Origin of the sequence: Microvirga aerophila (assembly GCF_003332305.1) — a bacterium.
GTDB classification, from domain to species: domain Bacteria; phylum Pseudomonadota; class Alphaproteobacteria; order Rhizobiales; family Beijerinckiaceae; genus Microvirga; species Microvirga aerophila.
Genome location: NZ_QOIO01000001.1, coordinates 1 through 230,686, shown reverse-complemented (window position 1 = coordinate 230,686; position 230,686 = coordinate 1). Strand labels below are relative to the sequence as shown.

At 62.0% G+C, this 230,686-nt stretch carries 207 protein-coding genes, 1 tRNA gene, 1 other RNA gene and 5 pseudogenes (1 of these 214 cut by a window edge); 147 read left to right on the top strand and 67 right to left on the bottom strand.

The window, feature by feature from the left end; translation table 11 throughout:
• A protein-coding gene (metH, locus tag DRB19_RS01070; RefSeq protein ID WP_114184214.1) for a methionine synthase crosses the window boundary here: on the top strand, window positions 1-3,385 show its 3' portion. 371 nt of this gene lie to the left of the window's left edge; only the last 3,385 of its 3,756 coding nucleotides appear in the window; its start codon lies off the left edge, out of view; the stop codon is at window positions 3,383-3,385.
• Window positions 3,386-3,457: 72 nt separating this feature from the next.
• Window positions 3,458-3,829: a DUF6717 family protein gene (locus DRB19_RS01065; protein ID WP_114184160.1), complete on the top strand. Its 372-nt coding sequence runs from the start codon at window positions 3,458-3,460 to the stop codon at window positions 3,827-3,829.
• 39 nt (window positions 3,830-3,868) lie between these two features.
• On the opposite strand, the gene DRB19_RS01060 is transcribed toward DRB19_RS01065, so the two are convergent.
• The 6 genes from DRB19_RS01060 to DRB19_RS01035 form a co-directional block, all read right to left on the bottom strand.
• Window positions 3,869-5,101: an ABC transporter permease gene (locus tag DRB19_RS01060; protein WP_114184159.1), complete on the bottom strand. Its 1,233-nt coding sequence runs from the start codon at window positions 5,099-5,101 to the stop codon at window positions 3,869-3,871.
• The gene (locus tag DRB19_RS01055; protein WP_114184158.1) at window positions 5,098-5,823 is read right to left on the bottom strand and encodes an ABC transporter ATP-binding protein; all 726 of its coding nucleotides are present in this window, start codon (window positions 5,821-5,823) and stop codon (window positions 5,098-5,100) included. Before DRB19_RS01055 ends, DRB19_RS01060 begins: the two co-directional genes overlap by 4 nt.
• Window positions 5,824-5,832: 9 nt before the next feature.
• Window positions 5,833-7,275 (bottom strand): efflux RND transporter periplasmic adaptor subunit, encoded by a 1,443-nt coding sequence (locus DRB19_RS01050; RefSeq protein ID WP_147021668.1) that lies wholly within the window; start codon window positions 7,273-7,275, stop codon window positions 5,833-5,835.
• 95 nt (window positions 7,276-7,370) lie between these two features.
• On the bottom strand, window positions 7,371-8,138 hold the full coding sequence (locus tag DRB19_RS01045; protein ID WP_114184156.1) for an N-acetylmuramoyl-L-alanine amidase: 768 nt from the start codon (window positions 8,136-8,138) through the stop codon (window positions 7,371-7,373).
• A gap of 4 nt (window positions 8,139-8,142) precedes the next feature.
• The gene (locus tag DRB19_RS01040) at window positions 8,143-8,868 is read right to left on the bottom strand and encodes a TerB family tellurite resistance protein (protein WP_114184155.1); all 726 of its coding nucleotides are present in this window, start codon (window positions 8,866-8,868) and stop codon (window positions 8,143-8,145) included.
• 86 nt (window positions 8,869-8,954) lie between these two features.
• Window positions 8,955-9,233 carry a glycine zipper domain-containing protein gene (locus DRB19_RS01035; protein ID WP_114184154.1) on the bottom strand — a complete coding sequence of 93 codons (279 nt, stop codon included), beginning with the start codon at window positions 9,231-9,233 and terminating at the stop codon, window positions 8,955-8,957.
• 292 nt (window positions 9,234-9,525) lie between these two features.
• Between DRB19_RS01035 and DRB19_RS01030 the strand changes: the two genes are divergently transcribed.
• The 25 genes from DRB19_RS01030 to DRB19_RS00910 all read left to right on the top strand — a co-directional run bounded on the left by DRB19_RS01030 (window position 9,526) and on the right by DRB19_RS00910 (window position 38,238).
• Window positions 9,526-10,308 carry a lytic transglycosylase domain-containing protein gene (locus DRB19_RS01030; protein ID WP_114184153.1) on the top strand — a complete coding sequence of 261 codons (783 nt, stop codon included), beginning with the start codon at window positions 9,526-9,528 and terminating at the stop codon, window positions 10,306-10,308.
• A 176-nt stretch (window positions 10,309-10,484) separates the two neighbouring features.
• Window positions 10,485-10,876, top strand: an RNA gene (gene rnpB, locus DRB19_RS01025) — RNase P RNA component class A.
• A gap of 313 nt (window positions 10,877-11,189) precedes the next feature.
• Window positions 11,190-11,687: a division/cell wall cluster transcriptional repressor MraZ gene (mraZ, locus tag DRB19_RS01020; RefSeq protein ID WP_114184152.1), complete on the top strand. Its 498-nt coding sequence runs from the start codon at window positions 11,190-11,192 to the stop codon at window positions 11,685-11,687.
• Complete coding sequence (gene rsmH, locus DRB19_RS01015) at window positions 11,684-12,733, top strand: 16S rRNA (cytosine(1402)-N(4))-methyltransferase RsmH (RefSeq protein ID WP_114184151.1); 1,050 nt, start codon at window positions 11,684-11,686, stop codon at window positions 12,731-12,733. Before mraZ ends, rsmH begins: the two co-directional genes overlap by 4 nt.
• A complete protein-coding gene (gene ftsL / locus DRB19_RS01010; protein WP_114184150.1) occupies window positions 12,730-13,125 on the top strand; it encodes a cell division protein FtsL in 396 nt (131 codons plus the stop codon). Before rsmH ends, ftsL begins: the two co-directional genes overlap by 4 nt.
• Window positions 13,126-13,190: 65 nt before the next feature.
• Window positions 13,191-14,894 carry a peptidoglycan D,D-transpeptidase FtsI family protein gene (locus tag DRB19_RS01005; protein WP_245439210.1) on the top strand — a complete coding sequence of 568 codons (1,704 nt, stop codon included), beginning with the start codon at window positions 13,191-13,193 and terminating at the stop codon, window positions 14,892-14,894.
• 5 nt (window positions 14,895-14,899) lie between these two features.
• Entirely contained in the window at window positions 14,900-16,363 is a 1,464-nt protein-coding gene (locus DRB19_RS01000; RefSeq protein ID WP_114184213.1) for a UDP-N-acetylmuramoyl-L-alanyl-D-glutamate--2,6-diaminopimelate ligase, read from the top strand.
• Window positions 16,360-17,793: a UDP-N-acetylmuramoylalanyl-D-glutamyl-2,6-diaminopimelate--D-alanyl-D-alanine ligase gene (locus DRB19_RS00995; RefSeq protein ID WP_114184148.1), complete on the top strand. Its 1,434-nt coding sequence runs from the start codon at window positions 16,360-16,362 to the stop codon at window positions 17,791-17,793. Before DRB19_RS01000 ends, DRB19_RS00995 begins: the two co-directional genes overlap by 4 nt.
• A gap of 3 nt (window positions 17,794-17,796) precedes the next feature.
• The gene (mraY, locus tag DRB19_RS00990; protein ID WP_114184147.1) at window positions 17,797-18,882 is read left to right on the top strand and encodes a phospho-N-acetylmuramoyl-pentapeptide-transferase; all 1,086 of its coding nucleotides are present in this window, start codon (window positions 17,797-17,799) and stop codon (window positions 18,880-18,882) included.
• A 4-nt stretch (window positions 18,883-18,886) separates the two neighbouring features.
• A complete protein-coding gene (gene murD, locus DRB19_RS00985) occupies window positions 18,887-20,281 on the top strand; it encodes a UDP-N-acetylmuramoyl-L-alanine--D-glutamate ligase (RefSeq protein WP_114184146.1) in 1,395 nt (464 codons plus the stop codon).
• 4 nt (window positions 20,282-20,285) lie between these two features.
• Window positions 20,286-21,431 carry a putative lipid II flippase FtsW gene (ftsW, locus tag DRB19_RS00980; protein WP_114184145.1) on the top strand — a complete coding sequence of 382 codons (1,146 nt, stop codon included), beginning with the start codon at window positions 20,286-20,288 and terminating at the stop codon, window positions 21,429-21,431.
• Window positions 21,428-22,546, top strand: coding sequence for an undecaprenyldiphospho-muramoylpentapeptide beta-N-acetylglucosaminyltransferase (gene murG / locus DRB19_RS00975; protein ID WP_114184144.1), 1,119 nt, complete (start codon window positions 21,428-21,430; stop codon window positions 22,544-22,546). The genes ftsW and murG overlap by 4 nt, the downstream gene beginning before the upstream one ends.
• Window positions 22,543-23,958: a UDP-N-acetylmuramate--L-alanine ligase gene (gene murC, locus DRB19_RS00970; protein ID WP_114184143.1), complete on the top strand. Its 1,416-nt coding sequence runs from the start codon at window positions 22,543-22,545 to the stop codon at window positions 23,956-23,958. Before murG ends, murC begins: the two co-directional genes overlap by 4 nt.
• Window positions 23,955-24,878, top strand: coding sequence for a UDP-N-acetylmuramate dehydrogenase (gene murB / locus DRB19_RS00965; protein ID WP_210207427.1), 924 nt, complete (start codon window positions 23,955-23,957; stop codon window positions 24,876-24,878). The genes murC and murB overlap by 4 nt, the downstream gene beginning before the upstream one ends.
• Before the next feature lie 57 nt (window positions 24,879-24,935).
• Window positions 24,936-25,859: a D-alanine--D-alanine ligase gene (locus DRB19_RS00960; protein ID WP_114184141.1), complete on the top strand. Its 924-nt coding sequence runs from the start codon at window positions 24,936-24,938 to the stop codon at window positions 25,857-25,859.
• Complete coding sequence (locus DRB19_RS00955; protein WP_114184140.1) at window positions 25,826-26,806, top strand: cell division protein FtsQ/DivIB; 981 nt, start codon at window positions 25,826-25,828, stop codon at window positions 26,804-26,806. Before DRB19_RS00960 ends, DRB19_RS00955 begins: the two co-directional genes overlap by 34 nt.
• Window positions 26,803-28,125: a cell division protein FtsA gene (gene ftsA / locus DRB19_RS00950; RefSeq protein WP_114184139.1), complete on the top strand. Its 1,323-nt coding sequence runs from the start codon at window positions 26,803-26,805 to the stop codon at window positions 28,123-28,125. The genes DRB19_RS00955 and ftsA overlap by 4 nt, the downstream gene beginning before the upstream one ends.
• Window positions 28,126-28,227: 102 nt before the next feature.
• Window positions 28,228-29,937 carry a cell division protein FtsZ gene (ftsZ, locus tag DRB19_RS00945; protein WP_114184138.1) on the top strand — a complete coding sequence of 570 codons (1,710 nt, stop codon included), beginning with the start codon at window positions 28,228-28,230 and terminating at the stop codon, window positions 29,935-29,937.
• 290 nt (window positions 29,938-30,227) lie between these two features.
• Entirely contained in the window at window positions 30,228-31,175 is a 948-nt protein-coding gene (gene lpxC, locus DRB19_RS00940) for a UDP-3-O-acyl-N-acetylglucosamine deacetylase (RefSeq protein WP_114184137.1), read from the top strand.
• Window positions 31,176-31,355: 180 nt separating this feature from the next.
• On the top strand, window positions 31,356-32,252 hold the full coding sequence (locus DRB19_RS00935) for an outer membrane protein assembly factor BamD (protein ID WP_114184136.1): 897 nt from the start codon (window positions 31,356-31,358) through the stop codon (window positions 32,250-32,252).
• 12 nt (window positions 32,253-32,264) lie between these two features.
• Entirely contained in the window at window positions 32,265-33,938 is a 1,674-nt protein-coding gene (recN, locus tag DRB19_RS00930; protein ID WP_114184135.1) for a DNA repair protein RecN, read from the top strand.
• A 65-nt stretch (window positions 33,939-34,003) separates the two neighbouring features.
• Window positions 34,004-36,163, top strand: coding sequence for an NAD-dependent DNA ligase LigA (gene ligA / locus DRB19_RS00925; protein ID WP_114184134.1), 2,160 nt, complete (start codon window positions 34,004-34,006; stop codon window positions 36,161-36,163).
• 47 nt (window positions 36,164-36,210) lie between these two features.
• The gene (locus tag DRB19_RS00920) at window positions 36,211-37,077 is read left to right on the top strand and encodes an AraC family transcriptional regulator (protein ID WP_162815545.1); all 867 of its coding nucleotides are present in this window, start codon (window positions 36,211-36,213) and stop codon (window positions 37,075-37,077) included.
• Between the two features lie 148 nt (window positions 37,078-37,225).
• Window positions 37,226-37,942: an AzlC family ABC transporter permease gene (locus DRB19_RS00915; protein WP_245439209.1), complete on the top strand. Its 717-nt coding sequence runs from the start codon at window positions 37,226-37,228 to the stop codon at window positions 37,940-37,942.
• Entirely contained in the window at window positions 37,939-38,238 is a 300-nt protein-coding gene (locus DRB19_RS00910) for an AzlD family protein (protein ID WP_114184132.1), read from the top strand. The genes DRB19_RS00915 and DRB19_RS00910 overlap by 4 nt, the downstream gene beginning before the upstream one ends.
• A 36-nt stretch (window positions 38,239-38,274) precedes the next feature.
• On the opposite strand, the gene DRB19_RS00905 is transcribed toward DRB19_RS00910, so the two are convergent.
• Together DRB19_RS00905 and DRB19_RS00900 are read right to left on the bottom strand one after the other, a co-directional pair.
• Entirely contained in the window at window positions 38,275-40,095 is a 1,821-nt protein-coding gene (locus DRB19_RS00905) for an aminopeptidase P family protein (RefSeq protein ID WP_114184131.1), read from the bottom strand.
• Between the two features lie 432 nt (window positions 40,096-40,527).
• Window positions 40,528-41,457: a 50S ribosomal protein L11 methyltransferase gene (locus DRB19_RS00900; RefSeq protein ID WP_114184130.1), complete on the bottom strand. Its 930-nt coding sequence runs from the start codon at window positions 41,455-41,457 to the stop codon at window positions 40,528-40,530.
• A 156-nt stretch (window positions 41,458-41,613) separates the two neighbouring features.
• Between DRB19_RS00900 and DRB19_RS00895 the strand changes: the two genes are divergently transcribed.
• The gene (locus DRB19_RS00895) at window positions 41,614-42,489 is read left to right on the top strand and encodes an SDR family NAD(P)-dependent oxidoreductase (RefSeq protein ID WP_114184129.1); all 876 of its coding nucleotides are present in this window, start codon (window positions 41,614-41,616) and stop codon (window positions 42,487-42,489) included.
• A gap of 125 nt (window positions 42,490-42,614) precedes the next feature.
• Window positions 42,615-43,535, top strand: coding sequence for a PhnA-like protein (locus DRB19_RS00890; protein ID WP_114184211.1), 921 nt, complete (start codon window positions 42,615-42,617; stop codon window positions 43,533-43,535).
• A 51-nt stretch (window positions 43,536-43,586) separates the two neighbouring features.
• Here the strand turns inward: DRB19_RS00890 and DRB19_RS00885 are convergent, their stop codons facing one another.
• On the bottom strand, window positions 43,587-44,852 hold the full coding sequence (locus tag DRB19_RS00885; RefSeq protein WP_114184128.1) for an SAM-dependent methyltransferase: 1,266 nt from the start codon (window positions 44,850-44,852) through the stop codon (window positions 43,587-43,589).
• 196 nt (window positions 44,853-45,048) lie between these two features.
• On the opposite strand from DRB19_RS00885, the gene DRB19_RS00880 reads away from it, so the two are divergent.
• Window positions 45,049-45,930: a manganese catalase gene (locus DRB19_RS00880; protein WP_114184127.1), complete on the top strand. Its 882-nt coding sequence runs from the start codon at window positions 45,049-45,051 to the stop codon at window positions 45,928-45,930.
• Between the two features lie 610 nt (window positions 45,931-46,540).
• Here DRB19_RS00880 and DRB19_RS00870 read toward each other — a convergent pair.
• Complete coding sequence (locus DRB19_RS00870) at window positions 46,541-48,910, bottom strand: ATP-dependent helicase (protein WP_114184210.1); 2,370 nt, start codon at window positions 48,908-48,910, stop codon at window positions 46,541-46,543.
• Window positions 48,911-49,045: 135 nt separating this feature from the next.
• Between DRB19_RS00870 and DRB19_RS00865 the strand changes: the two genes are divergently transcribed.
• Both DRB19_RS00865 and DRB19_RS00860 read left to right on the top strand, forming a co-directional pair.
• Complete coding sequence (locus DRB19_RS00865) at window positions 49,046-49,315, top strand: hypothetical protein (protein ID WP_114184125.1); 270 nt, start codon at window positions 49,046-49,048, stop codon at window positions 49,313-49,315.
• A gap of 65 nt (window positions 49,316-49,380) precedes the next feature.
• Window positions 49,381-49,812: an anthrone oxygenase family protein gene (locus tag DRB19_RS00860; RefSeq protein ID WP_114184124.1), complete on the top strand. Its 432-nt coding sequence runs from the start codon at window positions 49,381-49,383 to the stop codon at window positions 49,810-49,812.
• Here DRB19_RS00860 and DRB19_RS00855 read toward each other — a convergent pair.
• Window positions 49,809-50,351 (bottom strand): thioesterase family protein, encoded by a 543-nt coding sequence (locus DRB19_RS00855; RefSeq protein WP_114184123.1) that lies wholly within the window; start codon window positions 50,349-50,351, stop codon window positions 49,809-49,811. The two genes, DRB19_RS00860 and DRB19_RS00855, sit on opposite strands and share 4 nt — an antisense overlap.
• Before the next feature lie 182 nt (window positions 50,352-50,533).
• Here DRB19_RS00855 and DRB19_RS00850 point away from each other — a divergent pair, with 182 nt between their 5' ends.
• Together DRB19_RS00850 and DRB19_RS00845 are read left to right on the top strand one after the other, a co-directional pair.
• Window positions 50,534-51,949: an FAD-binding oxidoreductase gene (locus tag DRB19_RS00850; protein ID WP_114184122.1), complete on the top strand. Its 1,416-nt coding sequence runs from the start codon at window positions 50,534-50,536 to the stop codon at window positions 51,947-51,949.
• An 83-nt stretch (window positions 51,950-52,032) separates the two neighbouring features.
• The gene (locus tag DRB19_RS00845) at window positions 52,033-55,584 is read left to right on the top strand and encodes an AsmA family protein (protein WP_114184121.1); all 3,552 of its coding nucleotides are present in this window, start codon (window positions 52,033-52,035) and stop codon (window positions 55,582-55,584) included.
• Between the two features lie 177 nt (window positions 55,585-55,761).
• On the opposite strand, the gene DRB19_RS00840 is transcribed toward DRB19_RS00845, so the two are convergent.
• Genes DRB19_RS00840 through fumC form a run of 3 tightly spaced genes read right to left on the bottom strand, consistent with a single transcriptional unit; the run spans window position 55,762 to window position 57,606 of the window.
• On the bottom strand, window positions 55,762-56,013 hold the full coding sequence (locus DRB19_RS00840; RefSeq protein WP_114184120.1) for a ribbon-helix-helix domain-containing protein: 252 nt from the start codon (window positions 56,011-56,013) through the stop codon (window positions 55,762-55,764).
• On the bottom strand, window positions 56,014-56,199 hold the full coding sequence (locus tag DRB19_RS00835; protein WP_114184119.1) for a DUF4169 family protein: 186 nt from the start codon (window positions 56,197-56,199) through the stop codon (window positions 56,014-56,016).
• 15 nt (window positions 56,200-56,214) lie between these two features.
• A complete protein-coding gene (gene fumC, locus DRB19_RS00830) occupies window positions 56,215-57,606 on the bottom strand; it encodes a class II fumarate hydratase (RefSeq protein WP_114184118.1) in 1,392 nt (463 codons plus the stop codon).
• A gap of 87 nt (window positions 57,607-57,693) precedes the next feature.
• Between fumC and DRB19_RS00825 the strand changes: the two genes are divergently transcribed.
• On the top strand, window positions 57,694-59,085 hold the full coding sequence (locus DRB19_RS00825) for a cytochrome P450 (protein ID WP_114184117.1): 1,392 nt from the start codon (window positions 57,694-57,696) through the stop codon (window positions 59,083-59,085).
• A gap of 21 nt (window positions 59,086-59,106) precedes the next feature.
• On the opposite strand, the gene DRB19_RS00820 is transcribed toward DRB19_RS00825, so the two are convergent.
• Entirely contained in the window at window positions 59,107-59,724 is a 618-nt protein-coding gene (locus DRB19_RS00820; RefSeq protein ID WP_114184116.1) for an SspB family protein, read from the bottom strand.
• A gap of 281 nt (window positions 59,725-60,005) precedes the next feature.
• On the opposite strand from DRB19_RS00820, the gene DRB19_RS00815 reads away from it, so the two are divergent.
• From DRB19_RS00815 to DRB19_RS00780, 8 genes are all read left to right on the top strand, one after another.
• Window positions 60,006-60,800 (top strand): thymidylate synthase, encoded by a 795-nt coding sequence (locus DRB19_RS00815; protein ID WP_114184115.1) that lies wholly within the window; start codon window positions 60,006-60,008, stop codon window positions 60,798-60,800.
• 6 nt (window positions 60,801-60,806) lie between these two features.
• A complete protein-coding gene (locus DRB19_RS00810) occupies window positions 60,807-61,112 on the top strand; it encodes a DUF2293 domain-containing protein (protein WP_114184114.1) in 306 nt (101 codons plus the stop codon).
• Window positions 61,113-61,149: 37 nt separating this feature from the next.
• Window positions 61,150-61,632, top strand: coding sequence for a GNAT family N-acetyltransferase (locus tag DRB19_RS00805; RefSeq protein WP_114184209.1), 483 nt, complete (start codon window positions 61,150-61,152; stop codon window positions 61,630-61,632).
• Complete coding sequence (locus DRB19_RS00800; protein WP_114184113.1) at window positions 61,629-62,141, top strand: dihydrofolate reductase; 513 nt, start codon at window positions 61,629-61,631, stop codon at window positions 62,139-62,141. Before DRB19_RS00805 ends, DRB19_RS00800 begins: the two co-directional genes overlap by 4 nt.
• Window positions 62,142-62,276: 135 nt before the next feature.
• Window positions 62,277-63,413: an FtsH protease activity modulator HflK gene (gene hflK, locus DRB19_RS00795; RefSeq protein WP_114184112.1), complete on the top strand. Its 1,137-nt coding sequence runs from the start codon at window positions 62,277-62,279 to the stop codon at window positions 63,411-63,413.
• Window positions 63,410-64,360 carry a protease modulator HflC gene (hflC, locus tag DRB19_RS00790; protein ID WP_114184111.1) on the top strand — a complete coding sequence of 317 codons (951 nt, stop codon included), beginning with the start codon at window positions 63,410-63,412 and terminating at the stop codon, window positions 64,358-64,360. Before hflK ends, hflC begins: the two co-directional genes overlap by 4 nt.
• An 8-nt stretch (window positions 64,361-64,368) precedes the next feature.
• Complete coding sequence (locus tag DRB19_RS00785) at window positions 64,369-64,560, top strand: DUF2065 domain-containing protein (RefSeq protein ID WP_114184110.1); 192 nt, start codon at window positions 64,369-64,371, stop codon at window positions 64,558-64,560.
• Window positions 64,561-64,712: 152 nt separating this feature from the next.
• Window positions 64,713-66,230, top strand: coding sequence for a DegQ family serine endoprotease (locus tag DRB19_RS00780; protein WP_114184109.1), 1,518 nt, complete (start codon window positions 64,713-64,715; stop codon window positions 66,228-66,230).
• A 69-nt stretch (window positions 66,231-66,299) separates the two neighbouring features.
• Here the strand turns inward: DRB19_RS00780 and serB are convergent, their stop codons facing one another.
• Complete coding sequence (gene serB, locus DRB19_RS00775; RefSeq protein WP_114184108.1) at window positions 66,300-67,208, bottom strand: phosphoserine phosphatase SerB; 909 nt, start codon at window positions 67,206-67,208, stop codon at window positions 66,300-66,302.
• A gap of 15 nt (window positions 67,209-67,223) precedes the next feature.
• Here serB and miaA point away from each other — a divergent pair, with 15 nt between their 5' ends.
• Window positions 67,224-68,153, top strand: coding sequence for a tRNA (adenosine(37)-N6)-dimethylallyltransferase MiaA (miaA, locus tag DRB19_RS00770; RefSeq protein WP_114184107.1), 930 nt, complete (start codon window positions 67,224-67,226; stop codon window positions 68,151-68,153).
• On the opposite strand, the gene DRB19_RS00765 is transcribed toward miaA, so the two are convergent.
• Window positions 68,131-68,961: an RMD1 family protein gene (locus tag DRB19_RS00765; protein ID WP_114184208.1), complete on the bottom strand. Its 831-nt coding sequence runs from the start codon at window positions 68,959-68,961 to the stop codon at window positions 68,131-68,133. The two genes, miaA and DRB19_RS00765, sit on opposite strands and share 23 nt — an antisense overlap.
• Window positions 68,962-69,253: 292 nt before the next feature.
• Here DRB19_RS00765 and DRB19_RS00760 point away from each other — a divergent pair, with 292 nt between their 5' ends.
• Genes DRB19_RS00760 through ilvN form a run of 3 tightly spaced genes read left to right on the top strand, consistent with a single transcriptional unit; the run spans window position 69,254 to window position 72,288 of the window.
• Window positions 69,254-71,026 (top strand): acetolactate synthase 3 large subunit, encoded by a 1,773-nt coding sequence (locus DRB19_RS00760; RefSeq protein WP_114184106.1) that lies wholly within the window; start codon window positions 69,254-69,256, stop codon window positions 71,024-71,026.
• Between the two features lie 12 nt (window positions 71,027-71,038).
• Window positions 71,039-71,749 (top strand): glutathione S-transferase family protein, encoded by a 711-nt coding sequence (locus DRB19_RS00755; RefSeq protein ID WP_114184207.1) that lies wholly within the window; start codon window positions 71,039-71,041, stop codon window positions 71,747-71,749.
• Window positions 71,746-72,288, top strand: coding sequence for an acetolactate synthase small subunit (gene ilvN, locus DRB19_RS00750; protein ID WP_114184105.1), 543 nt, complete (start codon window positions 71,746-71,748; stop codon window positions 72,286-72,288). Before DRB19_RS00755 ends, ilvN begins: the two co-directional genes overlap by 4 nt.
• 4 nt (window positions 72,289-72,292) lie before the next feature.
• On the opposite strand, the gene DRB19_RS00745 is transcribed toward ilvN, so the two are convergent.
• Entirely contained in the window at window positions 72,293-72,841 is a 549-nt protein-coding gene (locus DRB19_RS00745; protein WP_114184104.1) for a DUF924 family protein, read from the bottom strand.
• 307 nt (window positions 72,842-73,148) lie between these two features.
• Between DRB19_RS00745 and ilvC the strand changes: the two genes are divergently transcribed.
• Window positions 73,149-74,168, top strand: coding sequence for a ketol-acid reductoisomerase (ilvC, locus tag DRB19_RS00740; protein ID WP_114184103.1), 1,020 nt, complete (start codon window positions 73,149-73,151; stop codon window positions 74,166-74,168).
• 67 nt (window positions 74,169-74,235) lie between these two features.
• Here the strand turns inward: ilvC and DRB19_RS00735 are convergent, their stop codons facing one another.
• The 3 genes from DRB19_RS00735 to DRB19_RS00730 all read right to left on the bottom strand — a co-directional run bounded on the left by DRB19_RS00735 (window position 74,236) and on the right by DRB19_RS00730 (window position 75,413).
• Window positions 74,236-74,571: a hypothetical protein gene (locus DRB19_RS00735; protein ID WP_114184102.1), complete on the bottom strand. Its 336-nt coding sequence runs from the start codon at window positions 74,569-74,571 to the stop codon at window positions 74,236-74,238.
• 104 nt (window positions 74,572-74,675) lie between these two features.
• Window positions 74,676-74,831, bottom strand: coding sequence for a hypothetical protein (locus DRB19_RS29680; RefSeq protein WP_162815544.1), 156 nt, complete (start codon window positions 74,829-74,831; stop codon window positions 74,676-74,678).
• Window positions 74,832-74,891: 60 nt separating this feature from the next.
• Window positions 74,892-75,413, bottom strand: coding sequence for a DedA family protein (locus DRB19_RS00730; protein ID WP_114184101.1), 522 nt, complete (start codon window positions 75,411-75,413; stop codon window positions 74,892-74,894).
• A gap of 135 nt (window positions 75,414-75,548) precedes the next feature.
• Between DRB19_RS00730 and pdxY the strand changes: the two genes are divergently transcribed.
• Genes pdxY through DRB19_RS00715 form a run of 3 tightly spaced genes read left to right on the top strand, consistent with a single transcriptional unit; the run spans window position 75,549 to window position 78,017 of the window.
• Window positions 75,549-76,397: a pyridoxal kinase PdxY gene (gene pdxY, locus DRB19_RS00725; RefSeq protein ID WP_114184100.1), complete on the top strand. Its 849-nt coding sequence runs from the start codon at window positions 75,549-75,551 to the stop codon at window positions 76,395-76,397.
• Between the two features lie 4 nt (window positions 76,398-76,401).
• Window positions 76,402-77,307, top strand: coding sequence for a PhzF family phenazine biosynthesis protein (locus DRB19_RS00720; protein WP_114184099.1), 906 nt, complete (start codon window positions 76,402-76,404; stop codon window positions 77,305-77,307).
• On the top strand, window positions 77,304-78,017 hold the full coding sequence (locus tag DRB19_RS00715; RefSeq protein WP_114184098.1) for an NUDIX hydrolase: 714 nt from the start codon (window positions 77,304-77,306) through the stop codon (window positions 78,015-78,017). Before DRB19_RS00720 ends, DRB19_RS00715 begins: the two co-directional genes overlap by 4 nt.
• Here the strand turns inward: DRB19_RS00715 and DRB19_RS00710 are convergent.
• Entirely contained in the window at window positions 78,008-78,334 is a 327-nt protein-coding gene (locus DRB19_RS00710) for a hypothetical protein (protein WP_114184097.1), read from the bottom strand. The genes DRB19_RS00715 and DRB19_RS00710 overlap by 10 nt on opposite strands.
• 379 nt (window positions 78,335-78,713) lie before the next feature.
• Between DRB19_RS00710 and DRB19_RS00705 the strand changes: the two genes are divergently transcribed.
• The 3 genes and pseudogenes from DRB19_RS00705 to DRB19_RS00695 all read left to right on the top strand — a co-directional run bounded on the left by DRB19_RS00705 (window position 78,714) and on the right by DRB19_RS00695 (window position 82,280).
• Entirely contained in the window at window positions 78,714-80,276 is a 1,563-nt protein-coding gene (locus DRB19_RS00705; protein WP_114184206.1) for a 2-isopropylmalate synthase, read from the top strand.
• Between the two features lie 185 nt (window positions 80,277-80,461).
• Window positions 80,462-80,537: transfer RNA gene (locus DRB19_RS00700), tRNA-Lys, on the top strand.
• A 311-nt stretch (window positions 80,538-80,848) separates the two neighbouring features.
• Window positions 80,849-82,280: pseudogene (locus tag DRB19_RS00695) on the top strand (IS1182 family transposase).
• A gap of 351 nt (window positions 82,281-82,631) precedes the next feature.
• Here the strand turns inward: DRB19_RS00695 and DRB19_RS00690 are convergent.
• The 8 genes from DRB19_RS00690 to DRB19_RS00655 form a co-directional block, all read right to left on the bottom strand.
• Entirely contained in the window at window positions 82,632-83,300 is a 669-nt protein-coding gene (locus DRB19_RS00690) for a 3'-5' exonuclease (RefSeq protein ID WP_114184096.1), read from the bottom strand.
• Window positions 83,301-85,130, bottom strand: coding sequence for a DUF294 nucleotidyltransferase-like domain-containing protein (locus DRB19_RS00685; protein WP_245439208.1), 1,830 nt, complete (start codon window positions 85,128-85,130; stop codon window positions 83,301-83,303).
• A 53-nt stretch (window positions 85,131-85,183) separates the two neighbouring features.
• A complete protein-coding gene (locus tag DRB19_RS00680) occupies window positions 85,184-86,878 on the bottom strand; it encodes a cation acetate symporter (protein WP_114184094.1) in 1,695 nt (564 codons plus the stop codon).
• Window positions 86,878-87,183 (bottom strand): DUF485 domain-containing protein, encoded by a 306-nt coding sequence (locus tag DRB19_RS00675; protein WP_114184093.1) that lies wholly within the window; start codon window positions 87,181-87,183, stop codon window positions 86,878-86,880. Before DRB19_RS00675 ends, DRB19_RS00680 begins: the two co-directional genes overlap by 1 nt.
• A gap of 25 nt (window positions 87,184-87,208) precedes the next feature.
• Window positions 87,209-89,179 (bottom strand): acetate--CoA ligase, encoded by a 1,971-nt coding sequence (gene acs, locus DRB19_RS00670; RefSeq protein WP_114184092.1) that lies wholly within the window; start codon window positions 89,177-89,179, stop codon window positions 87,209-87,211.
• Between the two features lie 631 nt (window positions 89,180-89,810).
• On the bottom strand, window positions 89,811-90,836 hold the full coding sequence (locus tag DRB19_RS00665; RefSeq protein WP_114184091.1) for a class 1 fructose-bisphosphatase: 1,026 nt from the start codon (window positions 90,834-90,836) through the stop codon (window positions 89,811-89,813).
• Window positions 90,837-91,281: 445 nt separating this feature from the next.
• Window positions 91,282-91,560, bottom strand: a complete 279-nt coding sequence (locus DRB19_RS00660) for a GNAT family N-acetyltransferase (protein ID WP_114184090.1) — start codon at window positions 91,558-91,560, stop codon at window positions 91,282-91,284.
• Between the two features lie 316 nt (window positions 91,561-91,876).
• Window positions 91,877-92,425 (bottom strand): transglutaminase-like cysteine peptidase, encoded by a 549-nt coding sequence (locus tag DRB19_RS00655; protein ID WP_276330588.1) that lies wholly within the window; start codon window positions 92,423-92,425, stop codon window positions 91,877-91,879.
• Window positions 92,426-92,431: 6 nt separating this feature from the next.
• Here DRB19_RS00655 and DRB19_RS30960 point away from each other — a divergent pair, with 6 nt between their 5' ends.
• Entirely contained in the window at window positions 92,432-92,587 is a 156-nt protein-coding gene (locus DRB19_RS30960; protein ID WP_245439205.1) for a hypothetical protein, read from the top strand.
• Window positions 92,588-92,804: 217 nt separating this feature from the next.
• Window positions 92,805-93,347, top strand: coding sequence for a sugar O-acetyltransferase (locus DRB19_RS00650; protein WP_114184088.1), 543 nt, complete (start codon window positions 92,805-92,807; stop codon window positions 93,345-93,347).
• A gap of 29 nt (window positions 93,348-93,376) precedes the next feature.
• Here the strand turns inward: DRB19_RS00650 and DRB19_RS00645 are convergent, their stop codons facing one another.
• The 3 genes from DRB19_RS00645 to DRB19_RS00635 all read right to left on the bottom strand — a co-directional run bounded on the left by DRB19_RS00645 (window position 93,377) and on the right by DRB19_RS00635 (window position 96,466).
• Window positions 93,377-93,853 (bottom strand): heme-degrading domain-containing protein, encoded by a 477-nt coding sequence (locus DRB19_RS00645; RefSeq protein ID WP_114184087.1) that lies wholly within the window; start codon window positions 93,851-93,853, stop codon window positions 93,377-93,379.
• Between the two features lie 49 nt (window positions 93,854-93,902).
• Entirely contained in the window at window positions 93,903-95,141 is a 1,239-nt protein-coding gene (locus DRB19_RS00640) for a glycerate kinase type-2 family protein (protein WP_114184086.1), read from the bottom strand.
• A 164-nt stretch (window positions 95,142-95,305) separates the two neighbouring features.
• Complete coding sequence (locus DRB19_RS00635) at window positions 95,306-96,466, bottom strand: dihydrodipicolinate synthase family protein (protein ID WP_114184085.1); 1,161 nt, start codon at window positions 96,464-96,466, stop codon at window positions 95,306-95,308.
• A 206-nt stretch (window positions 96,467-96,672) separates the two neighbouring features.
• Here DRB19_RS00635 and DRB19_RS00630 point away from each other — a divergent pair, with 206 nt between their 5' ends.
• The 18 genes from DRB19_RS00630 to DRB19_RS00550 all read left to right on the top strand — a co-directional run bounded on the left by DRB19_RS00630 (window position 96,673) and on the right by DRB19_RS00550 (window position 117,113).
• Window positions 96,673-97,722: a LacI family DNA-binding transcriptional regulator gene (locus tag DRB19_RS00630; protein WP_245439204.1), complete on the top strand. Its 1,050-nt coding sequence runs from the start codon at window positions 96,673-96,675 to the stop codon at window positions 97,720-97,722.
• The gene (locus DRB19_RS00625) at window positions 97,719-98,747 is read left to right on the top strand and encodes a Gfo/Idh/MocA family protein (RefSeq protein WP_276330585.1); all 1,029 of its coding nucleotides are present in this window, start codon (window positions 97,719-97,721) and stop codon (window positions 98,745-98,747) included. The genes DRB19_RS00630 and DRB19_RS00625 overlap by 4 nt, the downstream gene beginning before the upstream one ends.
• Entirely contained in the window at window positions 98,744-100,363 is a 1,620-nt protein-coding gene (locus DRB19_RS00620; protein WP_114184083.1) for an acyl CoA:acetate/3-ketoacid CoA transferase, read from the top strand. The genes DRB19_RS00625 and DRB19_RS00620 overlap by 4 nt, the downstream gene beginning before the upstream one ends.
• Entirely contained in the window at window positions 100,360-101,136 is a 777-nt protein-coding gene (locus DRB19_RS00615; protein WP_114184082.1) for an enoyl-CoA hydratase/isomerase family protein, read from the top strand. Before DRB19_RS00620 ends, DRB19_RS00615 begins: the two co-directional genes overlap by 4 nt.
• A 10-nt stretch (window positions 101,137-101,146) precedes the next feature.
• Window positions 101,147-102,682 (top strand): aldehyde dehydrogenase family protein, encoded by a 1,536-nt coding sequence (locus tag DRB19_RS00610; protein WP_114184081.1) that lies wholly within the window; start codon window positions 101,147-101,149, stop codon window positions 102,680-102,682.
• A gap of 41 nt (window positions 102,683-102,723) precedes the next feature.
• Window positions 102,724-103,992: an ABC transporter substrate-binding protein gene (locus DRB19_RS00605; RefSeq protein WP_245439203.1), complete on the top strand. Its 1,269-nt coding sequence runs from the start codon at window positions 102,724-102,726 to the stop codon at window positions 103,990-103,992.
• 163 nt (window positions 103,993-104,155) lie between these two features.
• Window positions 104,156-104,995 carry a carbohydrate ABC transporter permease gene (locus DRB19_RS00600; protein WP_373867336.1) on the top strand — a complete coding sequence of 280 codons (840 nt, stop codon included), beginning with the start codon at window positions 104,156-104,158 and terminating at the stop codon, window positions 104,993-104,995.
• The gene (locus DRB19_RS00595) at window positions 104,992-105,888 is read left to right on the top strand and encodes a carbohydrate ABC transporter permease (protein WP_114184079.1); all 897 of its coding nucleotides are present in this window, start codon (window positions 104,992-104,994) and stop codon (window positions 105,886-105,888) included. Before DRB19_RS00600 ends, DRB19_RS00595 begins: the two co-directional genes overlap by 4 nt.
• A gap of 16 nt (window positions 105,889-105,904) precedes the next feature.
• Complete coding sequence (locus DRB19_RS00590; protein ID WP_114184078.1) at window positions 105,905-107,017, top strand: ABC transporter ATP-binding protein; 1,113 nt, start codon at window positions 105,905-105,907, stop codon at window positions 107,015-107,017.
• Window positions 107,014-108,528 (top strand): FAD-dependent oxidoreductase, encoded by a 1,515-nt coding sequence (locus DRB19_RS00585; RefSeq protein ID WP_245439202.1) that lies wholly within the window; start codon window positions 107,014-107,016, stop codon window positions 108,526-108,528. Before DRB19_RS00590 ends, DRB19_RS00585 begins: the two co-directional genes overlap by 4 nt.
• On the top strand, window positions 108,525-109,292 hold the full coding sequence (locus DRB19_RS00580; protein ID WP_114184077.1) for a 3-ketoacyl-ACP reductase: 768 nt from the start codon (window positions 108,525-108,527) through the stop codon (window positions 109,290-109,292). Before DRB19_RS00585 ends, DRB19_RS00580 begins: the two co-directional genes overlap by 4 nt.
• Window positions 109,293-109,373: 81 nt before the next feature.
• On the top strand, window positions 109,374-111,008 hold the full coding sequence (locus DRB19_RS00575) for a GMC family oxidoreductase (RefSeq protein WP_114184076.1): 1,635 nt from the start codon (window positions 109,374-109,376) through the stop codon (window positions 111,006-111,008).
• A gap of 227 nt (window positions 111,009-111,235) precedes the next feature.
• Window positions 111,236-112,258 (top strand): TRAP transporter substrate-binding protein, encoded by a 1,023-nt coding sequence (locus tag DRB19_RS00570; RefSeq protein ID WP_114184075.1) that lies wholly within the window; start codon window positions 111,236-111,238, stop codon window positions 112,256-112,258.
• A 357-nt stretch (window positions 112,259-112,615) separates the two neighbouring features.
• Complete coding sequence (locus DRB19_RS00565; RefSeq protein WP_114184074.1) at window positions 112,616-113,776, top strand: acyl-CoA dehydrogenase family protein; 1,161 nt, start codon at window positions 112,616-112,618, stop codon at window positions 113,774-113,776.
• Between the two features lie 387 nt (window positions 113,777-114,163).
• Window positions 114,164-115,339: an AGE family epimerase/isomerase gene (locus DRB19_RS00560; protein WP_147021669.1), complete on the top strand. Its 1,176-nt coding sequence runs from the start codon at window positions 114,164-114,166 to the stop codon at window positions 115,337-115,339.
• A gap of 321 nt (window positions 115,340-115,660) precedes the next feature.
• Window positions 115,661-115,816: a VOC family protein gene (locus DRB19_RS30955; RefSeq protein WP_245439201.1), complete on the top strand. Its 156-nt coding sequence runs from the start codon at window positions 115,661-115,663 to the stop codon at window positions 115,814-115,816.
• The gene (locus DRB19_RS30950) at window positions 115,817-116,041 is read left to right on the top strand and encodes a VOC family protein (RefSeq protein ID WP_245439221.1); all 225 of its coding nucleotides are present in this window, start codon (window positions 115,817-115,819) and stop codon (window positions 116,039-116,041) included. It abuts the gene before it with no gap.
• Window positions 116,042-116,105: 64 nt separating this feature from the next.
• The gene (locus DRB19_RS00550; RefSeq protein ID WP_114184072.1) at window positions 116,106-117,113 is read left to right on the top strand and encodes a Gfo/Idh/MocA family protein; all 1,008 of its coding nucleotides are present in this window, start codon (window positions 116,106-116,108) and stop codon (window positions 117,111-117,113) included.
• Between the two features lie 829 nt (window positions 117,114-117,942).
• Here the strand turns inward: DRB19_RS00550 and DRB19_RS00545 are convergent.
• The 8 genes from DRB19_RS00545 to DRB19_RS00510 form a co-directional block, all read right to left on the bottom strand.
• Window positions 117,943-118,581, bottom strand: a complete 639-nt coding sequence (locus DRB19_RS00545; RefSeq protein ID WP_162815543.1) for a hypothetical protein — start codon at window positions 118,579-118,581, stop codon at window positions 117,943-117,945.
• Between the two features lie 567 nt (window positions 118,582-119,148).
• Complete coding sequence (locus DRB19_RS30665; protein ID WP_174800020.1) at window positions 119,149-119,454, bottom strand: HGGxSTG domain-containing protein; 306 nt, start codon at window positions 119,452-119,454, stop codon at window positions 119,149-119,151.
• A gap of 623 nt (window positions 119,455-120,077) precedes the next feature.
• Entirely contained in the window at window positions 120,078-122,519 is a 2,442-nt protein-coding gene (locus tag DRB19_RS00535; protein ID WP_114184070.1) for a DUF3987 domain-containing protein, read from the bottom strand.
• Window positions 122,520-122,800: 281 nt separating this feature from the next.
• Window positions 122,801-123,007 (bottom strand): helix-turn-helix domain-containing protein, encoded by a 207-nt coding sequence (locus DRB19_RS00530; protein WP_114184069.1) that lies wholly within the window; start codon window positions 123,005-123,007, stop codon window positions 122,801-122,803.
• A gap of 103 nt (window positions 123,008-123,110) precedes the next feature.
• The gene (locus tag DRB19_RS00525; RefSeq protein ID WP_147023138.1) at window positions 123,111-123,665 is read right to left on the bottom strand and encodes a hypothetical protein; all 555 of its coding nucleotides are present in this window, start codon (window positions 123,663-123,665) and stop codon (window positions 123,111-123,113) included.
• Between the two features lie 281 nt (window positions 123,666-123,946).
• Window positions 123,947-125,110: a tyrosine-type recombinase/integrase gene (locus tag DRB19_RS00520; RefSeq protein ID WP_114184067.1), complete on the bottom strand. Its 1,164-nt coding sequence runs from the start codon at window positions 125,108-125,110 to the stop codon at window positions 123,947-123,949.
• 426 nt (window positions 125,111-125,536) lie between these two features.
• Window positions 125,537-126,604, bottom strand: a complete 1,068-nt coding sequence (locus DRB19_RS00515; RefSeq protein WP_114184066.1) for an alkaline phosphatase D family protein — start codon at window positions 126,602-126,604, stop codon at window positions 125,537-125,539.
• Window positions 126,605-126,847: 243 nt separating this feature from the next.
• Window positions 126,848-127,957 carry a DUF3616 domain-containing protein gene (locus DRB19_RS00510; RefSeq protein ID WP_210207426.1) on the bottom strand — a complete coding sequence of 370 codons (1,110 nt, stop codon included), beginning with the start codon at window positions 127,955-127,957 and terminating at the stop codon, window positions 126,848-126,850.
• A gap of 256 nt (window positions 127,958-128,213) precedes the next feature.
• On the opposite strand from DRB19_RS00510, the gene DRB19_RS00505 reads away from it, so the two are divergent.
• Together DRB19_RS00505 and DRB19_RS00500 are read left to right on the top strand one after the other, a co-directional pair.
• The gene (locus DRB19_RS00505) at window positions 128,214-130,397 is read left to right on the top strand and encodes an esterase-like activity of phytase family protein (RefSeq protein WP_114184065.1); all 2,184 of its coding nucleotides are present in this window, start codon (window positions 128,214-128,216) and stop codon (window positions 130,395-130,397) included.
• 200 nt (window positions 130,398-130,597) lie between these two features.
• Window positions 130,598-130,792 (top strand): annotated as a pseudogene (locus DRB19_RS00500) (IS110 family transposase); the annotation flags it as partial.
• 55 nt (window positions 130,793-130,847) lie between these two features.
• Here the strand turns inward: DRB19_RS00500 and phnF are convergent.
• Entirely contained in the window at window positions 130,848-131,570 is a 723-nt protein-coding gene (phnF, locus tag DRB19_RS00495; RefSeq protein WP_114184063.1) for a phosphonate metabolism transcriptional regulator PhnF, read from the bottom strand.
• Window positions 131,571-131,670: 100 nt separating this feature from the next.
• Here phnF and phnG point away from each other — a divergent pair, with 100 nt between their 5' ends.
• The 18 genes from phnG to DRB19_RS00405 all read left to right on the top strand — a co-directional run bounded on the left by phnG (window position 131,671) and on the right by DRB19_RS00405 (window position 147,739).
• Window positions 131,671-132,123, top strand: coding sequence for a phosphonate C-P lyase system protein PhnG (phnG, locus tag DRB19_RS00490; RefSeq protein WP_114184062.1), 453 nt, complete (start codon window positions 131,671-131,673; stop codon window positions 132,121-132,123).
• Window positions 132,123-132,719, top strand: coding sequence for a phosphonate C-P lyase system protein PhnH (phnH, locus tag DRB19_RS00485; protein WP_114184061.1), 597 nt, complete (start codon window positions 132,123-132,125; stop codon window positions 132,717-132,719). The genes phnG and phnH overlap by 1 nt, the downstream gene beginning before the upstream one ends.
• Window positions 132,720-132,722: 3 nt before the next feature.
• Window positions 132,723-133,823: a carbon-phosphorus lyase complex subunit gene (locus tag DRB19_RS00480; protein ID WP_114184060.1), complete on the top strand. Its 1,101-nt coding sequence runs from the start codon at window positions 132,723-132,725 to the stop codon at window positions 133,821-133,823.
• Window positions 133,820-134,725 (top strand): alpha-D-ribose 1-methylphosphonate 5-phosphate C-P-lyase PhnJ, encoded by a 906-nt coding sequence (locus DRB19_RS00475; RefSeq protein ID WP_114184059.1) that lies wholly within the window; start codon window positions 133,820-133,822, stop codon window positions 134,723-134,725. The genes DRB19_RS00480 and DRB19_RS00475 overlap by 4 nt, the downstream gene beginning before the upstream one ends.
• Entirely contained in the window at window positions 134,722-135,498 is a 777-nt protein-coding gene (phnK, locus tag DRB19_RS00470) for a phosphonate C-P lyase system protein PhnK (protein ID WP_114184058.1), read from the top strand. Before DRB19_RS00475 ends, phnK begins: the two co-directional genes overlap by 4 nt.
• A gap of 28 nt (window positions 135,499-135,526) precedes the next feature.
• Window positions 135,527-136,240 carry a phosphonate C-P lyase system protein PhnL gene (gene phnL, locus DRB19_RS00465; RefSeq protein ID WP_114184201.1) on the top strand — a complete coding sequence of 238 codons (714 nt, stop codon included), beginning with the start codon at window positions 135,527-135,529 and terminating at the stop codon, window positions 136,238-136,240.
• Window positions 136,240-136,938 (top strand): DapH/DapD/GlmU-related protein, encoded by a 699-nt coding sequence (locus DRB19_RS00460; protein WP_114184057.1) that lies wholly within the window; start codon window positions 136,240-136,242, stop codon window positions 136,936-136,938. Before phnL ends, DRB19_RS00460 begins: the two co-directional genes overlap by 1 nt.
• Before the next feature lie 5 nt (window positions 136,939-136,943).
• Window positions 136,944-137,783, top strand: coding sequence for a phosphonate ABC transporter ATP-binding protein (gene phnC / locus DRB19_RS00455; protein WP_114184056.1), 840 nt, complete (start codon window positions 136,944-136,946; stop codon window positions 137,781-137,783).
• A 28-nt stretch (window positions 137,784-137,811) separates the two neighbouring features.
• Window positions 137,812-138,801 carry a phosphonate ABC transporter substrate-binding protein gene (phnD, locus tag DRB19_RS00450; RefSeq protein ID WP_114184055.1) on the top strand — a complete coding sequence of 330 codons (990 nt, stop codon included), beginning with the start codon at window positions 137,812-137,814 and terminating at the stop codon, window positions 138,799-138,801.
• Window positions 138,802-138,865: 64 nt separating this feature from the next.
• The gene (gene phnE, locus DRB19_RS00445) at window positions 138,866-139,726 is read left to right on the top strand and encodes a phosphonate ABC transporter, permease protein PhnE (protein ID WP_308494276.1); all 861 of its coding nucleotides are present in this window, start codon (window positions 138,866-138,868) and stop codon (window positions 139,724-139,726) included.
• Entirely contained in the window at window positions 139,726-140,409 is a 684-nt protein-coding gene (locus DRB19_RS00440; protein WP_114184054.1) for a DUF1045 domain-containing protein, read from the top strand. The genes phnE and DRB19_RS00440 overlap by 1 nt, the downstream gene beginning before the upstream one ends.
• An 11-nt stretch (window positions 140,410-140,420) precedes the next feature.
• A complete protein-coding gene (locus tag DRB19_RS00435) occupies window positions 140,421-141,560 on the top strand; it encodes an alpha-D-ribose 1-methylphosphonate 5-triphosphate diphosphatase (RefSeq protein WP_114184053.1) in 1,140 nt (379 codons plus the stop codon).
• Window positions 141,553-142,131, top strand: a complete 579-nt coding sequence (phnN, locus tag DRB19_RS00430) for a phosphonate metabolism protein/1,5-bisphosphokinase (PRPP-forming) PhnN (protein WP_245439200.1) — start codon at window positions 141,553-141,555, stop codon at window positions 142,129-142,131. Before DRB19_RS00435 ends, phnN begins: the two co-directional genes overlap by 8 nt.
• Window positions 142,132-142,797: 666 nt before the next feature.
• Window positions 142,798-143,601, top strand: a complete 804-nt coding sequence (locus tag DRB19_RS00425; protein ID WP_373867351.1) for a UDP-2,3-diacylglucosamine diphosphatase — start codon at window positions 142,798-142,800, stop codon at window positions 143,599-143,601.
• Entirely contained in the window at window positions 143,601-144,629 is a 1,029-nt protein-coding gene (locus DRB19_RS00420; RefSeq protein ID WP_114184050.1) for a glycosyltransferase family 4 protein, read from the top strand. Before DRB19_RS00425 ends, DRB19_RS00420 begins: the two co-directional genes overlap by 1 nt.
• 55 nt (window positions 144,630-144,684) lie before the next feature.
• Window positions 144,685-144,867, top strand: a complete 183-nt coding sequence (locus tag DRB19_RS00415; protein ID WP_147021713.1) for a hypothetical protein — start codon at window positions 144,685-144,687, stop codon at window positions 144,865-144,867.
• 179 nt (window positions 144,868-145,046) lie between these two features.
• The gene (locus DRB19_RS00410; protein WP_114184048.1) at window positions 145,047-146,027 is read left to right on the top strand and encodes an ABC transporter substrate-binding protein; all 981 of its coding nucleotides are present in this window, start codon (window positions 145,047-145,049) and stop codon (window positions 146,025-146,027) included.
• A 122-nt stretch (window positions 146,028-146,149) separates the two neighbouring features.
• The gene (locus DRB19_RS00405) at window positions 146,150-147,739 is read left to right on the top strand and encodes an ABC transporter permease (RefSeq protein WP_245439199.1); all 1,590 of its coding nucleotides are present in this window, start codon (window positions 146,150-146,152) and stop codon (window positions 147,737-147,739) included.
• A 453-nt stretch (window positions 147,740-148,192) separates the two neighbouring features.
• Here DRB19_RS00405 and DRB19_RS00400 read toward each other — a convergent pair whose 3' ends face one another.
• From DRB19_RS00400 to DRB19_RS31780, 3 genes are all read right to left on the bottom strand, one after another.
• The gene (locus DRB19_RS00400) at window positions 148,193-149,341 is read right to left on the bottom strand and encodes a glycerophosphodiester phosphodiesterase (RefSeq protein WP_114184047.1); all 1,149 of its coding nucleotides are present in this window, start codon (window positions 149,339-149,341) and stop codon (window positions 148,193-148,195) included.
• 336 nt (window positions 149,342-149,677) lie between these two features.
• Window positions 149,678-150,994, bottom strand: coding sequence for an esterase-like activity of phytase family protein (locus tag DRB19_RS00395; RefSeq protein ID WP_245439218.1), 1,317 nt, complete (start codon window positions 150,992-150,994; stop codon window positions 149,678-149,680).
• A gap of 333 nt (window positions 150,995-151,327) precedes the next feature.
• Entirely contained in the window at window positions 151,328-151,486 is a 159-nt protein-coding gene (locus tag DRB19_RS31780) for a DUF3309 family protein (RefSeq protein ID WP_114184045.1), read from the bottom strand.
• A 1,374-nt stretch (window positions 151,487-152,860) separates the two neighbouring features.
• Between DRB19_RS31780 and DRB19_RS00380 the strand changes: the two genes are divergently transcribed.
• From DRB19_RS00380 to DRB19_RS00370, 3 genes are all read left to right on the top strand, one after another.
• Window positions 152,861-153,358 (top strand): CYTH domain-containing protein, encoded by a 498-nt coding sequence (locus tag DRB19_RS00380; RefSeq protein WP_114184043.1) that lies wholly within the window; start codon window positions 152,861-152,863, stop codon window positions 153,356-153,358.
• Between the two features lie 105 nt (window positions 153,359-153,463).
• Complete coding sequence (locus tag DRB19_RS00375) at window positions 153,464-153,847, top strand: hypothetical protein (protein ID WP_114184042.1); 384 nt, start codon at window positions 153,464-153,466, stop codon at window positions 153,845-153,847.
• A 31-nt stretch (window positions 153,848-153,878) separates the two neighbouring features.
• Window positions 153,879-154,280, top strand: coding sequence for a hypothetical protein (locus tag DRB19_RS00370; protein WP_147021712.1), 402 nt, complete (start codon window positions 153,879-153,881; stop codon window positions 154,278-154,280).
• A 461-nt stretch (window positions 154,281-154,741) separates the two neighbouring features.
• Here the strand turns inward: DRB19_RS00370 and DRB19_RS00360 are convergent, their stop codons facing one another.
• Window positions 154,742-155,155 (bottom strand): NUDIX hydrolase, encoded by a 414-nt coding sequence (locus DRB19_RS00360; protein WP_276330587.1) that lies wholly within the window; start codon window positions 155,153-155,155, stop codon window positions 154,742-154,744.
• A 176-nt stretch (window positions 155,156-155,331) separates the two neighbouring features.
• Here DRB19_RS00360 and DRB19_RS00355 point away from each other — a divergent pair, with 176 nt between their 5' ends.
• Window positions 155,332-156,855 (top strand): CYTH and CHAD domain-containing protein, encoded by a 1,524-nt coding sequence (locus DRB19_RS00355; RefSeq protein WP_114184039.1) that lies wholly within the window; start codon window positions 155,332-155,334, stop codon window positions 156,853-156,855.
• A 40-nt stretch (window positions 156,856-156,895) separates the two neighbouring features.
• Here the strand turns inward: DRB19_RS00355 and DRB19_RS00350 are convergent, their stop codons facing one another.
• On the bottom strand, window positions 156,896-157,390 hold the full coding sequence (locus DRB19_RS00350) for an NUDIX hydrolase (protein ID WP_114184038.1): 495 nt from the start codon (window positions 157,388-157,390) through the stop codon (window positions 156,896-156,898).
• Between the two features lie 139 nt (window positions 157,391-157,529).
• On the opposite strand from DRB19_RS00350, the gene DRB19_RS00345 reads away from it, so the two are divergent.
• Together DRB19_RS00345 and DRB19_RS00340 are read left to right on the top strand one after the other, a co-directional pair.
• Entirely contained in the window at window positions 157,530-158,057 is a 528-nt protein-coding gene (locus DRB19_RS00345; protein WP_162815541.1) for a CYTH domain-containing protein, read from the top strand.
• Window positions 158,006-158,638: a CYTH and CHAD domain-containing protein gene (locus DRB19_RS00340; protein ID WP_162815540.1), complete on the top strand. Its 633-nt coding sequence runs from the start codon at window positions 158,006-158,008 to the stop codon at window positions 158,636-158,638. Before DRB19_RS00345 ends, DRB19_RS00340 begins: the two co-directional genes overlap by 52 nt.
• A gap of 318 nt (window positions 158,639-158,956) precedes the next feature.
• On the opposite strand, the gene DRB19_RS00335 is transcribed toward DRB19_RS00340, so the two are convergent.
• Complete coding sequence (locus DRB19_RS00335) at window positions 158,957-159,967, bottom strand: LacI family DNA-binding transcriptional regulator (RefSeq protein WP_114184035.1); 1,011 nt, start codon at window positions 159,965-159,967, stop codon at window positions 158,957-158,959.
• Window positions 159,968-160,321: 354 nt separating this feature from the next.
• Here DRB19_RS00335 and DRB19_RS00330 point away from each other — a divergent pair, with 354 nt between their 5' ends.
• From DRB19_RS00330 to DRB19_RS00260, 17 genes and pseudogenes are all read left to right on the top strand, one after another.
• Window positions 160,322-161,602: an ABC transporter substrate-binding protein gene (locus tag DRB19_RS00330; RefSeq protein WP_114184198.1), complete on the top strand. Its 1,281-nt coding sequence runs from the start codon at window positions 160,322-160,324 to the stop codon at window positions 161,600-161,602.
• 60 nt (window positions 161,603-161,662) lie between these two features.
• Window positions 161,663-162,700 carry a carbohydrate ABC transporter permease gene (locus tag DRB19_RS00325; protein WP_174799932.1) on the top strand — a complete coding sequence of 346 codons (1,038 nt, stop codon included), beginning with the start codon at window positions 161,663-161,665 and terminating at the stop codon, window positions 162,698-162,700.
• A 7-nt stretch (window positions 162,701-162,707) separates the two neighbouring features.
• Window positions 162,708-163,757 carry a carbohydrate ABC transporter permease gene (locus tag DRB19_RS00320; protein WP_114184034.1) on the top strand — a complete coding sequence of 350 codons (1,050 nt, stop codon included), beginning with the start codon at window positions 162,708-162,710 and terminating at the stop codon, window positions 163,755-163,757.
• 16 nt (window positions 163,758-163,773) lie between these two features.
• The gene (locus tag DRB19_RS00315; protein ID WP_114184033.1) at window positions 163,774-164,850 is read left to right on the top strand and encodes an ABC transporter ATP-binding protein; all 1,077 of its coding nucleotides are present in this window, start codon (window positions 163,774-163,776) and stop codon (window positions 164,848-164,850) included.
• Window positions 164,851-164,872: 22 nt separating this feature from the next.
• Window positions 164,873-167,251, top strand: a complete 2,379-nt coding sequence (locus DRB19_RS00310; protein ID WP_114184032.1) for a glycoside hydrolase family 31 protein — start codon at window positions 164,873-164,875, stop codon at window positions 167,249-167,251.
• Between the two features lie 44 nt (window positions 167,252-167,295).
• Window positions 167,296-167,513 (top strand): annotated as a pseudogene (locus tag DRB19_RS30660) (mannonate dehydratase); the annotation flags it as partial.
• Window positions 167,490-167,579, top strand: a pseudogene (locus DRB19_RS30940) (carbohydrate ABC transporter permease); the annotation flags it as partial. The pseudogenes DRB19_RS30660 and DRB19_RS30940, both read left to right, overlap by 24 nt.
• 12 nt (window positions 167,580-167,591) lie before the next feature.
• Window positions 167,592-169,325 carry an L-arabinonate dehydratase gene (gene araD, locus DRB19_RS00305; RefSeq protein ID WP_114184031.1) on the top strand — a complete coding sequence of 578 codons (1,734 nt, stop codon included), beginning with the start codon at window positions 167,592-167,594 and terminating at the stop codon, window positions 169,323-169,325.
• A 10-nt stretch (window positions 169,326-169,335) separates the two neighbouring features.
• Window positions 169,336-170,145 carry an HpcH/HpaI aldolase family protein gene (locus DRB19_RS00300; protein ID WP_114184030.1) on the top strand — a complete coding sequence of 270 codons (810 nt, stop codon included), beginning with the start codon at window positions 169,336-169,338 and terminating at the stop codon, window positions 170,143-170,145.
• Window positions 170,146-171,054 carry an aldose 1-epimerase gene (locus DRB19_RS00295; RefSeq protein WP_114184029.1) on the top strand — a complete coding sequence of 303 codons (909 nt, stop codon included), beginning with the start codon at window positions 170,146-170,148 and terminating at the stop codon, window positions 171,052-171,054.
• Window positions 171,051-171,932 carry an SMP-30/gluconolactonase/LRE family protein gene (locus DRB19_RS00290; protein WP_114184028.1) on the top strand — a complete coding sequence of 294 codons (882 nt, stop codon included), beginning with the start codon at window positions 171,051-171,053 and terminating at the stop codon, window positions 171,930-171,932. Before DRB19_RS00295 ends, DRB19_RS00290 begins: the two co-directional genes overlap by 4 nt.
• A 12-nt stretch (window positions 171,933-171,944) precedes the next feature.
• Window positions 171,945-172,709 (top strand): SDR family NAD(P)-dependent oxidoreductase, encoded by a 765-nt coding sequence (locus DRB19_RS00285; RefSeq protein ID WP_114184027.1) that lies wholly within the window; start codon window positions 171,945-171,947, stop codon window positions 172,707-172,709.
• 8 nt (window positions 172,710-172,717) lie between these two features.
• Window positions 172,718-174,721: an alpha-glucosidase gene (locus DRB19_RS00280; RefSeq protein WP_114184026.1), complete on the top strand. Its 2,004-nt coding sequence runs from the start codon at window positions 172,718-172,720 to the stop codon at window positions 174,719-174,721.
• A gap of 3 nt (window positions 174,722-174,724) precedes the next feature.
• Window positions 174,725-175,492, top strand: a complete 768-nt coding sequence (locus DRB19_RS00275; protein WP_114184025.1) for a sulfite exporter TauE/SafE family protein — start codon at window positions 174,725-174,727, stop codon at window positions 175,490-175,492.
• A gap of 194 nt (window positions 175,493-175,686) precedes the next feature.
• Entirely contained in the window at window positions 175,687-177,180 is a 1,494-nt protein-coding gene (glpK, locus tag DRB19_RS00270) for a glycerol kinase GlpK (RefSeq protein ID WP_114184024.1), read from the top strand.
• Window positions 177,181-177,231: 51 nt separating this feature from the next.
• Entirely contained in the window at window positions 177,232-178,770 is a 1,539-nt protein-coding gene (glpD, locus tag DRB19_RS00265; protein WP_114184023.1) for a glycerol-3-phosphate dehydrogenase, read from the top strand.
• A 199-nt stretch (window positions 178,771-178,969) separates the two neighbouring features.
• Complete coding sequence (locus tag DRB19_RS00260) at window positions 178,970-179,227, top strand: hypothetical protein (RefSeq protein WP_147021711.1); 258 nt, start codon at window positions 178,970-178,972, stop codon at window positions 179,225-179,227.
• A gap of 224 nt (window positions 179,228-179,451) precedes the next feature.
• On the opposite strand, the gene DRB19_RS00255 is transcribed toward DRB19_RS00260, so the two are convergent.
• From DRB19_RS00255 to DRB19_RS00220, 9 genes and pseudogenes are all read right to left on the bottom strand, one after another.
• Window positions 179,452-180,879: a phage/plasmid primase, P4 family gene (locus tag DRB19_RS00255; RefSeq protein ID WP_114184021.1), complete on the bottom strand. Its 1,428-nt coding sequence runs from the start codon at window positions 180,877-180,879 to the stop codon at window positions 179,452-179,454.
• Window positions 180,872-181,099 (bottom strand): hypothetical protein, encoded by a 228-nt coding sequence (locus DRB19_RS00250; RefSeq protein ID WP_114184020.1) that lies wholly within the window; start codon window positions 181,097-181,099, stop codon window positions 180,872-180,874. Before DRB19_RS00250 ends, DRB19_RS00255 begins: the two co-directional genes overlap by 8 nt.
• Entirely contained in the window at window positions 181,096-181,368 is a 273-nt protein-coding gene (locus tag DRB19_RS00245; RefSeq protein WP_114184019.1) for a hypothetical protein, read from the bottom strand. The genes DRB19_RS00250 and DRB19_RS00245 overlap by 4 nt, the downstream gene beginning before the upstream one ends.
• Window positions 181,369-181,523: 155 nt before the next feature.
• The gene (locus DRB19_RS00240; protein WP_114184018.1) at window positions 181,524-181,730 is read right to left on the bottom strand and encodes a helix-turn-helix transcriptional regulator; all 207 of its coding nucleotides are present in this window, start codon (window positions 181,728-181,730) and stop codon (window positions 181,524-181,526) included.
• Between the two features lie 1,294 nt (window positions 181,731-183,024).
• Entirely contained in the window at window positions 183,025-184,257 is a 1,233-nt protein-coding gene (locus DRB19_RS00235) for a tyrosine-type recombinase/integrase (RefSeq protein WP_114184017.1), read from the bottom strand.
• A gap of 643 nt (window positions 184,258-184,900) precedes the next feature.
• Complete coding sequence (locus DRB19_RS30935; RefSeq protein ID WP_245439215.1) at window positions 184,901-185,278, bottom strand: sodium-independent anion transporter; 378 nt, start codon at window positions 185,276-185,278, stop codon at window positions 184,901-184,903.
• 207 nt (window positions 185,279-185,485) lie between these two features.
• Window positions 185,486-186,489: pseudogene (locus DRB19_RS30930) on the bottom strand (SulP family inorganic anion transporter); the annotation flags it as partial.
• A gap of 287 nt (window positions 186,490-186,776) precedes the next feature.
• Complete coding sequence (gene ppk2 / locus DRB19_RS00225; RefSeq protein WP_245439214.1) at window positions 186,777-187,547, bottom strand: polyphosphate kinase 2; 771 nt, start codon at window positions 187,545-187,547, stop codon at window positions 186,777-186,779.
• Window positions 187,548-187,662: 115 nt separating this feature from the next.
• On the bottom strand, window positions 187,663-188,550 hold the full coding sequence (locus DRB19_RS00220) for a bile acid:sodium symporter family protein (protein ID WP_114184015.1): 888 nt from the start codon (window positions 188,548-188,550) through the stop codon (window positions 187,663-187,665).
• 320 nt (window positions 188,551-188,870) lie between these two features.
• Here DRB19_RS00220 and DRB19_RS00210 point away from each other — a divergent pair, with 320 nt between their 5' ends.
• Window positions 188,871-189,977, top strand: a complete 1,107-nt coding sequence (locus DRB19_RS00210) for an AraC family transcriptional regulator (protein ID WP_114184013.1) — start codon at window positions 188,871-188,873, stop codon at window positions 189,975-189,977.
• A 24-nt stretch (window positions 189,978-190,001) separates the two neighbouring features.
• Here DRB19_RS00210 and DRB19_RS00205 read toward each other — a convergent pair whose 3' ends face one another.
• The 4 genes from DRB19_RS00205 to DRB19_RS00190 all read right to left on the bottom strand — a co-directional run bounded on the left by DRB19_RS00205 (window position 190,002) and on the right by DRB19_RS00190 (window position 196,492).
• The gene (locus tag DRB19_RS00205; RefSeq protein WP_114184012.1) at window positions 190,002-191,570 is read right to left on the bottom strand and encodes an aspartate:alanine exchanger family transporter; all 1,569 of its coding nucleotides are present in this window, start codon (window positions 191,568-191,570) and stop codon (window positions 190,002-190,004) included.
• A 9-nt stretch (window positions 191,571-191,579) separates the two neighbouring features.
• Complete coding sequence (gene pflA, locus DRB19_RS00200; RefSeq protein WP_114184011.1) at window positions 191,580-192,401, bottom strand: pyruvate formate-lyase-activating protein; 822 nt, start codon at window positions 192,399-192,401, stop codon at window positions 191,580-191,582.
• An 11-nt stretch (window positions 192,402-192,412) separates the two neighbouring features.
• Window positions 192,413-194,773: a formate C-acetyltransferase gene (pflB, locus tag DRB19_RS00195; protein WP_245439196.1), complete on the bottom strand. Its 2,361-nt coding sequence runs from the start codon at window positions 194,771-194,773 to the stop codon at window positions 192,413-192,415.
• A gap of 75 nt (window positions 194,774-194,848) precedes the next feature.
• Window positions 194,849-196,492 (bottom strand): L-serine ammonia-lyase, encoded by a 1,644-nt coding sequence (locus DRB19_RS00190; RefSeq protein WP_114184010.1) that lies wholly within the window; start codon window positions 196,490-196,492, stop codon window positions 194,849-194,851.
• 588 nt (window positions 196,493-197,080) lie between these two features.
• Here DRB19_RS00190 and DRB19_RS00185 point away from each other — a divergent pair.
• From DRB19_RS00185 to DRB19_RS00115, 15 genes are all read left to right on the top strand, one after another.
• The gene (locus DRB19_RS00185) at window positions 197,081-197,887 is read left to right on the top strand and encodes a DUF2092 domain-containing protein (RefSeq protein ID WP_114184009.1); all 807 of its coding nucleotides are present in this window, start codon (window positions 197,081-197,083) and stop codon (window positions 197,885-197,887) included.
• A complete protein-coding gene (locus tag DRB19_RS00180) occupies window positions 197,884-198,189 on the top strand; it encodes a hypothetical protein (RefSeq protein WP_245439195.1) in 306 nt (101 codons plus the stop codon). The genes DRB19_RS00185 and DRB19_RS00180 overlap by 4 nt, the downstream gene beginning before the upstream one ends.
• 22 nt (window positions 198,190-198,211) lie before the next feature.
• The gene (locus DRB19_RS00175) at window positions 198,212-200,638 is read left to right on the top strand and encodes a mechanosensitive ion channel family protein (RefSeq protein ID WP_162815539.1); all 2,427 of its coding nucleotides are present in this window, start codon (window positions 198,212-198,214) and stop codon (window positions 200,636-200,638) included.
• Window positions 200,635-200,949: a helix-turn-helix domain-containing protein gene (locus DRB19_RS00170; RefSeq protein WP_114184007.1), complete on the top strand. Its 315-nt coding sequence runs from the start codon at window positions 200,635-200,637 to the stop codon at window positions 200,947-200,949. Before DRB19_RS00175 ends, DRB19_RS00170 begins: the two co-directional genes overlap by 4 nt.
• A 299-nt stretch (window positions 200,950-201,248) precedes the next feature.
• The gene (locus DRB19_RS00165) at window positions 201,249-202,226 is read left to right on the top strand and encodes a phosphate acetyltransferase (protein ID WP_114184194.1); all 978 of its coding nucleotides are present in this window, start codon (window positions 201,249-201,251) and stop codon (window positions 202,224-202,226) included.
• 3 nt (window positions 202,227-202,229) lie between these two features.
• A complete protein-coding gene (locus DRB19_RS00160; protein WP_114184006.1) occupies window positions 202,230-203,438 on the top strand; it encodes an acetate/propionate family kinase in 1,209 nt (402 codons plus the stop codon).
• Between the two features lie 17 nt (window positions 203,439-203,455).
• The gene (locus DRB19_RS00155) at window positions 203,456-203,968 is read left to right on the top strand and encodes a hypothetical protein (RefSeq protein ID WP_114184005.1); all 513 of its coding nucleotides are present in this window, start codon (window positions 203,456-203,458) and stop codon (window positions 203,966-203,968) included.
• A gap of 37 nt (window positions 203,969-204,005) precedes the next feature.
• Window positions 204,006-206,438, top strand: a complete 2,433-nt coding sequence (locus DRB19_RS00150) for a DUF3141 domain-containing protein (RefSeq protein WP_114184004.1) — start codon at window positions 204,006-204,008, stop codon at window positions 206,436-206,438.
• Window positions 206,435-207,241, top strand: a complete 807-nt coding sequence (gene fabI / locus DRB19_RS00145) for an enoyl-ACP reductase FabI (RefSeq protein WP_114184003.1) — start codon at window positions 206,435-206,437, stop codon at window positions 207,239-207,241. The genes DRB19_RS00150 and fabI overlap by 4 nt, the downstream gene beginning before the upstream one ends.
• A gap of 334 nt (window positions 207,242-207,575) precedes the next feature.
• Window positions 207,576-208,685, top strand: coding sequence for an AI-2E family transporter (locus DRB19_RS00135; RefSeq protein ID WP_114184001.1), 1,110 nt, complete (start codon window positions 207,576-207,578; stop codon window positions 208,683-208,685).
• 24 nt (window positions 208,686-208,709) lie between these two features.
• The gene (locus tag DRB19_RS29675; RefSeq protein ID WP_162815538.1) at window positions 208,710-208,880 is read left to right on the top strand and encodes a hypothetical protein; all 171 of its coding nucleotides are present in this window, start codon (window positions 208,710-208,712) and stop codon (window positions 208,878-208,880) included.
• Window positions 208,864-209,343 (top strand): hypothetical protein, encoded by a 480-nt coding sequence (locus DRB19_RS00130; RefSeq protein WP_114184000.1) that lies wholly within the window; start codon window positions 208,864-208,866, stop codon window positions 209,341-209,343. The genes DRB19_RS29675 and DRB19_RS00130 overlap by 17 nt, the downstream gene beginning before the upstream one ends.
• Window positions 209,336-210,571, top strand: a complete 1,236-nt coding sequence (locus tag DRB19_RS00125) for an HlyD family secretion protein (protein WP_114183999.1) — start codon at window positions 209,336-209,338, stop codon at window positions 210,569-210,571. Before DRB19_RS00130 ends, DRB19_RS00125 begins: the two co-directional genes overlap by 8 nt.
• 99 nt (window positions 210,572-210,670) lie before the next feature.
• Window positions 210,671-211,012, top strand: a complete 342-nt coding sequence (locus tag DRB19_RS00120; protein WP_114183998.1) for a phasin family protein — start codon at window positions 210,671-210,673, stop codon at window positions 211,010-211,012.
• 206 nt (window positions 211,013-211,218) lie between these two features.
• Window positions 211,219-211,662, top strand: a complete 444-nt coding sequence (locus DRB19_RS00115) for a lipid-binding SYLF domain-containing protein (RefSeq protein ID WP_114183997.1) — start codon at window positions 211,219-211,221, stop codon at window positions 211,660-211,662.
• Between the two features lie 92 nt (window positions 211,663-211,754).
• Here the strand turns inward: DRB19_RS00115 and DRB19_RS00110 are convergent, their stop codons facing one another.
• A complete protein-coding gene (locus tag DRB19_RS00110; RefSeq protein WP_114183996.1) occupies window positions 211,755-212,081 on the bottom strand; it encodes an ATPase inhibitor subunit zeta in 327 nt (108 codons plus the stop codon).
• A 210-nt stretch (window positions 212,082-212,291) separates the two neighbouring features.
• Window positions 212,292-213,044: an aquaporin Z gene (gene aqpZ, locus DRB19_RS00105; protein WP_114183995.1), complete on the bottom strand. Its 753-nt coding sequence runs from the start codon at window positions 213,042-213,044 to the stop codon at window positions 212,292-212,294.
• Window positions 213,045-213,766: 722 nt separating this feature from the next.
• Here aqpZ and DRB19_RS00100 point away from each other — a divergent pair.
• The 12 genes from DRB19_RS00100 to DRB19_RS00045 all read left to right on the top strand — a co-directional run bounded on the left by DRB19_RS00100 (window position 213,767) and on the right by DRB19_RS00045 (window position 223,365).
• Window positions 213,767-214,189 carry a hypothetical protein gene (locus DRB19_RS00100; RefSeq protein WP_114183994.1) on the top strand — a complete coding sequence of 141 codons (423 nt, stop codon included), beginning with the start codon at window positions 213,767-213,769 and terminating at the stop codon, window positions 214,187-214,189.
• Window positions 214,190-214,469: 280 nt separating this feature from the next.
• Window positions 214,470-214,850: a hypothetical protein gene (locus DRB19_RS00095; protein ID WP_147021710.1), complete on the top strand. Its 381-nt coding sequence runs from the start codon at window positions 214,470-214,472 to the stop codon at window positions 214,848-214,850.
• Window positions 214,851-214,877: 27 nt separating this feature from the next.
• Window positions 214,878-215,387, top strand: coding sequence for a MaoC family dehydratase (locus DRB19_RS00090; protein ID WP_308494275.1), 510 nt, complete (start codon window positions 214,878-214,880; stop codon window positions 215,385-215,387).
• Window positions 215,388-215,402: 15 nt separating this feature from the next.
• A complete protein-coding gene (locus tag DRB19_RS00085) occupies window positions 215,403-215,879 on the top strand; it encodes a hypothetical protein (RefSeq protein ID WP_114183992.1) in 477 nt (158 codons plus the stop codon).
• Window positions 215,880-215,994: 115 nt separating this feature from the next.
• A complete protein-coding gene (locus DRB19_RS00080) occupies window positions 215,995-216,504 on the top strand; it encodes a GNAT family N-acetyltransferase (RefSeq protein WP_308494274.1) in 510 nt (169 codons plus the stop codon).
• A 42-nt stretch (window positions 216,505-216,546) separates the two neighbouring features.
• The gene (locus tag DRB19_RS00075) at window positions 216,547-217,926 is read left to right on the top strand and encodes an MFS transporter (RefSeq protein WP_210207425.1); all 1,380 of its coding nucleotides are present in this window, start codon (window positions 216,547-216,549) and stop codon (window positions 217,924-217,926) included.
• A 99-nt stretch (window positions 217,927-218,025) separates the two neighbouring features.
• A complete protein-coding gene (locus tag DRB19_RS00070) occupies window positions 218,026-218,352 on the top strand; it encodes an ATPase inhibitor subunit zeta (protein WP_114183990.1) in 327 nt (108 codons plus the stop codon).
• A gap of 543 nt (window positions 218,353-218,895) precedes the next feature.
• On the top strand, window positions 218,896-219,462 hold the full coding sequence (locus tag DRB19_RS00065) for a hypothetical protein (protein ID WP_147021709.1): 567 nt from the start codon (window positions 218,896-218,898) through the stop codon (window positions 219,460-219,462).
• A 29-nt stretch (window positions 219,463-219,491) separates the two neighbouring features.
• Complete coding sequence (locus DRB19_RS00060) at window positions 219,492-220,136, top strand: L,D-transpeptidase (RefSeq protein WP_114183988.1); 645 nt, start codon at window positions 219,492-219,494, stop codon at window positions 220,134-220,136.
• 65 nt (window positions 220,137-220,201) lie between these two features.
• Window positions 220,202-221,230, top strand: coding sequence for an amino acid ABC transporter substrate-binding protein (locus tag DRB19_RS00055; RefSeq protein ID WP_114183987.1), 1,029 nt, complete (start codon window positions 220,202-220,204; stop codon window positions 221,228-221,230).
• A gap of 463 nt (window positions 221,231-221,693) precedes the next feature.
• Complete coding sequence (locus tag DRB19_RS00050; protein ID WP_147021708.1) at window positions 221,694-222,071, top strand: hypothetical protein; 378 nt, start codon at window positions 221,694-221,696, stop codon at window positions 222,069-222,071.
• Between the two features lie 187 nt (window positions 222,072-222,258).
• Entirely contained in the window at window positions 222,259-223,365 is a 1,107-nt protein-coding gene (locus DRB19_RS00045; protein ID WP_114183985.1) for an AraC family transcriptional regulator, read from the top strand.
• Between the two features lie 1,202 nt (window positions 223,366-224,567).
• Here DRB19_RS00045 and DRB19_RS00035 read toward each other — a convergent pair.
• The gene (locus DRB19_RS00035) at window positions 224,568-224,945 is read right to left on the bottom strand and encodes a hypothetical protein (protein ID WP_114183983.1); all 378 of its coding nucleotides are present in this window, start codon (window positions 224,943-224,945) and stop codon (window positions 224,568-224,570) included.
• Window positions 224,946-225,552: 607 nt separating this feature from the next.
• On the opposite strand from DRB19_RS00035, the gene DRB19_RS29670 reads away from it, so the two are divergent.
• On the top strand, window positions 225,553-225,726 hold the full coding sequence (locus DRB19_RS29670) for a hypothetical protein (protein WP_162815537.1): 174 nt from the start codon (window positions 225,553-225,555) through the stop codon (window positions 225,724-225,726).
• A gap of 226 nt (window positions 225,727-225,952) precedes the next feature.
• Here DRB19_RS29670 and DRB19_RS00025 read toward each other — a convergent pair whose 3' ends face one another.
• Both DRB19_RS00025 and DRB19_RS00020 read right to left on the bottom strand, forming a co-directional pair.
• The gene (locus DRB19_RS00025) at window positions 225,953-227,305 is read right to left on the bottom strand and encodes a family 1 glycosylhydrolase (RefSeq protein ID WP_114183982.1); all 1,353 of its coding nucleotides are present in this window, start codon (window positions 227,303-227,305) and stop codon (window positions 225,953-225,955) included.
• Window positions 227,306-227,690: 385 nt separating this feature from the next.
• The gene (locus DRB19_RS00020; protein WP_114184192.1) at window positions 227,691-229,139 is read right to left on the bottom strand and encodes a porin; all 1,449 of its coding nucleotides are present in this window, start codon (window positions 229,137-229,139) and stop codon (window positions 227,691-227,693) included.
• A 403-nt stretch (window positions 229,140-229,542) separates the two neighbouring features.
• Between DRB19_RS00020 and DRB19_RS30655 the strand changes: the two genes are divergently transcribed.
• Window positions 229,543-230,202, top strand: a complete 660-nt coding sequence (locus tag DRB19_RS30655; RefSeq protein WP_162815536.1) for a hypothetical protein — start codon at window positions 229,543-229,545, stop codon at window positions 230,200-230,202.
• A gap of 224 nt (window positions 230,203-230,426) precedes the next feature.
• Here DRB19_RS30655 and DRB19_RS00005 read toward each other — a convergent pair.
• A partial coding sequence (locus DRB19_RS00005) for a transposase (RefSeq protein ID WP_210207424.1) occupies window positions 230,427-230,686 on the bottom strand: 260 nt, incomplete at its 5' end.

Genomic DNA, 230,686 nt, shown 5'->3' with positions numbered 1-230,686 from the left:
CGCGCTTCTTGCCGAGAAATCAGACGGCCGTCGCCGTTTCGTCGCGGGCGCCATCGGCCCGACGAACCGCACCCTCTCGATCTCGCCAGACGTGAACAATCCCGGCTACCGCGCTGTCACCTTCGACGAGGTGCGCGCGGCTTACGCCGAGCAGGTGAGAGGGCTCATCGACGGTGGGTCCGAGATCATCCTCATTGAGACGATCTTCGACACGCTCAACGCCAAGGCGGCCATCGTTGCGACGCATCAGGTCTTCGCCGAGCGCGGCGTGAAGCTGCCGATCATGATCTCGGGCACGATCACGGACCTGTCCGGCCGTACCCTTTCGGGTCAAACGCCTACGGCGTTCTGGCACTCCGTCCGCCACGCGGATCCTTTCTCCATCGGCCTCAATTGCGCCCTGGGCGCGCGCGAGATGCGGGCGCATATTCAGGAAATTGGCAAGGTGGCGGACACGCTGGTCTGCGCCTATCCCAATGCTGGCCTGCCCAACGAGTTCGGCCTCTATGACGAGCGCCCGGAAGCGACCGCTTCCATGCTGGCGGAGTTCGCCGATTCGGGCTTGGTCAACGTGGTCGGCGGCTGTTGCGGCACCACGCCTGACCACATCCGCGCCATTGCCGAAGCGGTCGCCGGAAAAGCCCCGCGTCAGGTGCCGGTCGTTCAGCCGATGATGCGGTTGTCCGGGCTCGAGCCCTTCGTGCTCACCCCCGACATTCCCTTCGTGAACGTGGGGGAGCGCACGAACGTCACAGGCTCGGCCAAGTTCCGTAAGCTCGTCACCAACGGCGATTATGCAGCGGCCCTTGACGTGGCGCGCGACCAAGTCGCGAACGGCGCAACCGTCATCGATATCAATATGGACGAAGGCCTGCTCGATTCCGAGAAGGCCATGGTGGAGTTCCTGAACCTGATCGCAGGCGAGCCTGACATTGCTCGCGTGCCGATCATGGTGGATTCGTCGAAGTTTCACGTAATCGAGGCCGGGCTCAAGTGTATCCAGGGCAAGGCCATCGTCAATTCGATCTCCATGAAGGAGGGCATCGAGTCCTTCATTGAGCATGCGAAAATCTGCCGGTCCTACGGCGCTGCGGTCGTCGTCATGGCGTTCGACGAGCAGGGTCAGGCCGACACCTTGGAGCGAAAGGTCGAGATCTGCACGCGCGCCTACAAAATTCTGACGGAGGAGGTCGGCTTCCCGCCGGAGGACATCATCTTCGACCCCAACGTCTTCGCGGTTGCGACCGGCATCGAGGAGCACAATGATTATGGCGTAGCCTTCATCGAGGCGACACGGATCATTCGCGAGACGCTGCCGCACGCGCATATCTCGGGCGGCGTGTCGAACCTATCCTTCTCGTTCCGCGGCAACGAGCCGGTGCGGGAAGCGATGCACTCCGTGTTCCTTTTCCATGCCATCAAGGTCGGCATGGATATGGGCATCGTGAATGCCGGCCAGCTTGCCGTTTATGACGAGATCGACCCGGAACTGCGCGAGCTGTGCGAGAACGTGGTTCTCAACCGCCGCCCCGATGCGACGGAACGCCTGCTCGAGGCAGCGTCGCGGTTCAAGGGAGACGGTTCGGGCGCCGTCAAGGCTGCCGATCTGGAATGGCGTTCCTGGCCGGTCGCGAAGCGCCTGGAACATGCGCTCGTCAACGGCATCACCGAGTTCATCGAACAGGACACGGAAGAGGCCCGTTTGTTCGTCGAGCGTCCCCTTCACGTGATCGAAGGTCCGCTCATGGCGGGCATGAGCGTGGTCGGCGACCTCTTCGGGGCAGGCAAGATGTTCCTGCCGCAGGTGGTGAAGTCCGCGCGCGTGATGAAGCAGGCCGTAGCCTACCTTATGCCGTTCATGGAAGCCGAGAAGGAGGCGTCCGGGGCAACCGGGCGTTCCACCGCCGGCAAGGTCCTGATGGCCACCGTGAAGGGCGACGTGCACGATATCGGCAAGAATATCGTCGGCGTGGTTCTCGCCTGCAACAATTACGAGGTCATCGACCTGGGCGTCATGGTGCCGGCTCAGAAGATTCTCGATACGGCCCGCAAGGAGAACGTCGATATCATCGGCCTTTCCGGTCTCATCACGCCATCCCTGGACGAGATGGTCAATGTGGCCAGCGAGATGGAGCGTGAGGGTTTCGAGATCCCGCTCCTCATCGGTGGCGCGACCACGAGCCGGGTCCACACGGCGGTGAAGATCCACCCGAACTACAACAACGGCCAGGCGGTCTACGTAACCGACGCGAGCCGTGCCGTGGGTGTCGTGTCGTCGCTTCTGTCGCCGGACATGAAGGACGGCTACGTGGAAACCATTCAGGCCGAGTACCGCAAGGTGGCGGACGCCCATGCCCGGTCCGAGGCGGACAAGCAGCGTCTCCCGCTCGAGAAGGCGCGGGCCAATAAGCCGAAGATCGATTGGTCGTCCTACCAGCCGCCGAAACCCACCTTCACAGGTGCCCGCGTGTTCCGCAGCTACGACGTGGCGGAGCTGGTGCCTTATATCGACTGGACGCCGTTCTTCCAGACCTGGGAGCTGAAAGGTCGTTATCCGGCGATCCTGGAGGATGCGGAGCAGGGCGCTGCCGCCCGTCAGCTTTTCGAGGACGCGCAGATGATGCTGAAGCGCCTCGCGGACGAACGCTGGTTCAACCCGAAGGCCGTGATCGGCTTCTGGCCCGCCAATGCGGTTGGGGATGACATCCGCCTCTTCACCGGCGAAAGCCGCTCCGAGGAGCTTGCGACCCTGCACGGCTTGCGCCAGCAGCTCTCCAAGCGGGACGGCAAGCCGAACCTCTGCCTCTCCGATTTCGTCGCGCCGGTCGAGAGCGCCCAGGCCGATTATGTCGGCGCGTTCGTCGTGACCTCGGGCATCGAGGAGGTTCGCATTGCGGAGAAGTTCGAGCGCGCGAACGACGACTACCAGTCGATCCTCGTGAAGGCTCTCGCCGACCGCCTCGCCGAAGCCTTTGCGGAGCGCATGCACCAGCGCGTGCGCAAGGAGTTCTGGGCCTATGCGCCGGATGAAGCCCTCACCTACGAGGATCTGATCCGCGAGGAGTACCAGGGCATCCGTCCAGCGCCGGGCTATCCGGCCCAGCCTGACCATACGGAGAAGGCGACCCTGTTCAGCCTCCTGAACGCCCAGCGCAGCATCGGCGTAACGCTGACCGAATCCTATGCCATGTGGCCTGGCTCCTCAGTGTCGGGTCTCTACCTGTCGCACCCGGATGCTTACTATTTCGGCGTCGCCAAGGTCGAGCGGGACCAGGTGGAGGATTACGCCAGCCGCAAAGGCATGAGCATCCCGGAAGTGGAGCGCTGGTTGTCGCCGATCCTCAACTATGATCCGGCAAGCTACAGGGCGATGGCGGCGGAGTGACGCTCCGGGTGGCGGAATAACCCGGGGATCACCACGTCAGGCGCACGAAGAAACATTCAACGTGTGCACGCCATGGATCTCTCGACACCCGCCGTACCTCCATCCAACGCGCTACTCGTCATTCAGCCCTACCTCTCGCACGGGACCTGGGTCTTCGATGACCCGGCTGCCGGCCTCGTGCGGGAGCCTTTCGTCTCCGGCATTCCGCAGATGATCGACGATGCGGTGAGAAATATCCCGAATGCACGGAACGGCTTTCGGCTGATCTTCTCCACCACGCCTTTCCCAGGCTATCAGGTCGAGCTGACCCTGGTCCGCGAGGAGTTTGGCGGAAACTGGTACAGGGAGGAGGGGAAGAACCGCGAAGGCTGGCTTTGCCCCGCGCTCTTCAAGTATTTCCCGAAAGCGCCCCAGAAGATCTACGCCAAGGGTGAGCCGATCTAGAACTGCTTCCACTGAGCGTGGAAGCAGTTGACCGAGCAGCTACTCCCGCCTGAGCGCCTCGATAGGGTCGAGCTTGGCCGCTCGGCTTGCCGGGTAGAACCCGAAGAAGATGCCGACGAGGGCCGAGAACCCGACCGCTATCACGATGGCGTTCGTGGATACCAGCGAGGGCCAGCCTGCCATCTGCGCCACCAGATAGGCGGCCCCTGCGCCAAGGGCTACGCCGAGGCCTCCGCCGATCGTGGACAAGGTCGTCGCTTCGATCAGGAACTGGCTCAGAATATCGCGGGGGCGGGCTCCGACGGCGAGACGCAGGCCGATTTCCCGCGTCCGCTCGGTCACGGAGACCAGCATGATGTTCATGATGCCGATTCCGCCGACCAGGAGCGACACGGCCGCCACCGCTGCGAGCAGGATCGAGAGCGTGTTGGCCGAGGCCGAGGCCGTGTTGGCGATCTCGGTCAGGTTGCGGATTGCGAAATCGTCTTCCTGCTCACCGACTACGCGGTGACGTTGGCGTAGAAGGTGAGTGATGCTCTCGATGCCGGGCTCGATATCCTGTTCGTTGGCGAACTTCACGAAGATCGAGCCGACCGAACCGTCCTTCGCATAGTTGCGGCCGATCACCCGGCGGCGGCCTGCATCGAGCGGTACGAAGATCACGTCGTCCTGATCCTGGCCGAAGGCAGACTGACCTTTTGGAGCCATGACGCCAATGACGCGGAACGGGACGTTGCGCACCCGCACGGTCTTGTCGAGCGGATCCTCTTCGCCGAACAGGTTGCGGGCCACCGTCTGCCCGAGAATGATGACGATGTCGCCTCGGCGAAGCTCTTCCGGATCGAAGCTTCGCCCATCCGCGACCTCCCATTCGCGAGCCTCGAACCAGTCGAGATCGATGCCGTAGATGCGGGTTCCCCAGTTGCTGCCGCCCGCCACCACCTGGGCCGCGCCCTGCACGAAGGGAGCAGCGGCCACGACGCCGTCGACCTCGCGCCGGATCGCTTGCGCGTCCTCGTCTGTCAGGGTGGAGGCGGCGCCTGCACCGAGGCGTGCGCCGCCCTGCGTGACGTTGCCGGGCGTCACGATGGCGAGGTTTGCCCCTAGGGAGCGGATCTGCCAATCGACGAGGTTGCGCGCACCGGAGCCGATCGCCACCATGGTGATCACCGCCGCAACCCCGATGACGATCCCGAGCATGGTAAGCAGGCTGCGCAGCGCATTTGCCAGGATGGCCGAAAAAGCGGAGCGGATGGCTTCTAGCAACCTCACGCTGCGCTCTCCGCACCCAAGTGGTCACGGGCGTCGAGGGGTGTCTGCCGATGATCTTCGATGACCTTGCCGTCCTTGAAGCGGATCAGGCGGCGCGCGTGACGGCCTACATCCGCATCGTGGGTCACGAGAACGATGGTCACGCCTTCCCGGTTCAGCTCCTGGAACAAGCCTAAGATCTCGTTGGCGGTTCGGCTGTCGAGGGCGCCGGTAGGCTCGTCGGCGAGCAGCAGGCTTGGGCTGTTCACCAATGCCCGCGCGATGGCGACGCGCTGCTGTTGCCCGCCCGACAGCTGCATGGGGCGATGATGGTGCCGATCCGCAAGGCCCACCCGTCCGAGGGCCTTGAGGGCTCTGTCCTGGCGGGCTTTGCGGTCGACGCCTGCATAGATCATCGGCAGGGCCACGTTGCCAAGGGCATCGGTGCGCGGCAGCAGATTGAACTGCTGGAACACGAAGCCGATCTCGCGGTTTCGCAGCCGGGCGAGACCGTTCGCGTCCAGCGTCTCGACTGCCGTTCCCGCGAGCCGGTATTGGCCGCTTGATGGCTTGTCCAGACATCCGATCAAGTTCATGAAGGTGGACTTGCCGGAACCGGACGGACCCATCACGGCGACGAAATCACCCTCGTCGATGTCGAGGGACACGTGATCCAGGGCCACAACGCGTCCAGCATCCAAGTCATAGACCCGTCCTAGTGCGCGCGTTTCGATCAAAGCCATCGCGAACCCTTAGAACATGCGCGGGGGGCGTGGGCGGGGACTCCGCTCGGACCCATTGGGGTCCGCCGTGGAACCCGTGCGTGCGCCGCCGATGATGATGGCTGCGCCCTCCTGCACGTCTCCTCGCAGGATCTCGGTATAATTGCCGTCCGTCACCCCGAGTCGAACCGCCACCGCTTGCGGGTTGTTGTCAGGACCAGGCTGGTAGATTCGCCCATCGGTTCCGTCGTCCGGGGCATCCATTGTGGCGCTTTTGCGCTTTGCTGTTCGGGCCACGCCCTGAGCTTCCGACGCAGGACCCCGCACGGATGCGGGTGCGGACGTTCCGGCGGGGCGGAAGCGCAGCGCCGCGTTGGGAATGCGCAGCACATCCTCCCGCTCATCCGTGACGATCTGAAGGTTGGCCGTCATGCCAGGCAGGAGCGCCTGATCAGGGTTCGTAACGCCGATCACCGCCGTATAGGTCACGACATTCTGAACCGTCTGGGCTCCAAGGCGCACCATTCGCACCGTGCCGCCGAAGGTGCGGTTCGGATAGGCATTGACCGTGAAGCTGACGCTCTGTCTAGCCTTCAGGCGGCCTACATCCGCCTCGTCAATATTGGCGTAGATGTCGATCTCCCGCAGGTCCTGCGCGATGGTGAAAAGAGTCGGGGCCGATAGAGAGGCAGCAACGGTCTGGCCCAGTTCGATGTCGCGTTTGACCACAACACCGTCGACAGGGGAGCGAACGTCCGTGCGCGCAAGATCGATCTCGATATCCCTCAGCTTTGCCTGACGCTGGAGAATGACCGCCTCGGCCGATTTAACCCCTGCTTCCGCCAGCGCGATATCGGCTTTGAGACCAGCAGCTTCGGCATGGTTCGAGGCGATCTGCGCGTCGGCCGAGGCGAGAGTTGCCTTCTGAATGTCGAGTTGGGTTTCCGACTGGTCCAGAGCGTTTTGTGTTGCGGCGGCGCGTTTCACGAGTTCCGCTTGCCGATCGAAATTGCGCTGCGCCTCCGCGAGCTGCGCTTGAGCGCGGTCGCGTTGCGCCGCGAGGTCGTCCGCCAGGGCTTCGGAGCGGGCGAGTGCTGACTTCGCCTTATCGATTTGCGCGCTCTTGGTGTCCCGGTCGGCCCTGGCTTGGGCGAGATCCGCCTGGGCGGCGTCGCGGCGGGACTTGATCTGTTCGGAATACAGGCGAGCCACCACCTGGCCCTGTTTGACCGGTGTGTTGTAGTCGGCGAGAATTTCCACCACCTGGCCGGAAAGCTGCGATCCGACTAGAACGGTTGTCACCGGGCTCAGCGTTCCGGTCGCCCGGACGCTTGCCGTGATGGGGCCCCGGTCGATCGATGCGAGCCGGTATGCCGCGTCCGAAGCGTTGCCGCCCGTCGGCTGCCATAAGAAAAACCCCGCGATGCCGGCCACCGCCAGCATCATCAACAGATAGACCCAAACCCGACGCACCGGAAAACCCCCTTGGGACCTGCCGTCCAACTTTGGGATTGTGACCGAAATCTCACCTGGATTCGAGTTAACTCTTTGTCATGCGGCAGTTGTTGTCATGCGGCGCTTGGGCGCTTGGCGATCAGGTCCCTCAGAGTGGTGATGGTCGAGGCATCGGCGACCCCATCGACGCGCTCCGGCCGGAAATGGCGCTGGAAGGCTGCCACGACCTTCTCGGTGTCTTCGTCGAAGACGCCGTTGATCCTCAAACCGTAGCCATACATGACCAGCATGGCCTGAAGGGCCTCAATGGGCATGCCTTGGTCCCCACGGGAGAAGAAGCGCCCATCCCGGACGGGGGCCGGCGGGACCCAATGGCCCACGCCTTCCCGATGCAGGCGCTCCCACGGGAAGGCCTCACCCGGATCGAGCTTGCGGCCAGGCGCAATGTCGGAGTGGCCGAGGACTCGGACGGCAGGGATCCGCCACCGGGTCGCTATATCCTTGGTCAGGGCCGCAACGCTGTCGATCTGCGCGTCAGGAAAAGGGGGCAGGCCACCTGGATGGCCGGGATTGGCGATCTCGATCCCGACCGAGTGGGAGTTGATGTCGACCTCGCCATCCCAGGAGGAGATGCCGGCATGCCAGGCCCGACGCGTCTCCGGCACCATCTGCAGAACACGCCCATCGGAGAAGACGAAATAGTGGGCCGATACCTGCGACACGGGATTGCTCAGCCATTGCAGAGCTTCGCCTTCGTCAGGCATGCCCGTATAGTGCAGGATGATCATGCTGGGACGGGCATTATCCTTGCGCTCTCCGTGGTTGGGCGAAGGAAAGACTTTCGCCGCAACAGGACTTTCAGGGGCAAGCGGACCGTTCATCAGGTCACCTGATATTCCGCTCGGCTGCGATCTGCTCCCACGCGGCATTGATGGTGGCCAGGCGCTCGGTTGCGATCTTCACGGCCTCCGGAGGCAATCCTCGGGCGATCTCGCGATCCGGATGGTTCTCCGCCACGAGCCTGCGGTAGTGGCGTTTGAGGTCCTCGTCGCTCATGTCCCTGTCGGCCTTGATGATCAGATAGGGATCATCCGCCCGGCGCACGTGCCGCGCGGCGATGCGCTCGAAATCGGCCGGCGTGAAACCAAAGATCGTCGCCACGTCGCGCACATAGGCGAATTCGGCTTCGTGCACGGCCTCGTCGGCCTTGGCGATGTGGAACAGCCCGTCGACCACATCCTCCAACAACGCGGGCTCGTCCTTGAACGCGTCCCCGATCTGGCGAGCATAAGCCTCGAACCCTTCCGTCGTTTCCATGGCGAGGCGAAACAGCCGGCTCACCCTTTCATGTTCCTCGTCGGGCACTTCGACCACCTGTTCGAAGGCCTTGATCTCCCGGTCCACCACGATGCCGTCGGCTTTCGCCATCTTGGCCGCGAGGGCAACCAAGCCCATGGTGAACATGACATCGCGGGGAGGGCGTCCGAAAATGGCGCCCTCGCGGTCGACGAGCACATGGCCGGCGACGCCGCCCAGCAGTGCGCCAATCGGCCCTCCAAGCGCCAGGCCGATGCCGGCGCCGCTCAACTTGCCCCAAATCGTCTGTATCATCGTGAGTGATTGGTACGCTCAAGACCCGTCAAAAGGAAAGGGGCCGAGATCAGATCCCGGCCCCTCGAACTGAAATTCAGGTGCGATTAGCGGCAATAGATGTTGCCGTAAGCGTCCTGATAGGTGCCATAGGGGCAGGCCGGGCCGCGCGGGGCGGTGGACGCACCGACGATCGCGCCGCCGGCAGCACCGATCGCCGCGCCCGCGAGAGCGCCGCTGCCACGGCCCGTCGCCGCGCCGCCGATGGCGGCACCCGCCAGGCCACCGATCGCGGCGCCGCCAACGGCCCGCTCGCCAGGGGTGTTGCAGGCAGCCATCGAGAGGGTGAGGGCGCCGGCGGCAATCGCTGTGATGATCTTTTTCATGGAAGCTTCCCTTGTCTTGCGGGCTGTAGGCGGCCCAGCCCTACTTAGCTTGGCCTTACGCTCTCGCCAACTCGCCACAATTAAAACAGTTCCCAGTAAACAGTTTTTCCGTAGAAAATTTTCCGGCTTGGACGTGGGCGGGGTACCCCCAGCAAAGTGGCCTAAAACAAACAATAGTATGGTTAAGCTCCAGTCTATCTCCGCCACATTTGCCAATAGGCGTGCCACATCTTCGCCTTAATTGGCCTCCACCGAACGCTGTACCTGCCTATCAACCTGCTGGAGCTTGTGGATGACATTGCCCCCTTTGCTGAGAACGTCGATAATTGCGGCAATGGGAGCAATTGCACTTGTGATTACGACCCCGGTCAATGCCGAAGGGGGCGAGGGGTCCAGCGTCATTCTTCCCGAAGCAGTCGTCATCGAGGCTTCCCAAGCTGCGGAGGCGCAGCCAGAAGCGGCTGCAATCGAGGCGACCGAAGCCTCACCCCCGTCCAAGAAAACCGCCAAGGCCGACAAGGATCCAGCTAGAAAGACCGCGAAAGCGTCTGCTTCGTCGCCGGCACAGGGCGATGAGGCTCAAGCCGCAGCGGCAGGCGCCGTCGCAAAGGCCAAGGAGCAGGATGCGGAACAGACCTCGGCTCTGGAACTGATCAAGCCGGATGCCCGCATGAGGCCCCGGCAGGCGGACGCTGTTCGGGCGAATGCCCTTAAGCCGCTGATAGCCCAATATGCCTCGGAGAACGACGTACCGTTCGGACTGGCCGATGCTGTGGTGCGTATCGAGAGCCGCTACAACGCCAATGCCCGCAACGGGGTCAATCTTGGCCTTACCCAGGTCAACTTCCGTACCGCCCAGTCCCTCGGCTACAAGGGCGACGCCTCCGGGCTGCTCGATGCGGAAACCAACCTGCGGTACGGCCTGAAATATTTGGCCATGGCCCACCGCCTTGCAGGCGGCGATACCTGCGGAACAATCCTGCGGTATCAATTCGGCCTGAGGACGCAGACGATGACCAGTGCATCACGCGCCTATTGCAGCAAGGTGAAGACGATCATCGCGACCGCGGAGTAAATCGATACTAAGACCACCGGTTCATTGAGGTTTGTGGTCGAACGACAAGGCCAGGCCATGCAGAGCCCGGCCTTTTGCATAGATTGTGATAATCGATCCCTCGCTCCCGGAAGACAGGTGGTCGAACGAACGTATGGCCTTGACGCGCACCTGCTTTGTGCACCACATCGCACCTGTCAGCTGGCCGGGTGGCCGCTCCGAGTTCGCTCGGGGAGGAAAGTCCGGGCTCCATGGAAGCACGGTGCCGGATAACGTCCGGCGGGGGCGACCCCAGGGAAAGTGCCACAGAAAGTAAACCGCCCCACACAGGCCCTCGGGCCTTGGGGTAAGGGTGAAAGGGTGCGGTAAGAGCGCACCGCGGACGCAGTAATGCGGACGGCACGGTAAACCCCACCAGGAGCAAAACCGAATAGGGACGACAGGCGTTCGCGCCAGGCCGGTTTCCAGGCTCGTCGTCCGGGTTGGTTGCTTGAGGCGGTCAGCGATGGCCGTCCCAGAGGAATGGCCGCCACGTCCAAGGCGCGAGCCTTGGGCCCTACAAAACCCGGCTTACAGGCCAGCTGACACCCCGCTCTTTGCCTAGGTTTTTTGCAAAAGCACGCCCAAACCGTTGCCATGCTTACGATTCATTAACCCTAAAGGACTCTGATGTGGGAGGCCTCCCAGGAGGCTTCGCCATACAGCCCCGCTCCGTTGACGACCATATCATCCCATGTTATCCCAAATCATCCCGCCGACGGTGTCTTCCGAAGGGGTCGTCAAGCGCTCAAAAAGCGACGAGGTCCTCGATCGGAATGAAGCGTTCTCACTGGCTGCGGGCGGCGGCAGGTCCGGTCGATCTGTCGGGGGGCTGACTATCAGGAGCGCGCAAGCTGCGGCCGATGAACCGCTTCGTTTCCAATTTCACCAACAAGTTGGACTCGAAGGGTCGCGTCTCGATTCCAGCATCCTTCCGGGCGGTGCTCGCCAGGGACGGTTTCGAGGGGCTCTACGTGCATCCGGCGCTCGACGCGCCGGCGCTGGACGCGGGCGGCAATGTGCTTCTGAACGAGATCGACACGTTCTTGTCGACGATGTCGCCCTATTCGGACGAGCGGGATCAGCTGTCGACGGCGTTGTTCGGAACCAGCGAAATCCTCAAAGTCGATCCGGAGGGGCGTGTCATCCTGACGGACTCAGTGAAAGTACATGCCGGGATTGCGGATGCAGTGACGTTCGTGGGCCTTGGTCACAAGTTCCAGATTTGGGAACCGGAGCATTTCCGTGCGCACTTGGAGGAGGCGCGCACGAAGGTCAGAGACCTGAAGAAATCTTTGGGCGCCCGAGGAACGGAGCCACGTATGGTGCAGGGAACCTCACCAGGAGTACAGGAACGATGATGGGACGCGGCGACGGCCCAGGAGCCGGAGCCGCTGGCGGACCGACCCGTCACGTTCCTGTGCTTCTGGCGGAGGTCTGCACGGCGCTTGATGTCAAGCGCGGCGGCATGTTCATAGACGGCACGTTCGGCGCTGGCGGATACACGCGCGCCATTATCGATGCTCATTCCCACAACACGGTCATCGGCATCGACAGGGATCCTGATGCCATCGCGGGCGGCACCGCGCTCGTGGCGAAATTGAAGAAGCGCCTCGTTCTCGTTCCCGGACGCTTCGGGGATCTCGATACCATCGCCACATCGCAGGGCCACGAGAGCGTCGATGGCGTAGTGCTCGACATCGGCGTGTCGTCCATGCAGCTCGACGAAGCGGAGCGAGGCTTCTCGTTTCGCAACGACGGCCCTCTCGACATGCGCATGGAGCAGGAAGGGCCAAGCGCCGCGGATCTGGTGAACGAGTCGTCCGAGGCCGAGCTTGCGGACATCTTCTACCATTACGGCGAGGAGCGTCGCGCCCGTGCGGTAGCGCGCGCCGTTATCGAGACTCGCCGTCGGCAACCTTTCGAGACCACGAGGCAGCTTGCGGATCTCATCGCCTCGCTGATCCGGCAGGAGCCCAACGGCATTCATCCCGCCACCCGGGTGTTCCAGGGACTGCGCATCGCGGTGAACGACGAGCTCGGCGAACTGGTTCGGGCGCTGCATGCGGCCGAACGCATCCTGAAGCCGGGCGGGCGTCTCGTGGTCGTCACGTTTCATTCCCTCGAAGATCGGATCGTGAAGCAGTTCTTCTCGGTCCGCACGGGGCGCGCCCCTTCCGGATCGCGGCACCTGCCGACGACTGCCGCCGCGCAGCCGACCTTCGATGCGATCACCAGAGGTCCGATCGGGCCGAGTGACCAGGAGATCGCGCGCAATCCACGCGCGCGGTCCGCCAAGCTCCGGGCCGGAGCGCGCACGGACGCGCCCGCGCAGGAGCCGCTGAGCGCCATCACCATGCTGGCCGAACTGCCGCAAACAGCCGAAAGACGGGGAGGGCGCCGGTGATCCGATTGCTTCATATCATTGCGATCACGGCGCTGTTTGCGTCGGCGATCTATGCCTATTCGGTCAAGTACGAGACGCTCTACTACGTGGAGCAGGTGGCGAAGCTCAAATCCAAGGTGCAGCGCGAACGCGACATCATCGCGGTGCTGCAGGCCGAATGGCAATATCTGGACAGGCCCGATCGCCTGCAGGATGCGGTCGGCCAGCACCTCGACCTGCAGCCCCTGAAGATACAGCAATTGGCGCGCCTGTCCGATCTTCCGAACCGGCCTGAGCGGGAGGACGGGATCGGCCGCAAGCTCGAGGCGCTCGGGCTCCTTGAGCCGACTGCGACGCCGAAGGACAAGAAGAGCGAATCTCGCACTCCGACGACGCAAACCCCGAAACGGTGACGCCTGTGCTGCAACATCCCGATTCCGATCTGCAGGGTCAAAGCGCTCCTTCCAAGGGGAGCATCATGACTCATGCCCGCGAGCTGTTTCGCCTGCGCGTCGACAAGAGCACTGCGCGCGTCCGTCTCGCGTCGCTTTGCTTCGTGGGACTGTTCGGCCTGATCGGCGGCAGGCTCGTCTATCTTGCGGTGACGAGCGACAATTCGAGCGGGGTGCGCCGTGCGGCCTCGTCGGAAATCTCCGCCGCGCGTCCCGACATCGTCGACCGCAACGGCGTCGTTCTGGCCACCGACGTAAAGATGGTGTCCGTCTTCGCCGAGCCGCGCAACATCGTCGACAAGGACGAGGCGGTCGAGCTTCTCACGGCTGTCCTGCCGGACCTCGACGCTACCGACCTGCGCAACAAGCTCGGCACCAAGAAGGGCTTCGTCTGGGTCAAGCGCGAGATCACGCCGCGCCAGCAGGCCGAGGTGCACAGGCTCGGCATCCCGGGCGTCGGGTTCCTGCCCGAGAACAAGCGCGTTTATCCGAATGCCGAGGCCGCCGCGCACGTGCTGGGCTTTGCCAACGTGGATAATGTGGGCATTGCCGGGATCGAAAAATATATCGACAGCATGGGCCTGCAGGATCTGAATGGCGCCGGGTTCGCCATTTCGGCCGCGGACCTCAAGCCCGTTCAGCTTTCCCTCGATCTGCGCGTGCAGCATGCGCTGCGCGACGAGCTCCAGAAGGGCATGGCCAAGTTCAAGGCCAAGGCCACCGCCGGCGCGGTGCTGGACGTGAACACGGGTGAAATCGTCGCCCTGGTGTCGCTGCCCGATTACGATCCGAACAATCCGGTTGACGCACTCACCGACGATCGCATCAACCGCATCAATGTCGGCGTCTTCGAGATGGGCTCGACCTTCAAGGCCCTGACTGTCGCCATGGCGCTCGATTCCGGCAAGTACAACATCAACTCGTCCTTCGATGCCCGGTCGGGCCTGCGCTACGGCAAGTTCACCATCGGTGATTATCACGCGACCCACCGCGTTCTGACCACGCCGGAAGTCTTCGTGCACTCGTCCAACATTGGCACGGCCAAGATGGCGCTGGGCATCGGCGTGGAAGGCCACAAGGCCTTCCTGCGCAAGATGGGCCAGTTGTCCCGCCTGGAGACCGAGCTTCCGGAGAACGCAGCCCCGATCATTCCGCCGCGCTGGGGCGAGCTCAACACCATGACCATCGCGTTCGGCCACGGTCTCGCGGTTGCGCCGTTGCAGGCGCTCATGGCCGTTGGATCACTCGTGAATGGTGGCACGCTCATCAAGCCCACCTTCCTGAAACGCGATGAGGCGGCGGCCCGTCAGAACGCCGTGCAGGTTCTCAAGCCCGAGACCAGCGAAGCCATGCGCTACGTGCTTCGCCTCAATGCTTCCGTCCCGCAGGGGTCCGCATCCTCGGCCGCGATCGCGGGCTTCTTCGTGGGCGGCAAGACCGGCACCGCCGAGAAGGTGATCAACGGGCGCTACTCCAAGAACAAGAACTTCACGACCTTCACGGCGGTGGTGCCCGCGGACAAGCCGAAATATGTGTTTCTGACCATCATGGACGAGCCGCAGGCCGTTGAGGGCACTTACGGCTTCTCGACCGCCGGCTGGAACGCCGGCCCGGTCACCGGCAACGTCATCGAACGTGTCGCGCCGCTTCTGGGTGTGGTACCGCGTTTCGAGCCGCCGGCGCAGCCCTTCCCGCTGATGTCGCGTCTCGGCGCATGGGGATCGAAGTAATGACGATGCAAGCCCTCCGTCTCGGGGATCTGCTTCCCGAGGCCAAGGATGGCCAGGAGGCCTCGCTTCCGGTGGCGAAGATCGCGTCCGACAGCCGCAAGGTTGAGCCGGGCACGGTGTTTTTTGCCGTACCCGGCACGAAGGCGGACGGTCTGAGCTTTGCGCCGCAGGCCGTTGCGGCGGGTGCCGTGGCGATTGTCGGCGAAGCCGAGCGCCCAACGGATTTTTCCGGAGATGCCGCCTATATCCGCGTCGATGACGTGCGCCGCGCCCTGGCGCTGGCGGCCAAACGGCTCTACCCGCGCCAGCCCGAAAAGGTCGTGGCGGTCACAGGGACGAGCGGAAAGAGTTCCGTTGCCGATTTCACGCGCCAGCTTTTCGCCATGCTGGGCCACAAGGCGGCAAGCGTCGGCACCCTCGGGGTCATCACGTCGGATGGGGCCGCCTACGGCTCCTTGACCACGCCCGATCCCATCTCGCTCCATCAAACCCTCGATCGCCTGGCGGGTGACGGCGTAACCCGTCTTGCCATGGAGGCGTCCTCCCACGGCATCGACCAGCGCCGGCTCGACGGGGTTGATCTGCGTGCGGCGGGCTTTACCAACCTCGGGCGCGACCATCTCGACTATCATGGCACGACGGAGGCCTATGCGGCCGCGAAGCTTCGTCTCTTCGATACGCTTCTGCCAGGCGATGCTCCCGCGGTCATCAATGCGGACGGCCCCTTTGCAGACGTCTTCGTGCGCGGCGTGAAGCAGCGCGGACTCCGGCTCCTGACCTCTGGCGGCGCGGGCGAGACCATCCGCCTCGTCCAGGCGCGCCCCCAGGGCTTCAAGCAGGCGCTGACGATTGAGGCTTTTGGGCGGACCATCGAGACAACCCTGCCGTTGCTGGGTGCCTTCCAGGTTGAGAATGCGCTCCTGGCCGCCGGTCTCGTTCTGGCGGTTGAAGGAGAGGAGAGGGTGGCCGAGGTCCTGGAAGGGTTCGCTGGTCTCAAGGGCGTCTCGGGCCGTCTGGAGCAGGTGGGCGAGATCAACGGCGCCCTGTGTATCGTAGATTATGCCCATAAGCCGGATGCCCTCTCGCATGTGCTCGACGCCTTGCGCCCGTTCACGAGCGGCCGCCTGATCTGCATCGTTGGATGCGGCGGCGACCGGGACCGGGGCAAGCGCCCGCTCATGGGCCGCATCGCCGTCGAGAGGTCCGATGTGGTGATCGTAACCGACGACAATCCCCGCTCCGAGGACCCGGCGGCAATCCGGGCCGAGGTCTTGAAAGGCGCTCAGGGCGCGCGCGAGATCGGCGATCGCGCCCTGGCAATCCGCACGGCCGTGAAGGAGCTCCAGCCCGGCGATGTGCTGGTTGTGGCCGGCAAAGGCCATGAAACGGGCCAAATCATCGGCGACCGGACCCTGCCGTTCTCGGACCATGACGAGGTCCGGGCGGCTATTGCGGAGAGGCAGGGATGAGTACGCTCCTATGGACTTTGGATGAGATCGTCACGGCAACCGGCGCTCGCGTCGGCAGCGGCTTCTCGCACGCCTCCGGCGCATCCATCGACACGCGCACGCTGAACCGGGGCGATCTTTACTTCGCCATCAAGGGCGACGTTCATGACGGGCACGATTTCGTCCCAGCTGCTCTGGAAAAAGGCGCGTCGGCGGCTGTCGTGTCCGAGGACAAAGCTCAGGAATTCGAGGGCTCTGACAGGTTGATCGTGGTTCCCGACGTTCTCGAGGCCATGCGTCAACTCGGGATTGCGGCCCGCAAGCGGAGTCAGGCCAGGATCGTCGCCATTACGGGGTCCGTCGGCAAGACAGGCACGAAGGAAGCCATGCGCCTCGCGCTCTCCCGGCAGGGGGAGACCCATGCATCGGTGGCTTCCTATAACAATCATTGGGGCGTTCCGCTCACGCTTGCCCGCTTCCCGCGGGACAGCCGGTTCGGCATCTTCGAGATCGGCATGAATCATGCCCACGAGATCCTGCCCCTGACCGGCATGGTGCGCCCACATGTGGCGGTGATCACCACCATCGAGCCGGTTCACATTGAATTCTTCCCCTCCATGTGGGGCATCGCCGATGCGAAGGGCGAGATTTTCTCAGGGCTGGAGCCCGGCGGCACGGCGGTGATCAACCGGGACAGCCCTTATTTCGAGCGCATGCGCGCGCATGCGCTCGCGTCCAACGCCGGACGGGTTTTGACCTTCGGCGAGCACGAAGCGGCTGATTTTCGGGCCGAGCGCATTCTTGTGAAGCCCGACCTCTCGATGGTCGAGGCTCGAGTTTTCGGTCAGCCTTTGACCTACCGGATCGGTACGCCTGGACGGCACATCGCCCTGAACTCCTTGAGCGTCCTGGCGGCAGCTCATGCGCTCGGGGCCCATGTGGCGCCGGTGGCCCTCGCGCTTTCGGACCTGAAGCCCCCTGTCGGGCGCGGCGAAAGGACCATGCTGTCCGTGGACGAAGGCGAGGCGCTTCTGATCGACGAGAGCTATAATGCCAACCCGGCTTCCGTGAAGGCAGCGCTCGCAAATCTCGGGGCCGTGGAACTCGATGGCCAGGGACGCCGCATTGCGGTGCTGGGCGACATGAAAGAGCTGGGCGACGAGGGTCCAAGCCTCCATCGCGGGTTGGCGGAAGCCGTGGAGGCAAACGGGATCGATCTGATCTTCGCTGCTGGCCCGCTCATGGAAAACCTCGTGGGGCGGCTGCCCAAGGAGCGGGTGGCGCTTCATGCGCAGACCTCGGCAGAGCTGGTCGATGCGGTCTGTGCGGCGGTTCGTCCCGGCGACGCGGTTACGGTCAAGGGCTCGCTCAGCATGAAGATGGCTTTGGTTGTCAAAGCCCTGAAAGACCGTTACGGCGCGAGCCAGATGGCGCACGCGCTGAAAGGATAATCGATGTTGACCTGGTTGGCTGAGCTCAGCCTCTATTTCAGCCCCCTCAATATTTTCCGCTACATCACGTTCCGCACGGGCGGCGCCACGGCGACCGGGTTGCTCATCGTGTTCCTGTTCGGACCCTGGATGATTTCACTCCTGCGCCTGCGGCAGGGGAAGGGGCAGCCGATCCGCGAGGATGGTCCTCAATCCCACCTGCTGACCAAGCGCGGCACCCCCACCATGGGTGGCCTCATGATCCTGGCGGGCGTCCTCATCTCGACCCTTCTCTGGGCGAATCTCGAGAACCATTATGTCTGGATCGTGCTCTTCGTCACGATCGGCTTCGGCGCCATCGGCTTCTATGACGATTATCTCAAGGTCACGAAGCAGTCTCACAAGGGGTTTTCCGGCCGTTCGCGCTTGGCCATCGAGGCGTTGATCGCGGCGATCGCGTGCATTGCGATTTCCTACATGGCGACGCCGGGGCTCGCCAACAAAGTGGCGCTGCCCTTCTCGAAGGAGCTGATCTTCAATCTCGGCTGGTTCTTCGTCGTGTTCGGCGGCTTCGTGATTGTGGGAGCCGGCAACGCGGTCAACATCACGGACGGCCTCGACGGCCTGGCCATTGTGCCGGTCATGATCGCGGCGGGCACCTTCGGGTTCATCGCCTATCTGGCCGGCAACGCGGTTTTCTCCAATTACCTGCAGATCCATTTCGTACCCGGAACAGGCGAACTCGCCGTCATATGCGGCGCGTTGATCGGCGCAGGGCTAGGCTTTCTCTGGTTCAACGCGCCTCCGGCGCAGATCTTCATGGGTGATACGGGCTCGCTGGCGCTCGGCGGTCTTCTCGGAACCGTCGCGGTCGCCGCCAAGCACGAGGTGGTGCTCGCCATCGTGGGCGGCCTGTTCGTGCTGGAAATCTTTTCCGTCATCATCCAGGTCACGTCGTTCAAGCTTACGGGCAAGCGCGTCTTCAAGATGGCGCCGATCCACCACCATTTCGAGCAACTCGGCTGGACCGAGCCGCAGGTGGTGATCCGGTTCTGGATCGTCTCGGTGGTGCTGGCGCTGGTCGGCCTCGCGACCCTGAAGCTGCGGTGAGCCCATGACGCCCGTCACCACCTTCGCAGGCAGAACGGTCGCGCTCTTCGGCCTTGGCGGCTCGGGGCTGGTGACGGCGCTCGCGCTCAAAGCCGGCGGCGCGCATGTGGTCGCCTGCGACGACAACCCGGCCAAGATGGCGGAAGCCGCCGCCAAAGGAATCGAAACCGCCGATCTGCGCCAGGCGGACTGGTCGCGTTTTTCGTCCTTCATCCTGTCGCCCGGCGTCCCATTGACCCATCCCGAGCCGCACTGGTCTGCGAAGCTTGCAAAGGCTGCAGGCGTCGAGATCATCGGCGATATCGAGCTGTTCTGCCGCGAGTGGGCGAAGATCGCCCCGAACGCGCCATTTGTTGCGATCACCGGCACCAACGGTAAATCGACTACGACGGCGCTCGTGTCGCATATTCTGCGAGAAGCAGGCCGCGACGTGCAGATGGGCGGCAATATCGGCACGGCGATTCTATCCCTCGAACCGCCATCGGATCGGCGCATCCACGTCATCGAATGCTCGTCCTTCCAGATCGATCTCGCGCCGTCGCTCGCGCCCTCGATCGGTGTTCTCCTCAACATCTCGCCGGATCATCTCGACCGGCATGGAACGATTGAGAACTACGCCGCCATCAAGGAGCGCCTAGTCGCGAAGGCGGAGAAGGCTGTCATCGGAGTGGATGACGACATCAGTCGCGCGAGCATCGGAAGGTTGCCGGGCGGAAAGCCGGAGGTCGTCCGTGTCGGTCTGACGGATCATGACCCAGGAAGCGTTTACGCACAGGGAGATGTGATTGTGTCCCGTCTCGGCGACGCTCCGGTCGAAGTGGCGCGCCTAGCAGGGATCGGCTCCCTGCGCGGTGACCATAATGCCCAGAATGCCACGGCTGCGGTCGCGGTGGCGCTTCTTAGTGGCGTCGATGCCGAGACGATTCAGGGAGCCGTGCGCACCTTTCCCGGCTTGCCTCACCGAATGGAAGAGGTCGCTCGGCGCGGTGAGACGCTGTTCATCAACGACTCCAAGGCCACGAACGCGGATTCCACCGAGAAGGCTCTCAAGTCCTTCGACGACATCCTCTGGATCCTCGGTGGGAAATCGAAGGAAGGCGGCATCAAGGATCTGCAGCCGTACTTCCCGAAGATCCGCAAGGCCTACCTGATCGGTGCGGCGTCGGACGAGTTCGCCGCGACTCTCGGCGATACGGTTCCTTATGAGATGTGCGGTACGCTGGATCGTGCGGTCGAACAGGCTGCGCGGGATGCCGCCGCACGGGATGACGAAACCGTCGTGCTCCTGTCGCCGGCCTGCGCGTCCTACGACCAATATCCGAATTTTGAGATACGCGGAAATCACTTCCGCGATCTCGTGAAAGCCTTGCCCGGGATCAATCCCACGATGGGAGCTTGAAATCATGGTGTCACGCGCGGAACGCTCGGCCCTCGGCGATTGGTGGTGGACTGTCGACCGGCTCCTGCTGGCAGGGCTTGTGGCCTTGGTTCTGGCAGGCCTCGTGTTCCTGATGGCAGGTGGTCCTCCGGTGGCCGAACGCCTTGGTCTCTCGACGTTCCATTTCGTGAACCGGCAGGCCCTGTTCCTTCTTCCGGCGACGGCCCTTCTGCTGTGCGTTTCGTTCCTGTCCTTACGCCATGTGCGACGGCTCGCGCTGCTGATCTATGCGGTCGGCATGGTGCTCATCTTCCTGGCCTTCAAGTTCGGCCCCGAGATCAAGGGCGCACACCGCTGGATCATGATCGGCCCGCTCGGCATCCAGCCGTCCGAGTTCGTGAAGCCCGCCTTCGTGGTGCTGGCCGCCTGGGCCTTCTCCGAAGGCTCGCGGCGCAAGGACATGCCTGGTGCGTTGCTTGCTTTCCTGATCCTGCCCGCCACGATCATTCCGCTGATCATGCAGCCGGATTTCGGCCAGACCATGCTCATCACCATCGTGTGGTGCGGCCTCTTCTTCGTCGCCGGTCTGCACTGGTTCTGGGTCATGGGCCTTGGCGGCGCGGGCCTCGTCGGCATCGTGGCAGCCTATGAATTCCTGCCGCACGTTCGCGAGCGTATCGAACGCTTCCTGGACAAATCCTCGGGCGACACGTTCCAGGTCGATACCGCGATGGAATCCTTCTCCCGCGGCGGCTGGCTCGGCCGCGGCCCGGGCGAGGGCTCCGTGAAGCGCATCCTGCCGGACGCGCATACGGACTTCATCTTCGCCGTCACGGCCGAGGAATTTGGCATCGTGGTCTGCATCGGCCTGCTTCTGCTCTTCGCCTTCATCGTGCTGCGCGGCCTTTCCCTGGCGCGGCGCAGCGAGGACACGTTCTGCCGTCTCGCGGGCACCGGTCTCGTGCTCCTGTTCGGCCTGCAGGCCTGCATCAACATGATGGTCAACGTGCATCTGATGCCCGCCAAGGGCATGACGCTGCCCTTTATCTCGTATGGCGGCTCCTCGCTCCTGTCGCTCGCCCTCGGAATGGGCTTTCTCATCGCAATCACCCGCCGCCGTCCCCGCGCCGAGATGATGGATCACTTCGGCCAGGACAGGCTGCGCGGATGACCGCCCCACTGATCCTGCTCACCGCCGGCGGGACCGGCGGCCACCTCTTTCCGGCTGAGGCTTTGGCCAACGCCTTGAAGGCCTTGGGTGCGCGCGTGGTGCTGGCCACCGACAAGCGCGCCAATGCCTATGCGGGTTCGTTTCCCGCGGACGAGATCATCGAGATTCCCTCCGCGACACCCTCCGGCCGCTCGATCCCCCAGATGGCGAAGGCAGCGCTTCTCCTCGGCGCCGGCACCCTCAAGGCAGTACCAGAGATCCGGAGGCTGAAGCCGGCGGTCGTCGTGGGCTTCGGCGGCTATCCCACCGTGCCTCCGGTCGTTGCCGCGTCCCTTCTGCGGGTGCCGACCGTCATCCACGAGGCAAACGGAGTCATGGGTCGGGCGAACCGGCTTCTGGCCCGCTGGGCCTCCGTGATCGCGACCGGGTTCGAGGCCACCAAGGGCATCCCGGCGGATGTTCCGGGCAAGGTCGTCCGCACCGGCAACCCGATCCGGCCTTCAGTGCTCGAAGCCTCCCGGCAGCCTTATCCGTCCCTGCCCGAGGGTGGAAAACTTCGAATCCTCGTGGTCGGGGGCAGCCAGGGCGCCCGGGTCATGAGCGACGTGGTTCCTCCGGCCATCGAGTTGCTTGCCCCTGAGATCCGCTCCCGCATCGTCATCACCCAGCAGGCGAGGGGAGAGGATCTGGAGCGGGTGCAATCCCATTACGCACGCCTCGGCGTGGATTTCGAAGCGCAGCCCTTTTTCAAGGACCTGCCGCAGCGGCTGGCCCAGGCCCATCTGGTGGTGTCCCGCTCGGGCGCATCCACGGTGGCGGAGCTCGCCGTCATCGGCCGGCCCTCGATCCTTGTGCCCCTCCCGGGCTCCCTAGATCAGGATCAGGCCGCCAACGCCAAGACCTTGGGCGATATCGGCGCCGCCATCGTGTTGCCGCAGGCGGAGTTCACCCCGGAGCGCCTCGCGGGAGAGATCCGTTCGTTCCTCGAGCGACCCGAAAGCTTGACCCAGGCCGCTGCTGCTGCACATAGCGCCAGCATAACAGACGCCGCGGAGCGCTTGGCTCAGGCGGTCCTCCAACTCGTTCCTTTGAAGAATAACGGAAAAATCTCATGAAGTTGCCGCCGAAGCTTGGTCCCATTCATTTCATCGGCATCGGGGGCATCGGCATGTCGGGCATCGCCGAGGTCATGCACAACCTTGGCTATACGGTGCAGGGCTCGGACGCCTCCGACAATTACAACGTGAAGCGCCTCAACGAGAAGGGCATCAAGACCTTCATCGGCCACAAGGCCGAGAACGTGGACGGGGCCGAGATCGTTGTGGTGTCGACCGCCATCAAGCGGGACAACCCGGAGCTGACCACCGCCCGCGAGAAGCGCCTGCCGGTGGTTCGCCGCGCCGAGATGCTAGCCGAGCTGATGCGGTTCAAGTCCTGCGTGGCCGTCGCCGGCACCCACGGCAAGACCACCACCACGTCCCTGGTGGCGACGCTCCTCGATGCGGGCGGGCTCGACCCGACCGTCATCAACGGGGGCATCATCAACGCCTACGGCACCAACGCCCGCATGGGCGACGGGCAGTGGATGGTGGTGGAGGCGGACGAGTCCGACGGCACCTTCCTCAAGCTGCCGGCCGATGTTGCCATCGTGACCAACATCGACGCGGAGCACCTCGATCATTTCGGCACCTATGACGCGATCAAGGACGCGTTCCGGTCCTTCATCGACTCGATCCCGTTCTACGGCTTCGCGGTGATGTGCATCGACCACCCGACTGTGCAGGACCTCGTGGGCCGCATCGAGGACCGGCGCATCATCACCTACGGGGAAAACCCGCAGGCCGACGTGCGGCTGATGGACGTGGATTCCCGCGGCGGACAGAACCGCTTCCGGGTCATGATCCGCGATCGCCGTCCAGGCTTCCGCCTGGAGCTCAGCGATCTCGTACTGCCGATGCCGGGCGCGCACAATGCCCTCAACGCCACGGCCGCCATTGCGGTGGCTCACGAGCTCGGCGTGTCGCCGGACGCCATCCGCAAGGCGCTTGCAGGCTTTGGCGGCGTGAAGCGCCGCTTCACCCGCACGGGCGACTGGAACGGCGTGACGATCTTCGACGATTACGGTCACCATCCCATCGAGATTGCCGCAGTGCTCAAGGCCGCGCGCGCATCGACGGACGGGCAGGTGATCGCCGTGGTGCAGCCCCACCGCTATTCGCGCCTGTCGTCCCTGTTCGACCAGTTCTGCACCTGCTTCAACGACGCGGATGCGGTGATCGTCGCGCCGGTCTATGCGGCAGGCGAGCAGCCCATTCCGGGAGCCGATCGTGACGGCTTGGTAGACGGTCTCAAGGCGCGCGGTCACCGCAACGCCATGGCGCTCGACAAGTCAGAGGATCTCGCCGGTCTCATCAAGGGCATCGCGAAGCCTGGCGACTATGTCCTCTGCCTAGGCGCCGGAAACATCACCCAATGGGCCTATGCCCTGCCCGGCGAACTCGAAGCGTTGAACGAGAAGGCGGCTTGATGTTTCCCGATATCGTCCCCGACCTCCTCGCAGCGATGCCGGAGCTGCGGGGCAAGCTGGAAGCGAATGCGCCGACCGCATCCCTGTCGTGGTTTCGAACCGGAGGCCCGGCCCAGACCCTCTTCAGTCCGGCGGATACAGGCGATCTGGCTTACTTTCTGGCCCGCCTGGACCCAAAAGTGCCGGTTCTCGTGGTTGGCCTTGGATCGAACCTGCTCATCCGCGACGGTGGGTGGGAAGGCGTGGTGATTCGCCTCGGCAAGGGCTTTGCTGAAATCTCCGTCGAACCGAATCATCGGGTCCGCGCCGGAGCAGGGGCGGCCGACGTGAAGGTCGCCCGCGCGGCGGCGGAAGCCGGAATTGCCGGGCTGTCCTTCCTGCGCGGCATTCCCGGCACCATCGGCGGGGCCCTTCGCATGAACGGCGGTGCCTATGGGGGCGAGACCAAGGATGTGCTGGTCGAAGCCAAGGGCGTGACCCGCTCGGGCGAGACGGTGTCCTACACGAATCAGCAGATGGGCTTCACCTACCGGCACTCCGGCGTGCCGGACGACGTGATCTTCACCGAGGCGCTCTTTGAGGGCCGGCCAGGCAACCCGGAAGAGATCCTGGCGGAGATGAACGCCATTACGGAAGCACGGTCCTCTACCCAGCCGGTCAACACCCGCACGGGCGGCTCCACGTTCAAGAATCCGCCCGGCCGTAAGGCCTGGGAGCTGGTGGACGCCGCTGGATGCCGTGGCCTTCGAATCGGCGACGCCCAGGTGTCGGAGATGCACTGCAACTTCCTGATCAACCACGGCTCGGCCTCGGCGGCCGAGATCGAAGGGTTGGGCGAGGAGGTGCGGCGCCGGGTCCGCGAGGCGTCGGGCGTGGAGCTCGACTGGGAAATCAAGCGCGTCGGCCTATCTGGGGCCTGAAGGCGAATCAACATCAGTCCCCAGTCCGATGCGACGGGGCGCGCAGGGGAGCACATCATGGCCAAGCACGTTGCCGTCCTTTTGGGCGGGTGGTCGGCGGAGCGGGAAGTCAGCCTGGCCTCGGGCAAGGCCTGCTGCAGGGCCCTGGAGGAGAGAGGCTACAAGGTCACCCCCATCGACGTGCAGCCCGATATCGCCACGGTGATCCAGGCCGTGAACCCGGACGTGGCGTTCAACGCGCTCCATGGCCGCGTGGGCGAGGACGGCACGATCCAGGGCTTGCTCGAAATCCTGAAGATTCCGTATACCCATTCGGGCGTTCTGGCCTCGGCGCTCGCCATGCAGAAGGACCGGGCCAAGACGGTCATGGCGGCGGCCGGCGTTCCCGTACCGCAGGGTGTGGTCGTTAACCGTTCCGAGGCGGCAAAGAGCCACGTTCTTCCCGCCCCATACGTGATCAAACCCGTGAGCGAAGGCTCCTCCGTGGGCGTCATCATCGTACGCGAGGACCGGTCGCATCCGCCCCAGGAACTGCTCCGCGAGGACTGGGCCTTCGGCGAGAAAGTCCTTGTCGAATCATATGTTGCGGGCCGGGAACTGACCTGCGCCGTGATGGGCGACAAGGCTCTGGACGTGATCGACATCCGCCCCGCCACGGGGGTCTTCTACGATTATGACGCAAAGTACGTGAAGGGAGGGTCCATTCACGTGCTGCCGGCAGAAATTAAACCGAATATTTACCAAAAGGTCCAAGAGTTGGCGTTAACGGCGCATCAAGCGCTCGGCTGTCGGGGAATCAGCCGCGCCGACTTTAGGTACGACGACACACCCGGAGGAACCGGGGAACTCGTGGTTCTCGAGGTCAACACGCAACCCGGCATGACCGAGACGAGCTTGGTGCCAGAACTGGCAGCCCATGCGGGCTATACGTTTGGCGAGCTTGTGCAATGGATGGTGGAGGATGCTACCTGCAACCGATGACGGCCTACCCGGCCGACGCTGCGGTTGCGCGTGCTGGCGCCTTCCAGCCCAGGAGGCACAGCTCCTCCCGTTTCAAGTTTCTCAAGATCTTCGGCTCCTCCGGGAGCACCCGCCGGCGCTCCGCCCGCATTCCGCTGGAGCGCCGCATCCCTCGCTATCTCGGAACCGGCCTCGCGCTCGGCTTCTTCGGCACGGTCACCTTCGTAGGCCTGTTGCAGGGCGGGCATCTCGATGGGTTCGTCAATCAGTACGGCGAGCCTCATCACGCGCTGGCAAGCGCGGTGGGCCTCGGTCTGGAGCAGGTGACGATTTCCGGCATCGCCCAGGTGCGCGAGAACGAAGTGCTGGCGGCCGCCGGCCTCGATCACAGGGTTTCCCTTGCGTTCCTTGATGTGAACGATGTGCGCGAGCGTCTCGAGCGCGTGCCGATGATCAAGTCCGCTGCGGTTCGCAAGCTTTACCCGAACGAATTGGTGATCACGCTGACCGAGCGTGAGCCTCATGCGCTCTGGCAGCTCAAGGGCGAGCTCTTCGTCATCGCGGCCGACGGCACCGTCATCGACCTCATGCAGGACGAGCGATTCGTCGATCTGCCTCTGGTGGTCGGCGATCAGGCCAACACCCGAAACAAGGATTATCTGGCGCTCCTCGAGGCTGCCGGACCGCTCAAGAGCCGCATTCGCGCCGGAACACTCGTGTCGGGACGGCGCTGGACGCTCAAGATGGACAACGGCATGGACGTGCGTCTGCCGGAGCTCGGAGCCGCCGACGCGGTGGCCCGGCTCGTGAAGCTCGAACGGGAACAGAAGATCCTGGAAAAGGACGTGCTGGCGATCGACCTGCGCATGCCTGATCGGATCGTCGTTCGCCTGACGGAAGAAGCAGCATCGGCACGGGCCGATGCGCTCAAGAAAAAACCAATGCGCGGCAAGGGGGTTGATACATGAGTGTCTCAGGTCATGGTTTGACGCCACGCCTGAAGCCGCTATCCGCGCGCAAGGGCGCCATCCTGTCAGTTCTCGATATCGGGACGAGCAAGGTGGTCTGCATCGTCGCCGAGCTGAAGCCGGTCGACGAAATCGAGTCCTTACGTGGACGCACGCATCTGGCCCGGATCCTCGGCATCGGCCATCAGCGCTCCGTCGGGCTGAAGGGCGGCGTCGTGGTCGATCTGGAAGCGGCCGAAGCGTCGATCCGCCAGGCGGTTCACGCAGCGGAGCGGATGGCGAAGGTCGAGATTCAGTCGGTGATCGTGAATCTCACCGGCGGACGCGTCAGCTCCGAGCATTTCGACGCTCATGTGGCGGTGCGCGGCGCTGTCGGCGAAAGCGACATTCACCGGGTTCTCGACACGGCGAGCAGCCACGACCTGCGTCGCGGCCGGGCTGTCCTGCACGCCCTCCCGACCGGCTACTCGCTGGATGCGCAGAATCACATTGTCGATCCCACCGGCATGATCGGCGAGCGGCTCGGCGTGGATCTTCACGTGGTCACGTCGGAGGCCGCGGCCGCCCGCAACCTGATGCTCGCCGTCGAGCGCTGCCATCTCGGCGTCGAGGCCGTGATCGCCACGCCTTACGCCTCTGGCCTTTCGGCCCTCGTGGACGATGAGGCGGAAATGGGTTGCGCCGTGGTCGATATGGGCGGCGGCACCACGAGCGTCGGCATCTTCTCGAACGGGCATCTCGTGCACACGGATGCGATCGCGGTCGGCGGACATCACGTCACCATGGACATCGCCCGCGGTCTGACGACCCGAGTCTCGGCGGCTGAGCGGCTCAAGACGCTGTACGGCTCCGCCATCGCGTCGAGCTCGGACGATCGCGACATGATCGCTGTGCCGCAGGTGGACGAGGACGAGCGGGACGTTCCGAATCATCTGCCGAAGTCGCACCTCGTGCGCATCATCAAGCCGCGGGTCGAGGAAGTTCTCGAACTCGTGCGCGATCGGTTGCGGGGCGCGGGCTTCGCGGCGCAGGCCGGACGGCGCGTGGTGCTGACCGGCGGCGCGAGCCAGCTCGTCGGTCTGCCCGAAACGGCGCGGCGAATTCTCCAGGGACAGGTTCGTGTCGGGCGTCCGCTCGGCATCAAGGGCCTTCCCGAAGCGGCCAAGGGCCCTGCCTTCTCGGCGGTGGTCGGCCTCCTTGTTTATCCGCAGGTGGCGCATATCGAGTACTTCGAGCCTCGATCCAGCGGCGTGTGGGAGCGTACGGGAACCGGTGGCTACATTCATCGTGTGGGCCAGTGGATTCGCGACAGTTTTTAAAGAGTAAAGCGGTGACGCGGCGGTCACCGCTCTGAGTAAAAGTGAACCAAGGTAAGCGTCCGCCAAGCGCTGTCGACACAAGGCCAAAGAGGCAAACAGGTCATGGCAATCAATCTGCAAGCTCCGGACATCCGGGAACTCAAGCCGCATATCACGGTCTTCGGCGTCGGCGGCGCCGGCGGCAACGCCGTGAACAACATGATCGAGTCCGGTCTGGAGGGCGTCGAGTTCGTGGTGTCGAACACCGACGCGCAGGCTCTGGCCTCGTCCAAGTCCCAGCGCGTCATCCAGATGGGCGTTCAGGTGACCGAGGGTCTCGGCGCCGGTTCGCAGCCGGAAGTCGGGCGCGCCGCGGCCGAAGAGGTGATCGACGAAATTCGCGATCAGCTCGCAGGCTCGCACATGGTGTTCATCACGGCCGGCATGGGTGGCGGCACGGGCACGGGCGCTGCTCCCGTGGTGGCCCGCGCGGCCCGTGAGCTCGGCATCCTCACGGTCGGCGTCGTCACCAAGCCGTTCCAGTTCGAGGGCGTCCGCCGCATGCGCTTGGCGGAAGCCGGCATCACCGAACTGCAGCAGTCGGTCGATACGCTCATCGTCATCCCGAACCAGAACCTGTTCCGCGTCGCCACCGAGAAGACCACCTTCTCGGACGCCTTCGCTATGGCCGACCAGGTGCTCTATTCGGGCGTCGCCTGCATCACCGACCTGATGGTGAAGGAAGGCCTCATCAACCTCGACTTCGCCGACGTGCGCTCCGTCATGCGCGGCATGGGCAAGGCTATGATGGGCACCGGCGAGGCATCGGGCGAAAAGCGCGCGATCCGCGCCGCCGAAGCCGCCATCGCCAACCCGCTCCTGGACGAAGTGTCCATGAAGGGCGCCCGCGGCCTGCTCATCTCCATCACGGGCGGCAACGACCTCACCCTCTACGAACTCGACGAGGCTGCGACCCGCATCCGCGAGGAAGTCGACCAGGACGCCAACATCATCCTCGGCGCAACCTTCGACGAGAGCCTGGAAGGCATCATCCGCGTCTCCGTCGTGGCGACCGGCATCGATCAGGTCGTTGCGGCCAATGCCGGCGACCTGACCTCGACCGAGCAGCGCATCTCGGAGGTGGCCGAGCGTCTGCGGGCTGAAGCACGCGCCCGCGCCACGCAGGCGCAGGCCGTCCCCACGTTCCGCGCTACGACGCAGGCCGAGCCCGCCAAATCGGCCGACGTCGTCTCGCATGCCGCGCCTGCTCCAATGGCGGCTCCTGCTCAGGCCTATGTGTCGATGGCCACTCCGGTCGAACCGGCTCCGCAGCCGCTCGTCCGCGACGACGTCGTCCTCACCCCGGCTCAACCGAAGCCGGCCATGGCCTACGAGACCGCCGTCATGCCTCAGCAGGCCTACGAGGAGCCCGTCGATCAGGGAGCTTTCATCCCCCCGCAGGCGGAAAGGGCGGTCCGTCCGGCCCGCATGCCGCGAATCGATGAACTGCCGATGCCGGCCCAGAACCAGATCCGGGCCAGCCGTGGCGAGACCGATCCGTCCCAGGAGCCTAAGCGCATGTCGCTGATGCAGCGGCTCGCAACCGTCGGCTTCGGCCGCAAGGAAGACGGGCATTCAGAGCCGGTCGCCCAGGGTCCGGCCCCGGAGGCTCCGCGCCAGCAGATGTCGCCGGTCCATGCGGAATACGCCAAGCGCCCGGCCGCGCCCCCACAGGGATATCGCCCGGCCCAGGGGCAGATGGCTCCCGCTCCCAGGGCGAGCGAAGACGACCAACTGGAGATTCCGGCCTTCCTGCGCCGCCAGGCGACCTGATCGAACCGACCGGTCAACGGAATTGTAACCTACCAGCCCCCGGCCGCCTGCGACCGGGGGCTTCACTTTATTAAAAATCAGTAAATTCAACGGGTTGCGAATAGTTCAGTTTGTTACAGACGGTAAGAAAGCGTGATTTGGCCTAGCCTGATCCTAGGACTATGGTGCCTTAAATTCAAAAGGGTGGGTCAACCCAGGCCCGCGGGGAATTAGGACAGAGTCACAGTGGATGTCAGTCTTCCAGACGGACCATCGCTGTTGTGGCCGACGCGTTCGAGGTTTGAAAGATAATGAAGCAAAGCCAACAAACCACTCTTCGCGCGGCCGTCACCCTCCTGGGTGTCGGCGTCCATTCTGGGGATGAGGTGAAGATGATCCTTCACCCGGCGGAAGTGAACCATGGCATTGCTTTCCTGCGCACCGGCCTCCCAGGCGGCCTCGATCGCCTGATCGACGCACGCCATCTGGCCGTTACGGCAACCGAGCTTTGCACCGTCATCGGCGACCGCGACAGCGGGGCCGTGGCGACGATCGAACACCTGATGGCCGCTCTTGCGGGCCTTGGGGTCGATAACGTCCTGGTCGAGATCGACGGCCCGGAAGTGCCGATTCTCGACGGCAGCTCCGCTCCTTTCATCGAGGCGATCGACGAGGTCGGAGTGACGGCGCAGAATGCCGTTCGCCGCTACCTGAAGGTCCTCAAGCCCGTCCGTGTGACCCAGGGTAAGGCATTTGCCGAGCTCCTCCCCAACGAGCGGGCTTTCCGCCTGGATGTGGAGATCGATTTCCCCACTCCAGTCATCGGCCGGCAGCGCAAGGCGATCGATCTCTCCCCGTCGGTTTTCCGCCGCGACATTTCCCGGGCCCGCACCTTCGGGTTCATGCGCGACGTGGAAAAGCTCTGGAGCGCAGGTTTCGCTCTCGGCGCTTCCCTCGAGAACACCGTCGCCATCGGCGAGAACGGGATCATGAATCCCGAAGGCCTGCGTTATGCCGACGAGTTCGTGCGGCACAAGATCCTCGACGCGGTCGGCGATCTTTCCCTCGCCGGTCTGCCCCTTCTGGGCACCTACCGCTCCTATTGCGGTGGGCATCGCCTGAACTTCTCCGTGCTTGAAGCTCTGTTCTCCAGTCGCTCGAACTATGCCATCGTCGATGCGGGCGCCCGTCGCGAGACCGGCTATGCGGAGATCGGCAACAACATCGCGATGCCGGCTTTCGCTCCTGAGGTTCACTAAGGGCTGCACCGCTTCCGCGGTTCCGACAAGCGCCCTTTGGCCGCATCGTTTATCCTAATTCTCACCAACTCCCTTGGGCAAAGCCTGTAGGATAGGGTTGGCTCTTTGCGCGGGCATGGGTTAAAGAACCTTCAGTGCATCGTGAGAAAATCGCGCACGTTTATCGGAGGACCGCGAAACATGTCTTTCGCGAAGGCATATTTGGGCTCGAGGGGTGTTGCTGGCCGCGCCCTCGCTGTGGGCGCTTGCGCGCTGCTGCTCGCCGGCTGCGATACCCTGTCGTCGTTCAACCCGTTCGACAAGAGCGAGGTCTACAAGCCGGAGATCGTCGCCAACGCTCCGGCCGAGGAGATCTACAACGACGGTCTCGCACGGGTTCAGAAGAGGGACTTCGAAGGCGCCGCCAAGAAGTTCTCGAGCCTGGACAAGCAATATCCTTATTCCGAGTGGTCCCGGAAGGGGCTGATCATGGAAGCCTATGCCAATTACGAGGGCGGGCTCTATGAAGAGGCCATCACGGCCTCGCGGCGCTACCTCCAGCAATATCCCAACACGTCGGATGCGGCCTATGCGCAGTATCTGATGGCGTCCTCCTATTACGACCAAATCCCGGACATCACCCGTGACCAGGAGAAGTCGGAGCGGGCGATCCTGACTCTTCAGGAGCTGGTCCAACGCTATCCCACGTCGGAATATTCGGCGGACGCCAAGAAGAAGATCCAGGTTGCCAGCGACCAACTCGCCGGCAAGGAGCTCGAGGTCGGGCGCTTCTATCTTCAAAAGCGCAACTACTCGGGCGCCATCAATCGGTTCCGCACCGTCGTGTCCCGCTATCAGACGACCCGCCATGTAGAAGAGGCGCTGGAGCGTCTCACGGAAGCCTACATGGCCATGGGCATCGTCGGCGAAGCACAGACGGCAGCCGCCGTTCTCGGTCATAACTTCCCTGACAGTCCTTGGTACAAGGACGCCCACGCACTGCTGACCAAGGGCGGCGTCGAGCCGCGCGAAAACTCCGAATCCTGGATCAGCAAGGCGTTCCGTGGTGTCCCGCAGGTCGGTCAGAGGACGGGGTAAGCCTCACCTTCCATGCTGATCCAGCTGGCGATTCGCGACATCGTCCTCATCGACAAGCTCGAGCTCCATTTCGATCAGGGCTTGAGCGTTCTTACCGGTGAGACCGGTGCCGGCAAATCCATTCTGCTTGACGCCTTTGCGCTGGCGCTGGGCGGGCGGGGCGACGGCGGCCTCGTTCGACATGGCGAGTCGCAGGGACAGATCACGGCTGTCTTCGATTGTCCCATGGACCATCCGGCCCGCCGGATCGCGTCCGATGCGGATATCGACGTGGACGGCGATCTCATCCTGCGCCGGGTCCAGGTCGCGGACGGGCGCACCCGCGCGTTCGTGAACGACCAGCCGGTCAGCGTCCAGGTTCTCAAAGCCATCGGCGGGACTTTGGTCGAAATTCACGGCCAGCATGACGACCGCGCCCTGGTGGATCCGGTGACGCACCGGGCGATCCTCGATGCCTTCGGCGGCCTCTCCCGTGAGGTTCAGGCGGTGGTTGAGGCAGCCCGCCAGGTCCGGGATGCGCGTCATGCCCTGCACGAACATCGCAAGCGCATCGAGAAGGCTCGCAAGGAATCCGATTTCCTGCGCCATGCGGTCGAGGAGCTGGACAAGCTCGCGCCGCAACCCGGCGAAGAGGAGAGCCTGGCCGAGCGCCGCATCGTCATGATGCAGTCGGAGAAGGTCGCCCAAGACCTGAACGAGGCTTACGACGCGGTTGCGGGTAATTCCTCTCCGGTTCCGGAGCTTTCCGCCGCCGTGCGCAAGTTGGAGCGCCGGGGCGCCCAGGCGCCCACCCTCGTGGAGCCGAGCGTCAAGGCGCTTGATGCCGCTCTCGTAGCGATCGATGAAGCCCGGGCGGCCCTGGAAGAGGCGATTCGGGCGTCCGAGTACGATCCGAAGGAGCTGGAGCAGACCGAGGAGCGCCTGTTTGCCCTGCGCGCCGCCGCCCGTAAATACGATGTACCGGCCGATGAGCTTGCGGCCCTTCGGCAGCGCTTCGTGGAGGATGTAGCGGCCATCGATGCGGGCGAGGAGAAGCTCGCCGGGCTCGAAGCGGCCTTGAAGGACGCCGACAAGACCTATCTGGCTGCCGCCCAGGCGCTCTCCGCCGGCCGGAAGAAGGCCGCTCAGGCGCTCGATGCCGCCGTCCAGGCTGAGCTGCCGCCCCTGAAACTGGAGCGCGCCCGCTTCATCACCGACATCCAGACCGACGAGACCAGCCGCGATCCCGGTGGATTCGAGCGGGTCGAGTTCTGGGCGCAGACCAATCCCGGCACCCGGGCCGGACCTCTCATGAAGGTGGCGTCCGGCGGTGAGCTGTCCCGGTTCATGCTGGCCTTGAAGGTGGTGCTCGCCGACAAGGGATCCGCACCCACACTCGTGTTCGACGAGATCGACACGGGCGTCGGCGGCGCGGTCGCGGATGCCATCGGCCAGCGCCTCGCGCGGCTCGCCCAGCGGGTGCAGGTCATGGCCGTCACCCACGCGCCGCAGGTGGCTGCCCGGGCCGAGAGCCATTTCCTCATTGCCAAGGAAGGGGTTCGCGGCTCCGACCGGGTCGCAACCCGTGTCATCCCGCTTGAGGCCGCCCCCCGGCGCGAGGAGATCGCCCGGATGCTGGCTGGTGCAACCATCACCGAGGAAGCCCGGGCCGCAGCCGCGCGCCTGTTGGAAGCCGCGGCTCACTAGCGGGCTTTTACTGGTGAGTCGCTTTTGGGGCGCTATGTTCAATCCTCCTCAAACCCGATTCGATTATGCCCACGCAAAAAGCCATCCTCGATAAGCCTGTCGACCAGCTGACCCTCCAAGAAGCGCAGGCCGAGCACGACCGGCTCGGCCAGGAGATTGCCGAGCACGACCGGCGCTACTACGAAGAGGATGCGCCGACTGTCTCGGACGCGGAATACGATGCCCTGCGCCAGCGCTACGAGGCCATCGAGGAGCGCTTTCCGGAGTTCGCCACGACGGAGAGCCGAACGCAGAAGGTTGGCTCCAAGGCATCCGAGAAGTTCGCCAAAGTCCGGCATCGAGTGCCGATGCTGTCGCTCGCCAACGGCTTTGCGGACGAGGAGGTGGAGGAGTTCGTCGAGCGCATTCGACGCTTCCTGCAGCTTAAAAGCGATGCGCCCCTGGTCTTCACGGCGGAGCCCAAGATCGACGGGCTTTCCCTCAGCCTTCGCTACGAGAATGGAAAGCTCGTCACGGCGGCTACCCGCGGCGATGGAGCGGTGGGCGAGGACGTGACGGCCAATGCCAGAACGGTCGGCGACATTCCCCAGACGCTGAAAGGCAAGAACGTCCCGGACGTCTTCGAGGTCAGGGGCGAAGTCTATCTCTCGCACGAGGATTTCGCTGCCATCAACGAGCGCCAGGCCGCTGCCGGCAAGCAGCTCTTCGCCAATCCGCGCAATGCGGCGGCGGGCAGCCTTCGCCAGCTCGACCCGGCGATCACCGCATCGCGCCCCTTGCGGTTCTTCGCCTATGCCTGGGGCGAGGTGAGCGCCATGCCGGCCACGACCCAGCACGGCATGGTGGAGTGCTTCAAGGCCTTCGGTTTCACGGTGAACTCCCTGACCCGTCGCGTGTCGAGCATCGCGGAGATGCTGGAGCACTACCACGCCATCGAGACTGATCGCGCCAATCTGGGCTACGACATCGACGGCGTCGTCTACAAGGTGGACGATCTTGGCCTCCAGCAAAGGCTCGGCTTCGTTTCCCGGTCGCCGCGCTGGGCGCTCGCGCACAAGTTTCCGGCCCAGCAGGCCGTGACGGTGCTGGAGGATATCGAGATCAATGTGGGGCGCACCGGCTCCCTCAACCCCATCGCCCGGCTCAAGCCCGTGACCGTGGGCGGCGTCGTGGTGTCGAACGCGACCCTGCACAACGAGGATTACATCAAGGGCATCGGCGGCAACGGGGAGAAGATCCGCAACGGCGTCGGCATTCGCATCGGCGACACGGTGGTGATCCTGCGCGCCGGCGACGTGATCCCCAAGGTGCTCGACGTGATGATCGAGAAGCGTCCGCCGGACGCCAAACCCTATGAGTTTCCCACCAACTGTCCCGCCTGCGGCAGCCACGCGGTGCGCGAGGTCAATCCCCGCACGGGCAAGGAAGATTCCGTGCGCCGCTGCACCGGCGGCCTCATCTGCCCGGCGCAGGCCCGCGAACGGCTGAAGCATTTCGTCTCGCGCAATGCCTTCGACATCGAGGGCCTGGGCGAGCAGCGGATCGAGGAATTCTATGCCGAGGGCATCATCCAGCGCCCTCAGGACATCTTCACACTGGAGAAGCGCAACGAGCGCAGCCTGAAGCGGCTGGAGAACCGGGAAGGGTGGGGCGCAACCAGCGCCCGAAACCTCTTCGCGGCCATCGAGGCACGGCGCAACATCCCCCTCAATCGGTTGATCTTTGGGCTGGGCATCCCCCATATCGGCGAGACCTCGGCGCGATTGCTGGCGCGCCATTTCGGCACCTTCGAGGCCTTACGCGAAACCGCCCAGGCGGCGGCCGATCCGGCCTCGGAAGCCCATGCGGAATTGACCTCCATCGGCGGTATCGGGCCGGTGGTGGCCGAGACGGTGATCGAGTTCTTCAAGGAGGCTCACAACGAGGAAATGCTCGACGCGCTTCTGGCCCAAGTGACCGTCGAGCCGGTGGAGGTTCCGGCCACGTCCAACTCCCCCGTCGCCGGCAAGACCGTGGTCTTCACGGGCTCCCTGGAGCAGATGACACGGGAGGAGGCGAAGGCCATGGCGGAGCGGCTCGGAGCGAAGGTGGCCGGTTCGGTTTCGAAGAAAACCGATATCGTGGTGGCGGGCCCCGGCGCGGGATCGAAGCTCAACAAGGCCAAGGAATTCGACGTTCAGGTGATGGACGAGGATGGCTGGTTCGCCCTTGTGGGCAGGGGATGAGACTCCTGTGCAAGACGCCACGCCCCTGATGTGCCATGATGTTCCCCATGACGGTGATGACACCCGAGGCTTCGCTCGATCCTGAACTGAGGGCTGCGGGCGACGTGACGCATTTCTGGCGGGTGCCGCGGCACCATGGCCTCGATTGCCTGCGGGCAACGTTCCGCCGTCACGCCTATGTCCGCCATACCCATGAAACCTACGCCATTGCGGCCATCGTCTCGGGCTGCGAGACCTTCTTTCATCGCGGCGCGCAGCATTATGCGGTGGCAGGCAGCATCGGCATCATCTGCCCGGACGAAATCCACGATGGCGAGCCCTTTGGCGGCAGCTTCGAGTACCGTACCTTCTATCCGTCCCCAGAACTGATGCAGGAGATCGCCGAGGAGGTGGCGGGGCGTCCCTTCTCCGGTCCACCCTGGTTCCGGCATTCCGTGATCCATGATCCGGAGCTTTTCCTGGCGCATTCGCAGCTCCACGCCTGCCTGTGCCTGGACGATACCTGGACCTCCGAGATGGAGCAGGATACCCGCCTTATCGACTTCCTCGGACGGCTGATCGCCCGCTGGGCCGATCTCGACGGATTGCCGCCGGTCCACCGCGCCTCGAAATCCGTCAACCGGGTGCGGGATTTTCTCGACGCCCATCTGGGCGAAGAGGCGGAGCTTGCGGAACTCGCCAAGATCGCCGGGCTGTCCCGGAGCCACTTCATCCGAGCCTTCCGCAAGGAAACGGGCCTGACGCCACACGCCTACCTGCTCGATCGCCGTTTCCGTGCCGCGAGCAGGCTTCTCGGACAGGGCGAAGCGCCGGGTGATGTTGCGCTGGCCTGCGGGTTCTTCGACCAGAGCCATCTGAACCGGGTCTTCAAGGCCCGCATGGGGGTCACTCCCGGCATCTACCGTGCCGCCTAGAGCATTCTCGGCAAAGTGGAGCCGCATGCTTAAGGGGGCGGTGGGTCGACAGAAGAGAGGCTGTTTTACGGGAGTGGAAACAGCCCTCGGGCAGCACTTTCATCCAAGACGCTTGCTCGCTCCTCCGGCATAAGACCGGAGAAAGAGCATGATGATGGACCAAGCAAATCCCCACTTGAAAGACTATCGGCGCGAGGCGCGGGCCAGCCTGCGCGACATCGCGCCTGCCGCCATCGCGGCCATCCCCATCGGCCTCCTGTTCGGCGCTGTCGCGGCCGCCAAGGGCATGTCCCCGGCGGAGGTCGCGCTCATGTCCGGTCTGGTTTTCGCCGGCGGGGCGCAGTTCGCCGCCATCGAGGCCTGGGTCAATCCGGCTCCCGTGGCTGCACTCGCCTTCGCGACGTTCCTGATCAACGTCCGTCATGTGCTGATGGGTGCGTCCCTGTCGCCCAAGACCACCATGACGCGCCCCCAGGAATTCCTGTCGTATTTCTTCATGACGGATGAAACCTGGGCGCTGTCGGAACGGCGCGCCCTCGATCGGCCCGTGACGGGAGCCTACTGGATGGCCATGGGCGTCGTGCTGTGGGCGAACTGGCTGGTGAGCACCACGCTCGGAGCCATTCTCGGCTCGTTCCTGGGCGACCCTGAGAAACTCGGAGCGGATTTCGCCTTCACGGCGCTTTTCATCGGCCTGATCGCAGGGTTCGGGCGCAGCCGGGTGACGCTGGTCACGGTGGCGGTCAGCGCAGCGGTGGCGGCATTGGTCCATCACTTCGTTGGCGCTCCCTGGCACGTGGCCTCGGGAGCCATTGCGGGCATCGCCGCCGCCTACCTGTCCGCACCCCGGGAGGCGCACGCATGAGTGTCGACACGACTACCCTGCTGGCGATCCTCGCCATGGCGGCGGTGACCTACGTCACCCGGATCGCCGGCCTGTTCGTAGCCGACCGCTTGGTGTTGACCGGCCGCGCCAAGGCGGCGTTCGACGCCATTCCGCCGGCGGTGCTGGTGGCGGTTATTGCACCAACCGCGCTGACGACCGGTTGGGCGGAAGCGATCGCCGCCACCATCACGGCCATTGCGGCGTTCCGGCTGCCGCTGCTCGCGACAGTGGCCGTCGGCGTGGTGTCGGTGGTGGTGCTGCGCCATCTGATCTGATGTTCCGCTGACGCGGCCCCGGAATGACAGCTGGCGCTAACCGACTGGCCGCGTCGCTTCCTCGAGCCACGCCTTTGTCTCAGCATCGAGCTTCGACGCAAGCTTGTCGCGAACCTGCGCGTGATAGGCGTTGAGCCAAGCAATCTCGTCCTGCGTCATGATGGACGTGTCCACGAGGCGCAGGTCGATGGGCGAGAAGGTCAGGGTCTCGAAGCCGAACATCTCCCGGTCGCCGCCGAGGATCTGGCGAGGCTCGACCAGAACCAGGTTTTCGATGCGGATGCCGTAAGCGCCCGGCTTATAGAAGCCCGGCTCGTTGGAGAGCATCATGCCGATCTCAAGCGGTGTTGTTCCGGTCTTGGCGATACGCTGCGGTCCCTCGTGCACGGACAGGTAGCTGCCGATCCCGTGGCCGGTGCCATGATCGAAATCGAGGCCGGCCTCCCAAAGGGGCTTGCGGGCGAAGCTGTCGATCTGTGCCCCGGTCGTGCCCTTCGGGAAAACCACCTGGGCGATGGCGATATGACCCTTGAGGACGCGGGTGAATCGGTCCTTCATCTCCGCACTGGGCTCGCCCACCACGACGGTGCGGGTGATGTCGGTGGTGCCGTCCTCGTATTGCGCACCGGAATCGATCAGGAAGATCTGGTTGCGCTTGATAGGCCGGTTGCTGGAGCTCGTGACCCGGTAATGGGGCAGGGCGGCGTTGGGCCCCGCGCCCGAGATGCTCGGGAACGAAATATTCTTGAGCGCCCCTGTCTCGATCCGGAAGGCCTCCAGGGCCTCGACGGCGTCGATTTCGGTCAGGGCGCCCTTCGGCGCCTCTCGGTCGAGCCAGGCGAGGAAGCGCGCAACCGCCACGCCGTCGCGCCGGTGGGCCGTGCGCGATCCGGCGATCTCGGCCTCGTTCTTGACCGCCTTCATGAGAGAAATCGGGTCGGCTCCCACATCTACCGCGCCGCCCGCCGCCTCGACGCGCCTGATCAGCGCGACCGCTCCGGTGGCGGAGTCGACCCGGACCTTGCCGCCCCTCTGTCCAAGATCGTCGAGGGCCCCTTGAAAGCCGTTGATGGGAACGAACTCCGCAAGATCGCCTACCGCTGCTCCGGCCTCGTTGGTGATCTTGGCCGGATCGAAGAACAGCTTCGCGCGGCCCTCGCGGGGAATGATCGCATAGCCCAGGGGCAGGGGGGTGTGCCCGACATCGCCGCCGCGGAGGTTGAACGCCCAGGCGAAGTTGTGCGGATCGGACACCACGAGGGCGTCCACCTTCGCGTCGGCCATCTTCTTGCGGATCCGCTCCAGCTTTGAGACCGCGGACTCGCCCGCATAATCGAGGGGGTGAGGTCGAACCGGGGCCTGAGGCGGGAGGGGGCGGTCGATCCAGATCACGTCCACAAGATTGATATCGACCGGCGTAAGGGCTCCGCCCGCGCGGGAAACTGCCTGCTCGAGACGCTTCACGCTGTCGGCGGTGTGGAGCCAGGGATCGTAGGCGAGCACGCCGCCGCTCGGCAGATGGGTGGAAATCCAGTCCTCAGCGGATGTTTCGGCCATCTGAACCGGCGAGATGACCGAGGTATCCACCTGTTCGGCGGCCTGCACCGTGTAGCGCCCATCGACCACGAGGGCAGCTTCGTTCCGGAAGATGACAGCTGTGCCGGCGGATCCCGTGAAGCCCGTCAGCCACGCAAGGCGCTCCGCGCATTTCGGCACGTACTCCCCCTGGTGCTCGTCGGCGCGGGGAACAATAAAGCCGTCATAGCCGCGGCGCGCGAGTTCGTCGCGCAGCTTGGCAATGCGTTGGGGGCCTTGGGACGGAGAAGTGGAATCGTCGAAGCTCTGGAAACGGGCCATTTGGATTAAGAACCGGATCAGTGATGGGCGCGCCACGCTAGGGCCGCGCGACCTAAGCCGCAACTGCAACGGACAGGATTTTTGATCTGCCGCGCCAGGAGGCGGACTGCCTGCGCCCTATGCAGCGGATGCCTAGGGTTTGGCGTTCATTCTCGGTGCCATGCATAGCGGGCATGGATCGCATGCTTGCGCACCTCTGACACAACAGGTCAGGAGCACTTATCTTGCATGTAACAAGATTAAATAGGGACGTGGGGCGTCGCGTGGCCGACAGGCTAACAGATGTTCCTCGGTACTGGTTCTAACTTAAGGAAAATACCATGATCATCGTCACCATCCTCAAGGCCGTCCGCGACATCTATCGTGACGCCGTCGAGCTCCGCGAGACCCTGGCCAAGCGCTACCCGCAGGCCCGCTTCGAGTAAGAAACGACTAGTAGAACCACCGGCGGGGCCGCCGATGCGCGCCGCCTCGCTTCAGCACCAGCGCGACCCATCCTTCCAGGTCGTAACGCCGCTGGAGCTGCCAGCCCTGCGCCGCATAGGCGGAGAGCACGCCTGCCACATCCTTGATCAGAAGCCCTGACAGGATCAGCGTCCCGTCGCGGGTTGCGACCCGGGACAGGGACGGCGCCAGGATCCGCAGGGGCTTGGCCAGAATATTGGCGAAGACCAGGTCGAAATGCTCGGGTCGGTCCGCCAGCTCGTGCCGGACGCCGGGCCCGACATAGAGCTTCATGAACGACCCGATCCCGTTGAGCCTCGCGTTCTCCCGGGCCACGCGCACCGCTTCCGGATCGATATCGCCCGCCACGATGGGCCGCTTCAGAATCTTCGCCGCGGCAAAAGCCAGAATGCCCGTTCCCGTGCCGACATCGAGCACGTGACGGGGCGTGCGCATCTTCAACTCGTCCACGAAGGCCAGAAGGCAGCCCTTGGTAGTGCCGTGATGGCCTGTTCCGAAAGCCAGCGCGGCCTCGATCTCAATGGCCACGTCGTTGGGCCGTACCTGATCCCGGTCGTGGGAGCCATGGACGAGCACTCGTCCGGCTCGGACTGGGTTCAGTCCCTCAAGGGAAGCCTTCACCCAATCCTGCTGCTCCAGGGGGAGAAACACTCCCTTGTCGGCCTCCTGGCCGACGACGGGCCTCACGAGGTTCCGGATGGCGGCTTCGTCCGGCTCGCGGGCGAAATAGGCCTCCAGCAGCCAGGGCCCGTCCTCCTCCGTCTCGAAAGCAGCCACAGCCGTCTCTGCGGGATCGAAGATCTCGCCGATCAGCTCGGTCATGGCGCGCGCGGACCGTTCATCGGTGGTGATGCGGAACACGTGGGTCGGGCGGTTGGGGTGCAGTCCTTCAAGCATGGCCTCCGCTTACCATTCATCGTGCTGCCGGTCACCTGTCGCGTGCGCCGTTCGTAAAGCCAATCAGGGCATGGAACTGCGCCATTGCAGGCTCCGTTGTGAACCTATCCCCCAAGCGCCGCCCCATCCCAGGGACGAAACCGGGAGGAAGTTCACATGCCTGGCCGTCTCTTCGACAAAGTCGCCATCGTGACCGGGGCTGGTACCGGCATCGGCGAAGCCATCGCGCTAAAATTCGCCAAGGAGGGCGCGCGCCTTCTCCTCGTGGGCCTGCCGGACGATCCGGTGGAGGATGTGGCTCGGCTCATCAACGGAGCCGGCGGCTTTGCCGAGGTTTATCTCGGCGACATCGCCGAGGAGCGCCACGCCGAGTCCGCCGTGGAGGCCTGCGTCAGCGCCTATGGGCGGATCGACGTTCTGATCAACAATGCGGGGGTGTTCCTGGCTGTAGCCGAAACCCAGGACTATCCCATCGACAAGTTCGACGAGACCCTGCGGGCCAACGTCCGCTCCGTTTTTCTCATGACCAAGTTCGCCTTGCCGTACTTGCAAAAGACCCATGGCAACATCGTCGCCACGGGCTCGGAGGCCGGCATCATCGGCCACCCGAAGAACGCCATGTATGGCGGCACCAAAGCTTTCATCCACTCGTTTATCCGAGGAATCGCAGGAGAGCAGGCGGCCTACGGCGTTCGCGCCAACTGCGTGTGTCCCGGCCCGATCGACACCGCCTGGACCCACAAGTCAACCGGCCCGATGGATAGCGAACTGGCCTCGATGATCACGCAGGCCACGCCCATGGGACGGCGCGGCACCCCAGAGGAAGTCGCGAACGTGTTCTGCTTCCTGGCCTCGGACGAGGCGAGCTTCGTGACCGGCGCGCTTTACGCGGTGGATGGCGGCATCACGATCTCGAAGGGCCCTATGGGCGCCAAGGCGGATTCGTTCTTCAAGAAGCAGCCAGAAGGCACGCTTCCGGTGCGCCACTCCCATGATGGCCTGAAGAACAAGGATTATGAGACCGTGACCTGACGGGGAGCTGCATCGTTCCTCGCGTGTTAATGCCACAGGCGAGGAACGATGTACCAGCCGTCCTGTTGACGGGGATATAAGCCCATTCCGGGAACGAGAGCCGACCAACAACTATGGAGGCGGCGATGACGGATCGTCCCACGACCCCGCGCAATCTTGGAGACCGGGATGCCCCGCACATGTCTCCGGTGACTCCGGCCGAGGATGCGCGGACTATCATGCTGAACCGTATCGCCTGGGGTGCCGTGCTGGCTGGCGTGGTTACCGCTTTGGTCACCCAGCTGATCCTGAACATGCTGGGCATCGGCGTTGGCGTGGCAACCCTCGATCCGGTCACCGGTGACAATCCTCAGGCTTCGACATTCTCGATCGCGGCCGGGATCTGGTGGACCGTCTCGGGCATCATCGCGTCCTTTGCCGGAGGCTATGTGGCCGGACGGCTTTCGGGGCGCCCGAAGGAATCGACCGCAAGCTTCCATGGCTTAATCGCATGGGCGGCCACGACCCTCGTGATCTTTTATCTGCTGACCTCCACTCTCGGGAGTCTGCTCGGCGGCGTTTACAGTACCATCTCCAGCACAGTCGGCGGCTTGGGCCGAACGGCAGTGCAGACAGCTGCGCCGGCTCTCGCGCAAAACCCGGATGCGTTCAGCTCCATTGAGCAGCAAGTGCGCGCAAGCACCGGCGGCACCGATCCGGCTCAGCTTCGGGACACGGCAATCTCAAGCCTGCGGGCAGCCCTCACCGGCGATCAGGCCCAAGCTCAACAGGCCCGAGACCGCGCGGTCGATGCACTTGCGCGCGCGCAGAATATTCCGCCGGAGGAGGCGCGCAATCGAGTCGCCCAATACGAGCAGCAATACCGGCAAGGCGTCGAACAGGCCAAGCAGGCGGCGGATGCGGCCGCCAAGGGCATCTCGACGGCGGCGCTTCTAGGCGCGGTCAGCCTGATCCTCGGCGCCATCGCAGGCTGGTTCGGCGGACGTTCCGGCGCAGTCGACCCGACAATCACGTCGCGAACATTGGCCGGCGAGCGCCGTCTCTAAGACGCTCGGGTTTCCAGTTTGTGAGTGAGGCCACCTCACTCACAAAGGCTCCTACGCGGGCGCCAGCTCGGCGCCCTTCAGCACCTTCAACCGCTCGGCTTCCTTCTCCTTGTACTCACGCTGAACGTCCGTGATGTAATCGCGGACGATCGGCGCATTGTCGCGCTTGCGGGCAAGCTGCATGTGGAACACGAGCTGGCTGCCGGTCCGGAACATGGTTTCAGCGCTGATCAGGTAGAACTCGAACATCCGGCAGAAGCGCTCGTCGTACATCTCTGCGATCTTTGCGCGGTTCGCCTCGAAGCGCTGGTGCCAATGGTTCAGGGTCTTGGCGTAGTGCAGGCGCAGGAACTCGAGATCCGTAACCCATAGCTGCGCCTGTTCGACGACCGGAAACACCTCGGACAGAGCAGGGGAGTATGCGCCGGGGAAGATGTATTTGCGCAGCCACGGACTTGCGGTGCCGGGCGGGCTCATCTTGCCGATGGAGTGGAGAAGCATCACACCGTCATCGTCGAGCAGCGCGTTGATCTTGGCGAAGAACTCGCCGTAATGGTGCACACCCACATGCTCGAACATGCCGACTGACACGATGCGGTCGAAGCGCGTGTCGACCTCGCGATAGTCGCGCAATTCGAAGCGCACGCGGTGCGACAACCCTGCACGACGGGCCTTTTCGTTGGAGAGCGCATGCTGCTCCTTCGACAGGGTCACGCCGGTCACGTCCACATCTTCCATGGCCGCGAGGTAGAGCGCGAGATCGCCCCAGCCGCTGCCGATGTCGAGCACCTTCAAGCCAGGCTTGAGCCGCAGCTTCGATGCGATGAGACGAAGCTTGTTCTGCTGCGCCTCTTCCAGTGTCTCGTCGTCGTTGAGGAAATAAGCGCAGGAATACTGCATGCCCTTGTCGAGGAAGAGCTTGTAGAAATCATTCCCGAGATCGTAGTGATGCGCCACGTTCGCTTGGGCCTTGCCGACAGGGTTGGCCTGCTGGAATCGCTTTACGCCGCGCGAGATGCGCTTGAGCACGCTCTGCAACGGATAGTTGGCGAGCGATGAGCGATTGAGGGAAAACAGCGTCAGGAAATCGCGAACGGTCGAGCCGTCCTCAAAGTTGATGCGCCCGTCCATGTAGGCTTCGCCCGCGTGAAGCTCCGGATTGAGGACAAGCTTGTGATAGAGCGAACGATCCGTGAGCCGCATGGTGACTGTCGGGCCAGGCGCGCCGGCGAAGACATGCACCCTGCCTTCCGCATCGATGACCTTCAACGTGCCCGTGCGCACGAATGATTTCAGCATATGGGACAGGGGGAACATGGGGGCCTCTCAGGTTGTGAACGGGGGGCGGGATCGTTCCACAGTTGCGCACAGGTGACTAGAGGCATCTGCAGGTCAGAACAAGTCTAAAGTGCCGGAATCCGGACCCAAATTGGGAACAACGGCGGCATGCCTTGGTTGGAAGCCTGACTCTGGCGGGGCTGAGTCTTCACATCCGAAATCACAGGAGTAGCCGATGTTCTTCCGTCAACGGCAGATGGCTTATCACGCCAAGCCCGAGAAGCCAGACCCGATCTTCGCCAAGATGCTGCAGGAACCCCTCGGCGGCCAGTGGGGCGAGATCAGCGTGATGATGACCTACCTGTTCCAAGGCTGGAGCTGTCGGGGTCCGCAGAAATACCGCGACATGCTTCTCGACATCGGCACCGAGGAAATCGGTCACGTGGAGATGCTGGCGACCATGATCGCGCGCCTCCTCGAAACCTCGCCAGTGGAGACCCAGGAGGACGCGGCCCAGAACTCGCTCGTGGGAGCCATCATGGGTGGCGCTCGCATCGAGGATGCCATCATGTCCGGCATGAACCCGCAGCACGTCATCGTGGCAGGGTCCGGTCCCCGTCCGGTCGACAGCTCGGGCAACCTGTGGAATGCAGGCTTCATGACCGCCAGCGGCAACCTTCTGGCCGACTTCCGGTTCAACCTGACGGCCGAGAGCCAGGGGCGCCTCCAGGTCTGCCGCCTCTACAACATGACGAACGATACAGGCGTGCGGGACATGCTCGCCTTCCTGATCGCCCGCGATACCATGCACCAGAACCAGTGGCTCGCCGCCATCCGGGAACTCGAGGAGGATGGGCTCGAGATGTCCCCGTGCCCGTCGAACTTCCCGCAGAACCTCGAGAAATCCGAAGTCGCCTACCAGTTCCTCAACCATTCCGAAGGCACCGAAAGCGCCCAGGGACGCTGGTCGCAAGGACCGTCTCCGGATGGAAAGGGCACGTTCACCTATGTGGACCGTCCCCCGGCCTACACGGAGGACGAAGGCCTGCTGAAGCCGGTCGATCCACGGATGTACGGCACCCCGCCGATGCCGGTGCCGCCTGCGGCTGCGGAGTAATGTGACAGACTTGTCTTCGCGCATCGCTCTCAAGGCAAACCTCGAGAGTGATGCGCTGCATCTGACCGCCCGAAGCGTCCACCAAGCCGCTGAGCCAAGCACGGGACACGGAACGAAGCCAAGCTGTTCGCTCAGGGAGATCCCAGTTGCCGAAAGGTATTTCAGGGTAGGATCGTCGAACCTGTATCTAATCCAGGAACCTGATCTTCTTGAAGGCTGTCATCCTTCCCATTTCGGTGCCTTCAGCGTCACGTTGGATCCCCGTTCCCAGAGTCACGGATACGCGCTTGCCCCGATAGCGCGAAGGCATTGAGACCTCTTCATTCCATGGTCTGCATTCTGGCGCAGTACACAGCCCGGTATGCTCTTTGTTCCGGGAGTCGACGATGGTCAGATAGCAGTTATCCCCGCATTCGAAAGCGCGTATGCGGCCTTCCATCGATGTACTTTGAGCGAGCGCCGGTATTGAAGATCCAGCGAGAGCTACAGCGAAAACACACATCAGATGCGATCTTAAACCGTGCGGATACCAAGTCATTCGGTCACTTGATTGAGCTGTCACTGACAGATGTATGATCTAAAATTTGTTATCGACTGTAAGGACTTGGGGCTACCCCATCGCATCGACGAAGCTGTCGAGCACCATCTTGCGACCGGCCTTGTCGAACTCGACCGTGAGCTTGTTGCCGTCCACCGCCTCGATCGTCCCAGGGCCGAATTTGGAGTGAAGCACGCGGCCGCCGGCCTTGAAGCTTGAGGCCGCGCCGGTGGATTTCGCCACAAGCTCTCCCTCGATCATCATCGGCCCGCGGCGGTCGCCGGAGCGGCGGGCGGAATAGCCTCCGTCGTCGGTTGTCGAGCGGTGGGCTTGGGCGCGCTGCCAGCCTGGAGTCTGATAGGACGATCCGCTGAAGGGAGCCATGCGGTCGAAGCGGGACGTGCCGCCATAGGAGAAGTTCGCCGGAGCCTCGACGACTTCCACATCGGCCTCGGGCAGATCATCGACGAAGCGGCTTGGGATTGTCGAGTTCCACAGGCCATGGATGCGCCGGTTGGAGGCGAAAAAGATCTTTGCCCGACGTCTGGCGCGGGTCAGGCCCACATGGGCGAGGCGGCGTTCCTCTTCGAGGCCTGCGCGGCCGCTCTCGTCCAGGGCGCGTTGGTTCGGGAACAGGCCTTCCTCCCAGCCGGGCAGGAAGACCGTGTCGAATTCCAGCCCCTTGGCGGCGTGGAGCGTCATCAGGCTCACCCGCTCGGTGGTGTCGCTCTCGTTGGCCTCCATGACCAATGAGACGTGCTCGAGGAAGCTTTGCAGGTCCGGGAATTCCTCCATAGAGCGCACGAGCTCCTTGAGGTTTTCGAGGCGTCCCGCCGCGTCCGCCGATTTGTCCTTCTGCCACATGTCGGTGTAGCCGGATTCCTCCAGCACCGTTTGCGCGACCTCCGACTGCGTCATGGTCTCCGACAGCTTGGACCAGCGCCCGAACGAGGTGAGAAGATCACGCAGGGTCGAACGCGGCTTCGGCTTCAGCTCGTCGGTCTCGACGATGAAGCGGGCGGCCTCCACCAGGGGCACGCGAGCGGCGCGGGCATGGTTGTGCAGCACCTGGATCGTGGCATCGCCGAGACCGCGCTTGGGCACATTGACGATGCGCTCGAAGGCGAGATCGTCGGCCGGCTGATTCACGACGCGAAGATACGCCAGCGCATCGCGAATTTCCGCTCGCTCGTAGAAGCGCGGACCGCCGATGACGCGGTAGGGCACGCCCAGGGTCACGAGCCGGTCTTCGATCTCGCGCATCTGGGCCGAGATGCGCACCAGAATGGCGATTTCGGCCAGGGAGTGCTTCTTGGCGTGAAGAGCCTCGATCTCCTCACCGATCAGGCGCGCCTCGTCCTCCGAATCCCAGGCGCCGGTGATCGTCACCTTCTCGCCCGGCTCGTCTTCCGTGCGCAGGGTCTTGCCGAGACGGCTCTGGTTCTTGGAAATGAGAACGGAGGCAGCCGACAGGATGTGAGCGGTGGAGCGGTAGTTGCGCTCCAGCCGGATCACGACCGCGCCCGAGAAGTCGTGCTCGAAGCGCAGGATGTTGTCCACCTCCGCGCCGCGCCAGCCATAGATGGATTGGTCGTCGTCGCCCACGCAGCAGAGGTTCTTGCGTGCCTGGGCCAGGAGGCGCAGCCAGAGATACTGGGCCACGTTGGTGTCCTGGTACTCGTCCACCAGCATGTAGCGGAAGCGGTTCTGGTATTGCTCCAGGATGTCCGGATGCTCGCGCCAGAGGCGCAGGCATTCGAGCAGCAGATCGCCGAAATCCACCGCATTCAGAGTCTTCAGCCGGTCCTGATAGGCCGTATAGAGCTTGCCGCCCCGGCCGCTGGCGAAGGCGCCGGCTTCCCCGGCCGGGATCTGGTTGGGGCCAAGGCCCCGGTTCTTCCAGCCGTCGATCAGGGAGGCGAGCTGCCGGGCTGGCCAGCGCTTCTCGTCGATGCCCTCCGCCTCGATCACCTGCTTCATCAGCCGAAGCTGGTCGTCGGTGCCCAGGATGGTGAAATCCGACCGCAGCCCCACCAGCTCCGCATGACGGCGGAGGATCTTGGTGCCGATGGAGTGGAAGGTGCCGAGCCATTGCATGCCCTCGGCTACCGGGCCGATGACGGAGGTCACGCGCTCGCGCATTTCCCGCGCGGCCTTGTTGGTGAAGGTCACGGCCAGGATCTGGTGGGGCTGGGCCCGCCCCGTGGCAATCAGGTGTGCGATGCGCGTGGTCAGCACCCGGGTCTTTCCGGTGCCAGCGCCTGCAAGCACCAGAACGGGGCCTTCCGTGGCTTCCACGGCGGCGCGCTGCTCCGGGTTCAGGCCCGACAGGTACGGCAATTGCGGCGCAACCGCCGCACGGGCGCGGGCGCTCAAGGAGCCGGAGGCTGGTTCGTGGGCGAGATCGTCCGGCTTTTCGGGTCTGGTGTCAGGCTGATTCATCGGCGCGACCATGGATCAAAAGGCGAACGGCGTCGAGACCGGATTCATGACGATCCTGCCGCAGGCGGAACTTCGTTGAATGCTCCGGTTTCCCATTCCATATGAGAATGGGTTGCTCCTGAAAGGATTTTTACGATGCGTGCCATGGTGGTGGCTGCCATTCTGCTGGGCTTTGCCGCATCTGCCGAGGCGCAGACCCGTCTGCCTCGAACGAGCCCCTCCGAGCGTCAGGTGAGGGAGCTCAACCGGTCCATGCTGCGGGAACAGCGTCAGCTCAAGAGCGATGAGCAGTACCAGATCAACCGGAACCAGATCAGGCAGGACATCGACCGGCAGAGGGTTTTCTCCAATCCGAGCCCCCCGGCCCGGATCGGAACCTGCCCGCGCGGGTCGATCGGCTGCTGAGGCTTTGACCTGCGCCGCCCGTTGAGCGATCATCGATATGATGTTGCGTTCATGGGAGGCGGGCGATGGTTTGGGGAAACTTGGCGCTCCTCGCCGCCGCGGTGTTCGCGGGAGCTGCGATTTATATCAACTTCGTCGAGCAGCCGGCGAGGCTCGGGCTCGACGACAGATCTCTGCTGGTCCAGTGGAAGACGGCTTATCGGCGCGGCACGCTCATGCAGGCGCCGCTCGCGGTGATCGGGTTTCTCCTCGGTCTCGCGGCCTGGTGGCAGGTGGACCGCTCATCGTTCCTCCTCGGGGCTTGTCTGATGATCGCGAACTGGCCGGTCACGCTGTTTGCGATCATGCCCACCAACAAGCGCCTGATGACGATCGATCCTGCGAATGCGGGTCCGGACGTAAGGGCGCTCGTGAAGAAGTGGAACCGGCTCCATGGGCTGAGGACGGCGCTCGGATCGGCGGCCGCCCTCGTATTCCTTTGGGGCCTTCAGGCCTAGTGGCAGGTGCCGGTGGCGCGCAGGGCTTCCGCCTGCGCTATTCTGGACGGAATTCCAATCACGCGCCCGAGCGCCTGGGGTTTCGCGAGCCGCGCATGGGCTGCCTTCATGACCGCGAGATTGGCCGCGATATCGTCCGGAAACGGCGCAACCTTGCGGGTTTCCATGTCCATGTGAAGGGATAGTCCCTCCATGGTGGCGGCGACCCAACCTTCCGTCGCATGCCGGATTTCCAGATAGTAGTGGATGCGCTTCTCGTCGAAGTCGACAAGCTGAAGCGTGACGCGGACCTCGTCGCGAACTTTCAGTTCACGCTTGTAGGTCGTGTGGATTTCGGCCGCGAAGAACGAGGCGTTCCGCTCCTCCACATAGTCATGTCCCAGCCCGGCAAGGCCGAAGCCTTCATCGACGGCCCGGTCGAAGAGCACATGGTAATAGGCCATGTTCATGTGGCCGTTATGGTCAATCCAAGCCGGAACCACCCGCATCGTTGACGATACGAAGGGGGCAAAAAAGAAGACCGGAACCCTCTTCTCCATGATCAGCGCTCGCTCCTCACCCCGATCATGTGATCAACGGAGTTCGGCGTCAAATGAAACGTTAGTAAGATACGGAAGAAATTGCTCGATTGATTAATCGAACTCTTCATGCGGGATGCACCTTCCGGATGGTTCTGGTAGGTATGGGATAAACAAGATCTGGATCAGAACCTGAAACATCCATGAACGCCCTTCCTTCATCCAGCCGTCCCAATCCGACCGAAGCTGTCATCGCGGCTTTGTCGGCTGAACTCGTGAACCGCTACGGCGAGCGCGCCGTCACCTCCATGGCCGTGCGCGAGCAACACGGCCATTCCCTGACCTGGGCGAAGAACCAGCCGCCCGACGTGGTGGTCTATGCCCGCACGACCGAGGAGGTGTCGGCCATCGTCAAGCTGTGCGCTGCGCACGATGTACCGGTGGTTCCCTTCGGGACTGGAACCTCGCTCGAAGGGCACATCAATGCCCCGTTCGGCGGCGTATCGGTGGACGTGAGCCTGATGAACCGCATCATCGCGGTTCATGATGAAGATCTGGACTGCGTGGTCGAGCCGGGCGTGACCCGCAAGGCGCTGAACGAGTTCTTGCGGGACAAGGGCCTGTTCTTCCCCATCGATCCCGGCGCGGACGCCTCCATCGGCGGCATGGTGGCCACGCGGGCGTCCGGCACGAATGCGGTCCGCTATGGCACGATGAAGGATGCGGTTCTGTCCCTAACGGCGGTTCTGGCCGATGGCCAGATCGTTAAGACCGCGAGCCGGGCGCGCAAGAGCTCAGCCGGATATGACCTGACGCGGCTCTTCGTGGGATCGGAGGGAACCCTCGGGATCATCACGGAGATCACCCTCAAGCTTCAGGGCATCCCCGAGGCGATCTCGGCCGGGATCTGCCCGTTCCCATCCGTAAAGGCTGCCTGCGACGCGGTCATCATGACCATCCAGTCCGGCATTCCCATGGCGCGGATCGAGCTTCTCGATGAAGTGCAGGTGAGGGCTGTCAACCTCCACTCCAAACTCACCTTGCCGGAGAGCCCCCTCCTGCTGGTGGAATTCCACGGCACCGAGGCCGGCGTCGAGGAGCAGGCTGAGCGCTTCGGCGAGATCGCGGCGGAATTCGGCGGAGGTCCATTCGAGTGGGCCACGAAGCCGGAGGAGCGCTCGAAGCTCTGGCAGGCACGCCACGATTCCTACTGGGCCGCCCGGGGCCTGCGCCCCGGAGCGCAGTCGGTCGCAACAGACGTGTGCGTTCCGATCTCCCGCTTGGCCGAATGCGTGGAGGAAACGAAGCGCGACATCGCGGAAATCGGCCTGATCGCCCCCATCGTCGGCCATGTGGGGGACGGCAATTTCCACGTCCAGCCGCTCGTGGATATGGACAACCCGGCGGAAATTGCCGCCTGCGAGGCCTTCGTGGACAGGCTCGTGAGGCGGGCGCTCGCCATGGAAGGCACCTGCACCGGAGAGCACGGGGTCGGCCAGAAAAAGATGAAGTACCTTGAGATCGAGCACGGTCCCGCCGCCCTTGACCTTATGCGCGTCTTGAAACGGGCGCTCGATCCACACAACATCATGAATCCGGGCAAGATCGTAGCGCTTTGACAGTGGACACCGAACCCTTTGCGCTGACGTTTCCCTTGTCCATGAGTTAATAACCTGCGGCAAAACGGAGAAAAGGCGGACTCTTGCGCGATATTCTGACGATCATCGCATCGATCGTGATCCTTATTCTGGCGGTTGCCGTCGCCGCGCCGCCCTTCATCGATTGGGAAGCGCACCGCGACACGATCGACCAGATGATTTCGCGCGCGTCCGGCACCGAGGCCCAGACGGAAGGGGGCATCAGCATCCGTCTCCTGCCGTCTCCCAAGGTTCGCCTCGACCGGCTGCGCCTGGGCGGCAAGACGCCGGATTCCCCTAGCCTCACGGCCGATCAGATCCTGGCCGAAATGGACTTGATGCCGCTGCTGCGAGGAGAGGTCCGGGTCACCGAGACCCAGATCGCCCGCGCCGATATCCGCTTTCCCGTCTCGCCCAGCGGGGGCTGGCGCGTCCCGCCCGATCTGTTGACGGGAAGCGGGCGGGCTCGGGAGTGGGGCGTCGACAGCCTCTTCGTTGCCCAGCTTCTGGTGACAACCCAGATGCCGACCACCGGTCGGACCGACCAGGCCTACGCGGAGAACGTTCAGATCGAGGGGCAGAAGCTCATTGGCCCCTGGCGGGTCGAGGGCACGACCGCCGGAGTTCCGTTCCGGCTCGTCACCGGCGAGCTGGCCCAGGACAAGACCGTCCAGCTCAAGCTCTCGGGCGGAGGGGACATCTATCCCCGGTTCGACGTGGACGCGAAACTGGCGCTTGATGGCGGAGCCGGGCTGAATCTATCGGGCAAGGCCAAGGTGCTGTTCGGACCCCCGGCTCAAGTGGCCGCCGCGGGCATTCCCATCCCGATCACTGTCGAGACGGAATTCAAGACCACCCCGGAAACGGTCGTGCTCGATCCGGTCAGCCTCGAGGCCGGCGAGGGAGGCGCGAGCCTGCGCATGACCGGGCAGGGCAGCGTTCGGATCAACGACCCCCGGATCTCGCTGAAGCTCGAAGGACGGCGGCTCGATGCGGACAGCTTCATCCTGTCCTCCAACGGGCAGGACTTCAAAACCCGCCTGGCGCAATGGTCGATCCCGCCCGCGATGGTGCCCGTCGATCTCGATCTCAAGCTCGACAGCATCGGGCTCGGCCAGGAAGATTTATCGAACGCGAATTTGCGCCTGTCCCTGGACAAGGGCCGGGCCCGGCTGGACCGGATCGAGTTCATGGCCCCGGGCGACACCCGGGTGGCCCTCGAGGGCCAGCTGGGCCTGACCACCCAGGGCGGCGTCAACGGCAAGTTCGCCGTAGCGTCCAACGCGTCCGACCGCTTCGCGCGCTATCTCGACCGTCTTGGGATCCGCTCACCCCTCCTGGCCATTCTAGACGGGAGGCCGCTGGAGGCCTCATCGGACATCGCTTTCTCCAACCCGGTCCTGTCCTTCAATCGCTTGCGCCTGAAGACGGGCGAGGCGGTCATGACCGGAAACCTGCGCTACACCGCGCCGGAAGCCAGCGTCCGGGGCAAGCTGGAAGCGCAGCTCGGCATCCAGAACCTCAACCTCGACCAGCTCCCCCAGGTCTCCAGCGTTTTCGACGCGACCGAGAACCTCGACGTCGGCTTCATCCTCGATGCCCGCAACGTGAGCGCCGGCAATCGTCCCGGCTCGGGCCGGATCTCGGCCCGCATCCTGTCGGACGGCCCGGCTCTCCTGGTCGAAACCCTCGATATCGTCGATCTTGCGGGGGCCAATGCCCGGGTCAGCGGCCGCATCGCCCCCGATGGTTCCGGCCGGATCGCCGGCAAGGTGACGGCGCAGCGCGCCGCTCCGCTGGTCGATCTTCTGGGCAGCGTGTGGGTCGGAGGGCTTTCCAAGCTCGTGCCGTACTTCGTGCGCGAGGGCGCCCTTGATCTGGACGTGGCGACCGAGCGCGTCGCTCCTGTTCCGGGATCGAACCAGCTGCGCCTGCGGACCACTGCGCGGGGGTCCGCCGCCGGTGGCTCCTTCGACGGCATCGTCGAGTCCGTGGACGGGCGGACGGAAAACCTCGACCTGAACCTTGCAACCGAAAATACGGGGCGTTGGGTGAACCGGGCCAATCTCAGCGGTTTGAACCGCACCTCCAGGATCGGCCTTCGGGGGACACGGGTCGGCTCCGGCCTGTTCAACGTCACCGTTACGGGCGATGTGGGCGGGGTTGTGATCACAACCAACCGACCCTTGTCCTTGAGCCAGGACGACGATGTGGTGGATAGCGGCGAGGTGGAGGTCGCAACCCTCGACATCACGCCTTTCCTGCTGCTTCTCGGCGATGGCGCCGGCGTCAGCTCTCCCGTGCCGGTGAGGGCGCGGGTGACCCTTGGGCGCGAGCGGGACGCGACTCTCCTCGACATGACCGGCCAGATCGCCAGCAATCCCGTTCAGGCAAAGCTCGCCGTGCGCTCGCGTTCGGATATCACCGGCGAGGTCTCGGTTCAAAGGCTGTCCTTGCCCTGGCTCGTGACGAGCCTCGCGCTCAACGCACCGCCCGGAGATCCGGCCGCAACGGCGATCTGGTCCACCGCGCGCTTCGGCCAATCCGGACGGCTCGTGACGGGCGGGCAGGTGCTCTTCAGGGCCGCAAGCTTGGATCTCGGCCGTGGCCTGCAGGGAAGCCGCACGAGCTTTACCGTCGAGGCCGTGCAGGATGGTATTTCGATCCGCAATCTCGACACCCTTATCGGTAACGGACAGCTGACTGGCTCCACGACTATCACCCGCCAGGGCCCTCTGGCGACGATTGTCGGGGAGGGGGCATTGCGCGATGTGCCTCTCTCGGCGCTGATAGGGTCGACCCCTTTCGCCGCGACGCTGTCCGGCTCCCTGAAGTTCGGAACATCAGGCGAGAGCCTGTCCGGATTGGTGGGGAATTTCGGCGGGGCGGGCGATTGGCGCGTTGCGAACCTGCGCGCCCCGGCGGCGGACCCATCAGCTTTCGAAAGGGCCCTGAAGGCCGCATTGGCCGACACCGATCCGCTGGCCGAGGGCAAGGTCGAGGCCATCTTCGGAACGGAGCTGGGACGCGGGCCTCTGACGGCGGCATCGGTCACGACCAATGCCGCCATCGTCGGCGGGGCCCTACGTCTCTCGCCCTTCGTGGTCGAGGCTGGGCCCGCCACCTGGCAGGGCTCCATCGGCTATGACCTCAAGACCCTGAGCCTGGATACCCGTGGCATGCTGTCGTCCAAAACAGCGCCGCCCGATTGGACCGGGGCACTTCCGTCGGTCGGGTTGAACTGGCGCGGGTCCTTGGCGGCTCCTGTCCGGGAAATCGACGCGGGCCCGTTCCGCAACGGATTGGCGGCGATCGTGCTCAGGCGCGAGCTTGAAAAGATCGAAGCCTTTGAACGAGCGGCCGCGGAGCGTCAGCGGCAGATCCAGGCCCAGCAGGAAGCGGAGCGCCGCAAGGCGAGGGCCGTGGCCGAGGAGGCCGCGCGGCAGGCGCGGCAGCGGGAGGAGGCCGAAAAGGCCCGGATTGACGCGGAGCGCCTCCAGTCGCAGCAGCGGAACGATCCAAACGGCAGTGAGGCAACGCCGTTCACGATGCCGCCCCTGACGCCCCCGATCGACATCAGGCCGCCTCCTCAGGTTCAGGGGAGTCCCGGGGGCTAGGGCATCGCGTCCTGAGAGGCTGGCTCATCAAAGGCGGATCACTCCACAGCCCTCATACTGAGGAGGTGCGCGAGCACCGTCTCGAAGCACGAGGGCGTCTCCAGACAGTACTGGAACCTCCTTCGAGACGCGGCTTCGCCGCTCCTCAGGATGAGGCCGGTGTGGTGAGCTGAACCCTTAAGATGTTGGGCTATCAACCTCGCCCGACGACGGACCAGCTTGCTGCAGGCGCTTCAGGACGAAGACCCGAATGGCTGAGGACAGGTTTTGCTCGCCGCGCGCGGCGTCGATGCGCCCGATCAGGGCCTGAATCGACACCGCGTCCTGTTCGGCGATGTCCCGCAGAGCCTCCCAGAACGGTTCTTCCAGGGAGATACTGGTCCGGTGGCCGGCAATGGCCACGGAGCGCTTGACGATGCCAAAGCCCATTCAGGACGTCTCGTCGTCGCGTTTATGCGAGTCGAGCTGGCGGTTTGCCAGCTCGCGCTCGGCCTTCGTCTGATCGCGCTCGGCCTTGGTGCGGCCGAAGGCGACGCGGTTCTCGGCGGCGCGGGCCTCCTTGTCGGTCCGCGCCTTCCGTTTGCGCGCCTGGCGCAGATTGATGATCTCGGCCATGGGCCTCGATAGATCCTAGCCTGGAGCCAGCATGGTCTCAGGACGAACGACGGAGTAGAAATCCTCCTCCGACACGCCTGCTTTCAGGGCTTCGTCCTTCAAGGTGGTGCCGTTCTTGTGCGCGGATTTGGCGATGGCTGCCGCTTTGTCGTAGCCGATCATCGGGGCCAAGGCCGTCACGAGCATGAGCGAGCGCTGCATGAGCTCGCTGATGCGCTCGTGGTTGGGCTCGATCCCGACCACCGCGTTGTCCGCGAAGCTGACGGCTCCATCCGCCAAGAGACGGATCGATTGCAGCACGGCGTTGACGATCACCGGCTTGAACACGTTGAGCTCGAAATGGCCCTGGCTGCCCGCGAAGGTGACGGTGGTCTGGTTGCCGGCCACCTGAGCGCACAGCATGGTCATGGCCTCTGCCTGGGTCGGATTGACCTTGCCGGGCATGATCGACGAACCGGGCTCGTTCTCCGGCAGGGAGATTTCGCCGAGGCCGGAGCGCGGGCCCGAGCCCATGAGGCGGATGTCGTTGGCGATCTTGAACAGGCCCGCCGAAAGGCTCGCCAGCGCCCCATGGGTGAACACGAGCGCGTCGTTGGACGCCAGGGCCTCGAACTTGTTGGCCGCCGACGTGAACGGAAGGGCGGTCAGCTCCATGACCTTCTGGGCGAAGCGAGCGGCGAATTCCGGATGGGCGTTGAGGCCCGTGCCGACGGCGGTGCCGCCCTGGGCGAGCGCGTAGAGGCCCGGCAGGGTCGCCTCGATCCGGGCGATGCCGAGCTGAATCTGCATGGCATAGCCGGAGAATTCCTGGCCCAGGGTGACCGGGGTCGCGTCCTGAAGGTGCGTGCGGCCGATCTTCACGATGTCCTTGAAGGCTACCGCCTTGTCGTCCAGGGCCTTGTGCAGGTGCCGAAGGGCCGGGAGGAGCCGGTCATGGATGTCGCGGGCCACCGCGATGTGCATGGCGGTCGGGAAGCAGTCGTTCGACGACTGGCCCATGTTGACGTGGTCGTTGGGATGAACGGGCTTCTTGCTGCCGCGCTCGCCGCCGAGGCGCTCGATGGCAAGGTTCGACAGAACCTCGTTCATGTTCATGTTGGACTGGGTGCCCGAGCCCGTCTGGTAAACCACGAGGGGAAATTCATCGTCGTGCTTGCCCTGCACCACGTCCGCCGCCGCGCTCGCGATGGCGTCGGCCAGCTTGGCGTCGAGCTTGCCCAGGTCCTTGTTCACCAGGGCGGACGCCTGCTTCACGATGGCGAGCGCATGGACCAGGGGAAGGGGCATCCGGTCCGTGCCGATGCGGAAATTCTGGATCGAGCGCTGCGTCTGGGCGCCCCAGAGCTTGTCGGCGGGAACTTCGATGGGACCGAAGGTGTCTGTCTCGGTACGGGTTGCGGGCGACATCGTGACCTCTTTCGATGGTGTTGCGTGTTCTTATCTCAAAGTGGAGCGCTCGCAACAGTGAACGCGCAGGAGGCTTTGTAAAAACTCATGGTCGAGACCCTCGAAGCGCCCCGTTTCCATCCGCCCGCGCCGAAGCCGCGCACAGAACCGCTCGGAACGCTCGCCTTTCTGATGGAGGTGCGCCGCAATCCCCTGGCGACCTGGATGGAGGAGCATTTCGAGGAGCTGGTGATCACGGGCGAGGGGGCGCTGGGACGCCTGACCGTGGTGAACGATCCCGCCGTCATCCGCCACGTCCTCCTCGACAACGCCTCCAATTATCGCAAGGACGACCTTCAGATTCGCATCCTGGCTCCCGGTCTCGGGCGAGGACTTGTCACCGCGGAGGGCGAGGAGTGGAAGCTCCAGAGGCGCACGATCGCGCCGCTCTTCACCCCGCGCCACGTTGCGGGCTTCTTCCCGCCCATGGTCGAAGCTGCGGAGCGTCTTGTCAGGCGCTGGCAGAGGCGTCCCGATGGCCGTGTGGTGGATGCCGCCCTCGAAATGACCCGGATCACCCTGGACGTCCTGGAGCGCACGATCTTCACCACCGGGGTCGCGCGGGATCCGGACGCGCTCGGCCGCGCCATCACGCGCTTTTTCGAAGGGCAGGGGCGGGTCGATCCACTCGATATCTTCGGGTTCCCCGACTGGGTTCCGCGGATCGGGCGCCTGCGCACCAGACCGGCCATTCGCTTTTTCGACGAGATGGTCGGTGATCTCATCGGCGCCAGGAAGGCGCTGATCGCTCGCGGCGAGGCTGCGCCCCGGGACCTCCTGACGCTTCTCCTGGAGGCGTCCGATCCGGAGACCGGCAAGGGGCTCAGCGACATCGAGGTGCGGGCCAATATCGTCACCTTCATCGGAGCCGGGCATGAGACGACGGCCAACGCCTTGTCCTGGTCGCTCTACCTCCTGTCCCAGGACGAGACGGCGCGCGCCAGGATCGAGCGGGAGGTGGACGAGGTTCTGGGAAAAGGGACCGTCGAGCCGCACCATCTCGAGCAGCTCGTCTACACCCGCGCGGTGATCGACGAAGCCATCAGGCTCTATCCGCCCGCCCCCTACATGAGCCGCGCGGCCATCAACGACGACAGGATCGGCGACCTGGAGATCCCGGCCGGCTCGATCGTGGCAATCGCCCCTTACGTTCTTCATCGGCACAAGAAGCTGTGGGACCAGCCCGATGTCTTCCGGCCCGAGCGCTTCCTGCCCGAGGAACGCGGTCGCATCGATCGATTTGCCTATCTGCCCTTCGGGGCCGGCCCGAGAGTCTGCATCGGGGCAAGCTTCTCGCTGCAGGAGGCCGTCATCGTGCTGGCGACCATTGTCAGGAGCGTCAGGCTCGACCTTGTGCCGGGGCACGAGGTGATGCCGTTGCAGCGGATCACCTTGAGGCCTCGCGGTGGGTTGCCGATGCGTCTGACGCGGCGTACTTGACGTTGCGGCTCTTCGCCTGCGTCAGTTCTTCTTGCGGAATGCATCCAGGCTGACGACCTCGGCGCTTCCGGCCGCGCCGGGCTCGGGGGAACCGGGGGCCTGCTCCGTTGCGGCTTTCGCCGGGGCAGCCTTTGGAGACGCCGATGCGGGAATTTTCTGAGGTTCCGATTTCTTCTCGGCGGGAGGCGTGGAGGGCTTCTTCAATTCCACAGGGGCGGAATCGGTCGTGCGCACGGGAACGGGCGGCGGCGCGGTCTCGACGATTTCATCCTCATCCTCGTCCTGGGACTCGAACTTGAGGCCGAACTGGACGGAAGGATCGAAGAACCCGGTCAAGGCGTCGAAAGGAATGAGCAGACGCTCGGGAACGCCCGAGAAGGACAATCCGATTTCGAACGCGTGTTCGGTGACGCCCAGATCCCAGAACTGGTGCTGGAGCACGATGGTCATTTCCTGCGGATACTTTTCCCGCAGGCGGTTCGACAGGCGCACGCCCGGAAAGTCGGTGCGAAATGAAATGTAGAAATGATGTTCGCCCGGAAGGCCGTCTTTCCCGGCATCGATCAACACCCTGCGCACGACGCCCTTCAGGGCGTCCTGAACCAGGAGATCGTAGCGGATCAGGTCTTTACCGGCCATATGGGAGCCCTTGAGAAAAGAAAGCGGGACTTCGTTGCCAGATGCATCCGATCCCGCCTGACGGTCAACCACAAAGGCGTCGAGTCGGTTGCAGAGGCGGAATCCGCATCTCGGCAATTCTTCCGCAACGACGATGTGATCTTCTGCCGACCTTGCAGCCGACGGAGTTAATATACGAAGAACGAACCGTATTTGAAAGACCGGGGACAAGCCCGCCTAGATGGCGAGAATCGACTCCCGGAAGGCGGTGCCCTGACATATGGTGAGCCGAGGAGCGTTTCATGCAAGCCTATCACGATCTCTTGCGCCGCATCATGGACGAGGGCGTCCGCAAGGACGACCGGACCGGAACGGGGACCTTCTCAGTGTTCGGCCATCAGATGCGTTTCGATCTGAGCCACGGCTTTCCAGTGGTCACCACGAAGAAGCTGCACCTGCGCTCGATCATCCACGAGCTTTTGTGGTTCCTGAAGGGCGACACCAACATACGCTACCTCAAGGAGAACGGCGTCTCCATCTGGGACGAGTGGGCCGACCAGAACGGCGATCTCGGCCCCGTCTACGGCAAGCAGTGGCGCTCATGGGCGAAGCCGGATGGCGGCACGGTCGACCAGATCCGCTGGGTCGTCGACGAGGTCCGCCGCAATCCCGATTCCCGCCGGCTCATCGTCTCCGCCTGGAACCCGGCCGATCTTGACAAGATGGCGCTTGCGCCGTGTCATTGCCTTTTCCAGTTCTACGTGGCTGACGGCCGTCTCTCGTGCCAGCTCTACCAGCGCTCGGCCGACGTGTTCCTGGGCGTTCCGTTCAACATCGCATCCTATGCGCTTCTCACGCACATGATGGCGCAGGCCACCGGTCTCCAGCCGGGGGATTTCGTGCATTCGTTCGGCGACGCCCATCTCTACCTCAACCATCTCGAGCAGTCGCGCCTGCAGCTAACGCGGGAGCCCAGGCCCCTGCCGAAGCTCAGGCTCAATCCTACGATCCGGTCCCTGTTCGACTTTACGTTCGACGATATCGCCATCGAGGATTACGACCCGCACCCGGCCATCAAGGCACCCGTGGCGGTTTAGGCGCACATGAACAGGCAGGAGGCGATCGAGAGCGCCGTCCGCATCCTCGCGCCGCGCATCCCGCGGCATGAGTTCGAAGCGGTGAGGGACCACGCTCTTGGGAGCCGCGGCCTGCATACGGCCTCGCCCGAAACAGCCGCGTGGCTGTCACTTACGGCCTATATCCGACACAGGCTGACCGATTACGACAGCCTTCTCGACGAGGGCTATGACGTGGAGAGCGCACGGTTTTTCGTTCTCGACGATATGAACGCCATTCTCGACACATGGGGGTCGCCCCGGCGGGTCCAGGCGGAGGATGAGGCCGAGTGACCTCGACAGCGCCGCCAACCTTAGGCACAACGGGCGCATGAGTCTCACCATCCGCAAGGCGGAAGCACGGGATGCTTCCCTCATCTTCGCGTTCATCCGCGAGCTCGCCGAATATGAGCGTCTGGCCCATGAGGTGGACGCCACGGAGGCGGATATCGCCGAGGCCTTGTTCGGGCCGCAGCCGCGCGTCTTTGCCGATATCGCCGAGTGGGACGGGGAGCCAGCGGGGTTCGCCCTCTGGTTCTACAATTTTTCTACCTTCAGGGGCCGTCATGGCCTCTATCTGGAAGACCTCTTCGTCAGGCCGGACTTTCGCTCCAAAGGCATCGGCAAGGCCCTGCTGCGGCATCTTGCCCGCCGCTGCCTCGCCGAGGATTTGGCGCGGCTCGAGTGGTGGGTGCTCGACTGGAACGAGCCAGCCTTGGGCGTCTACCAATCCATCGGGGCCATGCCCATGAACGAGTGGACGGTGCAGCGCTTGACCGGTGAAAATCTTGCAAAACTCGCCGAGGCGTCATGACCCTTCCCATCATCCTCGTCGTTGCGGTCGCCGAGAACGGCGTCATCGGGCGTGACAACCAGCTCCTGTGGCGGATCAGGACCGATCTCCGGCGATTCCGGGACCTGACCTGGGGCAAGCCGATGATCATGGGACGCAAGACCTTCCAGTCCATCGGAAAACCTCTCCCCGGGCGGGAAACCATCGTCCTCACGCGGGATCCGGATTTCTCCGCGGAGGGGATCCATGTGGCTCATAGCTGGGACGAGGCGGCCGCTCTCGGGTCCCTCCTTGGGCAGGACATGGGGGCCGATGCGGTCGCGGTGGTGGGCGGAGCCGAGATCTACGATCTTGCCATGCCGCATGTGCAGAAGCTCTACCTCACCGAGGTTCGGGCCGCGCCGGAGGGTGATGCGGTCTTCCCGTCCTATGACCGTTCCGCCTTCCGGGAGGCCCGGCGAACGGAGCACTCGAAGGGGCCGGATGACGAGCATCCGTTTACCTTCATCGACCTTGAAAGGCGCTCTTAAGCCCTGAGCCGGTTGACTAAAGCCGTCGCAATACCCAATTCGCAGCCTTGACAGGCGGCAGAAACAACACCCACAACCGCCTAGCATCTTATCGGCCGATACCGGCCGGTCTTTCTGAGTGAGGAATGGCGACCTATGCCTTGGAGTAACCAAAGCGGCGGCGGCGGCCCCTGGGGGCAGCGTGGCGGATCGGGAGGAGGCGGCAAGAGCCCTTGGGGTTCTGGTCCGCAGGGCAACGGAACGCCCCCCGATCTCGAGGATATCCTGCGCCGCAGCCAGGATCGCCTTAAGAATTTCATTCCGGGCGGCGGCATGGGCGGCAAGGGCCTTATCCTCATCGTCCTGGGCGTGATCGCCGTTTGGCTGCTGACCGGGTTCTACACGGTGCGACCCAACGAGGTCGGCATCAACATGATCTTCGGCCGCTACACCGGCACCACCGGCGAAGGCCTGCGCTACAACCTTCCCTATCCGGTCGGCCGCGTGTTGAAGCCCAACGTGACCGAACAGCAGCGGATCGAAGTCGGATACCGCTCCACCGGCGGGCAGGCCCGTTCCCGTGACATCCTCGAAGAAAGCCTGATGCTGACCGGCGATGAGAACATCATCGATATCGATTTCGATGCGGTCTGGCAGGTCAACGCCGCCAGGGCGCAGGATTTCGTGTTCAACCTGCAAAACCCGCAAGGCACGATCAAGTCCGTGGCCGAAAGCGCCATGCGCGAGGTTGTCGGCCGCCGCAACATCCAGGCGATCTTGACCACCGAGCAGGCCAGCGTGGCTCAGGAGGTGCGTCAGATCATGCAGGAAGCCCTCGATGCCTACGGGGCAGGCGTGCTGATCAACGTGGTGCAGCTCCAGGCGGCTCAACCCCCCTCGGAAGTGCGCCAAGCCTTTTTCGACGTGAATGCCGCCCAGCAGGACGCCGTGCGCGTTCAGAACGAGGCGGAAACCTTCGCCAGCCGCGTGGTTCCGGAATCCCGAGGCGAGGCGGCCCGCACGGTGCAGCAGGCCGAAGCCTATCGCGAGCAGTCTGTTGCCGATGCAAGCGGTCAGGCCGCGCGCTTCCGCCAGGTCTACGAGGCTTACCGTCAGGCTCCTGACGTGAGCCGTGAGCGCATCTTCCTCGAGACCATGGAGCGGGTGCTCGGCGGTGTCGACAAGGTCATCATCGAGCCGAACGGGCAGGGGGTCGTACCCTATCTTCCGCTCAACGAAATGCAGCGCTCGCAGCCTCAGGCCAGCGCTACCCAGCAGGGAGCCACGCGATGAATAACTCGACCTTTCGCACCGGTTTCCTGATCGCGCTCGGCCTTCTGGCGATCGTTCTCTACAGCTCGATCTTCATCGTGCAGCAGACCCAGTACGCCCTCGTGCTGCGGTTCGGCGCCGTGCAGTCGGAGATCCGGGAGCCGGGCTTGAAGTTCAAGCTGCCGCTCATCGACAATGTCACGTATTTCGACAAGCGGGTGCTGGACCTCGACCTCCCGGTCCAGACCCTTCTGTCCGCCGACCGGCAAAACCTGGAGGTGGATGCGTTCACCCGTTACCGCATCATCGATCCGCTCAAGTTCTACCAGGCGGTCGGCAACATTGCCTTGGCCAATCAGCGGCTCGCGAGCTTCACCAACTCGGTAATGCGTAACGTGCTGGCGAACGCCTCGCGCGATGCGATCGTCCGTACGGAACGCGGCAGCCTGATGAATCGCATTCAAGAAGACGTGAACACGCAGGCCGGAAGCCTCGGCATCGAGATGATCGACGTCCGCCTGACCCGCGTGGACCTGCCGGCTGCCAACAGCCAGGCCGTCTATCAGCGCATGCGGACCGAGCGTGAGCGCGAGGCCGCCGATCTTCGGGCGAACGGACAGCAGCGGGCTCAGACGATCCGCGCGCGCGCCGAACGCGAGGCCACGATCATCCGGGCCGAAGCGAACCGTCAGGCGGAAGAACTCCGCGGTCAAGGCGATGCAGACCGGAACCGGATTCTGGCCGAAGCCTTCAGCCAGGACCCCGACTTCTTCTCCTTCTACCGGTCCATGCAGGCCTATGAAGTGGGCCTGAAGGCGGGAGACACACGCTTCGTGTTGAGCCCCACCTCCGACTTCTTCCGTTTTTTCAATGACGCGACAGGTCAGCGGAACGGCGGGGGCGCAGGTGCGCCGGCGCAGCCCGCTCCAGCTCAGCCCGCTCCGGCTCAGCCGGCCCCTGCTCAATAAGCACTCCGATGCTGGACCTTATCGCAGCCCTCGGCCTCGCTCTGATGGTCGAGGGCATTTTGTTTGCGGCCTTTCCGGACGGAATGCGCAAGGCCATGTATGAGGCCGCCCATAGCCCGAGCGACCGCATGCGGATCGTCGGGATCGTGTCTGCGATCATCGGTCTCGGGATCATCTGGCTGGTTCGCCAGTTCGGCTAGGGCCATGTTCGCCGTGACGGCTCCGGCCTTCCGGCGGGAGGCCGCCCGATGCGGCGGCGCTGGACCTCCAGCCCCGCTTCTGCCCTAATCAGCGCTTGAATGACGGACCAGACTGACAATCTATAACTGGTATTCCCAAGAGAGGATCCTCGATGACCCACGCCATGAACCCGCCGGCGCCTTTCGGGACAGCGCTGGCCCAGCGCCCCTTGCGCCGGCTGGCCGCGTCCTGCTTCGCGGTGCTGGCGCTCGTTGCAACGGCCATGCCGCTCCCCGCCCAGGCCCGTTCGGCGCCTGAGTCCTTCGCCGACCTTGCGGCCGAGGTGACAGGAGCGGTGGTCAACATCTCGGCCTCGACCACCGTCGAGACCCGCAATCGGACCTTGCCGCAGCTGCCGCCCGGCACGCCGTTCGAGGACCTTTTTGAAGAGTTCTTCAACCGTCGGGGCCAGGGTAATAACGGCAATGGCGACAGCGCACCGTCGCGTCCGCGCCGATCGAACTCCCTCGGATCCGGCTTCGTCATCGATCCGTCGGGAATCGTCGTCACCAACAACCACGTGATCGGCGACGCCAACGACATCAGCGTGATCTTCTCCGACGGCACCCGCCTCAAGGCGGAAATCGTCGGCAAGGATTCCAAGATCGATCTCGCGGTCCTCAAGGTGAAGTCCGACAAGCCCCTCAAGGCGGTGAAGTTCGGCGATTCGGATGCCTTGCGTCCGGGCGACTGGGTGATGGCGATCGGCAATCCGTTCGGCCTCGGCGGCTCCGTGACCGCCGGCATCGTGTCGGCCCGGGGCCGCAATATCGAGTCCGGTCCCTACGACAACTACATCCAGACCGACGCGTCCATCAACAAGGGCAATTCGGGCGGCCCGCTCTTCAACATGAACGGCGAGGTCATCGGCATCAACACGGCCATCCTGTCGCCCACGGGCGGCTCTGTCGGCATCGGTTTCGCGGTTCCGGCCGCGTCGGCCGTACCGGTCATCGATCAGCTGCGTGAGTTTGGTGAAACCCGCCGCGGCTGGCTTGGCGTCCGCATTCAGAACGTGGACGACGCCACTGCCGAGGCCCTGAACCTGGGCTCGGCCCGCGGCGCACTCATCGCAGGCATCGACGAGAAGGGTCCGGCCAAGCCGGCTGGGCTCGAGGTCGGCGACGTCATCGTTCGCTTCGACAACAAGGAGGTCAAGGATTCCCGCGACCTGCCCCGGATCGTCGCCTCGACCTCTGTGGGCAAGGCCGTGGACGTGACCATTGTCCGCAAGGGCACTGAGATGAAGAAGCAGGTGACCCTCGGCCGCCTGGAGGATGGCGAAAAGCAGGCGAGCCTGCAGCAGCCCTCCACCGAGACTCCGACCGCCACCCGCCAGGCACTTGGTCTCAACATGTCCGGGATCACGGATGAGTTGCGCCGCCGGTATAGCCTGAAAGACGACGCCAAGGGCGTGGTCATCACTCGCGTCGATCCCAACTCGGCGGCCTCCGACAAGCGGATTCAGGCCGGTGAGGTGATCGTGGAGGTCAACCAGGAGCCGGTTTCCAACCCGTCCGACGTGACGTCGAAGATCGACGCCTTGAAGAGCCAGGGCCGCAAATCCGCACTCCTGCTGGTGTCTAACGCCCAGGGCGAGGTGCGCTTCGTGGCCTTGTCGATCGAGTAAGGGTTACGCAGACAGAACGACAAAAGGCGGCCTCCGGGCCGCCTTTTTGTTTCAGCCCTTGCCGCAACGTCAGCCTCGAACGATCTCGCTCTCCTCATATCCCTGCGCATAAAGCAGCGCCGAGAGGTCCGCATGGTCAATCCGGGCGTGGGCTGCTGCCGCAACGGCAGGTTTGGCCCGGAAGGCCACGCCCAGGCCGGCTTCGCCCAGCATTGCGAGATCGTTCGCGCCGTCGCCGACCGCCATTGTGTGGTGGTGGCCGAGGCCGAGGCGGTCGCGCAGTTCGATAAGAGTGGCGAGCTTTGCCTCCCGGCCGAGGATCGGCTCCTCGACCTTTCCGGCGAGCTTCTCGCCATCCACGATCAGCAGGTTCGAGCGGTGCTCGTGAAAGCCGATCTTGGCGCCTATAGGGCCGGTGAACAAGGTGAAGCCGCCTGAGACGAGGCATGTATAAGCGCCATTGGCCCGCATGGTCTGGACCAGTGCCCGTCCACCCGGGGTAAGGGTGATACGGCTTGCGATGATCTCGTCGACGACATTCACCGGGAGATCCTTGAGAAGCGATACCCGCTCGCGAAGCGCCGGCTCGAAGGCGATCTCGCCACGCATGGCGCGCTCGGTGATCTCGGACACTTCCGCTTTCAGTCCGACGAAATCCGCAAGTTCGTCGATGCATTCCTGCCCGATCATGGTCGAGTCCATGTCCGCGAGGAACAGGCGCTTGCGCCGCCCGCTTAAGGGCTGGACCACGATGTCAATGGGCTGCTCCGCGAGGGTGGAGCGCAAGGTGGCTTCGATCATCTTGGCATCGGCCGCATTCGAAAGAACGAGGTCGGCCGCAACGCCTCTTGCCAGGACGGTCCGTTCCGTCTCTTGTCCCAGCACCTGCGCGGCCAGGGCGATGACCTCATCCGTGACGGCAGGCTTGAGCGGGTTGGCGACAAGAGTCGCGACGAGAGAGTTTTGAGGAGACGCCATCGTGGGGACCGGACGGTGAGTGAGGCTGGGATCGGTGCGGTTCTCATTGCAGGGCCGACCGCGTCAGGCAAGTCCGCATTGGGCATCAAACTGGCGCAGGCCCTCGACGGAATCGTGATCAATGCCGATTCCATGCAGGTCTACCGGGACCTTCGGGTCCTCACGGCCCGCCCGACCGCGGAGGAGGAGACGCAAGCGCCGCATTGGCTCTATGGATACGTGGATGCAGCCATCAATTTCTCGGTTGGGCGCTATGTGGCCGATGCCGCCGAGGTGCTGCGGGGCTTGGACGGCAGGATGCCGATCTTCGTGGGCGGCACGGGTCTCTACTTCAAGGCTTTGACAGAGGGCCTTTCCGATATTCCGGCTGTGCCGGACGAGGTGCGCGAGGCAGTCCGCCGTGAGAGCGAAGGGTTGGAAACGCCTGAGCTCCACCGCCTTCTCGCGGAGCGCGACCCTGAGTCTGCGCGGACCTTGCGCCCCTCCGACCGCCTAAGGGTCCAGCGCGCCCTGGAGGTTTTTGCCGCCACCGGCCAGCCGCTCGTGTCGTTCCACGGCGCGCGTCAGCCGGGGCTGTTGAATGACCGGCCGGTCATCAAGCTCTTCCTGGCCCCCGAGCGGGAGGAGCTTCGCCGGCGCATCGACGGGCGCTTCCTCGCCATGATGGAGCAGGGTGCCCTCGACGAGGTGAGGGCCCTGGGCGAGCGCAACCTGGACCCGATGCTGCCTGCCATGCGGGCCCATGGGGTGCCGGGGCTCTTGGCTTACCTGCGGGGCGAGATCGATTGGGACGAGGCCGTCGTGAAGGGGCAGGGCGACACGAGACGCTACGCCAAGCGCCAGTTCACCTGGTTCCGGCACCAGCTTCCAGACTGGACTTGGGTGGAGCCGGAGAGGGGCTTCGAGGCCGTCATGTCCCGCCTCAATGCCCTGGCCCGCCTATGAACATCTGGTAGAACGTGATGAAGATCTCGAACACGATCAGCAGCACGATGATCAGTTCGAGCCTGAGCGAGCGCTCCGTGTTGATGAGGTCGGTCAGCGCCTGGGCCGTATCTCCCACGACCTCGAGCTTCCGGTGGAGCGAGGCGGCACGTTCTTTTAACTCGTATTCGTCCTCCAGACGGGCATAGAGACGCTCCAGGTCGGGGCGGTCCCAGAGGACGTCGGGTTTTTCCTCCACGGCGACGCGCCCCGAGATGCGCTGCCGGACCAGGAGGGCGTGGCCCACATGCTTGAGGATCTCGCGGCGGCTGCCCGGGTGGCGTCCCTTCTCGGCAAGGTGCCGGGAGAAGGGCTCGACGATGTCGAAGAAGGCAGCCGCGTCTCTTTCATCCCGGGCGAGCGACACGCTTTTGGCCAAGGCGTCCGCGATCACGATCAGGCGCTCGGTCGACACCTCCTTGAGGTAGATCGGCCCGCCTGGAGGGATCTGGTCCTCTCGTTCGGTGGAGATTTCGATGATGGCCGTTTCTTCCTCATGGCGGGCGAATTCGCCTGAGATGCGCTGGCGCAAGCCGCGGATGACTTCGTCCTCCTCCAGGGGGGTCAGCCCCACGAGCACGACGGCGCCGAAACGGAAGAGGGCCACGAACCCATCCTGCCCGACCCGAAATGCGATGGGAGCGGCGGACAGGAGATCGCTGCGCTCGAGCCCGGCCACGTCGAGGCGATCGCCCAAGAGGAGGGCCCTTGCCGTAATGCGCCGGCTGTTCATGGCTATGCCTGTGGACGAGAGTGTATTTGGCGTCATGATCCTGATCGAAATAGGCCCCGCCAACATAGAAGCTAGACTGTTTCGTGCCAAATACGTTCCCGCTTGACCGGATGAAACCCATCGGTTAGCGTCTGCGCAACTTTTGAAACGAAGAGCTGCATTCATGCGCAAGCTTATTCTCGTAGTACGAGCGCCATCGACGGAGCGGGGTTGACCCCGCAGGTCCGGCGATGGCGCACAGGCCCCCACAGGGGCCTTTTTTATTGCCTAGAATTCCTCCAGCACCCGAAAACAGACCCGCGCAAACAGACCTGACGGAGCGAGTGACATGAGCGAGACGATGACCGGAGCCGAAATGGTGATCCGCGCCCTGCAGGACCAGGGAGTCGAGCATATCTTCGGATATCCCGGGGGTGCGGTGCTGCCGATCTATGACGCCCTGTTCCACCAGGACAAGGTTAAGCATATCCTCGTCCGGCACGAGCAAGGCGCGGTTCACGCGGCCGAGGGCTATGCCCGCTCCTCGGGCAAGGTCGGCGTGGTGCTGGTGACCTCAGGTCCCGGGGCGACGAACGCCGTGACAGGTCTTGCCGACGCCATGATGGATTCGATCCCGCTGGTCTGCATCACCGGGCAGGTTCCGACCCATCTCATCGGCTCCGACGCGTTCCAGGAATGCGACACGGTCGGCATCACGCGCCACTGCACGAAGCACAACTATCTGGTCAAATCCATCGAAGACCTGCCGCGCATCCTGCACGAGGCCTTCTATGTGGCCTCGAACGGCCGGCCTGGCCCGGTGGTGGTCGATCTGCCGAAGGACATCCAGTTCACGCCGGGCTCCTATTCTCGCCCGGTCAACAACCAGCACAAGACATATCGCCCGGCCGTCAAGGGCGATATGGACAAGATCCGCGCCGCTATCGAACTCATGGCGAACGCCAAGCGTCCCGTCTTCTATACGGGCGGCGGCGTCATCAATTCAGGTCCGCATGCGGCGTCGCTGCTGCGCGAACTCGTGCGCCTCACGGGCTTCCCGATCACCTCGACCCTGATGGGGCTCGGGGCCTATCCGGCGTCCGATCCGCAATTCCTCGGAATGCTCGGCATGCATGGCACCTACGAGGCCAACCTCGCGATGCATGAATGCGACGTGATGATCAATATCGGGGCGCGGTTCGACGATCGCATCACCGGGCGGCTCGATGCCTTCTCGCCCTATTCGAAGCGCATCCACGTGGACATCGACCCGTCCTCCATCAACAAGAACGTGAAGGTCGATCTTCCGATCATCGGCGATTGCGCGCACGTTCTGGAGGACATGGTGCGCCTGTGGCGCCAGACCGCGCCGCAGATCGACAAGGTCGCCTTGAAGGACTGGACGAACAAGATCGAAGGCTGGCGCGCTCGCAACTGCCTAGCCTACCGGCCTTCGAACGAGACCATCAAGCCGCAATATGCGATCCAGCGCCTCTATGAACTCACGAAGGGTCGCGAGACCTATGTGACGACGGAGGTCGGCCAGCATCAGATGTGGGCGGCCCAGTACTTCAAGTTCGAGGATCCGAACCGCTGGATGACTTCGGGCGGCCTCGGCACCATGGGTTACGGTCTTCCCGCCGCCATCGGCGCGCAACTCGCCAACCCGAAGGCGCTCGTCGTCGACATCGCCGGCGAGGCCTCCATCCTCATGAACATGCAGGAGATGTCGACGGCGGTGCAGTATCGCCTGCCGGTCAAGATCTTCATCCTGAACAATGAGTACATGGGCATGGTGCGCCAGTGGCAGGAACTGCTGCACGGCGGCCGCTACTCGCAGAGCTATTCGGAATCCCTGCCTGATTTCGTGAAGCTCGCCGAAGCCTATGGCGGCGTCGGCATGCGCTGCGACAAGCCCGCCGATCTCGACGCGGCGATCCTGGAGATGATCCACGTGAACCGCCCCGTGATCTTCGACTGCATCGTCGACAAGACGGAAAATTGTTTCCCGATGATCCCGTCGGGCAAGGCTCATAACGAGATGCTGCTTAACGACTATCTCGGCGAGACCGGAACCGATATCGGCTCCGTCATCGACGAGAAGGGCAAGATGCTGGTCTAAGGCATGCATGCCATGCCAACCCTTGTGATCGGCAACAAACTCTACTCGTCTTGGTCGATGCGGCCCTGGCTGCTCATGCGGCAGCTTGGGATCGCGTTCGACGAGATCCTGATCCCGCTTGATCGACCTGACACCAAGGCGCGGGTTCTCGAACACTCGCCCGCCGGCAAGGTGCCGATCCTGATCGACAGCGACGTGACCGTGTGGGAAACCCTCGCCATCATGGAATATGTGGGCGACGCCTATGATGCTCAGGTCTGGCCGGTCGATCTCAAGGCTCGCGCCATGGCGCGCTCCGTCGCGGCGGAAATGCATGCGGGCTTCCAGGGATTGCGGTCCACGTGCCCTATGAATTTGGGCAAGAAATACGCCCGGAGGGATCGTGGCGACGCGGTTGCGAAGGACGTTGCGCGCTTTAGCGACATCGTGCGCCAAGCCCGTGAGCGCTTCGGCCAAGGTGGGCCGTTTCTATTCGGCGAGTTCTCGGCGGCCGATGCCATGTACGCGCCGCTGGTGACGCGCCTCGACACCTATTCGATTGCGCTCGATACGACGACGCAAGCCTACGTGGATGCGGTGCTTGCACTCCCGGCTTTCCAGGAGTGGAGGAATGCCGCTCTGACGGAGGCATGGATCGTCGACGCAGACGAAGTCGACGAAGAGCCGATCGAAGTTTACCGACAAGCTGCCTTGAGACAAGGTCCTGGAACCCACGAGTCATGAGCCAGATGAGCACCCACTATCCTGATGCCACCCGCATCGAAACCGTCAACCGGCACACGCTCGCCATCGTGGTCGACAACGAACCGGGCGTGCTGGCCCGGATCGCTGGACTGTTCTCCGGCCGCGGCTACAACATTGAAAGCCTGACCGTCACCGAGACCGAGCACGAGGCGCATATTTCGCGCATCACCATCGTGACGACCGGTACGGACAGCATCATCGAGCAGATCAAGAGTCAGCTCGGTCGTCTCGTGCCCGTGCACCGGGTGGTAGACCTCACGCTCACCGGCGACGCGGTGGAGCGGGAGCTCTGCCTGGTGAAGGTCGTGGGCAAGGGCGACCACCGGGTCGAGGCCATGCGCCTTGCCTCCGCGTTCGGCGCCCGCACCCTGGACGCAACTCTGACCTCCTTCGTGTACGAGCTCACGGGCTCCACCGAGGAGGTCGAGCGCTTCATCAAGCTGATGACGGCGGTAGGACTTGTGGAGGTCTCGCGCACCGGCGTCGCCGCAATGGCGCGCGGTGCGGAGGGGATGTGAGAATTCAACCCCTGAAGTCGCTTTCCTTCAGAAATGCATCCTCGTCCGGGGTGGTCTCGCGCCCGAGGATGTGGTTGCGGTGGGGGAAACGGCCGAAGCGGGCGACGATGTCGCGATGGTGGCGCGCCCACTTGATCGAGTCCTCGTCGCCGAGGGCTTCGTTCAGGGTCACCGAACGCTCCTGATGCCTCAGGGATTCCGAGTGCATGAAGGGCAGGTAGAAGAAACGGCGAAACAGGGGATCAACCTTTGTGTTGAACTCCCTCTCGATGGCCCGGTCCGCCACCATCACGGCGACGGGATCGGCTTTGTAGGTTTCACGCTTCCCGCGAAACATGTTTCGCGGAAACTGGTCGAGAAGGAGAATGACCGCAAGCGCTCCGTCAGGGGTAAGCTCCCACTCGTTCAGGTCGCCTCGCGCGGCGGCCTCGTAGGTGTGAAGGAAGCGATCCCGGCAGGTCTGATCGAAGGCTTCGTCCTTGGCGAACCACTTTTCAGGTCCGGCGGCGCGCCAGAAACTGAGAACTTCGTCGGGAGTGGCGATGCGCTGCATGGGACAAGCCTTTTAAGAGGGGCGAAGCCTGAACGGGGCTGATCGGGCATTTCCTTCAATCTAGAGCGCCGGAGGACGATTTTGAACCTTCGCCGCTGCAATCGTTCGTAGCTAAGTTTGGTCGGTCCATTGCGCTCCCTGGAGGGCGGGCCCGCATTTTTCCTACAAACGACGACTTGCCAGAGCAGCTTTGTTCGCTAAAAGCGGCGCTGGGAAAAACGAATGTTGCGCGGGTTCACCCGTTCACGCGCAGCGCCAACCAAGGGCCGGGGGCGAGGGCCCCCCTTGTTAAAAGGACTAGAGGACCATGCGCGTCTATTACGATCGCGATGCTGACATCAACCTGATCAAGGGCAAGAAGGTCGCCATCGTCGGCTACGGCAGCCAGGGGCATGCCCATACGCTGAACCTGCGCGATTCCGGCGTGAAGGACATCGTGGTGGCGCTCCGCAAGGGCTCGCCCTCCGCCGCCAAGGCCGAGAAGGAAGGCATCAAGGTCATGGAAGTGGCCGAGGCCGCCAAGTGGGCCGACGTGGTCATGATGCTGACCCCCGACGAGCTGCAGGCGGACATCTATCGCGATGAACTGCATGCCAACATGAAGGAGGGCTCGGCGCTCCTCTTCGCCCATGGCCTCAACGTCCACTTCAACCTCATCGAGCCCCGTAAGGATCTCGACGTGCTCATGGTCGCCCCGAAGGGCCCGGGCCATACGGTGCGCTCGGAGTACCAGCGCGGCGGCGGCGTGCCGACCCTGATCGCGATCCACCAGGACGCCACAGGCAACGCCCATGATCTCGGCCTGTCCTATGCGTCCGCCAACGGCGGCGGCCGCGCGGGCATCATCGAGACGACCTTCAAGGAAGAGTGCGAGACCGACCTGTTCGGCGAGCAGGTGGTTCTCTGCGGCGGCCTCGTCGAACTCATCAAGGCCGGATTCGAAACCCTGGTTGAGGCGGGCTATGCCCCCGAGATGGCCTATTTCGAGTGCTTGCACGAAGTGAAGCTGATCGTCGACCTCATCTACGAGGGCGGCATCGCCAACATGAACTACTCGATCTCGAACACGGCCGAATACGGCGAGTACGTCACCGGCCCCCGCATCATCACGCCGGAGACCAAGGCCGAGATGAAGCGCGTCCTGACCGACATCCAGTCGGGCAAGTTCACCCGCGACTGGATGCTCGAGAACAAGGTCAACCAGACCTCGTTCAAGGCCACCCGCGCCCGCTATGCCGCCCATCCGATCGAGGAAGTCGGCGGCCGCCTTCGCGACATGATGCCGTGGATCAAGGCGAAGGCCCTGGTCGACAAGAGCCGGAACTGATTCCCGAAATCAGGCAAAACAAAGGGGCGGTTCATCCGCCCCTTTTCTTTTCGGTGTCGCGGATGTGTTAGAGGGCGTGCCAGATGAGGACGCCAGCCGCGGTCAGAAGGCAAAGCATCTGCGCCAGGCACGCCGAATAGGGGCAGCACAGGCGGTAAACCGCAAAGCAGAGGGCGAGCGTCATAGCGAGGCTGGCTGATGCTCCCATCATTGCGAGGAGGCTGTCGTTGACCATCCAGCTGTCGACGATCCAGATGGCCGAATAGGCAAGGCCCGCCAGCCACCAGTCGTAGGAATGCCATGAAACTGGAAGGCCCGCCAAGGTGATATCGCCCGGCGAGAGTGATGCCTCAAGGGCATCGTCGTCTTGCCAACCGTGGTTGGTGTAGGATCTCTGCGGCATGGAACGGCTTTTCGCAATGTTACATCATTGTGTAACACGCCGAGAAGCCGCTGCCACCTGTGGGAACGTAGGGGAAGCTCGCGAAAACCGCTGAAAATTAAAGCTTACTGACGGTTGCTCTTCGTGTTCTGAGCCTTGTTGTTGTCCTGCTTGCCGGGGTCGTTGCGGTTCTTCATCGTGCCGCCGGAGCCGCTCGGGGTTTCGCCTGGACGGTGTTTGCTATCGGCCGAGTTGTCGCCGTTCATCTTGCCTTTGCCCATGGGGTTCCTCCTTGGTTGACGGAGGTTAATGACCCCTGGAGCCCCGGGTTCCCTTGGGTCTTACCACAAGAGGAAATGGGCCAAGCCTGCGCCTGGGGCCAGGATCACGAAGGCCCACACGGATGCGGACGCGAAATTGGCCGCCTGGAACAGGATGCCCGGCATCATGAAGACGCCGGCGATAAGGGCGATGACCGCCCGGATGGGCCCGAAAAAGCGCCCCAGGAAAACCGCCCATGGGCCGAAGCGCTGGAAGAACCATTCGCCACGGGCGGCGATCTGCGGGCTTCGCGACAAGGGCCAGACGTCATAAGCGGCCTTCTTGTAGCGGCGGCCGATCTCATAGGACAGCCAATTGCCCATAACGGCGCCTGCGGCCGCCCCTGCCCAGGCCTGCCAGAACGGGATGTCGGCCGCTGCCAGCACGAAGCCCACGGCCACGAGAATCGTCATCGTCGGCAGGAGGAGCGACACGAAGGCGAGGGATTCGGCAAATGTCATGAGCCCGAGGGCGAACGGCGCAAGTTCCTGGTTCGCCCGCACGAATTCCAAAACGGTGGTTTTGATGGCGTCGAGATCCATGGAGATGCTCCGGTTGCCTTGCTCATGGCCGATCGAACGGACTGCCTCGCGCTCCGGTGATGAATGAGATCACACCACGAGATTTGAAGCCGGGCGGTCAATGCGCTAACCGAAAAGACACAGGGGGTCCAGACCATGAATGTTCTCTCGATCCAGTCCCACGTAGCCTATGGCCATGTGGGCAACGCTTCTGCGGTCTTTCCGATGCAGCGCCTCGGCGTGGAGGTGTGGCCCATCCATACCGTCCAGTTTTCGAACCATACCGGCTATGGGTCCTGGAAGGGCCGGGTCTTCGACGGTCCCGCCATCGAGGAACTGGTGGACGGCATTGCCGAGCGCGGCGTGCTCGACCGGTGCGACGGGGTGCTCTCGGGCTATATGGGTTCCGCCGACATCGGCAACGCGGTCCTGTCGGCCGTAAATCGCGTTCGTGGCCTCAATCCGCAGGCCCTGTATTGCTGTGATCCTGTGATCGGCGATGTAGGGCGTGGCGTCTTTGTTCGCCTCGGCATTCCGGAATTCATGCGCGAACAGGCGGTTCCAGCCGCCGATATCGTGACGCCGAACCAGTTCGAGCTCGATTACCTGTCCGGACTGACCACGGAGACGTTGAGCGACGTGAAGCAGGCCATCGGGGCCGTGCAGGCGATGGGTCCAAAGGCCGTTCTCGTCACCTCGGTGGTGACGAAGGAGACCCCGTCCGACGCGGTGGATCTGGTCGCCGGGGAGCGCGGGCGCTTCTGGCGCGTGCGCACGCCCAAGCTCTCGCTTGCCGTCAACGGCGCGGGCGACGCCATCGCGGCTCTGTTCTTCGTCCACTACGCCCGCTCACGCTCGGCCGCCACGGCCCTTGCGGCGGCCGCGGCCTCCGTCTACGGCCTCTTGAAGCGAACGGAGGAGGCCGGCTCCCGCGAGATCGTAACCATCGCGGCGCAGGACGAATTCGTCTCTCCGACCTACCGCTTTCCCGCCGAAGAGGTTTGACCCCATGCCGCGCCCGTTCGTAACCCTTGACGTGTTCACCGCAGAGGCCTTTGCCGGAAACCCCCTCGCTGTGGTGCTGGAGGCGGAGGACCTCGATACGGACGGAATGCAGGCGATCGCCCGCGAGTTCAATCTTTCCGAGACGGTCTTCGTGCTCACGCCGAACGATCCGCGCCAGCGCGCCGACATTCGAATCTTTACGCCGGCTCGCGAGCTGCCCTTCGCCGGACACCCTACAGTCGGGACAGCGGTGCTTCTCGCGCTTCTCGACCAGAAGGGGCTTCCTGGAGCCGTCGCGTTCGGACTCAAGGAGCAGGTGGGCATCGTTCCCTGCGCGGTCGAAGTGGAGGGCGCCACGGGGGGCTCGGCGCGGTTCCGGCTGCCCAGTCTTCCGATCACCTGGGGCGACGGCAAGGAGTCCAGCGACTGCGCCTGGGCCCTGGGCCTCGACCCCACGGAGATCGGCTTCGAGCGCCACGTGCCGAGCCGCCATTCGGCAGGCGTCGCTTACGATCTCGTTCCCGTTGCGTCGCTCGAGGCGCTCGCGCGCTCGAAGCTGCAGGGAGAGCCCTTCGACAATACCTTCGGCGACAGCGAGCATCCGGCGGCCTATGTCTACGCCCGCGTTCCGGACGCGGAGGCCTTGCGCTTCCGGGCGCGCATGTTCGGCCCCGGCATGGGGATTGCGGAGGACCCGGCCACCGGATCGGCGGCCGCAGCGTTCGCCGGCGCCTTGATGCAGTGCGAGCCTCTTGGGGACGGGGCTCATGACATCGTCATCGAGCAGGGCGTCGAGATGGGACGTCCGAGCGTGATTTCCCTGCAAATGACGATCAAAGGCGGCGAGTTGATCTCGGCCGAGATCGGCGGTCATGCGGTCATGGTAAGCCGGGGCGAGCTTCTGCGATGAATCGCGACCTGCTGATCACCCGCGTGCCCCAGATCGAGGCGCGATGCGAGCCGATGGAATGGTCTTGGGCGAAGCAGAACCAAGAGCGGATCCAGGCCAACTGGCAGCGTCGGCTCGCACAGACGCCCGCGATGTTCAACGGGCGCGTCCTGGCTATCCGCGACATGGAGCTAACCCGCGAGGTGTGCCGGAACGTGTATTTCCAGGTAGATTATGCCGACTTTGTCGGCTGGATCGACATGGGCCATCCCGATGACACCATCGCCAACGGCTTCGCCATGGGGGCGCTGCGCGGGGCGGACGGCGCTTTCATCTGCGGCGTCATGCATGGGCATACGGCCAATGCGGGCCGGGTGTATTTTCCGGCCGGCACTCCGGATCTTTCCGATCTCCGGCCGGATGGCTCCGTGGATCTGGCGACCAGCCTCACCCGCGAGCTGTTGGAGGAAACCGGCCTGGGCGAAGACGACTATCACGTCGAGGACGAGTGGATCATCGTTCAGCGCTGGCCGTCGGTGGCGCTGATGCGCCTCGTGACCCTGCCGGTCTCGGCTGCAGAGGGCGCTCAGAGGATCCGCGCCACCATCGCCAGGCAGGATCCGCCCGAACTATCCGATGTGCGGATCATCCGCAGTGCGGACGACATCGACCCGAAGGCGATGCCCCTCTTCCTGCAGTCGTTCTTCCGCTGGACCTTCGATCAGGCGTAGCCGTACCGGGACTTGGCGGCGTTGATCATGCGCACCGCCTCGGCATCGCGTCCAGCCGCGCAGGCGGAGGCGGCCTGGTCGATGTCCCTGACCACGCGGGAGTACACGGACTGGTTCACGTGGCCCATGGCCAAGTCGTTGTCCATAACGGCCCGGTAGCGGTCGACCTCGCCCTTGCAGCCGGAGCCTTCCGGCATGCGGAAGCTGGAAGGCGTCACGGTTGCGCTTGAAGGGGCAGGGGAGGTTGTCTGGTTGCAGCCTGCGAGGGACAGGCCAATCAAGCCTGCCAACCCAACCAAGCGGATCATGGTCTTCATCTCAAGAAACTCCGATTTTAGCCTTTTGAGTAACGGCCTAGCTTGAGCGGATCAAGACGGATTCAGGACGGGCGCTCCAGCTTGTCTTTTCATTTGTTTCGTTCCCTTGCCATCGCAGGGAAGCGCCGTTACAAACGATGATGGTGTTCGCGGCGTTGGCCGTGATGTCGGGAGGAATTGGGACGCGATGGCAATCGGCTCCCCCAGCGCTTTGAAGATCGGGTCCGCCTCCGCGGCTGATCGCGCGCGCCTCCTTGGCCTCCTTCTCCTTAGTCGCCCCTGAGGGTCGGCTGGGCTTCACGCCTGGGCTCTCAGGGGGTTCTGGACAACAGGAACAACCTTGAGCGCATGAACCGCTCGCCCCGAGAAGGACTAGATGATGACCGTATCTTCCGCAGGCTCCTCCAAGGACCGCGTTCTGATCTTCGACACGACACTGCGCGACGGCGAGCAATGCCCCGGCGCGACCATGACGTTGGAGGAAAAGCTCGCGGTCGCTGAACTGCTCGACACGATGGGCGTCGACATCATCGAGGCTGGCTTCCCGATCGCCTCCAACGGCGACTTCGAGGCAGTTTCCCTCATCGCCAAGCAGGTGAAGAACGCAACCGTCGCAGGTCTTGCCCGCGCCATCTCGGCTGACATCGCCCGCGCCGGCGATGCCGTACGCGAAGCGGCCCGGCCCCGCATCCACACATTCGTGTCCACGTCTCCGATCCATCTGGCGCACCAGATGCGCAAGACGGAAGAAGAGGTGCTGGAGATCATCACTGGAACCGTCACCCAGGCCCGCAACCTGGTTGACGATATCGAGTGGTCGGCCATGGATGCGACGCGCACGTCCATCGAGTATCTGTGCCGCTGCGTCGAGGCCGCTATCAAGGCCGGCGCCACCACGATCAACCTGCCCGACACGGTGGGCTATGCCACGCCGGATGAGTACCGCGCCATGTTCAGGGCCGTGCGAGAGCGCGTGCCGAACGCCGACAAGGCGGTCTTCTCGGCTCATTGCCACAACGACCTGGGTCTGGCGGTCGCCAATTCGCTGGCGGCGCTGGAAGGTGGCGCGCGCCAGATCGAATGCACCCTCAACGGCATCGGAGAGCGCGCCGGTAATGCGGCCTTGGAAGAGGTCGTGATGGCAATCCGCACCCGGGGCGATGTGCTGCCCTACGAGACCCGGATTGAAACCACCATGCTGACCCGCGCCTCCAAGCTGGCGGCGGCCGCTACCTCGTTCCCGGTGCAGTACAACAAGGCCATCGTTGGCCGGAACGCCTTTGCGCACGAGAGTGGCATCCACCAGGACGGCATGCTCAAGCACGCCCAGACCTACGAGATCATGACGCCTGAAAGCGTCGGCGTCTCCAAGACAAATCTCGTCATGGGCAAGCATTCCGGGCGGGCTGCGTTCCGCAACAAGCTGGACGAACTGGGCTACAAACTCTCCGACAACCAGTTCCAGGACGCATTCGAGCGCTTCAAGGACCTGGCGGATCGCAAGAAGCACGTCTACGACGAGGATATCGAGGCGCTGGTCGATCAGAACATCGCCACGGCGCACGACCGCATCAAGCTGGTCTCCCTCTCGGTCGTGGCCGGAACCCGCGGACCGCAGCGGGCCACCATGAAGCTCCAGATCGACGACAGGATCGTCACCGAGGAGCAGGAGGGCAACGGCCCGGTGGATGCCACCTTCAACGCCATCAAGGCCCTGGTGCCCCACGAGGCGGTGCTGGAGCTCTACCAAGTCCACGCGGTCACGGAGGGCACGGACGCTCAGGCCGAAGTTTCGGTGCGTCTCTCGGCCGACGGTCGCAGCGTAACGTCCCGGGCGGCTGACCCTGACACGCTCGTTGCATCGGCGCAGGCCTATCTCGGCGCGCTCAACAAACTCATGAGCCGTGGAGCACGCCTCCACGCCCAGTACGCGGCAGAGTAAAAAAAGCCTATGGACTCGCTGCCATGGCAGGAATTGTCCTGGCCATGGCAGCGACACCTATCATGAACCAAAATCGGCAGCCCGAGACGAAAAACCTCCCTAAATGGGGTAGACAGGGTCCAAACGGTTTGTTACACGCACGGCCTCTTCAGCGGGTTCCAGCCCACTGAATTCGCTTCGGCGACGGGTGATTAGCTCAGTTGGTAGAGCAGCTGACTCTTAATCAGCGGGTCGTAGGTTCGAGCCCTACATCACCCACCAATCTTTTCAATAACTTAAACGTTGTTTGCTCTGGAGTCGCTTTGCTCTAGGTAGCACATAAGTAGCCAAACAACTCCACCACGATGCGCCCGAAAAGGATCACATCGTGGTGGCTTGTGGCCAGATGCTCGGCTAGTCGGGCGCAGCCGCCGAGGCTCTACCGCCCGGCGCGACGCCGACGCTTGAAGGATCTGTCCTCCGAAGGCCTACATCCTGATTTGCGGCTCCTGAGAAGGAATGTCGGCAATGAGGCGGAGTCTGTGTGGAAACGCGCTGATCTGGTAGACTTTTCACCAGATCCAGGAGGCCCGATGGCTCGCTTCATCGAAGGCAAAGACCGCCGGCAGACGCTGCTCCTCCCCGAGTGCCTGGACGACTACGTGACGCAAGACAATCCGGTCCGGGTGATTGATGCCTTCATCGATGAACTCGATCTCCAAGCTCTCGGCTTCACCCGGGCCCAGCCTGCCGCCACAGGACGCCCCGCTTACCATCCAGCCATTCTCCTTAAGATCTACGTTTACGGCTATCTGCACCGGGTGCCCTCCAGCCGTCGCCTCGAGCGTGAGGCCGGTCGCAATCTTGAGCTGATCTGGCTCACCGGCCAGCTCGTGCCCGACTTCAAGACCATCGCCGACTTTCGACGCGACAACGCCGCGGCGATCCGCGCCACCTGTCGCCAGTTCGTGGTTCTGTGTCGAGATCTTGGTCTGCTGGCGGGAAGCGAGGTGGCGCTGGATGGTTCGAAGTTCAAAGCGGTTAACAACCCGGATCGCAACTTCACCCGCGCGAAGCTCGCCCGACAGATGGCGAAGGTCGAGGCGAGCATCGCGCATTATCTGGAGGCTCTTGATCAGACGGATCAAGCCGAGGACGAGAGTACTCCCACCCGGGTGGACAGGCTGCACGAGAAGATCGCTGCGTTGCGTCAGCGCATGCAGGGGCTCCAGGCTATAGGCGAGCAGCTCGAAGCCAGTCCCGATCAGCAGGTTTCCCTCACCGATCCTGACGCCCGCGCCATGCCGACCCGCACCGATCCACGCGGGGTCGTGGGCTACAACGTCCAAGCCGCCCTCGACACCCAGTACCATCTCATTGTGGCGCACGAGGTGACCAACCGGGGCTCGGATCGGCACCACTTCGCCACGATAGCCAGGCCAAGACCGCCATGGGCGCCGAGGCGTTCACCGTGCTGGCAGATCGCGGCTATTATGCTGGCGAGAAGATCCTCGACTGTGAACGGGCAGGCGTCACCCCGTTGGTGCCCAAGCCCTTGACCTCGCCAGCCAAGGCCGACGGCGCTTTGGCAAACAGGACTTCACCTACGAGCCGGAGGACGACACGTATCGCTGCCCAGCAGGCGAGAAGTTGACCCGGCGCTTTGCCTCCGTCGAGAAGGGCATGACGATCCATGTCTACTGGACCACCCGGTGCGCGAGCTGTGCCCTCAAGGCGCAGTGTACGACGGGCCGGGAGCGGCGGATCCGGCGCTGGGAGCATGAGACGGTGCTAGACGCCATGGAGGAGCGGCTTCGGGCACGACCGGATGCCATGCAGGTGCGCAAAAGTACGGTTGAGCATGCCTTCGGCACGCTCAAGGGCTGGATGGGTGCGACCCACTTCCTCACGAAAGGCCTGAAGAGCACGGCGGCTGAGATGAGCCTTGACGTGTTGGCCTACAACATGAAGCGGGTGATCGGCATTCTGGGCGTACAGCCGCTCCTGGCCGGGATTAGGGTGTGAGGGACACATCGCTGTCCGTCTGTGCAAGACCGGCACGAGCCATCAGCATGAGCTCATCCGCGCGTTTCCACCCAGCCTCCGCTCGAAAGCGGACCTCAACACGGCCACGCTTACTAGACCGATTTTGACCCAGCTTGTGTAAAAACGTGAACAGGTCTGGTCTTAACGAACAATTTGTACAATTTTCAGCCCCATATAACGCGGTATCTCCTCGATTCAGCCTCGCAAGACATAAAATTGCGCCGCCGAGCGACACGTCAGCGTTTTGACACGACCAAGACCCAAGGCGGACCTTCGAGCCGTTTCCGGGCTCCTTGAATGCTTGGGCCAAATTCTCGGGAATGATCCTCCTCAAGCGCCAATCGGCGCAACCTGACGCACGATCCGTGTGCGGCTAAGGCGAGTGCCACGCTTCTGCATGTCTTGGAGCTGAACGTACATCATGGCCGTCATAACCGTATCATTGAACGCGTCATGCTGCTCAAGGCTTGGGATACCAAGATCCGCAAGAATGGAGGCGAACCGCAGGTCGAGCACCGTCCCGGGTGGAGCGCCACTGTATTTCAGGGCGTAATACATGGAGGACACCTCGATGCGACGGTTCGGAAGCTTCGCCTCGATAAAGCGGAGGATATATTTGTCCAGCATGCGGATGTCGAAGTCGACATAGTAGCCGACGATCGGCCGTCCACCGATAAACCGGAGAAGCTCGGGAAGCACCTCGTGCATGGCCCGTCCCACCGCCACATCCTGGGCTCGGAGCTGATGCACCTTGATCGACGTGGAAGTCGGATCCTTGTCGGGCCGTATGACGGCCCTGAAGGGTGTGCTCATCATGATGCGACGGTCGCGGACGATCAGCGCCGCGATGGCGATCACCTCATCGGTTCTTGGATTGAGCCCTGTGGTCTCGCAATCGAGAACGACGATCTCGTCAGGAGGGCCAGGCTCGAACAGAAATCGATAGGAGTGATCTCCCAGGGAGACGCGATAGAACATATTCCGCAACCAGCGCATCATTCAGAATGCCCCGAGAGTGTAATGGATGCGGACCAGTTCGCGGAACTGGCGGACGACCCGGAGGGCATCCCGGAGCATATCCCGGTCCACTGTGGTGATCTCGTCGAGCCGCACGACGGACTCGGCTCCGATGGTTCCCCTGTGCAAGGCGCGCAATTGCGACCTAAGACGGAATTCCATGAAGGCATGAAGCGCACTGGTCAATTCAAGGCCGAACTTGGTGTCTAGTGACCCCGTCCGGACCAGAGCATCGATGCGCGCGGCTGTCGGATTGACAAGGATGCCCTTGTCGATTGCCAGCGTCCGGACACCATGCACGATAGGGAATGTGCCGGCTCTCTTGAGATCGATCTCGCCGGAGCCGACACCCACCGATGCCATGATCGTGCTGAGGACACCAAGGTTCGGGGTCGTGAAGGTCTCGATCAAGTGTGCGAAATGCGCCAAGAGGGCAGCCTCGCCGCGCATGAGATCGATGAGCGCTTCCTTTGCTCGGACGACAAGGTCCGGGTTCCCAGCGACCGCCACCGCGTCGAAGAAGATGGCGATGTTCATGGCGGCTGCCGCATCGCGGCTGAACACCCAGGCCTTGAGCTGGCGGATAAAGCCCTCGACGGTCTGCGACCAGACCGGGTTGCGAACCATGACATTCCCGGGGCAGGGCGGGAAACCAAACCTGTCTAACGCGCCGGAAAAGGCCTCGCGGAACTGCACGAGGTCACCATCTGGAACCCCCTCGGCAAGAAGAAGGGCGTTGTCCTGGTCAGTCCGCACGGTTTGCTCGCCACGCCCTTCCGAACCCATCAGCAGCAGGCAGCCATTCTGTCGGATGGCCGGTGGGGCCACCATCTCAAAGAGCTTTCTGAACAACCGTCGGTTCAAGTCTGAGGTGATTTCGGCGATCAGGTCAACCTTCAACCCCTGCCGATGGAGCAGCTCGACTTGGCCCTGGATGTCACAAGCTGCGCCCGCCAGGTCGTCGAGGTTGCGGGCGCGATCAATTCTTCCAGGGATGAGTTGGGAGTTGCCGGCCAATAGCCCCAGGATGTCGATGTCCTCGAGGAAGCCGACATAATCGCCGTCCGACCGGATTGCGAGACGCCGCTTGTTGTGCTTCGTCATCAAAAGCAGCGCGTCAAAAATGAAGTCGCTCCCGTCGACCGAGACAACATCGAAATGGCAGACCTCCCGGACCGGCGTGTCGAGCGCAAGTCGACGCAGGACGACTGCTTTCGACAGGTTCATGCCCGTGACCACGCCAACCCGCTGTCCATCCCGCACGAAAAGGGCATTGATGTCATTGTCCTTCATGCAGTGCCCGGCCTGCTCGATGGTGGTCGCACCATCGACAAAGACGGCGCCCCCTTGCCGCGCCTCGCGGATGCGGGCCCGCAGCACGCTCTCGACTCCCTCTGTTTTCCTCTGCTGGGCAAAAGCATCGAGCTTGCGGGATACATCCGCATAGAAAAAGGCCGCGAAGGCTGCGTTGTGACGGATGAGATCAAGAACAACGTTGCGGGGGATCAGGTAGCAGAGCGTCTCCTCCACCGCGACGAAGTCTTCACCTGCCGCTCCGTGCACAACGGCACGCGAGTCAAAACTGTCTTTGGGGCCGAGCACGGCCAGGAGTGTGTTTCCGTCCCGAACCTCGACGGCTCCCTTGATGACGATGTGCAGCAGGTCCGACGCATGTCCCTGCCGGACGATCATCTCATCGGGGCTGAAATACCCGATGTCGAGCACCGCCCTGAGCTCCTCGACCTCCTGATGTGCGAGCCGGTCGAACGGCGGATTGGCGGTGTCGAAGCCCTGCATGGATTGACCTGGCATGGATCGCGAGCCCTCCGCCGTTGATCAACCGGAAGGTGGAGATCTCCTAATCGCTAGTGCACGTGGGCAGCAGTGGCGCCGATGCCGGTCTCGGATCGAACATATTGGGCATCAAACGCCTCGATCTCCGCCTTCGCCCGTTCGCTGGCGTCAAGCTTGGAAAAAGCCCAAATTCCGAGGAACGCGATCGGCATCGAGAAAATCGCGGGGTTGTCATACGGGAAGATTTCCTTTGGAAAGCCGAAGGTTTGCACCCAGACGGCCTTGCTCAGCACCACCATCACGACGGCGCTGACAAGTCCAAGGAGCCCGCCGGCCAAAGCACCCCGGGTTGTCGTTCCTTTCCAGAGAATGGACATGAGCAGAACCGGGAAGTTGCAGCTCGCGGCTACCGCAAAGGCGAGGCCCACCATGAACGCCACGTTCTGGTTCTCGAAGATGTAGCCCAGGATAATGGCGACGATCCCGATCGCGATCGCCGAAATCTTCGAGATCCTGACCTCCTTCTGTTCGGAAACACGGCCGCGTGCGATGATCTCCGCATAGAGGTCGTGGCTGACGGCAGAAGCGCCCGCAAGGGTGAGCCCAGCGACAACGGCAAGGATGGTCGCGAAGGAAACGGCGGAGATGAAACCGAGGAAGAGCGAGCCGCCGGTGGCCGCGGAGAGATGGACCGCGGCCATGTTCGTTCCGCCGATCAGGTCCTTGACCTTGTCGTAAACTCCGTTCGGGCCGACTTTGAAGTAACTCGGGTCGTTCATCAGGAACGTGATCGCGCCGAAGCCGATGATGAAGGTGAGAACATAGAAATAGGCGATCAGGCCAGTGGCGTAGAATACCGATTTCCGAGCCGCGCGGGCATCGGACACGGTGAAGAACCGCATCAGGATATGCGGCAACCCGGCCGTCCCGAACATAAGTGCAAGGCCGAGCGAGATGGCCGAGATCGGGTCGGCCACGAGGGCGCCGGGAGCCATGATGGCGTCGCCTCTCGGGTGGATTGCAACGGCGTCCGCGAACATTGCCTCAGGGCTGAAGGTATATCGCCAGAGGACCATCAGGGCAATCAGAGTTGCACCGGCAAGGAGAAGGCACGCTTTGATGATCTGGACCCACGTGGTGGCTTTCATGCCGCCAAACACAACATAGACGATCATCAGCACGCCGACGATGACAACCGCGTACAGGTAGTCCAGGCCAAACAGCAGTTCGATGAGCTTACCCGCACCGACCATTTGCGCGATGAGATAGAAGGCAACCACCACAAGCGTACCGACCGCCGACAGAATGCGGATCTGGGTCTGGTCGAGACGAAACGAGGCCACGTCGGAGAACGTGAATTTGCCCAGGTTCCGCAAGCGCTCGGCGATGAGGAAGAGAACGATCGGCCAGCCGACCAGGAATCCGATCGAGTAGATCAGACCGTCGAAGCCGCTGGCAAAGACGAGACCTGAGATGCCGAGGAAGGATGCTGCCGACATATAGTCGCCGGCGATGGCTAAGCCGTTTTGCATCCCGGTGATGCCACCGCCCGCCGCATAGAAATCCGCGGCAGTCTTGGTCTGAGTGGCTGCCCGGTAAGTGATCCCGAGCGTGCCGAGCACAAAAAGCAGAAACATGACGATCGCGGCCCAGTTTAATGGCTGCTTCTGGACCGCGCCCAAGTCTGGACCCGCTGCAAGGGAACTCGAGAGAACGGCATCGACCACGAGAACAGCCGCGACCGCGATGATGGGGAGCCTGCGCATCACATGAACTCCCTCGTGAGATTGCGGGTCAGTTCGTCAAACTCGCTGTTTGCCCGGTAAACATAGATACCGGTCAGGACGAAGGCGGCGACGATAACGCCGAGCCCAAGCAGAATTCCCAAGGAGGTGACGCCGTCGCCGACCTTGATGGCGAGGAGGGGCTTGGCAAACGCCACGAGGAGGATGAACCCGAAATAGATGACGAGCATCACAATGGTCAGAGTCCAGGCGAACTTGGTTCTCTGGCGGACAAGCTCCTGAAACCTCGGGCTTTGGATAACTCGGTCGTAGTCACGGGAAGCCATGGCTGGAACCCTCTATCAGAGACGGTCAACGAGTTTTGTTCTGGCGGTTCTCCACGAGGTCGTCGACGATGGCCGGATCGGCGAGGGTCGAGGTGTCGCCGAGATTGCCAGCTTCGTCTTCGGCGATCTTGCGCAGGATGCGGCGCATGATCTTGCCCGAGCGGGTCTTGGGCAGGCTCGGCGCGAACTGGATCAGGTCGGGCGAGGCGATCGGGCCGATCTCGCGGCGCACCCAGGCGACCAGTTCCTTGCGCAGGTCCTCCGACGGCTCCTCGCCCGCCATCAGGGTGACATAGGCGTAGATGCCCTGGCCCTTGATGTCGTGCGGGTAGCCGACCACGGCGGCTTCCGACACCTTCGGATGGGCCACGAGCGCGGATTCCACCTCCGCCGTGCCCATGCGGTGGCCGGAGACGTTGATCACGTCGTCCACGCGGCCGGTGATCCAGTAATAGCCGTCCGCATCGCGGCGGCAGCCGTCGCCCGTGAAGTACTTGCCGGGATAGGTGGAGAAGTAGGTCTGCACGAAGCGCTCATGGTCGCCATAGACAGTACGCATCTGGCCCGGCCAGGAATCGGCGATCACGAGATTGCCCTCGGCCGCGCCCTCCAGCACCTTGCCGTCCGCATCCACCACCTGCGGCTTGACGCCGAAGAACGGACGTGTGGCCGAGCCGGGCTTGAGCTTCGTGGCGCCGGGGAGCGGCGTGATCAGGATGCCGCCGGTCTCGGTCTGCCACCAGGTGTCGACGATCGGGCAGCGGCCGTCGCCGACCACACGATGGTACCATTCCCAGGCTTCCGGATTGATCGGCTCGCCGACCGAACCCAAGAGGCGCAGCGACTTGCGCGAGGTCCTCTTCACCGGCTCCTCGCCCGCCTGCATGAGCGAGCGGATCGCCGTGGGGGCGGTGTAGAAGATGTTGACCTTGTGCTTGTCGATCACCTCCCAGAAGCGGGAGATCGACGGATAGGTCGGCACGCCCTCGAACATCAGCGTCGTGGCGCCGTTCGCCAGCGGCCCGTAGAGGATGTAGGAATGGCCCGTCACCCAGCCCACATCGGCCGTGCACCAGTAGATGTCGCCGTCGTGGTAGTCGAACACGTGTTGGTGCGTCATCGCCGCGTAGACGAGATAGCCGCCCGTGGTGTGCAGGACGCCCTTCGGGGTGCCGGTCGAGCCCGAGGTGTAGAGGATGAAGAGCGGATCCTCCGCGTTCACCTCCTCATAGGGGCACTCGTCGGACACGAGCTCGGCGGCCTCGTGGTAATAGACGTCGCGGCCCGGCACCATGTTGACGGCCGATCCCGTGCGGCGCACGACCAGCACGTGATCGACGACGCCGGCGCCGACGCGCTCGATGGCGGCGTCCACGTTCACCTTCAGCGACACCTTGCGCCCGCCGCGCAGGCCCTCGTCGGCGGTGATGATGAAGGCCGACTTGGCGTCCTGGATGCGGCTCGCCAGCGAATCCGGCGAGAAGCCCCCGAACACCACCGAGTGGACCGCGCCGAGCCTAGCGCAGGCGAGCATGGCATAGGCCGCTTCCGGGATCATCGGCATGTAGATCGTGACCCGGTCGCCCTTCTCGACGCCGCGGTTGCGCATGACGTTGGCCATGCGGCAGACCTCATCGTGAAGCTCACGATAGGTGATCGTCTTCGACTCGGCCGGGTCGTCGCCTTCCCAGATGATCGCGACCTGATCGCCACGGGTGTCGAGGTGCCGGTCGATGCAGTTATAGGCGACGTTGGTAACGCCGTCCTCGAACCAGCGGATCGCGACGTTGCCGGGGCCGAAATTGGTGTTCTTGATGCGGGTCGGCTGCTTGAACCAGTGAATGCGCTTGGCTTCCTCGGCCCAGAAGGCCTCCGGATCCTTGATGGAAGCCTCGTACTTCGCGCGATAGCCGGCATCGTCCAGATAGGCGCGGTGGCTCCACTCAGACGGCACGTCGTAAATGTTTCCGGCGGAGTTAAAGGCCAAGTTGCTCATGGTCCTAGCCTCCTTGAGCGCCTCTTCCGGAAGCGCGTTTCCGTCCGGATTGTCCGTCGACGAAACTCAAGCAGAGCTTGGGCCGGGTGACACCCAGGCGTTGTTCTGTCGGCGTGCGTCGTGTGACAGTCGGCCATAGCCGACTTTCCTGCCGAAGAATTATTCAATGTAGACCAATTCCGCAGAGCTTGGGTGGTTCCGAGGCTATTGAGAGCTTGGGTGGTTTCGAGGCTATTGTCCCGATTGGCCAGGTTACCGAGCGCCACCCTTGGCCATAGGATCCGACAGTGAGCCTAATCGAGCTTAGCCACACGAACGTCGCATACCGAGGTGCGATGCCGGAATTTGCGGGATAACTGCCTACTCACGTACGACGCAGCGGTAGCAGAAGGTTCGGACGCGGTCGATGTGGATGTCGGCTCCTGGCACGGGGCTGACCTTAGCCTTACTTCCGCACTGCTGGGATCAGCGGACCTTCGTTCAGGCCTGCGGTACTACCGAGCTTGACCCCAATTGGCTCGCACGTTTCTGTCGGTTGTCATAGACAGTAGACGTTGCATCAACACTCAGGCGCCATACACGATTGCGATGTCACCAGAAGGCTCAGCCCTTCGAGGGCAGTCGTCGCTTGTTACCCAGTCGAAGCGGTGTCCTCACGATGATAGCAGGTGATGCGTTCCACCTCTTCACGAGAACCCAGGATCACACCAACACGCTGATGCAGCCCCGTTGGTGTGATATCAAGAATGCGCCGCAAGCCGTCGGTCGCTGCCCCACCTGCCTGCTCGACCAGCATACCGATGGGATTGGCTTCGTACATCAGGCGCAGTTTGCCCGCCCTGTCCGTGTGTCGGGCATCCCACGGGTACAGGAACACGCCGCCTCGTGTCAGGTTCGAATGCACGTCGCCAACCATTGAGGCCATCCAGCGCATGTTGAAGTCGACACCCCGCGGCCCTGTCTGGCCGACCAGACATTCGTTGATGTAGCGCTGAACTGGTGGGGCCCAGTGACGGGCATTGGACATGTTGATCGCGAACTCCCGCGTGCTGACCGGAATGCTCATTCGCTCATGGGTCAGCATCCAGGATCCCATCTCGCGATCAAGGGTGACGCCAAACACTCCTGTTCCGACCGTCAGCACAAGGACCGTTTGGGGTCCGTAGATCGCGTATCCTGCTGCCACTTGGTTGCGTCCCAGTTGCAGAAAATCCTGTTCAGTCACTTCTCGTCCGGATGCCTCCTCGGGCGCGCGAAGGACTGAGAAGATGGTCCCGACAATGCCGTTGACGTCGATGTTGCTGGAGCCGTCAATCGGGTCATAGACCAGCTGATACTCTCCCTTGGGGTATCGGTGGGGGATGAGATGGATGGTCTCCATCTCTTCGGACGCCAAGGCGGCCAGATGGCCACCCCATTCGTTGGCTTCGAGAAGAATATCATTTGAGATGACATCGAGTTTCTTTTGGATCTCACCCTGAACATTCTCGATGTCGAGTTGGCCGAGCAGGTTATCCAGAGCGCCCTTGCCGACCGTGTGGCTGATGAGCTTGCAGGCTCGGGCGACCACCTCGATCAGCAGGCGCAACTGTGCAGGCATGGCCTGTTCTTGGTGCTGCTGTTCGACAAGAAACTGTGTCAGGGACTTTCGCTTCATCGCAACCCTATGGTGGGGCGGGCTGTAAAGTGGGCCCCTACAAGATCATCGGCTAGCGGACAATATGTATCTGATCAGCCGCCCGACCAGGATGGGGTGTCTGTCTCCTACGGGGCATGCTCTCGAGAATACGGCCTTGGCTTTGAACTGGTGATGGACTACCCGGGCCGCGGTTGAGCGACTGAGGGACCAACATTGTCACAATTGCCCACAGGTATGTGATTAAGTTTCGCAGGCCGACAGGAGACGAAGGGGCCAGAGGCGATCGGCCTGCCACTTACATGCCGCTGCCAGGTTGCTCGGGGCTCCAGTTCAGGCGGCTGGTCGGTATTTCAAAGACTGAAGCAGGCGTCTACAGATCGACACTCAAGCCTGAAAGTCTCACGCCAAGATGTGCAGTGGCAGTGGGAACCTCAACCCGCAAGTGTCTCCTAAGGTGAGCTTCTCAACCAACCACCAGATCCGAGTACTCCGGGTGACGGCTCACCCAAGCAGCCATAAAGGGGCACTCGGTGACGACCTTTCGCCTGCTGTCCCGGATCGACTCAAATACCCCTGTGGCCAGCTTGGATCCGATGCCTTGACCGGAGAGTTCCTGGGGAACTTCGGTGTGGACGAGAATGGTCATCTCACCTTGCATGCGATAGGCGGCCACCGCGATAGCATCCCCGACCGGAAGCTCGAAGCGATGTTGGGCCGGATTGTCGATCACGCTATCCTTCATAAGAGCGCTCCATTGCATGAGTTGCCAGCAGTGCATTTTCCATCAGCACCGTCGATCTGACATTCGGCTTCGGATTAAGATCCTGTTTCTTGCTAGGCGCGAACCTCTGAGTGGCGTACAGGCTGCGGTCAGCATTAGAGGATCACCTCCGGCGCCATTGTCATCCCTCAACTATAGCTCTTTGTTTTGTATACTCAGCGGTATGAGTCTGTTCCGACAAGCGTCAAGGTTTCAGCGCCGATTCACAGAGTACTTCCGGGATCGTCTATGAAGCTGACCATGTCGACGGCCAGCCAATCCTGAAAATTGTCACCTTCTACCGGTTGGCCGTCACGATAGGCGCTATCCTGTCTCCGAGCCAAGCCCATGCCGCGCTATCATCGCCCTCGCGCTTCACATAGCGGTACCCGGACTGTTGCCAGGCAAGGACGGCATCCCGTTTATTGTCGAGAATGAAATCGCCGTGATCCGTACGGGCCATCAGGACCGCGTGCCCCTCACCCTGCTCATCAACCACGACTGTCATTCGCAGGGCGCGCCGGACCAGACCCGCTTCGATCAGAAGCTTGCGCTTGAGGAGCTGGATATCCTCACAGTCGCCGAGCCCATCATCGGGATAGTCCCAACGGTCCACCACGCCCCAGTGATCCCGATCCGTCACAGGCAGGATTGTGCGGTTCACGCGCTCGTTTACCTCAACGAGGCTGGACCAGATGTCTTGGCTTAAGCGGACGACAGAGGGTTCAGAGGCGTCAACGGTGCACTCTTGAGCCAGTTGCTCACAGAACATGAGCCATGCCAGCGTCGGTTCTGCCGGCCCGCTCTGAAGAAGGCTGTCACTCGCTGCCGGTAGGCTCGTAGGCAAGAGGGGTTGAGACTTAGCAGTAGCGGGCTCGACAGCAACAAGACCCAACAGGGCAGCAGCAACAAGGCCGACCCGGCGCAACGCATGCCGGAAACAATCATCGTGCTGGTCGCTAACGTCCTGATCGATGTCCCGCTGCATGCCTCGCTCGCTTGGCCATGAGCCTTTGCCACGGCCCAGGACAGTAGACATGCTTTCGATCTCGACAGTAATCTCAGGCGTGCTGAGTTTTTGGCCGCAAGATGCGGTGTTATCGCGCTTTTGCCCAAAAGCTCCGCATATGGAGCATTTCTCACGAGCGGTACGGTTTGGAAAATGCAAATATTGTGTCTCGGCGCTGTCGAGCCAGGTAAGCGGGATCAAACGGTGAGGAAGAAACATGACCCGCAGTGAAAAAGAGAAGATGCTGGCAGGCGAATTGTACAATGCAGCTGACCCGGAGATCCAAGCTGATTTGCTGGCCACCGGGGCCTGGCTGAAGCGGTACAACGATACATTGGGACAGTCGCCCGAACAGTGGCATGCGCTTCTCGCAGAGCGGTTTGCAGAGGTTGGGCCCGGAGCCGTCATTCGCCCGCCCTTTCACTGCGACTATGGCTTCAACATCCGGATGGGAGCCAATGCCTTCCTCAACTTCAACTGCGTCATCCTTGACGTGGTGGAGGTGACGATCGGCGAAGGCACGCAGATCGGACCTGCGGTCCAGATCTACACCGCCGACCATCCGCGCGATCCTGAGCAGCGCCGGGCGGGCCTGGAGTTCGGGCGTCCGGTCCACATTGGCCGCAATGTCTGGATTGGGGGTGGAGCGATCATCCTCCCGGGAGTGACGATTGGCGACGATGCCGTCGTCGGCGCGGGCAGCGTCGTGACGCGAAACGTTCCCGCAGGTGCCACGGTCGTAGGACAACCGGCCCGTTGAGCTTTCGTCCGGTCGCGATCTGAAGCATGTTACGTTGTCAGCTGTGCGATGATCTCTCTGATTGACACAGTGACCAAGCGATGGTCCTCAAGTTGAGGGAGGCCGCTGACAACTACTGCGCCAATGCAACCTGTATCCCTGACGAATACAGGGAACCCGCCGCCGGCTGCAGCATAATCCTGCTCGGAAAGCCCGTAGCGTTGCAGAAATGGGCGCCCCTGTTGCTCTGCCTCTACGGACATATAGAGGGAGCTGTGGTGGAACCGCTGCACAACCGCCCGCTTGCGGCGTATCCACTCGGCATTGTCGGGGGTCGCACCCGGCAATGCGGCAAAGAACAATTGCTGTCCGTTTCGAGATATCTCGATCGCAATCGGAAACGCCCCAGTCTGAGCACGCTGATAGATGCGACTGCCGAGCCTCCAAGCGATGTCAGAGCTAAAGGACGGAAATTGCAGCTCCTGTTCCTCCGCCAAGAGCACCTCAAGAGCATTGCTGTCATTCATCACTCATCCCCAGGCTGCTGCGTTTCATCGCATGAGACGTCAATTTCGGTTATCTGATCAGAATAGCCCGGAAGTCGTTGACGTTGGTCAACGTAGGACCGGTCATGATAAGCTGACCCAGCTTGGAGAAGTAGCTGTAGGCATCGTTATCCGCCAGGAACGAGGGGGCATCCAAAGCAAGGGTTGCGGGAGATAGACCACCATTGTCGAACCACGCGCCTGCATTATCCTCAACTCCATCAATGCCGTCCGTGTCGCAGGCCAGAGCGGCAACGTTGGGCAGGTCGGACAGTGCGAGTTGCAAAGCCAGAAGAAACTCAGTGTTCCGGCCACCGCGTCCATTCCCACGAACAGTGACTGTCGTTTCTCCGCCCGAGAGAAGGACGCACGGCTTAGTCGCCGGTACGTTGTGATCACTCACCGATCGTGCGATTCCGGCAAAAGCCTTCGCAACCTCGCGCGCCTCGCCTTCAATCGCATCCCCCAGGATCAGCGTTCCAAGACCTAACTCCTGAGCTCGCAGCTCGGCCGCCTTCAGAGCCATCATCGGTGTTGCCAGAACGCAGACGTCGTTTTCGGTCAGTTGATAGGGCAACCGACAATTCTCGGCGATCGCGTCCTTCATGGAGGTGGAGATCTCGATCTTGTACCGCTCAAGGATCGAGAACACCTTGTCGGCATTCTGCTGCTCGAGCATGCTGGGACCGGAGCCGATGCTGGCGGGATCATCGCCAGGGACGTCGGAGATTACATATGTCACGACCCGGGCCGGCGCCGCCGCCAGAGCCAACCTGCCGCCTTTGATACGCGAGAGTGACTTGCGCACCTGGTTCATCTCGTGGATGGGCGCCCCTGACCGCAGGAGGACTTTTGTGACACTCTGCTTGTCCGCCAAGCTTATGCCCGCTGCCGGCAAAGAAAGGAGTGCGGATGCTCCTCCCGAGATCAGGCAAATGACGAGATCATCAGGCCCCGCGTTGGAGGCCCGCTCCAGAATCCTCTCTGCCGCGTCAAAGCCCGCCTTATCCGGAACAGGATGCGCGGCCTCGACGATCTCAATCTGCTGTGTGGCCGCAGCGTGACCGTAGCGGGTCACCACAAGACCCTCACAGGGGTATGGCCAGGCGGCCTCGAACGCCTGCGCCATTCTCGCCGACGCCTTGCCGGCCCCGAGCACGATCGTGCGGCCTTTGGGCGGGGCCGGCAGGCAGGAAGCGAACTTGCCATCGGGGAATGCAGCTGTCAGTGCAGCGTCGTACAACGAGCGAAGTATTCCGACATTATCCATTATTGGGGCCTCTTCCGACCTTCACAATCAGGATCCGGTTAGCTCTCCATTTCACACAACCGGAGCTGTGATAGCGCCAAGACCGCTCAAGCATCGCGTTTTAGCCATAGCTTGCGTTGACAACAGCCAACGCCAACCGACCTTCGACACCCTGCAACGAGCTCCTAGATCCCGTTCACAGCATTGACCTGGCGCATCCGCGCGATAGCGAGATCCGGGTCGACGAGGAGCCGAGCCTGATCGGCGAGCCTGAAAACCTCCGAATAATGGAGAATACCACGAGCTGACTCCATACCCCCCAGCATCCGGAAATGGCTCTGCAATCCGTTCAACCAAGCGAGAAACACAACACCTGCCTTGTAGTACTGCGTCGGTGCTTCAAAGATGCGACGAGACAGTTCCACTGTCGGGTCGAGGATGGCGTGGTAGCCGGCACTGTCACCCTTCGCGAGACAGTCCATGGCAGCCGCAGCCGCCGGTGCGATTGGATCGAAAATGCCGAGCAGGGCATGCGAATGGTATTTCCCGTCGCCCTCGATGAGGTCGGCGTAGTTGAAATCATCGCCCGTGTACATTTTCACGTCGGCCGGAAGGAGAGCCCGCATCTTCTCTTCGTACGAGCGCTCAAGAAGGGAAATCTTGATGCCCTCGATCTTTCCGGGGTGGGCGTTGATGAGCTCGAGACAAGCTGCCATCGCAACATCGACGTCGCTGCTCGCCCAGTAACCTGACAGCTGCGGGTCGAACATCTCGCCGAGCCAGTGAAGGATAACCTTGTCGGCCGCCTGGCTAATGATCCGGCCGTATACGTAGAGATAATCATCCTTGGATCGTGCGACCTTGCAGAGGGCGCGGCTGGCCATCAGGATGGCGCGTCCTCCATAGGCCTCGACGTGACTCAGCTGTTCTTCATAGGCCGCGACCACGTCGTCGAGGGAGCGCACGTCCGCAGGATCCAGGTGATCGGTACCGGCGCCGCAGGCCAGATCGGCTCCCGGAACAGTCTTCGCTTCCAGGAGGGACCGCTTGATCAGCTCCTTGGCGCCGGGCCAGTCGAGACCCATGCCCCGCTGTGACGTATCCATGGCCTCGGCGATCTTAAGCCCGAGGCCCCAAAGATGGTGGCGGAACTTCAGAGTCGACTCCCAATCGACCTGGGACGATTGCCATGGATCGGTCAGCGCGATGGGATCGGCCACTACGTGGGCCGCGGCATAAACCGTCCGGGGCAGGTCGCCTTTGTGGGTGAGGGGGTAAGGTGACGCATCACCCACGCGGTACTGCTCGAGTGAGCCGTCTGCACGAAGCAAGGTGATTTGGTTCATAGCGTTTGGATCTCCCTATTAGGCCGCTGATTGCTGGCTGGTCAATTTCGCGGTATTTAGACCGTTCCAAATAATCTTGGCAAGCCATGAATAAAGTCTTGCCCGTATTTCCCTTATTTCTCAGCGACATTTCGGCCATTTACAATCCAACTAGCCTCATGATATGGAACGTTCCAATAGATGTTAGGGATGGAAAGGTCGCCCCAGTGACCGGCAAACGGCGGGCCTCGACCAATGTCACGATCATCGACATTGCTCGCGAGGCAGGTGTCTCCAAATCGACCGTGTCGCTCGTGCTCAAGGGCAGTACGCTGGTGGCCGACGAGACCCGCGACCGCGTGTCGAGGGCGATGTCCAAGCTGGGCTATGTCTACAACCGCGGTGCGGCGAACCTCCGGGGAGCGCAGTCGAGCATCGTTGGGATGGTCATCAATGACCTGTCGAACCCGTTCTTCGCCGAGCTTGCCATTGGGATCGAGCGCGTTCTCCGCACATCGGGATATATTCCGTTCATCGCCAATACGGCCGAGAGTGTCGTGCGGCAGGCCGAGGTCGTTCGGTCGATGCGTGAGCACGGAGCGTCAGGGATCATCCTCAGTCCCGCGCTCGATACTGACGGCCGGGAGATTAACAGTCTGCTGGATCTTGGGATGCCGATTATCCTCGCCATCCGACGTGTTCCGGGTGCCCGCGCGTCGCTCGTTGCCTCCGACAATATGGCAGGAGCGGCACGTGTTACGCAGCACCTGATTTCGCTGGGGCATCGCAGGATTGCCTTCCTTGGTGGCATGGGCGCCATGGCCGTCCGCAAGGACCGGATCGCCGGCTTCACCCAGGCGCTCGAAGAGGTGGGGCTTCGCGCCGATCCTGCGCTCATGCTGGAATCGATGCCGACAAAGGATGGTGCTTTTACCGCAATGTCCGCTCTTCTGTCCCGTCCGGACTGGCCGACCGCGGTGGTGTGCTTCAACGATGTCGTCGCGATCGGTGTTATGCAGGCCTTGAGCCGTAAGGGACTGCTGCCAGGGCGGGACATGGCCATCACAGGCTTCGATGACACGACTGAGGCTCGGCAGGTTTCGCCACCGCTTACCACGGTTTCCGTCGATGCGGGAGACCTCGGCGAGCGGGCCGCGCAAATGCTCCTGCGCCAGATCGCAGCCGGCAATCAGACCACGGAAACCTATATCGGCGAGGCCCGTCTGGTCGTGCGCGAGAGCTGCTGCCCGCCGCCGAGAGAAAGGAAGGTCTCGTGAGCAAGACACTTCGTTGGGGCCTGATCGGTGCGAGCACCATCGCGCGAGAATGGATGAGCGATGCAATTCGTTCCACAGGTGGGGAGGTCGTCTCAGTGATGAGCAGCGACCAGGATCGAGCGGCCGCCTACGCGAAGGCCAACGGCATCCCACATGCGACCACCAGTCTGGACGCTCTGCTGGACGAAGCCGACGCGGTCTACATCTCGACCACGAACGAGCTCCACCACGCTCAGGTTCTTCAGTCCGCACGGGCGGGCAAGCACATCCTCTGTGAGAAGCCCTTAGCTCTCACCGTCGACGAGGCTCGCGAGATGGTCGACGCCTGTCGGGCTGCAGGCGTGGTCCTTGGGACCAACCATCACCTTCGCAACGCGGGGACGCACCGCGCCATGCGGGAGGCCATCGCAGCAGGCCGAATTGGCCGCCCGCTGTTCGCCCGCGTGTTCCACGCGGTGTACCTGCCTGCCCACCTGCAGGGTTGGCGTCTGACCAATCCGTCTGCCGGTGCGGGTGTGGTCCTGGACATCACAGTTCACGATGCGGACACGCTTCGCTTCGTCCTCGCCGATGATCCCGTCGAGGTGACGGCGCTTACGCAGTCCGCGGGCTTATCCCAGGGCAGCGTCGAAGACGGGGCTATGGGCACAATCCGCTTCAAGTCCGGTTTGCTTGCCCAGTTTCACGACGCTTTCACTACGGCCCATGCCAAGACCGGCTTCGAGGTCCACGGCACAGAGGGATCACTGATCGGCACCGATTGTATGACCCAGAGGCCGGTCGGCGATGTTCTGCTGCGAACGGCCACAGGCGAAGAGCTCCTGCCGATTGATCGGACGAACCTCTACGAACGCAGCGTCGCACGCTTCACAGCCGCAGCGCATGGGGATGGTGAGCCAGCCGCAACCGGAGAGGACGGGATCTGGTCGCTTGCCATCGCAGCCGCAGCCTTGCAATCAGCCCGTACGTCCCAGGTCGCTGCCATCAATCCCGAGTTTTCAACAAGCCTGAAGGTGTCACAATGAGCTTCCCTCGCATACTCCCAGCCGCAGACGCAGCAGCTCTCATTCCCGACGGCGCTACTGTGACGGTATCGTCGGCTTCCGGACTTGGCTGTCCCGACGCCGTTCTGGCGGCTATAGGAAAAAGGTTTGACGAGACAGGCCATCCGCGCACGCTGACGACGGTTCATCCGATTGCCGCAGGCGATATGTCGGGCATCAAAGGTGTCGATCATCTCGCAAAACCGGGACTGTTGGCTCGGATCATCGCTGGGTCCTACCCGTCAGGCCCGTCCTCAGCCGAGCCGCCCGCGATCTGGAAAATGGTCACGAACAACGAGATCCCGGCCTACAACATTCCATCCGGCATCCTGTTCGATATGCACCGCGAGGCAGCTGCGAAGCGCCCTGGCGTACTCACGAAGGTGGGGAAGGACACGTTCGTCGACCCTTCGCGCGAAGGCTGCGCCATGAACGAGCAGGCCGCCGCGGCGCCGATCGTGCAATCCATGAAGTTTGACGGTGACGATTGGCTCTACTTCAAGAGCATCGTTCCGGATGTCGCCATCATTCGTGCGACGACAGCCGATGAGCGCGGCAACCTCTCGTATGAGCACGAGGGAGCCTACCTCGGCCCGATCGAGCAGGCACTGAGCGTCCGCAACAACGGCGGCCTCGTCATCGCGCAGGTGAAACGTCTGGCCAAGAGCGGAACGCTCAGGCCTCATGATGTACTCGTACCTGGGATCCTTGTAGACGTGATCGTTGTCGCGCCTGACCAGATGCAGACGACCCAGACTGTCTACGATCCGGCCATCTCCGGCGAAGTTTTCCGCCCGATAGAAAGCTTCACGATCCCAGAGTTCGATATCTCCAAGGTCATTGCTCGCCGCGTCGCGAGAGAGTTGAACTATGGTGATGCCGTCAATATCGGCTTCGGCATTTCGGCCAACGTTCCGAGGATCCTCATTGAGGAGGGATGTCACGGCGACGTCACCTGGATGGTCGAGCAAGGCGCCGTCGGTGGCATTCCACTGCTCGACTTCAAATTCGGCTGTTCGTCCAACGCCGAAGCCATCATGCCGTCACCATACAATTTCACGTACTTCCAAGGTGGCGGCTTCGATCTCTCGCTCCTCTCCTTCCTGCAGATCGACCGAAACGGTTCTGTGAACGTCTCCAAGTTGAGCGCGCGGCCACACGTTACCGCGGGAGCAGGCGGGTTCGTCGATATCTCGAGCCACGCCAAGCGGATCGTCTTCTCCGGCTTTTACACGGCTGGGGGCAAGTTCGAGATCGTCAATGGCACGCTCAAGATTCTGAAAGAGGGTAAAGTCGACAAGCTCGTCGAGGCCGTTGAACATGTCTCGTTCTCAGGAAAGCGCGCCATTGAGCAAGGCCAGGACGTTACGTACGTCACTGAACGCTGTGTGCTGAAGCTGACGCCAGAGGGCATCGTGGTCGCCGAGATCGCGCCCGGTATCGATCTCGAGCGGGATGTTCTCGCCCATGCCGCGTTCCCACTGCTTGTGCCGTCCGCTCCGAAACTGATGGACGCGGCTCTGTTCCAACCCGAGCCGCTCGGCTTGCAAATCCCGAGGAGCGAAGCGGGCTCGACGCCAAAGAGGAGGGCAGCATGACAACGCCGTACGTCCGCTTTGAAGTCGAAGGCCCGGTCGCGACAATCACTTTGGCCCGTGCCGAGAAGCTCAATGCGCTCGACATGCCCATGATCGAGGCTTTGGTAGAGGGCGCGGATGCGATCGAAAAAAGCCGCGAGATCCGCTGTGCAATCATCACGGGCGAGGGCAAGGCCTTCTGCGCCGGTGGCGATATTGCCGGCTGGGGTGGTCTTGAGCCTCTCGATATGTGGCGGATGTGGACCCGGTTGGGACACCGTGCATTCGATCGGCTGGCCCGCCTGAGGGTGCCCCTGATCGCTGCCCTCAGCGGCCATGCGCTGGGCGGCGGATTGGAACTCGCCGCCGCGGCCGACGTCCGGGTGGCCGAACCTCAAATCAAGATCGGCCTTCCGGAAACCGGTCTTGGGATGGTGCCCGGCTGGTCAGGAACGCAGCGCCTGGTTCGCCGCTTCGGATCCCAGAATATCCGGCGCCTTTCGCTCACAGGTGTTCTCATGACCGGTGAGGAGGCCGAGCGCCGAGGGATCGTCGACGAGATCGCGCCCCAGGGGAGTGCCCTGGTACGGGCACGGGCGATCGCGAACCTCGTCTCCGAACGTGGGCCGATAGCGGTCTCCATCAGCAAAGATCTCATCAACGCTGCAGAAGGCGAAGAGACGGCTGCGGCCGTGGAAGGCATTGCAGGCGCACTCGTCTCCTACACCGCCGACCTAAAAGAGGGGGTCTCGAGCTTCCGAGAGAAGCGCTCCCCGTCCTACACGAACACTTGAGGGCTGACCTATGAACGCACCCGTCAAACTCGACCGCTCGCGATTGGACTCCGCACTGGCGATGACTCCTCGCTCCTACGAACTGCTGATCGATGGACGTTGGACCAAAGCACGGGGCGAAGAAACGTTGGAGCGGGTGAGCCCTGCCCATGGGGTCCCCGTTTCGACCTATGCACGGGCGTCAACATACGAAGCCGATCTAGCCATTTCGGCCGCACGCACCGCTTTCGACCAAGGGCAGTGGAGGCGCCTGACCGCCTCTGAACGGTCAAAGATCCTTCTTGATGTTGCATCCCTGATCGAGCGTGACGCCGAACTGATTGCAATGATGGATACCCTGGAAAGCGGCAAGCCAATTGCACAGGCGCGAGGCGAGATCGCCGGCGCCGTCGATATCTGGCGCTACGCCGCCGCCTTGGCGCGAGACCTCCACGGCGAAAGCTTCTCGAATCTGGGCCCTCACAAACTGGGTGTAGTGGTCCGGGATCCGATTGGCGTCGTGTCCATCATTACCCCTTGGAATTTCCCTTTTCTCATCGTCAGCCAAAAGCTTCCGTTCGCGTTGGCAGCGGGTTGCACTGCCGTGGTCAAGCCAAGCGAACTGACATCTGCGTCGACGCTCCACCTCGGCAATCTCCTTCTCGAAGCAGGGCTGCCAGCCGGAGTCGTTAACATTCTTTCTGGGACAGGTGCGGATGTTGGCGCTGCGATGACCTCCGATGCCCGAGTGGACATGATCTCGTTCACGGGCTCAACCCGTGTCGGAAAAAGCGCGATGGCTACTGCAGCGAACACCTTGAAGAAGGTTTCGATGGAGTTGGGTGGAAAAAACCCGCAGATCGTTTTCTCCGATGCCGACTTGGAGGCTGCTCTCGATGCGGCTGTGTTCGGCGCCTACTTCAACGCAGGCGAATGTTGCAATGCAGGAAGCCGATTGATCATCCAGCGGCAGATTGCCGAGAGCTTCGTGTCGGAACTCCAACAGAAAGTCCGGCACGTGAAGGTTGGTGATCCACTCGACGAGGACGTGCGGGTTGGCGCCATCGTCACACCGGACCATCTGGCGAAGATTGAGGGGTATATTGCCGAGGCCCAGGAAGCCGGCGCCGAGGTCAAGGCCGGCGGGACCCGACTGGATCATGAGAGCGGGCAATTCATGGCTCCGACCCTCGTCGATGGCGTGAAACCACAAATGACTATTGCGCGAGAAGAGGTGTTTGGTCCGGTTCTATCGGTTCTCACATTTGAAACCGCCGATGAGGCCATCGCGATTGCCAACAGCACCGAGTACGGGCTCTCCGCCGGCGTCTGGAGCAAAAGTTTCGACACCTGCCTGAATGTCAGCCGAAACATCGATGCCGGTACCGTGTGGATGAACACGTTCATGGACGGCGCCAGCGAGCTTCCCTTCGGTGGCTACAAGCAGTCCGGCCTGGGCCGGGAACTGGGCCGCCGGGCGGTCGATGACTACACGGAGGAGAAGACATTGCACTTCCACTCAGGGCCTCGGACGGCCTGGTGGGTGCCACGGCCTTCAGAAACCTGAAGCGTGCGCCGAAACGGATTCGGCTCTTGGGAGGAAACGAAATGAAAGTCACTAAGTCCTATCTTGTCTCGGCGGCGCTGCTAATCTCGACCACAATGGCCGGCGTCCCGGCAATCGCCCAGGAAACGTCCCGCGTGGACGTCCTGCATTGGTGGACGTCGGGTGGTGAAGCAGCGGCGTTGAATGTTCTCAAGGAGAACCTCAAAGCTCAAGGCGTCGGCTGGCAGGATGTTCCTGTTGCAGGGGGCGGCGGTGAGCAGGCGATGACGGTCCTCCGAGCCCGGGTCACGTCAGGCGATCCTCCGACCGCCTCGCAGATGCTCGGCTTCGACGTCCAAGACTGGGCTGCCCAGGGCGTCCTCACCGACCTTAATGCGCTTGCCGCCAAGGAGAACTGGGACAAAAATATTCCCGTCGCTCTACAGCAGTTCTCGAAGTACAAGGGCACATGGGTTGCTGCCCCGGTGAACCTGCACTCCACCAACTGGATCTGGATCAATAAAAAGGTGTTTGATGACCTCGGTCTGAAGGCGCCTCAGACCTGGGATGAACTGATCGCAGCCCTCGACAAGGTCAAGGCGTCGGGCAAGACGGCTTTGGCCCATGGTGGCCAGCCCTGGCAGGACGCCACGATCTTCGACAGCGCCGTGATGGCCACCGGAGGTCCTGAATTCTACAAGAAGGCCTTGATTGACCTTGACCCCGCTGCACTCGGCTCGGATACCATGAAGAAAGTCTTCGAGCGGATGACGAAACTCCGGAGCTACGTGGATAGCAACTTCTCCGGCCGCGACTGGAACCTGGCCAGCGCGATGGTCATCCGCGGCGATGCAGCTGTCCAGATCATGGGAGATTGGGCGAAGGGTGAGTTCCTCGGCGCCGGAAAAAAGCCGGGGACGGACTTCCTGTGCACCCGCTTCCCTGGAACGCAGGGAACCGTCATGTTCAACACCGACCAATTCGCCATGTTTAAGGTCGGAGCTAATCGCCAGGCTGCTCAGCAGAAGATGGCTGCAGCCATTGAAGATCCCGCCTTCCAATCTTCCTTCAACGTCGTGAAAGGCTCGGCTCCCGCCCGGACCGATGTCTCCGATGCCGCCTTCGACGATTGCGGCAAAAAGGCGATTGCCGACGTCAAGGAGGCCGAGGCGAAAGGGACGTTGCTCGGATCGCTAGCCCACGGGCATGCAGCACGGGCAGCCGTCAAGAATGCGATGTACGATGTCATCACCGGCGAATTCAACGGTGATTACACCCCGGATCAAGCCGTCAAGGAGCTTGTGTCCGCCGTCGCGAGCGCAAAGCAGTAGGCAAGTGCGCTTCCTAGGTCCCGCAGGTGCGGGGCCTAGGCCCTCGCTACAAATTGTTTAGAGACGAAAGGCACACGCCATGTCGGTCGCCGCGATAACGAGTCATACCACATCAACCGAGCCGCCCCGCACAAGGCGTGGGTTTGAAGACTGGCTGCCTCGCTTGGTTCTTGCACCAAGCTTCGCGGCACTTCTCGTCTTCGTATACGGCTTCATTCTGTTTACGATCTATCTGTCGACGACGAGCTCAACACTCTTGCCGGTCTTCGACTTCATCGGGTTCGGCGCCTATTCGCGCCTATTCGCGATCCCCAACTGGACTGTCGCACTGAAGAACCTTGCAATCTTCGGTTCCCTTTACATCATCCTGTGTTCGGTGATGGGCCTGTTTCTCGCAATCCTTATCGACCAGAAGATCCGCGCCGAAGGATTGCTGCGCCCGATCTTTCTCTACCCCATGGCGCTCTCGTTTATCGTAACGGGGACTGCATGGAAATGGTTCCTCGACCCTGGCATCGGCCTCGAGCAGACCATGCATGCCCTTGGTTGGACCAGTTTTACGTTCAACTGGATCAAGGACAGCCAGATGGCGATCTATACGATCGTGATCGCCGCGGTGTGGCAGTCATCGGGCTTCATCATGGCAATGTTCTTGGCCGGCCTGCGGGGCATCGACAGCGAGATCATGAAGGCTGCCCAGATTGACGGTGCGTCGACCGTCCAAACGTACCGCCGCATCGTTATCCCGCAACTTCGTCCAGCCTTTCTATCAGCCTTCGTGGTACTCGCTCACCTGGCCATCAAGTCATTCGATCTCATCATTGCGATGACCAACGGCGGCCCTGGTCGGGCGACCGAAATGCCTTCCACCTTCATGTACTCGTACACGTTTACGAGAAACCAGATGAACATCGGCGCCGCCTCTGCCGTGATCATGCTCATGATGATCTCATCCATCATTGTTCCCTACCTCTACACCGAGCTGCGGGGAGAAAAGAAATGACCGCACAAGTCTCTACCATCGCCGACACTCGCAGTGAAAGCTCGCCGCGATCTGCGCCGAGAGTGCTTCTTTACGCGGTGCTGATCCTTTTCGCGATCTACTATCTCCTGCCGCTGTTCATTATGGTCGTGAACTCGGTCAAGCCGCTGTCGGAGATCCAGGGCGGCAACATGTTGTCGCTGCCGGCACAGTGGACCTTGGAGCCCTGGCAAAAAGCCTGGAACGAAGCCCAAATCGGTGTCCAGGCAACGGGTCTTCAGCCGTACTTCCTGAACTCGATCCTCATGGTTGTCCCTGCGGTGGCAATTTCTACCATCCTGGGGGCACTCAACGGCTACGTTCTCACCAAGTACAGATTCCCCGGCCATAAAATTGTCTTCGGTTTGATGCTGTTCGCCTGCTTCATCCCCTTCCAAATCGTGCTCATTCCGACGGCACGCATTCTTGGAACGCTCGGGATTGCTGGGACAATTTATGGCTTGATCCTGGTTCACGTTGTCTACGGACTCGGGTTCACGACGCTCTACTTCCGGAATTACTACGAGGCCTTCCCGACGGAGCTGGTTCGGGCGGCCCAAGTCGATGGTGCAAGCTTCTTCAAGATCTTCTACCGGATTCTGTTGCCGAGCTCCGGGCCCATCATCGTCGTGACGGTGATCTGGCAGTTTACGAACGTCTGGAATGACTTCCTGTTCGGTGCTTCGTTCTCAGGCCCGAACGCCATGCCTATCACTGTCGCTTTGAACAACCTCGTCAACTCGTCCACGGGCGTCAAGGAATACAACGTTCACTTTGCAGGAGCTCTTCTTGCCGCCCTGCCCACACTGATCGTCTACATCGTGGCCGGTCGGTTTTTCGTGCGCGGTCTGATGTCTGGCGCCGTCAAAGGCTAAAAAGGGAGGAATTACTATGGCTTTTCTCGAAATCAATCGCCTTGAGAAGTCCTACGGGGCCATGTCGGTGCTCAAAGGCATCAATCTGGCCATGGAAGAGGGTGGCTTTCTGGTCCTCGTCGGGCCGTCGGGATGCGGCAAGTCCACATTGCTGAACACAATCGCTGGACTGGAAAGTATCAGCAGCGGTGAGATCAAAATCGCTGGCCGCCGTGTGAACGACCGCCGTCCATCCGAACGCGACATCGCCATGGTTTTTCAATCATACGCGCTGTATCCCAACATGACTGTCGCTCAGAACATCGCGTTCGGCCTGGAAATGCGCAAGGTCCCGAAGCCGGAGCGCGACAAGGCGGTGGCGGAAGTGGCAGAAACGCTGCAGATCGGCCACCTTCTCAATCGTAAGCCGAGCCAGCTCTCCGGCGGCCAGCGCCAACGCGTCGCCATGGGCCGGGCGCTCGTCCGCAAGCCGAAACTCTTTCTCTTCGACGAGCCGCTGTCGAATCTCGACGCAAAGCTCCGCGTCGACATGCGGACCGAAATCAAACGCCTGCACAACAGCCTTGGCACGACGATCGTGTATGTCACGCACGATCAGATCGAGGCGATGACGCTGGCTACGAAGATCGCAGTCCTGAAGGACGGGCATCTCCAGCAGTTCGGGACCCCTGCCGAAATCTACAATGATCCGGTCAATACGTTCGTCGCTGACTTCATGGGATCGCCGCCGATGAATCTCGTGCCAGGGGAACTTGTGATGTCAGGCAAAGCCTATGCGGTCGCAATCGAGCGCGATGGAACGGCACCGGTCGTCTTGCCGATTGCCAACGATCGTACGGTCGTCTCGCCCGCTGGGCAGAAGGTCGTTCTCGGAATTCGTCCCGAAGCGATCACGGACGTGGACGGCGCCGACCGCAACGCCAAGAACGTGATCCGTGTGAGCTGCCGGACAGAGGTAGTAGAGCCCGCTGGCTCGGACACGTTCGTCGTCACGCGACTTGGCGGCAAGGACGTGGTGGCCCGCATGCGCTCGGACGCGGCCGTGAAGCTGCATTCCACGACAGACTTCGCGTACAACATGGATCGCGCCGTTCTGTTTGATCCTGCCTCGGGCAATCGGGTGGCATGATGCACGAGCAATCGGCCGATATCCTGATCATCGGGTCCGGGATCGGTGGGGCCTGCATGGCCGCAGGCCTCAGCACAAGCGGCGCATCGGTGGTCATTCTCGAACGTGGCGAGCAGTTGCCTCATTCCTCTCATGCGAGGAACACCCGGTCGATTTTCATTGAGGAGCATTACCGTCCCAAGGAGATGTGGCGGGACGCGGCAGGGCTGGAGTTCAACCCCGGCAATTACTATTACGTCGGCGGTAACTCCAAGTTCTACGGTGCCGTGATGTTCCGGTACCGCGAGCAGGACTTCGGCGAACTGGAGCATGCCGATGGCTTGTCCCCTGCGTGGCCGATCAGCTATCAGGATCTCGAACCTTGGTACTGCGCCGCGGAGCAGCTTTTCCAAGTTCGAGGAGCTCTGGGGCAGGATCCGACGGAGCCGTCCCATTCTGTCCCATATCCCCATCCGCCCGTTCCGGATGAGCCCGCGATCGCATCGGCTCGGGAGCGGTTGCAAAAGCTGGGGCTTCGGCCGTTCTCGCTCCCCCTTGCCATCGATATCGACCAATGGCTCTCCCATGCCAATACACCTTGGGATGCCTACCCTGACACCCGAACCGGCAAGTTCGATGCCGAGACGGCAGCGCTGACGGTCGCGCTGAAGCAGCCATCCGTTAGCCTGGTAACGGGCGCAATGGTCGAGCGCCTGATCCTGGAGAGGGACGGCCGTCGTGTTGCCGGAGCGGAGTACATCAAGAACGGCGAGCGGATTGTGATCCGTGCCAAATTGGTGGTTCTGTCCGCCGGCGCGATCAACTCAGCCGCGATCCTTCTCCGATCGGTCTCGGAGCATGAACCGGGCGGTGTCGCCAATCGGTCCGGAGTTGTCGGTCGCCACTTCATGAATCACAATGCGACAGCGATGCTGACGGTAGATCCGAGGCAGAGAAACGACTCGGTTTATCAGAAGACCATCGGTCTCAACGATTTCTACTTCGACGACGGCCGCGGCGGCCCACCTCTCGGGAACGTCCAGCTTCTGGGAAGGATCTCGGCTCCTGTCCTCAAAGCGAGCCTCCGATGGATGCCGGATTTCGTGCTTGAGCGGCTCGCCCGCCACAGTGTCGACTGGTACCTGATGAGCGAGGACCTCCCTGACCCGGAGAGCCAGGTCAGGGTCGATGGCAAGTCGATTGTCCTGGCATGGAAGCGAACGAACATGACGGCTCATCGCGGCCTCATCCGCCGTATGAAGGAAGTCTTTCGTGCTGCCGGGTATCCGATCGTTCTGGCACGAGCCTTCGATAAGCGGACCCCCTCGCATCAATGCGGCACGATCCGGTTCGGGCATACTCCCTCTACGTCTGCGCTCGATCCGTTTTGCCGAGCCCATGACCACCCCAACCTGTTCGTCGTCGACGCGAGCTTCATGCCGTCGTCGGCGGCGGTCAACCCCTCCCTGACTGTGGCGGCGCAAGCCTTGAGGGTTGCCGACCACATCCAAACGACAAGGTTCGCAGCATGAACACTCGCCCCGTTGCTCTGGTCACTGGCTCCCGGCGTGGTATCGGACTGGCGATCGCGCGCAAGCTCGCCACGGATGGCTTCGATCTCTTCATCACCGGTACGGATCCTGACAGCGCCGAGGAGACCCTTGCGGATCTCCGGCAATACGGTGCCAGGGCGTTCTATCTTTCCGGTGATATCAGCGATCTTCAGGTTCACGACAGGTGGGTCAATCAGATCCAACGCGATACTGGCCGCATCGACTGCTTGGTGAACAACGCTGGTATGGGAGCCGTCGTCCGTGGCGATTTTCTGGAGCTTCTTCCGGACAATTTTGATCGGGTGATCTCGGTCAATCTCCGCGGCACAATGTTCCTGACCCAAGCCGTTCTCAAGGTCATGCTGCAACAGCCCCGTGATGGTAGGCCAAAGTCAATCATCAACGTGACCTCCGTCAGTGCCTCTCACGCCTCTCCCGACCGGCTCGACTACTGCGTTTCAAAGGCAGGGCTGGCTATGTGGAGCCAGGGACTCGCCCTTAGGCTGGCTGGTGAGGGCATTGGTGTTTTTGACGTCCGGCCTGGCATTATTCGGACGGATATGACGGCTGGCGTCACTGAGAAATATGGCCGGTTGATCGCCAATGGCCTGGTACCCGCAGGACGATGGGGCGAGGGAGATGACGTGGCGAACGTGGTGACGTCTCTGGCATCGGGTGCATTCGCATTCGCAACAGGAAGCGTCATCGACGTGGATGGTGGCTTGAGCATCGGCCGGCTTTGAACAGGCCAACCGCGAACGCTTCTTAACGGGACGTGTGATGTGCAGGCGATGACCGCCGCCATTGGATAGTGAAAGAGGACAATGACATACGATTATATCATTGTTGGTGGGGGACCTGCGGGATGTGTTCTCGCGAACCGTATCTCGGCTGACCCGACTGTCAAGGTTCTTTTGATTGAGGCCGGCAGCAAAGACTGGAACCCGTTGTTCCACATGCCGGCCGGCTTCGCGAAGATGACGAAGGGCATCGCCAGTTGGGGCTGGTCAACCGTTCCGCAGCGGCATCTCGGTGGACGCGTTTTGCGATATACCCAAGCAAAGGTGATTGGTGGCGGCTCGTCCATCAACGCCCAGGTTTACACCCGAGGCAACCGGCTCGATTACGATCGGTGGGCTGAGCAAGGCAACTGCGCGGGCTGGAGCTACGCAGACGTCCTTCCGTATTTCAAGCGGGCGGAAGACAATCAGCGCTTTTCTGATGACTTTCATGGGACTGGCGGCCCGCTCGGGGTTTCCGTTCCGGTGAACCCGCTTCCGATCAGCGAGGCCTTCATCCGCGCCGCACAGGAGTATGGGATCCCGTACAACCCTGATTTCAACGGACCGGTCCAAGAAGGCATTGGTCACTATCAAGTCACCGTTCGGAACGCCCGGCGTTCGTCTGCCGCCTCTGCCTACATCAAGCCGATACGGGATCGAACAAACCTCACCGTCACGACAGGTGCGGCGGTCAAACGAATCTTACTCGAGGACCGCCGTGCTGTTGGGGTGGAATTAGCCTCAGCAAACGGATCATCGTCTCAGGTACGCTGTAACCGCGAGCTTGTGTTGACTTCGGGTGCAATCGGATCCCCTCGGCTCCTCATGCTATCTGGCATTGGCCCGGCCGATCATCTGAGATCGGTTGGCATCAAGGTTCTTCATGACCTTCCGGGAGTCGGTTCCAACCTCCAGGACCACCTGGATCTCTATACAATTTCCGAATGTACGGGGGACTACACGTACGACTCGTACGCGAAATTGCACAAGACTGTGTGGGCGGGTCTACAATACATACTTTTCGGGCGCGGGCCGGTGGCGTCAACGCTGTTTGAGACCGGTGGCTTCTGGTACGCAGATAAATCGGCCGTTTCCCCCGACATCCAGTTTCACCTCGGCCTGGGGTCGGGGATTGAGGCAGGCGTTGAGAAGCTGCGCAACGCCGGTGTGACGCTGAACTCCGCGTTCCTGCGGCCGCGGTCGAGAGGGACCGTTCGACTCAAGACGGCCGACTTCACAGACATGCCCCTGATCGATCCGAACTATTGGGAGGATCCCTACGACCGGGCCATGTCTCTCGAAGGCCTTCGCATGGCACGGGAAGTCATGCGCCAGCCTGCCCTCAGCCCGTTCATCCTGACTGAACGTATGCCAGGCCCGGCCAAGATCTCCGAGGAAGATCTTGTGCAGTACGCCCTCGATACGTGCAAGACCGACCATCATCCCTGTGGCACCTGCAAGATGGGCACTGATGAGATGTCGGTCGTCGATCCAGATCTGAAGGTTCATGGGCTTGATGGATTGCGGGTCTGTGATGCCTCGATCATGCCTTATGTGCCGTCATCCAACACCAATGCGCCGACGATCATGATCGGCGAAAAGGCATCTGACCACATCCAGGGGAAGGTGCCGCTGCCAGCCGCGAAGCCACCATCCGCTATGGCACATGTTGGCTAAGCGCATCGTCAACAAAAAGGTTAAAAAGCAGCAGATCTGGGAGATGCTTATGAAAACGAAATGATCGCGCGATGATTCAACAACATCGATTACGAGTACTGCACACGGATTATTATTAGCAAAATTGTGCGTGGAATGCAGATCTTTATGAGATACATCGGCCGAAATTTAACCGGTCAGTATAGTTGGACAGACTTAAATTTGAAATTAACAAGAGGAACACCAGTATGATGACTGTTCGACGTACCATCAAAACGACAATCTGTGGCGCGCTGCTAACATTGATCAGCTTTCTCTCCAGCGCTCATGCAGCCGAAATTAAGGAGCGCAGTATCAAGCTTCCAATCGTTACAACGCTTGATGCTCCATTAGGCATAGGAGCAAAGAAGTTCAGCGAGCTGGTTGAGCAAAAGAGCAGCGGTAAGATCAAGGTCAGAGTGTTCCCGGATTCTTCGCTTGGGGGTGAAGCTCAAGTCATCTCGGCTCTGCAGGGCGGAACGATCGAGGCAACCATCGTGTTGCCGGCAATTCTGAGTGGCATGATCAAGGAGTTCATCGCTCTAGATCTCCCATACGTGTTCGACAACGAGCACCAGGTCGCGACCGTTCTTGATGGGCCAGCCGGTAAGCGTTTTCTTGAACGGTTGCCGGAAAAGAACCTCATTGGGCTCGGCTTTATGGGTGGCGGGTTTCGTAGCTACACAAACAGCAAGCGCCCCATTACCAAAGTTGAAGATCTGTCTGGCCTGAAATTGCGCTCATTTCAGAACCCGGTCTTCATCGACTTTACCAACGCTTTAGGCGCTAATGCCGTCCCGCTTGCGTTTTCAGAGCTCTTCACAGCGCTCGAGACAAAGGCGATCGATGGCCAAGAGAACCAGATCGCCCAGGTTGACAGTTCCAAGTTCGATGAGGTTCAAAAATATCTTAGTGAGACACGACACGTCTACGCATCTCAGGTGACCGTTGTCAGCAAAAAGCTGTGGGATCAACTCTCAGAGGATGAGCGGAAACTGTTCCAGGACGCAGCGAACGAAGCAGCTGCCTATCAACGTCAGGCAGCGATAGAGGCTGAAGCTCGGTCGCGCAATGCGCTTAAGGCACGAGGGATGCAGATCAATGTGCTCTCCGAGGCCGAGATGCTCAGGATGCGTGAGAAAGTAAAACCAGTGGTCGATAAACATGCGGCTCAACTACCGGCGGACTTCCGTGAGCTATTTTTCAGCGAAGTGGCCAAAGCTCGAAAGTAAATAGCTTTGAGTGATGCCTCTAAGCAATATAACCATCGGTTGAGATGACCAAGCATGGGCGGCCTCGGCCCGGTTACGGCCAGTCGCCCTGCTATGATGAGGGTAGTCGCTTCGTTGGTGGATGTGACGATAACGAGTCACGCCATTTCTTGGAAAAGGCGCCTATCGCGATCCTGTAGCTCAAGCGGATTCAACCGACATGCCAGACGAGACCGTCTGGCATGTCGGCCTCTTTCTGACCGCAGTCCGCCGCCGCCAAGGTCGCCATGGGGGAGTTCCCAGTTCATCGCATACGGATGGGCATGGTTTCAGGCCCGCGTTGAGACTCACGCGATCACAGGTTACAAAGGGACGTTCATGCTTCCGATACCTAAAAACGATCCGGAGACGTACCAGCAAATCCAAGACATGGCACGCAAATTCGCTGATGACGTGATCCGTCCGGCCGCTGAAAAGCTTGACCACGATGAAAGCTTTCCCGGCGCCATCTATCAGCAGATGGGCGAGCTTGGCCTTTTCGGCATCACCGTTCCCGATACTCTTGGGGGTGTAGGATTAGACAGCTACGCCTACGCAATCGTCATGGAAGAGCTCTCGCGGGGCTACGCATCAGTTGCAGACCAATGCGGATTGGTAGAATTAATCGGCACGCTCTTGACGCGGTATGGCACTCCGGAACAGCAAGAATCCTGGATCCCTGATGTCATCTCGGCTCGTAAGAAAGTGGCCTATTGCATTACTGAGGCCGAGGCTGGCTCAGACGTCTCCGGTATCAAGACAACGGCTATCCGGCACGGTGGAGGCTGGAAGCTCAATGGTGGAAAGATCTGGATCCACAATGCCCCAGTGGCTAATGTAGGCTTTGTTCTTGCTCGAACAGATCCTGTTGCGGGAAAGCGCGGTATGTCGATATTCATCGTTCCGCTCGACGCACCAGGGATTAGTCGAGGTCCGAAAGAACACAAGATGGGCCAGCGCGCGAGCCAGGTTGGTGCGTTGCAATTCGATGACGTTGGCTTGTCCCAAGATTCTCTCCTAGGCCAGGAGGGCCGCGGCTTCCACATGATGATGAGTGTACTCGAGAAGGGCCGGGTTGGGATAGGTGCCCTCGCTGTCGGCATTGCACAAGCTGGGCTTGAAGCGGCGCTTGAGTATGCACAGACTCGCATGCAGTTCGGTCAGAAGATCGCTGCCAATCAAGGTATTCAGTGGATGCTGGCCGATATGGCCAAAGAGATTACCGCGGCCCGCGGACTTGTTCATCGCGCCGCTATCATGATCGATAACGGAGAGCCGGCGAATGCTGCCTGCTCAATGGCGAAGTGTTTTGCGGGTGACATGGCAGTCGCGCAGACCGCGAACGCTGTGCAAATATTCGGAGGGTCCGGCTACATCCGAGGCTTTGAGGTAGAACGACTCTATCGCGATGCCAAGATCTGCCAGATTTATGAGGGAACACAGCAGATCCAGCGCACCGTTATTGCACGCGAACTCCTGAAGAACGGGGCTCGCATATGAATGGGTTTTCGGCAGTAAGCCCGTAAACACCAGGTCAAGCCATGTCTCCATTGCAAGTTTCGGGTTTAATGTTAGTGCTGCGCATCGCGGCAGCTTGCAATGAACCGGGGGCCCCTATGCTCGGGCTCCTGTTTTGAGCGGCGGGGGCTCGATCAAGGAAACATTGCACTTGTCGTACCGGGCGCAGTTCGAGCGAGTACTGTCTGACGAATCAAATCCTGACTTACACAGTACTTGGTGTTCTCGAGAGGCATCGGTAGGATACTCCTGCACCATGTCATGTGCGACGTTCACTACAGATCCTGCTGCCCTTCTTCATCTTGATTGCAGCTATTCTATGCCGGCGCGTCTACTTTTCCCTCCAAAACATGGACCGGAGATGGCACAGTGAATGCCTCTTTACAGAATACCTCAAGCCGCCTGATGCCAGATCAACGCACATTTCTCCTGGAAACGTTACTGCCTTTTTGGGCCGAGCGAGCGCTCGACGAGCAAGACGGTGGGTTCTTCAGTGAACTCACTGTCGCCGGCGAGCCCCTGAGAACAGCATCCAAGTCCTGCCTCGTTCAGGCTCGCCTGCTGTATGTGTTCAGCCACGCCTACGTGCTGAGTAAAGAGACATGGGCGCTCACAGCAGCGACGCACGCCAAGACGTTTATGGAGCGTCACCTCCTGACTCAGCAGGGAGGTTGGTTCACGGCGGCACAGGAAGGGGCTCGCGTACAGTCACTCGAGGTGTTCGATCTCTATGACCAGGCGTTTGTTCTCTTTGGTTTGGCATGGTGGTATAAGGCCACGGGCGATCGCGCCGCTGTGCGACGAGCTCACCACACGATAGAGTTCCTGGGAAACGACCTTTTGGATCCAATTCACGGTGGTTGGCACGAGAACGTGGAGCGAAGCCTCCCACGACGGCAGAACCCGCATATGCACCTGCTGGAGGCGATGCACGCGCTATACGACGCGACGGGTGAGACCTTTTGGCTCGACCATGCCGCAGCTATCATTCGCCTGTTCCGGGACCGGTTCTACGATCCAGCGACAGGCAGTCTGCGGGAGTACCTGAATGAGGATCTGTCGCCGGCCGCTGGAGCGCCCGGCCGGATCCGTGAGCCGGGCCATCATATGGAGTGGGTTTGGCTGCTTCTTCATCATCAACGGCTGACAGGTGACAATCTTACTGAGGAAGCAGAGCGTCTATTTGCAAGCACCCGTCGGTCCGGGATTAACGATCAAGGTCTGGTGATTGAGGTGATGGACGCGGACGGACTTGTGCTCGACCCAGCGATGTTGCTCTGGCCACAGACGGAGGCGGTCAAGGCAGCTCTGGCCCGCCATGAATTTGTCGGCGCGAGTTTCTCCGACGCCTCGGAATTTCTCGAAGCTCTTTTCCGCCACCATATCCCAGATAACGGTCCGCTGTGGATCAACCGACTGTCGCCTGAAGGCGAACACATGGCCGACACGGTACCCACTCGCGTCCTTTACCATCTCACCCTCTGCCTCGCGGAATACATGCGCTTGGATCCCTCAGCCAAGGGAGCAGAACAGATACGGCTTTAGTGCGTTTGCAATGCTCCGGCCATGCACAGGACATTCGGGAGGGGGTCAAACAAGCCGTTCGATAACCCCGTTAAGGGTTGCCTTGGCATCGTGTATAATTTCAGACGACCTTTGGCCGGTACATTGAACCAGGAGCTTATCATTGACCTCTGCATCGGGCCTTAGACGGGATTTCCACTTCCCTGCTTCAGTACCGACACCGGAACGAGCGCTGCACGGGCTGGATCAGAAACCGTGGAGGACACGGCAGTTGCTTCCCTTTAGAAATCCTGCAGCTTGCTTTGCTGCAATGACTGATCCGGGCAATCCCAGGAGATACCGATGTTGGATGCTGTGAACCATGTTGCGGTCATCTGCTTGGATTACGAGCGGTCGAAGCACTTCTATTCCGAGGTCCTGGCGTTGCCGGTGATCGGCGAGGCTTGGCGTCCAGAACGACAGTCATGGAAGTGTGATCTGCAGGTGGGCATGGCCTAGATCGAACTCTTCTCGTTTCCATCACCACCAGCACGGCCATCGCGGCCGGAGGCCTGCGGACTCCGTCATCTCGCATTTTCGGTCGCAGCGCTGGAGCCAGTCATAACGCGCCTGAAGAGCCTTGAGGTTACGGTCGAGCCAATCCGGACCAAAGAGTACACAGGCAAGCGCTTCGTCTCCTTTGCCGATCCTGATGGTCGTCCGCTCGAACTCTACGAACTGTAGCGCCGTCGGGGCTCAGCTTTGAACGAAGCACTTGGGCTCCACGTCAAAAAAGGAAGGAACTCGCGTGTCGAAGAAAGTCAGATGGGGAATCCTGAGCCCAGCTAAGATCGCCCGCGTGCACGTGATCCCGGCGATGAAGAATGGCAAGTTGACGGACGTCGTGGCCATTGCGTCCCGAGACTGGCAGCGGGCGCGGGACGCCGCGGCGGAATTCGGGATCCCGAAGGTCTACGGCTCCTATGAAGCCTTGCTAGCCGATCCCGAGATCGATGCCGTTTACAATCCGCTACCCAACCACCTCCACGCTCCCTTGACCATCAAGGCGCTGGAGGCGGGTAAGCATGTCCTTTGCGAGAAACCCATTGCCCTTAATGCGGAGGAGGCCTATCAGATTGAGACGGCTCAGGCGAAGGCCGGCAAGCTGGTTGCCGAGGCCTTCATGGTTCGCTTCCATCCGCAATGGCAGCGGGCACGCGAGATCGCAAGGAGCGGACGTCTTGGCGATGTCCGGGCCGTCCAGACCTTCTTCTCGTATCATCTGACTGACCCTGGCAACATCCGCAATCAAGCCGAGATTGGCGGCGGCGGCCTCTACGACGTCGGGTGCTATGCGGTCGCGACTGCTCGCTATATCTTCGGCGCCGATCCGGAGCGGGTGATCGGCGTGTTCGACCGGGACCCGGTCCTGCGTACGGACCGGCTGGCGAGCGGTCTTGCCGAGTTCTCCGGTGGACAGCATCTGGCGTTCACCTGCGCAACCCAGCTTGTGCCAACCCAGTGGGTACAAATTGTCGGCACAAAAGGTCGCCTGGAGGTCCAGGTGCCTTTCAACCCCAAGCGCGACCAGCCGACCCGCATCGTGTTCGACGACGGGCGGGATCTGATTGGCGGCGGGGCCGAGACGGAGGAGTTTCCTCCCGCTGACCATTATCAGCATCAGGGGGATGCGTTCTCCCGCGCGATCCTGGAGGGGAGCAGCCTTGAGTTTCCGATGGCCGACGCGGTTATGAACATGCGAGTTCTTGATGCGCTTTTTCGATCCGAGAAATCGAAGGCCTGGGAAACCGTCTAAACAATGTGACGGCAGTATCCGCTGTACGAGCAGCCGAAGAGCTTCCGGATGGATTACCTCGCCAAAGTTTTCGACAAGCCCCGCTCCCGATTGGTTAAGGATCGTTCCCGCATCCTGCATGCTCCAAGGCTGTCTTCGATAGAGCCAAACCTGTCATTCGGCATTGAACCCAGACCATGTCTCTCGCTTGGCCCAAACTTCTGAGCGGCTTGCGGTTTTTCTCGATCCGAGAGGGTCACGATCGCCGCCGCTTATGACCCCTCTGTCGTTGGCTTTCCTTCGCATGCTCAACAAGGTGCGCTAGGTCTGGCAGGGGTTAACGTTTCTGAGCCGATTTACAACGGAGAACCAGACGTTCCTGATGAGAAGGGGCTATAAAACACCGGTAAGCCGAATGAGTCACTTGAAGCTTTATCGAGACACCAACGTGTCACTGCTCGCGTGCAGAAATACAAGCTTGACCGATAAGCAACTGGCGGCCTGATGCCTTCACAGGCCAGCACGTCTCGCATTGTCCGCCATCAACGCCGCGCACCGGGTTCAGCCTCGGAACGGGTCAGCGTCCGAACCAACTCCGCTTGCGGTGCTCGTCCTCGAGCAGTACCGGGCCGGTCAGACCGCTTATGTTCAGGGGGCTCATCTGCTGCAAAGGTGATGCTGGCCATGCAGCCGGACTCCAAGGCCATCCTCACGCTGACCTTGATCCCCGCCTGAACCCGCCTCGCTTCTCACGCTGCTTCGCCGGATCCCAGCTGATCGGAACAGAGGTTGCCGCTAAACTTCCGCACAGACCTCGGCGGAACGGGCGACCTCGGCACCTCTCCTTCCCCTAGGCGGCACCGGCCTTGCTCGAAGGTGGCGGCGTCACCTCGACCCCGATGGTGCGCTCTCCCTCATGGATGATGCGCATGGTGTGACCGAGGGGCAGACGGGCTTCACTGACCTCCGACACCGGAGAGACTGGCGCGCAGTACAGGACAAAGGCCTCGCGCTTCGCCTCCAGTTCCTGCTGCCAGTAGACGTAGAACTCGCGGCCGACGAGAAATCGCTTCTTCTCGAGAGCGGGTCTCACGCGGGAGCTGAGCAGAGTATCGTCGATCCTGAAGCCCATGGCTTTGAGCTGGATCAGGAGAAAGGCCGCGTTGCGGATGGCAACGGCATTGTTGGCGGTGGTGGGGATTGATCTGGTGGTATTGGCCCAGACCTGCACCTCTTCGAAGTCGAAGACTTGGGCCAGCTCATCGATGGAGAAGGCCTCCAGCCGAACATCCATTTCTGAGATCAGGTCGTGCAAGGATCCTGAAAAGATCCACCCCCGTGCCAGGCTTTCCTCGATGACATCACTGATAGTCTCGGAGAGCGCCCCTTCCGCAGTCGACAGGAAGGTTTGAGCTTGTTCCACCAAGCGAGCCAGGATCTCGCACTGCTCTTCGGTTTCATTAAGTATATTTTCTTTTGCTTGAAGCATATTTTCCATCCGTTCCAGCATTCCGGCTTGGTGTCATCGCCCTGGAGGCACATCGGACGGCTAAGATCGAGTGGAACCATTGGCTTGTCACGAGCTAAATCTTTGGAGGTAGACGATTGCCTGACGTTTAGCTGAGTCTGTCACCTTTATGGGACACTTGTGTCAGCCGTCTGCCACGCCTTGTCTTGCGTAATCTTGTCAGTTCATCGTCTTCGGGATAACCCTGGAACGTCGGCAAGGCAGCGCATGGGGTCCTCGCTGCGCTGCATGAAGGCGACCGTCATGTGGTCCTCTGTGGCGGCTGCGTCGTGACTTACGCTATTCCATCGATAAGACGCGCAGCTGGGATTCAGCACTCAAAGAGGCCGAACATGTTGATAGCAGGTCGACGCCTTGGCACAGCGATCAGCCTCAAACCTCGAAGCCAGCTTACAGTCGTGTTGGGGTGCCGACGGCTCTGAAGCCCCTTCTCAGTGGACTGAGAACACGTTCGACGCGAACGCGAATGGGCAACAGCTGTCCATCGGAGGAGCGCGTGCGCCGGGTAGCTTCGGGCATCATCAGTGTTTACTCCAGCGGCCACAGGGTCCGTAGCTCCAAATCCAGAACGTCCGAAATGTCGGCCGCGGCTGTGGCTCTTTGAGCCCGCTTAGCGGCCCAGTACTCTTGCCAGGCCGTCCTTCGCTGCTCGGGCGTGGCCACCCGGCTGTACCGGCCGCCCTTCCAGTTGCCATTGCGTTTGCCGCACGGCGCGCCGCTGCCAAGCGCTCCGCCATGGAGACGGCATCTCGCCTTGCCCTGAGCCGGCGAACGCCTGCACGGCGCGCCAGAGCGGGTCTTTGCGCCACAGTGGCGCTGGTCACGGGTGTTCATGGGGTTGTTCCAAGATCAGCTTCGAATTTTGCGGCGTCGCGTGTGCGACTGTGACCGCCGGTCTTTCGTGAAGAGGTGTAGAGTTTTGATTGCCCCCTCCCTTGACGGGTCCTCTGCCGTATTGGCGCTCGGGGTGGTTGGGGACCGTGCCCAGCGGAGAAGCTCATCGACCTCTTTGGATCGACGCCTCTGGTGCTCATGATGGCAAGGCTCAAGATGCAGCCATAGCGGGGTGTCACGCCGGGCGGTCAGCACAGGCACCAGCACGTGAGTGGGTGTGTCGATCCCGCCGCAGACAAAGCAGCGGTGGGTATCGACTTGTATCGGAGCAAGCCGCAGGTCGTTCAGCAACTGTGCCTTGAGAATGGACAGTCCATCACGCTGTGCAGTCGCAAGGTCCCGGCCATACTCCTCCACGAGCCTTTGCGTGATCCAGTCGAACCGGCTCCAGATCTCATCCGCAGGCACTTCAGAGACTGTGCCAATTGTGCCGTTTGTGCCAAAACCCCCTTCTGCTGCTGCCGATTGGGAGGTTTTGGCACATTTGGCACAATTGGCACACGCTCCCGCGCAGTCGAAACCAACGTGAGCGCGCGTCGCTCGGGCTTTGGCAAGCCAAGGGCTCATGCCACTTCCGCCCTTGCGAGAAGCGAGGGATTCACTTCATAGTCGGAAGGGGCCCGCCCGCCGCTTGAGGCTGACGACACTGCAACGGGGCGGATCCACTCGGCCTGGACCAGCACCTCGCACGCCTGCGCCATATGCTTGGCTTCCCGCAGCAGACCTCCGATCTGGCGCCGGACTTTGCGGGCGTTGAACCGCTCCGGCCGCATCTCGCTGATCCAGCGGGCCAGCTCCATGGCCCGACGCTCCTCCTCCGGAATGGCGGCCTCTCCAAACACCCGGCGTGCCATCGGCAGGAAGTAACCGTCGATTAGCCCGATGGCTGAGAGCATCGCGGTCTCGCCGATCTTTGATGGCTCAGTCCGGAATGTGGCCTCGCACCAGCCGAGATACTCCAGCACTAGAGCTAAACGCAGCACCTGCCCGGTCGCCTTGCCCAAAGCCCCCGCGAGCAGCCCCGAGGCTCCGTTCGCTCGCACCTTCACCTCAGATCCGTAAGCTTCGAAGTGAGCGGCCGCCGTGTCACTGACAGGCACATGGCTGGGCTGCATAGTCCCGTGCTCGCCCTGGGTCATGGCAAGTCCATGCAGGCGTCTCAGCGCCTCCTCCTGCGCCTTTCCATCGACCGGAGCACGAGCCAAGCGAAAGCCACTGACCGGCTCCGGCCAGCACCACAGAATGCGGGCCGCAAAGCCGTCATCGTCGCCGCCGGTGATCAGGCGCAGCTTGTCCGGTTGCGCGCCGCCCAATACCGGAACAGACAGGTGCGGAATGATGATCGGCTCGGGATCCTTCTGCCGGTCGATGGTGTAGACACGCCCGCCATAGGCTTCGAGCCACATGGCGCGCTCGCCGCCTCCGGCGGAGGAATAGCGGCCGAAGGAGCCAAGCCAGCCAGCAATCTCGTCGCGGTTGAGCAGAACCCCTTTGGGATTGTCCCGGAGAATGGTGCCGAGCTTCTCCGGGGTGGTGTCGCCCACCATGAGGCGGGGCAGGGGAACGGGCTCGGGTTCGACGGCATCGGCCGGACGGGCTAGTGGGACGTCGTCCTTCTTCAGAGCTTCCCGGACCTTGGCTTGCCAATCCGCCTGTCTGGCCCGGGCGAGTTCGAGCGCTTCGTGGTAGGCCTCTCGCTCCGGCCGGAGCGCCTCGATGGCGCTCCGCTCGATCTGCCGTATGATCGCGAGGACCGGGTCGAGGCCTGGGCTCTTGCCCGCACTGGGCGAGCCGACCACTGTCAGCCACAGCACCGAGGGCTCCCGCCACTCGGGTCCCGCCATTGCCCAGCGGGCATTACCAATCAGCGCCGACGCACTGGCGAGGAGGCCCGCCGCGACATAGTCAACTGGCACGCAGCGGGCTTGGGCATGAGCCTGACACCAGTTGCCCCAGGAAGAGCCCAGGAGTTCGACCGGGAAAGGCACCGGCTGGGAGCGACCGGAGCCGAGATAGGACAGCTCGGGCTCGCTCCACACGCTCTCTGCACGTGTGCCAATTGTGCCAATTGTGCCAAAACCCCGGTCGGGCAGGGGAGCACGGGGCTCACTCATGCCTGCCGCCAGTCCGCTGTCGGTTGTCTTGCGCGCCGCGCTCGCACCGTCGTCGCGTACCAGACTGCAGTCCTGAGCTGCCGTGAACAGGCTCGAGTGGACCAGATCCGGCTCAATCCAGCCCGCGCCCGCCATTCTGCCAAGCGCGAACGCGGCTTTGTTGAGGATCTCGTTGCGGGTGCCGCGCGCGGCCTGACGTACACGGGTACACTCGCACTCCAGAGCACGGGCTGCGTACGACCGTTCTCGCTCCGTTACTGCCGGTTGCTCTGGCTGAATCGGTTGGTCGTTCGGCAACTCCCTGTCCAATGCCTTGTGGGAGCGGATCAGGTCCACCAACCAGTGCGGGATCTCAGGGATTGTTCCAGCTACGAATGAGGAGCCGAGCCGCAGGCCGCCATCAGGCTCACGCCAGCGCTCTCCGTCAGGCCGGACGGACCCTGGAGCCACGATGAAGCCGCCATGTCCGCGCATGTTGATGCCGCCCGGCAGCACGCCCTCGCCATTGCCGAGGGGATCATTTGCGAGATTACGGAACACCCAGTGCTCACCGGATCCTGCGGTTTTGATGCGAATCACGCCCTTCGGCAGGCCATAGCGTGCTGCAAGCTCGTGAAAGGCGCTGACGCCATCAGGCCCACCGTGCCGATCGGCATCGAGCACAACGAGCCCCGAACGACCGAGAGCCGCTCCTGGAACCGCATACGGGAAGAGGTCCCAGAACTGACGCACAGCAGCTTCATTAGCTGTAGCCTTGGTCTGCCAACCCGTGATGCAGGGCTGTTTGTTGAATTTCCGGGTCACTGGATTGTACGTAATCCGGACGGGAAACACCGGCAGCCCGGCCGCGGCGAGCTCAAGGGCTGCCTTAAGGTTCTGTTCGTTAGTCATGGCGCGTCTCCCGCATCAGGCCAGCTAGTTCAGCGAAGACCAGAGCGAGGGCGGGGCTGACATTTACTCGCCGCGTGATTGCGCTGACAGGAGGATGCTTGAGAAGCTCCGTGTTGCGAGACCAGGCGAACAGGTCAGGCGCGCGCGACTTCGCTTTGCGCGAGGGGCGCTTTGTGGTAGGCATAGAGATCATGAGATTTATCCTTGAGCCCCGCGAGAGCCCTCGTTTGGGGCTCTTCTTTTGCAGCAGGCAGGGCTGATTGACTGCCTGTTCAATGAGGTTAGCCCGCAAGGCGAGCCTCTGACGTCGAGCGCGCCAGCTTACTGCTCATCCAATGATCGAGGTCGCTGCCGCGATAGCGGATCACCCGTCCAATGCGGGTGAACACCGGGCCGCCGCCATACAACCGCAGCTTGGCAAGAGTAGAGGGTGAGGAGCGGAGATATTCCGCTGCCTCTTCAGGTGTGTAGTAGGTTTCAGAAGCCATTGATGTGACCGTTTAGGAATCACCCGGTCAGACCGGGAACCATCACACCATGCAGGACATCGTCAGCGCAGACACGATGCAAGGAATGCGCGCGTCATTTGCGCTATTTGCGGCGACCGGCAGCCCGCATGATTGTGTCCTTTCCTGGGGACCTATATCCATTGGCAATAAGCCAATTCGAAACTCGAGCTTCATATTCTTGATTTGAGAGCTTCTCGAGTTCGACACCCTCCGCCGTGAGTGCCCGGATCGCAGCTTGCGCCTGCTGCTGCTTCACAGCGCCGGGCTTTTTCCGCCTTACAGTTGACGTTTGCTTGTTGTCCTGCAGCAGGTAGGAGGTTGCGGGAGAATCGACAGACGGCAGAGCAACATGAATTGAGAAAAGCTGCTCTCCAGTGGCAGCCTGAGCATCACCCCTCATCCAGTCCGTCACCACGAAGTACCGAAACACATCAGGCGCAATGATTGTGAACTCGCTGAGGACCGAGCCAGCACGAGCGAAGATCGTGCAGCGTCTCTCATCTACGGCACTCCTGAACTCATCTTGCATTCGGCCCCACACGAAGTCGACCTGCTCCAATACACAAGCCCGGAGTTGCTCGCTTGGAATATCAAGGGGATTGAACTCAGCCGGGTGAAAACAGATGGGAAGATTCAATGGACCACTTGAGCCCTCAGGTAGAGTGAGTATGAACTCCCCTGATGCTGCATTTATGGTAGCCTAGCGAACGCCTGAGTCTTGAAGCCAGTGTGCGAGCTGCCGGTCTGGCGTGCCAGTCTCCCAATACCCACGCCAGTCTTCGCCTGAATAGTACCTACAGACGAAGGGCGCCCTGCTAAGTGGGGTCTAAGTCACATCAACGTCAAAACGCATCGAAGGAATAGACTGGTTAGTAATTAACATGCTCATGAAGATGTTTTCTGTTCGAACATTGAACGTTATTCTAACGCGTTCAGAAAGGCGCCCCACGCGTTGAGGGCTTCCCTGCGTTCGTGCAGGAACTCGTGCCGCTGATAGACGGCTGCCACACCCGAGATGGTGCCGCTCTGATGGTTCAGTATCTTGTCTGCCACATGCGGCGCAATACCGAGCTGGGCCATACCGGATACTGCTGTTCGGCGCAGATCGTGCAAGGTCCAGTCGCTCACCCTGGACAGGCGGTCGAGCCGAGCCTTGGACTTCGAGAAGCCTTGGAACGGGGTCGTGCCATCACCTGAGAACACAATGTCGCCGAGCCTGGGCGCGCTCTGGAGCAGCTGCAGGACGGGCGCGCTCAGGTGCACCAGGTGCGGCTTGCCGTTCTTGGCATGCTCCGGCGGCATCACCCACACTGCCTTCTCCAGATCGAGCTGATCCCAAGAAAGTCGCCCGACCTCGTCCCGCCGCTGAGCCGTCAGCGCCAGCATCTGCACGATGCTGCCAAACGGGTGCCCGAGCTCCCGAGCCGCCGCGAGAACAGCCCCGAGTTCCTCATCTGTAAGGGTCCGGTGGCGGGCCCGCTCGCGGGTGGGCGTTCCCACCCCCGCGCAGGGCGAAACCTCGAGAAGCCCTCGCGAGATGCACCAGTTGAAGAACTTGCGCACCGCCGCCAGCACCCGGTTGGCCATCACTGGTGCCCCGCGTCCGCGCACATTGTCTAGGAGGGCGACCACATCGCGCTTGCGGATCTCGCCCAGGGTGCGGCTGCCCCAGAAGGGCAGGACCTCGCGGCGGAAGATGCGGGCGGTCTCTCCGGCAGTCCGGTTCTGGGCTGCATGGCGGGCGAGGAACTCGGTGACGAGGTCCTCGACCTGCTCAGAGGCGATGCGCCGCTTGGTGGCCTGCTTGTCGGCCTGAGGATCCCGACCGGCCGCTCGCTCGGCCAGCACGCGCTGGGCCTCCACCCGGGCTTGGTAGGGCGTGACTTGGCCATACTCCCCGATGGTGTACTTGCGCGGATTGCGGCGGTCGCCCGCGGGTCGGTACTGGACCAGGAAGACCTTGCGCCCGGCGGGTGTGACCTTGAGGCCAAAGCCCTTCAGCTCGGTGTCCCACCAGATCACCTCCTTGGCTGAGGCGGGCAGGGGATCGATGGTGCTCTTGGTGAGCTTGAGGCGGTTCATGCGGCTACCTGCGTTGGCTACTTGGCTTGGCTATAGGTAGCCGAAAAATGGAAACCGCAGGATGCTTCAGGAAACGTTATGCACAAGATAGCGTATGCAAATCAGCTATTTAGGCAACGAGAGGTATAATGAGGAAGCGTGGGGAAAGGGGCGACACCTGACTCTTAATCAGCGGGTCGTAGGTTCGAGCCCTACATCACCCACCAAAATTAATCATATATAACAGCTAGTTATGCAGACTTGACCCTGGCACGGAACGCGTCTCGGCTTATCCGGGTAACGCTGAGGGTAACGAACGCCGCACGAGCGGCAGCCTCATATCCTCTCAACTCTCCTGAGCATCGTTCGCGCGTCGCCTGCTCAGGAGGGCGCACAAAGGATCCTGCGGGCCTCGTCCTATGGCGAACGATCATCTCTCCCGGAAAGCTATGGACCCGAGACCCTCAGCTCGTCCAAGCGCACGACCTGCCGGCGCACGGGTTCGCCATTCTCGCTCCGCAAGGAGAGAGTGACAGTCCGCTCCCACCAATCCACGTCGATTGTGCCGAAGTTCGGGGCACCATAGACCGCGCCGAGCCGGTTGGGCCCGGCTTCCCGGTTGCCCGGGAAGACTTGGTTGATGCCGCTCGAGGTGATCTCGACGAGGGGGTAGGATACGTCCGTCGCTTCGCCGTACAGACCGCCGACGTGGCGATCCCCTGAAAGAAGGATCACACCACCTGCGGCGGTTGCCCGAATGAGGTCATAGAGGCGCTGCCGCTCGCGGGGAAGGTTGCCCCAGCGCTCCCAGCCATGCCCCTCCGCCACAACCTGAATGGACGACACGATGAGGCGCAAATCGGCGGGTTCGCGAAGCCGCTCAGCCAGCCAGGACCACTGCGCCTCGCCCAGCATCGTCTTGCTCGGATCGTCGTCCGGCAGATAACGCTCGCGACCGGCGGCATTGCGCTGGTCCGTGGGCTTGAGGGAGGAGCGGAAGAAGCGGGTGTCGAGCAGGATCACTTGCACCCGCTGCCCGTCAGGGCCGAAGGTCTGACTGTGGTAGACGCCCTCCCGCCGGTGACGCGCATCCGTTAGCGGCACGTTCCAGAACTGCAGGAACAGCCGCTGGGCTTCGTGGCGGCCAGCGAAGTCGGCACCTGCATCGTTCTTGCCGTAGTCATGGTCATCCCAGGTGGCGAGATACGGGATGGTGCTTCTGAGCCGCGCCATGCCTGGCACCCGGCCAGCCTGGGCATACGACTCCTGGAGGCTTTGGAGGAGCTCCGCATCCGGCACATTGCGCCCCTGGCGCACGTCGCCATAGACGTTGTCCCCGGCGAACAGGAAGAGCTGGGGCTGGTAAGCTAGGATGGCATCCCAGATCGGCTGCGGCTTCTCCTCGTCGGCACAGGATCCGAAAGCGATCCGCAGCAGAAGGGATGGCACATCCTGAGCAAGAAGGCGTGCAGGCACCAGCAAGCCGAATAGGATGGCGAGAATGAGAAGCGGCATATCGGCTCCCTCCACCCAGCAGAGTTTCTCTGCGCCGAATGGCTAGGTTGTGACAGGCGACCATTGCTGCTCGGGACAAAGACGCCATCCACCCCAGTATCAGGGCCAAAGACATTCAGACTTTTGATCAGAGGATCCTAGGTTCGAGTCCGAGTGCTCTGACCAACAATTCCAAAGGGCTACCGGCATCTGCCCCTTGAGTCGTTTTCTCCCCGATCGCCAATAGGTAGCCATACGCTGCGTTCAACTCCGGCCATCTTCGGCTTGCCTTGGGCAAATTACGTCAGCGCGCACCGTGAACGTGTCAGGGTCGGTTCGTTCTGGGGCAGGGGCGTCGTAGATAATCAGCAGGCTGCCATCGCCTGCCTCAGGCCAGAGCTCAAGCCCTTCCGGGTGATCCACATGCAGCTGGTAGGGCAGTTCAGCCACTGTCTCGATACGCTCAGGAGCAATGACGCCGGAGCTGTCATCATGCGCCGCGCCGCGCCACCGCAGGACAAAGGCCGGCCCTTCCAGAGACATGGTCGGCCCTACCAGCAGAAGAAGATCATCGCCCGCAAACTGCATGTCACGGATCCCCAGACCTCGGGTATCGAGCAGATGCTTGCGATAGCGGCGCTCCCCATCGATCCGGCGCGCCTTCAGCCGGTCTTGGCCCTTCTGCGTCAGCTCCAGATCGAGAACTACAGCGTGCCCGCGCAGCACAGGCCCGCGTAGACCAAGCCAGACCCGATCTCCTTTCACGGCTAGTCCTTCGACATCGAAGCCGTTCTCCTTTGACGGGATGTTCAGGAACGGTCCGAGGTGCGGATCCTCTGAAAGCCACCGTTCAAGAGCGCTCCGCTTCTTACCGAGCTTGAGCCAAGCCGACTGGCGTTCCCCGTCGGATCGGGTGGGGGTGAAGATCCCCGGTGCCTCCTCCACAAGAGGAATGCGCCCGAGAAAGTAGCGGTTGGGCTCGCGTTCGATCTCCTCCATGTTCTGGAGGGCCTCAGAGCGGTCGTTCTCATCCCGCTTGGGCTTGGAGCGCTTGCGCGAGTGAGACCCAACGATCCAGAGGAAGCCTTCATCGGCACACAGGCCCTCGATGTCCATCTCGCCGTCGGCACCGGCAGGCAAGTCGACCAGCGCATCCAAGGCGAAATGCTGGTGATGCCCAAAGCTGCCGTCGTCCAAGTGCTGGAGGCGCTCGACGCTTGCGGTCTCGTCGCAGGCGAGAAAGAGGCAGTCGCCGATCCGCGTGACAGCCGAGAGGTCCTTATGGAGCGGGTCCTCTAAGTGCCGGAGCGGCTTCCAATCGGAAAAGGTAAGGGGAACCTGGGCGATGGCTTCTGCAAGGCTGGTGTCCGACACGAGGGCTCCTGGGTGGGCGGGTGCTGATGCGACAACGCACGAGCTTTGCACACGAGCCTACTCGGTTGTGTCTTTGGTCAGCTTGTCATGCCAGAGCGGACGTTCTGGAAGAGGTTGGGGTTTCCGAGTTTGACCCGAAGCGGCTCTTTTGAAAACGTTCTGCGTTTGGCCTGTTCTTGCACTGCGACTGTCATGCGGCCGTCATACGACCGGAGCATGACGGCCTCGCTGACTCCTAAGCCAAAGCAGGGATACAATGCACCGTTCTCTCACTCTCGGCTCGCTTGCCGCCCTTTTTCTCTCCGGCACTGCGCTGACCGCCTCTGCGGCGGAATATTTCGACCGCATCGCCAGCTTTCCCATCACAACCAATCTTCCGGCCGATGCGGACCAGAAAGGCGAGACTGTCGCCGAGATCATCTCAGCCAGCGAGGACGGCAAGCTACTGGTCTATACGGACAGCCCGCGCAAGGCGCTGGGCTTCATCGACATCGCGGATCCGGCTGCGCCCAAGGCCTCCAGCATTCTGGCGCTTGGCGGCGAGCCCACGTCCGTCAAGGTCGTAGGCGGCAACGCCTTGGTCGCCGTCAACACCTCTGAGAACTACATCAAGCCCTCGGGTAAGCTGGTTCTGGTCGATCTCGCCAACCGCAGAATCACCTCAGAATGCGCGCTGCCCGGTCAGCCGGATTCTGTTGCATCCAATGCCGGCATCCTGGCCATCGCCATCGAGAACGAGCGCGACGAGGACGTGAACGAAGGCGCGCTCCCGCAACTGCCCCCAGGATCGCTCATGATTGCGCCGCTCAACAGCGGCGATGTCGATTGCGCCAGTCTCAAGAACGTCGACCTTACCGGCCTCGCTTCTGTCGCTGGCGAGGACCCGGAGCCCGAGTTCGTGGACATCTCCTCTGAGGGCGATGTCGTCGTCACCCTGCAGGAGAACAACCACATCGCTGTGGTCGATGGAAAAACCGGCAAGGTCGAGGCACATTTCTCCGCAGGCCAGACCGATCTGAAGAACATCGACACCAAGAAGGACGGAAAGATCGAGCTGACCGGCTCGCAGAATGGCGCCCTCCGTGAGCCCGATGCAGTCCACTGGATCGACGCAAACCGCTTCGTGACCGCCAATGAAGGCGACTGGAAAGGCGGCTCGCGGGGCTTTACAATCTTCAATAGGGATGGCTCCGTCGCCTACGAATCCGGTGCAAGCCTCGAGCACGAAATCGTCGCGCTTGGGCATTATCCAGACAAGCGCAACAAGAAGGGCGCTGAGATCGAAGGCATCGAGGCGGCGCGTTTCGGCAATGACAATCTCATCTTCGTGGCTTCCGAGCGCGCATCCGTCATCGGAGTCTATCGGGATGCTGGCGCAGTGCCGGAACTCGCGCAGGTTCTGCCGGCAGGCATCGCACCGGAGGGCCTCGTCGCCATCCCCAGCCGCAATCTCCTCGTCGCAACGAGCGAGGACGATCTGCATGGCGATGGCGGTGCTGCGCCCCATGTCATGATCTATCAGCGTGCCGACCGCGCCGCTCCGGCCTATCCGACGATCCGGTCGGAGAGGAACGCCGAAGGCCTTCCCATCGCCTGGGGCGCGCTCTCCGGCCTCGCCGCCGACAGGTCCCAGCCCGGCCAACTCCATGCGGTCACGGACAGCGTCTACAACGGCGCTCCGCGCATCCTCACCATCGACGCCACGCAGAAGCCCGCGCGCATCACCGGCGAAGCGCTCGTGACCCGCAACGGGTCTGCCGCCGAGAAGCTCGATCTCGAAGGCATCGCCATGGCCCCTGATGGCGGCTTCTGGGTCGCCTCCGAGGGAAACCCGGAGAAGGGTCTGAGAAACCTGCTCCTCAAGGTCGACGCGAAGGGCGCAATCCAGGAAGAGATTTCGCTTCCCGCGGATCTCGAGACGGGCGCAACGAACTCCGGTCTCGAGGGCGTGACCGTCACTGGATCGGGCGCGGATGAGGTTGTGTGGCTTGCCGTGCAGCGCGAATGGGCGGATGACAGCAAGGGCGCAGTGAAACTCCTCGCCTATAAGCCTGCGGACAAGAGTTGGGGCGCGGTGCATTACCCGCTCGACAAAGTCGATGCCGGCTGGATCGGCCTCTCCGAGATCAGCGCTGCGGGCGATCGCGTCATCATTATCGAACGCGACAATCAGATCGCCGAGAAGGCGAAGGTAAAGAAGCTCTATGCGGTTTCCATGGCCGACATGAAGCCCGCAGAGCTTGGTCGTGAAATGCCTCTCGTGAAGAAGACGGTTATTCGCGATCTCCTGCCCGACCTGAAGGCTGCGAAGGGCTATGTGCTCGACAAGGTCGAGGGCTTTGCCATCGACGCGGCAGGCGACGCTTATGTCGTCACAGACAACGATGGCGTCGACGGCTCATCCGGCGAAACGCAGTTCCTCAAACTCGGCAAGCTCTGACCTTTCCATCGATATGATGTAGTTGAAGGGCGCACGACATGCGCCCTTTGCGGTCTCGCTTCAATGCCAATTCTTACAGTGGCTGTGATGGGATTGGGGCTCATCAGAATCGATGGGCACGAGGAGGCGGAGCTGCGTTGGAAGGAGGTGTGTCCCACGTCCCGGGCGGAACGCTTTAGCGCACGTTCGCAAGGCGCGTGGTGCGAGCCCTGATCATCGCCCACAAGAAGCTGATCGGACTGCGCGATATCTCAGAGAACAAGATCCGCGGCTTGGCTATGGTGTTCGGGGTCCGGCTTCTCTGCGGGCTTAGCCTGCACTTTACCGAACAGGTTCTGCAGGCCAGCCAAGGGATCGCACGTCTGTCCGGTCCCATGCAGGGGCTACTTGCCGCATGATCTCTGGTTCGAATGAAAATATCCGAAAATGTCCGGCAAAGGATGCTGAGTGTCAGTTCTGGAGCATTACTAGTTCCACCCGATCCGCCAGAAACTTTGTTCTGATGAACTGCACCGGCTGCCCTTCGAGGTCCACATCGATCGCCTTGCTGATCAGGACGACGGCATCAGCTGCGCAGCTCATCAGCTCGGCGTCTTTAGCGGAAATGCGCTCTGCCGTCAGTCGGGTTTCCCGGCGGCGATAGTCGACAACTCCTTCGCGCCGTAACGCTTCGGTGATTGAGCCGGTTTCGGCATAGGCGTCAATGATTCCCGGAAACCGCTCAGCCGAAAAGTACGATGTCGAACGCGACAATGGAATGCCATCGGCGACCGAGAGGCTGTCGAGACGGTGAAGTCGTGTGCCGACGCGGCATCCAAGCAAGGTAGCCATCACCAAATCGGACAAGACGAAGTCGGACTTGATGAGCCGGCCTGAGGGCTCCAGCGATTGCTTCAACATGTTTTCGGAAAAGCGTGTACGTGAGCCGATAGGATAGACGATCCGCTGTGGCTTGCTGTTCACGAAGGTGCCGCGCCCACGCTCCACGCGCAGCAACCCATCTGCCGTCAAGGCCGCGATGGCACGACGGACCGTATGGCGATTGACACCATAACGCGCTGCCAATTCGAGCTCTGACGGCAGAGCATCAGAAATGATGCCGTCACCGATATTGCTGCGGATGTCGTCTGCCACCCGCCGCCAGCGCGTGACGCCATCTCCCTCTGGGCTCATCGACACTGCCTTTCTTGAAACGTCATCAGGTTGTCACGGTCAGCACGGTAAATCATGAAAATGAATAGTTGTCTAGACAATTAGACAAGTGAGTTATCGAATGCACTCTCCCGATGAAGCCCGAAAGCGGAGGCTTGACGCCTTGGCCTCCGGTGACCCGACTAATCTAGCCGAGCGATATGCTGCGCTGGAGCATGCCGTCCCTACTGCAACCCCCATCCGTGGTCCCGAAATCGGCATGGTCATGCTTCGTGGCCGGGCCGGCGGCGGTGGCGCGCCCTTCAATCTTGGCGAGGCCACGGTGACCCGAGCCACTGTGAAGCTCGCAACAGGTGAGGTCGGTCACGCGATTGTTCTCGGCCGCCACCTGCAGAAGGCAACCATCGTCGCGCATCTCGATGCGCTCTCCCAACTTCCGGATTGGGTCCAGGTGATCGAAACCGATTTCGTGACGCCAGCGCTGGCGGAGCAAGACGCAGCGCGGATACGGCAGGCCGAAGAGACGGAGGCCACGCGTGTCGACTTCTTCGCCATGGTTCGGGGAGAAGACTGATGACTGGTACAACCCTGTTGGACGGCGGGTTCACAGCTCCCGTCTTTCAATCGCAGGCCATATTCCGGCTGGTGATGGACGCGGTGGCTCAGCCGGGCCGTATCGTGGATCTGGGCAACCCGGTCCAAGCGCCTGCGCCGCTTGAGCCTGCAGCGGCGGCCTTCCTAGCAACGCTCGCCGATTATGACACTCCAGTCTGGTTTGAAGACAATGGCACAGACACAGCCGCATCGTGGCTGACATTCCATACGGGAGCCGCAGTCACCAAAGACCCTTGGACGGCGAGCTTTGCGGTTCTGTCCAAGAATAGCCCAGTCAGTGGTTGGCGAAACTTCGCAATGGGCTCTCTCTCCTATCCCGACCGATCCGCGACGCTGCTTTTACCGGTGGAAAGCCTACGAGACGGCACGCCGCTGACCCTGCGTGGCCCTGGGATCGAGACCATTGCCACTATCGCGCCATGCAGGCTACCGGATGATTTCACCGAGACAATGGCGACCAATACTGCTCGCTTTCCGCTGGGCTTCGACCTGCTGTTGATCTGCGCCAGCGAACTTCTCGCACTGCCGCGCACCGCCCGTCTTGTGGAGGCCTGAACCATGTATGTCGCGGTTAAAGGTGGAGAGACGGCGATCTCCAATGCACATCGTCTCATGGCCAATCGCCGGCGTGGAGATCGCAATGTGCCGGCGCTCTCCGTCGAGCAGATCGTCAACCAATTATCCCTTGGTGTTGATCGCGTGATGGCGGAGGGCTCCCTATACGACCCGGAACTCGCGGCAATGGCCGTGCGCCAAGCACGCGGCGATCTGATTGAAGCAATCTTCCTCCTGCGTGCTTATCGGACCACGCTGCCGCGGTTCAGCAACGCGCGCCCTATCGACACGAACAGGATGCGCATTGAGCGCCGTGTCTCGGCGACCTTCAAGGACATCCCGGGCGGCCAGCTGCTGGGGCCGACTTTCGACTACACGCACCGCCTGATCGACCCTTCCATGGCGGGTGACGAAGCTGTCGCACACCCTGTCAAGCGGGAGCGCCCCACGGATGAGAGCTGCCCGCGCGTGACTGATCTTCTTGATAGCCAAGGACTGATCGAGGCTGATGTCCCAAGCAACGATGAACCGGGTGACCTGACGCGTGAGGCGATTGCCTATCCCGTTGGACGCGAAATCCGCTTGCAGGCGTTGACGCGCGGCGACGAGGGCTTCCTGCTCGCCCTCGGCTATTCGACGCAGCGCGGCTACGGTCGAACACACCCCTTCGTCGGTGAGATCCGGATCGGCATGGTTGATGTCGAAGTGGAGGTGCCGGAAGTCGGCTTTGCCGTGTGCATCGGCGCGATCCGGGTCACTGAATGCCAGATGGTGTCGCAGTTTAAGGGAAGTGGGGATTCGCCGCCGCGTTTCACACGTGGTTATGGGCTGATCTTCGGACAATCCGAGCGCAAGGCGATGGCCATGAGTCTCGTTGACCGCGCAATGAGAGCTGATGAGTTCAATGAGCAACGCCTGGCTCCGGCGCAAGATGAGGAATTCGTGCTGGAGCACTGCGACAATGTGCAGGCCACTGGCTTCGTCGAGCACCTGAAGCTACCGCACTATGTCGATTTCCAGGCAGAGCTCGATTTGTTGCGAACATTACGCCGCGAGGCCGCAATGGCGAGTGCTGACACACCAATGAGCGAGGCAGCAGAGTGACCAATCCATCCCTGCCTGCTTATAACTTTGCCTATCTCGACGAACAGACCAAGCGGATGATCCGGCGTGCGATCCTGAAGGCGATCGCGGTCCCCGGCTACCAGGTGCCGTTCGCCTCACGTGACATGCCGATGCCTTATGGCTGGGGCACGGGCGGAGTGCAGGTCACTGCATCGATCCTGGGTCCGGACGATGTGCTCAAGGTCATCGATCAGGGTGCCGATGATACCACCAATGCGGTGTCGATCCGGGCCTTCTTCGCCAAAGTTGCGGATGTTGCAACGACGACACGAACGGAGGATGCAACGATCATCCAAACCCGACACCGCATTCCCGAGACGCCTCTCGCTCACGGCCAGATCATTGTCTATCAGGTGCCAATTCCTGAGCCGCTTCGCTTCCTTGAGCCGCGTGAAACGGAAACGCGCGTGATGCATGCGTTGGAGGAGTATGGCTTGGTGCATGTAAAGCTCTACGAGGACATTGCGCAGCACGGCCATATCGCCACGACCTATGCTTATCCCGTAAAGGTCGAAGGCCGGTATGTCATGGACCCGTCGCCGATCCCCAAATTCGATAACCCCAAGATGCACCACTCGCCCGCGCTGCAGCTTTTTGGCGCCGGCCGCGAGAAAAGGATCTACGCGCTGCCGCCCTTCACCGATGTGGTCAGTCTCGACTTTGAGGACCACCCATTCACGGTCCAGCGCTTCGATTGCCGTTGTGCGCTTTGTGATGCGCAGGACGTCTATATGGACGAGGTCATCACGGACGACCGCGGCGGTCGTATGTTTGTTTGCTCCGACACCGACCATTGCGAAACACGCCGGTCTGAGGGGTGTCAGGGAGCAGGCTTGCCACAGCATTGCACCGCAAAAGCCGGTTGGGAGGCCGCAGAATGAACAGCGAACCGATCCTTTCCGTCCGCAAGCTGGAAAAGCGATACGGTAACTTCATCGGCTGCACCGACGTCTCCTTTGACGTCTGGCCGGGCGAGGTTATCGCGATCGTCGGTGAGTCCGGATCTGGCAAAACCACACTGCTCAACTGCATTTCCACTCGCCTGGAGCGGAGCAGCGGCGAGATCCGATACCGGCTGCGCGACCGGCGATTCCCGGATCTCGCGGAGCTGAGCGAAGCCGAGCTCCGCTTCCTCATGCGGACGGACTGGGGTTTCGTTCACCAGAACCCGGCAGATGGGTTGCGGATGCGCGTATCGGCAGGCGCCAACGTCGGTGAACGGCTGATGGCGGTTGGGGACCGCAACTATGGCGAGATCCGGCGTCGAGCGAGCGACTGGTTGGAACGCGTTGAAATCGCAGCCTCCCGCATTGATGACATGCCGGTGTCCTTCTCCGGCGGCATGCGGCAGCGTTTGCAGATTGCGCGTAATCTCGTCACCCACCCTCGCTTGATCTTCATGGATGAGCCGACTGGTGGCCTCGACGTGTCGGTCCAGGCACGTGTTCTCGATCTGTTGAGAATGCTGGTCTCGGATCTCGGTCTGTCGGTGATTATCGTCACCCATGATCTGGGTGTCGCCCGACTCCTATCACAACGCATAATTGTCATGAAGAGCGGGAGGATAGTCGAGCAGGGACTGACCGATCGCGTGATGGATGATCCGAGCCATCCCTATACCCAGCTTCTCGTCGCCTCGATCCTGGAGAACTGAGATGGTGACCGACAATCCATCTGCCGTGATGCACCTTCCACTGCTTTCGGTTGAGGATGTATCCAAATCGTTCACAATCCACCTTCGCGGCGGAGTCCGCCTTCCCGTCGTGGCCAATGTCACGTTTGACGTGTCGTCCGGCGAATGCCTTGTGCTGGGCGGCCCGTCAGGTATCGGCAAATCCTCCATCTTGCGCATGATCTTTGGCAATTACGCTGTCGATGCCGGCCGAATCCTTGTGCGGGACCGCAGCTCCGGAGACGTCGCAGACCTCGCATCTGGCGATCCCCGCCTGGTACTCAGTCTCCGGCGCGATCATATTGGCTATGTCAGCCAATTCCTGCGGGCGATCCCGCGGGTTTCGGCTCTCGATGTCGTGGCCGAGCCGCTTCTTGCGCGTGGAGTCGAGCACAAGCTGGCGTCAAACCGCGCCGCCGCCATGCTCGAGCGGCTGAACCTGCCACCAGCCCTCTTCAATCTCCCCCCGGCAACGTTCTCTGGCGGTGAGAAGCAACGGGTGAACATCGCCCGCGGCTTCATGATTGAATACCCAATCCTTCTGCTCGACGAGCCGACAGCGTCGCTCGACGAAACCAACCGGGATGTCGTTGTCGGCATGATTCGGGAGAAGCTAATTGCTGGAACAGCCATCCTCGGGATCTTCCACGATATTCCGGTACGTGAGGCGGTTGCGACGAAGATCATCGACGTCGCTGCGTTCTCGACGCGGGAGGCCGCGTAATGCCCAAGCTCATCGAGCACAAGGCGCTTATCCACGCGACGGCTGATGTCGAGCAGTGCACGCTTGGCCGCTTTGTCGAGATCGAAGCACGTTCGCGCGTGAGCGAGACGGAGCTCGGAGATTATTCTTACGTCATGCAGGATTGCTCGATCTGGTGTGCGAGGATAGGCAAATTTGCCAACATCGCGGCCGCTGTGCGGATCAATGCCACCAATCATCCCACATGGCGCGCTACGCTTCATCATTTCACCTATCGCGCAGGCGATTACTTCGAGGGCGCAGCAGACGAAGAGGAGTTCTTCGAATGGCGCCGCTCTCAACAGGTTACGATCGGCCATGATGTCTGGATCGGCCACGGAGCGACCATTCTGCCCGGCGTCACTATCGGCAATGGCGCTGTTGTTGGCGCAGGTGCCGTCGTCCTCCGCGATGTCGCGCCGTACACCATCGTCGGCGGCGTACCGGCCCGCCTCATCCGAGAGCGGTTCACCCGTGACATCGGTCGGCGGATGGATCGCCTAGCGTGGTGGCAATGGCCGCATGACAAGCTTTTTTCAGCGCTCGATGATTTCCGTAAGCTTACGGCAGAGGCTTTTGTGGAGCGCTATGAAGCGCTGACGCCAAACCTTCATCGAACTGACACGGAACTGTCTCCAGCAAGTTATTCTGGATCAGTAGGTTGGGACGAACGGGGATGATGTAGATGATAGCGATCAGCGTTTCTAACCTCTCGAAGCGTTACGGCAAGACCCGGGCGCTCGATAATGTCACCATCGAGGTCCAGCGTGGCGAGATGGTCGCTCTGATCGGCGCATCGGGTTCCGGCAAGAGTACACTCATTCGTCATATCGCAGGGCTCGAGGCAGGCGATGGTGAGGCTGGCAGGGTAGTGGTTCTCGAACAGGTATCGCAGACGGCGGGACGGTTGATGCGTGGACGCCCCGCCGGCCGCGTAGCGGTCATCTTCCAGCAATTCAATCTGGTTGGCCGCCTCTCCGTCCTGACCAATGTACTCATCGGCAATTTGGGCCGGGTCCCCCGCTGGCGCGGCACGCTCGGCCTTTTCAGCCGTTCCGAGAAGGAAAAGGCTGAAAACGCCCTGTCCCGTGTGGGCATCCCGTCCGTGGCGGCACAACGCTCGTCGACTCTTTCGGGCGGTCAGCAGCAGCGCGCCGCGATTGCACGCACTCTGGTGCAGGAAGCTGAAATCCTAATTGCCGACGAGCCGATTTCCGCGTTGGATCCGTCCTCGGCACGGCGCGTGATGGACGTGCTGGCTACTATCAATACCCAGGACAACATCACTATCCTCGTGTCGCTGCACCAGGTTGAGTACGCGCGGCGCTACTGTAAGCGGACGATCGCCATGCGCGACGGGCGCATTGTTTATGACGGTCCTTCGACGTCTCTTTCTAACGCTTTCCTCGCGGAGCTTTACGGCGACGCTTCGGAAGAACTGGTTCTGCCGGAAAGTCCGGCGGAACCCCTGCCAGCTCGGCCGTTCCGGTCGAGCGGACCCCAACCAGTGCATATGTTAGCCTGAAACTAGAAATATAAGCGGAGATTTTGGAATGAATGCGATGCTCAAATGGGCAGCGACGGTGTCGCTTGCCTGCACGATGTCCACGGCAGCTCTGGCCCAAGAAGTCATCAACTTCGGCATCATCTCGACCGAGTCCCAGCAGAACCTGAAGACTAGTTGGGAACCGTTGCTTGCCGACCTGAAGAAGAAGACCGGCCTCGAAGTGAAGCCGTTTTTTGCTTCCGACTATGCGGGCATCATCGAAGGCATGCGCTTCGGTAAGGTGCAGATGGCTTGGTACGGCAACAAGTCGGCCATGGAAGCTGTGGATCGCGCAAATGGCGAAGTCTTCGTGCAGAGCGTGCCCGTCGGCGGCGAACCAGGCTACTGGTCGGTCATCATCGTTCCCAAGGATTCGCCTATCAAGTCGATCGACGATGTCTTGAAGTGTGACAAGTCTCTCAATTTCGGCCTCGGCGACCCAAACTCGACTTCGGGCTATCTTGTCCCGATGACCTTTGTATTCAGCGCTAAGGGTATCGATCCGAAAACCTGCTTCAAGAACGTCACCAACGCCAACCACGAGACCAATGCGATGGTAGTTGCCAACAAACAGGTCGACGCAGCTACCAACAACACCGAAAACATGGCGCTGATCCAAAAGAACCAGCCCAAGGCATTCGAAAATATCCGCGAAATCTGGCGCTCGCCCCTGATCCCATCCGACCCGATCGTGTGGCGTAAGGATCTTCCGGAAGCACAAAAAACCAAGCTCCGTGAGTTCTTCCTCACCTACGGCACCGACAAGTCGACGGGCGACATCGCCGTCGAGAAAAAAGTTCTGGCCGGCCTGAAATGGGCCCCGTTCCGCACTTCTTCTGACCGGCAGCTGCTGCCGATCCGCATCATGGAGCTCACCAAATCGATTTCCCAGACCGAGGCCGACCCTTCGCTCGCCGCCGATGCAAAGAAGGCCAAGCTCGACCAACTGAAGGCGCAGAAGGCCAAATACGAGGCCGAACTGGCTGCCGCCGGCTGAGCCCACTCAAAGGAAGTGGCCTGGGTACAGGCCACTTCTCCCCGTCAATGAACATAGAGCCTTGATGAACGGCATGGACCAGACAGTATCGACTCCCAGGCCTACGGCCCTCAAGCTTGTAAAGGCAATCGGGGATCGCGCCACGTCATCGCCAAAAGCTGGGCACGGATCTGGCGGGCGCCGAAACCTGTTCCTATTAGCTCTGCTAGTAGCAGCGCTCTCCTGGAGCTGGGGGCCGGCCGAAATAAGCCGTTGGACCTATCTTTTTACCGATTCCGGAAACATGGCCGAATATGCGGCCGGGTTCCTGCGTCCTGATTTCGGCGAGTGGCGCCACTATCTCGAGGAGATGCTTGTTACGACCCAGATTGCGCTCTGGGGAACCTTCCTCGCCGTGGCCCTTTCGATACCTTTCGGAATTTTGTCCTCGCATAATATGGTCCCTTGGTGGATCCTGCAGCCTGTGCGCCGGCTCATGGATCTTTTTCGAGCCATTCATGAGGTTGTATTTGCCGTCCTGTTCGTCGTGGCGGTCGGGCTCGGCCCATTTGCCGGTGTCATGGCTTTGTTCATTCACACAACAGGGATCCTGGCGAAACTGTTTTCCGAGGCGGTCGAGGCGATCGATCCGCGCCCCGTAGAGGCCATCCGAACGACGGGCGCATCACGCGTCCAACAGGTGATTTATGGCGTGATCCCGCAGGTCCTGCCACTCTGGATTTCGTATTCGCTCTATCGTCTTGAATCGAATGTCCGGTCTGCCACCGTCCTCGGCATCATCGGCGCAGGTGGCATCGGCCAAGTGCTCTTCGAGTCGATACGTGCTTTCTATTACCCCGAAGCCTCCGCAATCCTGATCATCGTCGTGATCACGGTCACGATCATGGATCTGATCTCACAGCTTCTGCGCAGACTAGTGATCTGATGCGCGCGGCAATCTACTTCACCCCGGACAAGGATGATCCGCTGACCTTACGGGCAGCCGAGTGGCTCGGGCGAGACGCCTTTGATGATCGCATCGTGCGTGATCCCGATCCGATAATCGATGTGCTCGTGTCCGGGCCAGTGCGCTACGGATTTCATGCAACGTTGAAGGCTCCGTTGCGGTTTGCCGTTGGCAAGACGCTCGATGATCTGGACCGTGAACTGGCCGCCATCTCGCAAAGGATGCAGGCATTCTCGCTCGGAACGCTTGCAGTTACACGACTTAATCGCTTCTTTGCGCTGACGGTTCAGGCAACGCTTCCGCAATTGCTTGAAATTGAGGAGGAAGTTCGTACGGCCTTTGAGCCATTCCGAGCTCCGCTGACGGAGCAGGAGGTGGCGCGGCGCAATCCACAAAGTCTGTCGGAGCGCCAGCAAACGAATCTGTTGCGCTGGGGCTATCCGTATGTGGGTAAGGATTTCCGCTTCCACATGACGCTGACCAACCTGATTGTCGACGAGGATGAGGCAGCTCAGGTCGAGAAGCGGCTGCGCTCTCAGTTCAGTCCCGTACTCGAAACCCCTGTTGTCGTTGACGCGCTCACGCTTTTCGTCGAACCGACACCGGGTGCACCCTTCTATGTTCATTCGCGCCATCCGCTTCAAAGCGGCATGCTGTCCTAAGCCCGAGAGCCATGACCTCAGAACTCATATTTACCAATGCACGCATCGTACTTGCCGACGAAATCGTCAAGGGCACGCTTAAGGTCCGGGATGGCTACATTGCCGACATTTCGAGCGGGAACTGCAGAACAGGCGAGGATTGTGCTGGCGATGTGCTGATCCCAGGCTGCGTCGAGCTGCACACCGATCACCTTGAGACCCATTTGCAGCCGCGGCCAAAGGTGCGCTGGAACATGGAGGCAGCACTCCAGGCGCACGACGGACAAATCGCAACGTCGGGCATAACGACCGTTTTTGACGCGCTTCGTGTCGGCTTGGAGGGCGACACCGAGTTCGGTTCGCAAGAGATGTCGGCTATGGCGGACGCCATCGCGTCGGCGAGTGCTGATAGGCGCTTGCGTGCAGAGCACTTCATCCACTTGCGTTGCGAGGTTTCTGTCTCTGACGTGGTTGATCATTTCGACGAGCTTCGAGGGAACAAGCGGGTTCGTCTAGCCTCGCTGATGGATCACGCGCCCGGTCAGAGGCAGTTCGTCAGCCTGGAGGCCTATCGCATCTATTATCAGGGCAAGAAGAAACTCAGTGACATCGAATTCAGCGCGTACAGTGAGCGACGAATAGCGGAATCGGCTGCAAATTCCGAGCGCAACCGCCAGCTCCTTGCCGATCGTTGCCGGGCAGCCGGCATTTCGATGGCGTCCCATGACGATACGACGCGTGAGCATGTGGAAGAGAGCATCTCGCTTGGAGTTGCCCTTGCAGAATTCCCGACCACGATCAAAGCTGCGACATTGTCGCGCGATGCAGGCCTGAATGTGCTCATGGGCGCACCGAACGTCGTGCGGGGCGGCTCTCACTCGGGCAATGTTTCAGCCATTGACCTGCTGCATGCCGGCGCTCTCGACATCTTGTCCTCAGATTATGTGCCGTTCAGTCTCGTGCAGGCGGCGTTTCTTCTCGCTGAGCGAGCCGAAGTTGACTTGCCTCATGCAATACGCCTGATCTCGGCCAATCCTGCCGAGGCGGCGGGCTTGTCCGATCGTGGGCGCATTGAGATTGGGCGGCGTGCCGATCTGGTGCGTGTCCAGGCCACCAGCGGTCGGCCACCCCGGGTTTGCTCGGTCTGGCGGGAAGGGGTTCGCGTTGCGTAAAGGAATGTTCGTTGCGATCGTCGGTCCCAGTGGGGCAGGCAAGGATACGGTTATCAGAACCGTTGCGGAGGCTGTGCACGATCAGCCTGGTATAATCTTTGTGCGTCGAATCATTACACGTTTGTCAGACGGCGTCACGGAAGATCACGATACGATGACGCCGGAAGCGTTCGAAGCAGGACGTGCTGCCGGTATATTTTGCTTGAGCTGGGAAGCGCACGGTCTCTTATATGGCCTGCCGCAATCGGCACTTGATGCAGTTGATCGAGGCAATACAGTCATTGCCAACGTATCCCGTTCGGTTCTTAGCGAGGCAGTGCGAACTTTCGGCCGGGTTGCTGTCGTCGAGATCACGGCTGATCCGGAGATCTTGGTCGAGCGAATCATCGCTCGTGGGCGTGAGAGTGCAGCTGAGGCGAGAGGGCGCATCGCACGGTCGGCCGCCTTCCACCTGCCGCACGCGGCATGCAATTACGTGCGGATTGACAATTCCGGCCCAATCGATGTCGCAAAGGAGCGATTGATCAAGATCCTTGGCTCAAGTGGAGAGAATCGCCGTCGAGCGGAATGATCTCGAGCGCAACAGTTTCGTGAGCTGATCCGGCATAGACCCAAGGCACGCCGGGCGCAAAGCAATGTTGCATCGGCAGGGATGCAATAAGGCTGCGGCCGTTTGGGGGTTTCTCGGCCTGGGGGATCCGTCACATCGACTGGCACGCCACATGTTTAGGCTCAGGTACAGCTTAGAGCTAAAATAATTGAGCGTGTCGTGATCTGCGCCCAAGTTGCAAAGGTCTCGGCTCGAGCCTTGCGCTAGCTGGCTGCAGTCAGTTGATGGCGCCGCGAGCGAATCAGCTTCTCGATTGGATTATGGTTGGAAAGAAAGCACTGCGGATGTCGCGCTGACTTGAGCCGCTTCGACTGCCGCTCTTGTCGACGAGCGGGCTGGTGTGAGTTTTCCGCTCTGTTGTTCAATCCTTCATGCTGTCGATGATCGATGCCCACCACAACCAGTGCCTCTTTTCGCCGACTGTGGTCACCACCTCGGCCGGAGAATGGTGGGCATCGAGCGGGTAAAGGGGCTTCTTCATGCCTCCTTGTACGGCGGCACTCGATCACAGGTTTTTGAGATGAAGGCACCATCCCGGTACATCTTACTTCGACCCCAGTCTACGGTGTCACAGGGATGCAGCATGTTTGGCATACTGATTGGTGGTCTAACCATGAGATGCCGACAGTGCCGACCGCCACTTACCGATATCGTGCTCTCTTTATCTCCGACCTGCACCTCGGAACAAAAGGTTGCCAGAGCAGGGCCCTTCTTGACTTTCTACGTAAAGTAGACGCCGACACAATCTATCTTGTCGGTGACATTGTTGATGGCTGGAAGCTGAAATCGGCTTGGTACTGGCCCCAGGAACATAACGATATCGTTCAGAAACTTCTTCGTAAGGTACGCAAAGGCGTGCGCCTTATCTATATCCCCGGCAACCACGATGAGTTTTTGCGGGACTACCTAGGCACCCTCCTAGGTGGAATTGAACTCTCCGAGTGCGCCATCCATCAGACTGCCGATGGCCGACGCTTCCTGGTAATCCATGGAGACACCTTCGACGTTGTTGTGCGTCATGCACGGTGGCTAGCCCTCCTTGGAGATTGGGCATACGAGACCGCGCTCGTCATCAGTGGGCACGTAAACCATCTTCGGCGACGCCTTGGTTTTACGTACTGGTCTTTGTCGCAATGGGCGAAGCTGAAGGTGAAGAGCGCTGTGAATTATATCGGGGACTACGAGCACGCCCTTGTCACTGAAGCGATGCGCTGCGGCGTAGATGGCATCATTTGCGGACATATCCACCATGCCGCAATCCGGGATCTCGCCGGCATTACCTATGTAAACACTGGCGATTGGGTTGAGTCCTGTACAGCTGTCGTTGAACATTACGACGGATCTCTGGAGCTTATTCATTGGCTGGACGTCCAACATGGTTCTGGCGGGTCCAGCACACTACAGGCTGAGCCCACGCAGACTGTTTCATAATGCGCCTCCTTGTTGCCACTGATGCGTGGCACCCGCAAATCAACGGCGTCGTTCGATCCCTAGATGCGATGGCGGCCGAAGCACCTCACTTCGGTGCGAAGGTGACTTTTCTGACGCCAGAGTGGTTCCCGTCTGTTCCGTTGCCAACTTATGGTGAGATTCGCCTCGCACTTGCGTCGGCGCATCAGGTCAACCAAATTCTCCATGACCTTGCTCCGACCCATGTGCATATTGCGACTGAAGGTCCGGTGGGGCTCGCCACGCGGAGGGCCTGCTTACGCCAGGCTAAAGCCTTCACGACCAGCTATCACACGCGTTTCCCCGAATATATCTCCGCCCGCATACCAGTGCGTGAGGCATGGACCTACGCGGCTCTTCGTCGTTTTCACGGCGCCGGTCAAGGTACTATGGTCAGCACGCCATCCCTTGGACATGAACTGCAGCGGCGCGGGTTCAAGAATATTATGCGCTGGACCCGAGGTGTTGATACCGATGTCTACAGACCTCGGGCGCAGCAACCTGCGGAGCTATTACGGCCAGTCTTCCTTTACGTTGGTCGCATCGCAGTCGAGAAGAACCTAGAAGCTTTTCTGGCACTCGACCTTCCGGGTACTAAGGTGCTCGTGGGAGATGGTCCCTCCCGACTGCACTTGAAAGTGAAGTACCCTCAGGCGCGTTTTCTTGGCGCGCTTTCTAAAGAGGCGCTTGCGCTGGCCTACTCGTCAGCGGATGTGTTTGTCTTTCCCAGTATTACAGACACCTTTGGCATCGTTCTTTTGGAAGCCTTGGCGTCTGGATTGCCAATCGCCGCCTATCCAGTCACTGGACCGCTTGATGTTATAGATGGGTCGGGCTGTGGAGTATTGGACTGGAACCTGCGGACAGCAGCGCTAAAGGCGCTCGACATTCCAAGTGTTCGGTGTCGAGCCTATGCAGAGTTATTCACATGGCGAGAAAGCGCACGGCAATTCTTCTCAAATATCGAGGTCGGTCGCGCGTTAAGACAGCCGGGAGCCACGGGTAATTAGCACGAGGCAGTACAGGAGCTGCTCGGATCCGGTGCAACTCGGCGCTGAAGCACCGGTGGCCACAAAGACGGAGTTGCGCAATCTGCTCCCGGACCTTGCGGCTTCGAAAGGATACGTGCTGGATGAAATCGAGGACTTCACCATCGATGCCGCAGGTGAAGCCTATATGATTGCCGACAGCGATGGCGTCGACGGCCCGTCGGGCGAGAGCCTGTTTCTGAAGCTGGGCAAGCTCTAGCCACGTTCGCGGAAGAATACGGGAGCCTGCTCATCAAGTGGGCTCTCCCCAAGCTCTTGGCGACAACTCGATTAAAAATGCCCGAATCGAAACCGCTGCCGAGTGGATGCTGCACCGTCACACGTGTGTCACTGACGGCTTCTATTGCAACTTACCAGTGACCCAGAGGATCCCAATCCATGAAGCGCTTGGCTTTTGCCATCTTCGCCGCCACTCTTCTTCCAACTGTGTGCTTTGCACAGAACCTCTCGGGTAAGCTCGTGCTCTATACGAGCCAACCCCATACCGATGCACAGCAGACAGTCGACGCATTCAAGGCAAAATTTCCTCAGGTCGATGTATCGTTTGTGCGGGACGGTACTCCCCGCATTATGGCGAAACTTCGCGCCGAATTCGAAGCCGGTCAGCCTCAGGCCGACGTTCTCCTCATTGCTGATAGCGTGACGATGGAAGGTCTGAAGATTGAAGGACGGCTGATGGCGCATGAGAGCGCCGATACATCGGTCTATCCGGCTGGAACCCACGATGCACAAAAGCACTGGTTCGCGACAAAGCTCATCACAACCGGAATCGTCTACAACACCAAAGCCCGGTTCAAACCGTCATCCTGGGCAGATCTCGCGAAGCCGGAGGTCAGAGGCCAGGTTGTGATGCCGAGCCCGCTCAATTCCGGTGCTGCCTTGATCCATGCCGCTACCCTTACCAGCAATCTCGAGGACGGATGGAAGTATTACGAGGCTTTGAAGAATAACGGAGCAACAGCAGGTGGTGGAAACGGAGACATTCTGAAGAGCGTCGCCGGTGGGGAGAAGATCGTTGGCGTCATCGTCGACTTCATGCCGATCAGGGAGAAAGCCAAGGGCGCGCCGGTGGAGTTCGTCTTCCCGAAGGAAGGTGTTTCTGCCGTGTCGGAGCCAGTCGCTATTCTTAAGTCAACGAAGAACCCAGAGGCCGCGAAGGCTTTCATCAACTTTCTACTATCGGCAGAGGGGCAGGAGCTTGCGCTGAAACAGGGCTACATTGCCGCCCATCCGGGCATCGCCGTGCCCGACGGCTATCCGCCTCGTGACCAGATCAAGGTGTTGCCGTTTGATGCGGCCAAGGCATTGGCCGACGAGACCAAGAACAAGACAACCTTCGCTGACATCTTCGGCCAGTGAAGACGTCCGTTGCCTTCGAGCGCTCTTTTTTCGATCGAGAAGGAGGCGCTCTTGCTGTACTTGCCATTGTCGTTGCCTCAACTCTTGCCGCTCTTCCGATTGGCCGGCTGAGTTTGGCCGCATTGGCGCCGGGCGGGGTGCTCACGTATGGTGCTGCGCTCGACACGATCATGAGCCGGGCTGGATTGCGCGCGACTTGGGCGACGCTTGAGACTGCAACGATATCCAGCGCGGTTGCCCTTGTGCTCGGCGCGACGCTCGCCCTGGTGCTGGCCGCCACGGATGTCCGCGGGCGACAGCGCTTAACGTTCCTTTTCGTTCTTTCGATGCTCATCTCGCCGCAAGTAGCGGCTGTTGCGTACTTGAGCCTCGTCGGACCGGCCTCACCGCTGTTGAATACCCTCGGCTTGGCGCCAGAGCCTGGCAGCATGAATCCTCTGCTGGGCCGCGACGGGATTAGTCTCGTGCTGGGTCTTCATCATGCTCCGCTGGTCTTTATCATCCTGATGGCGGGCCTGAAACGGATCCCCCGGTCTCTAGTGGAAGCGGCACGCATTGACCGGGCTTCGCCATGGACGATCACTCGAACAATTCTCGTACCACTGCTGAAACCTCATCTGATCAATGCGGCGCTTCTCGCTTTTGTGGCGGGAGTCGGAAACTTCGGCATCGCGGCGGTCCTTGGGCTGCCGGTCAACTACGTGACGCTTCCGACCTTGATTTATCGGCGCCTCTCCAGCTTCGGCCCCACTGTCATTGGTGATGCCGCCGTGCTAGGTACCGCGGTTGCTGTGATCGCGGGAATAGGCGTTTTGGCCGCACGATTTGCTGCGCGGCAGGCCAGTGTTCACCTTGAAGATGAAGCGAGGCTCGAACCCTTCTGGTGTCTCAAGCGCTGGCGGCTGCCGGTTGAAGTTATTCTCTGGACGCTCATCTCCGTCGTCCTGCTTTTGCCGGGGGCTGGGCTGTTCGCTGCCGCGCTGGTTCCATCCTATGGAGTCCCGCTTTCGACATCGACCGTCACGTTGGATAATTTCACCGAGGTTCTTCTGCGCCAGCAGGGAACCGCGCGAGCATTTGGGAACTCGCTGTTCTTTGCGGCGGGCAGCGCCTTTGTGCTCGCCTGTCTTGCAATTCCCATGAGTTATGTTCTGGCGCGCCGCAGCCCCCGTATGTCGCGGCCACTTCTGGCTTTAATTGAGATGCCTTACGCTTTGCCCGGAGTCGTGCTCGCGGTAGCGTTCATACTTCTGTTCCTGAAGCCTCTGCCACTGGTCGGTGTCTCGCTTTATGCAACGCCGTGGATCATTCTCCTCGCATACATCGCACGCTTTCTTCCGGTCGCGCTTAAGCCAGCACTGGCGGCCATGGAGCAGTTCGATCCAGCCCAGGAGGAGGCTGCCGCGCTCGATGGAGCACGTATTCTCCGGCGCTTGCGCGATATCATTGCCCCCTCACTGTTCACTTCCGTTGCAGCCGGCGGGCTTCTCGTTTTTCTGTTGGCCTTCAGCGAGCTGACAGTCTCTTCGCTCCTCTGGTCCACCGGAACGGAAACAGTTGGCGTTATTCTCTTTAGCCTTGAGGAGGCTGGTCTTGCCAGTCAGGCCGCCGCGGTCGGTGTGATAACGGCGCTCGTTGTCACAGCAACGATGCTAGCGCTCAATGCCATGAGTGCTCACCTTCCTGAAGGCGTCCTGCCCTGGCGCACGTGACAGATCGGAGGAGGGTGGAAGCCTTGGCCCGTACCAACCATCCAGGACTTTGGAGTGTAATTGGGGTGTGGCCGCATTCATCCCCTGAGGCTCGGTCCAGGTGATACGCTGGAAGACTGCCATATCCAGTCGGGTCATGATCTTGATGACCTCGCAGCCAGCGGCAGCTTCGGCCATTTAGCTTGGCAGAGTCCGAGCGCCGAAGCGGTGCCACCTCGCTTGGCGGCCCTTCGCCAGCCAAGCCGCCCGAGATCTAATCCCAGCAAAGGGCGGAGTCGTGTGGCACCGCCATCGTCAGTGGTCATCACCTTTGAAGCAAGGATCTCGCCCGTGTCGAGATCAAGGACGAGGTGTAACTTGCGCCAGGCTCGGCACCCTTTGCCGCCATGCTCCTCAGGCTGCCATTCGCCGTCCCGAGGAAGGCATGGTTGATGACAGGCTGCATATCGAACGTCAGCGAGCCTTTACTGCAGCATCAGGGAAATCGCTGAATAGACCATCGACACCCAGCGCATAGAAGGCTTTGTACTCTGCTGCCGGATCGCCCTTGAAGGTCGAGGCGAGGTGCTTCGGCTCACTCCGGAAGGTCCAGGTCACGACCTGGAGGCCGGCCGCGTGGGCGTCCTTGACCACGCTGGAGGGTGCAGCGACGACGCGGTCCTGCCCATCTATCTCCCCGTCTCCATTGAGGTCATCCGGCTTGCCGTCGCTGTTCTGGTCGACCTGCTTGGTCGGCAGAACGTATGGCTTCCACGGAGCAAGAATGTCGGCGTAAGTCTTGATTTCCGCCAAACCCTCCTTTGTCAGCAGGTCCTTATAGGTGCGCTTGTCGCCGACCACGACGAAATCGTAGGGCTGCGCATAGGGGGCACTGAGGACGATGTTGCCATCCTTGTCAACGTCTTCAGCATCGAGAAGCTGCGCCAGCTTCACGTCAATCCTGGTGTTCAAGTACTTCAGATTTGCGACCTCGAAGCTTTGGATCACCACAGGGGATGACTTGTCAGTCCAGCCAGCCGCTCTGAGGATGTCCACGAGCCGGTCTTCCAGAGGAAGGCCGAGCGCCGCGTGAAATGTGGGATGCTTAGTTTCCGGGGCGACCCCGATGGTGCGGCCACGTGTGCTCGACTCCACCTTCACCACATCGATGATCTCCTGCAGCGTCGGGATCTGGAACTGGCCGTTCTTGGACTGGTCGCGATCGGCCATCGCCTGTTTGGCGCGCAGCTGCTTAATCTCGGCAAGGGTGAAATCACCAGCGAACCAATCTGTAGTGTCGACGCCATCGATCTTGCGGGTCGTCTTGCGAGAGGCAAGTTCCGGCCGGTCTGCTACGTCGGTCGTGCCGCTCAGCATCGGTTCGTGACGGGCAATCAGCACGCCATCCTTGGTGGAGACGAGATCCGGCTCAATGAAATCCGCTCCCATCTGAACGGCGAGCTTGTAGGCCTCGAGAGTGTGCTCGGGGAGGTAGCCGCTGGCGCCGCGATGGGCGACTACGAGCGGGCGCTCCCCCGTGAGCGTCTTCTCCTGGGCCGTGGCCGGTCCGAACAGAGCCGCTAGCGTGAAGGCGACAGCTTCCGTGGAAATAATACGTTTCATGTTTGATCCCTCCTAGCGGCGGTCAATAGGCGGCGCTTTGGATATTGCCAGATTGGAGCTTGTTGATGACCGTCGGATTACGGGCGCAGGCAAGAAGAGGCAGAATGCGAGAGCGTTCCTCCTGACAAGAACTCGCTCGCAAGGCTTCGGCTGGACTGTTGCATAACCTTTGCATGTAATACAGATCACGTGGACCAGCAGCTTTCATTGGCCCAAACGTATATAATGCCGGGCCGGTCCGCCATGTGGCTCGTGAGATCCAGGAAACCTACGACGTTCTCTTGCACCGGCCACAGAAAAGGGCTGCCAAGAAAGTCTGCGGCCCTGCGATCCCGTTCATTGGGCCCTCAAGAAGTTCTCAACGTCTAGCAGCACGAATTCGTTATCGTCCTGTTTGTTGGGCTCGCGGCTTGACGAGAACGGTAGGTTGTTGTCGTTGCCGACGATGATGTGGCGTTCATCGACCACATCCACGTTCTCGATTGTGAAGAACGGGAAAGTCAGCACGTTGTCGTTGAGGGGCTTTCGAGCCTTTCGGTCGGGGTCGGCAATCTGCAGCAGATCGATATAGCCGATCTTCCGGGCCGGAGCGCCGACGTTTTGGTCCGACAACTCGATCTTATATACCCGCTTGACCTTCGCAATGTCGCTGAAGCAGTTGGACTGCTTCAGCCCGTGAGGGCAGGCCCTGTCGGCAGTGCCCTCGCCGTTATCCCGCTCGATGATGAGTCCTGTCGTCGCGTCGACCATGTTGAAGTCGCCGATGGCAAGGCCGTTCTGCGCGAGCACGTACTTCCAATGGCGGCCGGTCCACTTCAAGGCCTGCACATCGAATTCCAAAATGCGCAGGTATTCCTTGGTGTCAGCGGTCTTCTCCCAGTCCTTCTTGTCGACATCCCAGACTGGTCCTTCCAGGAGCGCATACAGGAAGCGGCCGTCCGGCGACGCGGCCATGCCCTCGTAGCCCTTGGACCGGCGAATGTTGAAGATGACAGGGCTGTTCGGCACGGCCGGTGTTGTGATCATATAGTGATCGGGAGAGCGTGCTGGCTTGCCGTCGACTGTTGTCTCGAACACCGCCTCGATCTTGCCCGAGCGGTCGGCCTGGATCAGGTAGGGCCCGAACTCATCACCGATCCAGATCTTGTCGCCGATCAGCTGAAAACTTTCGGGGTCAAAGTCAGAGCCAGTCAGGTAGCGCTTGTCCGTACTCTCGTTAGCAATCCGGAAGGGCACCTTCTTGTTCGGGTCGCTGAGGAAGACGGTGTTGAGCCGCTCAACTGTGCCTTTTTCCCAATCGATGCGGTAATGGTTCAGGTACAGCATCGCATCAGGGGAGTTAGCCTTCGCGCCAGCGCCATTGTCGGTCAGAACCCAGAAGGTTCCATCGGGCTGTCTCTTGATTCCGGAATGGCCTTGGAGTGGTTGACCGCGGAAGGGAAGCTTCACACCGGTCGGACGGTCGCCTGAAGTGCCTTCAATGGTCCCGATCGTATCGACCCGTTTGCCGGTGGTGAACTTGCCGGCAATCGTCAGATCGAATGGGGCATCGGCTGGCGCACCCACAAAGCTCTGTGCAGGAAGCACGGCATGGCCGGCGAGCGTGGCCGGATAGTCTTGTGCGAAAGCAGCCGAGGAAAGCGCAGCCGCCATCGGCAGTGCAAGGATCAAGCGGGTTGCCATGTTCGTCCTTCTGAGGATTGAGCAGGATCCTTCTGGACAAGGTGCGTGTCGCCAGGGCGACATGTGAGTGACACTTGGATGACAGCGGCTGAACCCGGCGAGTGTCCCTCTGGCATTATCACGAAAGTGGCTGACCAATTAGGCTGTTGCGCGGGAGGGGAGGGGGATGCAGCCCATCTCCTCCTGCCGCCACCAATTCCCACCTAAGATCATCCGGCACGCCGTCTGGTTAAGTCTGCGTTTTCCCTCAATGATCGAGATTTTGAGTGCGCTCGTCCCAATCCATCCCGCGAAAGGAGCTATTCAGAGGCGGCCTGTCATAAGTAGCAGAAAGATTATCAAGGTAAGGAGACCGAAACGAGTACTCAGCAGGGGGTCCCAGTCCCGGCTATAAGGCCAAGCCGGGAGAGCTACCGTGAACAGAAAGACGCAGCCGATCAGAAGCAAAATCCCAATGCTCATATCGGGCATCCTGATGATGGAAACACAACACGCCTGGGTAGCTTACGTAGACGCTAGACCGAGCTCCATGACATCCACATGACACGCGGCACCCGATTGTTGCTACCCTAGCACCTGCATGGTGCTAGCATTACGGTTTAGGGGCCTGAGGAGAGAAGGTCGCAGCTCACAGGGCGGGAACTTCGCTATGTCAGCCCTAACAAACAGCCAAGCTGATGCAGCCGATCCCCACTAGGAAGATCGGGAACCAACGCGGGCATGCGGTGAGGTGATCGTCAGGTTCCATTTTGCTTGTTATGGCATCGTCGCCAGAGGGAGCCGGTGGGCCGCAGTACATCGGTACTAACTCACCTCAATCCCCCGCAGCGGGACATAGATCCGGTCCATGACGAAGCGATCACGCTTCGTCACTTCTAAGGTTTGGGCTCCTGCGACAATTGTGCGGCGCACAAAATCGGCTATTCTGCGTTGGCCTCGAGTGGACTGGAGAATGTCAGAATGGTTCAGAAGCCGGCCGTGCGGTCTGAGTGGAACCGAAGGCGAACACGCCATGACCCACCGGGTTTGGAGGAAGCTGTCGCGGCAGCCCAGGGGCTCACAGCTGATATTGAAAGCCAGGTTGAAATCGCCGCCCAACTGATGGGTTTGCGAGAAGATGAGGTCAGGCCGCTCGTCCTCAAGGCCTCTGCACCATCCCGCTGTCCTCCCGCAGAGCCTATGCCGATTCCTTCGAAGGGAGGACGAACTATCCTGGTGGAGCGAAGAGGTCGTCGTATACCGGTCGCAAGAGCAGGATAAAGACACCGTTGGCGATCCGGGCGCACTCAGCGCACCTTAAGACGATAACAAGATCGCGTAATGGAACACTAAGAAGGCTCCGTGCCTCTCCCAGGAGCCATCACATGATCCTCATTCCGCTTCTCAACCTAGCAATCCGCCGCCTCTCAAGCAGCTGCCCACGTCGAGGCGGTTGGTACAGCCAAATTTACAACCACATGAGACGGCTCAGGCATCAGCTCTTCCCTGCGAACGCCGAACGCAATAGAGAGTATCTTGAAGGGACCCTTGATCGTTACGATCCGGAGCATCGGATCCGGCAACTGGATAGGGTCGAGCGACCAGCCCGACCTGTTGCTGCCAAAGGTCTTGCCGTTCTCATGCCACTCACACGGTCCCGCAGGTGGCAGAATCTGAACAAAAACCCAGCAAAATGTCCGGAAGGATCCGGCGATGCCGATGGATAGCGTGAGACGAAGTTACTCGCCGATCCTCCAGACAGCATCGACATAGAGTGAGACTGACAGGCATAACAACATTTGCTCGCCTAGCGTGAGGCGGCTATCTAGCGGGAGCAGATCCATTGATGGCAGCTTCATGGGCTTGGAGATCGAGAGAAAATTCCTTGTCGCCGATGACCGTTGGAGGAACGCGGTGACGTACAGCGAGAGGATGCTAGACGGCCTCATCGCACGGTTCGGCGAGAGTAAAGTCCGCGTCCGGATCGCAGGTGAGACGGCGTCACTGACTGTGAAAGGACCACGCAAGGGGCTTGGTAGGGCAGAGTTCGAGTATGAAGTCCCACTTTCCGAGGCAACTGATATGCTCGCGACGCTCTGTGACGGCCCGCTGGTGGAGAAGACCCGCTACCTAGTTCCTCATGGTGATGTGACCTGGCAGATTGACGTTCACGAGGGGCTATTGGAGGGCCTCATCCTTGCTGAAGTGGAGTTGGAGCACGAAGATCAGGTCTTCGCGCGACCCGAGTGGATCGGCCCTGAGGTAACTGGCGATCCCCAGTACAAGAAAGCCAACATCTTCGCGCACCACTCCAAGGCGCCCGAACATTCGAATGACTTAAAGCAGTCCACTTGATGATGTCATGCGGTACCCGCTTCTCCGCACCGCCCGCTCTTGAGGTGCTGGATCTTTCGACGCTGTCATCAAATTGTTATAGATGTCTTTTAGCGGAGAGCCATTATGGCAAAGACCAAAGTTCCCAAATCAGTGGCTGGCGTGAAGTTGCCTAAGGCCGTACGCCACTCGGACCTTGTTAACGCCATTCTGCAAAATGATACGGCCCGCCGCTTGCTGGCTGATGCTCTGATCGCAGCAGCAGGAGCCGCTGCAACTGTTTTGACCCGCAAGATCGCGCCGTCATCCGAGCAGGTCGCTGGAGCCGGAGAGGCTGTTGCAGACGCTGGCGGCCGAGCAGCATCTGCCACTGCCGACATGGCCGGAAATCTTGCTGGTACTCTCGGCCATGCCGTGACAGCCGTAGCAAGCTCCCTTTTGCCGGATGGCACTGATAAGAATAAGAAAAAGAAGCGGCGTAAGGCTCGGACTGAAGAGGAGCGAGCCTGAACCCGACGCTGCCAGGTAGGTGAAGGATGCTGTGGATCAGCTGTTTCCAAAGCTGATCCTCCCTTCACAAATCTTGTTACGCATCCCGTTCTCGCTACTTGATGCCGCGAATGGTTCCCACGACAGAGGAAGTGACAGTCTGCAACTGAGACTCGGACAACTCACTGTCGATCAATGGACTTTCAATTGCATCTTCGACCATGGCGCGGTCAGGCTGGTCTCCAAGCTCGCGGGTAAACCCGATGATCTTCAGGGCTTTGCCGGCACACTCGGGCGCCGCCTAAGCGATTTCCCCCGCCAGGGCTATGATCGTCTCTGCATGAGAAGCTGGATTGGCAAGGGTCAAAGGATCTCCCTTCATCTACAAATCAGCTCCTTAATTAGACCGGCTACATGGCAGCTCGATGACGCTATCCGTTCTGAACCGAGCTAACGCGTCGCACCGTTAGCAGTTTCTGTCATCAAAGTGTCATCAAACTTTAACAAAGGACCCGTTTTACCCGTAGCAGGCTTCCTTTCATGTGAGCGCAAGAACACGTTCCGTTGCGTCCAATCAAGATGAAAGCGACTATCGCGCCATTGTGTCGGCGGAGGCTCCTAATGCGGCCAATCATTATCGACCTGTAGTTGATCGAATCCATTGAGCGGCATGCCGACCCTGAATTCGGCGATGAAATACTCTTGGGGCGCGTCACCGCGGAGCACTCGTCAGCATCCCTGCGGGTGATAATCGTTCCCGCCAAGGGCGAGGAACCGTTCAATGCTCATAAGTATTTCATGACCAATCCGAGTTTGTCGGGCCGTGGCAAGGCCGTTCGGGGCTCCACCCCAGAGCGCTCGGCAAACGCGAGTTGGACCAGAATAAGTAGAGCACTAGGGCGAGAGGTTTGAACCTCAGCTACCGGTCCCATGATCCGGACCTGCGTTCAAGGACCTGTTCTGCGCCTCGTCCGAGGAATGGCGGTTCGGGTTAAAGCTAAGGATTATCCTCTTTAGCTCCGGCTGGGAAACCAGGCTGGCTGCTTTCTTAGTGCTCAACCACCGCGTCTCCCGCTCCCCCTTCTCGAGCCAGTGGGGCCTCTGATGGTCCACGTGGAACGGGAAGACCTCCACAGTGCACCTGACCTGCCGTCCAGGACCCAGGCGCTTGTCGTACCGGAATGACCCTACGGCTTTTGGATCCACATATCCAACTAAACCGGCTTCTTCGAAGGCCTCACGCGCTGCACTCTCGTGCGGCTCAAGCCCAGGGATGGGCCAGCCCTTCGGGATCATCCAGCGCTTGCGACCGCGTGTCGTCACGAGCATTACTTTCAGAGAGCCACTGGAACTCCACGTGAACGGCAGAGCTCCAAACTGCTGGTACGGTTTGAGCACACGACGAATGACTCTCTGCAAGAACATGGCTCACCGGCTCCCCTAGTCGGGGAACCGCTATGATAGCCTCGCGTTCCGAACTCAAAGGATAGTACTTGAGGCGCCCCATGCCAGCTAAGCCCAGCCCTCCCCAGGAAATCGAGCTGAAGCTGGAGGTCGCGCCTGCTGAGCTTGAGAAGGTGTTGGCTCATCCGCTCCTGTGCGAACGAGCGGATGGCTCCCAAAAGCAGACCCTCCACGCGACCTACTATGATACACCGGATCACGCGCTACAGCAGGCCGGGATCTCGCTGCGGGTCAGGCGCAATGGCGACCAGTACATCCAGACGATCAAAGCCGCTCGTCCACCCGATGGTGTCGCCCTGGCTCGGAACGAGTGGGAACACGAGGTCAATGGCGACAGCCCAAATTACGCTCTTGTGGAGGATACCGCCCTCAAACCATTCCTGAAGCCAAGCGCCTCGATCCAGCCCGTCTTCCGTGTGACCACCGCGCGAACCCTACACAACGTCACCTTTGAGAACTCGCTTATTGAGCTTGCTGCCGACAACAGCAAGGTTGAGGGGAACGAACGAACAGTCTCCTTCTCTGAGGTTGAACTCGAGCTCAAGGATGGCGCTCCGGCAGACCTGTTTCAGCTCGCTCTGGCACTCTCAACGGCAACGCCCCTGCGCCTGAGCTTCAAGACCAAGGCCGAGCGCGGCTTCGAGGCGGTCACTGACGAACAGCCGGCACGCGTCAAAGCACCTCCTGTGGTCCTCAAGCGCAAGATGACGAGCGCCGCCGCGTTTCAGCGTGTCGGTGCGTCCTGCCTGCAGCATCTGATGGCCAATGAGGCCATTGTCCGGCGCGCGCCCGAGGCTGATGCTGTCCACCAAATGCGGGTTGCCCTGCGGCGGCTTCGGGCCGCCATCACCCTGTTCAAGAGCGTTGTTGAGGACGAGCGGCGGGACGCGATTGGGGCCGAGCTCAAGTGGATGGCCAATGTACTGGGGGAGGCACGCGACTTGGATGTCTACATCACCAAGGTCCTTGAGCCAGCACGGGACGAGCACAGCAGCGACCAAGGCTATCAGGATCTCCTGGCTGACTACCAGGAACGACGTGACCGCGCCTACGAGGTGGTTCAGGAGACCGTTGCTTCAGCCCGCTTCATCAACGGAGTTTTGGAGACAGCTGCATGGATCCAGGCCGGGGGGTGGCTCCTCGATGAGAGCAAACCTTCTCGTAAGCGGCGTAGCCAACCGATCACGATGCTAGCCGAGGAGGAACTCGGCCGACGCTGGAAGAAGATCATCAAGCAGGGAAGGAACCTTGTGGATCTGGACTCGGAAGAACGCCACCAGGTGCGGATCGCGATCAAGAAGCTTCGCTATGCGACGGAGTTCTTCGAGAGCCTGTTCAAAGGAGGTGGCGCCAAGAAGAGGAAACGGGCCGCCTTGAGCACGCTTGAAGCCGTCCAGGAGACCCTCGGAGAGCTCAACGACATTGCCGTGGGCTCCCAGATGGAGGCTTCGCCGGCCGCCGACACGATCCATCAGGAGCAGCTATCCAGGATCGACGGCTTACTGGCTGATGCGAAGGCGCAGTATCAGACGCTTGCATCACTCGAACCCTTCTGGCGCGCTTGACGGTCTTCCCCACTGAGCTGTTGATCTGGACGAGGGCAGGTCACGGCTGTCCAGCGTAGGACCACTGCGAAACGCTCGCCTGGTCCGACGGTCCCAAACGCCCTGACTGAACTTGCGGCGATAGATGCTGCTCAATCAGGAACGCAAGGCTTGAGGATCCCACCAGCGACAGCGCCGTCTCCACGTTGCACCGAAGCACCGAACGCTGGGCCGCCTCGGCCCATTTGCGCATCTGAAGCTTGACCATGAGCAGGTCGACATCCACGAGGCAGGTCGTGTCGCGGCCGCGGCGGCGACGGCTGAACTCGAACGTCCCGATGCAATGGGACTCGGCCAAGCCGATCAGGCCGGCTTCTTCTCGGGCTTCTTGGGTGGCCGCTTCATGCGGAGCGAGACCGGGAATGAGATTGCCCTTGGGAATGATCCAGCGCCCGCTGCCTCGTGCGGTCACGAGAAACACTTCGACCCCGCCATCCGCATTGACGAGCAGCGGGAGCGCACCGACCTGACGCAGCTTTCGTTTCCGGGCGAGCATGGGACCACATACCCCGCATCTGTAACAGTCAGACGACAGGCTGCGCGCTCGATCTTAAGGATGAATAAACGGAGAGACTGGTCTGATCCCTTCTTCCGATTTGATTAGGATGCACCACCGTCGATACCGGAATGGTTGCATGATCAAGCCTGCAAGCGCGATCCCAAGCGTGCCGATCGTCGAGACACCCACAGCGAATTCCGGTCGTCAGGACATCGAGATCAAGTTCAGAACGGATCGCGACGGTCTCATGCGAGCACAGGCGTCGCAGGTTCTGGCCGTGGTGTCAGCGCCCTGCACCGAGACTGTGTGCTCGGCCTATTTCGACACCGCATCGGGAGATCTGCGCAAGAACGGGATCGTTCTCCGCATCCGCAGAACGGGGCGGGCGAAGCCGATCCTTGGCGTCAAAGTGGCTCAAGCTTATGATGATCTGTTGCCCCGCAAGGAAGTCGAGGTCCATATGCCAGACATGCAGCCAGACCTGTCGCTGTTCGACGAGGCCACGGCGATCGAGCTGAGCGCTCTTGTTGGGGATCGCCCTCTCGCAGCGCAGTTCGAGACGACTATCATCGACGGACGATCCTGGTCGAGCGAGGCCGGTCCTAGATCGAAGTGGCTTTTGACGACGGGATCAATGTCGTCGCCAATCAGAGAGTGCCGCTGACTGAAATCGAACTGGTGCTGAAATCGGGCGATGAGCCCGCTTTGTACGACCTAGCGATCAGCCTTGCTGACGAACTGGCACTGCGGCTCGACTTTGTCAGCAAAGCCGAGCACGGCTTCCAAGCCATGTCTCGAGCGACATCCGCCGCCGTCAAAGCCACCCCGATCCAGTTCGCATCAGGGGCAACACTTGATGCCGCGGTGCAGGCGGTGCTCTCAAACACGCTGCTGCATTTCGTAGCCAACTGGGCCGCGATCAGGGAAGCAGAGAATCCGAGTACCATCCATCACATGCGGGTTGCCCTGTGTCGCATGCGGGCGGCGCTGGCGACGTTCAAGCGAGCTCTGCGCTGCTCGGACTTCGATCTCCTGCGGGAAGAGGCAAAGCGGATCGCCTCTGCGCTCGGTCCGGCACGGGACTGCGATGTTTTTTGCGAAACCGCAGACAATAGACCGTTGGCGCACCCTGATCGTCCCGTGGACTGTAACACCCTTCTCGCTGCCATCGAGAAGCGCCCGAATGCTGCCTATACCGACGCACGCTCGCGGCTTGAGGATCGCGACACCACGCTGTTCGTCTGAAGGTGGAAAGTCCCCTGGCCCGCCGCGCCTGGCGCAACGCCCTGTCTGGGCCGGAGCTGGCGCAGTTGACCGCTCCGGCAGCGGACTTTGCCCAACAGACCTGCTTGTATCCACTGCTTCAGCCTGAGCTTGCGTGAGATTGAATTGATTCTTGCCGCTCCGGGAATCCTGGTGAGCTGGCGTTGTCGCGGAAATGGCTAACGGGCTGAGCCGAGGCGCGGTAGGACATGACAATGCAACCCATTTGCTATGCTCGCCGCGAGTTCCCATTGAGATCATCCGGCATGTCGTGTGGCTCTACCGCGCTCCTCTATTGGACTAGCGGACAATGAGCTTATGCGGCAGAAGCTGTTCGGACGGTTGCTCGCCATCCCACAGGGCTTGCAACTGATCCACAACCTCGGTGCCAAAATCTGTATACGGGATGTGGACGGAGGTCAGCCAGGGCGCAATCCAGGCGTTGAGCTTGTTGTCATCAACGCCGACGATTCTGCAGTCTTCAGGGATCCGGACGCCAGTTTCAAAAGCAAGGCGGTAAGCGCCATAAGCCATAAGATCGCTCGGGCAGAACAGCCCCTGGGGCCATGGGTGCCCATCAACGAGCCTCTGAGCCGCGGCATAGCCAACCTCAAGATGCGACAGGCCTGGCGCCTCAGCCTGCCGGACCTCTCCATCCGATAAGCCAAGCTCCCTAAGGCGTGTGATGAACCCGTGCACACGATCGCGTGTCGCCGATGATCCTTGAGTAGGATGGATGACCGCAAGATCCCTGATCTCTCGTGCCCAAAGGTGGTCGGCCGCATCCGCTCCGGCACGTCGGTTATCAATTCCCACGAAGGCGCCCCCTCCGTCAGGGTTCCGGCGTCCAACGAACACAATAGGATCACCCCGGGCAATCGACGCCGACAGCGCTTCGCTGCGCACTGGATTAACGACGATGTATCCCTGGACGACCTGTGATCGCATCACGTGCAGGTATTCGTCCTGAAGATCTGCTCGGTCATGGGTGTCGCACAGGATCATGACGTAACCTGCCGAGCGCAAAGCCGCCTCGACCGACGCCGCGATGGCCGCCATAGCTGGGTTGTCGAGGTTGGGTGATAACATCGCAACAATGCAGCTTTCTCGTCTGCGCAACGTTCGGCCCACACGGTTGGGTCGGTAGCCGAGCGCCGCCACAAGCTTCTGAACCCGCTCGACGGTCTCGGCGGATGCTCGGCGGGTTTCGCCGTTCACAATGCGTGACACAGTAGCAACGGATACGCCCGCCTGAGCCGCTACCGTTGCTAGTGAAACTGGTTCTTGCCCGAAGGGTCGCTGCTTGTTCATGCCACCTTGTTCACGACATTTGCACCCCCTGTCGAGACCTCTGATGCTCTAGGCAGGCCCCCTAGACTAAAGGACGATAGACAGTTTAGGCAAACGTTTGCCAAAGTCCGCTGGCAAGATTGGCTTCAGGACTGCAGCGGTGGATTTGCGCCATGGCCAACACGCCGCCGGCAAGCAGTCACTGACTGATGCACGACTTAAGTAAAGTGGCGCCGATGCAGGTTTCAGCAAATTCCTCCGTCTGGAGGATGCAGCTGACAACTAGAGACATCTTTGATGAGATCTGATGCCCCTATGGCGCCACAGATCCGGGCCAATCTCGGCGTTCAACGAGAATATAAAACGGAGGAAACAATGAAGAGTACAACGATGCTCCTTGGCTGCGCCCTATTCGCGGTAAGCCTTGGAATTGGCAATGCTCAAGCTCAGACGACGCTGCGGATGACTTGGTACTCGGACGGCAACGAAGGCGAGGTCATGTCCGACCTCCTGCGCCGCTTTGAGGGGCAGAACAAAGACATCAAGATCGTTCTCGATCAGGTTCCGTTCAAAGCCATCAATGAGAATCTGCCCGTGCAGCTCGCGGCAGGACAGGGGCCGGACCTCGCGCGTGTCGCCGATCTTGGAGGCGTGGCCCGCTACATGCTGGATCTGCGTCCTCATCTGAAGGACCCGGCTTATTTCGAGACTAACTTCGGGCCCTTCCTCGAATGGATGCGGGTCCCGGGCGAGACGACCTCGATCCCAGGGTTCATGACCCAGCTCACCCTAACGGGTCCTTTCGTGAACAAGACCCTGTTCGAGCAGGCCAATGTTCCCATGCCCGGTCCGAAGGCGACCTGGGAGGAGTGGGCCAAAGCTGCGAAGGATGTTGCTGCAAAGGTACAGGCGCCGTTCCCGATCGCCATCGACCGGTCTGGCCACCGGTTCTTCAGCCTTGCCATCACGCAAGGTGCGAAGCTGTTTAACGAGAAGGGCGAACCCGCCATTGTGGACGAAGGATTCAAGCGAGGAGCGCAGATCGTTTTCGACTGGCACAAGAATGGCGTGATGTCGAAGGAGCTCTGGGGTTCGGTCGCGGGCACCGCCTACCGCGGTGCCAATGACGAGTTCAAGAACGCCCAGGTTGTGATGTACGAGTCGGGCTCCTGGCAGATTGGGCAGTTTGACAAGACGATCGGCGACGCATTCGACTGGGTGGCGGTTCCGACGCCGTGCGGGCCCGCCAACTGCTCCGGCATGCCGGGCGGCGCCGCACTCGTGGCCATCAAGACCACCCAGCATCCGAAAGAAGTCGCTCGCCTCATGGAATATCTCGCTAGCGAGCAGGTTGCGGCAGAATTTTATGATCGCTCACTCTTTGTGCCGGGCCATATGGGTATCGCGAAAAAAGGTCTTGAGTACAAGAGCGCCTCACCACAGGGCAAGGCAGCGCTGAAAGTCTTCAACGAAGGCGTGTCGCAGCTCTCTCCGGTTGCCAACAAGCTTCAGGGCTACGTCCACAACCGTGTGATCTTCAACGCGGTGATCAGCCGGCTTGGCCAAGCAATCGCCGGAGAGGCCTCGCTGGACGAGGCCTACCAGCGCATCGAGTCGGATGTGCAGCAGCAGATTGCTGAGCGCACCAAGCAGTAAAGCCCGAAACCTGCCCCGGGTAACCTCGCCCGGGGCATTCTCTCTCTGGCTGAAGACACCATGACCCTCACGTCAAAGACATCTCCGGTGACATCGCCGGCTCCGGCAGGTGGCCTGGCCCGATCACGCGGAACCAACCCCGTCCTGAAATTGGTCTCTCGGATCGTCGATTGGCCAATGACGGGCCTGCAGCGCCTCATTGGCGAGAGGCGGATGCCTTATGTCTTCCTGCTGCCGAACCTTGTGTTCTTCGGCCTTTTCGTGTTCGTGCCGATCGCCATCAACTTTGTCTATTCGGTCACTGGCGGTCCTGCACTGTTTCCGTCAGAGCGCCCTTACGTCGCGGCTGACCAGTATTCGTATCTGTTCGACTGCGGGTCCTATGTGGATCCGAACACCTGCCGTGAGGACCATTTCTGGCGCGGCGTCTACAACACGCTCTTCTTCTCTCTGTTTCAGGTTCTTGCGATGGTGGGGCTGTCGCTCCTGACCGCCGTCGTGCTCAACATGAAGATCCGCGGCCGCGGCTTCTTCCGCGCAGTTTATTTCTTTCCCGTCCTGCTGTCGCCGGTTGTGGTGGCGCTGATCTGGAAATGGATTTTGCAGCGCGATGGCCTTTTGAACGCCGCCATCACTGGCTTCGGCGGGGACAGGATCCTCTTTTTGACCGAGCCTGGCTGGGCCATGTTCTGGGCCATCTTCGTATCGGTCTGGGCCCATATGGGATTCTACACCCTCATCCTCCTGGCGGGACTTCAGGCCATTCCGTCCGATATCTACGAGGCCGCTGAAATGGATGCGACACCTCGCTGGCGTGTGTTCTGGCGCCTCACCCTGCCGCTACTCTGGCCCAACCTGATCGTTGTGATCGTGCTGTCCCTGATCCGCGCCGTACAAACGTTCGACGAGGTGTTCGTGCTGACTGGAGGCGGTCCGGGCACATCCACCCTCATGGTTGTGCAGTACATCTACGAGACGGCATTCTCGAACCAGGTTCAAAATTTCGGTCTTGCGGCGGCGGCCTCCGTAGTGCTCGGCATCGTGCTCTTCGCCCTGACACTGGCACAGCTCGCCTTCACGCAACGCAAGTCCTCGTGAGGCCGTCATGAACTTTGCTCATCTCGTCACTGCCCGTCGCAATCCCAAAGGTTGGCACTGGACCGACATCGCAGCCTACGCGTATCTGCTGCTCGGCGTGCTCCTGATGTTCGGTCCGGTGCTGTGGCTGATTCTATCGTCGTTCAAGACGCAAGCCAGCCTTCTGGAGTTTCCGCCCTCCCTTCTGCCGATGTCGCAGAAGGAGATAACGGTGCCTGGTTACCCGCAGCCGCTGCCGCTCTTCACGGTGACTATGGAGGACGGAACCACGCGGGAGCTCGCGCAGGTTCGCCGCGTCGGCATTCAAGCCCAGATGATTGATCCGGCCAACTCGGGCCGGCAGCTCAGGGTGCCCATCGACAAGCGTGTACCTGTGCGTCAATTTGCGCTCGCGACGGAAAACTACACCGAACCGCTGGAGCGCTTCGCCTTCCCACAGTTCCTTGCGAATTCGGTTTTTGTGACGGTAGTCGCAACCCTGATCACGCTTCTGATCAACTCCATGGCGGCGTATGCCCTCTCGATCTATGAATTCAAGGGTAAGAACGCCGCCATGCTGATGGTGATCGGCACCCTCATGATTCCGATCACCATCATTCTGGTGCCAGTCTACCTGGTGGTGACGAAGCTCGGCTTGGTCAACTCTCTTTGGGCCGTGATATTACCGGGCGCAGCGACACCGACGGGCGTATTCCTCCTGCGTCAGTACATGCTAACCCTGCCGCGCGATCTCATTGAAGCGGCCCGTATGGACAAGGCATCGGAGTGGCAGATCTATTGGCGCATCGTGATGCCTTTGACCCTGCCGGCGCTCGCGGTTCTGACCATCTTCTCGATCATGTGGCGCTGGAACGAGTTTCTCTGGCCACTCGCCGTCCTGACAAAGACGGAGTCCTACACGCTGCAGATCGGCCTCAACGCCTTCCAGGGCGAGCTGCAGACGCAGTGGCAGTATCTCCTTGCGATGACCGTGATGACCCTGACTCCAGTCGCGATCGTCTTTGTGTTCCTGCAACGCTTCATCACCACCGGTATCGCCAACACCGGGATGAAATAATTGGATTGGTTGGACCATGGCAGAGCTGAAGCTCATCGACATCAAGAAATCCTACGGCGCCGCCACAATCATTCATGGGGTCGATCTTGCGATCGCTGATGGCGAGTTCGTGGTGTTTGTCGGTCCCTCAGGCTGCGGGAAGTCCACGCTTTTGCGCATCATTGCTGGTCTCGAGCAGGTCAGCGGCGGCGAAATTCGGATCGACGGACAGAGCGTAACGAACGTTGCCGCCTCTGATCGAGGCCTTGCGATGGTGTTCCAGTCCTATGCGCTCTACCCGCACATGAGCGTGTACAAGAACATGGCCTTCGCTTTGGAGAACATGAGTCTGAACCGGACAGAGATCGATCAGCGCGTCCGCCGGGCGGCCCAGATGCTGCAGCTGACCGACTACCTCGATCGCAAACCGAAAGCTCTCTCGGGCGGGCAGCGCCAGCGCGTCGCGATCGGCCGTGCGATCGTGCGCGATCCCAAAATCTTCCTGTTTGACGAGCCTCTGTCCAACCTCGATGCAGAACTGCGCGTCGCCACGCGCAAGGAGCTTGCCGCCCTGCACGGGGAGATCGGCGGCACCATGATCTACGTCACGCACGATCAGGTCGAGGCCATGACCCTGGCAGACCGTATCGTGGTGCTGCGGGCTGGACGCATTGAGCAGGTTGGAACACCACTCGAAGTCTACAACCATCCGGCCAATCTCTTCGTGGCGGGCTTTATTGGATCGCCCCGCATGAACCTGCTTCCAGCGCGGCTAGCGGGTTCCGGACAGGTCGTTATTGGGAACGACACGCGACCGATTTCTGTACCCTCGACCGGTCAGGCCGCCTCGGGAGGCAACATCACGCTGGGTGCGCGCCCCGAGCACATTGATGTCGTAGACGAGAACCAGGCGGATCTTACCATAACGGTCAACCTGGTGGAGCAGCTCGGAGGCGAAACTTACCTGTACGGATCGGCTCCCGGCCTGCCGGAGCTGACCGTGCGCCAGGATGGACAGGCCCGATACGACCGGAACCATAGGGTTGGACTGCGCCTCAAGCGCGAGGCGCTTCACCTTTTCGACGCGGACGGAAACGCAATCCGCATTCGCTGATACTGCTGAGGAGACAATTTGAATGAAAGCGTTGACGGAGGGCCGCTATTGCGGCCGCGACGGAATTTGGGCCGTGTTCGACCTCGGCTGGAATACGGAACTGCGCGTGGGCATCCTGGAGCAGGATATCGGCCGAGTTTTCATGAAGCGCGACGGCGGCTATCGCCTCGACCGCAGCTGGAGCGTCGCGCCCGGCGGTGTGGAGCCTTCTTTTGAGGGGCGCCTGCGTGACTCCACAGAAGGATTCACCTGCCCTGACGCCTCCGTCACGGAGCAGGATGGTAGCGTCCAGCTCGAAGGCGCTGGGCTGAAGGCCGTGGTCACTTTGTCCCCCTTTGGCATCGCGTGGTACCGACTTGGCGACGATCGTCCCTTCCTGCGGGATCGGCCGACCCAAGCCTATTTCCTGTCGCGCAAGACCGGCGCGATTCAACATGTTATGGCGCGCGACCAGCACGATCGCCATTACGGCGTCGGCGACAAGGCAGGCCCCCTCGATCACACGGGCCGCCGCTTCAAGATCGACGCGGTGGATCCATGCGGCTTCGATGCGGAGCTGAGTGATCCGCTCTACAAAATGATTCCATTCCTCGTTGTAGACGGCCTGGCGGGCGCGCATGGCGTCTACTATGACAATCTTGCCGTTGGCGAAATGGATCTAGGCTGCACGATTGACAATTATCATGGGCTCTTCCGATCCTACAGCGCGCAGGATGGTGACCTTGATTTCTACGTCGTCGCGGGACCCGGCGTGCCAGATGTAGTGCGGCGCTTTTCCTGGCTGACTGGCGGTCAAGCCTTTGCGCCGAAATGGACGCTCGGCTTCGCCACCACGACGATGACAATCACGGACGCGCCGGATGCCGATGCGAGGATCACGGACTTTATTGAGAAGTGCCGCTACCACCAGATCCCCTGCGACAGCTTTCATTTCGGCTCCGGCTACACATCCATTGGGCACCGCCGCTACGCATTCAACTGGAACCGCGACAAGTTTCCCGACCCGGCAGGCACCATGCGCCGGCTGAAGGAAGCCGGCAAGCAGCCAGTCACCAACCTCAAGCCCTGCCTTCTGGATGACCATCCCCGCCTGAACGAGGCACGGGAGCAGGGCATTCTCGTTATGGATGGCGCGACGAGTCAGCCGGCCGTAGCGCAGTTCTGGGATGGTCTTGGCTTCCACGTCGACTTCACGAACCCTGATGGGCGCGCCTGGTGGCGGGATGGAATTCAGACCGCACTGCTCGACTATGGTGTCGTCTCAGTCTGGAACGACAACAACGAGTACGAGATCTGGGACGAGGACGCCATGTGCAATGGCGATGGGCGTCCCTTCCCACAGACCTTGGCGCGGGCGGCGCAGCCGCTTCTCATGACGAAGCTATCCTTCGAGGCGCAGGCCGCTTACGCACCCGGGAAACGGCCCTATGCGGTCACGCGTGGTGGGGCGGCAGGCCTGTGGCGCTATGCCCAGACGTGGTCAGGCGACAACGAGACAGCCTGGAAAACTCTTCGATTCAACCTGACCCAAGGGCTCAACATGAGCCTGTCTGGCATGTTCAACATTGGGCACGACGTCGGCGGATTCCATGGACCAAGTCCGAATGCGGAGCTGTTCTGCCGTTTCGTGGAATTCTGCTCTCTCTGGCCACGCTTCGTCATGAACTCCTGGAAGGACACTGGCATCGTCAACCTGCCGTGGATGCACGAGAGCGTCATTCCTCAGGTTCGTGGTGCCATCACGCTGCGTTACCGGCTGATGCCCTACCTCTACACACAGATGTGGTGGGCCTCACGTGAGAACGAGCCAGTCGTGCGTCCGTTGTTTTATAGTTTCCCCGATGATCGTGCAGCCCTTGATATCCAGGACAGCTTTATGCTGGGGCCAGACATTCTGGTGGCGCCCGTTCTTGAGGAGGGGGCAACGGACCGAAAGGTTTACCTGCCAGAGCATCCGGGCGGATGGTTCGACTTCCACGACGGACGCCACTTTGATGGGCGACAGACGATCACGGTCCCAGCACCTCTCGGCCGCCTGCCTGTTTTCGTCCGATGCGGTGCCATCATTCCGGTGACCCGGCAAACCGATGGGATCAATCCGAGCGCCGACACGCAGCGCGAGTTGATTATCTTCGGTGCTCCGCAAGACGTTGCCGATGCATATCTCTTTGAGGATGACGGAGATACATCGGACTGGCAGGGCGACGGCCGGCTGGAGCTCCGCTTCCAGCTGCGGCGAAGCGATAAGAACCTAGTTCTATCTCTCAACTCCGTCGGTTCCTACCGGCCAGCTTTCGACACGGTCTCGGTTCGTGCGGTCGCCGTCGACGTGCCGATCCGGATCGAAGCGCCGGAGGGATCCATTAAGGTCGCGCAGGGCGCTCCGGCGTTCCAAGGCTGAGACAGTATCACATCGGCTCTCGAACTGCAGGAAGGACGTGATCCATGAGACAAGCTTGGCGATGGTTCGGCCCCAATGATCCGGTAACACTTGATGCGGTTCGTCAGGCAGGAGCTACGGATATTGTATCCGCGCTCCATCATGTCCCGCCGGGTGAGGCGTGGTCGCTCAACGATGTTGAGTGCCACCGCGACGTTATCGAGACCACGCCGACTGGCGCTCGCCATTGAGGTGGTCAGTAATCGAGAGCATCCCCGTCGCGGTACTGATCGTGGTCTTCCAGGAGCGCGTCGTGTCCGGCCTGACCTCCGGCGGCATCATGGGATAAGGGATTATTGTAATGACACGCCGAATGATCGGGGAGCTGCGGAGCCAGCGCTGGTTCGCATCCGACGACATGCGCGGATTCGCGCATCGCCAGCGCACCCAGCAGATGGGCTTGCGTCGAGAGGAGTTCCTTGGAAAGCCGGTCGTAGCCGTCGTCAACACCTGGAGCGAGCTCAGCCCTTGCCACTCGCACCTGCGCGACCGTGCTGAGGCCGTGAAGCGCGGCGTCTGGCAGGCGGGCGGATATCCGGTGGAGCTGCCGGCTTTGTCGGTCGGCGAGGTGATGGTGAAGCCCACCACCATGCTCTACCGCAACTTCCTCGCCATGGAGGTGGAGGAACTCCTGCGTTCCCATCCCATTGATGGCGCCATCCTCCTGGGCGGCTGCGACAAGTCCACGCCCGGCCTCCTCATGGGAGCGATCAGCATGGACATTCCCGTCATCTACTGCCCGGCTGGGCCCATGTCGAACGGACATTGGCGCGGGCATAAGACCGGCGCTGGCACCCACACGAAGAAGTACTGGGACGAACTTCGCGCCGGCAACATCACGCAGGACGATTGGGTCGATCTTGAGAGCCGGATGACCCGCTCCATCGGCACCTGCAACACCATGGGCACGGCCTCCACCATGACGTCGATTGTGGACGCCATGGGACTGACGCTTCCCGGGGCATCCTCCATTCCAGCCGCCGACAGTGGCCATCCGCGCATGGCCTCGGCCTGCGGGGAGCGCATCATCGCGATGATCTGGGAGGACTGGAAGCCCTCACAGTTCCTCGACGCGCGCAGCTTTCGCAACGGGCTCGTAGCCTATATGGCGCTCGGCGGATCGACCAACGCCGCCGTTCACCTGATCGCCATGGCGCGCCGGGCTGGGGTCGACCTCACCCTCGACGACATGTCCGATATGGCGGGCAGAGTGCCGGTCTGCGCCAATCTGTTTCCATCAGGCGAATATCTGATGGAGGATTTCTACTTCGCAGGCGGGCTACTGGCGCTGCTCAAGAAACTGGAGCGTCATCTCGACGAGGATGCCATGACCGTGAACGGCAGGACGCTCGGTGAGAACATCGCGGGGACCGAGTGCTGGAACGACGAGGTCATCCGGGGTGAGGACAACCCAGTCGTGCCGCTTTCGCGCGGCAAGACCCTGGCCGTGCTCCGCGGCAATCTGGCCCCCAACGGTGCCGTCATGAAGTCCTCGGCGGCCAACCCGAAATTTCTCAAGCATGTCGGACCCGCGCTCGTCTTCGACAGCCCCGCCGAAATGAACCGCACCATCGACGACCCCGATCTCGATGTCACGGAGGACACGGTCATCGTGCTCCGCAATGCCGGCCCTGTGGGCGCGCCGGGCATGCCGGAATGGGGTAACCTGCCGATTCCGAAAAAGCTCCTGAAGCAGGGCGCGCGCGACATGGTACGCATCTGCGACGGGCGCATGAGCGGCACCCATTACGGCACCTGCATTCTGCATGTGGCGCCAGAAGCGGCGGTCGGCGGCCCCCTCGGGCTTCTGAAGACGGGAGACCTCGTGGAGCTCGACGTGGAAGCAGGGCGCCTCGACATGAAGGTCGACGATAAGGAGTTGGAGCGCCGCCGCGCCGAGTGGAAGCCAGGAGCGCTACGCTACGAGCGCTCCTTTGCAGCCCTCTACCAGCGCCACGTCTCCCAGGCCGACGAAGGCTGCGACTTCGACTTCCTGTCCACCCGCGGCCTCGTGGCCGAGCCGTCAATCTTCTGAAAGTTTCGTCATGATCAGCATCGAGAACCGCTTCAAAGGCTGGCTAAAGGGGCAGGGGCCGCGCCCGCCGCTCGGCACCTGGCTCATGGCGGCCGCCCCTGCTACCGCTGAGGCCATGGGGTACAGCGGCTTCGATTTTCTCGTCGTCGATATGGAGCACGTGCCGATCGAGGTATCGGATTTGGCTCATATCCTGCGCGCTATTGGCTGCACACCAGCCGATGCGGTGGTGCGTCTTGCCTGGAACGATCAGGTGCTCGTGAAGCGCGTGCTCGATGCGGGCGCCCAGACGATCATGCTGCCGTTCGTTCAGACGGCCGAGGAGGCACGTCAGGCCGTCTCGTTCGCGAAGTATCCTCCGGAGGGCGTGCGCGGCGTTGCCGCCGTGCACCGCGGCTCGCGGTTCGGCCGCGCGGCGGATTACCTCAATCGCGCCAACGATCAGGTCGCGGTGATCGTCCAGCTCGAAACGCCGGAGGCGGTCGAGCGGATGCCAGAGATCGCCGCTGTTCCCGGGATCGATGCTTTGTTCGTTGGGCCCGGCGACCTTGCCGCCGCCATGGGGCATATCGGCAACATTGCGCACGCAGAGGTGCAGGCACTGGTCGAGAAGGCAGCCAGGGTGGCGCAGGAAGCCGGCAAGCCGGTGGGCATCGTCGGTCCTAATCCGGACATGGTGCGCCGCTTCATCGGCTACGGCTACAGCTACGTGGCGGTGGCTTCCGACATCGCCATGATGACGAGCCGTGCCTCCGAATGGCTCGGCGCTCTCAGGGGCGAGGCAGCCTCTGCTCCGGCGGCGCCTACTGCGGCCTACTGAATTCTTGAGGAGGTTATCCTGATCGTCACGCTCAGGAGTAGCACTCTAAAGCTCGATCTGGCACCGTCCATCGGAGGTGCCATCGCGGGTTTCTGGCATGATAATGTGGCGCTCATGCGTGAGACCCCCGAGCAGGCGTTGCGCGATGGGTTGGTGCGGCAGACCAGCTGTTATCCGCTCATGCCCTACAGCAATCGCATTGCGCAGGGGCGCTTCTCGTTCGAGGGTTTCGAGCATCGGCTGGTGCTGAACTTCGGCGATCACCCGCATTCCATCCACGGCAACGCCTGGCAGAGGCCATGGCAGGTGGCGGCAGCGGATGATGCACGCTGCCGTCTCGTTCTCATCCACCGTCCGGTTGGTGACGAGGCGAGGGGCTGGCCCTTCGCCTACCGGGCCGAGCAGCTCTTCGAGCTGTCCCCGGATGGATTGACGATTACATTATCGCTTGAGAACGAGCATCATCGCGCCATGCCGGCCGGTTTGGGGCTGCATCCGTTCTTCCCCAAGCGCCCTGGGGTTCGGCTGCAGTTTGCGGCCAAGCGCGTTTACCCGAATGGCGACGATTCGCTTCCAGTGGACAGCGTCCCGGTTCCAGATGATTGGAGCTACCGGACCATGCGCGAGTTGGGCGAGCCGCGTCTCGACAACTGCTTCGCGGGCTGGGATGGAACGGCACGCATCGCCTATGTTCAGGAGAAGATCGCCTTGACCATCGAGGCCGATCCGCTTTTCGGTCACCTCGTGGTGTACGCTCCCACGGGGCGTGACTTTTTCGCCGTCGAACCTGTGAGCCACGTGAACGACGCCATCAGCCGACCCGACGTGGCGGGTCACGGCCTCAAAGTTCTCAAACCAGGCGAGCGCTTGACGGCGCAGGCGCGCTTCGGAGTGGAGGTGCTGTCGTGAGCCTGACGGTCGCATTGGATGTTCGGGCCGAACTCGGAGAGTGTCCCCTGTGGTCCGTCGAGGAGCAGGCGCTCTACTTCGTCGACATCAAGGGCAGGGCCCTCCACCGCTTTGTCCTCGCAACCGGTGCGCATCGCACCTTTGCGATGCCGGAGGAGATTGGGTGCATCGGGCTCCGGAAAGGCGGCGGCTTCATCGCCGGTTTCCGCTCGGGCCTCTGGCTGCTCGACGCTGACGGCAACTGTACGCAAAAGCTCGCCGACAATCCGGAGGACCAGCGCACAAGCCGGTTCAACGACGGCCGTACCGATCCGGTGGGACGCTTCCTGGCTGGCACAATCGATGAGCCCAAGGATGGCGGCAAGGCGCATCTTTACCGGTACGACTCCCGTGGACTGGAAACACTCGCCGCAGGTCTTCTAACCTCCAACGGCGTCGCCTTCTCGCCCGATGGCCGTGCCCTTTACCACTCGGACACGCCCACCTTCACGGTGTGGCGCTACGCCTACGATCCCGCAACCGGGCAGGCCACAGACAAGACCCTGTTCGTGCGTCTCCAGCCCACCAAAACCGATCGCGGACGTCCCGATGGCGCTGCGGTGGATGCCGAAGGCTGCTACTGGACCGCCCTGTTCGATGGCGGACGGATCCAGCGCTATTCGCCGGAAGGACGCCTGTTGGCCGAATATCCCGTTCCGGCTCGCTGCCCCACCATGGTCTGCTTCGGCGGCCCAGATCTGAAAACCCTGTACGTGACATCCGCCCGTACGGGTTGTTCCGAGGATGAGCTCAGGATCTATCCGCATTCCGGCAGCCTTTTCGCTATGCCGGTCGAAGTGCCGGGACTGCCCGAATACAAGTTCGATTTCTCCGCTTAAGGCTGCATTGCCATGTCGTTCGATTATACAACCGTCCAATATCGCTCCCTTGCTGACCGATCAGTCGTCGTCACCGGCGGTGCCTCCGGGATCGGCGAGGCGATGGTCAAGGCCTTTGTCGCTCAAGGCGCGCGCGTCTCGTTTATTGACATTGCAAGGGACGCGGGCGAGGCCCTGGCGGGGGCAACGAGCGCTAGCTTCTATGTCTGCGATGTCACCGATATTCCAGCTCTCCGCGAGGCACTGTTCCAGATCGAGGATGAGCATGGCGCTGTGGACGTTCTCGTCAACAATGCCGGCAAGGATGACCGGCACGACATCACAGAGGTGGAGCCTGACTACTGGCGGAGCGCGCTGGCGCTCAACCTCGATCACCAGTTCTTTGCAACGCAGGCGGTCTCAAAAGGCATGGCTGCTCGGGGCGCTGGTTCGATCATCATGCTCGGTTCCATCTCCTGGATGCGTGGGCGTCCCGGCATGGTGGGCTACACTACCGCCAAGGCGGCGATCAACGGGATGACGCGCACGCTGGCCCGCGAGTTGGGGCCGGCCGGCATCCGGGTGAACTGCATCGTGCCGGGCGCGATCCTCACCGAGCGGCAGAAGAAGCTCTGGTTGACGCCGGAATCAAACCAGCAGTTCCTGGACCTCCAGGCTCTGAAGTTCCGGCTCGATGCCAGTCATGTCGCCAGGATGGCGCTCTTCCTTGCATCTGACGAGAGCGGCGGCTGCACGGGGGCGAACTTCATCGTCGATGCTGGCCTGACGCAGAATTGAGACAGTCCATGAAGATTCAGACCACCTCCAACGGTTTCGACCTCGTTCTCGACGGCAGGCTGATCCTGTGCCACCGCAGCGATGCTCCCTGCCTCTTCGTCGGACAGGGCGATGCACGCATGGACATGTATCGCGGCAATTTCGACATCGAGGATTATGTCATCGAACGCACGCCGCTGGCGCATGCGGTCGTGTCCGGTTCCGAGATCGCCTTCTCCGCGGCACCGGGCCAATCGGCCCGCCTGACTCTGCAGGTGTCGGGCGAAGAGCAGAACGGCGTCATCACGTTCCGAACCGACGATGCCGCCATCAACCGGCTCTGGATCCGCGTCACGGGGGAGGAGGGGGAGCACGTCTGGGGCGGCGGCGAGCAGATGTCGTATTTCGACATGCGGGGCCGGCGCTTCCCCCTCTGGACCTCCGAGCCCGGCGTTGGCCGCGACAAGACCACGGAGATCACCTTCAAGGCGGATGTCGCCGGCAAGTCGGGCGGCGATTACTGGAACACCAACTATCCGCAGCCGACCTATCTTTCATCGCGGCGCTACGCGCTGCACGTGGAGACGACCGCTTATTCAGCCTTCGATTTCCGCCGCGACAGCTTTCATGAGATCGAGATCTGGGCCGTTCCGGAACGCATCGAACTCACCGTTCGGCCGACGTTCGTCGCGCTCGTAAAGGCCATGGCCGAGCGCTTCGGCCGCCAGCCGCCTCTGCCGGAATGGGTCTATGGCGGAGCGATCATCGGGCTCAAGGACGGTGCCAGTTCCTTTGAGCGGCTCGAGCGCATCATCGCGGCTGGCACGAAGGTCTCTGGCCTCTGGTGCGAGGATTGGGTGGGGCTGCGCCACACCTCTTTCGGCGCGCGTCTCTTCTGGGACTGGAAGGCGAATGACGATCGCTATCCGGCGCTACGCCAGCGCATTTCGGAGCTTGAGGATCGCGGCATCCGCTTTCTCGGTTATGTGAATCCCTACCTCGCGGTCGACGGCTCCCTGTTCCCGGAGGCGGAGGCTGCAGGCTATTTTGCGATGAATGGGAGCGGGGATACAGCTCTTGTCGATTTCGGCGAGTTTGATTGCGGTGTCGTCGACTTCACGAACCCGGAGGCCGCCGCCTGGTTCGCCGATCGGGTCATCGGTCAGAACATGATCGACTATGGGCTCTCCGGCTGGATGGCCGATTTCGGCGAGTATCTTCCCATCGATGTGAAGCTCGCCAACGGCATCGATGCCAAGGTCATGCATAATGCTTGGCCGACGCTCTGGGCCGAGGTGAATGCTCGCGCCGTCGAGAGCAGGGGAAAGACGGGCGAGAGCCTGTTCTTCATGCGCGCCGGGTTCACGGGCATCCAGAAGCACTGCCCTCTGCTCTGGGCGGGCGATCAGTCGGTCGACTTCACCCGCCACGATGGTCTCGTAACCGTCATCTCCGGCGCGCTCTCGTCGGGGCTCCTCGGGAATGCCTACCATCATTCGGATATCGGCGGTTATACCAGCCTCTTCGGCAATGTACGCACGATGGAGCTCATCATGCGCTGGGCCGAAATGGGAGCCTTCACGCCGGTCATGCGCACCCATGAGGGCAACCGCCCACGCGACAACCTGCAGATCGACCAGGACCCGCAGGTGCTGGCCCATTTCGCGCGGATGACGCAGATTTATGTGCATCTCGTGCCTTACCTGAAATTCCTTGTGGCGGACGCCTCCACGCAAGGGCTGCCGGTGCAGCGGCCGCTCTTCCTGCATTTCGAGGACGACACCCGCGCCTACACGATCCAGGACGCCTATCTCTATGGTCCTGACCTTCTCGTCGCGCCTGTCTGGCATGCAGGTACGACCGAGTGGACTACTTATCTTCCAATCGGGGCGGAGTGGGTCCATGTGTGGTCCGGAAGGACATTCGCCGGAGGGCAGGATGCCACGGTGCCCGCGCCCTTCGGCGAGCCGCCGGTGTTCTACCGAAGCGCGTCGGAATTCGCAGGACTATTTGCGGGTTTGAGGAACCTCTGAGCCATGTCGGTTGCGGAGCTCATCGGCTTTCTTGTGCTGACGGGCGCCGCCGCCTATGCGCAGACCCTGACCGGCTTTGCCTTCGGGCTCATCACCATGGGTGGCGTCGGGCTGACTGGGCTGCTGTCGCTGCCGGATGCCGCCATGATTGTGAGCGTGCTGACGCTGGTGAATGCTGCGCAGATGCTTCTGATAGGATGGCGCGATGTCGCGTGGCGGGAGTTTGGCTTCGTCATGGCCGCCAGCATCCCGCTGCTCTTCGTTGGGTACTGGCTGCTGGAATGGCTCGCCGGAACGCGTACTGATCTCCTGCGCTTGATCCTCGGCTTCGTCATTATAGTCTCAAGCCTGCAGCTGGCACGAAAGCCGGAGCCTCTAGCGAAGCAGTCGAATGATGGGTCGTTCCTCTTCTTCGGTGCGATTGCCGGATTGATGGGAGGAATGTTCTCAACGGCGGGTCCGCCGCTGGTCTACCATTTCTACCGCCAACCCATGCCACTGGTGACGGTGCGGGAAACCCTCGTCACCGTCTTCGCGCTCAATGCCGTGTTCCGCATCGGTCTCGTAGTGGTCTCCGGCGATCTTCCGGCTGGATCCACGCTTACGGGCCTTCTTGCCATTCCGGCCGTCATGGGGGCGACCTATGCTGCCCGCCGCTGGCCGCCTCCGGTGTCGTCGACCACGATGCGCCGCATGGTATTCATTCTTCTTTTCCTCTCAGGCGTCTCACTCGGGGCGCCTGCCTTCATGCACCTCTTCGGGGTCCTCTGATGACCATCCATGCGAAGTCTGTGGATGGCCGCGTTCTGGACCCGAAGGACCTGTCCCTGTTGGTAGGGCAGGGCGACGTGGCCGCGCGTGGACCAATGCGCCCGATAGTAAGACATCAAGAGCCTTCTCGAATTCAAATACACCTGCGTCGCTGGGCTGTAAGACCCTGATCTGGATCATGGAAGGAGGAGCACATGGCTGACTTCGTACTGGCTCTCGATCAGGGCACCACGTCTTCCCGTGCCATTGTCTTCAATGGCACCTACAGAATCCGCGGCCTTTCACAGCGCGAGTTCCCTCAGCACTATCCAAAGCCTGGCTGGGTCGAGCACGATCCCCGGGACCTCTGGCATACGATTGTGGAAACCATGAGATCCGCCCTGGCGGATGCCGGATTGTCCGCCTCGGACATTGCCGCCATCGGCATCACCAACCAGCGCGAGACTGTGGTTCTCTGGGATCGCCAGACAGGGCAAGCCATTCATAATGCCATTGTCTGGCAGGATCGGCGTACGGCGGATCTTTGTGCCGCGCTGAAGGCCGATGGATCCGAGACGTTGATCACGGATCGGACAGGCCTTCTCGCCGATCCATATTTCTCCGCCACGAAAATCGCCTGGATCCTGGACAATGCCGAAGGGGCTCGGGCCCGCGCTGAACATGGCGAGCTTGCCTTCGGCACGGTGGACACTTGGCTTCTCTGGCACCTTACTGGCGGTCGGCGGCACGTGACCGACGCGACCAATGCTTCGCGGACGATGCTGTGCAATATTGATACAGGCGAGTGGGACGAGGACATGCTGCGTCTGTTCCGAGTGCCACGGGCCATCCTGCCCGAGATCAGGGACTGCATTGAGGATTTCGGCACTACGGACCCGAGTCTGTTCGGCGTGGCGATCCCCATTCGGGGCGTGGCCGGCGACCAGCAGGCAGCTACCGTGGGTCAGGCCTGTTTCACACCGGGGATGATGAAGTCCACCTATGGCACCGGCTGCTTCGCCCTCCTCAATACGGGGCATGAACGAGTGCCCTCGAAGAACCGTCTGCTGAGCACCATCGCCTACCGCATCAATGGCCGGACAACCTATGCCCTCGAAGGCTCAATTTTCATCGCTGGTGCCGCAGTCCAATGGCTGCGGGATGGACTCGGCATTCTTCAGCGCGCGGACCAATCCGGATCGTTCGCGGCACAGGCCGATCCGCAGCAGGAGGTCTATCTCGTTCCCGCCTTCACCGGTCTTGGAGCGCCGTGGTGGCAACCCGATGCCCGCGGAGCGCTCTATGGCCTCACACGCAACACCGGCCCCAACGAACTTGCGCGGGCGGCGCTGGAATCCGTCTGCTTCCAGACGCGGGATCTTTTGGATGCCATGCGACAGGACTGGTCGGCTGCAGCCGATACGGTTCTGCGTGTGGATGGTGGCATGGTGGCGAGTGACTGGACGATGCAGCGGCTCGCCGACATCCTGAACAGCCCTGTGGACCGCCCCGTCATCCTTGAGACGACGGCCCTTGGCGCGGCTTGGCTCGCAGGATGCGGCGCTGGCGTCTGGCCGGACAGCGACGGGTTTGCCGGCAGTTGGCGAGCCGATCACCGGTTCGAGCCATCAATGGCAGACGATGAGCGCGGGCGCGCCCTTGGCGGCTGGCGCCTCGCGGTGCAGCGGACGATCTGGCAAGGGCATTGAATTCGGCGCCGGCCACGCAGGATGGCCGAGCCCCAATGGAAGAGGAGCGCTATGTCTCATTCAGACTTTGACATCGTGGTGATCGGCGGCGGCATAAACGGCTGCGGGATTGCCCGTGACGCGGTCGGGCGCGGCTACAGCGTTCTTCTCGCCGAAATGCAGGATCTGGCCAGTGGGACGTCGTCGGCCTCCACCAAGCTGATCCATGGCGGACTGCGTTATCTTGAGCATTATGAAATCCGCTTGGTCCGGGAATCGCTGATGGAGCGCGAGGTGCTCTGGAGGATGGCGCCTCACATCATCTGGCCGCTGCGCTTCGTTCTACCTCATCATCGCGGACTGAGGCCCGCTTGGCTCTTGCGCCTCGGTCTGTTCCTGTACGATCACATCGGCGGCCGGAAGCTGCTTCCGAAGACGCGCACCTTGGATCTTACGCGCGATCCCGCCGGGAAGCCCCTGCGCAGGGGATATGCCAAGGCGCTCGAATACTCCGATGCCTGGGTGCAGGATGCCCGGCTTGTCGCCCTCAATGCGCGCGATGCCGCAGACCAGGGCGCGGAGATCCTAACCCGCACGAAAGTAACGCGCCTCCAGCGCCGTGACGGTGGCTTCCTAGTCGAACTGACGGATCAGGAGACAGGACAGGTCCGTGAGGTGACGGCAAGGCTTGTCGTGAATGCCGCCGGGCCATGGGTCGATCAGGTGCTGCGCCAATCAGCCGGTGAAAACGACCGCCGCCATGTCCGGCTCGTCCAGGGCAGTCATATCGTAGTCCGAAAGCTGTTCGATCACGATCGATGCTATATCTTCCAGAACAAGGACAATCGCATCATCTTCGCCATTCCCTACGAGGACGACTTCACTCTGATCGGAACAACCGACCGGGACTTCAATGAGAGCCCCGACAGGGTGCAGATCTCGCGCGAGGAAATCGTCTATCTGTGCGAGGCAGCCTCCGAGTATTTCGAGCGGGGCGTCATGCCTGACGATGTGGTCTGGACCTATTCCGGTGTTCGTCCCCTTTATGATGACGGCGCCTCAAAGGCTCAGGAAGCAACCCGGGACTACGTTATCAAAGTCGATGGGACAGGCCAGGATGGCGCCATCGTCAACATCTTCGGCGGGAAGATCACCACTTACCGGCGCTTGGCCGAATCCGTCCTGGAGAAGATCGAACAGGCGCTCGGCGCCCATGGAGCCGCTTGGACGGCTGGTGCAACCCTGCCCGGCGGGGATTTCCCCGTTTCGGGCTTCGGAACCTTGGTGTCTCAACTCAAGCAAGGCGCGCCTGCTGTTCCTGATGTGACGATCCGCCGTCTCGCTCGCAATTATGGGACTCGAGCCCGGCAGATTCTGGGGCAGGAGGGGCAACTCGGCAGAGTCTTCGGAGCCGACCTCGGAGAAAACGAGGTCAACTACCTGATGGACCAGGAATGGGCACGGAATCCAGAGGATGTCCTCTGGCGCCGCTCAAAACTAGGGCTCAGGTTCTCGCCTGATGAGACGGCCGCCCTCACGGCCCATATGGAAGCGCGAGTAACTGCGCGTGACTGGGCAGACAAAAGCACGAGAACGAGCAACAGCGAATAGTTTTCAGTTCAAGACTTAGCTCGGCTCCGCATCAGAACGGGCTGCCTATCTGAGTACCAGTGATCTAAGATAATATGGACGCTGTGATGCTGGCGTCGAGGCCATCCCTCCATCAACATTCCAACCGAATTACTATCACTCCATGGGGGCTGGCCAATTCATCGGCGCCATTTCCCTAAATTTCTTGGAACCGAGGCGTTTGAGCTTCATCGATCTCCAAGGTCTGGAAATGGCACGAGGCGGAAGTTCACTGAACGTCAGTGATGCGGCGATAACCGGACGTTCCGGTAGTTTCGTCCAACCTCGTAGCGAAACCTCTCAGGCTCTAGGCGAGCTAAAACTTCTTGAGAAGGAGAGCTATGACCGAAATGCTGAGTATGCAGGCAAAATTTTTTCTCTGGATCCCCGACTTTTTACCCCCCGTGCGGTCTCTATCCCCCAGGCGAATGTGGATTAACTGAACCCGCCATCCCCTAGGCGGGTAGGTGATCGCCGAGGTGTTCAAGCGTGCTCAATCAGCGGGCGGATTGTTTCCTGTTGTCGACGACACGTGTTTCAGTCGATACACCAACGGTATTCTTGCCACTGGTGACGGGTGACGCATGATGACGTGTCACCTCATTGTTCCAGCACAGAGACGCGCAGAGAACTGGCGGAACGACAATAACGCGTCACCTGCCGTCACCCGTCACCGCTTATAGAAGATACCTTGAGCCTGATGCCGGACCATCCCCGCAACCGCTTGGTGCGATAGGGCTGCATCCCGTGGCGGATCATCGCAGGACCGAAGTTCTTCAGAGATCCGGGATGTTCCCCAGCAGCTTTCGCGTAGGCTGACCAGCTTGCGAAGAGGTCTGCGCTCCTCTCCCACTTATAGCTAGTGCCGGGATCGACGTCGCATTCATCATCGAGCCACTGGCGGAACAGATCCTGATCCTCGAAGTAGCTTTGCGTCGCAGCCGTGACACTTGCCGGACGCATTAGGCCGTTCCGCTCCCAGTCAAGGCAGCCCTCGATCATCCAGCGGAGAATGCCGGGCCATTCCGCCTTCAGCTTTTGCTCGAGATGACGATCCGGCTGGTCGGGCTTACGCGTGAACGGGACGATGTTGAAGCGGCGGCGTGCGGCCTCGTCCACATTGCGCAGCACGGGCTGATGGTTGCCCACGATGGTGAGTTTGAATGTCGTGGGGAAGGTGAAGAAGTCCCGCCGCATGAACCGCGCCGTAACCGGATCACCGCCGGTGAGTTGCTTGATACGGCTTTCGGCCCAGGCTCGGCCCTCCTCCGTCTCGCTCGCTGTCACAAGGCGCGCCCCACGCAGCATGGCCAAATCCGTCGGGTGCTTGTCCCCCTTGGAGGCCGTAAAGGTGTCCATCGCTGCGGTGGTAGCATAATCCTTCAGGATTCCTGTCAGCACGTTCAGGAACACTGACTTGCCGTTCCCACCAGGGCCGTAGATGAATACAAGCGCATGTTCCCGTGTGACTCCAGTCAGGGAGTATCCGGCCCACTGCTGGAGGAAGCGGATCAGGTCACTGTCTCTTCCTGTAGCATCGGCAAGAAACTTGAGCCAGAGCGGACAGTCGGCGGTCTCGTATGGGGCTACCGCTGTCAACTTTGTAATGCCCTCAGCCTGGTCGCCCTCGCGGAGGCTCCCCGTTCGAAGGTCGACCGTTCCTGCGGGGGTTCCAAGGAGGAGCGGGTCAGGATCCCACGCCTCCATGGTCACGGCGAACACGGGATCGACCCGCGCGAACCGCTCGACGCCAGAGGCGAAGGTGGTTTTCATCCCGGCCTGACGCACCTTGTCCTCCTGCCCACGGGAGAGCTCACGAGCAAGCAGCCGTGCTTCATGGAACGCCAAGCCAGTTCGGTTCCGGCGCCAGACGTTGCCGTCCCATTCGAACCAAGCGCCTGTGCTGTGGCAGAACCGGAGCAGACCCGCGAAGCGTTCCGCGAACCGCTGCGCCGCAAAGTCCTCGGTGAGGATGCCACCTTGAGCGGATGAGGCTGGTGATCGGCGGGACGTCCAGCTTTCTGACTCGTAGCCGCCGGCATCATGGGGCTCAGAGGTTGTCTGATGAGAAGTGCCCAACGCGTTACGCATCGTTGGCCTCCTTCATCCCCTTCAGATCCTTCAGGACAGTGACGGCAGTCCGTGTATAGGCCGCTAAACGCCTGACCGTGTATTCAAGCCCTGCGTCATCCCCGATTGCAGCGTAAGTTGTCCCGAGATCCGCTTGGATCTGGGCCAGTGCGAGCATTTCGGCGATAAACTCACGGTAAGCTAGAGGCGTGCCGTGGGAGATGTTCTCATTGTTCGTCATCGTGCTACCTCCCAACCGAACAGGTGGCCTTCATCGTTGAAACAAGCGACGAGACCCACGCTTGTCAGGCGCACAGCTTTGCGGCATTCTTCACGAAGAGGTTTAGCAATGGCCTCTCGAAGTCCCTCGTTGCCGCCGTTCCGGGGTCCAGCCGGAGCGGCGGTTTTCTTTTCAGCGAGGGGCGGGTAGTCCCCATTGGTGTATTCTGTGTCGGTATCGGGCAAGCCGATGTCGTTCGCGCCGGTGAGGCGCGCTACATTGCGTTTCATAGCTTGACTCTTGAGTTGCCGACGAACACGTCGGGCACGACATCCCCACTGTGTTCGGTCGTGCCTGTTATCCAGATCGTGCGTTGCTTACAGCCTAGACGTGGCCGGAAGATCAGGGACAGAGGCAGTATCCAGGGCCCGCCTCTGTGGCACTCTTATGCAGGCTTCTTCGAAGCGGCGGCGCGGGTCTGCTCCCAGTCCTCGATTTCGGCGAGGTCGTAGTACTTGCGGCCATTGATTGCGATCGCTCGTGGGAAGGCGAGCCTCGTGTCCTGCTCCCATCGCCACAGCGTCATGTCAGAGATGCCGCCGAAACGGGCACGAAGCTTACGGCGAACGATGTACTGCTTGCCGGAACTCATTCTGTTTACGCCCTTCTACTGAGATACGCACGAAGGGCTTCCGAGGCGGCTGGCGTCTGCATGTCCTTACTCATCTACTAAGCTCTCCGCGTTTTGATTCATGCACTAAGTACATCTAAACACCACCACGGGCGTGCACGGACCACAAGTCACTAACCCTTCTTTGGAGCAAGGTGCGAGTAAGGTGTTCGACGAACGAACGACTTATATCACTGAAGTCGTTGGTGCTTTCGTAATTGCAGTGGACGCTGCTACTGTGGACAAGCGGCAGGAAATGAGCCAAATTGTTACTGTAAAAATACTTGATAAACGTTCTTGACAGACCCGAAGAGCGCCTATGGGCGTGGCCAGGCCAGGCCAGGGCGTCCTATAGGCTGTCCTCCGGCCAATGGACCGCCTTTATTCGCCGGTTCACGTCCGGTTGGTGTTCCTAGGTGGTTTTGTCAACCCCGAGCTCAATTGGTCACCTACTTGTGTGGGATCCTCTATAGCTTTGTTGGATGCGTATTGACCTTTATAGCCGAGAGTTGCCCTCCATAGAGACGGTCACTTCACCGCTTCGGCTTTTGGCCGAGAGGTTTGATGGATATGTCTGCTGCCTCAGCCCGACGCTCCAGCCCGAAAAATTAACGGCCAAATTGCCGATATCTTCGTCTGAAGATCAGATTTCTGTGCTCATGGGCAGTTGATCGACAACGAAGATGTGTGACGTTCGCAAATCTACGGTGCTGAGATCAACAATGACGAGATCCAAGTTCTCAACATCATAGCATGGGCCTATGCTGTGGATGATGCAGCACATGAAGACCATCGCATGCGAGGGACTGCTAGTGCGCGAGCACTGGCAATACTCCATGCAGAGAGCACTACTCTGGAAGCTGGTGAGCTAGTGCACCGTGGCGAACACTTTGTAGGTGAGATTGCCCGTCTGCTTTCCTGTCTCTAACGCCTAGGTAATCGGATGAACGAGGCGGCATCACTGTCGGGAATGATCCATCGGCTTGTGAGGCAAACGGCTAGCTAGGTCATCCCGAATCCAGCCGGCTCCATCCCAATTATAGGCGCATCCCAATGATCCGCTCGGTCACGGTATGCGGCACGATGTTCGCCAAGTGAGCTTACACGATAGTATGCCTTACATTCTCCCCTAGCATATCGATTTATTCATCCATATAACGCTGAATGGGTTCAACGTCATTTGTCGTAGAGAGCGCTGTGAAGGTGTGCGACCTGTTGTGATCCCTCTGTTTGTTGTCAAAAACCATTGTGTGGTTTCGCGGCGATCAACTCGCGTTCACGTTACCCTCTCGGGTGCAGGGGATGTAACCGAGGTGAGATAGTTGGCCCATGCCTGCATGGCACTGCGGCGTTCATCCTCATAGGCGTGGACGTTGTAGACGCCACGCACGCCGGCGAAGCTCCCGGACACGTGATTGATGGCCCGCTCGGTGACTTCGGACGGGATGCGCAGCCGAGCGCATCCCGACACGAAGGTTCGCCGCAGATCGTGCAGCCGCCATGGCGGAATGGCCCTGCCGTTGTTTGCAGCCGCGATTAGCTGGTCGAGTCTTGATTTCGCTTTACTGATGCCGCTTGCAGGCGAAGAGCCCTTGGTGGTGAAAACGTAAGGCGATCCTTCAATGCGCGAGATGCTGCGCAGGATCTCCACGGCCAAGTCCGACAAGGGCACGATGTGCTCGGCTCCGTTCTTGGAACGAGCGGACCGTATGACCCAGGTGGCTGTGTCCAGATGGATCTCATCCCAAGTCGCCTCGAACACCTCACTACGGCGCTGTCCTGTGACTGCTAGCAACTGCACGGCAGGTCCAAAGGGAAGCCCGAGTTGCCCTGCGCAGCGCCAGACTAGACCAAGCTCATGGTCTGTGAGCTTCCTGTCGCGCTGGATGTCTCTTACCGAGACCGGATTCTCGGTGCCCTTAGCTGGATTGTCAGGCCGCAGATGGGTTGCGACTGCATAGGAGAACAGCTTGGAGCACCAAGCCCTGAAGCGGCTCGCTGCCACGGGCGAGCCGCGGGACACAATCGCCTCGATGACCTCGACCACATCAGCGCCAGTAATCTCCGCGATTGGTTTGCCACGCCAGTGGGGCAGGGCGTCCCGCTCCAGAACGCGCCGCATCTCGTCGGTGGAGCGACGCCCCCTCCGCTCCTGGGCGGAGATGAAGCGCTCCAGAACCTGCTCGAAGCGATGGCTGGCCGGAACCCGTTCCATCCCCTTGAGCTTGGCCACCGTTACCCGATCGCCTGCCGGGTCGCCGCCCTCCGAGACGATGCGCAGTGCCTCACTGGCGGCCTTGCGAGCATCCGCCAGTCCCATGCGAGGGTAGGGAGCAAGGGTCAGCTTGCGGGGCTTGCCGTCTGCTCTGTAACGGACGGCCCAGCTCTTCGCACCGCTTGGCTGCAGAACGATGTAGAGCCCGACCAGCGCCCCGTCGGGGATCTCCAGCCTCTTGGCCGGATTCGGCTTGAGGTTTTCGAGGATCTTTTGGTTGAGCGCGCGCGCCATTACTCACTCCAAGGCTTACTGGCCGACACACTCCTCATTGCGGGAAGGGTAACAGGGGTAACAGGCGGAGGGTGGTAGCAGATGAGATTGTATGTTAATAACGAGGCCGCACAAAAGGCAATAACTCATTACGTTGTATGATGTTAGCCTATGATTTCTGTTAGGTCGTGTTAGGCCATGTTGTATGATGTGCACTAACTCTTAATCAGCGGGTCGTAGGTTCGAGCCCTACATCACCCACCAACTTTTTCAACAACTTACCGACACGTCGATGCTAGGCGGCATCTGCTTAGCAACCGTATAGCTACCACAGGGTTCCGGCAGAGCTTGATACAGAGGATGTTTCCGTTCCAGACGCGTGGAATGCGGGGGAGGGGAGCATATCTTCACTGCTTCACTTGCAATCGTGCAACCGCTCCTCAGGCAGCCCCTCGCTGAACTTTCATCAGCGAAGATGACCACGCCCCGGATGCGATCGATGCCACTCCTTGATGGTGAGGAAGCTGCGAGAGGCGGCGCATCGGACCCGGACAGTGATCTTACCCTTGCAAAGGTAGCCCCTGGTGATAGCGCTAGCCGAACTCTCGCGTGCGCCATCTATCGTGTGTCATCAGGAACTTGCGCTCGATCTCGAAAGGCATGATCAAGGCCCTTCATGTCGTTCCGTGATATCGCGACACGGCCGCGTCGATCGTGGGAAAAACCGCGTCTCCCCAAAGCGGTTGAACAGCCCAAACCGTTTAAGTTTGTCCTTCACCGGATCCTTGACCTCGGCGAACCGGAGTTCGACGCCTTTCGCCAGCAAGGCCTCATCAAGCTCGGTCAGGGCATCGGCCGCCGTCACGTCAACGCTCGTGACCGGCGCGGCCGCGACGACCACGCACTGCACCGGCGTCGGCGACTCCGCCACGGCGGCGAGAACGCGCTCGCGAAACAGCTCTGCGTTGGCGAAGAACAGGGGCGCATCCCAGCGGAACAGGACAAGTCCGGGAATCCGACGGGCCTCTGGATAGCGTGTCACGTCATGGTAGCCCTCGACGCCGGCCGGACGTCCCAGGATAGCGGAGTAGGGACGCCAGCCGTCCCATAGGAACTCGATTACCGCGATCACGATCGCCAGGCCGATCCCCGGAATGGCGCCGAATACGGCCACGCCGGCGAAGCAGGCGACCGACAGCCAGAACTCCCAGCGCTGGATACGGTAGATCCGCCGCAGGCCGGCCACCTCGAACAGTCCGACGGCCGACGCGATCACAACGGCGGCGAGAGCTGCGGTTGGCAGGGTTCGCAGGAGGTTGGGGGCCATGAGCAAGAGCAGGGCAATGGCAAGTGCGCCGACGATGCCAGTCAGTTACGTGCGCGCGCCGGCAGCTTCGGCCACGGGGGTGCGCGAGCTGCTGCTGCTGATCGGAAAGCCCTGAAAGAACCCGGTGGCAAGATTGGCGGCCCCAAGCCCCACCATCTCCTGGTTGGGAACGACCGTGGTGCGGGTCCGTGCGGCGTAGGCGCGGGAGAGCACGCTGGTGTCGGCGAACGACACCATGGCAACGGCACAGCCGCCGATCAGCACGGGAACGATGTCACCGACCCCGATCCAGGGGATCGAAAAACCAGGCAGGCCTTGCGGAAGTGATCCCAGAATTGCCACGTCATGGCGTTCTGCAAGGTCGAGCATACCGACGATGACAGCGGCGCCAACGACCGCGACCAAGATGCCGGGCACTCGCTTGCTGCCCCGCAACAGCAGGATGGTTGCCAATGCTCCCAGGCCGATCGCAAGGGCCGCCCAGTTCGTCCTACCGGCCAAGATCGCCCCACCGATCGACAACAGGTCCCGCAATGGTCCCGTGCTCTCGACCGAGAAGCCGAACAGCTTAGGGAGCTGGCTGATCAGGACGGTCAAGGCGATGCCGTTCATGTAGCTGTAGCGGATCGGCTTGGACAGGAGCTCGGTCACGAAGCCCAAGCGCGCCAACCCGGCCAAGGTCAGGACCGCCCCCACACGAGCGCCATCATGCCGCCCAGGACGACGGCGCGCTGCGGGTCCCCGCCGGACAACGGCAGCACGACGCCGAGGATGACGGCCGCAAGGGCCGAGTCTGGGCCGAGGACGAGGATGCGGCTCGGTCCGAATACCGCGTAGACCAGCAACGAGACGATCGTGGCGTAGAGGCCGCAGATGCCCGGCATGCCGGATGCCACGGCATAGGCGATCCCGACCGGAACGAGCATGGTCGCCAGCACCAGACCAGCCACGACATCATGGCCCAGCCATGAGGTCTCATAGCGGAGGGGGGTGCTCAGCCCGGGCAACCAGCGCAACCATCCGGCCTCATGACTAATCCCACGCACGGTCGATGTCCCGTCCTGTTGGCCTGGACTTTGAGCCTCATCGCCGCCTGACAGATTGCCTCCATCTGCAGGCGGCATCGTCGCAGCTTCTATTCGGCTGAGGGGAGGTCGATCCACTGAATGCGTGCCAGCCATGACCGTGCTCCGAAATTCTCCCTCATGGCTGCTCAATACCGGGACGGTACGGTTTGTGCTGCGTCCAGTCCTTCCTTGGCCCCCTTCGGCTTCGGCTCGGCCTTGGGCACCTTCGGCAGCTCGACCTTGACCTTTTGGTACGGGATCTGACCGAGCATATGCGCGATCAGGTTCAGCCGCGCCCGGCGCTTGTCATCGGACGGAACGATGAACCACGGGCAGGCCGGCGTGTCGGTGGCGCGCAGCATATCCTGATAGGCCAGCGTGTAATCCCACCAGCGTCGTACCGACTCAGTATCCATCGGGCTGAGCTTCCAATGCTTGACGGGGTCGTCGATCCGGTCGGCAAACCGCCGGCGCTGCTCGTCCTGGCTCACGTCGAGAAAGTACTTGAGCAGAATGATGCCATTGTCGACGATCTCCTGCTCAAACGACGGCACGAGACGCATGAAGCGCTCGTATTCGTCGTCTGTGCAGAAGCCCATTACCCGCTCGACGCCGGCTCGGTTGTACCATGAGCGGTCGAATAGGATGATCTCGCCGGCGGCCGGGAAGTGGGCGATGTAGCGCTGGATGTAGAGCTGGCTCTTCTCGCGCTCGGTCGGCGCGGGCAGGGCGACATGCCGGAACACCCGCGGGCTCACCCGCTGTGTAATGCGGCTGATCACCCCGCCTTTGCCCGCTGTGTCACGGCCCTCGAAGATCACGATGATCCTGGCGCCCGTTGCCTTGACCCAGGTTTGCAAGCGGACGAGCTTCACCTGAAGCTTTCCAAGTTCGGTTTCGAACTCCTTCCGCTTCATGCGCGCAAGAGAGGCATCCGGATGATCCTCTGCGGCCTTGTTCCTCTTCAAGATATCCTGCTGGCCCATTCTCGTGCTCCTTTCTCATTCGTCTCCACGACAACATTGATGCCCATCATTGCACTCTCGCCTGATCATCCGCCCGCACCGCCGCCAGCGACGGGCCCCGCCGCCACCACAGGGCGAGCAGGAGCGACCCGAGCAGTTGAACGAGACCGTAGGCCAGCACCGCCGTCACCGCGGATGGGCCGGCGAAACTGCCGGCTGCAATCACCAAGCCGAGGCCGACATTGCGGATTGAGGTTGTGAGGGCCACCGCCTTGCGGTCCCCGCTCCGCCGACCGCCGGCACCCCACCCGACCCCAAGGCTAACGACTAGGAGGGTCACCATGGCCAGGATGCTACCGGGCCGGATGTCGAGCAGTTGCGGGAAATGCGTGACGAGGATCACCGCTAACGTCGCCGCGTTGAGGACCTTGCCGACCGCAACTGCCGGAGGGAGGAGTCTCGCTGCCAGATTGGGCCGCCAATGATTGACGGCAAGCCCCGCGCACAAGGGGAAGAGTTGGATCGCCAGGATGGCCCGGAGCATTCCGGGAGCATCCACATGCAGGTCCATTCCCCGCGAGGTGAGGGGTAGAAGGAGGAACAGGAGCAGGGGGGCCATGAGCACCGATGAGCCCGCCAGGATGATCGTTAATCCCACTGAGATCGCAGTCTTGCCCCCGGCGAGGGCCGTCAGGGGCGGGCCATAGGGCGCGCCCGAGCATACGGCGAGGATCAGGATCCCGGCGGCGGCCATGGGATCGGCATTCGCCAGAAGGAGGAGGATAACGGCGGCGAAGGGGACGGCCACGTAATTGGCCAAGCCGGCACCAAGGAGCAGCCGCCCGTCGCGCGCCACGCCGATGGCGTCCATGACCCGAACGCCAAGACCGGTAGCAAGCATCATCTCGGTCAGCGTGACGACAAGGAGAAGGTTGATCAGCTGGTCCAGGCTCATCGGCAGCCTCTCCGGGCTTCACTTCTGTCCGGATCGCCATGCCGGACTGTGGGAGGCAATCAGCATTGCGCTGATCGGTCCGGCGGGCTTGACGGTTTGGGACAGGTCTTTGACCAGTTCGGACATCAAGGAGGCAAGCTTCCTGAAAATAGCCCCAATCAACAGCTAACCTAAGTTAATCCTCATGAAGGATTGGTGCTGGTCCAAGTCTTGGTTCTCGACGACCCCTTCGAACACGCCGGCCGTGCGATTTCGCACCGCGCAGCTGCGTGAGACCCTTTTAGCTTTCGAATTGCGCTTAAGAATTCAGCGAGGCGGCCATGACGACGGTCAAAAGCATCGTGCCTCCGCCCACGAGTACCGGCCGAGAGAACTCCACACTGAGCCCGCCAAGGGTTCTGGCGGGGCCCGTGCGGTCGCTGCCGCCTGGCTATATCCACCTGGGAGTCGCCAAGGAGATCGTCCCTACGCTGCGCGATTTCGGCATCGATCCCGATCCCGTCATCCAGGAGGCGGGGCTCGATCCGCATCTCTTCGACGACGGAGCGAATGTCATCCCACACGCCGCTCTGGGCCGGCTGCTCACCCTGAGCGTGGCCCGTACCAACTGCCCTCACTTTGGGCTGCTGGTGGGCCGGCGCGCCACGATCCTGTCGCTTGGCATGGTCGGACGGCTGATGCAACATTCGGAGACGGTGGGCGACGCCATGCGCGCCCTGGTATCCAACCTGAGCATCCAGAACCGGGGCTCCGTGCCGTCGCTGACGATTATCGGCGACACCGCGATCTTCACCTTCTCGGTCTACCAGCCGAAAGCCGAGAGCGCGGACCAGATCTTGGACGGATCGCTCGCGGTTGCAGTCAACGCCCTGCGTGCCCTGTGCGGGTCCGAGTGGGCCCCGACCGAGGTGCTGCTGCCCCGAGCCGGCTCGGTGGATCAGACGCCGTACCGGCGTCATTTCCGGGCGCCCGTGCGGTTCGATCAGGAAAGCGCTTCCATTGTCTTCCCGGCTCAAGATCTGAAACTGCGCGTAGCTGGTGCCGATCCCATGATGCGGGCCATGCTGGAGGAACGGATTGGGCAACTGATGGGTGCCGGGAACTCGCAGTTCTCGGACGACATCCGACGGTTGCTGCGCACCCAGCTGACCGGCAACCACTGTTCGGCGGACGGCATCGCTCATTTGCTGGCGATGCACCGCCGCACCCTGAGCCGTCGTCTGAAGGATACCGGCGCGGGCTACCGCGCGATTGCGAATGAAATCCGGTTCGAGTTCGCCCGGCAACTGTTGGCGGACACCCACGTGCCGCTGGCCCAGATTGCGGCCGCCCTTGGCTATTCCGAGGCGAGCGCCTTCACCCGCGCCTTCCGGCGTTGGTCGGGCCAGACGCCAACAGCTTGGCGCGACGAACCCCACCAAGGGTGACGCGAAGGGTGGCACGCCACGGCTTCAACTCAGCAGGACCTGAACGGCGATGATCTTGACGATGGTCATGCTCGGGAAGCAGATCGCATAGCCGATGTCCGTCCTCTCGGTCGGCGCAAGACGGCCTGCTGCAACGACGATAGCGGGATTGCCGGTCGAGCCGGCACAGACACCGAGCAGATCATCGAAGGGAAAGCGCAGCAAATACCCGCCGGCGAGGACAGTCAGGACCAGGGTGAGCAGGACGGCGACCCCGCCAAGGAGAATCTGAATGCCGTTGGATGTCACCGTCTGCACGAACGGCCCGCCTGCGCCGATCGCAACCGATCCGATGAATATGGCCAGGCCGAGGTTCCGCAGAACCAGATTTGCCACTACCGGCATTCCCCAACCGATGGGACCTGTGCGACCAAGTCGGCCAAGGACTAGGGCCATGACGAGCGGGCCGCCGGCGACACCCAGGCTGAAGGTGCCTCCCCCAGGCAGGGGGACCGGAACCATCCCGAGCAGCAGCCCGAGCGCGATTCCGACCCCGATGGACACGAAGGACAATTCGGCGTTGCCCTTGATGCTGTCGCCGAAATAACGCTGGACCTCGGCTTTCCGGCCCGTCGGAACGGCCGTCACGAGGAGATCGCCGAACTCGATGGTCAGGTCTGAGGTCGCGATCAACTCCACATCGCCCCGGCGCACGTGCGAGATCATGACAGGGAAGTTGGGAAGAGAGATGTCCCGAAGAGGCTTGCCAACAAACGCTGCCTTCGAAACGTAGACGCGCACGACATCATAGTTCGCGCGATCCCGGCTCAGGCGTCCGGGTTCCTCCCGTCCGATGAAGGCCTTAGCCTGTTCAATGCTTCCTGGGCTGCCGACAAGCAGCAGACCGTCGCCCTCGTGCAGCTTTGTCTCGGCGGCAGGTGGCGCGTTCACATGGTGCTGGCGTACTGCAACAATCTTCACGTCTGCTGGCAGGACCTCGGAGATCTCGCGGACCGTCCGATCTTCGCTGTTGGTGTCAAGGGTCAGCTCGGCAAGCCGCACGTTCTGTTTTGGTGCATCGAATTTGGGCTTAACCAGAGCAGCCATGAGGGTCATCAGAATGATTGGCCCCATCACCCCGAAGGGATACGATACCGAGTAACCGATTGCCGGATCCTGGTTGCCCGCCGCGGTCAGCGCCGCCTGCAGGGTCGGCGTGCTGGTGCCGGACCCTGCGAACAATCCGGCCGCTGTCGCGAGCGTAATCCCAAGCGGCTCGGCAAGCAGCATCGCGACGAAGAGAGAGGCAACGACCGCAACGGTCGCAAGAGCAATGTATTTAGGGCCAGGACCGCGGATGTTGGCGAAAAACTGCGGCCCGTACTGGATGCCGACCCCGTAGACGAACATCACGAGGCCGATGGTGCCGACCAGCCCGGGAGGCGCTGCCTTCGGGGCAATGGCGCCAATGATCAAGCCACTGAACAATACCGCGCCGGCGCCAAACGACACGCCGGCAACCGAGATCTGTCCGAGCGCGTAACCGGCGGCGATGGCGAGAAACAGCGCCAGCAATGGTGATGACTCAAGCAGGGTCCGAACAAGGTTCATCATCGCCTCCGCTCATCTCGCACGGCAGCCTGCCTCACGAAACTGCTCCAGCACCCGCGCCACCAACTCGGGCGAGGGGGACAGGGTCTCGGAAAGCTCGTAGTTCAGTCCCATGGACCTCCATTTGAAGGCGCCCATCTGGTGAAACGGGAGAACCTCGACCCATTCGACGTTGCGCATTAACGCCACGAAACGGGCAATCCCCTCGACGTTGGCCGGATCATCGGTCAGGCCTGGGACCAATACGAACCGCACCCAGACTGGCTTGCCGAGGGCCGCCAGGCGCTCCGCGAATTGCACGGTTGGCTTGATGTCCTGGCCCACGGCGCGGCGGTAGGTCTCCGGATCCCAGGACTTGATGTCGAGCAGCACGAGATCGACCTGGCGCAGGTACTCGTCATCAGCCCGCCCGCCGAGGAAGCCTGACGTGTCCAAGGCCGTGTGGAGGCCCATCCCCTTGGCGGCCGCAAAGAGACGCTTGGTGAAGTGCACCTGAACCAGCGGTTCCCCACCCGATATCGTCAGTCCGCCATCCATGGCACGCAGCGGCGCTGCGTAGGCTTCGAGAGCGGTCCTGGCACGCTCGAATGACACGCGTGTGCCGTCCTTGAGATGCCAGGTGTCCGGGTTGTGGCAATACAGGCATCGCAGCAGGCAGCCGCTCATGAACACGACGACCCGGATCCCGGGCCCGTCGAGGGTGGACCCGGTCTCGTAGGAGTGAATCCACCCGAAGTCGCCCCGGGGATCATTGAAGGTGGTCGTGTCAGGCGCGTCCGGGGATCGCGCCTGCTGCAAGTCGTACCGGCTGTGGGCCCAGGACTCGTCGGCCATGACATCAAGCCTTACTCACCGTGGAACGTCCGGCTAATCACATCCATCTGCTGTTCGCGGGTCAGACGCACGAAATTAACCGCATAGCCTGACACCCGGATCGTCAGTTGCGGGTACTTGTCAGGATGTTCCATCGCATCGAGCAGGGTGTCGCGGTTGAGGACATTGAGGTTCATGTGGAACCCGCCCTGGCCGCAATAGGTGTCGAGCACCTTCACCGCCTGCGCGATCTTCTCGCCCTGATCCAGGCGATTGAGGCTCGGTGTGACAGACACGGTGTAGCTGATGCCGTCCTGCGCATCTGCATAGGGAAGCTTCGCGACAGACAGGCAGGAGGCGAGCCATCCATGGCTGTCGCGGCCGTGCATCGGATTGGCGCCGGGGGCGAAGGGTTCTCCCGCCTTGCGTCCGTCCGGCGTGTCGCCGGTGTTCTTGCCGTAGACGACGTTGCTCGTGATGGTCAGGACCGACTGCGTGTGAACGGCGTTCCGGTAGGTCGGATGCTTGCGGATCTTCCTCATGAAAGTGGAGACCAGATCGGCCGCGATGCTGTCCACACGGTCGTCATTGTTGCCGTATTTCGGGAAATCGCCCGCGATCGCGTAGCCAACGATCAGGCCGTCATCGCGCCGAATGGGCTTCACCTGTGCATGCTTGATGGCAGACAGGCTGTCGGCAACGACCGACAGGCCGGCGATGCCGAACGCCATCGTGCGCAGGATCTGCTGATCATGGAGCGCCATTTCCAGGCGTTCGTAATAGTACTTGTCATGCATGTAGTGGATGCAGTTCATGGCATGGACGTAGGTTCGTGCCAGCCATTCCATCATGGTGTCGAACTTCGCCGAGACGTCATCGTATTCCAGAACATCGCCGGATACCGGGGAGGCTGCCGGACCAATCTGTTCTCCGCTGACCTCATCCCGCCCACCGTTGATGGCATAGAGCAGGCACTTGGCGAGGTTGACGCGCGCGCCGAAGAACTGCATCTGGTTGCCGATGCGCATGGCCGAGACGCAGCACGCGATGCCGTAATCGTCGCCCCAGTAGGGACGCATCAGATCGTCATTCTCGTACTGAATGGACGATGTCTCGGCCGAAACCTTGATGCAATAGCGCTTGAAGCCGTCCGGAAGCTGCTTCGACCAGAGTACCGTCATGTTGGGCTCGGGCGCCGGACCAAGGTTCGTGAGCGTGTGCAGCATGCGGAAGCTCGTGCGGGTCACCAGCGGGCGACCGTTGAGATCCATGCCGCCGACGCATTCGGTCGCCCAGTAAGGGTCGCCGGAGAACAGGGCGTCGTAGTCGGGCGTGCGCAGGAAGCGAACGATGCGCAGCTTTTGGACGAGCTGGTCGATGAGTTCCTGAGCGCCCACCTCATCTAGGTGCCCACTCTTCAGGTCGCGCTCGATGTAGATGTCGAGGAATGACGAGATCCGGCCGATGGACATGGCGGCGCCGTTGGCTTCCTTGATGGCGCCGAGATAACCGAAATAGGTCCATTGTACGGCTTCGCGGGCATCGGATGCCGGACGCGCGATGTCGAGACCGTAATTCTTGGCCATCTCCGCCAAGTCGGTCAGGGCCCGCATCTGCTCGGACAGTTCCTCGCGCTCGCGAATCACATCGTCCGTCGGCCACTTGGCATCGAGCAGCGCGCGTTCGGCGCGTTTGGCGGTCAGCAGTCTCTCGGTTCCGTACAAGGCCACGCGGCGGTAATCGCCGATGATCCGCCCACGCCCATACGCATCGGGCAGTCCAGTGACGATGTGGCTGCGCCGACAGGCCATGATCTCAGGCGTGTAGGCATCGAAGACCCCGTCGTTGTGGGTCTTGCGGTACTTGGTGAAGGTCTCGTGCACGATGGGGTCGGGCTCGAACCCTGCAGCCTTCAGTCCCGCCTCGACCATACGCAATCCGCCATACGGCATGATCGCGCGTTTGAACGGCGCATCGGTTTGCAGCCCGACGATTACCTCGTTGTCGCGGTCGATGTAGCCGGGCCCGTGGGAGGTGAGCGATGACGGGGTCTTGGTGTCGACGTCCAGAACGCCCTTGCGGATCTCCTCCCTGAAGTAGGGTTGCAGCTTTTCCCAGACGGCTTTCGTTCGTGCGCTGGGCGCAACAAGAAAGGTTTCGTCGCCGTCATAGGGCGTGACGTTGCGCTGAATGAAATCGCGGACATCGACAACGGTCTGCCAGCGCCCGGATGCGAAGCCCAGCCACTCATTCAACACGCCTTCGGCTTCCGACTCGTTGCCGGCGCCGGCGGCTGGTGAGCCGCCAGCCTGGCGTTTTTGGGATGGTTGTTTTGGTGGAGGCTGCACCGGTGTATCCGCGGACCTCCGAGCAGCAATGGCTTCATCAGGCATGATGGCATCCTCCGATAGCGCTTGAGACCTTCACTCGACGCATCTTCGGCCGTTTGCGCGCGGCCACTGGACGCCTCAGCAGAGCACCAGGTTCTGGGCGAGCCCGGCCTCGCTCGTTTCCTTGTATTTCGGGTTCATGTCGCGTGCGGTGTCGGCGAGGGTCTTGATCGTGGTGTCGAGATCCACCCGGTGGCGGCTTGCGATCTCGTTGGTGGCGATCATGGCAGCTGTCCACGCCTTCACTGCCCCGAAGGCGCAACGCTCAATGCAGGGAACCTGTACATACCCCGCGACCGGATCGCAGGTCATGCCGAGGTGATGCTCCAGCGCCGATTCGGCCGCATTCTCGATCACGTGCGGCGGGCTGTTCTGGACCTGCGTAATCAGGGCTGCCGCCATTGCGGAGGCAACGCCGATCTCGGCCTGGCATCCGCCTTCCGCCGCGGCCAGAGTGGCGTTGTGCTTGCATAGGTAGCCGACGGCCGCGCCGGCCAATAGGCCTTCCCGGATCTTGTCCATCGGCACCGCGCGGCTGCTCTGGGTCAGGGCGTAGACGACGGCCGGCATCACCCCTGCCGAGCCGCCCGTCGGTGCGGTGATGACCAAGTGGCCGCGGGCATTCTCCTCGGAGGCGGCCAGGGCGAAGGCCGATACCAGTCCGATGGCGCGGTCGCTCATGTAGGTGTCATCCATCGCCCGCTCATAGACCGTCGCCGCCTTGGAGTGGAGCTTGATCGGCCCAGGCAAGACGTCATCCTTGTAGGAAAGGCCGGTCTTCACCGTGGCGATCATCGCGTTAGCGATCTTGTCCAAGAACGCGTTGATCTGCTCCTCAGTCTTTCCGGACACGGCGATCTCATTCGCCATGACGACGTCTGCAATCGAGAGGTTGTTGTTCTCCGCGTGCTGGCGCAGTTCCTTCATGGTCGCGTACGGATATTTCGGCTGCCCCTTCTTGGGTGGCTCGTAGCCCTTCCACTCGATGAACCCGCCGCCGACAGAGTAATACTCCTGCTCATAAAGGACTTTGTCACCGGCCATGAGGCGGGCCGTCATGGTGTTCGGGTGCGGGAAATCGCCCTTCGGTGCGTCGTAGACGATGTCCGCAAGGGACAGATTGAACGTCTTGCTTCCGAGCTGCACCGGGTAAGTCTGCTGCGGCTTGGCGATCATCTCGTCGAGGAACAACGGATCGACGGTAGCCGGTTCCTTGCCGACCAACCCGGCGAGAGCGGCGCGTTCGGTGCCGTGGCCCTTGCCTGTCGCGCTGAGGCTGCCGAAGAGGTGGACCTTCAGGCCGGTGGCCTGCGCCAGTTGGTCCGCAGGCAGCTTCGCACAGCGTTGATAGAAGTCATACGTGATGCGCATGGGCCCAATCGTGTGCGAACTCGAGGGGCCAGGGCCGACCTTATAAAACTCGTCGGCCACCGTCATGACCGGACCTTTCGATGATTTGACAACATCGAGATCGGGTGAGAGGGCCGAACTCATCTTGAGGCCAGCATTGCCTCCCGCGGCTTCCCTCTTGGCCTGTTGCGCGGCGGCCTCTGTTGCCGCCTGCTGCGCGCGGGCCTCGGGGGCCCAAGTCGTACCGGTCATCACCGCCGCCGCACCGATGGCGGCATGGCGCACGAGGAACGCCCGACGGTCTAGTCCCGATGAAACGTCGGGTGATTCCGGCAGGGCAGGAAAAGGCTCGTCCTTGCTTCGCTTGGTCATGCGCGCGTCCTCCTGCTGGGGATCCGGAGGCGCGTCATGACTTCAGCGGCTCCGCCCTGTTCTCGAAGGAAGAGTTTCGTCTTCCTTTCGGCGTTACCTTAAGTCGATTGGGAGGATGTGCTTGATCGAAGGAGACAATCTCTTGACAGTTTTGGCCGTTTCCTCCGCTCCGATATGTGAGGCAGAAAGGCTATGACCTGATAGAGTATGACCTAATGCGGGTTGAAGCCAAGCCGCCTTGCCGGCTGCGTGGCGGGCCCGGTGCAGCCTTTGTGCTTAGCACCCGTGCGGGGTCATCGCTTGATCCCGACCTTGAAAAAGGTGCTCCAGACCGAACAGAACCGTCCATGTCGTCCATGTGATGTGTGGTCCATGCCTCATGATCCCTGCTTGGTGGGGCGCGACTCTTGGGCGAAGCTCCTCGAAATGACATGGCAAAGGGCCCAAACTGTCCGAAGATTGTCCCCACCGGTCAAGCAAGCCTCCGTGGCTGGCCTAAGGTGATCCCATAGGCTCTCGATCCAGGCGGGCGATGCGCGACTGCTCGCGCTGGTTCTTGCCGCCTGATAGTCCTGGGAGGATCACGCGATGAGACGAGGTACCTGTTCACCTTCGGGCGCGGCGCTCAGAAAGTCCGGGCTGGGCCTTCTCGCTGCCATTGCCATCACCGGTGCGCCCGCGGCATGGGCAACGGAGGGGGAGGCGCATACCATCCTTAAGGCGATGGCAGACTATGTCGGCCGCCAGGAGAACCTGTCACTCAAATATGATGCCGATGTCGAGGTGGTGACACCGGCTGTCGAGAAGATCCAGTTCAGCGCCTCGGGGGACATCGCCTTGAGCCGTCCGAACAGGTTCCGGGTCAGCCGAACCGGCGGCTACGCCGATGTCGAGCTCATCTCAGATGGATCCAACGTGACGATCTTTGACCGTGGCGGCAACCGGTTCGCCAAGGTGCCCGCCGCCAGCTCGTTCGACGAGGTCGTCGACCGGCTTCGGACCGAGGCCCCGCTTGAACTTCCGGGGGCGGATCTCCTGTTGTCGAAGCCCTACGAGGAACTGACGGCCGGGGTGGTAGAGGCCAAGCATATCGGCCGCGGCGTCGTCGAAGGCGTCGAGTGCGAGCATCTCGCCTTCCGCAACCTCGATACCGATTGGCAGATCTGGGTTGAGGTCGGCGAGCGACCGGTGCCGCGCAAGTACGTGATCACCAGCAAGGCGGTCGGTGCCGCTCCCCAGTACACGCTGCGGCTCCGGGACTGGAAGACCGGTGTCAGCCCGGCATCGGATGCGTTCGCGTTTAAGCCGCCGGAAGGCGCCAACGGCGTCGCGATCACTCTGCTCCAAGACATTGATGACATTCCCGCAGGGGTCATCCCCGGAGGTGCGAAATGAACACGTCAGGCTTGAGGATGCTGTCCCGCACCGCGCTCGCGTTGCTTGCCGGCGGCGCGGCCCTGCTCTGGAACGGTGATGGTCCTGTTTTCTCCGGTTCGCTCGTCAGCCAGGCGGAGGCGAGGGTCGGGCGGCCGGCGACGCCCATGAGCTATGCCGGCGTTGCTCGCCGGACCACCCGCAGGTCGGCCGCCTATGGTGCGGCCGCTGGAGCCGCGGCGGCTGGGGCCTACTATTACGCGGCCCCGGGCTGCCGGCAGGTCGTGAACTCCTATGGCCAGATCGTCTATCGCTGTCCGTAACCGGTCGGGATGGGAGCAGATCGTGAGCGCAAGATCTGAGGGCAAGGCGATCCGGGGGTCGTCAGGCGCCGTGTGGCGACTGCTGTTCCTGTTTCTTGTCGGCATCGGTCCTGCCTGCGCCCAGACCGCCCCGACTCCGGCTGCTCCCCCGCCCCAGGTCCAGGAGCTTCTGCGGCTCCTGGACGATCCTGCCACCCGGACATGGATTGACCAGCAGAGACAGCCGCCAGCATCCGTAGGCGAGGGGGTGCCGCAACCGCCGCAGGGCATGAGCTCCGAGATGCTGGCCATGCGCGTCGAGGCGATGCGGGCGCATTTTGCCGCGTTGGCGACGGCGCTGCCCCGTCTGCCCCAGGAGTTCGGGCGAGCTGCCGGCCTGCTGTCGGAGGAACTTCAGCGCCGATCCCTCCTCGATGTCGTTGTCCTTGTGCTCGGCTTCCTCGGCCTCGGCGCCGGAGCCGAGTGGGCTTTCAGGAGGGCTACGGCAGCGGCGCAGGAGCGGGTTGCCTCCCGGTCGCCGGCGACAGCGGACGAGCGCGTCCAGATGACCGGCATGCGCCTGGCGTTCGGCCTGGCCCATGTGGCCATCTTCGCCTTTGGGAGCATCGGTGCGTTCCTCGTCTTCGATTGGCCGCCCCTGCTGAGGCGGGTCGTGCTCGCTTATCTCTTTGCGGCGTTCCTGCTGCGCCTTGCCGTTCTGGCGGGGCGGATCCTGCTCTCCCCCCGGCTGATGGGAAGCCACGATCCTGAAGCCATCCGTGTTATTCCCATGATCGATGAGGCGGCGCGGTTCTGGTACCGCCGTATGGTGCTGTTCGTCGGCTTGTTCGCGTTCGGCTGGGCGACCGCCGAGCTCGTGCGGACCCTCGGGTTCTCGCCGGAAGGCCGCAAGCTGGTCGCCCACATTCTGGGTATTGGCCTTCTGGTCATCGCGGTCGAGGCCGTCTGGAGATGGCCAACTCCTCCCGCTGTTGCATCGGAAGCATCCGAAAGCCGTCATCGGCACCATGCTCTCGTGCCGTGGCTGCTGTCGCTCTACCTTGTCCTGCTGTGGGGATTGTGGGTTGCGGGCCTGACGGGCCTGTTCTGGCTGCTGGTCATGGCCGTCGTGCTGCCCCAGGCGGTGAAGATCACCAAAGCGTCCGCCCGTCACCTGCTGCGGTCACCGGAAGGCGCGGCCGCCAACCATCCCGAGTTGGGTGCCGTTTATTTGGATCGGGGTATCCGGGCACTCCTGATCGTCGCGGCCGCCCTTTTTCTGGCTGGGGTCTGGAATATCGAGCTGACCAGTCGCGACACGGTCGCAACCCGGCTTATTCGCGGTGCACTCAGCAGCATCGTCATCCTGCTCGTTGCCGACCTCATCTGGCAGGTCGTGAAGACGCATATCGACCGGCGTCTAGTCCGCCTGCAGGCCGAAGCTCCTCCCGGCAGCGAGGCCGCCTTGAGCCAGGCGCGGATCCGTACCTTGCTGCCGATGTTTCGGATGGCCGCCTTCATTGCCTTGGCCGCTGTGGCCGTGCTGATGACCCTCTCGTCGCTGGGGGTGGATATCGGTCCCCTGATCGCAGGCGCGGGGATTTTCGGCGTCGCCATCGGCTTCGGCTCGCAGACGCTCGTCCGGGACATCATCAGCGGGATCTTCTATCTGCTCGACGATGCCTTCCGGGTCGGCGAGTGCATCCAGAGCGGCAGCTACAAGGACACCGTGGAGAAACTAGGCTTCCGCTCCGTAAAGCTGCGGCACCATCGTGGTCCCGTCTTCACGATCCCGTACGGGCAACTTGGGGCCGTGGAGAACATGAGCCGCGACTGGGTCATCGACAAAATGACCATCAACGTCACCTACGACACCGATCTCGACAAGGCGAAGAAGGTCATCAAGCAGGTCGGCAAGGAGCTGGCGGCGGATCCGGATTTTGCGCCTAATATCATTGAGCCGCTGAAGATGCAGGGCGTAGAGCAGTTCGGTGAATTCGCCATCCAGTTGCGCATGAAGATGATGACCCGCCCAGGCGAGCAGTTCGTGATCCGGCGCAGGGCCTACGCAATGCTCAAGACGGCCTTTGACGAGAACGGGATCAGGTTCGCGTCCCCGACCGTGCAAGTGACGGGCCGCGAGGAGGCCGAGCCGGCGGAGCCGCCCGACAGGCGCTCAAGCTCGTCAAGGGGGCGCCGCCCGAGGAGGGTGCCTAGCCGGTCCCCGTGCCTGCCTTATCCCAACTGTCAAGAGGAAGTCTCACGGGGTCAAGCAGGCGGATGGGGAGAGGCTAAGATGGGCTCGTCCGGCGAGCGACGGCCTGCCAGAGAGGGGAAGGAACCGTGGAAACGCCATTCACCCACAGCGCAGACGAGCCGAACTCACTCCATGGTGCCGGCCCTCTCACCGAGGACTTGCGTCGTGTACTGCGGACCGAGCTGCTCCGGGATTCCTGTTCCGCCGCCATGATTGCCCAGCTGTTCTCGATGCACCGCCGCACCATGAGCCGTCACCTGCGCATGGAAGGCCTCGCGTTCCGGCAGGTCGCCAACGAGGTTCGCTTCGAGATTGCGTGCGAGCTGTTGGAGAATACCGACATGGCGCTAAGCCAGGTTGCGGCTGCCCTGAAGTACTCTGAATTGAGCGCGTTCACGCGCGCCTTTCGGCGCTGGTCAGGACAGACCCCATCGGCGTGGCGCCGCGGTCACTCTCGGATCAGGAAACCGCGGCTTCGAAAACTGCGCCGTGTCCGCCCAGGTCCCGGCGGCCGTTCAAACTGATCGAACGATCCCTGCTGACATGGTCATCCTGCGGATGGGAGAAATGGGCTATGAGGCTCCCCGAGGATGGGCGGGACGGTGATCCCGCTTGCTTCCCGCACGGCAGTCCAAAACTGTCAATGCGATGGCCCAACAGGTCAAGCAGCCGGATTGGAACGGGCCATACTCGCTCCTGCAAACAAGCCGGGCGGCTGCGGACCTGGGATTAGGCTTCGCTTCCGCACGCTCCTCGCAACCCCGGCGACTCCTCCGGGCGGTCCACTGCGACCGTCCATCGGGAGCAGAGCATGGAGGCCAGCATGACGGTTGCGGTGAAAGCCCAAGGTGGGTCTCAGGATCAGCGGCGACATGACAAGTACGACCGGCTCGTGTTGGCTGCCCAGTCCCTTCCGAAGTTGAAGGTGGCCGTGGCGCACCCGTGTGATGCGGCCTCCTTGGGCGCGGTGTTCGAGGCGGCGGGGCTCGGCCTGATCGAGCCAATCCTCGTGGGTCCTCTGGCCAGGATCACGGCCGCTGCGGAGGCGCTTGGCAACGACGTTTCCACGATGCGCATCGTGGATGCCCCGCACAGCCATGCGGCGGCGGAGGCGGCCGTTGAGCTTGTTAAGTCCGGCCAGGCCGAGGCGCTGATGAAGGGAAGCCTGCACACGGACGAGCTCATGGGCGCGATCGTTCGTCGCGAGGGCGGACTGCGCACAGCGCGCCGGATTAGCCACTGCTTCGTCATGGACGTGCCTGGCCACGACACCGCGCTGATCATCACCGACGCCGCCGTCAACATCGCGCCGACGCTGGAGGACAAGGTCCACATCGTCCAGAACGCTATTGACCTTGCTCGGGCGTTGCGGGTCGATCCAGTGCGGGTTGCGATCCTGTCGGCAATGGAGACCGTCAATCCAAAGGTGCCCTCGACGATCGAGGCCGCGGCTCTGTGCAAGATGGCTGACCGCGGCCAGATCACGGGCGGGATCCTCGACGGTCCTCTCGCACTCGATAATGCCATCGATCTCGGCGCGGCCAAGATCAAGAAGATCCAGTCGCCCGTGGCCGGACATGCCAATGTCCTCGTGGTTCCAGATCTCGAAGCCGGCAACATGCTCGCCAAGAGCCTGACCTTCCTCGCCGACGCCGATGCCGCCGGCATCGTGCTCGGGGCCCGCGTGCCGATCATCCTCACCAGCCGGGCGGACTCGACGATCACCCGGCTCGCCTCCTGCGCTGTGGCCTCGCTCGCCGCCGACGCGCAACGCAGACAACTCTCTGTCCCGGAGGTCTGAGCCATGATTCCCGTCCTCATTGTCCTCAACGCGGGCTCATCGAGCCTCAAGTTCCAGCTCTTCGATATTGAGGGAGATGTCGAGCCGCGACTGGTCTGGAAGGGTCTGTACGAAGGTCTGGGGGGTGCTGCTCATTTCATCGTCAGGCACGCCGGGGGCGCGGACCTCGACGAGATGTCATGGACGTCCGGGGCAGAGTTCGGGCACGAGGAGGCGTTGATGCACCTGATCTCCTGGTTGCGGCAGCATCAGGAGCGGCGCACGCTTGCCGCCATTGGACACCGGGTGGTTCATGGCGGACAGGCCTTCTCTGCTCCAGTGCTGGTCGACGACCACGTCGTCCAAGCGCTCGAAAAGCTGGTGCCGCTCGCGCCCTTGCATCAACCCCACAATCTGGAGCCGATCCGGATCGTGCGCCGCCGCCTGCCGGGGGTCCCGCAGGTTGCCTGCTTCGACACCGCTTTCCACCAGACGCAGTCCGACATCGCGAGCCTGTTCGCCCTGCCACGCGAGATGCGCGAGCGCGGCGTGCGGCGTTATGGCTTTCATGGGTTATCCTACGACTACGTTTCGTCCGTACTGAAGGACTATGACCCGCGCCTCGCTGAGGGGAGGGTGATTGTCGCCCATCTCGGCAACGGCGCCAGCCTGTGCGCCCTCAAAGGTGGCGTCAGCATCACGACGACTATGGGCTTCTCCGCCCTCGACGGTCTGCCGATGGGAACCCGCTGCGGCGCCGTCGATGCAGGCGTCATCTTCTACATGCTCCGGGAAATGAAGCTTACGCCGGAGGAGGCCGAGCGCGTGCTCTACACCAAATCCGGGCTGCTTGGGGTTTCCGGCCTCTCAAACGACATGCGCGTTCTGCGGTCGAAGGCGACGACAGATGTGGATGCCCGGCGGGCCATCGATCTGTTTGTTTATCGCATCACGCGCGAAATTGGCTCCCTCATGGCCGCTCTCGGCGGGGTTGACGGGCTGGTCTTCACGGCCGGGATTGGCGAGAACGACACCGCGACGCGGGCCGAGGTGGTGGGCTGCCTCGCCTGGGCTGGGCTCGCCCTCGATGAGGCCGCCAACCGCACCGGCGGACCGCGGATCTCTTCCGGATCCGGGCCCACCGCTTGGGTCATCCCCACCAACGAGGAACTGGTGATCGCCCGGCAGACGCGCACCGTCCTCAACGCCACGCGGGCCAAACTTGCATCCTGAACACGGAGATCGAAGCCATGGAAACGCTGAAGACCAAGTTGGACGAAAGCAAGGCCCAGCAGGAGCTCGGGGACGAGATGTTCATGTCGGCCGCTGACCTGCGAACCTACATGACCGAAATGCAGATGGCGAAAGCCATGAAGTTGGTTGATGGCATGGATCGGGCGGAAAAGGCACGCCACGACCTGATCAAGCGGATGGCCGAGCCCATCGATCTGACGCCCGAGCGTTTGCAGGAGATCCTGCAGCCGCTGAAATCAAAGCTTCGCTCTGCTGCGGAACGCGGCGAGACCGAGCTGCTGGTCATGAGGTTTCCCAGCAGCCTGTGCTCGGACAAAGGCCGTGCCATCAACAACGCGGATCCGGACTGGCCGGACACCCTCACCGGACGCCCGCGCCAGGCTTATGAACTTTGGCAGAACCAGCTTAGGCCGGCTGGATTTAGGCTCAGCGCGATGATCATCGAATGGCCAGGAGGGTTCCCAGGGGATGTCGGCTTCTTCCTCAAATGGGGCGAGGCCAAGAAATAAACCCCTTCTGAAACCCTCCTTTGTGAGGACGAGAGCAATGCCACGAGTCGAAGCCAAGCCTGAGCGAGGCAACAACGGCGCGAGCAACAACGGTGCTGAAGCACGGCTGACGGAGGTCGCCCGCGCGCACGCGAAGTTCACTGAGGTCTACCAGGAGCGTTGCACAGGCGCGGTTCAGCGCTACGTCGATGCGGTGAAAGCCGCGAACGAGCCACTGCTTGAGGGGCCCTCCCGCCCGGTGACGCCTTTCGACTTCTGGCGCGATGCCAGCGACTACTGGCTCGACTTCACACAGCGCTCGATCCTGTACTGGGACACGCTGCGCCAGCGCGGCAACAACTGGATCGAGCACGAGAAAGCCGGCAAGCCGCCGTTGCTCGATTTCGACTGGGAGATGATCGCGGACGCCCGCACCTTCGAGCGGCCTGCCAACTACGCCCTTGTGCGCATCCTCCCGCCGGACGGCATCAAGACCGACCCGGAGCGCCGCCCCTTCGTCGTCATCGACCCACGGGCCGGCCATGGCCCCGGCATTGGCGGGTTCAAGCAAGACTCGCAGGTCGGAGTGGCGCTCAAAGCGGGGCATCCAGTCTATTGCGTCATCTTCTTCCCGGAGCCAGAGCCTGGGCAGACTCTCGCCGATGTCTCCCGTGCCGAGGCCGAGTTCCTCCGCATTGTCGGCGAGCGTCATCCGACGACCCGCAAGCCGGTCGTAATCGGCAATTGCCAGGGCGGTTGGGCCTCCATGCTCATCGGTGCCCTTGAACCCGATCTCGTTGGCCCCATCGTGATCAACGGCGCTCCAATGTCGTATTGGGCCGGCAACGACGGCGAGAACCCGATGCGCTACGCGGGCGGCATGCTCGGTGGCACCTGGCCCGCGCTCCTGGCAAGCGATCTTGGCGCAGGCACGTTCGATGGCGCCTACCTTGTCGACAACTTCGAGTCTCTCAACCCGGCGAACACCTACTTCGACAAGTACTACAACCTGTTCTCCAAGATCGATACCGAACCCGAGCGGTTCCTGGAATTCGAACGCTGGTGGGGCGGCTTCTTTCTGATGGACCGCCAGGAGATCAAATGGATCGTCGAGAACCTGTTCGTCGGTAACAATTTGGCTGATGGCGACGCCGAGTGGTCCGAGGGCCGCGCCTTCGACTTGCGGGCGATCAAATCGCCGATCATCCTGTTCGCGTCGCTGGGCGACAACATCACGCCGCCGCAGCAGGCCTTCAACTGGGTCGCTGACCTCTATCCGACCACCGAGGCCCTCAAAGCGAACGGGCAGGTAATCGTCGGCCTGATGCACAAGAGCGTCGGCCATCTCGGCATCTTCGTCTCAGGCGCGGTCGCCAAGCGTGAGCACACGCAGATCGTGGATCTGATCGAGTACATCGAGCATCTACCGCCGGGCCTCTATGGCATGCAGGTCGAGGAGCAGAAGACGAACGGGAGCGTGTGCTACGACGTGATGCTGACCGAGCGCCGGGTCGAGGACCTGCAGATCCTGCAGAAGTATGGCCGCAAGGACGAGGGGCCGTTCAAGGTGGTCGAGAACACCTCCGAGGCGCTCGCTTCCACCTACGAGACCTTCGTGCATCCATTCGTGGCCCCGATGGTCACTCCGGCGGCCGCAAAAGCCGCCAGAGCGCTCAATCCGCAGCGGGCGCAACGCTGGGCGGTGTCGGACCTCAATCCTTTCCTGTGGCCCCTCAAGGGCATGGCCGGCATGGTGCGCGCGAACCGGGCACCGCGCGATAACGAAGGCCCGATGGCCGCGATGGAGCATTGGATGGCCGCCGTCACATCCGCCTCGTGGGACCTCTATCGCGACCTGCGCGACGCCTCGGTGGAGAACACCTTCTTCCGCATCTACGGATCGGCCAGCATCGGCATGGCCGCGGAGGATAAGGAAACCGATGCGGAGGAACCCGTCGACGTGCGGAGCACTCCTCTGGTGAAGGAGGCGCTGACGCATATTGAGGACGGGGACCGGACAAAGGGGATAGTCCGAGCGGCGCTCCTGCTGATGAAGGCCGGCACCGGGCGGCGGCGGCTCTCGGCCATGAAGCGGGCCCGCGAGCTTGTCGGCAAGGAAATTGGCCTGATCGACATGCCGGCGGAGGCCGCGCGTGAGATCATCCGCGAGCAGTCCTACATTGTCGACTTCGAGCCGGTGAAGGCACTCCTGGCGCTTCCCAAGCTTCTGCAGACGCCCGAGGACCGGCGTGGGCTGCTCGATCTGCTCGACCGCCTGGAAGGCCGCATCGAGGCCAACGACAAGCAAGTCACTTTACTGGGCGAGATCCGGCGTCTCCTCTCCGATAACGGGACCCGAGGCAAAGCAAAGGCTGAACCGATCACAGTGCTACTGCCACAGGATCAGGCCCAAGCCCACCCGGGGGTGACAGCAAAGCCGGCCTCCCATCGACGACGGCGTGACCATCGACGCACGAGGGCGAATCCATGAACGACCAACCGACAGACCTGACCAAAACTGCGATCCAATCGAAGGTCCTGCACGGCAAGCGCGCCCTCGTCATCGGCATCGCTAACGAGCATTCGATTGCCTACGGCTGCGCCCGGGTCTTCCGCGAGCTCGGGGCCGACCTCGCGGTCACCTATCTCAACGAGAAGGCAAGGCCCTATGTCGAGCCGCTCGCCAAGGAACTCGGGGCCTCGGTCTTCGCACCGTGCGACGTAGCTCAGAGCGGCCAGCTTGAGGCTGTCTTCGAACAGATTCGCGGGACCTGGGGCAACCTCGACATCGCGCTGCATTCCATCGCCTTCGCGCCGAAGGAGGACCTGCAGGGGCGGCTTGTCGACAGCTCCGACGAGGGGTTCAAGGTGGCGATGGACATCTCCTGCCATTCGTTCATCCGCATGGCGCGACTCGCCGAGCCGCTGATGCCCAACGGCGGGACACTTCTGGCGATGAGCTATCACGGCGCCAACAAGGTGGTGCCGAACTACAACCTGATGGGACCCGTGAAGGCGGCGCTGGAGAGTGCTGTCCGGTATCTTGCCTATGAGCTGGGCGAAAAGCACATCCGGGTGCACGCCATCTCGCCCGGCCCCCTGAAGACCCGGGCCGCCTCCGGCCTGAAGGATTTCGACGTCCTGCTGTCCGAGGCTATCGAGCGGGCGCCCATTGGCGAGTTGGTCGACATCGACGACGTGGGCCTCACCGCGGCGTATCTGACGACGCCGTTTGCAAGAAGGTTGACCGGAACGACCACCTACGTCGATGGCGGGCTCAGCATCATGGCGTGACGCTGGTGCCATGCTTGAACACGCCAACAAGAGGAGGTCCAGATGACTCCCATTCCGTTGTCGTTGAGCAGACTCATCGCTCTTTCGATTCAAGCACTTTTTTGGGTCGGAACAGCCGTGGCGCAGGCGCCAGACCAGCAATCTCCGCCTAATCGGCCCACGCTCCGGCAGCCGACCCTGTCGTCCGTTCAGCAGCAGGAAGGCCTACAGGCGGGTGCGGACCAAAGCAGGTCGGAGGCCGACAGAAAGATGCGCGAAATGGAGCGCCGCCTGAACCGGACCCTGCGCAGTGTCTGCAGCGTCTGTTAGCTGCAAGACTGACCAGGAGGAAACCGTGCGCTCTGTGGATCCAAGTGACGCCATGCATATCTGGGAGCAATCCGCGTCCCTGGAGGCGTCCTACGTCGAGAAGGCGCTCGGGCTCGTGCTACTCCTGGTTCTGGCCGTCGGCTGCATCCTGGTGCTCAAGCCGTTCCTGACGGCCATCCTGCTTGCCGTCATCCTCTGCGTGTCGACATGGCGGTTGTTCCGGCGGATTGAGGGCCTGCTCGGCGGACGGCAGACTCCTGCGGCCTTGCTCATGACCCTGATGACCGCCGGCCTGCTGGTGCTGCCGCTCCTGGCTTTGGGCGCGAACTTGGCAGACGACGTCGCCCGGCTCACAGCAGCCGTCCGCGCGGCCATCGATCAGGGGCTGCCGCCACCTGGCTGGCTCGGGCGCGTGCCCTTGATCGGAGCTGAGGCGGAACGGGTGTGGATACAGGTGTCGCAGCAAGGCGCTGAGCTTGGGCCGACGCTGGCGCCCTATGTCCGACCGTTGCGCGAATGGGTTTTACATCAGGGAGCCTCGCTCCTTTCGGGCACGCTTCAGGTCCTGTTTGGCGTCGTCCTGGCGTTCTTCCTCTACCGCGACGGTGCCTACGTCGAGAGCCGCCTGGACTGGGCAATGACACGGCTGGGCGGCTGGCGGGCGCAGCGTGTTCTTCAAACTGCTGGGATGACCATCGTCAGCGTGGTCAACGGGGTCCTCGGCACTGCCTTGGTGCAGGGCATCCTGATGGGCGTCAGTTTTTGGCTGGCCGGGGTGCCCGGTGCAATCGTGCTCGGCGCCGTCGGTGTGGTCCTCACCTTGTTGCCGATGGGGCTGTTGCTGCTCTGGGTACCCGCTGCCCTGTGGCTGATGTCCTCCGGCAACACCGGATGGGCCGTGTTCGTGATGGCGTGGAACGGCCTGTTTGTCGGCAGCCTCGACAATGTCCTGCGCCCGTACCTGATCAGCCGCGGAGTCAGGATGCCGATCGTGCTGATCTTTCTCGGTGTGCTTGGCGGCCTTCTTGCATTCGGGATCGTCGGGGTCTTCCTCGGTCCCGTGCTGCTCGCGGTCGCCCACACCCTGTTCCAGGACTGGGGACGCGCCGGCGAAACCGCGCCCGGTCCTGCCTGATCAACCGGAAAGTGGAGGGAGCTCATGGATGATCTCACTTCGAAAATGAACGGTGCCACGGTCGAGGAGGTGCTCGCCGCGACTGAGGCGGACGTCGCGCTGGCGCCTGAGCTGGCCCAGGCGCGTGAGGTGAAGCTTGTCCCGGGAATGCCTCAACCGCCGCAGTGGGAGAAACAGTATGAGCCCGTCACTTAACCCGGCAGCCCCCCATCACCTGCCGATCTTCATCGCCGCGCCCGGCGGAACCGATGTCCTGATGGTCGTCGTGGCGGTGTTCCTGTTGCTCGCCGTGCTGGCGGTCGGCCTGCTGTTCCTGCGCCTGCACACCCTGCCGGAGCGGATTGCCCATAGGGAGCATAAGCTGCAGTTCGAGATCGTCGCCATTCTGGGCCTGCTGGCGCTGTTCACGCACGTGCACCTGTTCTGGGTGGCCGGACTGCTGCTCGCCCTGATCGACATTCCCGACTTTGGCAATCCGTTGCGCCGGATCGCCGGATCGCTGGAGAAGATCGCCGGCATCCCGCCGGGTCAAGGCGCGGGTGAGGCTCCGGACGAGATCGGCGTCGGCCTGCCTACCGGAGGACCGGGTGAAGGCGCCGTCGAAGTGCCGAAAACCATCACTTTGCCCCGCATGCCGAAGGAGCGGACCCATGCTTGAGCTTCTTCTCTGCTCCCTGCTGACCATCCTGCCGGACTATCTCTACCGCCGCTATGGCCAGGGCAAGCGCATCGGCAAGGAGATCACCCTCTACTCGGTCTGGTTCGAGCTGCGCTGGGGCATCATCACCTGCTTGATGCTCACCGTCGGGCTGATCACGGTCGTATTCTACAACCACCCGGCGACCACGAACGCCACGGCGTACTTCCGCACCATTCCGGTCCTGCCTGAGACCAACGGGCGTGTGGCCGAGATTTATGTCAACGGCGTGAGCGGGGAGGTCAAGCAAGGTGCGCCGCTCTTCCGGCTCGACAGCTCCAAGCAGGAGGCGGCCGCGGAGACCGCCCGCCGTAAGATTGCGGAGACCGACGCCGCCATGGTGGTCGCGCAGGCCGAAATCCAGGCCGCCGAAGGCAAGATCGTGGAGGCCCGGAGCGCCTACCAGCAGGCGGTGGACGAGCTGGAGACCAAGCAGGAGATCTATCGGCGCAACCCCGGCGCGGTCGCCACGCGGGACATCGAGCGGCTCCAGGTCACGGTGCAGGGCCGCCAGGGCACAATCGATGCCGCCACCGCCGCCAAGCAGCAGGCCGAGGCACAGCTCTCCACGCTGCTCCCCGCCCAGAAGGCCAGTGCCGAGGCCGAGTTGGCTCAAGCTGAGGTGGACCTGTCGAAGACCGTCATCCGGGCTGGTGTCGATGGACGAGTCGAGCAGTTCACCCTGCGAGTGGGCGACATCGTCAATCCGCTGATGCGCCCGGCTGGCGTCCTGATCCCGAAAGGGGCTGGGCGGGGACGCCTACAGGCCGGCTTCGGGCAGGTCGAAGCCCAGGTGATACAAGTCGGAATGGTGGCCGAGGCTACCTGCGCGTCGAAGCCCTGGACCATCATCCCGATGGTGGTCACCGGGGTGCAGGACTATATCGCCGCGGGCCAGATCCGCAGCGGCGAGCAGTTGCTCGACGCGCAGCAGGTGACGCGGCCGGGAACCGTCCTGGCATTCCTGGAACCGCTCTACGAGGGCGGGTTCGACGGCGTCACCCCCGGCAGCAGCTGTATCGTCAATGCCTATACAAGCCACCACGAGGAGATCATCGCGCCTAAGACCGGCACGATGCGAGGCTTCGTTCTCCATGCGGTGGATGCCGTAGGGCTCGTGCATGCCATGATCCTGCGCATCCAGGCGCTGCTGTATCCTATCCAGACGCTCGTGCTCGGTGGGCACTGACAGTAAGACGCGCGGCGGACCTCGCCCTACCGCCGCCTGGAGCAGGTGAGGGGCAGCCCTTTCAGGCTAACGAATGATTTCGTTTAAGGAGGACGATCCATGGCCACCATGCCGAAGAGTTCAGGAACATCGGACACGCTGCGAAGCGGCACCGGATATGCTGTGTCAGGCGATAGCGGCCGCGCCTTGGCGAACGCCGCGGAGACCTGGTTCGCCGCGGCCGCCGAATGCCAGCGCGAGATGATGAGTTTCGTGTCCATGCGCCTTGAGAAGGACGCCGACACCACCCGCGAGATGATGGGCTGCAGGAACCCTGCGGATATGACAGCCATTCAATCCCGCTGGGTGGAGGATACCCTCCGCGACTACAATGCCGAGATGGGCAAGCTGATGACCATCTTGACCAAGTCCGTGGACGGTGGGGGGAGGAACGGAGGATGAGGGGCCGCCGTTGGCACTGATGGAGGCCGAGCCCTGTCGTGCAGCCAGTTGATCATGCGTCACGCAGTTCGCTGAGGATTATCGCGGACGACGCTCATGGCTGACATCAGCGACAGGGTGGCAAACGCCTGTGTCCACGCACATCACAGATCTTGATTTAATCCGGTGTTGAATGCGTCTCAGCCCAATGAAAAGGGGAGGTCTCCATGCTCACATTTCGCCACGCTCTTCGTTGCGGTCTGGTCGCGTGCGCCGCGCTGGTCGTGCCCGTGCTGACTGTGCCGGGTTGGGCCGCAACAGGGACAGTCCGCATTGAGATCGCCAAAGCCGGGTTCATCGTTGGCATCGGGGGCGGCCGCGGGACGCTCGTCTTCGAGGGGCGGCGTTATCCGCTGCGCGTCGGAGGCCTGAGCTTCGGTGCGACTATTGGAGCCTCAAAGGCCGATCTGTTTGGGCGGGCCTACAACCTGCGCCGAGCCTCAGACATCGCCGGCACCTACACGGCCGTTGCCGTGGGAGCCGCCGCCGGCGGCGGCGCATCAACCATCCGCCTGCAGAATGGGAGAGGGGTGGTTCTCGATCTGCGCGGGCGCACTATTGGGCTGGAATTAAGCGCCAACGTGAGCGGGGTCGAGATCGGCCTGCGTTGATGAAGGCAATTCAGTGCGTCCTAGGCTAGCGGCATGAGGCCATCGCCCTTACGTCAACGAACTTGTTCAATTTACGCTTCTCCACGCTGGCCTCATTGCGACATGAGATTGCGCGCGAGTGTCGCCGCCGCGGCATCGGTGGAATCTCCCCGCGCCGTTGGCATCAGGTTCCCGGCCTTGAGCATGAGTTCGGTCATGACGTGGAGAATGCGCGCGTCCGACTCAGCCACGCCCACGGCATCAAAGTCTTTGCGGATTGTGCTGAACACATCGCTGCGCCCGGGATCGACCGTGCCCCTGGCGAGCGCGTCCGAATAGGCCTCCGCGTCGCGGCCGGTGAGCCCCAGTTTCTCGGCGGCCCACCGGCCGAGGAGCTTGTTGCGGAGGATCGTCTTCTGCACATCGTCGTAGCTGGTCATTTGAAGTTCTCCAATTGGTCACCGTCGGGTGCCCTTGAGGCCAGTGGGCTCCGTGGCCGGGGTGGTTTGCATCTGCCGCTTGCCGACCCGGATCCCTTGCGGCCGAGCCGTCGCCGGGCTGTCCGTCGGTGGGCTTCTGTCTGGGCGCGTAAACGGTTCGGATCGCCCTCACCGCAGGAAACGACCATGCCCCACGACAGCCGTTGTCTGTTACTCGGCTGGGGCTGCAGGTGCGACGCCGGTGACCTGCGCCGAGGGCTCCTCGCTGAGCCAGCGGTAGAGGATCCCGCCGAGCGCGCCGCCGATCAGCGGCGCGATCCAGAACAGCCAGAGCTGCCCAAGCGCCCATCCGCCGGCGAACAGAGCCGGGCCGGTGCTGCGGGCGGGGTTCACAGAGGTGTTGGTGATTGGGATGCCCACTAGGTGGATCAGTGTCAGCCCCAGGCCGATGGCGATGGGCGCGAAGCCGACGGGCGCCTTGCCGTGGGTGGCACCCATGATGATGAACAGGAACATCATGGTGAGAACCACCTCGGCCACAAAGCCGGAGACCATGCTGTAGTGGCCTGGCGAGTGCGCACCGTAACCGTTGGCCGCAAATCCTTTGGCGACGTCGAACGTGGGTGAGCCTGTCGCGATGGCATAGAGCGCCGCCGCGGCGATCACTGCGCCGATGATCTGCGAGATCACATAAGGCAGAATGTCCTGCTTCGGGAAGCGTCCGCCCGCCGCAAGCCCCACGGTGACTGCTGGGTTGAGGTGGCAGCCGGAGATGTGGCCGATGGCGTAGGCCATGGTCAGCACCGTCAGACCGAAGGCAAGGGAGACGCCGAGCAGGCCGATGCCCACGTCGGGAAAGGCGGCGGCGATGACGGCGCTGCCGCAGCCGGCGAAGGTGAGCCAAAAGGTGCCGATGCCTTCCGCGATGCACCGGTGGATGTTATGGCTGTTGTGCAGGTCCATGGAAAACTCCTTGAGATTGCCCGGGCAAATGTTTGTTAGGAGCGACGTTGGCAGCGATGCCATCAAGACAGGCCGTCGGGTGCCTAGGTGCGACGTGGGAACAGTTGTTGCTTTGGCGCCGGAAAGCGCATCGCGCCGGCGGACGACAGGCCGGTGCAGTCCTGACGCGTCATCGTGGATGTGAGGGAACCTCCTTGCTCCATGGTCCTCCTTGAACCTATCGGACATCGGCAAGGGCATGGATGTCTTCTTTTTCAGGGAGCGGGATCATCGGTCGACTGCAGGCTTACTGTAGGCCGGTCGTGGCGTGGCGCTTGATCGGCCGGGACAATCGCTTGACAGTTTTGGCCGCCAAGGCGGTCCCATCGGATTACCGCCGGCGTGCCAGGCAGCCGGCCTAAACCGATAGCCGTAAGCCATGCGCCCCGCAGCACCCAGCCCACGTCGTCAGCAAGCAGGAACTCTGGCTGAGCGTCAGGCTGTTGCGCCCCCTCGCAGTGTCAGGCCGGATCACCGGCCCAAACTGTCAAGCGATTGTCCCAGTCGATCAAGCGCCACGCCACGACCGGCCTAGAGTGATCTCACGGGCGACCGCGACACCCAATGGTGGAGCGAAAGACGTCCCATGAGTGGTGGGCTTGCCGGTGCCCTGATCCGCCAGCCGGTTGGCTCGCCTTTTCCCGTCTGGAATTCATGCCGTGTTCAACGCTGGAGAAATCAAGATGAGAGTTGCGGGACTTGCGATGGCTGCTGGGCTCGGTCTGAGCTTCGTGTCGGTGGGAGCATCGGGCGTGATGGCGCAGAGCAACCTTGCCCGCTACCAGGGCGCTTGGCTGTCCGGGGGTGCGGATTGTGCAGAGGTTTACGCATCCGTGGGGAAAGGAACATCGTTCAAGCGTCCGGTCGACATATTCGCCCCTGCCTTCATCGTCTCGGGCAACCGCCTGAGGACTCCCCAGGCATCGTGCCGCATCAAATCGGTACGGCCAAGCGGGGAACGGCAACGTCTCGTTCTCGACTGCGCCAACGCCGTGGCGGGCAACGAGGTGCGGGTTCTCATGGCACCACAGCCGGACGGCTCGCTCAAGCGCTACTTCAACGAGCAGGACACAGGCGGCACCGAGTACAAGCGGTGCTCGCAATGATGAAACGGCTGCTGCCGGGTGCTCTGCCTCCCAGCAGGGTCCCGCAGATCCGTCCAAAAGTGCCAAGATCTTGTCCCAAGCCGTCAAGCATGGCGGTCCCGATGATGTAGTCTGATCCGGTGCAGACGGCGGGCAGCCGTGCTGCCGGCGATGGCAACTTTCTTGGTGTCTGCACGGATTCAGTCGGGATGAAGCCGAACTCACAGTGGCTATTTGGCAACCAGTGAGGAAAGCAATGGGGATCAGCTTGGCAGCGTCGTGCAAAGGATGGGCGGTCTCGATGATGGCAGTTGGCCTGCTGGGGCCCGTCCCGCTGGCCCATTCGGCCCTGGCCGACAGCCCAGCTCGCGGGCAGGCGCAGGAAATCGGTTCAAAATCCAGGGCCTCGTCCGAACGGCCTGGGTCCACCAAGCCATTGGCGCGACAGCCAAGGAAGAAGCCCGACGCCTCCGGCAACCTTGTCTATGAGATCCTCGACAACATCCGTGCCCGCAGCGGGGAGCTCTGCTCCCGCTACGGCAGTCCGGACGACTGCCTGGAGGAGGCCGAGGTCTGCCTGACCATGCGCAACGCCGAAGATGATCAGGTCCGGCTGTGCCTCAACACCATTCCGGGGGAAACCGACCGCGACAAGGCGCAGAAAACGCGCTTGAGACGGTGAAGGATGCGAGGCAACAGCTGGTGCGCGATGCGGATCTTCAAGGATTTCGGCGAGATCAAAGCGGCCGTCGGGACAGAAGTCGTCGTGAGCGACTGGATCGAGGTCACCCAGAAGCGGATCGATCAGTTCGCCCGGGCCACCGGCGACGACCAGTGGATCCATGTCGATGTCGAACGGGCTCAGCGGGAGCTGTGCAGGGGAACCACGATTGCCCACGGCCTGCTCACCCTCAGCTTCGCACCGGTGTTTGTTCGCTCCGTCATGTGCCTGGAAGGGGTGAAGAATACCCTCAATTACGGCGCGAACCGCATCCGGTATCTCGCACCGGTGCCGACTGGTTCGCGGGTCCCCGACGGGTCACCATCGCGGTTGCCGAGGACGCGCCGCGCAATGGCCCGCGGGTCACCTATGGTGTTACCATTAAGATCGAAACCGCGAGCGTCCGGCCTGTATGGCCGAACTCATCGCCGTGCATTACCACTGAATGCAGCTGCACGGCCAAAAGAAGTGTCGAAGAGACAGGGGGTGAACACCTAGCCTTTGGAGGCTGTCATGAAGAAACTCACAACTGTTGCCGCGGCCGCGTTGATCCTGACCGGCAGCGTCGGAACGGCAAATGCACAATACTGGCGTGGAGGCGGCTATCACGGCGGATACTATCGCCACGGTGGCTGGGGCGGCGGTGCTGTCGCTGCGGGGCTGATCGGTGGAGCGATCCTCGGGGGCTTGATCACTGCGGCGGCGACTGCTCCCGCCTACGGTTATGGGTACGGATATCCAGTGTACGGCTATGGATATGGCTATGGTGCCTATGCCCCATGGCCAGGCTACTACTACCCCCGTCCCGCCTACTACTATCCGAGGCCCGTCTTCTATGGACCGCGCTACTACCCGCGTCGCGTCTATTACGGGCCCCGCTATTATGGTGCCTATCGGGGCTACTACAGGCCCCGTTATTATGGCGCATATCGAGGCTTCTACGGCCCACGCTACTACGGCACCCGCGTAGCATACCGGCGATACCGCTGAGACTGGGTCTACCCCGGAGGCGGATCCACCGACGCCGCTTCCATCGGAGACTGCAGGATATGGAGAACGGCGGCCTTCAAAACTCGTGTCGAGAGGTCAAGGGGCAGTGTCGCAGGTGAGGGATTACACGGCGACCGAGTTCCTCCGTGACGGGCGCACGGTTGAAATCCGCGCCCTCAGGCCGGAGGACCGGGCCGGCATGCTTGCCGCCGTGGACCGGACCAGCCAGCAATCTCTCTACCGCCGCTTCTTCACCTTCAAGCGTGGGTTCACGGACCGGGAGGTCGATTTCTATATCAGCGTCAACTTCGTGGACCACGTCGCGCTGGTCGCCGTGCTGGAGGAGGATGGCCAGCCAGTGATCGTCGCCGGCGGGCGCTACATCGTGGTGCGGGACGGTGAGGCCGAGGTGGCCTTCGTCGTGGACGATGCCCACCAGGGGCGAGGCCTCGGCGCATGCTTGATGCGCCATCTCGCGGCCTTGGCCCGCCAAGCCGGGCTCAGGGCGCTGAGCGCGGATGTCCTGCCGGAGAACGCCGCGATGCTGAAGGTGTTTGAGACCAGCGGGCTTGCGATCAAGACCCGGCGGGAGACGGACTCCATCCATGTCATGCTTCAGCTCTGACATCCTCGAACGGGTCGATTGCCGCAGCTGCGAATTGGGATCATGGTCGTCGTTGCCGGCCGTGCCTATACAGGCCAAGCCACGGGTAGGGAAGCGCACAAGGCCATGACGGAGGTGAGCCCACCAGCGATGGACACGGATGCGGCACCGGGTCAGGCCCGCGCCTGGATCGTCGTGGGCATGTTGTGCCTGTTCATGCTCATCAACTTCGCCGACAGGGCGGTGCTTGGCCTCGCCGCCGTCCCGATCATGCGGGAACTGGGGCTGAGCCACACCGAGTTCGGCCTGATCGGGGCGAGCTTCTTCACCTTCTTTTCACTGAGCGCTGTAATCGGCGGTTTCCTGGTGAACCGGGTCGCCACCAAATGGGTTCTGGCCACCCTGGCGCTGATCTGGTCCCTGTGCCAGTTGCCCATGCTGCTGTCCGTCACGGTGACGGCGTTGGTCGTAAACCGGGTTGTCCTTGGCTTCGGCGAGGGCCCGGCCTACCCGGTCGCGCTGCATGCCACCTACAAGTGGTTCCGGAGCGAGCACCGGGCGGTGCCGACGAGCTTCATTGCCGTCGGCGCCCTGGCCGGCAACGGGATCGTGGCGCCGGTGATTGTTGCCATCATCGCCGCCTGGTCATGGCAGAGCGCATTCGGACTTCTCGGTGTCGCTGGCCTCGTCTGGTGCACCGCATGGCTGATGGTTGCCCGCGAGGGCCCTCTCGTACCCGATGGTGGAGGTGCCGGCCCCGTTGGAAACGCCGAAGTGCGCCTGTCATACAGACGCCTGCTTAAATGCCGGACGATTGTCGGGGTCGAGATTGCCGGCTTCGTCGCCTACTGGCTTTTGACCGTGGCCGTCGTCTGGCTGCCAGCCTTCCTGACCCGGGGCTTCGGCTACACCCTTGTCCAGGCCGGTTGGATCATGATGCTGGTGTCCCTCGCCCAGATCGTTATCCTGCCTGGCGTTTCCAGCCTATCCGATGGCCTGAAGCGGCGGGGCATTGCGAGCCGGATCGCATGCGGATGGGTTGCGTGCACCAGCACCTTCGTGGCCGGACTGCTCGTCATTCTGCTGTCGCAATCCGCGGGATCGGTGCCGATCATCGTCTGCACGATCATCGCGTTCTCCCTCTGCAATGTGATGTTCGTGCTCGGACCCGTCTTGGTTGCCGAGGTCACTCCGGTCACGCAGCGCGGGGCCACCCTCGGCATGGTCAATGCCATTACCACGCTCGCGGGCCCTTTTGCGCCGGCGGCCATGGGGCTGGTGGTTGATGCCGGCGCCGGGACTTCGGACGGCATCCGCAACGCCCTCCTGCTCGCCGGCGTCCTCGTCGTCTTGGGGGCTCTTGCGGGGTTCTTCCTGATCAATCCGGAGGCTGACCGGACCCGCCATTCGCCGGATCCTCGGCTGGGAACTCTGTCAGCCTAGGACGAGTGCGAACCGGATGTCGCCGCCATTGTTGACATGCCGTTCTGACCTACATCACTTTCTGCAGCGCAACCCACTCCGGCAATCGGAGGCTTTCGAATGACCAGCTCCGACGATGTGCAGAAGACGATCCTCCGCAACAAGCTCCTCGGCCGGTGGGCCGCCGAGAAACTGGGGCTCACCGGCCGCGACGCGGAGGCCTATTCGGACGCGCTCGCCAGGGGCACGGTCGATCCCGGGCGCAGCGATGTGTTCAGCACAATCCGCAAAGACTTTGATGCCGTGGGCGTGGCTGAGTCGGACGCGCGCATTCTCCACGTCATGACCGAACTCATGCTCAAGGCCGGGAACCTGATGCCAACGGCGCGGGGAGATTCCACCGATGCCGCGGCGGCGACACTCGCGCGCAATCTCATGTCGCAATGAGGCCGGCTGTTGTTTGTCCGTTATCGTGTCAGCGACCACCGAGCGCCGGCTAACAAGTCTGGCGTTGACCTGCTGCTGAACTCCTAGGGCGTTTGGGCCTGAGCCCACCCGCTTGCGGAGCGGCCTGTTCTTCTCTTGCTTCCCGCCGCAGGACGGATGTCGGACCAAGGGCTACCTATTCAGACTCAGGAGGGGCTGCTGTGCAATTCCTCATCCTGGAACGACACGTCAGTGGGTGCAGGTTACCTTGACGTCCAGTCTGTTGACCGCAAGACGGGGCAGCGGGTGCCGCTAGCTCTCCACCCGCTGTCCCAAACGGCCAAGGAAACGTCCTGAAGTGTCAAGCAGAATAGGGTGAGCCCACATATGGTCTTCGCCCACGGGCAGAACAAGCACCGGGCGTGACAAGGGGTGCCCAGCCTTTCGAAAGCGTACTGTCCGCAGCGCATGCTGAGCAGGTGCATGGACGGTGAACTCGCTAATCGACCACGACCATCTCTGTTGCCAAACCAACGTGTCAGACCACGAGTACAGGAGCGGGACGTGCTGCGTGTGTCACCGATCACTGATATGAATGCAAGGACGATTGAGAACCGGAAACGGACCTCACCTTTGGCAGGCCTCTCCGGAGAGACGCGGCCTTATCAGATGTTCCTTACCGGTCTTGCCGTCGCAGGTGTTGTGTCGCTCTCCGCAGCGGGCTGTACCGTCACGTCGGATGAGGCCCCTTCCTCCGCTGCTGTCGAGGCTCCCGCCTCCTTCACGCGCGAACGCCTGATCGGGCGGTGGGGCATTGCGTCGTTCCATGTCGACAAGGACCGCCCAAGGACGGAGCGGGAGGCAAGGTCTCAGTGTGGCCAGCCCTACACCATCGCGAAAGGCCCGACCGACGGCGTGATGATGCATGTCGCAGACGATCCGAAGCTCCATGAACTGCGTCTCAAAGGCGATGGCGCCGGCCGGACTTATGTCGGCTTCGAGGCACCACCAGGTCATCCGCAGGATCGCGAGATACTCGCGTCGACCAATGACCTTATGACGATGCGCTTCGTCGATCCGGATGCGAACCGGCGTTACGGCACCTTCGTCTATGTGCGCTGCCGTGCCTGACGATCGAAGCCTCGTTCCCGGAGGAGAAGATGCGGACGTGCGATGACAGAATTGTCTCGCCGAGTGCGGCGCTTGCGCTGGTATTCGGATTTTCGCTGGCGGTTTGTCTCCCCAATGCGGCGGACGCGCAGGCCGCGCCGAAGCCTGTGATTCAAGAGACGCTTCAGATCGGTGACGAGCCGGGGCGCATCTCGACCGAGGAGGTCGTCATCACCGATGGCCCCTATGCCCGTCAGGTCGTGTTCTTTCGCTCGAACGAGGTGCCTGGAACCCTGGTCATCCATACATCGGAACGGTTCGCCTATCTGGTCCAGGGCAACAACCGTGCCCTTCGTTACGGCATCGGGGTCGGACGCGAAGGGTTCCAGTGGTCCGGTCTGGTCCGCGTCAGTCGCAAGGCTGAGTGGCCGGACTGGCGCCCGCCGCCGGAGATGATCGCTCGGCAGCCCTATCTTCCGCGCTTCATGGCAGGTGGCTCCGGCAATCCGATGGGGGCCCGCGCACTCTATCTTGGTTCGACGGTCTTCCGTATCCACGGCACCAATCAGCCGGAGACGATTGGCCATGCTATCTCGTCCGGCTGCTTCCGGCTGGCCAACGGCGACGTCATCGACCTGTACGAACGGGTACCGCTTGGCACCAAGGTCGTGGTCCGCCAAGGCTCCAGCCTGTGACGGCCAAGTCTCCTGGGCATGCTGATCCGGGAGCGGAATGCATCATCTGATGGAGACCATGGATCATGTTGAACGCAGCCAAACTCTACACCATCGCTGGCATGACTCTCGCCCTGTCGTGTGCTTCCGCAGCCCCCAGTGCCGCCGGAACGCTTGAGTCCGTGAAGCAACGTGGCGTTCTGCAATGCGGCGTCAGCGAAGGGCTGTTCGGGTTCTCGGAGCGGAACGGGGTGGGTGATTGGTCCGGGTTCGACGTCGACTTCTGCCGGTCTGTGGCGGGAGCCATCTTCGACGACCAGTCGAAGGTTGCCTTCGTGCCGCTGTCTGCCGGCGAGCGGTTCGAGGCTCTGCGTACGGGGCGGATTGACCTGCTGTCGCGGAACTCGACCTGGACCCTGGAGCGGGAGGCGGGCCTCGGCCTGGCCTTTGCGGGCATCACCTATCATGACGGCCAAGGGTTCATGGTGATGCGGGATCTCAACGTCTCTTCGGCGCTGGAACTCGACCGCGCCACGGTGTGCGTCGAGAGCGGCACGACGAGCCAACTCAACCTAGCGGACTTCTTCCGTGCGAACTCCATGAATTACGAGGAGCGCGCGTTCCCGAGCGCCGCAGAGGCTCTTGCAGCCTTCGAGACCGGTCAATGCAAGGTCCTGACACGGGATCAGTCCGCGCTCTATGCCGAGCGCCTGAAGCTTCCCCGGCCCAGCGCTGCCGTGATCCTTCCGGACGTCATCTCTAAGGAGCCGCTCGGGCCAGTGACGCGGGCCGACGACCCCGCCTGGTTCACGCTGGTGAAGTGGGTGAACTTTGCCCTCGTGAATGCGGAGGAACTCGGCATATCGTCCCGGAATGTGGCCGAGGCGACCGCCTCACACAAGCCGGCTGTGCGCCGCTTTGCAGGCCTGGAAGGAGGCCTCGGCCGGCTGCTGGGACTGGAGGATGCATGGGCGCTGCGCGCTGTCCAGGCGGCAGGCAACTACGCCGAAATCTACGAGCGCAACCTCGGCGTCGAGTCTCGGCTCGGCATCCCGCGCGGCCTGAACCAGCTCTGGAACATGGGAGGGGTGCTCTACGCGCCACCACTCCGGTGATGGAAACCGTGCTGCCATTATCGACTGTCGCTCAATGGTTCGATTCCCATGCAGCGCTGTTGACCTGTTCCTGTGGAACACATGGTCGGGAAGTGGGATCGACCATCGACTGACACAAGTTCTCCTGAACTGCGTGTCCCAAACTGCAAAGCACCTGTCCTGAAGTGTCAAGCACGAGGTGCAATCCGATAGAATGCTGGTCCCAAACCGATCATCGAGGACATCCTCCACTGACCTTGTTCTATCACAACGGGATCGCTCCTTGCGGCTCGTCGGGCATTCACAGGGGAAACGCATGAACAACAGGTGCCCAAACCGATTCCTCCTTAGGACAACCGGATCCACTTGCTTCATGGCATTACTGGCCGTCGCCGGGACACCGGCAAAGGCAATTCCCCTGTGGTCGAGCATCTCACAGATAGACGTCCCCTTCGCGCTGCTGGAAATCCTCCAGGAGCAAGATTTGGCATACGCGCGAGCCGCCGCCCGCGGCCCGCGGGGCGGCGCTGTGGCGCGTGGACCACGCGGAACGGTGGCCCGTGGCCCGCAGGGCGGAGTGGCTGCCCGCGGGGCTTATGGCGGGGCCGCTGCGCGCGGACCGGCCGGCAACGTCGCCGTCCGCCCAGGTTACCGGCCACCTGTGCCCGCGGGCGGCTGGTATCGACCGCCGTCCTACTGGTGGCGACCCGGGGCTGCGGTGGCCGCCGGCGCGGCCCTTGGCTTCGTCACGGCCGCGGCCGCGACGGCCTATGCCACCTCGCCGGCGCCTGCTGCCGGGCAGTGCTGGTACTACACCAATCCGCAACGCACCCAGGGCTTCTGGGACATCTGTCCCCGGTGAGAGGGCCGTACGTGCTGCCCGCGCCCCATGCATCACGCGAATCATGGATGGGGCCAGGAATCTTCCGGTGGATCCTCACGGCAAGGGAGCACGCGATTCCGGCCGGGTCCAATCACGTTCAAGGTATTCGGCGACACCGGTTGTGAGGCGTGCGCCATGTGTTTGGAACTCAACGGGGGGCACGACGATGAGCGGTGACAGCAAGCAGGCGTCTCTGGGTCCTGGTCGTGACTCGGGGCATCCTATACTGATCCCAGCCACCGCTTTCGAGACGTCCCAACAAACCCTTCCCCCGGGTTACATCCACCTTGGGGTCAGTAAGGAAATTGCTCCGACCCTGCGCAACTTCGGCATTAAGCCCGATTCGTTGATCCGCGAGGCTGGGCTCGATCCGAGCCTGTTCGACGACGGCACGAACGTCGTGGCGTTCACCGCTCTCTCCAAGTTGTACAACCTGTGTGTTGCGCATACGCGCTGTTCGCATTTCGGGCTGCTGGTCGGGCAGCGCGCTACGATCCTGTCCATGGATCTGATCGGGCGGCTGATGCAGCATTCCGAAACCGTGGGCGCGGCCCTCGATGGACTTGTATCCAACCTGGCTGTCCAAGATCGTGCCGTGGTTGCCTCGTTGACGGTCAGTGAGAGCATGGTCCTGCTAACGTATGCAGCCTATCAGCCGCAGACGGAGAGTGCGGAGCAGATCACCGACGCGTCCCTGGCCATTGCACTCAATGCACTGCGCACCCTGTGCGGCGCCGACTGGAGGCCGACCGAGGTGCTCGTGCCTCGGACGGCCCCTGCCGATCCCGAGCCCTATCGACGCCATTTCCGGGCCCCTGTCCGATTCAGCCAGGAGAGCGCCACCCTCGTGTTCTCGGCCAAAGACCTGAAGCGCAAAGTGACGGGTGCCGACCCTCTGCTGCACGCCATGCTGAAGGAGCAACTCCGGCGGCTGCGGGGCAACTTGGGATCCGAGTTTTCAGATGACATCCGCCGGCTGCTGCGCACACGACTGACAAGCACCCGCTGCTCGGCGGAGGACATTGCCGACCTGCTGGCGATGCACCGCCGTACCCTGAGTCGGCGCCTGAGGGACAGCGGCTCGGGCTACCGAACCATCACCAACGAGATCCGCTTCGAGATCGCGCGGCAACTGCTGGATCAGACCGATGTGTCGCTCGGACAGATCGCGGCAGCGCTCGGTTACTCCGAGGCCAGTGCCTTCACCCGCGCCTTCCGGCGCTGGTCGGGCCGGACACCCACAGCTTGGCGGAGTGACGGTCGGCCCAGGTGACTGACCAACTGGCCCAAACAGTCAGGGACTGTTCGCTCCGGTTCAGATCAACCAATGCAGAGCGAAATAAAGGCCGTTAGCGAGGCAAGCCTCGCATCGGCATTGCGGCCCCCAAAGGAGTCATTGCGGAAACCCGGTGATTGGGTGGACTGGGTCGAGACGTAGTTCAGCGGCAGCGAGTTCGAACCGGAGATTGAGACTCAACCTGTCAGTAAAGTACTTGCCACAAACGCGGCGATGATCGTTCGCATGAGATCTCCTTGATGCGCCGACGGGTATCCAAGTGCGGTGGCATGACATGCATCGGCCCTATGCCAACCAGCTCGCGGGCTGAGCTGGCGTAGGCAGCAAGGCGTCGTTGTTGACGTTCCATCGCCTTTGCACCGAGACATCCTCTGCTCCATCGACTGGAAGCTGTCAGGTTCGACACGAACGATCATCGCGAAGTGATGGGCATTCGGTGTGGGAGTCGGAACTGATGGCCATCGGGAAGCAGATCATTCCATATCCGAGGACAGCTAGCTTGACCGTTCGAGACAGGGGCTGAACCTTTTAGGACACCGCCTGTCCGCGGCTGAGTTTACTCGGCCCTCGGTGTGGCTGTCGCGGCGTCCCACTCTTCTTTGCCGCTGCTATCCCCAATCCGGGAATTGGGGTGGTTGTCGATGCTCATCAACACGGGTCTCATGCCGCGTTGCGCAGGTTCCAGACCCGGCGAATGCGTGACCCGCTCAGCGTCGACCGACGCGATTGACCGGACCGCCGCGGTTCATTGGGGTACCCGGGCGGATCCCAATGCCTGCGGCGCCGACGCCGGGTGTCACCGCGGCACGTCGGGCCACTGGCGCGACTGGCCGCGCGACGCAGCCCTTCGGCACGCCGACCGTCTTGCAGTAAACGACTGCGTTCGTAGGCCCCGGGGCCGTGGAGAGGGCGGTGAACGCGGCCAGCGCCAATCCGGCACGGTACAGGAATTTCATGGGCAGCATGACCATCCTCCATCCTCGTGGACTCTGCGTTCGACATCAGGCGCACTGTCCTGGATCAGCTTAATTGGGGAGAACCCAAAGCTCGATGTCCTCCTCCTCATCCACCTCCATGCGGCGGTTCTCCATGGCAGTCCGGAGCCCCCCAATCGCATGTGCCGTCACGAGGCGCAGCCGTGTCTTCTATTCGGGCGTGAGGGTCTGGTAGAGCGGCTGCTAGGCATCGGCAAGCTTCCTCAGGCCCGCCGCACGGTCCGCCAAGACATCGGCCCGCTGACGGTAGAGTTGCACCGGATCGATGTTGCGTGGCTGGTCCAGGCGCTCTCTCAGCACTGCCAGCCGGCGGTAGCGCGTCTCGGCCCTAGCGCGGATCGCCTCGTCCACAGCGGGCCAGAGTTTCTCCTGCTCCGGGAGGAGTTGCAGCGCTGCTCGGATTACCCCAACCCGAACATCGGTCAGCATCTTGAACTCGGCTTGAGTCAGCCGGCCGCTTTCGGGCGGACTGCCGGGGCCGGAGCTGGCTTGCTGTGCCTGGGCCATCGGTGCGCCCACGATGAACAAGGCCGCCACGGTGCTGATCATTCCCTTACGCATCTCGGTCTCCTGCTGATTCCCACGCCTGCAAGCCTACGGGCTGGACTGCGGCTTGCTTGACGGCTTGGGACTGTTGCTTGGCAATTTGGGACACAGCGGAGTTAGCTTCGTTTCCGACAGGACCCGCGTCTAGCGATCAATCCGGAGCACCCTCTGGGCTGCCGTTCAATTGGGCGCGCATTTGCGTCGGCCTGAGGCCGGTCCGTTGCCTGAAGGAAGCGTGAAGGCAGTGGTCTCCTGAAAGCCCAGAAGCAGGCAATCCGCGACATCGAGAAACTCGGATCCTTGAGATAGTGGCATGCCAGGTCCGGCGCAATCGGGTAAGCCGATGGCCCACGAGAGCAAGCCAGACCTTGCCTCTCCCGGTTAACAATCGACCGCCGGCACGTAGGGGCAAGTTGCGTACCATTGCGAGCCCCGCCAATCGGAAAAGCCGCCAAGGAAGAGCGCCACGGGCGGGACATTTCTCTTGGGGCGGAATGCGTGGCGGCTGGCGTAATTGCGACCAAGCGGGAGCAGTGGCGAATGGGAAAGCAGCGACACCCGCGGGCCGTTGTGGATCTGGCGGACGGCATCGAGACTCTCCCAGTTCGCGGGTGAGGGGAAGTTGAAGGTTCATTATTCGCTGAAGCCGCTGGAGGCGATCAACGACATCTTCAGCTGGATGCGCGACAGCAGGATCGACGGGCGCGTCGTCATGTGGATTCAGAGAGGCAGGTCCAGCAATGTGGATTCAGATTTGGATTTTCTCCTACTCGGTCAGCCCCGCAGCGACGAATGACAGGGCTGAGTGGAGACTGGGCCCAACGGTCGCATTCCAGGAGTTCACTATCGAGGACCGATGCAAGGACGCAACGTCAAAAATCGAGGATACCCTAAGGGAGGCAGGATCCAAGCTGAAGCCGGCTTGGGCGCCTTGAAACGAGCAGGTGCTGCAGACCCAGCGCAAATCATCATTGCGTATAACGTCGAATGCCTTCCTCAATAGTGATGGTGAAGGTATGACGCTAGCTCCTGAGTTCGGGCTTGGTCTTCAGCTCGTGGCGCAGGTATCGACGCCATCCTTCGCGCCGACGGGCCGCCACCGGCGTGTCATACTCACTCGGGAGCATGACCGGCACGAACAGGCAGACGCTCTGGGTCGGCAAGACCTCACGCCACTGGGAGAGAAGCTTCTTGAAGGCTTCCCCGACGGGTCGGATGTTGCGATCAAGATCGTACAGCCCCCGTGGGTTCACTCGCCCCCGCTGCTCGCGAAGGGCAATGTCCCAATCGATCTGGTCGGTGAGCGAGTACCAGGTGAAGCCGACGATGGGCACCCGGTTGTTGCGCACCCGCAGGACGTTGGCCCACTGCTTCCAGAGCCAGTCGACGGCCTCGTCACCCGCGTGGCCCTGGTCGAAGTTGGTCTCGGTGTGCATGACCGGCAGGCCGTAGCGATCGTGATACTGGCGCGTGATCTCGTCATAGCCGAACACCTCGCCGGCCGGCCGGATCTCGCCGCCGGCGCCCACCCGATGCTCGTTGGAGTGATAGAAGTCGTTGCCCATGATGCAGTGGTGGCGCAGGGTGTTGTCCAGGAAGAAGTGGTATTCCTCCCGGGTCATGCCGTTGTCGAGCAGGTACTCGTGCATGTGCGAGTTGACCGGATATCCGTAGTTCAGGTCGAGCGAGAGGAACCGCCTGGCATTGTAGAACTCCGCACACTTGATCGCCTTGGGGTTGTCGGCATGGAAGTACTCCGTCGACTCGCTCTGGATGAAGATGGCGTCGGGACGCTCCTCCAGGATAGCGTACATGGCCAGCACGTTCGCCTTGGCCATGTGCCTGAGCGCGGTGACGAAGGCCCGGTCGCTCTTCAGTTGCTCGTTCCACCAGCCGAAGGCTGCCGAGAACTGGGCGCAGATGAACATCTCGTTGACCGGGGTGTAGAATTGGACCCACGGGAAGCGGTGCGCGAAGGCTCGGGCGTATTCGGCGAAGAGCGCCGGGAAGTCCGGGTTCTGGAAGTCGCCGATCCAGTCCGGCACCCCGAAGTGGCACAGGTCGACGATGGGGATGACGTCGTGTTCCTTCAGCCAAGCGAACGTCAGGTCCGTGAACTCCCAGTCGTGGCGGCCCTGCCCGAGGAAAGTTTTGTGCACGGGAGGGCCGTACCGCAGGAAGCGGATGTTCAGGTCCTCCAGGAGCTCGAAGTCACGCCGCCACTGCCGGTAGTGCCCGCATTCCTCCATCTGGTCCCGGCGCACGCGGCCGTCCCGGATCGTGGGATAGCTATTCTCGATGCCGGTCGCGAACAGGAACAGGGTGACTCGGGCTGGTTGGCGGTCCGGGGCGTTATCATGCAAACGATCAGTCATGGCGCCCCTCGTGCACATCAGCGCTGAGACAAGCAGAGAACGCGCCGCTGGGTTCGCCACACCCTTGGGAGACGCGGCCAAACGGTCTTGGTGTGGCAGTCCCTTGGCTGCCTTCAGTATCCCGCCCGGCGGGCGGCGTGCTTGACCGTTTTGGTCAGGTAATTTGCAGTTTGGGACACATGCCGCGGTTCAGGTCCCGAAGAGGGCCGGGATTTCTGCCCCAGAAAAGGCCTTGCATAACTCTGGCCGTCGGCACGGCCCAATTCGTCGGCAAGATCGGCGGCGTCACCCCGAGCAGGCCATTGTGAGTCGGCCGACTTGCCAACCCAAGGCTCGGAAGGCCTTGTGCCTTCCATGGCCAGATCCCCTTGATATGGGGAGCGGCTCAGAAATCACGCTGGATGCGGAGGCGACCTTCCCAAGTATCGTCCGATCCGGCTGCCCTGAAGCCCCCCGTCGGCTCGCCGGAAGCATCCGTGAGCGGAACGGCCACGCGTCCGCGGGGATCGACCCGGATGTAGAGCGCCTCGACACCGATCAGGAAGCCTTCCACCGGCGTCCAGATCACGTTGGCGCCTGCACGGTACTCATTGAAGTCAACAAGGCCCGTGGTTGTGCCGGCGATGCTGGAGGCTACCGCCGCCGCACTTGCCGGCACCACGTACTGGGCGATCCCAGAGGCGTCGAAGCGCATCCAGGATCCGAAAACGTTCGTCTGGATGGTTGGCGTCCAATTGTGATTGATGCCACCCGCGACGCCATAGGCCTTGTTGGTCTTGAACTCACCCGTGAGGGGATCGACGAAGGCATCGGCAAAGGGCTGGGCGATCCGGCCGGCGCTGATGAAGCCATTGCTGATGGGGCCCGCTTGGCCAGCATTGATGTAGCCGACTGCCCCATCCGTGTAGGTCGCTGAGATCCAGCCCGTGTCCCCGGTCCCAAGAAACGGCAGGTTGGCGTAGGCATGCGCCGCGAGCGCGAATCCGTAATCCGTGTCAGCATGAGCCGGATAGGGCAGGCCGGTGATCGGGTTGATGACGGGAACGGTCACGCCATCGACAGTGGTGAGGCCGAAAGCCACGTCGCGGATCTGATGCAGCGCGCCGGAGAGCTGTGCGCCGCCCCAGGTGCCGGTGTAGCGGAGGTTGGCGACAACGTCGGGTATGCGCTCGCCGCCATAGTCGAACGGGATCGGGGCCAGGACCTGAGCCGGGCTGCCCACCCCGAACAGAGGGAAATTCAGCTCGTTGTTGACCCGGCGCTCGAGACCATCTTCGAGCGACAGGCTGGCCGAGAAGCCATTGCCGAACGAGAAGGTGTAAGCCAGCAGGTTCACTTCAGCGTTCGTAGGATCGTCGAAGCGCAGATCGCCGAAGTTCGGAGCCGGTAAGTCTGGATGTGTGAAGAAGGAAACTGTGCGTCCTGCTGTCAGCCCGCCGAACTGGATGAAGGCCTGAGCGATGTTGGAGCTCGTGGTGATGTCGCCACCGGTGTACGCGCCGCTGCTGCGGGTGATTTCCATGCGGATGTAGCTGCGCAGCGTTCCATAGGCAGTGGCCGTGCGGGTGTCGATGTTGATGCGGCCGCGGGCGCGGAAGCCGACGGCGTCCTGGGAGCGGTCGGTCGGCTCGACGTACAGATACTCGGCCCGCACGCGGCCGCCGACGCGCAGACAGGTTTCCGTGCCGGGAATGTAGAAGAAGCCGACACCGTGGGTGGAGCAGATCCGGACATAGTCGACGGGCGCGGCGGTTTTTGTCGGCAGATCGGCCGCCTGAACCGCGGTGCCCGCAATCGCCACGGATCCAAGCAAAAGGGTTCGAACAGGGGTCATCGCATAAGCTCCGAGGTGGCCCATTGCCGCACGGACACATCTTGTGTTCGCCGCAGAAGAACCGTCAAGTCTTCTTAGGAGGATCTGCCCTCCCGACCGGACCTGCGGGAATTTGGCAAATTGGGACGACGGCATCCCATCGCAAGCGATGCAGTGCGCCGAACCGAACGAAACGTGACAGGGGAAGCCTGACGCGGAACTCCGCAAACGCTCCCAAGCTGCAAGCTCAGGACTTCGCTCTCGCCGGCGAGAGCGAAGTCGCGGTGAGAGGCTCATGGCCACAAATGCCAAGCGCTTGTCCCAAAGGATCAAGCACGATCTTCCGACATGATCAAAATATGTTCTCTTCATAACGGCCTGCTCTGCGTGGAGCTGTACGCCGGGCAGCGATGGGAGGATGCCGATGAACAGGATTCTCTTGGTTCTGGGTGCTCTTGTGGCGGGCGCTCTCTTGATCCCGGACGTTGCCGAGGCTCAACGCGGGGGGCGTGGCGGGGGTGGTGCCCGCATTGGCGGCGGCGGCTTTGGCGGCGGCGGCGGTGGCTTTCGTGGCGGGGGCTATGGCGGCGGCTTCCGCGGCGGAGGCTATGGCGGCGGCTCCCGGATGTACATCCCGCGCGGCGGCATGGGCGGTTCCCGGATCGGGATGGGCGGCAGCGTCCGTGGCGGTGCGGTTGCCGCCCGGCCGGGGCGCGGGGATTTTCGCCAGGCGGCGATCAATAACCCTGGCCGCTTCGTCAACCGTGGTGAGTGGCGCGGACGATATCCGTACTATGGCGGGCGCTATCCCAATTACGGCCGCTACTACGGGCGCTATCCATACTATGGCAACTACTACGGTGGCTGGGGGGCGGGGCTGGCCACGGGGGCGGTGATCGGAGCGGCAGCCACGTACCCGTACTACAACTATCCGTACGCCACGTATCAGACACCGGTGGCATCGGCCGACGGCGGATACTGTGTGACCGCCGTTCGAACTTGCACTTTGACCAGTTCGGCGCCGATTGGGACCGGATGCTCCTGCCGCGTCCAAGGTGGCCGGGCCCGCGGTACCGTGCAGTGACCTCTTCGCGCCAGTGAGTGGCAGCCGGGCTGGGTGATCGTTCGATCCGTCCGAGGCCGCCAGCGCCTTAGACCGGAGCGACCTCCCGGTATCGGGAACTTTCCGATGCCGGGCATTGCAGGAGTGACCTCTGATGCGCCAGGTCATCGCGCTCGCGCTCATCCCGATCATCGTCACATCGCCTGCGTGGACTTGCTTCGGTTTAGATACTGCTGGCGAATTCATCATGCTGGGACGGGAGCCATCATGAGCTTGGTAAAGGCGGATTGCCGGGTTCGTGCGAGCGGCGTGCCCGCGAACCAAGCCCCTAGTCGGATGAGGTTCATGGCAGCTGCCGTCAGCACGTGCTGGAGATGCGTCTTGGCGAGACCGATGTAGCGGGAGCGCCGCAGGTGCAGAGCACGGACCCCGGCGGAGATTGTTCCCTCGATGCCGGCGCGCTTCTGGTACTCTTTGGCGAAGGCAGGCAGCGCCTCACGCTCGC

Coding starts and splice junctions, on each gene's coding strand:
- DRB19_RS01065 (WP_114184160.1), top strand. CDS start 3,458: ATGGATCTCTCGACACCCGCCGTACCTCCATCCAACGCGCTACTCGTC.
- DRB19_RS01055 (WP_114184158.1), bottom strand. CDS start 5,823: ATGGCTTTGATCGAAACGCGCGCACTAGGACGGGTCTATGACTTGGAT.
- DRB19_RS01045 (WP_114184156.1), bottom strand. CDS start 8,138: ATGAACGGTCCGCTTGCCCCTGAAAGTCCTGTTGCGGCGAAAGTCTTT.
- DRB19_RS01040 (WP_114184155.1), bottom strand. CDS start 8,868: ATGATACAGACGATTTGGGGCAAGTTGAGCGGCGCCGGCATCGGCCTG.
- DRB19_RS01035 (WP_114184154.1), bottom strand. CDS start 9,233: ATGAAAAAGATCATCACAGCGATTGCCGCCGGCGCCCTCACCCTCTCG.
- DRB19_RS01030 (WP_114184153.1), top strand. CDS start 9,526: ATGACATTGCCCCCTTTGCTGAGAACGTCGATAATTGCGGCAATGGGA.
- mraZ (WP_114184152.1), top strand. CDS start 11,190: ATGAACCGCTTCGTTTCCAATTTCACCAACAAGTTGGACTCGAAGGGT.
- rsmH (WP_114184151.1), top strand. CDS start 11,684: ATGATGGGACGCGGCGACGGCCCAGGAGCCGGAGCCGCTGGCGGACCG.
- DRB19_RS01005 (WP_245439210.1), top strand. CDS start 13,191: ATGACTCATGCCCGCGAGCTGTTTCGCCTGCGCGTCGACAAGAGCACT.
- DRB19_RS01000 (WP_114184213.1), top strand. CDS start 14,900: ATGCAAGCCCTCCGTCTCGGGGATCTGCTTCCCGAGGCCAAGGATGGC.
- DRB19_RS00995 (WP_114184148.1), top strand. CDS start 16,360: ATGAGTACGCTCCTATGGACTTTGGATGAGATCGTCACGGCAACCGGC.
- mraY (WP_114184147.1), top strand. CDS start 17,797: ATGTTGACCTGGTTGGCTGAGCTCAGCCTCTATTTCAGCCCCCTCAAT.
- murD (WP_114184146.1), top strand. CDS start 18,887: ATGACGCCCGTCACCACCTTCGCAGGCAGAACGGTCGCGCTCTTCGGC.
- ftsW (WP_114184145.1), top strand. CDS start 20,286: ATGGTGTCACGCGCGGAACGCTCGGCCCTCGGCGATTGGTGGTGGACT.
- murG (WP_114184144.1), top strand. CDS start 21,428: ATGACCGCCCCACTGATCCTGCTCACCGCCGGCGGGACCGGCGGCCAC.
- murC (WP_114184143.1), top strand. CDS start 22,543: ATGAAGTTGCCGCCGAAGCTTGGTCCCATTCATTTCATCGGCATCGGG.
- DRB19_RS00960 (WP_114184141.1), top strand. CDS start 24,936: ATGGCCAAGCACGTTGCCGTCCTTTTGGGCGGGTGGTCGGCGGAGCGG.
- DRB19_RS00955 (WP_114184140.1), top strand. CDS start 25,826: ATGGATGGTGGAGGATGCTACCTGCAACCGATGACGGCCTACCCGGCC.
- ftsA (WP_114184139.1), top strand. CDS start 26,803: ATGAGTGTCTCAGGTCATGGTTTGACGCCACGCCTGAAGCCGCTATCC.
- ftsZ (WP_114184138.1), top strand. CDS start 28,228: ATGGCAATCAATCTGCAAGCTCCGGACATCCGGGAACTCAAGCCGCAT.
- lpxC (WP_114184137.1), top strand. CDS start 30,228: ATGAAGCAAAGCCAACAAACCACTCTTCGCGCGGCCGTCACCCTCCTG.
- DRB19_RS00935 (WP_114184136.1), top strand. CDS start 31,356: ATGTCTTTCGCGAAGGCATATTTGGGCTCGAGGGGTGTTGCTGGCCGC.
- recN (WP_114184135.1), top strand. CDS start 32,265: ATGCTGATCCAGCTGGCGATTCGCGACATCGTCCTCATCGACAAGCTC.
- ligA (WP_114184134.1), top strand. CDS start 34,004: ATGCCCACGCAAAAAGCCATCCTCGATAAGCCTGTCGACCAGCTGACC.
- DRB19_RS00920 (WP_162815545.1), top strand. CDS start 36,211: ATGACGGTGATGACACCCGAGGCTTCGCTCGATCCTGAACTGAGGGCT.
- DRB19_RS00915 (WP_245439209.1), top strand. CDS start 37,226: ATGATGATGGACCAAGCAAATCCCCACTTGAAAGACTATCGGCGCGAG.
- DRB19_RS00910 (WP_114184132.1), top strand. CDS start 37,939: ATGAGTGTCGACACGACTACCCTGCTGGCGATCCTCGCCATGGCGGCG.
- DRB19_RS00905 (WP_114184131.1), bottom strand. CDS start 40,095: ATGGCCCGTTTCCAGAGCTTCGACGATTCCACTTCTCCGTCCCAAGGC.
- DRB19_RS00900 (WP_114184130.1), bottom strand. CDS start 41,457: ATGCTTGAAGGACTGCACCCCAACCGCCCGACCCACGTGTTCCGCATC.
- DRB19_RS00895 (WP_114184129.1), top strand. CDS start 41,614: ATGCCTGGCCGTCTCTTCGACAAAGTCGCCATCGTGACCGGGGCTGGT.
- DRB19_RS00890 (WP_114184211.1), top strand. CDS start 42,615: ATGACGGATCGTCCCACGACCCCGCGCAATCTTGGAGACCGGGATGCC.
- DRB19_RS00885 (WP_114184128.1), bottom strand. CDS start 44,852: ATGTTCCCCCTGTCCCATATGCTGAAATCATTCGTGCGCACGGGCACG.
- DRB19_RS00880 (WP_114184127.1), top strand. CDS start 45,049: ATGTTCTTCCGTCAACGGCAGATGGCTTATCACGCCAAGCCCGAGAAG.
- DRB19_RS00870 (WP_114184210.1), bottom strand. CDS start 48,910: ATGAATCAGCCTGACACCAGACCCGAAAAGCCGGACGATCTCGCCCAC.
- DRB19_RS00865 (WP_114184125.1), top strand. CDS start 49,046: ATGCGTGCCATGGTGGTGGCTGCCATTCTGCTGGGCTTTGCCGCATCT.
- DRB19_RS00860 (WP_114184124.1), top strand. CDS start 49,381: ATGGTTTGGGGAAACTTGGCGCTCCTCGCCGCCGCGGTGTTCGCGGGA.
- DRB19_RS00855 (WP_114184123.1), bottom strand. CDS start 50,351: ATGGAGAAGAGGGTTCCGGTCTTCTTTTTTGCCCCCTTCGTATCGTCA.
- DRB19_RS00850 (WP_114184122.1), top strand. CDS start 50,534: ATGAACGCCCTTCCTTCATCCAGCCGTCCCAATCCGACCGAAGCTGTC.
- DRB19_RS00840 (WP_114184120.1), bottom strand. CDS start 56,013: ATGGGCTTTGGCATCGTCAAGCGCTCCGTGGCCATTGCCGGCCACCGG.
- DRB19_RS00835 (WP_114184119.1), bottom strand. CDS start 56,199: ATGGCCGAGATCATCAATCTGCGCCAGGCGCGCAAACGGAAGGCGCGG.
- fumC (WP_114184118.1), bottom strand. CDS start 57,606: ATGTCGCCCGCAACCCGTACCGAGACAGACACCTTCGGTCCCATCGAA.
- DRB19_RS00825 (WP_114184117.1), top strand. CDS start 57,694: ATGGTCGAGACCCTCGAAGCGCCCCGTTTCCATCCGCCCGCGCCGAAG.
- DRB19_RS00820 (WP_114184116.1), bottom strand. CDS start 59,724: ATGGCCGGTAAAGACCTGATCCGCTACGATCTCCTGGTTCAGGACGCC.
- DRB19_RS00815 (WP_114184115.1), top strand. CDS start 60,006: ATGCAAGCCTATCACGATCTCTTGCGCCGCATCATGGACGAGGGCGTC.
- DRB19_RS00810 (WP_114184114.1), top strand. CDS start 60,807: ATGAACAGGCAGGAGGCGATCGAGAGCGCCGTCCGCATCCTCGCGCCG.
- DRB19_RS00805 (WP_114184209.1), top strand. CDS start 61,150: ATGAGTCTCACCATCCGCAAGGCGGAAGCACGGGATGCTTCCCTCATC.
- DRB19_RS00800 (WP_114184113.1), top strand. CDS start 61,629: ATGACCCTTCCCATCATCCTCGTCGTTGCGGTCGCCGAGAACGGCGTC.
- hflK (WP_114184112.1), top strand. CDS start 62,277: ATGCCTTGGAGTAACCAAAGCGGCGGCGGCGGCCCCTGGGGGCAGCGT.
- hflC (WP_114184111.1), top strand. CDS start 63,410: ATGAATAACTCGACCTTTCGCACCGGTTTCCTGATCGCGCTCGGCCTT.
- DRB19_RS00785 (WP_114184110.1), top strand. CDS start 64,369: ATGCTGGACCTTATCGCAGCCCTCGGCCTCGCTCTGATGGTCGAGGGC.
- DRB19_RS00780 (WP_114184109.1), top strand. CDS start 64,713: ATGACCCACGCCATGAACCCGCCGGCGCCTTTCGGGACAGCGCTGGCC.
- serB (WP_114184108.1), bottom strand. CDS start 67,208: ATGGCGTCTCCTCAAAACTCTCTCGTCGCGACTCTTGTCGCCAACCCG.
- DRB19_RS00765 (WP_114184208.1), bottom strand. CDS start 68,961: ATGACGCCAAATACACTCTCGTCCACAGGCATAGCCATGAACAGCCGG.
- DRB19_RS00760 (WP_114184106.1), top strand. CDS start 69,254: ATGAGCGAGACGATGACCGGAGCCGAAATGGTGATCCGCGCCCTGCAG.
- DRB19_RS00755 (WP_114184207.1), top strand. CDS start 71,039: ATGCCAACCCTTGTGATCGGCAACAAACTCTACTCGTCTTGGTCGATG.
- ilvN (WP_114184105.1), top strand. CDS start 71,746: ATGAGCCAGATGAGCACCCACTATCCTGATGCCACCCGCATCGAAACC.
- DRB19_RS00745 (WP_114184104.1), bottom strand. CDS start 72,841: ATGCAGCGCATCGCCACTCCCGACGAAGTTCTCAGTTTCTGGCGCGCC.
- ilvC (WP_114184103.1), top strand. CDS start 73,149: ATGCGCGTCTATTACGATCGCGATGCTGACATCAACCTGATCAAGGGC.
- DRB19_RS00735 (WP_114184102.1), bottom strand. CDS start 74,571: ATGCCGCAGAGATCCTACACCAACCACGGTTGGCAAGACGACGATGCC.
- DRB19_RS29680 (WP_162815544.1), bottom strand. CDS start 74,831: ATGGGCAAAGGCAAGATGAACGGCGACAACTCGGCCGATAGCAAACAC.
- DRB19_RS00730 (WP_114184101.1), bottom strand. CDS start 75,413: ATGGATCTCGACGCCATCAAAACCACCGTTTTGGAATTCGTGCGGGCG.
- pdxY (WP_114184100.1), top strand. CDS start 75,549: ATGAATGTTCTCTCGATCCAGTCCCACGTAGCCTATGGCCATGTGGGC.
- DRB19_RS00720 (WP_114184099.1), top strand. CDS start 76,402: ATGCCGCGCCCGTTCGTAACCCTTGACGTGTTCACCGCAGAGGCCTTT.
- DRB19_RS00715 (WP_114184098.1), top strand. CDS start 77,304: ATGAATCGCGACCTGCTGATCACCCGCGTGCCCCAGATCGAGGCGCGA.
- DRB19_RS00710 (WP_114184097.1), bottom strand. CDS start 78,334: ATGAAGACCATGATCCGCTTGGTTGGGTTGGCAGGCTTGATTGGCCTG.
- DRB19_RS00705 (WP_114184206.1), top strand. CDS start 78,714: ATGACCGTATCTTCCGCAGGCTCCTCCAAGGACCGCGTTCTGATCTTC.
- DRB19_RS00690 (WP_114184096.1), bottom strand. CDS start 83,300: ATGATGCGCTGGTTGCGGAATATGTTCTATCGCGTCTCCCTGGGAGAT.
- DRB19_RS00685 (WP_245439208.1), bottom strand. CDS start 85,130: ATGCCAGGTCAATCCATGCAGGGCTTCGACACCGCCAATCCGCCGTTC.
- DRB19_RS00680 (WP_114184094.1), bottom strand. CDS start 86,878: ATGCGCAGGCTCCCCATCATCGCGGTCGCGGCTGTTCTCGTGGTCGAT.
- DRB19_RS00675 (WP_114184093.1), bottom strand. CDS start 87,183: ATGGCTTCCCGTGACTACGACCGAGTTATCCAAAGCCCGAGGTTTCAG.
- acs (WP_114184092.1), bottom strand. CDS start 89,179: ATGAGCAACTTGGCCTTTAACTCCGCCGGAAACATTTACGACGTGCCG.
- DRB19_RS00665 (WP_114184091.1), bottom strand. CDS start 90,836: ATGAAGCGAAAGTCCCTGACACAGTTTCTTGTCGAACAGCAGCACCAA.
- DRB19_RS00660 (WP_114184090.1), bottom strand. CDS start 91,560: ATGAAGGATAGCGTGATCGACAATCCGGCCCAACATCGCTTCGAGCTT.
- DRB19_RS00650 (WP_114184088.1), top strand. CDS start 92,805: ATGACCCGCAGTGAAAAAGAGAAGATGCTGGCAGGCGAATTGTACAAT.
- DRB19_RS00645 (WP_114184087.1), bottom strand. CDS start 93,853: ATGAATGACAGCAATGCTCTTGAGGTGCTCTTGGCGGAGGAACAGGAG.
- DRB19_RS00640 (WP_114184086.1), bottom strand. CDS start 95,141: ATGGATAATGTCGGAATACTTCGCTCGTTGTACGACGCTGCACTGACA.
- DRB19_RS00635 (WP_114184085.1), bottom strand. CDS start 96,466: ATGAACCAAATCACCTTGCTTCGTGCAGACGGCTCACTCGAGCAGTAC.
- DRB19_RS00620 (WP_114184083.1), top strand. CDS start 98,744: ATGAGCTTCCCTCGCATACTCCCAGCCGCAGACGCAGCAGCTCTCATT.
- DRB19_RS00615 (WP_114184082.1), top strand. CDS start 100,360: ATGACAACGCCGTACGTCCGCTTTGAAGTCGAAGGCCCGGTCGCGACA.
- DRB19_RS00610 (WP_114184081.1), top strand. CDS start 101,147: ATGAACGCACCCGTCAAACTCGACCGCTCGCGATTGGACTCCGCACTG.
- DRB19_RS00605 (WP_245439203.1), top strand. CDS start 102,724: ATGAAAGTCACTAAGTCCTATCTTGTCTCGGCGGCGCTGCTAATCTCG.
- DRB19_RS00595 (WP_114184079.1), top strand. CDS start 104,992: ATGACCGCACAAGTCTCTACCATCGCCGACACTCGCAGTGAAAGCTCG.
- DRB19_RS00590 (WP_114184078.1), top strand. CDS start 105,905: ATGGCTTTTCTCGAAATCAATCGCCTTGAGAAGTCCTACGGGGCCATG.
- DRB19_RS00585 (WP_245439202.1), top strand. CDS start 107,014: ATGATGCACGAGCAATCGGCCGATATCCTGATCATCGGGTCCGGGATC.
- DRB19_RS00580 (WP_114184077.1), top strand. CDS start 108,525: ATGAACACTCGCCCCGTTGCTCTGGTCACTGGCTCCCGGCGTGGTATC.
- DRB19_RS00575 (WP_114184076.1), top strand. CDS start 109,374: ATGACATACGATTATATCATTGTTGGTGGGGGACCTGCGGGATGTGTT.
- DRB19_RS00570 (WP_114184075.1), top strand. CDS start 111,236: ATGATGACTGTTCGACGTACCATCAAAACGACAATCTGTGGCGCGCTG.
- DRB19_RS00565 (WP_114184074.1), top strand. CDS start 112,616: ATGCTTCCGATACCTAAAAACGATCCGGAGACGTACCAGCAAATCCAA.
- DRB19_RS30955 (WP_245439201.1), top strand. CDS start 115,661: ATGTTGGATGCTGTGAACCATGTTGCGGTCATCTGCTTGGATTACGAG.
- DRB19_RS00545 (WP_162815543.1), bottom strand. CDS start 118,581: ATGCTTCAAGCAAAAGAAAATATACTTAATGAAACCGAAGAGCAGTGC.
- DRB19_RS30665 (WP_174800020.1), bottom strand. CDS start 119,454: ATGAACACCCGTGACCAGCGCCACTGTGGCGCAAAGACCCGCTCTGGC.
- DRB19_RS00535 (WP_114184070.1), bottom strand. CDS start 122,519: ATGACTAACGAACAGAACCTTAAGGCAGCCCTTGAGCTCGCCGCGGCC.
- DRB19_RS00530 (WP_114184069.1), bottom strand. CDS start 123,007: ATGGCTTCTGAAACCTACTACACACCTGAAGAGGCAGCGGAATATCTC.
- DRB19_RS00520 (WP_114184067.1), bottom strand. CDS start 125,110: ATGAACCGCCTCAAGCTCACCAAGAGCACCATCGATCCCCTGCCCGCC.
- DRB19_RS00515 (WP_114184066.1), bottom strand. CDS start 126,604: ATGCCGCTTCTCATTCTCGCCATCCTATTCGGCTTGCTGGTGCCTGCA.
- DRB19_RS00505 (WP_114184065.1), top strand. CDS start 128,214: ATGCACCGTTCTCTCACTCTCGGCTCGCTTGCCGCCCTTTTTCTCTCC.
- phnF (WP_114184063.1), bottom strand. CDS start 131,570: ATGAGCCCAGAGGGAGATGGCGTCACGCGCTGGCGGCGGGTGGCAGAC.
- phnG (WP_114184062.1), top strand. CDS start 131,671: ATGCACTCTCCCGATGAAGCCCGAAAGCGGAGGCTTGACGCCTTGGCC.
- phnH (WP_114184061.1), top strand. CDS start 132,123: ATGACTGGTACAACCCTGTTGGACGGCGGGTTCACAGCTCCCGTCTTT.
- DRB19_RS00480 (WP_114184060.1), top strand. CDS start 132,723: ATGTATGTCGCGGTTAAAGGTGGAGAGACGGCGATCTCCAATGCACAT.
- phnK (WP_114184058.1), top strand. CDS start 134,722: ATGAACAGCGAACCGATCCTTTCCGTCCGCAAGCTGGAAAAGCGATAC.
- phnL (WP_114184201.1), top strand. CDS start 135,527: ATGCACCTTCCACTGCTTTCGGTTGAGGATGTATCCAAATCGTTCACA.
- DRB19_RS00460 (WP_114184057.1), top strand. CDS start 136,240: ATGCCCAAGCTCATCGAGCACAAGGCGCTTATCCACGCGACGGCTGAT.
- phnC (WP_114184056.1), top strand. CDS start 136,944: ATGATAGCGATCAGCGTTTCTAACCTCTCGAAGCGTTACGGCAAGACC.
- phnD (WP_114184055.1), top strand. CDS start 137,812: ATGAATGCGATGCTCAAATGGGCAGCGACGGTGTCGCTTGCCTGCACG.
- phnE (WP_308494276.1), top strand. CDS start 138,866: ATGAACGGCATGGACCAGACAGTATCGACTCCCAGGCCTACGGCCCTC.
- DRB19_RS00440 (WP_114184054.1), top strand. CDS start 139,726: ATGCGCGCGGCAATCTACTTCACCCCGGACAAGGATGATCCGCTGACC.
- DRB19_RS00435 (WP_114184053.1), top strand. CDS start 140,421: ATGACCTCAGAACTCATATTTACCAATGCACGCATCGTACTTGCCGAC.
- DRB19_RS00420 (WP_114184050.1), top strand. CDS start 143,601: ATGCGCCTCCTTGTTGCCACTGATGCGTGGCACCCGCAAATCAACGGC.
- DRB19_RS00410 (WP_114184048.1), top strand. CDS start 145,047: ATGAAGCGCTTGGCTTTTGCCATCTTCGCCGCCACTCTTCTTCCAACT.
- DRB19_RS00400 (WP_114184047.1), bottom strand. CDS start 149,341: ATGAAACGTATTATTTCCACGGAAGCTGTCGCCTTCACGCTAGCGGCT.
- DRB19_RS00395 (WP_245439218.1), bottom strand. CDS start 150,994: ATGGCGGCTGCGCTTTCCTCGGCTGCTTTCGCACAAGACTATCCGGCC.
- DRB19_RS31780 (WP_114184045.1), bottom strand. CDS start 151,486: ATGAGCATTGGGATTTTGCTTCTGATCGGCTGCGTCTTTCTGTTCACG.
- DRB19_RS00380 (WP_114184043.1), top strand. CDS start 152,861: ATGGGCTTGGAGATCGAGAGAAAATTCCTTGTCGCCGATGACCGTTGG.
- DRB19_RS00375 (WP_114184042.1), top strand. CDS start 153,464: ATGGCAAAGACCAAAGTTCCCAAATCAGTGGCTGGCGTGAAGTTGCCT.
- DRB19_RS00360 (WP_276330587.1), bottom strand. CDS start 155,155: ATGCTCGTGACGACACGCGGTCGCAAGCGCTGGATGATCCCGAAGGGC.
- DRB19_RS00355 (WP_114184039.1), top strand. CDS start 155,332: ATGCCAGCTAAGCCCAGCCCTCCCCAGGAAATCGAGCTGAAGCTGGAG.
- DRB19_RS00350 (WP_114184038.1), bottom strand. CDS start 157,390: ATGCTCGCCCGGAAACGAAAGCTGCGTCAGGTCGGTGCGCTCCCGCTG.
- DRB19_RS00345 (WP_162815541.1), top strand. CDS start 157,530: ATGATCAAGCCTGCAAGCGCGATCCCAAGCGTGCCGATCGTCGAGACA.
- DRB19_RS00335 (WP_114184035.1), bottom strand. CDS start 159,967: ATGAACAAGCAGCGACCCTTCGGGCAAGAACCAGTTTCACTAGCAACG.
- DRB19_RS00330 (WP_114184198.1), top strand. CDS start 160,322: ATGAAGAGTACAACGATGCTCCTTGGCTGCGCCCTATTCGCGGTAAGC.
- DRB19_RS00325 (WP_174799932.1), top strand. CDS start 161,663: ATGACCCTCACGTCAAAGACATCTCCGGTGACATCGCCGGCTCCGGCA.
- DRB19_RS00320 (WP_114184034.1), top strand. CDS start 162,708: ATGAACTTTGCTCATCTCGTCACTGCCCGTCGCAATCCCAAAGGTTGG.
- DRB19_RS00315 (WP_114184033.1), top strand. CDS start 163,774: ATGGCAGAGCTGAAGCTCATCGACATCAAGAAATCCTACGGCGCCGCC.
- DRB19_RS00310 (WP_114184032.1), top strand. CDS start 164,873: ATGAAAGCGTTGACGGAGGGCCGCTATTGCGGCCGCGACGGAATTTGG.
- araD (WP_114184031.1), top strand. CDS start 167,592: ATGACACGCCGAATGATCGGGGAGCTGCGGAGCCAGCGCTGGTTCGCA.
- DRB19_RS00300 (WP_114184030.1), top strand. CDS start 169,336: ATGATCAGCATCGAGAACCGCTTCAAAGGCTGGCTAAAGGGGCAGGGG.
- DRB19_RS00285 (WP_114184027.1), top strand. CDS start 171,945: ATGTCGTTCGATTATACAACCGTCCAATATCGCTCCCTTGCTGACCGA.
- DRB19_RS00280 (WP_114184026.1), top strand. CDS start 172,718: ATGAAGATTCAGACCACCTCCAACGGTTTCGACCTCGTTCTCGACGGC.
- DRB19_RS00275 (WP_114184025.1), top strand. CDS start 174,725: ATGTCGGTTGCGGAGCTCATCGGCTTTCTTGTGCTGACGGGCGCCGCC.
- glpK (WP_114184024.1), top strand. CDS start 175,687: ATGGCTGACTTCGTACTGGCTCTCGATCAGGGCACCACGTCTTCCCGT.
- glpD (WP_114184023.1), top strand. CDS start 177,232: ATGTCTCATTCAGACTTTGACATCGTGGTGATCGGCGGCGGCATAAAC.
- DRB19_RS00255 (WP_114184021.1), bottom strand. CDS start 180,879: ATGCGTAACGCGTTGGGCACTTCTCATCAGACAACCTCTGAGCCCCAT.
- DRB19_RS00250 (WP_114184020.1), bottom strand. CDS start 181,099: ATGACGAACAATGAGAACATCTCCCACGGCACGCCTCTAGCTTACCGT.
- DRB19_RS00245 (WP_114184019.1), bottom strand. CDS start 181,368: ATGAAACGCAATGTAGCGCGCCTCACCGGCGCGAACGACATCGGCTTG.
- DRB19_RS00240 (WP_114184018.1), bottom strand. CDS start 181,730: ATGAGTTCCGGCAAGCAGTACATCGTTCGCCGTAAGCTTCGTGCCCGT.
- DRB19_RS00235 (WP_114184017.1), bottom strand. CDS start 184,257: ATGGCGCGCGCGCTCAACCAAAAGATCCTCGAAAACCTCAAGCCGAAT.
- ppk2 (WP_245439214.1), bottom strand. CDS start 187,547: ATGAAGCGGAAGGAGTTCGAAACCGAACTTGGAAAGCTTCAGGTGAAG.
- DRB19_RS00220 (WP_114184015.1), bottom strand. CDS start 188,550: ATGAGCCTGGACCAGCTGATCAACCTTCTCCTTGTCGTCACGCTGACC.
- DRB19_RS00210 (WP_114184013.1), top strand. CDS start 188,871: ATGACGACGGTCAAAAGCATCGTGCCTCCGCCCACGAGTACCGGCCGA.
- DRB19_RS00205 (WP_114184012.1), bottom strand. CDS start 191,570: ATGATGAACCTTGTTCGGACCCTGCTTGAGTCATCACCATTGCTGGCG.
- pflA (WP_114184011.1), bottom strand. CDS start 192,401: ATGGCCGACGAGTCCTGGGCCCACAGCCGGTACGACTTGCAGCAGGCG.
- pflB (WP_245439196.1), bottom strand. CDS start 194,773: ATGCCTGATGAAGCCATTGCTGCTCGGAGGTCCGCGGATACACCGGTG.
- DRB19_RS00190 (WP_114184010.1), bottom strand. CDS start 196,492: ATGACCAAGCGAAGCAAGGACGAGCCTTTTCCTGCCCTGCCGGAATCA.
- DRB19_RS00185 (WP_114184009.1), top strand. CDS start 197,081: ATGAGACGAGGTACCTGTTCACCTTCGGGCGCGGCGCTCAGAAAGTCC.
- DRB19_RS00180 (WP_245439195.1), top strand. CDS start 197,884: ATGAACACGTCAGGCTTGAGGATGCTGTCCCGCACCGCGCTCGCGTTG.
- DRB19_RS00170 (WP_114184007.1), top strand. CDS start 200,635: ATGATTGCCCAGCTGTTCTCGATGCACCGCCGCACCATGAGCCGTCAC.
- DRB19_RS00165 (WP_114184194.1), top strand. CDS start 201,249: ATGACGGTTGCGGTGAAAGCCCAAGGTGGGTCTCAGGATCAGCGGCGA.
- DRB19_RS00160 (WP_114184006.1), top strand. CDS start 202,230: ATGATTCCCGTCCTCATTGTCCTCAACGCGGGCTCATCGAGCCTCAAG.
- DRB19_RS00155 (WP_114184005.1), top strand. CDS start 203,456: ATGGAAACGCTGAAGACCAAGTTGGACGAAAGCAAGGCCCAGCAGGAG.
- DRB19_RS00150 (WP_114184004.1), top strand. CDS start 204,006: ATGCCACGAGTCGAAGCCAAGCCTGAGCGAGGCAACAACGGCGCGAGC.
- fabI (WP_114184003.1), top strand. CDS start 206,435: ATGAACGACCAACCGACAGACCTGACCAAAACTGCGATCCAATCGAAG.
- DRB19_RS29675 (WP_162815538.1), top strand. CDS start 208,710: ATGGATGATCTCACTTCGAAAATGAACGGTGCCACGGTCGAGGAGGTG.
- DRB19_RS00130 (WP_114184000.1), top strand. CDS start 208,864: ATGAGCCCGTCACTTAACCCGGCAGCCCCCCATCACCTGCCGATCTTC.
- DRB19_RS00125 (WP_114183999.1), top strand. CDS start 209,336: ATGCTTGAGCTTCTTCTCTGCTCCCTGCTGACCATCCTGCCGGACTAT.
- DRB19_RS00120 (WP_114183998.1), top strand. CDS start 210,671: ATGGCCACCATGCCGAAGAGTTCAGGAACATCGGACACGCTGCGAAGC.
- DRB19_RS00115 (WP_114183997.1), top strand. CDS start 211,219: ATGCTCACATTTCGCCACGCTCTTCGTTGCGGTCTGGTCGCGTGCGCC.
- DRB19_RS00110 (WP_114183996.1), bottom strand. CDS start 212,081: ATGACCAGCTACGACGATGTGCAGAAGACGATCCTCCGCAACAAGCTC.
- aqpZ (WP_114183995.1), bottom strand. CDS start 213,044: ATGGACCTGCACAACAGCCATAACATCCACCGGTGCATCGCGGAAGGC.
- DRB19_RS00100 (WP_114183994.1), top strand. CDS start 213,767: ATGAGAGTTGCGGGACTTGCGATGGCTGCTGGGCTCGGTCTGAGCTTC.
- DRB19_RS00095 (WP_147021710.1), top strand. CDS start 214,470: ATGATGGCAGTTGGCCTGCTGGGGCCCGTCCCGCTGGCCCATTCGGCC.
- DRB19_RS00090 (WP_308494275.1), top strand. CDS start 214,878: ATGCGGATCTTCAAGGATTTCGGCGAGATCAAAGCGGCCGTCGGGACA.
- DRB19_RS00085 (WP_114183992.1), top strand. CDS start 215,403: ATGAAGAAACTCACAACTGTTGCCGCGGCCGCGTTGATCCTGACCGGC.
- DRB19_RS00075 (WP_210207425.1), top strand. CDS start 216,547: ATGGTCGTCGTTGCCGGCCGTGCCTATACAGGCCAAGCCACGGGTAGG.
- DRB19_RS00070 (WP_114183990.1), top strand. CDS start 218,026: ATGACCAGCTCCGACGATGTGCAGAAGACGATCCTCCGCAACAAGCTC.
- DRB19_RS00060 (WP_114183988.1), top strand. CDS start 219,492: ATGCGGACGTGCGATGACAGAATTGTCTCGCCGAGTGCGGCGCTTGCG.
- DRB19_RS00055 (WP_114183987.1), top strand. CDS start 220,202: ATGTTGAACGCAGCCAAACTCTACACCATCGCTGGCATGACTCTCGCC.
- DRB19_RS00045 (WP_114183985.1), top strand. CDS start 222,259: ATGAGCGGTGACAGCAAGCAGGCGTCTCTGGGTCCTGGTCGTGACTCG.
- DRB19_RS00035 (WP_114183983.1), bottom strand. CDS start 224,945: ATGCGTAAGGGAATGATCAGCACCGTGGCGGCCTTGTTCATCGTGGGC.
- DRB19_RS00025 (WP_114183982.1), bottom strand. CDS start 227,305: ATGACTGATCGTTTGCATGATAACGCCCCGGACCGCCAACCAGCCCGA.
- DRB19_RS00020 (WP_114184192.1), bottom strand. CDS start 229,139: ATGACCCCTGTTCGAACCCTTTTGCTTGGATCCGTGGCGATTGCGGGC.
- DRB19_RS30655 (WP_162815536.1), top strand. CDS start 229,543: ATGAACAGGATTCTCTTGGTTCTGGGTGCTCTTGTGGCGGGCGCTCTC.